The following is a 230686-nucleotide window of genomic DNA, read 5'->3' on the forward strand; positions in this document are numbered from 1 at the left end:
CCTAACCCTTTTTAAATAATTTATAATAACTCTCTATCTCCGTTTTTATCACACAATTATTTCTCCAAAATATCCTCTGCATCTTTTCATTTGAAGTATGTGTGCTTCCGATGTAATAAGTAGCCCCCATTTCCTTTAACATATGTAAAGATTGAAGATGCAGTTGGGAAGCAATTCCTTTCCCGCGATAATAAGGCATTACCCCAAAGTAAAATAAACGTCCTTCACTTTCTGTTCCAGGCTCTATATGCGGTATGGACAAACCAATCGGCTCATTTTTATCATAAAAAACAATGCATGACTTTTCCCAACCTTTACCTAACTCTGTTTGCACTGAATGCAAATGTTCATCGACATTCAGAATTGACGGTCGATTTCCTGATTCCAACATACATTGCTCCCAAATGCATGTGAATTCTCTTTCCGATAATGTCCCTTCTTCTATCGAGCGATATGTATATTGTTTTTCAAGCGCCTCTATATTGTTCAACTCTCTACACACTTCTATCTTTGTCGCGTACAAATCAAAGCCCTCATCAAGTAACACTTGTACACTTGCGTTATAACTACTAAACCTTTTGTTTAATACAATACTCGCTCTTTTTAACTCCCAGTTAAAACAAACTTCTTCAAATCTACTTACCTTTTCTTTGTAAGTTTGTGCGCTATAAAAAACATCTTCTTCTATTTCTTCAATCGTTACTGCATTTGGTAAACCATTTAATACTTTTCTCGAAGGACCAAATAAATTTTGAACAACTGTAAGATCGTACTTCACCACTTTATTTCACCTACACCCGGCTCAATAAACTTCCCTGAAACCTTCTCATTTGAATCTATTACCCAATCATATATATTTTGTGCTCCTTCAGCCGGAGTCATATTCGCATCAAAGGCACCAATGTCAGTCTTTAATTTTCCAGGGTGAATTGCGGTTACACGAATTCCTTTATTCTCAAACTCTTGTTGTAAGCAGAGCGTTAACATATTTTGTGCGGCTTTAGCAATTCGATATGAATATGAGAACTTACCTTGTGGAAACTCTTTGTTCGCCATTTTATGCAATGAACCTAATCGAGAGGACACATTTATTATTCTCGGATGATCCGATTTAGCTAAAGTCACATATGTACCTTTTACAGCTCGAATTACACCTAAGCAATGAATATTAAATAAGTCCGTTAACTCTTCTGAATTTGTATGTAAAACCTCAGTCTCCTTCCCAGTAATGCCAGCGTTATTTATAACTAGATCAATATACTCTGTATATTCCTCAAGCTGCTTTTTAATTTGCTCCGTACTCTCATCAATCGATAAGTCTGCTAATATAGGAAAACATCTAGAAGAAAACATCTGTTTTAACTGTTCTATCGCTTCCACACTTCTAACTAGCGGATAAACAATATGTCCATTTTCATGAAACACTTTCACTAACTGTAACCCTAATCCACGATTTCCACCTGTAATAAGTACCCTCATATACTCATCTCCTTATTTTTATAATAAATAAGAAAATCTACCCACCTACCATTTTCCTGCGAAAATGCTTCCCTCTTACATTCAAAGGAAAATCCGGCTCTTTCCGCAAGACGAACGGATGGCTCATTATCAACATGTATATGTAATTCGATTCTATGAAATTGAAGACTATTAAAAAATAACGGTAGTGCAGATTTTACACTTTCTACTCCGTATCCATTTTTCCAATATTGATTATGAATAGAATAACCCATCATTGCCCATTGATAATCCATACGTAAAATTTTAATAAGCTCTAGTTTTCCAATATTCGCTCCATCTTTTTTTCGGAATATGCCTAATACGTACATTTCATCCCGTCGTGCCGCCTCATCAAATCCTCTTATCCATTCCGTAAACCATTCTTTCGTTGAAGACGACATGTCATGATAGCCATCATCGTATTTATATTGAGATGGTAACCTCTTATTGAATCCATCTAACCAACTTTCATAATCCTCTTTTTGAAATGGACGAATAATCAGTCTCTCTGTCTCTACTTGTAATAGTGGCAGCTTCATTTATATCTCTTCCTTTAATCGTTAATTGAATATTCTTTATTATCTTACACAAAATACAAAATCTAGTAAATCATTATGTTTTTTATAAACAAAAATCCAGTTATGCTTTTTACATAACTGGATTCTTCATTATTTAATAACCTTTTATTTTACAAGAAAAACATCCCTTAATTCCCTCTTCAACACTTTCCCTAAAGCGTTTTTCGGTAATTCGTCCATAAATACAACTTCTGGTATTTTATAGCTTGCTAGTTTTTCTTTACAATGCTGAATAATCTCTTCTTCTGTTAAAGACGTTTGAATGTCCTTTACAATGTAAGCTGTTGGAACCTCCCCCCAAAAGTCATTTGGAATCCCAACTACTGCAACTTCTAAAACGCCATTTATTTCATGAATTACATCTTCTACTTGATCTGGATATACGTTGTCACCACCGCGTACGATAACGTCTTTATATCTTCCCATAATATGTAGAAATCCATCATCATCTATCATACCGGCATCACCCATGTTAAACCAATTATCTTTTACTACCTTCTTTGTTGCCTCTTCATTATTCCAATATCCTTTAAACATGTACGGGCTTTTCACGTGAATTTCTCCAACTTCATTTGTTGTTAGCTCATCACCTGTTTCTGGATGAACAATTTTCAGCTCTACATGTTTCAAAGTTTTCCCTACAGAAGACATTTTTTCTTTTCCCATATTTGGATGCCAAGAAGTTACTACCCAACCTTCTGTACTCCCATAACCTTGCACCATATATATTCCTTTTTCCATATATTTTTGGATAAGTGTTTCTGGCACTTTTGTACCACCACTTTGCGCTACTTTAAAGGTCGAAATGTTGCGCTCTTTATTATCTAATTCATCAAGCATGTAACTATAAACAGCTGGGAACGCAAGCATTGTAGTAATTTTCTCTTCTTCAATCTTATCCCAAATAAGAGTAGGATTCGAATCAGCTAAAAAGACCATCGTAACGCCATGATAAATACAATTTAAAATAGAAAGCACGCCACTCATATGAAACAATGGGTGCACTGATAAAAAGCGTTCACCTGCTGGAATTTCTCTTTGCCCCGCAATTTCAGTAAAATAATGATGTAAGTTTTTATGACCAATTACACATGCTTTTGCCTGTCCAGTCGTTCCTGAAGTAAATAAGTAAATGGCATCATCATCTTCATGAACTTCCACATTCGGCTCTGTTATTGGCTGTTTCTTTAATTTTAATTCAAATAAGCCAAACCCTTCTTTTGTCGTCTCAATTACATAAGGAATTTCTTTAACTCCATTAATCTTTAATACAACTTCACTAAATTCATCATCAATAACTAATACTTTTAATCTCGCTTCTTTTACAATCGATTCTAATTCATAAGCAGTAAGCTGATGATTAAGCGGAATAAATACCGCTCCAATTTTTAAGCTTGCCATCATAACGCTTGGAAACGGATGATTATTTTTGCATAGAATTCCTATACGATCCCCTCTTTTCACACCGGTATGTAACAAATAATGTGCAAGCTGATTTACTCGTTCATTATACTGCTGAAACGAATACCTTTTCTCTCCACCGATAAGCGCTTCCAAATTTGGTGACTGCATTGCTCTTTTTTGTAATAATTGTCGCATCGTTCTCAAGTAAAACTCCCCTTTATATATGTTAGGATTTTATTTTATCAGATTAACTATTAATTTACTAAAGATTAAACTTAGTGAATTTAAATGAAGTGAATCTTTAGTCGATGTGAGGTGTTCATCCCGACTGATTATTAGTCCACACCTTACGGGCGGTTAATGCGGGATAAACAAAAATAGCCATCTACTTAACAAGTAAATGGCTATTTCTCCTTATATATTAGAATACTCCTTATTCATCACATATTTCACATACTCAGGTGCACTTTTGTCAATCTCTTCATCACTGATTTCATATTCCGCACCATATAAATAAAATGATGGTATAAATTCCATTCCTGTATATAAGCTCGTAGCGTGGAATGGTTTCGTTAATTCATCCATTGTAATTCCGCTATTTTTATAATCTTTTTCTAACCCACCTATAGAAATAGCTACACCAAATTCTTTCCCCTTCACTTTATCCCCTTTTGATCCGTAGGCAAATCCATATGTTAATACATCATCGAACCATTTTTTTAATAATGGTGGTGAGCTATACCAGTAGAGTGGAAATTGGAATATATATCGGTCGTGCTCTACTAACAGCTTTTGTTCTTCTTCAATATTAAATTCCCAATTTGGTGCCACTTTATATAATTCATGCACCGTTATTTCATCTGGATATTTCTCAAGTTCTTCTACCCATCTTTTATTAATTCGAGACTTTTCAATATCAGGATGTGCTACAATTACAAGTGTTTTCATATATTTTCTTCCCCCTTATAAATAATTCAAACGCTTTAGTATTAGTATGAATGGGTCACATATAATTGAAAAGTACGTACTTTAAAGTGCTATAGGAACCTTAAAGTACCTTTGGAGGTGTTATATGAATCAAAATGATAATTGCCCAATCGCAACGACACTCGACGTGATCGGTGGAAAATGGAAAATTCATATTTTATGTGTTTTGGCGGATGGAAAAATGCGAACAAATGAAATAAAACGAGAAATTCCAAACATTACACAAAAAGTTCTCACACAGCAACTTCGGCAACTTGAGGCTGATGGGATTATCCATCGTACTGTATATCAAGAAGTACCACCAAAGGTTGAGTACACAATAAGCGAACATGGAAAATCTTTAATGCAAATTATGGATGAACTATTTGAATGGGGAAAAGACCATCAGATCAAAAGATTACATGACTAAAAAAACTACCAAATTCTTTACATACTAGTGGGAATGGCACATCACTATCAAGCTAACAAAAAGACCCTAATAAGAAAACTTTCATTTTTATAATCCATTTAAACTTTAGCTTGATAGTGATACGGCAAGACCCTAATAAAGAAATGTATTAAACAAATTAAAAACAACAACACATACGACTAATGTTAATAAGAAAATTATAGTCGCTGAATTGCTTACTTAATTTTGAAATCTAAACAGTTACCCTTTAAGCCAAGCTTAATAATATCGCTTTTGTACGATTATCTGTTACCTCATAATAAATTTCTAATCCTTTCCGAGTACCTGTAACGACTTTAGTAGCTTTTAGTTTAGATAAATGTTGACTAATTGTACTTTGAGGCATTTGTAATGTTTCATACATTGTCGTTACGTTAATAGGACCTTTTGCAAGCATTATTTTTACTAATGATAAACGGACAGGATGTGCTAATACCTTCAATACTTCAGTGATTTCTTCATACATTTCTTTCATATTTTTTCTCCCCTTTTATATAAACATTAATGATATCCATATATATAATTCGAAAGGATATACGATTTTATGTCCGTCATTTTAAAAAAATGTTAAAAAATATCTTCAGATGGAAGGAATCTCCCCTCCGTTCAATATTCTATAGATTTTTCTTTCACTAAATATTATGTGGTAGGAGCTTTCCTTACTGAGACCCTCTGCCATTGTTCTCTTGCTGATGTCCATTATTCCCTTGGGACCCTCTGCCGTTGTTCCCTTGCTGATTCCCATTATTCCCTTGCGATTCTCTTCCGTTGTTCCCTTGACCATTCCCATTATTCCCTTGCGATTCTCTTCCGTTATTCTCTTGCTGATGCCCATTATTCCCTTGGGATCCTCTACCGTTGTTTTCTTGCTGGTGTCCATTATTTTCTTTTTGTGGACCTCTACCGTTGTTTTCTTGCTGGTGTCCATTATTTTCTTTTTGTGGACCTCTACCGTTGTTTTCTTGCTGATGTCCATTATTCCCTTGCGATTCTCTTCCGTTGTTCCCTTGCTGGTTTCCATTATTCCCTTGGGACCCTCTGCCTTTGTTTCCTTGCCCATTTCCATTATTTCCTTGTGACTCTCTGCCGTTGTTTCCTTGCCCATTTCCATTATTTCCTTGTGACCCTCTGCCGTTGTTTCCTTGCCCATTCCCATTATTTCCTTGTGATCCTCTTCCGTTGTTCTCTTGCTGATTCCCATTATTTTCTTTTATTTGCTTCGGTTGTTGTTCCTTAGATTGCTTTTGTTCTATATGCTCTTTCTTCTCGTTGCTTTCTTCTTTTACAGGAGATGCGTCCGATGATGCATCAGAAGATGACTTTTGTTGTTCTTGATTAGACGGAGGTGCAGGTGGAGTAAGCGATTTTTGCTTCTCATTCTCTTGTTTTATATAAACGCCCGTTCCAATCCCTGCTTTCTTGGCATCCTCCCGCATTTGCATCGTACTGCTTTGATATTCAACTGTAATATGTTTTATCTCATACTCTTTCTTTAATTCCTGCATAACCTTTTCCAACTGTGGTTCTAACGACTTGTCCTTTGTAACAGCTGTTAGCATAACTTGCTTATCATTCGTTAAGTACTTATCCCCTTGACTCTGCTTTATAATAGTACGTATTACGTCTTGCAGATGCTTATTTTCCCACCCTTTCATTTCTTTTAAAATACGCCTTCCATCATCATTACAAGCTCGCAAATCTATAACACGAAGATCCTTTGTTACGCTCACCTCTAAACTTGGATTTATATCAACTGAGACATAAGCAAATACTTTTTCTTCCGGTTGGTTGTAGAAAAACAGCAACACACATAGAAAACAAGTAACAAGTAATGATGCAGGCTTTAAGAAAGAAGGGATTGAAAAACGCGGTGCTCTTTGCTCTTGTTCGTTAAACGAGATTTCCTCTCCAATCATGTAAGAGTGTACTTTTCTTTTAAACGTAATAAACTCTCCATTTGGAGTTAAAACAACTACGTTATGTTTCTTTATATCCATCACAATTCCTTTATTCATCATGCTTCTCCCCTCTTATATAATCCAGAATATATGTATAGTTGTTTGCAAAGATAATACACATCGCAATAATGTATTTTCGATGTCGCTCCAACGTTTTACGACTTACCCTAACACGTGGTTCAATATGTTTAAGGGGTAACTTTTTCTTTCGGAACAGCTCTTCCATCATTTTCTCGTCTTTTATAATAATCTTTACAATTTCTATTAAGTGCTCACGCGTATCACGATGCTTAGGGGATTCCTTAGCAAGCTCTGAAAATGTGATTTTAAACTCAGCTAGCACACTTTGAAAATGAAGAATTTCCTCCTTACGGTTACTATTTTCCATCTCTTTCATATACTCCGTAAGCGATACTTGTATTTCTAATATTTCCTCTTGCTTATCTTCTTTTAAAAAGACAAGATTATGCTTAGACTCCTTGCGTATATAGTCAATTACATCTCTTTTTATAAGAAGATCAGCAAACGCTAGAAAAGATTTTCCTTTTTTATATGAATACTGTTCAATTGCTTCGTTAAACGCAAACAATCCAATACTATATTCATCATCCTGTTCTGTAATGTACCTGCGGCAGACAGACGAGATTGATTTTCTAATAAACGGCTGATACTGTATGATAAAAGCTTCCTTATCTCCTCCGTTGTTTTGTATGTTAAATACGATATCTTCTATTTTCGTTTTTTTTAAGATTTTCATTACTAAACTCAACACTAGTAATCTCCCTGCCTCCTTCTGCTTCAAATAGCAAAATGGCCACTAAACAAGTGACCATTTAACCACATTTTCTTAGTACTTTTCTTTGGGCTTGTCTTCTTGCTGGTGCTCATATTTTTCGAGGCCGACTTTTTATATGACTATTTTTTCCACTTGTACTAAAGTGAAGTCTGTATTTTGTATTACTTTCTTGTTTTCTTTTGCAATACCACTTGTTCTTCTTGCTCTTTTCTATTTTAGCTGCAATCTTTGAATAACTCTTCGCTATATTTTTGGTAATTTTAGCTTTTTCTTCTACTTATATATATTCGAAGGAACAAATAATTTTATGGGGGTCAAAAAAATATTTTTATAAAATAGTTATTTTTTCAAAAATAAAAACCATCAATTGGAAGAAACTCGTTATAACTCCTCCTTATGGTAATTCCTTTGTAAACCTTTTTATTTAAATGTATAATTGTATTAAAAGCCTAAAATTTCAGAATCGGAGGGCAGCGTCATGAAAAGTTTTGGTACGTTAGTAATCTCTACCGTCATTTCAGCAGGCTTAGTGTATTATAATATCGATTCCTTTTATAATAAATTTACATCCGGGAATACATATTACTGGGTAAACGGTATCCTAGCTGCTGGATTCCTTATATCCTTAATTATCAACATAAAAGATATCATCAAGAAAAACTACACAACTTCTGAATCAAATTAAGGAGCCTATTATGGTTCCTTTTTCTATGCAAAATAAAAAAGCAGCTGTTAAGCTACTTTGAATTCTTCTTATCCCCAAATGAAATGATATATATATTCTCCCGTTACACGTTCATTAATTCCAGCGATCCTAGCGAATCTCATTAAGTCCGCCCCTTGAAGAAAATACACCGAGATCGTAACTGGTACTTGTGACCACATGAATTGATAAAGCTCATTCACTCTCTGATTCGTCGAAACGATTAAATCATTTACAGGTCCATGATTCCATGCAGAGGTTTGAACTGAAGTGAACGGAAGGTCTTTCCCATTAACCACTATTCTTACCACACTTTGAGTTATGTCCACAACAATCCCCTCCACCATTACAAAATTTAAGCCTGTTTCTATACTCATATTCTTGATTAATAATAAATGTTTAAGGCAAACCCCTATTTTCATTTCTACTCAAAAACAATTTAAATGATTCTTCTTTATTTCTCAATATAAGGAGCCTTGGATTTTCATTAAAACTCCTGTAGTATATGAACAAAGAGTAAGGTAAGAGTTACTCTTTGCCATTTTAGGAAAGGTTCTGTTGGAAACAACAGGACCTTTTTTCGTAAAGAGATGGTTTTGTTTAATTTCTCACCACTAACCACAAAAAAATATCTTATAATCGTTATATACTAAATTAAAATAATGGATTAGGAGTAGATCAAATGCCAGTTACACTAGAACTTATTCTTTTCATTCTTCTAGCAATTAGCGCTATTGGCTATTTAGCAAAAGAATTTCAAAAAACTAGGAAAAGAACACTTGGAATTTCACTAGAATTCTTGGTTCTCTTCTGGTCAATATGGAGAATATCGACTATCATAATCTGATTTGTAAAACATGAATTCCTTCGAATAAAAATCAATATTATGTCCATAATGTTGATAGGCTGTATGCCAAAATCCATTTAGTTTTCTCTGTATCTCCTTGTATTGAGCAGTTAGTTTTTGCTAGCTGCTCTTTTATTTATGAAAAAAGATAAATTTTTTTATAATGATTCTTCTTTATTTCTCAATATAAGGAGCCTTGGATTTTCATTAAAACTCCTGTAGTATATGAACAAAGAGTAAGGTAAGAGTTACTCTTTGCCATTTTAGGAAAGGTTCTGTTGGAAACAGCAGAACCTTTTTTCGTGATTTAAAGGTACTAAGACAAAATGAAATATTTACCATGAAGGTAATTGTTAAATATTTTACGCTTATATAGTATAATGGGATAGTTATTGTGTATTGGCATTAAGAGGAGCGTCCTGATTAAGCGCTTCTCTTTTTTTATAAAATAGCTCCAAATTACTTGGACACATTTACCAGTTTATTCAACACAAATATCATGTTAAAATCCCTTGTGAATACGACATAACTCAACTTGGTGAAGCCCTGTAATATTTCCTGTAGGGCTTCTTTTTTTACAAGCAGTTATTTCATTAAGCTGACTACCTTGTTGTGCAAAATAACGATTTTGTTCACTTTTTTGATACATTTATAAAACATTCATATGTTATCTTCAGTAAGTTCTATTTCCTTTATAATATTGTGTGAAGTATACCAACGAACGAAGCCTAAAAAACTCTAATGAAGTGATGAAAAAAACCTAATTTCTCTACAAAACATTGAGAAATTAGGCTTTTTAATAGAAAAAGTAGCATTCATAAACAATGAATACAGTTTAACTCTTCAATTCTATTTTCACAGATTCATATATTCTTCTAAAGTCAGTTTTTCCTTATATATATTTTCAGCAATATCTCCTACATAGCGAATATGCCAAGGTTCATATGCATAACCCGTAATACTTTCCTTCCCCTTAGGATAACGAATGATAAACCCTGCACGATGCGCGTTTTCTTTCAGCCATTTTCCTTCCTTCGTATTCGCAAAGGATAGCTCTAGTTCATTGTTCGCACTTTTAGAAGAAACATCCATCGTTAGCCCTGTTTGATGTTCGCTATGCCCTGGCTTTGCAGAGAAGCGATCCGTATGCTCTTGCCCTTTCTTTTTAACATTGTTGGCATACAGACCTTTTTGATACTCATAGGAACGAAATCCTGAAACAGCATTCAACTGGATCCCATCTTGCTTAGCTAAAAGGAATAGTTTTTCTAACGCTTCCGCTGCTTCTTTACGAAGATGACTCTTTTCTACCGTTCCACTAAATGAGAACGGTACATTTGGTACAACTAAATCCTCTGGCATATAGTCTTCGGGTAAACCATATTCCTTATTTACTACAGCCTGTATACTAGCAAAGGAACTTGCTATCTTATTTGAAGTCCCATTTTGCTTACTATTTTTTTCTTTATTTATGGAGTTTTCACTAGTTTCATGGTTTGTCTTATATGGTTCTTTACCAATAGATATATTGGTGTAAATGATAAAGATACCTAGCATTACTACTATACAAGTTAAGGTTCCTACTAATTTAAGTCTCATCATTCATTTCCTTCCTGCAACTCCTACTGTTACTCATTCATCATACTTCAACCATATCAAATCCATATTAATTCCTTGTGAACTTTTCTTCATAACGCATTCCTTAATAGATTGATAGTATATCCTCCCGTTCTTTTGATACCCTTAAAATATCAGCTCTATTTATACATGTAGAAAAATAATCTAAAGATTTGTATAATAAGATATGAAGTGTAGCATTCTGTTATAGAAAGGTCTTGGTATAATGCTAGGCATTGATGTCAAAAAAACAAAAGAGGAGCTAATTATTTCATGGCAATTTGCGGAGGTCACGATTCCATTACGTGATGTGATTGAGGTTACCGAAGATGCTACCTATGCGGGTGTTGAAGAACCAAGTGCAATCCGTATCGGAACAGCATATGGGACAACTGATCGTATATTAATTAAAACTGTAAAACAAAATTATGTATTATTTACTACGAATAAAGTGTCGATTTTAAACGCAATTCACGCGTAACAATGAGTAGATAAACGCGCTTAAACAAAGTTCAAGTGAAATAAAAAGGTGCAAAGTCATAGAATTGACTTCGCACCTTTTTCTATATTTGTGAGGGTAGCATGTAATTGATGCCGCAGAAATTGGGATGCAAAATTGCATCTTTAATTCAGATATATTAATAATAAAGATGAACTGCTCAACATTTTTCTTTTAAGTTAGTATTTCAAACCCTAGCTACCTAAAGAACTCAAGTAAACGTATCTTAAATCCTTTTAAGTGGCACAAAAAGCGTCTATGTAGGCGCTTTTTGTATAAGAAAACACCTTATATGCATAAGGTGTTTTCTTATTTCATCTATCTAGAACTTCTCTATTTGAACTGTAAAATGTGGCTTGAATTTTACTTCGATTGTTTTGTTTTCTACGCCGCCTTGGACATATAATGAGTCATTACGGGTATAGATTCGTTTCGCCGAATGTATCTTGGTTTCAAATATGCATTTATTTTTGTAATACAATTGTAATTCAACAGTTTCCTCGTAATAACACATAATCATTACTAATTCAAATCCTAATTTATCTATTTTATTATATCTATATGCACCTGCACCAGGAATAAAATAATCTTCTGGTTCACTCTCGAATATTTCTAATAATTCGTATTCATCATATTGAATATTCATTTTAACAACTCCTTTCGTGAATGGGCTCAATCTACTTTATTTATAATATTCACGATTTATTAGGTACAACGGAAACAACATCGCCACTATCATTCAATACGACTCTAACATCTTTCCCATCGTATTGCCATAGACCAGGTTTATTTCCTGGTTTTTTAGTATCATGCTTAATTGTTTCTTCTACTACGCTTGGTGTTACACCTCGCGGATCAACTTTTTTTAATTCCTCCATATATTCTTTTGATCCGAATGTGTAACCATTCCTTTCAGCTCTTTCACGTGCACGCTTCGTAAGTTCTGCCCGAACCTGAATTGTATCAGGTGCCATTCTTTCAAGAGCATGTTCAGTATACTTACGCCCATCAATGACCCCTCCGCCTCTTGGCATACTCCATCCAATCTCTTCAGTTACCTTTGATACTTTTCCTAAATCCTTCGCTTTTTGTTCTAACTCACCATATTTACCGAATACACGTCCAATAACTTTAGGAGCCCCACCAAAAACAGTAGAAACGGTTCCCCATACATAGTCGTTTTTGTCATACTCTCTATTAGTGAAATATTCTTTGCCGTTAATGAGTTGTAGCCCTTGTTTGATTTGCCCAATAACTGGAATGAAATCAAGTGACATCGATCCAAGTTCATTTGTACGCTTCTGTTCTGCCAAAAACTCTTCCATTTTTTCAGGTGGTACACCAAAATCTTTGAGGCGAGTAGATAAACCATCCATGTTTCCAACATTTTTAGCTATATTAGACGTATCTATTTTATAGCCTGAAATCTTATAGCAGAGTCCATAATGTTATTGGCAGCATCTAATCCAGACATGATATCTGTATGCAAGGTTGGGAATGCTTGTTGAGCTTCTGCAACATGCGTTGAGCCACTATTAATTAGTCCATCAGCCATTACCGCTTGTTTATGAAGTGATGCCCCAGCTTTTTGTATGGTAGAAAACTTGGCTTGGAGCAACGGAATTAACGATTAAACACCGAGCAGCTGCTGACTGTTTTGCTGTCCTGGAATTATTACAACAACTCAAAAATAAGCAAATAGATTAAAATACTGTAAATAGGACTAAATTATTAACATAAAAAATAAGCACATCTTGTAAAAAAACAGATGTGCTTATTTTTTAATTTTTATGCATTTTTACGTTTTAGGAAAATCACTCCACCAACAATTAACAATAATGCACCTGCAGCCATAGAGATCCAACTTGTAAGGTCAGCACCTGTTTGGGGTAACCATCCAATTTTAGATTGAATTTCTTTCTTAGGTTGTGGTTGCTCTTTTACTTGCTCTTTAGGTTGCTCTGGTGTTGGAATATTTTTATCTTGATTCGGCTGTTCTGGTTTAGGTTGTTCCGGTTTTACCTCTTTGAATTTCACTGTTTGTCCCTTATCTTCAAATTCAGCGTGAATAGCTACTAAAATATTATCTTGATACAGTTCTTCAAATACTACTACTTCTTTACCTTGTAATGCAGAAGCATTAAATGTGAAATCTAATGTGATAGAACCATTTTTTTCTTTTGCAGTAAACTTAGATTCTACTGTTACTTCTTTATCATCAACTAATAATGGTTTGTTTGTTGCTTTATCCATTAGTTTGCCTTTTACAACGTACTCTTTACCCACGATTAAGTCTTTGTATTCCACTTTATCTTGGATTGTTACAGATTTAGAAGCGTCTAACTCTTTAGAACCATCAGCTTTGTTTGTAGCTGTTGTTTTAATGGAAGGCTCTACAAATCGAACTGTTTGACCTACATCGTTAATGTCAGCGTGAGTTGCAATTACTTGACCTTCATGCAATAAGTCTTCAAACACAACTACTTCTCTTCCTTGCTGTTCAGCACCAACGAAAGTAAAGTCTAATGTTACAAAACCATTCTTTTCTTTTGCAATGAACTTAGTCTCTGCTGTTATTTCTTTACCATCAATTAATAATGGTTTGTTAATAGCTTTGTTCATTAATTTACCTTTTACAGTGTACTCTTTACCTACAACTAAGTTAGTATACTCTACTTTATCTTGAATAGTGATAGAATCCTTTGAATGAATCTCTTTTCCATCATCAGCTTTGTTTGTAGCAGTTGTTTTTACTGATGGCTTAACGAACTTAACTGTTTGACCTTTATCATTGATATCAGCATGTATAGTAATAACTTTTCCGTCTTTCAGTAACTCTTCGAATACTACTACTTCTTTTTCTTCTAAACCAGTTGCATCAAAAGTGAAATCTAGTGTAATAGAACCATTTGCTTCTTTTGGTGTAAACTTAGTTTCAGCAGTTACTTCTTTACCATTTACAACTAATAGTTTATTAGTCTCTTTATCCATTAATTTACCTTTTAAAGTGTACTCTTTACCTACTTGTAGGTCTTTGTATTCCACTTTATCTTGGATTGTTACAGACTTAGAAGTGTGCATTTCTTTTGTACCATCGGTTTTATCAGTAGCTGTTGTTTTTACTGATGGAATCTTTTCATCTTTGACAATATGTTTAATTATTTGACCATTCTCTTTGATCTCAAAAGAGAATATTTCTTCATTCAATACATAACCTTTTGGTGCAACAGTTTCTTTATATGTGTATTTTCCAAATGGTAACTTTTCAAACTTCGCGATACCTTTATCGTCTGTTTTCCCTTTAACTACTTCTTTTCCTGCTTCATTATAAATAGTAAACTCTGCATTCGGAAGCTTATTGTTTCCATCAGCTACATCAACTTTTGTAATTTCTAGATCACCTTTGATAAGATGATTAACTGCTAATAGCTCAATAATTTTTCCGTGTTCCTTTATTTCGAACACAATTGGTTCTGTAATAAGAACGTAACCATTTGGAGAAGCCTTTTCTACAAATGAATATTTACCATACGCTAAATCTTTGACGTTAACTTCACCATTTTTATCTGTCTTATATTCCCCAATTACTTTCCCGCTTGCATCTTTTAGCTCGAATACTGCACCTTCTAATTTTTTACTGATATCTTCATTATCTACTTTTAGTAATTTCACACTACCTTTCACTTCTGTATTTTCCACGGTAAAAGTAAGTGTTTTATTGTGCTCTTTAATTTCAAAAGGATACTTTGTTTTATTTCCAATATATCCATTAGGTGTTTTTGTCTCTAAGAAATAATATTTACCATACGTAAGACCATCAACATTTGCAATTCCATTTTCTTTTGTTACTACTTTTTTCACTTCTTTTCCATCTTCAGTAAAGACCGTGAATTCAACATTAGGTAACATCTTACCTGAATCACTAAGTTTTTTTATTTCGATGTTACCTTTTACTTTGTTGTTTACTACTTGAACAGCTCCTATTTCCCCTGTCTTAACTTCAATAGTTTGTGGTTTATCACCTGAAACATAACCTGTTGGTGCTTTAATTTCTTTTACTGTGTAGGTACCAATTGGTAGGTTATTTAATTCTGCAGTACCATCAGCACCCGTCGTGATTTTTCCAACTGATTCATTATTTGCATTAAAGACTTCAAATACTGCACCAGCTAATATTTCTCCATTTTCCCCAACCTTTTTAATTTTTAAAGAACCAGCAGCTTCCCAATTTACTGCAAGGTCACTACTAAGCTTTTCCTCATTTCTTTCTAGTAGCACTGTAGCATTCTGGACAGTATCAGTACCGCGGTAAGCAATTGCTTGAACTTTTGTTAAGTTAGCAGCAACACTTAGATTAAATTCGCCTGTTTTTGTATCTTTAGGAATCTGGATACGGAATTTTTCCCCAACTGAAAGTTGATCTTTCACTTCTCCATTTTCACTAACAATTTTTACTCCATTAGGTGCTTTTTTCGCAACTACCTTATAAGAACCACTTTTAGCATTTGTTTGTACTGTGTAAAGGTTTGTTTCAAAAAACTCACCCTTTAATTCTGCCTTTTGCTTTTCAGCAGGAATCACATTCATAAAAATATCTTGAGTATCTTCACTTGTATTTGCAGCATTAATAATTGTCTTAGCCGCTTTTTCAACATTTTTATTTTCATGCTTTAATTCATTTACATCAAGTTGACCTAATGCATTCCAAACCGCAAGCTGAGTTGCATAATGTGCTTCATTCTTATTAGCTACTCCCAGTTGTTCTACACTTTTTTGTGGGAAACCATTTGATAGAACCCTATATACTACATTATCTGTTTTCCCCATTTCAGGAAGATCTTCACCATTTGGTGATTTTAAGCCAAGAGTTAAACAATAAGCAATTTGACCGCTTGAATTTTTAATAATTTCAGTTCGAATGTACTTACCTAAACTGTTGCTATAACTCCAGTTCATTGAATACTTTTCATGCGTCATAACCTCCGCATTTGCCTTCGGTAGAAAGACATTAAAGAATAATGCTAGTACTGATAATAATGCAAAAACTCTTTTAACAACTCTTCTCCCCAATTTTAAAACCTCCCTAGATAAAATGAATCCGATGTATTATTCAAATATTTAAAATAATCACAACGAAGATATTTCATATTATAAGACATAAAGTTACAAATATTATATTATTTTTACAAATTATTCATTTTCTCAACATCCACTATAAATTATAATATTAAAACATTTTATTTCACAAAAGTAACAATATTAGGATGCCTTAACAAAATAAGAAACTTGGTAAAATACTAGAATAACGGTAGTTGGAGTACGGAAACGATTCTTCGCATGAAGGACCACTACAAAGATATTTTCAAATTGAATATATGTATTAATAATGAAATTTTATTGCATTTACACCTGCAATGTTTATATAAAAGATAGTAAATTATGTTTTTATAGGATTTTTTCTATTAGTTTACTGGAAATTTGCATTATTATGTGACAATAAATATCATTGTATTTAATATAAAATGATATAAAAAAAGGGGTACGCAGATAATTATCGGAACTTTCAATCGATTAATTATACTAAAATTAGTATTAAGAATATTAGTAAAAAAGTAACAACGTTATTACAAAGTTCGAATATTGGTCTAAGTACCCTAGCATCTTAATGGTAACCTCTTGAATACTTTTACGTTTTTAAATAAATTAAAATAACAAAAAAATAATAATTTTTAATTTTTTCTTTGTAATTTAATAAGTTGCATGTTAATATGGCGAAGGTTATAAAATGGATTTCGCCATACACAATGTTTTTTCGGAATATTCACTCCAGAGAAACGTAACTATTTCAGTAATTTGCTTCATCTTTTACCTATACAAGGGCTACTTTCAATTTTTTTGTTCATAAGTAAAAGTAACTTTTTATTCTATCTTCCTCATCGATTTTAATATAAATGGTAAAAAAGCACTTTTTCAAGTGCCCTTCCTTTTCTTTTTTAAAGATAGAAAATCTAATAAAATCAAACACCTAGATTAAACACATACATAATCCTACTTACAAACTCTTAGAGAGGTATAAACTATGGGAATTCCTACACTATTATTAAATACATTTATTATTATTATTTGTATCCTTAGTTACCAAGTATTTTGGCTAGAACATAAAGAAAAAATGGCATGTAATAATATATTAATTTCTGTACTTTCCTCCATTGCAGTTATTTTTTGTATGACTTTTCCTTTTCATTTACACGCTGGGTTCATTTATGATTTACGTTTTATTCCCATTATATTAGTTTTTCTATATGGAAATACAAAGAGCATTTTTTGTATTGGAGTTTTATATCTTTCTTATAGATTTTACTTAGGTGGAAGCGGAGTCTTCCCATCATTTATTATCTTTACTGTTATTTCTGTTATTACAATCATGTTTCGTTACTTGTCACCTACTTATTTCAAGGAAAAGAAGATATTATTAAGTATTCTACTTATTTTGATATGTACAACTTCCCTTTCTATCTGCGGTATTGTAACGCAAATAAATACAGGTGGTAAAATTGACTCTACTCTCATTGAATTTTTATTCAATTATATAATCATAAATATTTTCACAGTATTATTATCAGTTTATTTAATAGAAGGAATGATCGAGAAATATAAAATAAAAGAAAGAATGCAAAGAGCAGAAAAATTTTATATAGCTAGCGAACTAGCTGCATCGATTGCGCATGAAATTCATAATCCACTGACCACGGTACGTGGATTCACTCAATTACTAAATGAAGATGAGAGTGCTAAGATGTCTCAAGATAAGTACTTAGAAATTATGTTACTTGAAATGCAGCAAATACAATCTACTATTAATAACTATTTATCTTTAACCAAACCACAAAACATTATAAAAGAGGAACTAGATATTAATTACATATTAAATCAAGTGAAAGATAATATTTCACCACTCGCTCTTTCATATAATGTTGAAATAAAACAGCATATTACAACAGATTCCCTTTACATAAATGCTAATACTGAAAAATTAAAAATATGTCTAACCAACATCATACAAAATGGAATTGAGGCTATGAAAAATGGTGGCGTATTACAAATAAATATACAAAAAATAAAAGGTAATATTGTAATTGATATTATTGATACAGGAATAGGAATGTCTTCCCAACAAATAAAACGTATTGCCTTGCCATTTTATTCAACAACAGAAAAAGGCACTGGGCTTGGTACTATGATTGCTTACAGTATTATTAAAGAATTAAACGGAGATATAGAGATAGAAAGTGAACTAGGAAAAGGAACACACTTTTCTATCACTATCCCCTGCTAATATAATAGAAGATTTATTTAAATGATATTATTTTGTAGCTAATATAACCATATAAAAAGAAGACGTAACTATTCGTCCTCTTTTTATATGGTTCTGGTGCAAAAATGTTAGTTAGAAACATAGAGTAGCAATTTCACAATTTATTCACAAGTACCGTTAAGCGCAAGTTTACGTTAAGTATGCTATTTGCATAATAATGTTTTCAAGAAAAAAGTAGCTGTACTTTTGTGCAGCTACCTTTTTATGCAATAAATCAGTAATAGATATTCGAGCTGCAATAAATGCCCCTTTTATACTTTGAAATGTAATTTGCAAACTACAATTTGACATAATTCTAATAGTATGGGACGTATATTTCTCCATAAAAGCAACTTATTTTTATCTCTTTTAAACAATTTATCATATTATTTTCATCTAATTAGGCACAGAAACATTTTGCAAAATCTTACTACTTTTAGGAAAAACGTTTTTAGGGTACATTTTAAAATAGCTCTTTTTCTTTGAAATGTTTCTGTGCTTAATATTTAAAATATCTTATGTCAAAATTTTCCGCAACAAATATGTTAAATTATTCATAATTATATATAATACGGAATATTAAAGTTAAATATTCCGTATTATACTCTATTAAATATAGCGTATTTAATTTATTAGTAATTAATTTATTAGTCTAAGTATGAATTATAAAGTATATTCGTTTAAAATTGTCACAATATAATTTTATATTCGACGTTTTTAATTACTCGTGAAACATTTGCAAATGTTTTAACCGTTATGTATAAGGTAAATATCCCCTCTAAATATAAGATTTACTTAATTTAGATTCTTTCTCTCATAGTTGTAATGTCGAAAAAAGTCGAATTTTTATATTTTTTCTTTATTTTCTAGTTGTAAACGTTTTATTTTCATGTTACCATCTTAATCAAACATTAGATGGTAATAAAACTTAAAGTATTTCTTTCCCTTAGAGACATATAAACGTTCGGTAATACCATGAAAATAAGGCCAAAGAAATATGAGTTACCTGATAAAAGATTTAATAGGATTTTTACCACTTTAATTTTCTGTTAATTCAGAATGTAACACTTTAACATTTTGTCCCTAAACAAAATTTAAATTTTAGTTTGGTAAACTCAAAAAGCTAAATCACCCACCCAAATTAATAAATGATATATCCTGTTATATCTAGCGATCAGTCATGAGAAATAGATTTCTTCCTAAGAAAACTTAGCCCATTAATAAAAAGTGTCTAAATTTCTATCTTTATTACCATCTATTGTTGATAACATATTTACCAACTATAAAAAAGAGCCTATTGAAGGTTCTTTTTATTATAATCATTAGCACTTCAATTATTGATAATCATTGGTGTTGAATCTTTATTCCCTCACCTTATATAGCTTTCTTTTATTAACACTTGAAGACTTATTGAGGTACGGTTCTGATTTTAATTTTTTTATTTTTAAGCGACTAATTTCCGAATGATGGGCCATCCACAGTTTTATATCTAATAAAGAAAGAATTATATCTGTTTCAAGTGATATTTTGCTTACCTCCTTCTCTCTTATGGGTTATGTAGATAATATATCTCTTGAATCTAGAGCCTTTAGAACACATAATAGATACCCTAAAAAATGGACTTTATTTTATCTTTATCTTATCTTTACCTTATCTTTAAATTTTTCTATTAAACTTAGCATTTAGAAAAAAATTTTCGAGTCTAAAAAAGCTGGGAAATAGAGAATTATTGAATTTTTTTAATAACCAGCCACCATTGAAAATAGGGTTTCTTGTAAAAGGAGGAGTAATATTTGAAGAATAAGAGAAAAGTACAAACTATTATATTATTCTTTATTAGTATTTTAGGGTTAGGAACAATAATCGGGATACTATATTTTAATGACAAAACCAATACTCAAAAAAATAAAGCGTTTGCTACCGAGGAACGTTTATTGCAATATGAGCCCATCATGAAAAAAGAATTAGAAAAATATAATTTGGGAGAAAAAACAGCAATTTTACTAGGAATTATGTACCACGAGAGTAGGGGTGAGGGCAACGACCCTATGCAATCTTCCGAATCACTTGGATTAAAGCCAAATGAAATCCAAGAGATAAACTTGAGCATTAAACAAGGGGTAAAGCACTTTGTTCAAATGTATAGATATGGAGAAGAAAAAGGTGTTAGCATGGATACAATTATCCAAAGCTATAATATGGGGCCAGGCTATATTGATTTTATTGCCAATCAAGAAGCTAAACAACACTCGGAAGATACAGCTAAACAGTTTTCTAAGTTGAAAGTTGATCAGAATCCAGCTACATACACTTGTGGTGGAAATAAACAAAATTTTAGATATCCATATTGTTACGGTGATTTCACATATACAACAAAAGTGAATGAAAAAGCAAAACTTATTGAAGAACGCCTCCAAAAAAATTAAAATTGTATATATTTGTTTGAAGGAGTTTTCCATTTACTTTTATATGGTTTTTCATCAACTTTTATCCCCTCTTACCATCTAAATGTATATATACAACTATCGTATCATATTTCAATTTAAATACGGCTCTAGTTACATATTTCGCAAGAAATCTATTCAGAATATAAATAAAATCACCATTTTACATGAAATAGTATCCACTTAGCGAATTCATTAGGCATAAAAATAAATGTAGATTCAATAAAAAGAGAGTACCCTCGCTATTGGTGCTCTCAATGTGAATTGGGGTTTATCCTGAGCATTGAATAGGACACGAAGAACTCGTCCTGTTACATAATATTATGCTTGTCTATATTATAATGTGCAATAAAAAAAGCACCCTCGCCCAGGCGCCAAGAGATACATATACGTTGAGGTAACTAACACGTTAGAAAAGGCCCTTCCATATCATTGTATGATTATCAATTATCTTTATACCTAGCAGACTCATTAAATACGTTTAATGTATCATTTCTATTAGTTTAACCATGCCTAATGTCATCCAATTCATTCATGGTTAGTATTCTAAATAGACCAACGATGTATTATAATACTTTATATATCCAAGGAGGTTTACTATGCTTAATTTTCATAAAACATTCCCCATCTTAGGATTCTTTTGTTTTTTATATAGGTTTATCGGCATCATCTTTTTATTACTATTCCTTAGCGTGTAGTAACAACGCGTATAAATATATGTTTAATGTGTGATTTCTATTATCGGCTTTGTTAACTAACACTTAAATTATTTTAACAGCCTTTTGTTTAATTCCCACAAAGCTTTTTTGTTACTATCCCATTTTAAAAGCGTTACGGCTTCCTCAAAGCACAGCCATTTATAATTGAAGTGTTCTTTAGATAATTTAATATTTTTTGTAGGAACTTTAACTCCAAAAGAAAATTCTTTTATTACATAAACATCTTCTCCCCAAAGAAATTCACCAACTACATCCTCTACTGGTAGTGAAGACACAGAATCTAGTTTTATATATGGACATTCTCTTATAATACCAGCCTCTTCAAACGCTTCCCGTTTTGCTGATTCAATATGAGTCTCACCATCTTCTCCACCACCAGCTATTCCTTGCCAATAACCATAATCACTTCGATTAAAAATGCCATATTGAATGGAATCATCAGTTTTTATATAAGGAAATATCAATACTTGATACGGCGCTCTCATTGCTTAACCTCCTCTCGAAAAAATATGAACAATTTATTCACTAACTTGCTATTTTAGTAAATAAAGAGCCAACATCAAAATTCTACATTAATAATGCAGGTTTATGGTATCGGCTCTCCATTTTTTAAGAATTTTATTTTTCATAAATAGGTTTACTCTTAACGTGATAAAAACCTGCTTATTTCTTATTTAATTTGCTTAGCGTGTTTTTTTTCGAAATGCTGGCGGTATCACATGTTGACTAACCAGTCCAAATAGTCCCTAAAACGGTCGTTTAAGGAACTTTATTTATATCTATCAAAACTGACTGAAATATGTTTAAAATTCAGTTCAAAAACTCATTACCAAAAACTAAGTTTTATATCAAACATCACATACCGTTTATGGAACACTCTTAATGTACGGAAAACCAAGTTTTTTAAATAAAAAATTCCTTAGCGTACGAAATTCGCGTTATGTTGGCGGGACCCCATCGCCATCAAGTTAAGGTTTTGAAGTACCCCCTAAACGAAAAAATTCTTTCTCTATAGGGGCACCATATCAAAAAAGAAAATTGTAAGTTTAGACACATTTTAGATACAAAATAACCGATTCCTTATACGTTAAGGGACCGGTTATTTATTTTCCTACTTTTTTAGGGAGGTTTTTCTCGTAATGGTCTTAAATGATTGATTTAAGGTTATAAACTTAAATCATAAATAAAAGATAGAGTAAAAACTATATAAGAAATAAATGTAACGAAAACAAGAAAACATATAAACTGAGCATTAGATACATATTGTCCTATTCTTTTTTTCATTTTAATTAGTATTATTTTTCAGATGTGAAGTATCAATTTGAATTTCACCTTTCCAAGATCCAATTACTTTTCCAATTCTATTTATATTTACATCTAAAGTAAGGGGCTGTTTAAAATCGTCTCTTCCCTCAGAAACTATAACAAATGTAGCAACACCTTCGGGTTTATCATTATCACGAATACCTACATCATTTAATTTTTTACCTGCTGCCATAAGTTCAAAAGGAAGACGGTCATCTGAATCATGGATAAATGATAGTCTCCCTTCATGTTTAATCTCAGGGTTTCCCTCTTGTTGCCCATTAATTTTACCATCACTTTCGAGCTCTAATCCTGATGTATCAAATTCAAATGGTACTAAACTTCCGTCAGCTTTTTCCATTCTATAATGAACTGATATACGTGAATCTGCGATATATAATTCTTTGAAATGTACAGTAATACCTTGATCTGTAATTTTTTCATCAATAGGAATATATTTACCATTCTTCATCATATCTTGTGTGACACCATTTTCATCTTGTATTCCTTCATTTACAACTTTATCATTTGTAATTGCATCAGAAAAATATGAGGCAACATTTGTAGCCGCTACTTGTACTTGTGGAATCATTGCTGTTGTGAAAAGTGCTGCTGCAGCTACTGCTGTATACATGAAACGTTTTGATTTTTTACTCATGTTTGTAAAGAGTCCCTTCTTCTGTTGTTTTTTGTGATTTATATTAGAAACATTGTCTAGCTTGGAACGACTTTCAAATGTTTTCCATGCTTGTTCTATATCAATTTTGATTTCTTGTGGTGAATTTGCAGATTCTTCATCTAGCATTACGTTCTCCCATTGATTTAATTTACTGATTTCTACTAATAAATCTTGGCATGCTTCACATGTATCTAGGTGCTTTGTGAATTCCTTTCTTATATCATGAGAAAGTTCTCCATCAATATATGTTTGAATAAATCCGATATCATAACATTTCATTTGTTATGCCTCCTCCATTTGTTTATAAATCTTGCGAAATTTCATTTTGGCTCGAACCAATAATGTTCCAATAGAAGATATTTCAATTTGAAGTATTTCTGCAATTTCTTTATATTGAAAACCAGAGAATTTCATTAGTAAAAGGGTTCGTTCTCGATCATTCATTTTATTTAGTATCGTTTGTACCTTTGTAATTTCTTCTTTTCTTATCCAATCATCGTCTAATGATGAAACATTTTGTACTTCATGGTATTGTATTTCTTTATCAATCTTCGCTTGTTGCCTTTTTTCAGATCGCAAATGGTTATAAGCTACATAAGTAGAAGATTTAATCAACCATCCAGGTATGTTTTCAATTACTTTCCAGTCGCTACGATATAATTGTAAAAACACTTCTTGTGCTAACTCTTCAGCGATAGATTGATCTTTAACAATCCATATAATCTGTTTCACAGCATAAGCATAGTACTGCTTAAATAAATCTTCAAAAGGCATATCAGAAGCATGACTTTCCTCATTTTCTATGGTTAACATGTTAGTTTAAACCTCACTTTCAATTTGATGCCTGTATTATAGAGAAACCAGAAAAACGGATTTTGTGACAGTTTTTCTGGTTATTTTTTTATTATGTACTAAAAAAAGCATTCATCTGATTAAAAGATAAATGCAAAAAGGGAAATGAAAACATAAAACTATAACTCTTTCAGTAGTTTTCTATTAATGGGGTACCGCCACATCGCTATCAAGCTAATAAAAAGAAATGCCCCCTAGAATGAAAAAAACGCCATCCTTTCCTATGATTCTACAGAAAGAATAACGTATTTTTTCATTTTAGGGGAATAATTAATCTCTTAAGTTGATGAGCATGCAGCAAGCCCCTTTAAAGGTAATATTGCGGTACCAGGCTGCCCTCTATACTGAAAAGGTAATATCACAACTCAAACTGCTATATTTATTTCCTGTCGAATACACTCTTTTTTATTAGCACGTTTCCATAAATATATGGTGTAGAAGAATAAAATTGCAATAATAACATATGCAAAAAGCGACGAGGCTTGAACATTCCCCATAAAATTAAAGAAATTATTAAAAGTGTGGAAAGTAATGGTGATAATAATTGATTGCTTATTTACGATAAGTAAGGACAGAACAAGTCCAACTAAAAATGCATATATGATTTGTAAAATGGTATCTTCAATAGACTGCCCACCAATTAGTTGTAATAAATGGGTGAGACCAAACAAAAAACTCGAAATCAAAACTGATTTTTTTATCCCCTTTGAAAACAACATTTTGAGCATAAATCCACGAAAAAAGATTTCCTCAATAAATGCAACAACAAAAAATTGCATGATAAACATAAAAAATAAGTCAGATACCGATGTTGTGTTTAATCCTTTATTACCAAGTAGTATTACTAATAGAACAATCACTAATGGGGAATTTAATAAAATGGTATTCTTCATTGAATTATTTAACTTAATATCAAAGAAATAGAATTTCCACTTGTTCTTTATTGTTAAATATATTAAAATTCCCACTGCTAAAGGAACAAGTCCAATAAATTGTAATACTGGACTGGATGGCTTAGTAATAGTTTGATAGGCCCCGTTAAGCGTGTAAAAAATCATTAATAAAAATTCTAACCCAATAATTTTTAAAACAATATTCTGATTTACCTTCATCTAGAATCCTCCCCTATTTATCGATTTGAGCATTTTTCTTTTGGATTACTGCACTGTTACTATTTATAGATTAATAGTAACTTATTAATTCATCAAATAATTTACTGATATTTCAAAAAATATAACATAAAACACTTTATTATCCTCATGATAAGGTAAACAAATACCTCAAACGAGAAAATTGATCTCTTCAAATTGAAAATATATAAAATTCCTTTTTGGGGGTTTTATATATTTTTTTAGTTGATGGCGATGTGGTGAGACCCCATAAAGAAAAGACACCCATATAAGAGTGTCTTTTCCAATAGTTTTTTAGCAGAAGCAACTGCATCCGATAATGATTAATAAAATAAATAATACAACAAGTAAAGCAAATCCTCCAGCAAAACCGCAGCCTTCGCCGCAACTACCACCATATCCCATAATAATATTTCCTCCTTTAGATAAGAGGGTGAAACTAGGGTTCATTCCATGTATTTTAACGGGTTCACTTTACCTTATGTTTTTACGCCTGAATTGAGCAGGTCCTAAAAAAAGACGCCATAAGGCGTCCCCCACAATTGGGTAGATAAGGTTTAGTTTTCCAATTTAAAGAAAGTATGTATCACACCTTGAGAGTATATCATAATATCTGTTAAATTTAATATTCTATGCATTATTACATAAAAAAAGACACCCTAAGGTGCCGGTGCCTTCCTCCGACTTGAACCACTTTAATTTAATAATATGTATTGGACATTAAGTAAACACGTCCTATAAAACAGAATCATTTATTTTCAACAGATTGTTAGTGTACAAATACAAGAGAATCGAGATCGTTTGTTTGGCTAGATTAAAGCAACGCCACACCTATATGGTTGAGATGTGTTACGCCTTCTAATCGGAGAATCAGCTTTATAGAACGTGTCCACAATTTATATTTTACTACATGTAATATTTATTTTATGTAATTTTTACAAATATGTATAATTACATAAAATTTACGAGAAAAAGAGCGTATACTTTGATATTGTGTAATAAAGATAAGGCCCACCTACGGAAATAGGTGGGTTTTTTGTTGGGCATTACTATCTCATTGCACAAAAGGGAATTTGCATTAAAATAATATCATATTCTTAGAGTTCTTATATTGAGAAAAAAGACACTCTTATGAGTACCCTTCTTTTAGTAACCGAATCCGCCGCTACCGCCGCCCCAACAACTACATCCTATAATGATTAACAGGATGAATAGAACGATCAGTAAAGCAAATCCGCCACCTAACTGTCTACGCTTAAAGACTAAAGTTACCTTTCTCCAAGACTCGCTACGAGCGAATGGCTAGTTCTTACTCGACGAGAATCCCACCCGTTATATGATACGACCTAGGCTCGGCCGCACACCTGCCTCGTTAGTTAATATGAAAATGAAACCCAATGTCTTTCAGGCGAAAGTATAATCTTGGCTTGGAAATATACAACTGTTTGGACATAAAAAAGACCATCGAAATGATGGTCTTGCAAACTGTAGACAAATGCATAAAATAACGAATGAACCTTTCTCTGAACACTTACTTTACTTCTTTCATAAATAGTCTAACGTTTTCAGCGATTTCTTTGAATTTGGTATGGTGTAAATAATGTGATCCATCCATGGTTACTACTTTTCCATGTACCGAGTCTTTGATCTGCCCTTCATGCAGAGGTATCCATCCTGCTACATCTTCATTATTCGCTTGTACAAAGAGAAGAAGTGGAAGATATTTAGGGAAGATTAAACCTTGAGCCCCTTTAAAATTAGACGAAATATGATCCATCTCATTCAAGGTTGTCTCATTATACATGTTTTTATTCGAAATCATTTTCATTTGCTCTACGGTTTTTTCATCAAATGCCAGTCCAGCATAGGGGTCAGCACTGATTTTCATAGCCAATCTTAAGAGACCTGATTTTTTGAGATATGCAAACGTTTTTAATGGGAAATTAATATCCATACCCGGTTGTGTTGCAACACTGCTATCGATTCCGACAAATGCAGTCACCTCGTTTGGATATTTGTTCACATAATCAATTCCATAAATGCCTGTAATGGAGTGGCCCATGAACATGTATCTGTTAATATTAAGCTGCTGTAGAGCTTCATGAACTTCACTTACCATATTCTCCGTGGTTCGCTCTTTTACAGTTTCATCACTTAATCCATAACCGAAAGGCTCTACCGCAACAACTTTGTAAAATGGAGATAATTCATCGATAAGAAACTTAAAATCAAGCCCTGGAGTAGCTGTTCCATAACCAGGCAGGAGCACGATCGTTTCCTCGCCCTCGCCTTGAATTAACACATTCATGTTTTTCCCGTCTACAGATACGTGCTGACCGTAGGGCACTATTCGTTTTTGCTCCGAATGACTACTCATCACATTTACGATATAAACAATACCTAAAAAAAGTACAATGGCTAGAACGATTGCTCCTATGATTTTAAGTAAGATGTTTCGCACTTTCTTTATTTTCATTCCACTCAGCGTTTTCTTTTCCTCTTGTTGTGTCACTGTCATCTTCTCCTGTCCTGATCTGTTTGCCTTCCTTCATGTGCCTGTAATGAAAACTTAACCAATGAAGATGTACTCACCATGACGACAATATGAACTGAATATGAACTGCCAAAAAAATGCTACGGCTCTATATACAAGTAAGCTTGCATATGAGTCGTAGCATAGAGAATGAATCTAACTAATCTGTTGGTGTAGTGATTGGCAAGGTGACAATGAAGGTCGTTCCTTGACCAAGTTCACTTTTCACTCGGATGTCACCTTGATGAAGCAACACGATCTGTTTAACGATAGCGAGTCCCATACCACTTCCATCATACTTACGACTGTGGGAACGATCGGCCTTAAAAAAACGCTCGAATATACGCTTCTGGTCGTCAAGGTGAATACCAATACCAGTGTCGGATATTAGGATTGTGACGTTTTTGATATCTTGTTTGATGCTTACGTTAATCACGCCGGTATCCTCGGAAAATTTGATGCTATTTCTGAGGATATTCGTCCATACCTGATTTAACAGGTCATGATCAGCCGTTACTTTAACTGTCTGTAAATCAAGCTCGAAATGTATATCGCGAGCAGACCATTGTGGCTGGAGCGCCACAATGGTCCGTCGGATTTGTTCATCGAGGCTGAGCGTGACGAGCCGCAGTTGCTTTGACTGCGATTCAAGAAAACTCAGCTTTAACAGGTTATCGCTCATTTTGGACATCCTTTTCGCTTCAGCGATGATAATATCAAGATAACGGCTTCGTTCGTATTCTGAAAGGTCAACTTGCTTAAGCACTAGAGCATAACCGGATATCGAAGTGAGCGGAGACTGAACCTCGTGCGACACGTTCGTTACGAATTCCCTGCGCATCTGCTCAAGTTGCTGCAGATCGTGCATCATTTCTTCGAAGCTGCGAGCCAAAGTACCCAGCTCACTCGTTTGCTTAATATTCAACTTGACGTTGAAATCTCCAGATGCTATCCGCCTGGTCGCTTTTGTCAGCTTTTTTATCGGTCTTACCAGGAATACAGAGGCAACTAGAATCAATAAGCTTCCTGCAATCAACGAACATGTTGCAAAGACCAATGCCCACTTTGTGACAAAAGAGGCTGAAGGAGGGGCGAGCGCTTCCAAAAATATCGCTTTCGTTCCCATTTCCGTTTTCAACGGCAACCCTAAGAGGACCGTGGCAATACCATTAGGAGTGTCCTGAACAACACCTCCATCTAATACTTTCTTTAGTTGCTCCATCGTCACAGGCGCAGGTTTGTGTCCGTGAAGTTTACCGTAAGACTTGAACTGACCCGTTGCTTCATAAATTCGAATATAATAAGAATCGAGCTGCTTCATTTCACTTACGAACAAGTCCGCTTCACGTAACGGAAAGGTCTTGTAAATCCGGACGATGTCTTGGCCAAAGTTACGTGAGTTGATTTGAGCGTTTTCGTTCAATTTATCTTCGAATATCCAAGTTGACACCAAAAAAGAAATGATCGTGCCCCCGATGATGGAGACTAAAAATGTCAGGACAACACGTATATATAAGGATCTGATCATTCATAAACCTCAAGCCGATACCCAAGCCCGCGCACCGTTTCGATCCGAAAATCGGGTGTTGTCGCGAACCGTTCACGCAGCCGTTTAATATGTACGTCTACCGTTCGATCATCTCCGGCGTAATCGATACCCCAAATCTGATCGATCAACTGCACGCGCGTATAGACTTGTCCGGGTGTTCCAGCGAGCTTATACAGCAATTCGAACTCCTTTAGCGGCAACGTAAGCGACTCCGTCCCTTTCATCACCTTATAGGTCTGTCGATCAAGGATGACGTTCCCTAAATGGATCGTCTGCGTGGAGCCAATCTTGTATCGTTTGAGTAGTGCCCTAACACGAACCGTCAACTCTAACGGATCGAATGGTTTGGTTAAATAATCGTCCGTCCCAAGTTCGAAACCTTTCACTTTCTCCCATGTTTCTCCTCTCGCAGTCAGCATAAGTAAAGGTAGATCAGGATTGGCTCTTCGGAGCTCCTTGCTTAACGTCCAACCATCCATAATCGGCATCATAATGTCAAGTACGACAAGATCGACATTCGTTGAGATGTAGACGGCCAGTGCTTCCTTGCCATCCGCTGCTTCAGCTGTTGCGAATCCATCGTTGCGTAGAAATAAACAGACGAGTTCGCGAATGTTCGCATCGTCGTCAGCAACTAGTATAGTAGGCATCGGTTCCCTCTTCCCCCTGTTTTCCACCGCATTATTTCAAGCAATTATTATACTATAAATTAACACGTATGTTGATTAACCAAAGTAATACAGTTTCTTGATTTATCGACCTGTAGAATTCAAGTGTTTCTTTCAAACTAATTTGCCACTCAATTGACAAGGCTTCACAAAGAAACAGGCGTGTGAAACCTGCAAATGACAAGCGTTTATTTTGTCTTTTGGCCTTGTGCACGAAGAAATTTCAGCAAAGCATAGGCAATTAATTATAGCTGTGAATAACTGATTGAACAACGCATTGGATGTTGTGCCAAACAATACGGAAACGTTCAAATTCAGCTAAATCCAGCGGAAAAATGATTCAATTGCCCAGCGCTATTTTTACATGGCGGCGATTCCTTCGGACAGATAGATTGGTAGAACGCATATTCCCCAAACTACTCCAGTAATTACACCATCTGAAATAACACGCCCCATACCCACTAATTATTTTTCATCAAATGCGTAAATGGCGTATCAACTTTGATTGCACATTCGTTCCAAATCAATACTTGTTAATTTAAGTGAATTCCACCATAAAGATTCATATAGGTTTAGTAATTAGTCAAAGTTATTAGGGTATTCTGTCGTATAATTTATATATTACCATATAATTACCTCCTGATTTTTTTATATTATAGTTCTACATCAACACATAATATATAACTTTTTCTCATTGCTTATTGAACTAATCTGCTCCGTTCAAGAAGAACCCTATCAGTTTAAATAACTCAGATTTTGGCAAAATTAAATTGATTCAAATGATACCCACCTTTTAGTAATCTCAGAAAATTTCTTAGTCGCGAGTGAGGTTGGTTTTCTTATAGCTAATCCAATAGTTCGATAGCTATCACTTTCAAGTGGAATGGCTGCAAAAGAAATTTTTGATGTCGGTATAATCATTTCTGGCAATATACTAATTCCTAGATTATTCTCCACCATGGAGATCACTGAGTATTCATTCATATTTTCGAATCGAATATTGGGGCTAACTTTATTCTCCCTAAATATTTTTTGAATATCATCATAACACTGATATGTTGGCATAATAAAAGGTACATTTTCTATTTGTTGCATTGATACTTGGTTTTCCTTACATAATGGGGATTGGTTAGATACAACACATAAAAGTCGATCCCTCTTCAATTGTACGATTTCAAAGGATTTTTCAAATGATTCAAAGTAAGTATCATTATTAATAAATCCACAATCTAATCTCCCGTTTTGTAACCAATTCTCAACCTCAGCATAGTTTCCTTCCAGTAATTCGATTTCAATATTTGGAAACTTTTCCTCCATTTTTTTAAGAATACCAGGAATCCAGTTTTTAGAAATACTCGAAAAAACCCCCACTCTTACTGTTCCTTTTTGGAACCCATTGATAGCGGCTACTTCCTGCTTCAGCATGTTGTTATAGTATAAAATTTTCCGAACGGTAATTAAAAGCTCCTCTGCATTTTTGGTCAATGTTAAAGTAGAGTGATTACGAATAAATAAAGGAAAGGAAAACTCTTTTTCCAAACTGCTAATTGCATGACTTACAGCAGATTGGGTGAAACCTAACACTTCTGCAGCTTTTGTAAAACTATTGAGTTCTGCCACTTTGTTAAATATTTCATATTTTGTTAAAGTCACTATGGTCCTCCTCATGAATTTTATTCATGTCTCCATTATATTTCTTCGTTTTATTTAATGCCATTACCAACATACAATAAGTGCATGCTCTATTATATGACCCTTGACAAGGGATGTATTTTTTATGGAAGGATGAAGTGAAATGCAAAAAATTTTAGTTACAGGTGCTGCAGGTAAAATTGGCCAAGATGTTACAAGATTCCTAGATAAGCAAGGGAATTACCAGTTACGGCTAGCAGATATTAACTTATCTGCTTTAGAAACTTTTAAAGATACAAATCATGAAATCGTATATTTAGATGTTTCTGATTTAGCTGCTTGTCAAGAATTTACGAAAGGTATAGATATAGTTATACACTTGGCAGGTAATCCTTCGCCAAATGCTGATTTTTATGGCTCCTTATTAGAAAATCATATAAAGGGAACCTATAATATTTTTAGAGCTGCTAGCGATAATAATGTATCCAAAGTGATAGTTGCTTCCAGTGCTCAAACAATTGAAGGCTATCCTTTGGATTATCAACCACATGCTTATTCACCCACGAGACCCAAAAATATGTACGGGGTAAGTAAGTGTTTTGCAGAGGCTGTTGCTTCTTATTTTGCTTATGAAGAAGGGTTACAAAGTCTTGCTATTCGTATAGGTGCATATGATGATTATAATCCATATGGTAAACCACTAACAGCTAGAGATATGAGTGCATACTTAAGCCCAGAAGATTTTATGGACCTTCTCTTAAAGTCGATGACGGCAAAGAACTTACCTCCATTTTCAATTTTACATGGTGTATCTAACAACAGGTTTAAACGAATTGATATTGAAGGAACAAGAAAGTTAGTTGGTTATAGCCCAAGTTCTGATGCTTTTGTACTAAGTGGTATTAAGTTTTTTGATTCTTGATAAAGGCATATCTAGAAAAGAGATTATATTATTGTTATTTAGCTTTTATTTGTTCTATTTTCAATAGCTACAGTTTCTATAATCATAAATATTCCAATTTTCCCAGATAGAGCACACTATTCTTCTGTCTCATTTGTGGAACAACTCTATTGTCACCACTAGTTCCACAGATGTTCTTTTCCTTTTCAACATAATGGGGGAGCACCACATGCCCATCAAGCTAACCAAGTAAATTACTAGATACGAAATGATTCTTGTTTCAAAACTAGCAAGTGATAAAAAAGTAGGCATGCTAAAGAAGCCTATTAAAATGCGATTTTTTCGCTAGGCAGCTTGTCTATGCTTCACCGTCGTTTTATACACAATCCCTAGAATATCAAAGACGGTCATCTTCTTATACCTATGACATTTACGACCGTTTTTTTTGAGCAGCTGATAAAGGCGATGCAGAATTTTTAAAAGCTCTTCTGTGCCAACGGCTATCGCTTGAAACAGTAAAGGAAAGTAATCTTTAATCATATAAATCGCTTTGTATTCACTCAGCTCCTGCTTTTTCTTTTCAAGCAGAAACTGTCGCATTTGAAACATTGTAGAAGAACAGAGGAGAATGCCCATGAGTTGTCCATATAAATGGCACTCTAGGCGTTCCCTTTTAATATTTTTACATTCATCAATTTCAAAGAATGACTTCCACGTTTTAAACAAAATTTCAATCTGCCAACGAAGTGAATATAATGAATGCACGTAGTTCGTCGGTACTTCTTCTAGCGACGTGTTCGTGATATATACATTCATGCCCATTAAACGTTTACTTTTATCCTTCATGACAATGCCTTTCTTCTTTTCACGTATCGCTTGGTTTTTCAGGCGTGTTTGCGTTTGATCATCGGTTAAACGATGGATAATAACACATACTGGAAGTTTCTGGTTTTGGCCAATGTATACCTCGGGGATTTCTATCGTTTCACCAGGGATTAGACCAGACATCATTTGTGTCATATCAAGTTGGATATATTCTGTCTGCTTTTTTAACGTACCATTGTTGAAGTATTCTGGTTCAGGGTTCTTGATATAAATGCGTGTATTCAACTTCAACCTCGAGATATAATAAGCCTTTTTATCATGAATGGTTTGTAAGTCTCCTAATCAAAGTAACCAAGATCACGTAAACACAAATCGCCCGCTTCTACGGTTTCAAGGCAGATAGTACCGTATGTTTTATCATTATTCTTTCCTGGTCCAAGCTGCACGTTAAGAAATTGACCACTAAGTAAATCATATTCCAATTGGATTTTCACGCCTGCGGTATTACTACTCCCACCTGAACCTTGATAGTCAGTGGCGAAATGGTCAGGCAGTTGAAACACTGTTGCATCTAAAATACGGATACGATTGAAAGTAGAGATCACGTGTGCAGAAAGTGAGTGGTTTGAACAGAGTTTTTGTGTGAGAAGAGAAGTAAAGACTTCTCGAAGAAATGCGACAGCTGCTGGATTAAAGCGTTGATTCAGTCCTTCTGAGCTCATAAGTACCCCAGTGGAAACTTCTAACTGACTGCACAATTGTGTAAGTGATGTGCTAGCAATTTCTTGGCTGATCCATACGCAAAGGGCAATGAGTTCGTTGGCTTGATACTTGCTAGATCGCTGTACAAAGCCAACTTGTTTGGCGATATCTTGTAGGAATACTGGAGATAAAAAGTATTGTAGCTCTTGTGCGAAAAGATTCAGTTCATTTGAAATGATAGGATTCATCAAAAACGCTATCCTTTCTGTATATTTCTACAAAAAGAATAGCGTTTTTTTCGTTTTATGGATACAATTTTTTAGCTTGATGGCGATGTGGTGCTACCCCATACCCATCAACTTAAGAAATTATTAAAGGTTGCTACAAAAAGACTATATATTTCGCTCCTCATACTCAAAGGGTTCTTTGCACGAGTAAATTTTATGAAAAAATCCCATATACGGAATATCGTCTTCCAAGCATTTTATGCGATATGACAACTCTTCATCGCATTCCGGTTCTTGACCATTGTTCCGCATACAGTCGAATTCCTCTATAATAGATTCCATGAGGTTTACCTTGATAAATAAGGGTAACTTTTCTAACATCGCATTTTCAATTTTGGTCTCAGATTTGTATCCTGCGAGGACTACTTCAAAATAATTATCCATAAACTTTTTACGTTTATCCGCATCTGGTTCAAATTGTATCCAACCCATTCCGTTTGTCCAGAGACTTGCAAGGTCAAACATATACCAACAGTAACATGAATTATCGAAATCATATACGGTTATTTGCCCCGTATCAAAATCTATCGAATAATTCCCATCGTTGTAATCAAAATGGACCATACCGAAAGACTCACTGTTCCTGTCCAATCCTTCTAAGGTTTTAAGGAGCTGTATCATCTTCTCCTTAAGTAGCGATAACGAGTCAGGTATAAGTTTATCGACATATTCGGCATTATACTTTTCAGAAAAACTATTCCGGTGGTGGACAGGAGTATACCCCTTTGATATTTGGTGCAGTTTTCCTAGGGATTTACCACAATTATAATAATACTCGGAGATCGGAACTCCTTCCCGGTACCTATAATTATTTTCCACAAGCATTTTTCCTTTTGCCTTTTTAAATAGACAGATAAAAAAGGTATGATTATTATAGATAATCTCTTCCAGCAGTTTCCCCTTCTTAGAGCTGATTACATCCGATACACTTCCTCCATGCTTGAATAAATACCTGATGTACTCAACTTCTCCCAGAAAATCTTCTTGGCTTCTGTCATTTAAAAAGGAGATTCTAAGTATCTTGGCATCAGTGCCCTCTTTCTCACAGGTATAAACGACATTACGCCCTCCGGTATGTGCCTTAACCGGCTTGACTTCATAGCCTTGCAACCCGTACAAGTTTGATACTAATGGAAGTAAATATGCATCACCGATTCTAATAACCTCGTTATGGGTCATAATACCTACACTCATAAATCGACGTCCCCCGCTTCCTTATTTTTCCTTGCATTATTATCATATTGTGAATAGGGAAATTTCACAATTATTTTATTTGCTTTGGGGAACGATGAATTCCCTAAGTTGATGGGTATGGGGTCGCACCACATCGCCATCAAGCTAAAATTTTATAGCACCCCCAGAACGAAATTTTGTACTAACTTGTAACAAAAAAGCTCATTTTTTCGTTTTGGGGTAATTCTGAATTCTTAAGTTGATGGGCATGGGATAGCACCATCAAAACGCGAATTTCGTACGCTAAGCAAAATTTCATAAGAAAAAGAAACTGTTTTGATTAGTTTATTTAAAACTTTTTTCAAAATCGTTTCTTTTTATTAGTTATCTATTTTGAATTAAACGAACATTTTTAGTGCTGCATTATTTCTTGATTACAATGGATAATTTATAGTTTGCATACTTGTTTAAATCCATCAAAAATTGATCTAATGATTCATTAGATGGAAATCTGCATTCAAGAAGATAACAACCTTCCCCACTAATTTTATAGTTATTTATGATGTGTTTCTCATATGTTTTAATAAATGAAAGATACGGTTGATGATGTGTATCTTTTATATAGATATTAATAAAAGCATACATAAAGCAACCTAATTTAACTTGATTTACTTTAATGCTATAACCTTCAATTACCCCATTATCCTCTAATTTAGCAACTCTAGATGCGGCGGCTTGTCCTGTCAAATGAACTTTCTCTCCTAATTCTTTCATAGTGATACGACTATTTCCAGATAATTCTTCTAATATTCGCATGTCTGTATGATCCAGCATAAAATCAAATCCTTTCAAAAAAGTATAAAAATCTTTATGTAAATGAATTGCTTTTTAATAAGTTTGTTAATGCTAAAAATTGTGCTGATGACAAAATTTTTGGAAATAGCTCAGCACATTTACTTAAAAAAGAATAAAGTGACTCTTTTTCTCCACACATTATTTTAAATGAATCTTTATATTTTCTTCAATTGAAATGTGGTTTAGCTTAATTAATACTCATGAACACAAAAACATGTTGGGTCTTTCAAAATTCAAGTCAAACTACAAAAACACTTGATTTTATCTATGTAAATATATATTGCAAGTGTTATAGAATATACGTAAGTTACTAAACAAAAATAAAAGGAAGTGTAAATATGAAGATCACACAAATTAGGAATGCAACGATCGTTGTAGAATATGCAGGAAAAAAGTTTTTAATAGATCCAATGTTAGCTGAGAAAGGTACTTACTCACCTTTTCCAAATTCACCAAGACAAGATCAAAATAATCCTTTAGTTAGCTTACCAGTATCCGTTGAAAATATTATTAATAATATAGATGCTGTCATTTTGACTCATTTGCATTTAGATCACTTTGATGAGGCAGCTCAAAGAATATTGCCAAAAGATATAAAAATGTTTATACAAAATGAAGAGGATGCTACAGAAGTTAGAAACGCCGGTTTTCAAAATGTGGAGGTTTTACAAGAGGATACAGTCTTTGAGAATATCCAATTAATCAAAACAAAAGGCGAACACGGAAGAGGAGAAATTTTAAAACTTACTGGTTTAGTGTGTGGCTTTGTCTTCAAGCACTCAACTGAGCAATCATTGTATGTAGCTGGGGATACAGTATGGTACGACGCTGTCCAAGAAGTGATTGATACACATAAACCAGAAATCATTGTAGTAAATGCTGGAGATAACCAATTCTTTGAAGGTGGTTCTCTTGTCATGGGGAAAGATGATGTTTATGAAGTGTATAAGGCTGCTCCCAACGCAAAAATTATTGCTGTTCATATGGAAGCTATAAACCATTGGGCATTGTCTAGAGAAGAATTAAAGAGCTTTATTCATGAAAAAGGAATCACGTCTAATGTGTTAATACCAGACGATGGTGAATCTTACACGTTTTAGGTAAAGAAACACACAGCAATCTTAGCTAAACATGAGATCCGTAAAGGGTCTCATTAATTATTTTAAAAGCCGATTATTCTGAAGTGCACCCCGATTGTTAGACACAGTCTAACAATCGGGGTGCACTTCAACGGTACTCTAAGAGAATAATTGGCTTTTTACTGTTAAGTTGTTTGTAGTGATCGTAGGGAGTCTAATGATGCAATTTCTTTTATACTAAATCGGTATTTTCCTAGAATATTAATGTGTTCCCATTCTAATGGAGAAATATATTTCAATAATTCTTCATTAAGATGGGAATTACATAACTCAACTTTCGCACCTATAAAATAAGCGGGGAGATTTAGCTATATTGAATTTAGAGTCTATCAATTGTGTACTGTACAACTTGAGTAAAATGAAAAACACCTCGATCCTTGGTATAGTGAGATTACCTAGAAATCACTACCACAGAAGAGGTGCCTTAACTACAATAGCTCAAAATAACCAATATCATCAACTACCAAAAGAACTTAATTCTATTTTTTCCGAGCTTGAAATGAAGATCCAGCTAAGGATGCAGTCTATCGCTTCTTATAAACGGTGCCAATGTTCAATTGGCTCCCTTTCCTGCTGCTGTTTAGTATGAATGCGATTAAAAAAGTAACTCGACTTACGAAAAAAACCGCTCCAAAGTTTTGATTGTGCTTATCATCGTAACCGCAGTAAAAAAGTTGAATTGCTAGCACACTATTTTGAAACCTTGGTTAACTATTCCAACTTTGAAGTATTTCCTGTTTTTAATCAATGAGTAAGGGGCAAAATTCAAAGTATATGGTGGCACTATTTGTACTTCTTTCTGTAATCTCTACTCATCGAATAAATTTAGAGCTATCACTCATGCCTTCAGTTGAACACCCCGATGACTGAACTAAGATAAGTTATGGATGAAGCGCCCGTGCCATCGCATCAAAATAATTCTGACTGGCACGCTGACTCACTTCGGCTTCAGGCACAAGCACTTCAAAGCAATGGAAGCAGCCGGGGTAGAGATGAAATTCAACATCTACTCCTGCTTGTGCAAGTCGTGTTACATATTCAATAATTTCATCTCGGAATAAATCGAGTTGACCTACACATGTATAAGTTGGCGGTAGTCCTGCTAAGTTGTCTGCTCTCGAAGGTACGGCATAGGGAGATGATTCGTTAGTATCGTTCTTCTTTCCCAAGTACATATTCCAAGCCGTTAAATTGTTTGATCTATTCCATGTTGCATTGTCTTCTATAATCTCATAGCTTGATGATGTTATGTTGTGGCTATCAAGCATCGGATACAGCGGCATCTGAAAAATAATAGATGGACCTCCTTTATCACGAGCCATTAACGCAAGTGCCGCTGTTAGTCCACCGCCTCCACTTGCACCGGCGATCGCAACTCGATTCACATCAATTCCAAGCGAGTCTGCCTCATTTGTCATCCAAACCAAGCATGCATAACAATCTTCAATAGCCGCTGGATAAGGATGTTCGGGCGCAAGTCGATAATCGACAGACACAACAACGCATTCAGCAGTCTGAACAAAGCGTTCACACAAAACATCGTCCATATCAGGGTGGCCCATTACGTATCCACCACCGTGAATCCACAGCATAGCTGGAAGTTTATCAAGATTTTTCTCAACGGGTTCGTAAATTTCAACTAACATATCGCCGGCTGCGCCAGGAATCATTCGCTTGGTCATGTGTACAAGCTCTGATTTTTCCAAATGTGGATTCGACAAGAGACTTCGACTCGCCTCCAAATCCCCCTCTAATTGAAAGCCTGGAAATTGTGAGAAAGCCTGTTTTAATTCTGGTAATACTCGACTGTCAATTTTCATATAAATTCCTCCAATTAAATAATGGAACTTGATGCAATCCTTATGGAATAATTAACGGAATAGATGTGTCTCCTGTTCTCCTTCAACTTCCCATTTGGCAATTTCCTCTCTTACACGAGGGGCAACTTCTGTTCCAAGCAATTCTATGGCACGCATGACTTGATCATGTGGCATGGTACTTAATGGTACATACATCATAAAGCGTGTAATCCCTACATGCTTACGAAGATGTATGATTTTTTCGGCGACTGTATCTGGATCACCAACATACAACGCCCCTTCAAAACTTCGTGCAGCATCAAAGCTGGAACGATCATAATAAGGCCACCCCCGCTCTTTACCAAGTTTATTCATGCCTGCCTGAGTGGAAGGGAAAAATGTATCTGCTGCCAATTCCGTATTCTCTCCAACAAATCCAATTGAATGAGATCCCACCTGAAGTTTTGATACATCATGACCAGCGTGAGCCGCCGCTTTCTTATATAGCTGTACAATTCGTGCAAAGTGCATTGGGCTACCACCAATAATCGCCAGCATAAGTGGTAATCCCAGAAAACCGGCACGGATAGCAGATTCCTGATTCCCACCGCTACCAACCCATATCGGTAAAGGATTTTGAACAGGTCTTGGATACACACCTAAATTATTGATTGCTGGTCTATGTCCGCCTTCCCAAGTCACTTTTTCGGACTGACGTATTTTGAGCAGTAGGTCCAAATGTTCTTCAAACAGTTCTTCATAGTCTTTCAAGTTATAGCCAAACAATGGAAAAGATTCGATAAAGGAGCCACGACCCGCCATAATCTCTGCGCGTCCATTTGAAATGCCATCCAGTGTAGAAAAATCCTGAAAAACGCGCACAGGATCAGCTGAAGAAAGCACGGTTACTGCACTCGCGAGCCGTATCTTTTTCGTTTGTGGTGCCGCCGCTGATAGAACCATCGCTGGAGAGGATGCTGCATAATCCTTCCTATGGTGCTCACCAACACCAAACACATCAAGTCCTACTTGATCAGCAAGAACGATTTCTTCAACAACTTCACGCAATCGCTGTGCGTGACTTATCACTTCACCACTATGTACATCTGGTTTCGTTTCTACAAAAGACGTAATACCTATTTCCATTTGTTATCTCTCCTAGTCCAATTAGATTTTAAGTCAAAAAAATTAAGCATTTCCTTTATGGTAGTAACGTGTTTCTCATATTGGCTAACACACGTTTATTTCATGAAATCTTAACTCGTCTGGTCATAGCCCAAAAAAGAAGAGCGAAAGCACTGACAGAGGCTCCAAGTAAGGAAACCCCTCCCCAGCCAAAGTGTGCGTATATTTGAGTCGAAGCAATTGAACCACCAGCACTGCCGATAGAATAAAACACCATATATCCAGCAGTAAGTCGACTCCGTGCTTCTGTATGCAATGGAAGGATCATGGTTTGATTCGTGACATGTATTGCCTGTACGGCCAAATCAAGTAGAACTATCCCTATCACTAATGCGATTAACGACTGCTCTATATAACTGATGAACAACCATGAAATCAATAATAGAGCTAAAGCAATACCTGTCGTTCGTTGTCCGTAACCTTGATCGGCCAATTTCCCTGCCCGTGCCGCAGCTAAGGCTCCAGCCACACCTACAAGACCGAATGCGCCAATTGCACTATGAGATAGAGCAATTGGAGGTGTACTAAGTGGCAGTACTAGTGAAGTCCACAAAATGCTGAAATCAGCAAAAATTAGCATGGCTAGAACGGAGCGAACGCGTAACGTTCGTTCTTGAATAAACAAAGCAAGCACCGATCTAATCAACTGAGGGTAAGATAGCGATTTTACCTCGCGCTCAACATTGGGCAACATCTTTATAAACATAAAAACCATCAAAAGCATGAGCGCAGCAGAAAATAGATATACAGAACGCCATCCCGCAACATCTGTTAATATACCAGCAAAAGTACGTGCAAGAAGTATGCCAATAACAATCCCACTTGTTACAATGCCAACGACACGTCCTCTTTCTGTAGGGGAAGCGATGGTCGCTGCAAACGCCACGAGAGTCTGTGTCACAACTGCAAGCAGACCCACCAAAGCCATACCTGCGAAAAGTACCATGCTGGAGGAAGCAGTACCAACTATAACCAGAGCTGTTGTAGATAATAGCATCTGACCGACAATTAGACGTCGCTGGTTTAGCAAATCTCCAAGCGGTACGAGTAGCAGTAAGCCCACTCCATAAAAAATTTGTGTAACGGTAATAACAATACCAATAATGGAATGGTTAATACTAAACTCATTAGATAGTTGATCAAGCAACGGCTGTGCAAAGTAAATATTGGCAACAGACATTCCACAGGCAGTCGCAAACAATAATGCCAAAGCGTGAGACATGGATGGCTGTTGATTCAAATTAGGTTTTGTTATGGAAGATTTATGACTTATCTTAGTGTAGAGTGGATCATCTTCTATATTTGTCTCTGTTTTGCACATACCTTAACCTCCAATCACATTAGATTTTCAATCATAACATACCGTTCAGTACAATATGATTACTGGTAAATATAACTTAGCCTTATTCATGATGTCAACGATTTTTTGCACTAAAGTTAATATTGCATTAAATGAATGGAGCTTGATTTGACAGGAAGAATGGCTAATTATATAATAATTACATACTGTTTGGTAATAAAAACAACAATTGTAATTACCTACACACCTATCCTAAAACAATTAATAAAATCAAAGTTTGAGGAGGAGAATTCTTAATGGCAAGAACCCGTGAATTTGATGAGGATCAAGTTTTAGATGCAGCAATGCAGTTATTTTGGGAGAAGGGATATGAGGCTACCTCATTAAGTGATCTTACTTCTAGAATGGGCATTCAACGCCCTAGTATTTATTCGACTTTTGGAGATAAGAAAGAATTGTTTGAAGCCGCACTTCGCAGGTATACAATGTCTCGGGCCTCTGATATACGAAATAGGCTTCAAAGTCACTCCTCTGTAAAAGAGGCATTTTCTATTTTCTTTGCCGATGTCGTCAATGAAGAATACGCAGGGGATCTTAGTAAAGGTTGTTTTTGTATCAATACAATGGTTGAATTAGCACCTCATGATGAGAGATTTGAAATTTTGACCAGAGAACATCAAATGTACCTCGCCGTCATTTTTCAGGAGACGATCGAACGAGGAATCCAATCAGGTGAGCTGGAAGTCAACACAGATGCAAAGTCTTTGGCACAGGCACTGATTGTAGCGTTAATCGGTCTAACGGTTATGATGAAATCTCGCCCCCAACGTTCATTTGTCGACAATGTAATAGCAGCGACGCTCACATTACTTAAGTGACATGATTGTATATGAAAGTACGAAAACTATACCTTTATAGGGGTAGCGTCAAATCTCCATCAAATCAAAATCTCATACCACCTCCAGAACGAAAATTTTATGCATGTTGCTCGTATTTATTGTTGGGGGATAAATCGTTCTTTAAGCTTGATGGCGATTTGGTGCTATCCCTAAAACATCTGGACTGTAATAGCCAACTAAAAAATGCAAACAAAAAGACCTTTAATCAGTCGTTTTGTTTGCATTTCCTTTTTCTAAAACCACAGAAAAGATAAGTACTATAGTTAACACCATAATAAACCCTACTTCACTTCCATCACTTACAAAAAATGAATACAAAGTATAAATTAAAATTAATATTCCATAAATAACTTTGTGCAATGAACTCCCCCCTTTTTGCCGTATATATTTTAGTGTAAAAATTTAATGCAAGCCCTATATTAAAATGAAAATAAAAAGCACCTGTGATATACACAAAGTGCTTTTCTCTTGTCAATTTATCTATTTTCACTATATTTATCTATTTTCTTTTTATAACTCAAATTTCTTCGAATCGTACTTTTCTAGAGTTTGTTACAATTCATTTTGTTCATATGGAATATGTTTATCTGTCTGTACATCTTCAACATTTTCTCCACCTGTTAATAATCTCCTGTACTTAAAAGAGTGCCCTGTTAATACTGTTTAATCATTTTGTATTGCCCTCCTTTTGTTTGATTACTTGTATCATAAAACAAGTATCTGAAGTTGATATGTAGTTTATCTAGAGTGTATGTAAATTTAAAAAATCTCTAATAAAATGTTTATGTTGTAACGTTACCATCAAAACTAGTGCTTCAAACACCCTGATTTGAAGAGACAGTAACCCATATTCTAGCTTGAATTCCCACTACAGTTCTATATTGAATAAAACCAGTTGATCCCTATAATATAAAAAGAGCACCACTTTTTGGATGCTCTTCGTTATAACTATATAGTATTTAATTTCCTTCTTTTGTTGGTACCATTTTTCCTTCTTGAGAACCTGTACCTTCTGTTCTTTCAACAGTTTTTGCATCTCCTTTAGGAGTTGCTGGCACTGCATCTTTAGGTACATCAAAGTTTTTTGAGAAAGACGTTGTTCCATCTGCACTCCGTGTAATTACTTGATTTGAACTATCTTCATTTGATTTTAAATTGTCCATTTTCGCATCATCTGCACCTACTGCACCCCCCGCTACCAATCCTGTACTTAAAAGTGCTCCTGCTAATAATGTTTTAATCATTTTTCATTACCTCCTTGTTTTGTTTGGAACTACATTTAGCATAAGACAAGAATCTATAGTTGATATGGACTGTATCTGGAGATTATGTAAAGAAAAATAGATGATCAATTGTATATCCTAATGGGTGCTTAGGCAAGATTGAAACTTAATATGAGTTTGATAATTGAGTTACCCTTCGTTTTTGGGTGTAAGGTTTTTGGCTGGGGTGAAGTGAGGAGCTAACCTTTTCTAATTTGAAACATTTACAACTAAATTTGCAATAAATTTCTCAATATAGATATACTTGTTATTTATAGTTTGAATATTCAAAATTCAAACTATAAAGCGTGATAAAAATATGATGATTATCCCTTATGTTTACTCCTTGTACTAAAGATAAGATTGAATTCTCCGACCTTATCTTTTTTGTTTGTAGAAATTTAATGCAAAAAAACAGAATCCTTGTAATAAGGATTCTGTAACAAGAAATGACAGATATATAGCAATAAAAAGAGTTACTTATATTATAATTTAAAAATGCAACAACCATATTGATAAAATTCGAAATAAATTGAATATTATATATATATGTTTCTCATGCAATTTTTGTTCAAAATGCCAATGTTATTTAAGACTTTCTCCACAATAACTGAATTAATTATCTTTAAACTGCAATTCTTCCGTAGAACCTTTCAGCGCTGTCGTAGATGAAGTTCCACCCGTAATCACTTGTGCTACTTCGTCAAAGTAACCTGTTCCGACTTCTTGTTGATGACGCATAGCAGAATAACCATGCTCTTCTGCTGCAAATTCGGCCTGTTGTAATTCAGAATACGCTGCCATACCACGTTCTTTATAGCCGCGTGCTAATTCGAACATACTGTGGTTTAACGAATGGAATCCTGCAAGTGTTACAAATTGGAGTTTGTAACCATATGATGCCATTTCTTTTTGAAAGTTTTCAATTGTTTTTTGATCTAATTTTTGTTTCCAATTAAACGACGGTGAACAGTTATATGCGAGTAACTTCCTGGGTATCTCTCATGAATTGCTTCTGCAAAAAGCTTCGCATCTTCTAAATTTGGTTCAGACGTTTCACACCAAATAAGATCTGCGTACGGTGCATATGCTAGGCCACGTGCAATTGCTTGATTGAGCCCCGCTTTTGTACGATAAAAACCTTCCGTTGTTCTTTCTCCTGTAATAAATTCTTGATCAATTGGATCAATGTCGCTCGTAATTAAATCTGCTGCATCTGCATCTGTTCTTGCCACGATTACTGTCGGCACGCCCATAACATCCGCAGCTAAACGAGCAGAAATTAAATTACGTACCGCCGTTTGTGTCGGTAATAATACTTTTCCACCTAAATGTCCGCATTTCTTTTCTGAAGACAACTGATCTTCAAAATGTACACCTGCTGCACCTGCTTCAATCATTCCTTTCATTAATTCAAATACGTTTAATTGCCCACCAAAACCAGCTTCTGCATCTGCAACAATTGGTACGAAATAATCTATATCACTGCCACCTTCCATATGCTGAATTTGATCAGCACGTTGCAACGTTTGATTGATTCTTTTTACAACAGAGGGCACACTATTCACTGGATATAAACTTTGGTCTGGATACATATGTCCAGATAAATTGGCATCAGCAGCTACTTGCCAACCACTTACACAAATTGCTTTTAAGCCTGCTTTCACTTGCTGCATTGCTTGATTTCCTGTTAATGCACCAAGCGCATTGATGTAGTCTTCTATATGAAGCGATTGCCAAAGTTTCTCTGCACCGTGGCGTGCTAGTGTATGTTCAATATCGATAGATCCTCGAAGACGAATAACATCTTCGGCACAATACGGGCGTTTTACCCCTTTCCAACGTTTATCTAACTCCCAATTTTCTTGTAATTGTTGAATTCTTTCGTTTTTCATTTCTTCCATCTCCTCGTATGTTATTTTTCAGTTATTCTTTCGAGTAACTATTGCACTAAATATTTTCTTGGCCGCCTGAGTATATTCCTGGATAATGAAGATAAGAATCAACGCTTTCTTTTATTTGTTCTTGGAAGAAAGATGCTAATATTTATTTTCCTGTTGAACAAATCCTATTTCTCTAGCTAATTTATCCAAGATATGTGATGACATATGTCTGGGGAATTTCTCAGTAAACAATTGTAGTTCATTTTGAATAGAAAGAGTCATAAAAAATGAGTTTCTTAACTTGATGGCAATGTGTTGATGTTAGAAAAACACTGAAATTTGCTATACTACAAAAATTACCCTTAGCAATACTTAATGTTTTGAATGCATCAAACTTTTTGCTTTTAAGTATAGAATCCCTTTTCTTATACACTCACTCGCCGCAATAAAGCAAAAAATACCATTCGTTACTAAACCTAGCGCATACTGACTTGAACCTTTAAAAATATACGTTACAATAAAACGTAAAATAAATACAACAATCCATATACCTAAGGCGATATAAGAATTTTTAGCATAAACCTTCCCATTATTTTTATCGATTCGTATTATAGTTGTAGAACCACGCACAGCTCCTACAATTCCTCCAAGAGCAAGTAATACTACAAATAGACCTGTTTCTATTAATGTGAGATCGTTAAATACATGAGTAAATGTATAGTATGCGATTAATACAGGAGCAATCCACATTCGTTGAACTTTCAATTCCCTTTCTTTTAGTTTAAGGAGAATTATAAGAATTAAAATAATAAGACCAGTTGTATTATCCATGCTATACTCTCCTTCTTTTTTATTATGATCTGTTTAATTTCAATTAGAAAAACACTATGTTAATTTAAAATTTTATTCTTTTTACTACATACAGTAGATATCACTTTACAATTTTTTTTCGAATTGCCATTACAGCTGCTTGTGTACGATCTGTTACATCTAGTTTTTGAAGAATATTGTGGATATGAGTTTTGACTGTCCCTTCGGAAACATAAAGGATTTTAGCTATTTCATGGTTTTGTTTTCCATAAGCTAATAATTGTAAAACATCAATCTCTCGCTTAGTTAGAGTTTCCGTATATTCAAGTTCTTCGCTAGCTAAATTATAATCATTATTATCGTGTTTTATAAATTGTGTAAAAGCTTGATTTGCTGTCGTGCTATTATAAATCATTGCCCCTCTATTCATAGATCGAATACTATCTAACATTTCCTCCGTCTCAGTATCTTTTAATATATAACCCACTGCACCAGCTCGAATACCATCTAAGACATATTGTTGTACATCAAATGTTGTTAATAGAACAACCTTTGTGTTTGGTAATATACTCATAATATTTTTAGTAGCCATAATGCCTGATAAGTCAGGCATTTGAATGTCCATAATTACCATATCTGGTGCAGTTTCTAAAGCCACTTTAATTGCTTCCTTACCGTCTTTACATTCCCCAACTATCTCCATGTCATCTTGCATTTCAATAATATAGCATAGGCCTTTTCGAACAAATGGTTCATCATCAGCTAGCACAATACGAATCTTTTCTGTCATACTTCTCCTCCATTTTTCTGAATTGGAATAGTGGCTTCAACTCGAAGTCCTTTTGGTTCATTTAGAAAAAAGGAACAATTACCTCCAACTGATTTACAGCGTTTTATCATACCATTGAGTCCAAAGCCATATTTTAATGGCTTATCCCCTGTATATATACCATTATCATCAATTGTGAGTTTTACTACTCCGTCTATTTCTGTTACGCTTACAATAACAGAATCTGCATTAGAATGTCGTAAGACATTAGTTAAAGACTCTTGTAGAATGCGATACAGAATTGTACTTTCCTCCATCGTCCACTCTGTTATATTTCCAGTTTGAATGAACTCAATTTGTAATAAAGAATTCGCTTGAACCTGTGAAATCAATCCTTTTAATGAAGTAAGCCCGAGATCTTTTTCATCACTTGTCCATTCCTTAACAGCGACGCGGATTTCTTCCATTCCTTTTCGTGCCACCTTTAAAAGTTCTTCAACATGATCTTGGGCATCAGCAGGATTTTTCCTTAAGATAATCTTAAGGACCTGTAATTGAATAATAAGTGAGGTCATTTGATGTCCAAGTCCATCATGAATCTCTCTTGCTAATTTTGTTCTTTCCGTAAAAGCTGCATATCGCATAGAAAATACCGTTGTTTCTTGTAGTTCAGCATGTGCTTCGTCTAATTCTTTTAGTTGTTTTTGATTTTTTTGATATGCGTCTCTTAGCTTGGATGTGCTTCGGATCGAGACATAGAGGCCGATAATAATTAATGTTTCTTGATAAGGAAACGTATTCGTATGTATAAATAGAATAATAACTATCCCCGTTATAGCAGCTAAAATTGTCGTTACTCGTGTCCACTTTGGTTCTGCAGCGGCAAGAAAAACTATGAGTGGCCATAACGCATAATTTGGAAAATTCGGATGAGAAAAATATAATACACATGATATGCTTATTAATATACTCGTAAATAAAGCGTACTTCCTTGCATTCCACCAAGATTTTGGTGAATACAACATCCATAGATAAATTGTTACAAAAACGCTACAAACCCATATTGCAAAGGTACCATGAGGTGCGAAACCTTGATAAAAAAATACGCATATTAAGATGATTCCTATCGCATTTCCTGCATGACTATCAATCATTTTTAAAAATACTTTTTCCATGTACTTATTCCCTCCCAACCTTACTGTTTAGTCTCTATATTTTTTGGCTATAGATGAATATCCATTTCTTGATTTAAAGGTTGGAAATTTACAACTCCCAATTATAATAGTTCATAGTTGAGTTAAATTCCTTTAATACATATCATCTAAAATCTGAAATTAAAAGAATAATGAAGTAGTTAGTATAGTGTGTTTGTTTTACCTACTTCATTATGCAAAAGAAGTTGTTTTTCTTAACCTATTTCTTTAATTTGCTTTAGATTTTTTCTATATCTTTGTATCCTAATCACAATTCCAATAGTACGAATAACTACCATCGCAATTGTAAAAAATACGAAAGCAGGGGCTATAACATTAAAATCCAAGTGATTCGATACCATGAAATCTATAAATTGTTGTGGATACCAGTCTGTCGCTACATAAGCTAATACGACTCGCCATCCAAGTCCAACAATCCATAAACATAAATAAGGAATGCCAGCAGTTACGTACGCTTTATTGTCAGAACCATATTCTACTTTCACTGTAAAAAGCATTAGCCCTCCCATGATCATGCCGACCACTGTCATGATTATGAGTGCGGTCATATTTGAACCTGAGGTAGGTATTTCCTCGACGAATAAATAAACACTTATACCACAAAGAATAAATGGCAATACAGCCTTTGTGGTTGTAAATACTTTTCTTCCGATTTGTGTTAATAATACAATTGTTAAAAATGCACCAATCATTATCCAAGCTTGAGTATTCAAATTAAAACCCCCATAAAGTATAAATTTATTGTTTATTTGCTTACTTACTGGAGGATTGTAACATCCCTACTATTTTAGAACATCTATCTGAAAGATGATTTTTTTTGAATACCCTCTATCTATAGATAGAGTTTTTTATGATTCTTTTGTGAAAAAAGTCACTTGAATATATATAACTGGATATATGGGACAGCAACATATCTTCATCAACCGAAATATTTTAACCAAAAGCCAATTATTATTACGGTAGATACAACAACAGCACATGGAAAAATGTTATTTGCTATGTAAAAAATAGGAGTTTTGAATATGTTTTCTTATTAAAATTGTAACTAAACATTTTTATGAGATGATATTTAAACTTTTGACTATCCTTATACAAGAGATGCCTTTTTGGTAATATAAACAAGCTTTTTCGAATTGATTTTCCTTTTGATAACAGGTCGCTAAGTCAATATAAAATATGGATAATTGTTTATTATTATTTTCATTTTTGAAAAAGTGAATGGCTGTTTTTTCGAGAAATTTTTTTAAATTTATTTGGTCAAAATATAAATGATTTTGATAGGAAAATAAACAGTATAATTTAGGATATTTGTTTTTTGTAGTTCGTAACCCTCGATGTAACATCTTTTTTAGCATCATTGATTTTTTCTTTATCAATAAGTGAAATCATAGTGGGATTCGGCCGAGATAGGTGTAAAAATAGGTCGTAGCGATACATTTTTTCCTAGATGTTATTTTTCGGAGATATTTGTAACATAAACGTTCATTTTTGTTACGTTTTGTATTTAAAAATACGAAACTTCCTAACTGTTGAACTGGTTGTAACAAAATACTGTATCAAAAATAATTCATAACATTATTGATTTCAAACCTTTTTGTTATAATAAAATATGGTTATTGGAAATAAAATACAGGATATGACCCGAAATTACATGTACCTCGGTCGAACCCCTACAAAAGTCATTCGAGATAATTATGACAATGTCCTTCGATTCGCACATTCCATTCGCGAAGGAACATCATCAGCTTCCCTTGTCATGAGCAAAATGGGCTCTTACTCCCGGCAAAACAGTCTTGCAACAGCACTAAGAGAGATGGGACGCATTGAAAAAACACTGTTTATCCTAGACTATATTTCTAGCGAAACTTTACGCCGGCGGATTCAAAGGGGGTGAATAAAGGAGAAGCTATGAATGCATTAGCACGCGCAATTTTTTTCGGGAAACACGGTGAACTTCGAGAACGGGCACTACAAGACCAATTACAGCGCGCCAGTGCATTAAATCTAATTATCAATGCAATCAGTATCTGGAATACTGTGTATCTATCTCAAGCTATTGAACATATGAAAAAGATTGGAAAACATCGAGAAGAGTTGCTTCCTCATATCTCACCTCTTGGTTGGGAGCATATTAATTTTCTAGCTGAGTACAACTTTACTGTCAGCAATTATCATTCGTTCCGTCCTTTAAGAACATAAAAAGACCCTGATTTCCTGCTTAGCGTAAGGAAATCAGGGTCTTTTTTCTCAAAAAATGTCTTAGCGTATAATATCCACGTTTTGACGTCAGGACCCCCTAATAGGGGTAGAGTCACATCGCTATTAAGCTAAGAAAATACAGCTATCCCCAGAACGAGATTTTGTGCTAATTTGTAATAAAAAAGCTCATTTTTTCGTTTTGGGGCTGATTTATTTTCTTAAGTTGATGGGCATGTGGCAATAGCCCATATAACAACAATTAGTTAAATTAATATTTTATTCGTTGTTTTATTTCTTTAAAACGATCATGTATTAATTTCTTGATATCCGGGTGATCTTTATATAAGGTAACGGTATACATGATGGAAGATGCAAGAATAGTAGACCATATTAACCAATCTCCAGCATGAGAAAGAACTTTAATTATTTCACTCGTAAACTGTTCCTGTCCCGCTTGAAATGTCAATACGAGCGAGTTGAGATTGAACAACAATAAAATAACAATCCTGCCCAAAAGCATAATAATCCATCCGATAATATACGTATAGCCTCCAACACTACATAATTGATTATTATGATGAAAAACTTTCACCCTCTTAGCTTGCCAATAACCAACTATCGCTCCTAATATAAGCAAGCTAATTAATTCAATTGTAATAATATAGTCCAATCTATTTGGAAGACCCATATAAGTTCTAATTATAGCCATGATTGGTATACCAAGAAGATCGAAGCTATCTACTTTCTTCGGGATAAGCTGCCTAATAATCAATACAATAACGACTACAAGAATAATAATGAAAACTTTATTCATGCGATTAATCCCTCTTTTTTTCTTTTAAATAATACTCAATAAGTTGATTTACTTTTTCTTCTGGATATGATTCTGGTGTTTGAAGGACATGAATTACTAGCCCATCAATAAATCCGTACAGTATCTCTAATTCAAATTCTCTATTGTGACCTGGTGTGACGTATCCTAGATCCCTCATTAAATCTAGAATTATTCCCATAAGATACCTCGTATGGTCATCCATTTTCTTCCGAAGTTCAATAAGTTCTGGAGAACTAAAGGATATACCCAGAAATGTAATCCAAACCTTCCCTTCCAACATTTCTTCTTTATTAGAAGGAATAATAAATTTCATTAATCTTCTAAGTGCTTCTTCTTTCGTTCCCTTAAATTCACTTGTACGATTGTTTGCCCGTTCTTCCATTCGATTCAATACTAAATTCATTGCATAATGAATTAATTCATTTTTAGACGAAAAATGATGCTGAACAAGTCCAACCGAAATGTTTGCCTCGTCAGCGATTTGCTGTATAGAAGCTTTATCAATACCTTTTTCTAATATTACACGCCAAGTAGCAGTGGCTATCTGATTCTTCCTTTGTATTTGATCAACAATTTTAGGCACTCATATCCTCCTCCCTTTTTATAATACGATCATATTATAAAAAAAGTACCTAAAATAATATGATCATATTATTTTAGGTTTCACATTGCTCTCAAGCTAACAAAACAAAATTCCCCTATAATAAAAAATACGGTATTCCTACCGTATCCCCTAAAAAAAGAAACAGCATCTACTAGCATTTTTGAAAAAACGTTAGGTAAAAGTAAGAACATACAGTAGCTGGCTTTATTTTTAATATCATTCTTATTCCCCCTACAATCGTTCCAAAAAGATAGTAACTTTCCCCAAGAAGACTCTTACTGTCGACGTTCAAAAGCAAGACGTACAGCAAGACCTGTCAAGACGCTTGCCATAAGCCAACGTTGCACTCGCAGCCACGTTGGGCGTGTGCCAAACCATTTGGCAACTCTACTTGCTGTAAATACAATTAGGAGGTTGACTATAAAGCTAACCGTTATTTGTGTAAAGCCCAGAACTGCACCTTGTAGAAGCAACGATCCTTTCTCAGGATCTTCAAATTGAGGTAGAAGTGACACATACAAAATAGCAATCTTAGGATTCAGCAGATTCGTCATAAGTCCCATTAAAAATAATTTCCGTGGCGGCTCAATAGCAATAGTACGAGGTTCCATAATAGATGTAGCACCGGGCTTAATCGAATTCCATGCGAGCCAGAGTAAGTAAGCAGCACCTGCCCACTTAACTGCTTCATAGAGAGACGGAACAGCTAGGAAAAGGGCTGTAAGTCCGAACATTGTTGCGATTATATAAATTATGAAGCCAAGCATGATACCCAAAAGAGAAATGAATCCTGCCATACGCCCCTGCGTAATCGAGCGAGAAATGAGATAAATCATGTTAGGCCCAGGTGAACAAACCATACTAAGTGAAACAATTGCAAAAGCTAGCAAAGTGCTAAAACTGACCATGAATCTTCCACACCTTTATCTTACATAAATTTCTTATCGTCCATTTTATCATGATTGAGGAGAAAAAAGATTAATGTATGCCTATTCATATAAGGTTAACATAGCCTATTATTATCGGGGTTCACTGTATTTAGAAGACTATGAAAAGTCCTCCATTTTTTTAAACTGGGGGACTTTCTTGATCACAAGGCTTTAAAAGTAACCTATCCATAGTGATATTAAAGTTACTACTAACAGGGCAAGAAGAAATGTGATATTTCTAATCCACTTTTGTATATCATCAAAATACCGCTTTATAAATGCAACGTTGATATAAAACATGAGAAATACAACAAAGAAGGTAAAGTTACCAAATTTATCATTCAATTTTTCATTAGTAAATGTGCTTACATGAAGGAATAGTAAAGCAAAAGTTACTAAGAATAACTCAAATAGCCTTTTTTTGCTCACGCCACCACCACCCTACAGTAATTTCCTTTCGTTTTATTTTATCTGAACATAGTGTGTAGCAGACTATGAATATTATACTTATGTAAAAAAGGCTAACAATTTAAGATTGTTAGCCTTAATCGCGCCTTTTAAAAAATAACTCAATATAACAAATGAATGATTCTTCAACTTACACTATATTCTCCTTTTATTACAAAAAACGAACCTCGAATTGTTCCAGCAAGTTTAGACTTCTGTCTAGCAAACTTAAACTTCTCTACTAACTCCGTTGGTATCTCCATTCCCTCAGAAAGCTTAAATCCAACGGCCCGCTTCTTTGGGTTATCCAACGTATACATGACGTTGACTGCAAGACCATCCTCATAGAAGACATAGGCAAATTTAATATTTTCCACTTGAAAACACGATGTTTCTAAAGGTTTTGCCGCAAACTCAATATCACGTTCTTCTTTCAAAATGCGGTTCACATAATCAAGAGTCTTCTCGCTTTCACTAGCTGGTACAACCGTAAATTCATGCTTGTATTTATTCATAAAGTAACGTGCTTCATGGGCACGTAAACCAGCAAGTGCTTCTGCTACAGGTGAAGACTCCATGCCAGCTGTAGTTACGTTTTTAAAATCAACTATATTGGACAATTCCATCTCTCCTTTTAACACTTTACTTCCTAACAACTGGAATCCATATTTCACCAAATACTAAGCCGTTTCGCTGCCCCATCTCAACTGTTGTATTTGGCCCACCAACATAGGAAAAATCTTTTACTTCTGCTAATGCTTGACCAAATGCAATACCAGTAAGCTTATTACTTAGCTCCTCAGCTGTATCGCCTTCCCCTTTAACTACTAGGTATTCTCCCCTCGGAAACTGGATAACTCTAGAGTCTTCTTGTATCGTTGCCTCTGTCATGACACCAGCGTAATACATCATCTTGTTATTCACCGCTTCACTCACAGAAAAAATGTAATCATTTGTAGCTAAAGCTTTTAAAGTGTCCAACCTTCCATCTTGTTCGACAGCCAGCCAAAAGTCTGCCTTTTCCTTGTTTATGCCCGCAAAGTCTGTATAGTGGCTCTTAAGTTCAGTTCCAATACCTAACACGATAAAGCTATCTTTTTCTTCTATTGTATAATTTTTCATATTTAAAACCTTCCTCACTTTTAAATTGATCAAACGATTTATCTTTTCACTTGATGAGTTTATAATATCTTTAAATCATGTCAAAAAATGATACTGTTTAGGAGACCAACATGAAAAAAGTTGAACGGATTAATACGATCATGCGCTATATTAACAACCGCTCCCACTTTACAATTTCTGAAATCATACGAGAATTTAACATTTCACGATCGACAGCTATTAGAGACATTAGAGAAATTGAAGCCATGGGGATGCCGCTCGTCGCTGAAGTTGGCAGGGATGGAGGATATTTTGTCATGCATAACTCTATCTTGCCCGTTGTTCGCTTTACTGATAATGAGGTCAAAGCTCTTTTTATTGCCTTTATGGCCACAAGAAATCAACAACTGCCCTATCTAAAGAGTCGTCAGTCTTTAGCCGAAAAACTACTAGGACTCATCTCAGAAATCCAGCAGGATGACCTTGTTCTTTTAAATCAAATCTTGCTTTTTGAAGGGACTAACCCTCATAATCCTGACCTACTTGAGCTTTCTGACCTCCCCCATCCTATGTTAGAAAAACTCATCCAAACCCTTCTTTTAGATAGCCATTTATTGATTACAGTAAAAGAAGAGGAGGAAACCAAGTTTTATCCAATTTATCTACTGCACCTTTATCAAGAAAAAAGCCATTGGATAATTGAAGGCTTTGACATAAAAGAAGAAAAAAAGAAGATGTTTCTCGTTGATCATCTCATTAATGTCGAAACCTATACGCCGAAAAACAGATTAAGTAAGAAAAAAATTTCAGAAAAACTAAGTAAGAGGGACGAAGCAATCAACCTTGTACTTGAACTTGGTCCAAAAGCGATTACCCAGTTCAAAAAATATCATCCTATAAAAATTTCTATTTCCTATACAAATCCTTACCAATCCACAGCCATTCTAAAAACTTTTATCAATGTTAACAATCTCGATGAATTGATAGAAATAACAAATTGGCTACTTTTCCTAGGTAAAGATATCAAAATCAGGGAAGTTCCTGAAGAAGTGTTAGAAGGTTTAAAAGAGAGATTATGTTTATACTGCCCATAAGCAGTGGCCAGTTAAACCCAAAATAATATTGAGTTTGACTAGATGCCAGTTACCTCTATTTAAATACCTAGTAAAAACATTTTATTCGCTACCGCTACTTGAAACGCTCTTCTAAGAATAACGCCAACACAAAAAAAAGACATGAACTAATCTTTGTTCATGTCTTTTTATATTAGAGTTTAACCCTCATAAAACAGCTTGTTTAAAATTCGAATATGGACGTATCTTATCCATAATCTCTTTCATTCTTTTTTCATATCCCACTATTTTAGCACTTGAACTAACAATAGCGAATTAGAATAATGACTTAATACTTGCTAGGACAGTAAGTATACCTACAACAATGACAAACACATTGCTCATTTTCCCTCTGTATTTAGCCAGTACTGGTACTTTACGAATCGCATACATTGGTAATAGACATAAGATCGCAGCAACTAATGGACCGCTAAGAGCATCAATGATTCCAAGAATACTTGGATTTGCATAAGCAACATACCAGCATGTTAATACGACAAAAGTAAGAATCATTGTCTGAACTGTTTTTTCTCCTATATCTTTCCCGCGTTTTTTACCGGACTTCATAATCATGTCACGCATTACCTCATACGCTCCTACATAATGGCCAAGGAAAGACTTTGTAATAGCCACAAAAGCAATGATAGGAGCTGCAATAGTGATTACAGGCGAATTAAGCTCATTAGCAAGATATGATAGGATTGACAAGTTCTGTTCTTTTGCCATCTTAAGATCATCTGGAGTCAAACTTAAAGTACTGCTCCAAACAAAGAACATAACAACAGCGAATGTCATGATATAGCAAACTTTTTGTATTTGAGCACACTTGGCATCAGTAGCTTCTATTCCATACGTAGCTCTCTGTTTCATAACGAATGACGAAATCATAGGAGAATGATTGAACGAGAATACGATGATTGGTAGTATCATCAATATCACTCCAAAATACCCTGTTCCTGTTGAAGCAGTAGACGCACTTGAGAAACTAAGCATTGACGTATTCCACTGTGGAATTAAAGATATTGAGATAAACAGTAAAGAAGCTATGAAAGGATATACTAGCATGCTCATTATCTTTACAGTGATATCTTGACCGAAATTTAGTATAGCGATAAGACCGAGTACTAATACAAGTGATAAAATGGCCCTTGGAGGCTCCGGCATGTGCAATTGATGCACGATAAAACTACTTGCAGTATTTGTAAGTGCAACCGAATACATCAGTACGATCGTATAAATTGAGACGAAATATACTATGTTAAAAATTATACTTGCCTTATTGCCAAAATACTCTCTTATTGTGCCTGTAATCCCCTCATCAGCAGAATTGGAAGCGTATATCATTTTAGCAAGTGCCCTATGTGAGTAATACATAACAGGAAATGCAAGTATCGTAATTAACAGTAATGATAATAAACCACCTGAACCGGCATTAATAGGTAAAAAGAGTACTCCTGCTCCAATTGCTGTTCCAAAAAGGCTCAATGCCCAGGTAGTATCTTGTTTATGCCACTTTTTAGGATCTGGATATTTCTCATTTTTCACTGCAGTGTTTTCAGCTTGAAATTCTATTTTTTTTGCAGTATTCCCATTCATATAATAAATCCCCCTTGTATCCTATTCTTACGTCTCTTTTTAGGCTTAAGAATATAGACCATTCTTAAAAAATGAACCGCTTACTAGATGCGCCATATTGTAAACGATTCCACCTAAAGCTGTCTCTCTTAATGTGCGAGGCATTTATCCTCCAACCCTATACTTACCATTGATGATATTGTTTACACCAGCTAATACGATGTCCGCTGCTGCTAAACTATTTTGAAGAAATTCCCCTTCTGGTCACACACCTTTCTGTAAGTAATCGTTTCAGTCTGTCCAATTTTAAAATGTTTGATATTTTCTTCGTAGGTAATCGGTTACCTCTCGACGCCCTCATTATAACGTTTATATTTGCGAGTCTAATATTTTTTTATTTTTAGAAAGACAGAATAAACAGAATTATGAATAGATAATAAATTACAATTGGTATGTAGCAATTGTGTCTATTTTTTGAAGCTGTATTAGTTAATAGAAAAGTAAACATAATACAGAGTTCCTTTCATTAACACATTGATTATATTAGGAACTCGTTATAAAGATACTTATATTTCCCTTTGCTTTCACATCTTATCTTTGACATGAAGCTGTTGTAATAAATAATACACATTGATGTAAAGGAATAAATTTAGAAAACATAAAATTATTCTCATGAATTTTTATTACATATAACGAATTAATATTCATTTTTCAGAAAAGAAGAACTTTTCCAAAGGAGCCTACGCACCTTATATAATGGTTATCATGTTGAGCCTATTAAAAGAATTACACCATAAGTTTCCATTTACTATATGTAATATTTATTAAGTGTAGTTTTTTCTAAATATGCATAATTACATATTTAGAAAAAGAGAGTATACTTTCGAATTGTGTAGTAAAGATATAGCCCACCTACGGAAATAGGTGGGCTTTTCATGTATAAAAATTGCATTTATTATATGGCAATTAGAATTGAGGTCAAAATATTATCTCTTCCCTTTTAACTCTCTCAGTCTGCTTTTTCTCAACGTCTGAGCCTACTTACGTACCAACTGCATAACCAGTAAGAATACTAACAATTATAGCAATAACTAAGATTAATGTGATTTAAATCCATTTTCCCATATATATATTATTCCAGAAGGTTTAGTTGCCATTGTGCACCGAACTGGTGGTGTTACCCTAACTGACGTTTAAATGCTTTGCCGGCGAAGAAGTAAGCGATAACCATAATGCCCACACACCAAGCAAGTGCAATCCAAATATCGTTGCCAACAGTCCCTTCATATAAGAGGGCACGAATCGCATTCACGATTGAAGTCACAGGCTGGTTTTCAGCGAACGCACGAACAATTTTTGGCATAGTTTCGGTAGGAACAAAGGCCGAACTAATAAAGGGCAGAAAAATTAGTGGGTACGAGTAGGCTGTCGCCCCTTCCATAGACTTCGCTGTCAACCCAGGAATGATAGCCAACCATGTCAGCGCCAGCGTAAACATCCCGAGTATTCCAGCTACCGCGAGCCAATCCAGAATATTAGCACTGGAACGGAAGCCCATTAAGAGCGCAACAAGAACAACCACCACGATAGTAAGCACATTAGCAACAAGTGATGTTAATACGTGAGCCCATAATACCGACGAACGCTTGATAGGCATAGTAATGAAACGTGCCATCAGCCCGCTCTTTACATCCGTAAACAACCGTACGGAAGTGTAAGCGACACCGGATGCGATAGCCATCAGCAAGATTCCCGGCAATAAATAATTGACGTAGTTATCCGTTCCTGTCTTTATGGCGCCGCCAAATACGTAGACAAACAACAGCATCATCATAATCGGCGAAATCGCTACCGTAATAATTGTATCTGGACTGCGCATGATGTTGCGCATTAAGCGCCCTAATAATACCCCTGTTTTGCTCTTCATTTACATCTCCTCCTTTTTGCCAATAATCGCAAGGAAAATTTCTTCCAATGTCGGCTGCTTCTCGATATACTCCACTTTTGTTGGCGGGAACATCTCTTTAAGTTCTGTAAGAGTACCAGTCTTAATAATTTTTCCGCCATGCAAGATAGCGATACGGTCCGCCAGTTGTTCGGCTTCCTCGAGGTACTGGGTCGTGAGCAAGATGGTTGTGCCGCCGCCGGCAAGTTCCTTGACGGTATCCCACACTTCAATCCGCGCTTCGGGGTCAAGCCCTGTCGTCGGTTCATCGAGAAAAATGACTGCTGGCGTCCCAATCAAGCTCATGGCGATATCAAGCCGGCGCTTCATCCCACCTGAGTACTGGTCTGCCCTCTGGTTGGCTGCATCAGTCAGGCTGAATCTTGCAAGCAAATTATCAGCGACTTGAGCAGGAATAGAAACTCCACGCAAATTGGCAATCATTATCAAGTTTTCTCTCCCCGTGAGCATACCGTCTAAAGCTGCAAACTGCCCTGTCAGACTGATACTTTGACGAACATGATCCGGTTGACGCTGAACGTCAAAACCACAAATACCTACTTCGCCGCCATCTTGCTTCATCAGCGTCGAGAGGATATTGACTATCGTCGTCTTGCCCGCTCCATTTGAGCCCAGCAATGCGAAAATTTCGCCACGCTGCACTTCAAAATCTACCCCTTTTAACACTTCTTTATCTTTAAAGGATTTTTTTAATCCTTTTACAGAAATCGCTGTATTGGTCATGCTTTTTTCCTCCTTAAAAAATGTTTTGTAAAGATAGACTGCCTACACCCTCTATTTAGTATTACTGATAATCTGTATTACTTAGTACCGATTTGAAAATATAACTGAATAGCAATGGCGTCAATTCACATTTGTAACCAGCTAATCAGTCGGTATTACCTGTTGCATTTATTTTTTTCTCAATTGCTTCATGATACTTTCATTCAAATCTTCACGATACTTGGAAACATAAGTTTTAGCGTTTGCCACTAGTTCGTCAGCAAAGGATGCCACGTCCTCCCCAGTGATTTCTAGCACTTGTCTGCCTTCCGCCGCACCGGCTTCAAACAAATCGATTAGTTCATACTGTATGTGTAGCATATCCATCCCGTTACCAGCTGAGAAATTCCACATGTAGTTTTGAATTTTCTTAAACACAAACTGATAGTCCTCTGGCAGAGCTCCAACACGTGCCATCATCATTTTGTACTCTTTTTTATCACCAATTAATTTTTTGAACATTTCCAACATATTATTTTTCCTCCTTTTTTATAAAGCAGAACAAGAAACTCCCAAAATATCGGCCGAATATTTAATCTTATGAGGCTAGTTTGACTTCAAGACGTTAATTTTTGATGATACAAAATCCCATTTTCTCCAAAACAATTCAAGCTCCTGACGGCCATCCTCATTTAGTGAATAAAACTTGCGAGGCGGCCCCATGTCTGACGGTTTCTTTTCAATATTCACAAGTTTTTTCTTCTCTAATCGCACAAGGATGGTATAGACCGTTCCTTCCACGACTTCAGTAAACCCAAGCTCATTCAGGTGGCGGGTAATCTCATAGCCATAAGTTTCACGGCGGCTAATGATTTCCAGAACACATCCTTCCAGCGAACCTTTCAACATTTCAGTTAAATTTTCCATATTCTGATCCTCCTTTACCCCCTATTCTGTCTGACTTATATTCAGTATCACAGAGTACTAAGGCTAATTTTTACTGAATAGCTTTTGAGAAACCTCACTATTCAGTATTACTTATTACAAATACATTGTATGACTAAGTAGATGTAATGTCAACTCGATTTTTAAATTTTTTCTTAAATCCGCTTTTGCCTATTGGATACTGAATATATTTTTAAAAACTACGCTATTCAGTATTACTCATTACCACTACATTGTATGACTATGTAGATAGAATGTCAACTCGATTTTTAAATTTTTTCTTAAATCCGCTATTATCTATTGGATACTGCCTATTTTCTTCTTAAGAAATCTCACCACATACCTATCCAGCTAAGAAAAGGAAATACCCCAAAACAAAAATTCCACATTTTTGTTTTGGGGCGTTATAATATTCCGAAGTTAATGAATGTGGCTAGCTCTCTTTATTAAGAAGACGGATCATTTTTTTGTTCTTCTACTAATGCACCTGTGCATCTAATACATAAGCTTGCGAATACATACAAATTCTTTATAAAGTGAAACTTTAATCAGTGGGGCGTTTACGGGCAGCAGGGCTCCCCCCTAACTTCTTTGCTCCAGCTGAATTTTGAGGTGGGAGTTTTACTGCCCGCAAATAGCGGGATAAAATTTTGAAGTTGATGGATGCTGCAGATTCCCTTTATTAATAAGAAAGATTCGTTTTGTGTTCTTCTGTGGTTTTGAAATAAAGTCGTACCGTTTTGCCCCTTTGGATCTGTTTATCTAAATGGGTGTTTTTATAATAAAAAATGAAAAGAAGATCTGAATTGAAAGGCGGATTAAGGAAATGTTGAGTAGCAATAAAATTACTCAACTAAAGGTCCATTTAATTCAGTAAGAAGGAAAATTTATTAGACAAAGAGAAATATAAGTTGATTGGCAATTGCGTAAGTTAAGGAGATCATATTTATAATGAATACTACAAAAACCACAGGGTGCTTTACTATTGTTGATAATAATGAAGGCAAAATATTGTTAGTTAAACGAAATGATTATCCTATCTGGGATTTGCCTGGGGGAAGACTAGAAGAAAATGAACAGTTAGATAAGTGTGCTATAAGAGAAACTAAAGAAGAAACGGGCTATATAATTGCTATTGAGCGTAAAATAGGAGAATATCACCAACCTCAATACGATGATATGCAACATATATTTTCAGGGAAATTACTAGGGGGGGGAACCAATAAATAATGGGCCTGAAACTGCAAAAATTGGGTGGTTTAATCCTAGTAGATTACCTTTGTTAATGGTTCCAAATAGACGAAAACAGATCAGTAATTTTATGAAACACAAAAATTCACTAATAAAAGAGACATTAAAGACACCATTTATGGTAAGGTTATTGAAAAAAATTATGTGAGATGGTTATTGAATTAACGGGTGCTTTAGTTGAGGAAGGCTCATTGAAACGATCAAACTTTTTTATAAAACATTTGAGCAATTAGATGAAATAAGAGCATGTTTTGATTAATCTTTTTTCAAAACATGCTCTTTCTATTTGTCTTTTATCAGTGGCATTCTCATTAATTTGATCAAACTTTATTTTAAAGCCACATCTTCTACTAACGCACCTGCGAATCTAATACATAAGTTTTCGAATACATACAAATTTTTTATAAAGCCAACTCTACATATAGGACACCCTTTTTGTTACGATAACATCATATTCATATCTTCTGCTGCAGTTGTAATCAATTTTAAACCAAATGTCTCTTGTAATACATCAAGCACACCAGGTGAAATAAATTCAGGCGCCTTTGGACCAATGCGAATATCTTGAATTCCAAGACTAAATAGCCCAAGTAAAATAGCAACCGCTTTTTGTTCAAACCATGATAAGACAATACTTACTGGCAATTCATTTACTTCACATTGAAAAGCATCTGCTAAAGCTTCCGCTATTTTCACTGTAGAAATTGAGTTATTACATTGCCCTAAGTCAATATAACGCGGAATCTCCGTACCAGGTACAACCCCATAATTCACATCATTAAAGCGGAATTTCCCGCAAGAAGTTGTCAAAATAACCGTTTCTGGCGGAAGCGACGTTGCTAATTCACGATAGTATTCCCCGCCTTTTCCTGGTGCATCACAACCTGCGATGACAAAGAAACGCTTTATTTTCCCTTCCTTTACTGCCTCAATAATTTCTGGAGCTAATGATAATACTGTATTATGATGAAACCCTGTTACTAACTGCTCATCCGACTCCATATGTACTTCGGGAAGTCCAAGCGCTTTTTGAATCAATGGTGCAAAATCATCATTTTCAATTTTTTGTACGCCCTCTAAGCCTGCAATATCATATAAAAAGAATCGATCAGAGTATGATCCTTTAATTGGCATAACACAGTTCGTTGTAGCTAATATGGCACCTGTAAATTTTTCGAAAAGGCGTCGTTGATCATACCATGCCTTACCGATGTTTCCTTTTAAATGTTTATATTTTTTCAGTTGTGGATATCCGTGTGCTGGTAGCATTTCAGAATGAGTATAAATATTAATTTCTTTTCCTTCTGTTTGCTTTAATAACTCTTCTAATGCAAATAAATTATGACCAGTAACTACAATTGCCTTACCTTCTACATGGTTCTGCGTAATTTGAACAGGCTCCGGAACACCAAAGTGATTCGTATGTGCCTCATCTAATAACTCCATTACTCGTAAAGCCGATTTCCCTACTTTCATAGCCATATCAATATGTTCTTGTTCATTAAAGTTAGAATTTGTTAATGTCATATATAGCGCTTCTTGAGTTGTAGCATCTACAAATGCATCTGTATACCCTAGCTGAGCAGCATGAGTACGATAAGCAGCAATTCCTTTTAATCCAAACACAATCGTATCTTGTAAACTTGCAATGGTTTCATTCTTACCGCAAACCCCCATCACTTTACATCCACCTGTTGGCGTTTGTTCACATTGATAACAAAACATATCATCCCACCCTCTCCCAATCATTCCTTACAAATCAAGCATAATACCCATTAGGAAAAAAGGATGTGATATGAATCACAATAATATATATAAATTTGTGACAGTTCATATTGTTGACATAATATTTTTATTGGCGCTAAAAAACGGACACCTTTGTTAATACTTTCAAATAGCTAGATGATTGATTTAGAGAACTATTAGCAACTAATAAGCATACAAAAACGCTATTCTTTCTATCATTCAACAGAAAGAATAGCGTTTTTTCATTTTGAAGAACTATCAATTTTTTGATTAAAGATTTTATAGGAAACCTCTTTATTTACAATACATTTACACCATCTTAACATTTTTTACATTATTTATATGATATATTTATATAGAAACTACTTAAGAAATTTCATGTACATCGTTATCTTTATAATCTCTTAACTGATTGATAAGAGATTATGTTACATTTTCATACCAGGGGTGAATTAGGATGACTGAAACTTTAAAGACACTTATAATGCTTGATGTTACTTACGTTGTTATAGCAATTATGACGGTACTGGTATTTGTATACTTGGAATTAAAATCTCAGTAACTTATGCAGGCATAATTGATAGCTTCGCATTTAAATATAGTTAGAAGAAAGCGAGGAGAAAATTATTTCTCCTCGCTTTTATATTCCCACAGTTTCTTATTTCAACAAATCCAATGTATGTAAAAGTAATCCTCTGTCCCCTACTTCTCCATGACCAGGCACTACTAAGTTCATATTTCCATATCGGTTCAACACATTCTCAATCGATGTGGACCATTCATTTACATATGCATCAGCAACATTCCCTAAATCTTTAGCTTCCGCAGATTTCACTAAACAGCCTCCAGCTAAAATGTTGTATTGCGGTAACCATACGACAATATTATCTTCTGTATGCCCTTTCCCTGGATAGAACGTTTCTACTTTTATATTTCCAAACTTCATATTCGTAATTGTTTGTAAGTCTCCAAGTGGCTCTTCATATCCATTTTTCTTTGCTAGTTCCGCAGTTAATGCTGTACTATGCGCTTTAATGCCTCTTTCTTTCAACGTTTTAATTCCGCCAATTCGATCAGCATGCGCATGTGTAATAATAACATCCGTTACGCGCTTCTTAAATTTCTTTTCTACCATCTCTATTAGTTCCTTCGTTAACTTATCATCCCAAGAAGAATCGACAAGTACTAACCCATTAGAAGTAGTAAGAACTAGACCACTCGAAGGAACTGCTACTCCATTAAAATAACCTAGCTCAGTATGAACCCATACATTTTTATTTAACTGAGAAATTGAAATAGTTCCTGTCTCATTCTTTATTACTTTTTGCTCTAGCTTTTGTTCCGCTTTCACAGAAGAAATTGTGCTAACAAATTGAGTTGTTCCTAGCAAACTAACACATACCCCTAATTTTAATAATGTATTCTTTTTCATTTTCTCCACCCTTTCTTTCAAACTAAATAGTTATTACCTATATTAGACAGTTCATCTCAAATGTTTGTTCCATCTTTTTTTACATATTTTTCATACCATTAATAAAAAGCGCACAAAATTTTGTGCGCTTTTTAACTTTCCTTTTACCATTCACGTTTTTTATTAATCATCATTTTTTCTTCGAATGCCTTCTCTAAATCAATTTCTAACTTGTTTGCTAAATCACATACATTCCAAATTACATCAAACATTTCTAAACCAATCTCTCTTTTCGAATCTTGTATTTTATCACGCCTTAATATAACTTCCGCTAATTCACCTAATTCCGCCATCGCATACATCGTACGCTCTTCAATTGTTGTATCTTGAAATCCTTTTTCTTTACTGAAACTCGATACATATTGCTGGAATTCCGAAATATTCATATGTAATCTCCCTTCATCGTAAATATCTCATTTTTAATAAACTTAAAATCAAAAATGTATTTTGTTAAATTATAACATTCATACTATAATTTATTTATAGTCCATTAACGGAGGTGTTCTCAATGACTCTCTTCGCTTCTCCATCATTATTCATACTAGCAATCATTTCATTTGCATTAGCTTATTTCATCGGAGTAAAACAATACACTTGGCTCTTATCAGGATTCAATGAACGCCGTGTGTCAGATAAAGTTAATTTATCGAAGATAGTTGGTCTTTATAATTTAACCGCTGGTGTTATCGCCACAATTGGTAGTGTCTTCACTACCCCTAATGCAAAAATCGTATTTCCTATCATTATAATTGGCCACGTTATAATAGCTGCTTATGTAAATACACGTATGGTGCAGTGAAAAAAGATCACCCAAATGGATGACCTTTTTATAACTTATCAACATATTGCTTCGCTTCTAGTATTGAAAAACCAAATGCTTCTCTTACTCTCTTAACTGCCGTAACTGTTTTTCCTTCTTCCATAAGCTGCCGCAACTCTTTATTAATTTCGGGTTCTCTATCTATAATTCCCATTTCTTTCGTAATTAGCTGTAATCTATCTTCCATCCGCTTTAAACACGCATCCGTTTTCTTTTCGATTTTATTTAATTTTTCAACGATATAAATAAGCCCAAAGACCGCTATTGGTATGATCATCCAAAATTCCATGACTATTCCTCCTCACTAGCTTTCATATGTTTTATTTAAGTAACTTATGTAAATTTTACCACAGGACACATTTAATGTATAATAGTAATATACAACACTATTGATAAAGTGAAACTTTAATCAGTGGGAGTTTTACTGCCCGTTAATGCGGGATAAAACCTTTTATTTTAGGGGGACACTTTATGAAAAGATTTTTTAAGACGTTACTACAATTTGTAGTTCTTTCAATTGCACTACATTTGTTATTTGATATCGTTGGCTGGCTTGTTTTCAATGCGCCAATTAAAAACAAACAAATCTTTATTTCCTTTATAACAGCCTCATGGCTTATGTACATGTACAGAGATAAATTTTTTAAAGCATTTACTTCGAATTAACTTAAACTAAGAAAACACTTCATCGATAAAAGATGAAGTGTTTTCCTTTTCTCTCTATTTACTACTGTATAATAAAATTAATATTCTGTCTTTAAAAGAAAGGAGTCACTATGAACTTAAAAAGTAACAATATCTATGAGAAAATGAACCAATATTCTGTTGCAGGGTTAAGCTTTGCCGTTATACGTGACGGTAAACTTGATGAAGCTACTGCTTTCGGAACACTTGAATCTGGAACAACTAGAACTGTCACTACGAATTCCATATTCAATTCTTGTTCTATTAGCAAATTCATCACTTCAATGCTTGTACTAACGTTATCAGATCAAGGAATCGTACATTTAGATGAAGACGTAAATGATAGACTCACATCTTGGAACATCCCTACCAATCTATTTACTTCACAGAAAAAAGTAACGCTGCGAAACTTATTAAGTCACCAATCTGGAATCATTGATCCTCCCAATAGTTTTGAACATTATACACTTGCACAAGAACTACCTAAAATGGATGAGCTCCTTGCTGGTAAAACATTATATTGCCCAGTACCTATAGAAGTAACTTATGCACCAGAAAGCCAATTCCACTACTCTGACGCAAATTTTTGTATTATCGAACAACTACTTGAAGATATTACTGGGAAATCGTTCAACCTTTTACTTGAAGAATTTATTTTTCAGCCACTACAAATGAAAAATAGTACACTCTTCTCTCCCGAAGACATAGATAAAACCGATGCTTTTGCTTGCGGGCATAATAAAGATGGAACTGTAACAAATGAGAAGTATTCATTTTATCCATTCGCAGCAGCTTCAGGCGTTTGGACAACACCAACTGACTTATCAACTTTAATTATTGAGATCATTCAGTCCTTACAGGGAAATAGCAAACTGAAACTTTCTCAAAAAACTGTACAAGATATGATTTCTCCTCAAGGATGCACCAAATGGACTGGGTTAGGTGTTTTTCTAGAGTATTCTAATGAAGACTTACAAATTCATTCACTTGGCTGGGGTGTTGGATTTCAATGTATGATGGTATGTAATCCATACCGAGGTAATAGCGCTGTTATTATGACGAACTCGGATTTAGGTGTTCATCAAAAGGATGGGATTATTGGTGAGATTTTAAAATTGTTATCCTTATAATTAACGAAGTAAAACAAAGAAAGAAGCTGATTCTCCCAGCTTCTTTCTTTATATAACATTTTTCACCACAATTTTAATATGTTCTGGTGCGATAATTTCCGTTATACTTTCTTGGAAATCTTCATGCAGCAGTTCTTCAATATGTTCTAACTGCACTTCGACATGTGTGCATTCTAAATTATGTATGTTTAATAGTGCATAATGATCTTTCTTCTTAATTACTAAATATTGATTTTCTTCTGTTATGAGTACAGAACCTAATCGTATTCCTAGTAGACGTTGATCATCAAACTTCACAATATGTTCCCCTTCCCAACTGTGAATGTAATTACTATACAAAAAAGATATTTTAAGGAAATCAATCTTATATAGACTATATCATACTTTACTAAAATATAAAGTGAAACTTTAATCAGAGGGACTTTTGTCCCTCTGATTATTAGCCCTCACCAATCGAGCTTTTACGGGCAGTTGATCTCTCACCTAACTTCCTCGCATGTGCCGAATTTTGAGGTGGGGGATCTTACTGCCCGTTAATGCGGGATAAATATCATATTTTCTTTCAATAGAAATCCCCGTTTTTTTATATATTTCGATACAAAAAACTTTCTCAACAAAAAAATTATAATTTTCAGTTTTTTATTTCATGAAAATCTATTATACTAAAGCTAATAAACGTTTGAAATGTTTGACCTCTCCTAATTCATGTACATATGGATGATCAGTAGCTGTTGCTACTGATCTATTTTTTGATTTCAGAAAGCAAATACACCGCATCCTTTCCTACACCACAAATAAGCGCAGAACCCCTTTGAGATTGCCACGGCAGTCCAATATAATACAATCCTCTTACTGGACTCATTCCCTTTGTATGATTAGGAAATCCATTCATATTCACTGCCTTTTCTATTTCAATCCATTTATAATCTTGAACAAAACCAGTTGACCATATAATACTTTGTGCACTATACGTGCCACCATTCTGAAACATAATATTATTTCCTGATGCACTTACCACTTTTCCCTGTAGTTTTATTGCTCCACTACGAATAAGTTCCTTACCTTCAAAACCAAAAATGGGATCCTTTCGCTTCTGAAACCATTTTCCCCTCTTGGTATTTACTTCAGCATACAATAAACCTAATTTTTCTAACCAATTAAAAATGCTTTTTCTAAAAAGATGTAACGGTAAAAATGTTAATGGATGACTGATAGACATTTTTACTTCATGAGTTTTTGCAAGTTCTACTGCGATTTGCATTCCTGAATTCCCGCCACCTACTACTAGTACTTTCCCCTTAGAAATTTGTAATGGTGATTTATATTGTGATGAATGTATTTGAAAAATATGTGATGAAAGATGTTGTGAAAATGAGGGGATGAATGGTTGCTGAAAACCACCTGATGCGATAATAACTTTTTTCGATTGTAAAATTTCTGTAGGAGTGTGTAATTCAAATATTTCTTTCTCTTTTCTTATTTTTAAAACTTGAGTCTGTAATTGTACCGGCAATTGAAAATACCTTGCATATTCTTCTAAATAAATTGCAATTTCATCTTTACATGGAAATCCACTCCCTTCTCCTTTTAATATCATACCTGGTAAACTACTATATTCCCTTGGTGTGAAGAGCTGCAAAGAATCATAGCGGTCTCTCCAAGAATCGCCAATTCGGTTTCCCGCCTCAAGTAATAAGAAACTATATCCTCCCTGCTTCAAGTAGTATCCTATTGTTAATCCAGCTTGACCAGCTCCAATAATAATTAGGTCTTTCACTCTAATCCCTCCTCCTCTTATATATGAATACATGTTCACACATTCATATGTTTCCATAACCATAACATTTTATTTTTCTATAATTCAACATCTACATAAAATAAAAAGAGGAGTTTACTATAAAGTAAAACTCCTCTTCATTCTACCTTTCCAGTCTTTAGCGCTTGTGCCCAGTCCTGCCTTTCCTGTTGAACAGCTAACCCAGCTGCTTCTTCCCAATTATAAGGAACTGAAATTTGTTCAATTATCCATTCTCCAAAATTTTTTTCTATCACTACATATTTTGCGTGCGGAGTTCCTGACTCCATTTTATGCAAAACGGGTAATTCATCTTTGTATGCAGGAAGTCCTACACTCCCTGGATTTATAATGATTTTTCCGTTCGCTAAATAAACAACTCTAGGAATATGCGTATGACCACATACTATTATTTTTTGTTCTATATTTTGGAGTTGATCCATTATATTTTTTTCACTCTTTAATACTGCACCATTCTCGTCCATCTCTTCTAATAAATACACCTCATCTGAAGTTGGCGTACCATGACAAAATAAAATATCGTCTACAATAAATTGGGAAGGATGTTGTTTTAACCAATCTATATGATTTTTTGTTAATTGATTTTGGACAAAAGTTAGTGTAGCAGACTGCTCTTGTATAGGTTCCCAAAGCATGCGATCACAATTACCCTTAATATGTATCATCTCGTTACTCATTAATATTTCAATTGCCCCTAAAGGATCTAACGGCCCATACACACTATCACCTAAATTTATTATCATTTCGACCTTACGACGTGTAATATCTTTTAATACCGATTTTAAAGCGTGACTATTCCCATGAATATCTGAAATTATCGCTATTTTCATCTAAATCCCCACTTTAATATATTATTTATATCTCTCCTATTTATAAACATCCGCAGCCAATTCCCTCAAAACTTCTACATTCACAACTTCAAAACAACCATTACTTTTCTTGATTATCTCTTTATCACAAAAGGTATTCAATGTACGTAATAAATGCCGATAACTCGTTCCTAACAATTCAGCTGTTTCCGTTAAATTCCCACTAAATACAATTCGATTCCCGTGCTGAACAGCGCGTTCTCCTGCTGCTAATATGTAACTCGCGAGTCTATTTTCAAGTGGATATAGTAAATTAATTGTACTATTTTTTGAAAGACGATTTAATTTATGGGCTAAAGAACCGCAAATACATCTTAAAAATTTCGCATCATGAAATAATTGGTTTCTCACTTTCCCTAAAGGCAAACCAACACAATAAGAATCTGCCATGACTTGTACGTTTGAAGCAATCTTTTGAGAATGGATTAACTCAACATCTCCTAGTAACTGCAAACTATCATAAAAACATAATAATACGGATTTCCCGTTACTTAACGTATTAAACGCTTTCGCTTTTCCTTCAACAAAAAAATATAAATAGTCTATCTCTTCGTTTTCTCTGCAAATGAACTCATTCTTTTTAAAAAATATAAGTTCCATATATGGTCTCATATCACTACTAAAAAATGAATCAATATTATTTTGTTTCATATACTCTGCTAATTTATTAGAATTACATACTTTCTTCATAGTCCCCCACCTTTACAACTACTCCCATTGTAATCAAAATTTTCTTCTTCCACTATGACATATGTCATAGTAATACACAATTTCAGCATGATACAGTCATTACAAACATGAAATATAAAGGGGATATTACATTGTATAACTTTCTTTCTGTCTTTATTGGTATGCTTATTGCCATTATGCTCCCATTGAATGGGATTTTATCTGAGTCGACTGGCAATTATACAGCGAGTGTTATCATTCATCTTGTCGGTTTAATAGCAGTCATTTTCGTTTTAATCATTAACAAAAATAAAATCCATTTTGATAAAGGTATTCCACTTTATTTATATAGTGCCGGAGCCATTGGAGTTTTCACAGTACTTTTTAGCAATATAAGCTTCTCCGCTCTTGGTGCTTCTATTACCATTGCATTAAGCCTACTCGGTCAATCCATTGCTTCTATTATTATTGATCATTTCGGTTTATTAGGAATGAAAGTTGCAAAGTTTGAAAAGAAAAAACTAATTGGATTATTGTTCATTTCTTCTGGAATTATAGTCATGACAATTTATTAATGGAGGCAAGAAAATGTTATATATTTGTATCGCTATTTTAACTGGTGTTTCTATCGTTGTCGCTAGAATTATTAACGCGAATTTAGCAAAGGAAATTGGCAATTGGGAAGGTACATTTTTCAATTATATTACTGGATTATTTTTCTCCGCGCTATTTTTAATTTTCAGTTCAGATTCATTTTATATTCCAATTCATACGTTGCAATCCATTCCTATCGCTGTATACTTAGGCGGATTAGTAGGCGTTATCGTCATTCCATTATCAAACTATATTACTCCTAAAATATCTGCATTTTATTTAACATTACTCATCTTTATCGGACAATTATTTGCGGGGGCTATCATTGATTTCTTCCTGTCAAACGAACTCTCAATCGGCAAAATTATCGGTGGTATTTTCGTATTAATTGGGCTTACTTACAATTTACTCGTTGATCGTCCTATAAAAACCGTGAAGCATAATCACGTTCAACTATAATACTTTACGCTTACCTATCATATATTAATAGAAAAGCTCTTCACATGAAGTAATAGAGAGGAGAATATCCTATTAAAAAAGTCATTTCACTGCTAGGTAGCGCATTCATTTTTTTTGGAATCATATGGTTTTTAAACTCTGGAAAATCTATTCAAGATTTCTATACAGCAAGCAAACCAAAGAAGAAAGCTACTATTATTTCAACTCAAAGAGACCCAAATGCACCTCCTGTCTTTTTAGGAAAACAGGAAATAAAAGATATACATGTAGAGTCAATTAAAACAAAAAAATCTATCTTCCTTACAAAAACAGATGAATTAAAAACATTCATTAACAGTATGGATACAGCAAAAAAAGGCGATTTAACGCTAGATGAAGAAGGTTCTGATTTAGTAGATTGTAACATGTGGATTACTTTCCAAGATGGAACTTATAAACAATATTTAATTTGGATAGTAGATAACAACAGTAGTGAAGTCATGATTGCCCAGCAAAACTCTCCTGATGACGTAGATCTTACTTATTATCAATTAAACGAAGGTAATTCGAAAAAAGTATATAACTTATTTAAAAAGGTTATTTAATAGAAAAAGTCATGAGCTAATAGGCCCATGACTTTTTCTACTTATATATATTCTGGAAACACTTTACAGCTCTTTTCCTGCTCCATATCATGACCAAAGAAAACAATGGGGTTCTCTTTCATCACAACTTCTTTTAAACGTTTAATTGAAGATAAAGCTAATTCCGAATCAAATCCAGCGAACGGCACTTCATCTTCAAAATTTTCTTTCGTATAAGATGCATCAATCGTTAATAACACAGGACCGGATTTTTCAGTCTCAATTAATAGCGACTGATGCCCTGGAGTATGGCCCGGTGTAGACAATAATTGAACTCCTGGTACGACTTCATAATCGCCTTCAACGATTTTATAGTTCAAATGCGGCAATATACACTCTTTCAAATATTCTTCCCTATGCTGCGCCGCCTCATATTCAGCACGCTGCACAATGATTGGTGTATTTGTAAAAGCGCCATTTCCTCCCGCATGATCAAAATGCAAATGAGAGCTAATAATATAAAGAAGGTCGTCCGGCTCATATCCAACGCGTTTTAAAATATTCACGATTCTATCTTCTTCCGTCATTTTCGGTAAAATCTGGCCTTCAACAAATGTACCGTTAAAAAGACCTTCGTTATTAACCGCACTTTCTGGCATACCTGTATCTACTAAAATAGGCCCCTCTTCTGTCTCCAACAAATAGCACCATACAGGTAAATTCAATAAATTTCCTGGTGTGAGCGTACTATTAACAGAAGAATGATCTAACATACAACGACCTGCTGGGACGAAATAAAGCTTCTTTACTGTCATTATGTATCCACCTTTACATTTAGTTTTGAATAAAACAATACAGTAAAGAATTCCTCTTGTTAGAAATAAATTCCTTCTCACTTTTCATTGTTTCAGCTATTATCTTTTCAATTGTTCACAACGAATTTTGGGCATAAAATAACCGACTACCTACATGTCGAGAAAAGGAGTCGGCTATTTTTCTTGTTTATTATTCATTTACAGGCTCTTATATGCGGCGAGCAAGGATTATAAAAGATAATATACTATTTTATTTCACTGTAATACTTCCGTTATGTGTGTTTAATTTAATTTGATTTTCTCCCTTCCCAATAACGGCATTTCCATTATATTTATTCAGGATATTCGCTTTTCCATTGTCGACAGAGACATTAAATTGAACATTAGTTGGTTCTTTTTCAGTTTCAATATTAATCTTGCCATTGTGAGTCGTAAAATTGAGATTTCGATCAAGTTCATTTGTTTTAAGAGTAAGACTTCCATTCTTAGATTGCCCCTCTATTTCACCTTCAACATGATCTAGCATTATTCGTCCATTATTCGATTTCACATGAATATTTTGCGCCATTATATCTTTAAAGTCCATAATTCCATTGTTTGCTTCCGCAATAACTTTTTGCGAATTGATCTCTCTTAATTCAACACGCCCATTGCTTGTATTGATATTAAAATGTGTTACGTTTAGTTTTTTGGCAGAAACGTAGCCATTATTATTGGAAACTTTTAATGAATCATATTGCTTTTCAGGCAAATAAACATTTAATGTTAATGGCGCCAATACTTCGGAAATGTCGAAGTTAAACCATCTCTGTTGTTTTTCTTTGTATGAAATAAGAAGCGTCGAATCTTTCTCATCCGTAGCTAATGTTCTTTTTACGTTAGGATTAACTTCGCCATCTAATTTTACTTTCATGTTACTATCTGTTGTAGGATTGATGTTAACACGAACATTATTCGTATCGATAATGACGCTTGACACATTATTATTGTTAATGACCTTTTCTTCTGAAATTGGTACTGCAGCAATTGAACGAAAAGTGAGTAGACTTCCTATAATACCAATAATGAAAATAATACCTGCAATGATTGAAAGACTCTTTTTATTTATCATGCTTCAAACCACCTTTTACTAGTGCTATATTAAACTTTAAATAACGAACAAATCCATTCTTTGCTAGCTTCGTTAAAAATAACATAGCAATTACAATGAAATATCCAAGTCCACAAAGTGCTAAAGAAACGAAAAGATTAAATAGCAAGAATGTATTTGGATGTATAATAGTATCAACTAGAACAAGTAATGGTGAACCTAAAAATGAGATTCCTAGAACCCATCCTGAAAAAATCAATGCCGCTAATGTAATTGCAGGTCCAAGCACGATTAACAAATTGAAAAAACCTAATCCAATTACTGCCCAAATTGCCCGAAAAACATTTCCTGTTGTTGTACTTGCTGTTACTTTCTCAATATGATAATCTGCTAATAACTCTTTGGCGATTTGAGCTGGAGAACCTAATGAGGCTACAATTTCTTCTTCACTTTTCCCTTCCTCTAATCCGAAAGTAAAATGTTCTTCATAATCTTTTAAAATATCTGCACGCTCTTTTTCAGATAATCTTTTTAGAGATGCATTTAATTGTTGTAAAAATTTATTTTTCGTCATTACGTACACCTTCTTTTATTAATTGATTGACACCTTGTGAAAACTCATTCCATTCCTCCAAAAGTTGATACAAATACGTTCTACCTTTATCCGTCAGTTTATAATACTTCCTTGAAGGCCCTTCTGAAGACTCCTGTAAATACGTTGTAAAATATTCTTCTTTAGTTAATCTACGAAGTAGCGGATAAACAGACCCTTCTGATATTTCAATTTGATTGGAAATACTTCGAACTAATTCATACCCATAACGGTCTTGCTTATCAAGTAAGACAAGAACACAGAGTTCTAAAACTCCTTTTTTAAATTGTACATTCAATGTTCATTCACCCTATTCTAATTGGCATCTACTACTGTTTATTGTTTAGTACTGTTTTATAATAAGTAACTACATCTATAATATAACACTCGGTATTGTTCATTGCAAGGTACACTGGAAAAATAAGTATACCTTTCATCCGACGCCTATAAAATCAAAACGATGGCTCCTCTCCAGTTACAAAGTTCTAAATTAGGCTGAAACAAGCCTTTAACAAAATGGAAAGGACTCAACTTTTTTACATAATGACACTTTACCTACTATAATAAAAGAGAAAAACTCTTACTTTAATGGAGGGAATACAAATGAAAGCAATTGGTTTACATGAATACTTACCTATTGAAGAAGAAAACAGTTTAATTGATATTGAAGTTGAAAGACCTGTTGCCACAGGAAGAGATATACTCGTTAAAATTAACGCAATTTCCGTTAATCCAGTTGATACAAAAGTCCGATCCCCGAAGGATAAAAAAGAAGATGCAGCGAAAATACTTGGCTGGGATGCTAGTGGTGTTGTTATGCAAACTGGCGAAGGTTGTACATTATTTAAAGAAGGCGATGAAGTGTTTTACGCTGGAAGCATTACGAGACAAGGTACATACAGTGAATACCATCTAGTTGATGAAAGAGTCGTTGGTAAAAAACCAAAAACGTTGAGTGATGCTGAAGCTGCAGCACTTCCTTTAACAGCCATTACCGCATGGGAAGGTTTATTCGAACGTTTAGGCATTGATTATAATAAAAAAGATACGAACTCATTTAAAAATATTTTAATTATCGGCGGAGCTGGTGGTGTTGGCTCGATTGCTATTCAGTTAGCTAAATGGGCTGGACTAAACGTAATCGCAACCGCATCCCGCAACGAAACCATACACTGGGTTGAAAAATTCGGTGCCGATTATATCGTTAATCATCACCAACCTTTAAAAGATCAAATATTAGAGTTTGGGCTAAAAGATGTAGATTATATCTTCTGCTTAAACAATACAGATCAACATTGGCATGCAATGTGTGACCTCATTAAACCACAAGGGAAAATTTGCTCTATTGTAGAAAATGAGCATCCTCTTGAGATGGGGGTTTTAAAAAGTAAAAGTGCCACACTCGTTTGGGAGTTTATGTTTACAAAAGCGATGTATGAAACGGGTGATATGATTACGCAGCACGAATTATTAAACAAAGTGAGCGAATTATTAGATGAAGGTATCCTTCATACAACTTTAAACGATACGTTAACACCGATTAATGCAGAAAACCTTAGAAAGGCACATGCATTACTTGAGGGTGGACGTACAATTGGGAAGATTGTATTAGAAAAATTTTAATAAAAAAGTCCGATTTCTAAATAAGAAATCGGACTTTTTTATTACCTTTATTTACTTGAAATCTCTTGATCATTTTGAACGTCTAACGGAACACGCTTCCCTATTCCGAAAGCATAGAAACTAATTGTTACGATAGCTAAGAAAACAATACCTACAATTAGTGAAATACGAGTATCATCGTTAAACCACATTCCGATTAATACCATAATTAAAAAGGCAATTGTTAAATAGTTTGTAACAGGAGCAAATGGCATTTTGAATGGATGATCTTTCATCTCTGCTCCCTTTTCTTTTCTAAAACGGATTTGACTAATTAAAATGACAAACCATGGTACCATACCAGGAAGTACACTTGCACTATATACATATACGAATAAGTTTTTCGGTGCAATGTAGCTTAAAACAACACCCACCGCTAAACCGATAATTACGCCAACTGTACCGAATAAAGGTACACCATTTTTAGAAATTTTTGCAAAATATTTCGGTGCTTGTCCATTTACACCTAATGTATAAAGCATACGTCCAGCACTATAAATACCACTGTTACAACCAGACATTGCGGCTGTAATAACAACGAAGTTAATAAGTCCAGCAGCTGCCGTAATACCGACCTTCGCAAAAGTCGCTACGAACGGGCTACCAATTGAACTTAATTGATCCCAAGGATAAACAGTTACAATTACGAAAATAGCACCAATATAGAAAATTAGAATACGCCAAATTGTACTTTGAATTGCTCTTGTAAGTGTCTTCTTCGGATCTTTCGCTTCACCAGCAGTAATCCCGATTAATTCCACACCTTGATATGCCCCAACTACAAGTGATAGCGCAAAGAAAAATCCTGAAAAACCACCTGTGAAGAAACCACCATTTTTCCATAGATTAGATATACCAATTGCTTCTCCTCCGTTCCCAATTCCGAAGAAAATGAGACCGAATCCGGCAATAATCATTAATAAAATCGTAACGATTTTAATCATTGCAAACCAAAATTCAAATTCACCAAATGACTTAACCGAAATTAAGTTAGCAGCACCAAGAATAACCATTGCGATAATACCAGGTATCCAAGCTGGTAAATCCGGGAACCAATATTTCATATATGCCCCAACTGCGATAATCTCTGACATCCCAACGATAACCCACTGGAACCAGTTACTCCAGGCTGTCATATAACCAGCTAGCGGATGAATATACTTGTGGCCAAATGTCGCAAATGAACCTGTGCTTGGCTCCATATACAACATTTCTCCCATGGCACGCATAATGAAGAAGATAAAAATACCTGCAATTGCATAAGCAAGCATTACTGACGGACCTGTCCATTTAATCGTGCTGGCTGACCCCATAAACAAACCAACACCAATTGTTCCGCCTAAAGCAATCATTTGAATATGACGTGCTTCTAAACCTCGTTTCAATTCTTTGTTTGCCACTTCATTTCCCCCTCTTAGATGATTCATAGCCACATTTAAAGTAAGATGTTTTCCCCTAATTCCTCTTTGGCTTGAAAATGATGAAACAAACGTCATTTTAGACTAACTTTAAAGCTATCCTAAAATCTTATTCTGCCTCTTATAAAATCCCCAAAACCTCTCATCTTCCTATTTTCTATAAAACTTAAAATTGCTTACTTCATATTAATTCATTTATCTGAAAAGTTCAATTATTTTTTCAGTAAATTATTATATATTAGTTTGATTAATTTTTAACTAAATTAACAATAAAATACATCTATTCAATATGATTCTAGTATTAATATTATTACAATATAAATAACCGAGGAGAAAATATCCACCTCGGTTATTTATCACATACACATTAATGTGTATTGTTTATAATACACTTTTCCACCATTTAAATGAAATTCTTTTCTATTTCTATCATCATCTAAAATCTTACTTTCACCTTTTCTATTCGTTCTGCGCACACACCCACCAAAGGATTTAATATATTAGTAAAATTACCTACCTTTGCATACCAAATGCATTCTTCCATGCTTAATCAATCAATTCTCATTTCTGAAAAGTGATCCTTAATAGTACAAAAGCAAAGAAGCCCAGCAATTCATCACTGGACTTCTTCTTTATTTTCCAACAAAACTTCCTTATCAAAGCGAACAAATTTACTCTGTACTTCCATTCCAGCTGCTTCGTATACACGAGGTGCGCCTGTAATATTTTCAGAATCTACATTTAGATGAACTTTTGAAATCCCCTCTTCGTAAAATTGACCAAATGCATACTGTAACAGCGCTAATCCTAATCCTTCTTTCCGCTTAGAGCGCCTTACACCTAAGTGAGTAATTTCAGCTTTATTGTCAGTACCCTTTTTACTAAAGATAAAACCAATTACGTCACCCTCAAACATTGCTAGTGACCATAATGTAGGATGAAACCCATCTCTTTCAGTACGTTGCAAAAACTCTTCTAACGTAGAAGGCTGCGAATTCCAGTGGTCCGCAAAGGCTTCATTAAAAGCTCGATGTAATCCCTCATCATCCACACCAGATATGTAATGTCGCACAGTAACACCATTTGGCCATATTGGTGTTGAAACGTTCCCCTTCAATTCAATCCCCATTCCCCACCAAATACGAGTTGGAATAAAACCAGCTTCTTCTAATACTTTTTCCTCATAGTAATTATTTGCTTGTGTTACAATCGCACCCTGTAGGCATGATGAATTACCAACAAGCTCCTTAGCACGTTCTTCAAGCTTTGACCATATTACTTGTTCAATCCCTTGATTGATACAATTAGGATTTACAAATACGGCAGATGGGAACTGCCTTTCATTTCCTGTCAGAATTCCATAAGCAATTATTTCTTCTTCATTCATAACAGAGCAAGAACTTTTACTAACATCAATCCCTTTCCATGAATTAGTAATATCTTCTACCGTTGTATCAATTTCACCGTAAATGGCTTGATCATAAGTCGTACATAGTTTTAAAATTTGTTGTAAATCTTCTTGTGCAGTTGCTTTAACCTTTAGACCGTTCATATTGTACCTTCTTCTTTTTTAAGTTAATTAAATTTTAACACTATTCGAATAATTAGTTAACAAAGAATAAAAAAGAGTCTCATTTTCCAATGAGACTCTTTTCCTATTACATAATTAACCTGCTTTTTCAACTCGTTTACCCACAATAAACACCTTAGTAAACACTAACATGATAACTACAATAACAAGAAAATACAGAGGCATCACCATTAATGAACCTGTATGCAGCTGGCTCATTCTCCAAATTGTCACCGTCACTATTATATAGTACCCTAAGCTAAACAATGCTCCTGCTGTACCAATGACGTCCTGAAAATCTACTAAAGCTAAGCTAAGACAATTCGGTAACACTACCCCAATTCCTAATAGCAATATAAACATAGCTACTAAAAATCCAATCATATATATTATGTTGGGATTTGATCCAACTGAAGTAATAACAGTTAAAAGGATAGCTCCCCCTGTCATTACAAGACAACCGATATATATAATTTCCTCTGGTTTGTAAGTAGTAAGTAATCGTTTTGAAACTTTCGCCCCAATAATAGAAGCGGAAGCAACAACAATTCCTAAAAACCCGTACATACTAGGTGATAACTGAAAGTATTCAATAAAGATAAACGGCGCTTCTGCATAATAGCTAAATAAAACACCATTTGCTCCTCCAATTAATAACCCATATGTTACTACTTTCGGATTTGCAATTAATCTTTTTAACACTGAGAAAACATTTATTTTATCCGTTACTGCGCCCGTTTTTGTTTCCGGAAGAGAAACAAACGTATACAGCAAGATCCCAACACTCATAACTACTAAACTTAAAAACACCATTTTAAACCCAAACATTTGATCAAGAAAGCCACCAATTAACGGCCCTACCGCTGGTGTAAAAGCAATGACTGCCGAAATTTGAGCAAACATAACATGACGTTTATGCCCCTCTACACTTTCACGAAGAATCGTTTGTGTCACAACTGAACCAGCACTTGCTCCAAATGCTTGAATAAAACGACTAAACAATAAAAATTCAATAGAATTGGCAATATAGCATAAGAAACTTCCAGCGCCATATACTACAATTCCAAATAACATTGCTGGGCGACGACCAATTATATCTGATAACCATCCAATAAAAAATACACCTAAAGCAAATCCAGCAAAATAAACACTAAGCGTTAACTGTACCTCATTATTACTTACGTGCAACGCCTTTGAAATATCCGGTAAAGACGGTGTGTAAATTGTTTCACTAATTTGCGGAAATGCCACAAGAATAATCATTAACCAAAGTGATGGTACTGAGACTTTTTTCACTTTTAATACCCTCCTATAACTTTGAAAATCTCAGAAATGAATAGACTTTCCTTAGCTATGGAACAGGAGGGGCCATTATAGAAATTCGATCATAAAACAACAAAGAAAACACCTCAATTACGCATGTTAATACTTATAGGAGGGTAATATTAACATTGATTTTAAAATATAGTCTTTCAATTATATGATAGGTTGTGTTCGTTTTCTAGTGTTCATAATCTTAATATTTGTTAGTACACGAATGTCCTTTCAATTCTCTTGGAAAATTAATACGATTTGAAAAGCGCAACTAAACAACTGAAACGCCCCTTCAATTGTTAAAATCATTCTCACAATTGAAGGGGCGTTTTTTTATTGCTACATTTTCACTGATGGTTCTTTTTGATAGATAATTTCACCATCAATAATTGTTGTTTCTACCTTTAAATCTTTAATTTGATTTGGATCGACACTTAAAATGCTGTCATTTAATATAACTAAATCCGCCAACTTTCCGGCCTCTATGCTTCCTTTTATCTCTTCCTCAAAACTCGCATAAGCACCATTCCATGTGTATAGTTTAATAGCTTCCATTACGCTTATAGATTGATTAGCACCAACCTCCATTCCAGACTTAGTTTTTCTATTGACAGCAACATGAATTCCTAATAAAGGATTATAGTCAGTAACTGGTGCGTCCGAGCCACCTGCTGCAATGATGCCACGATCAATAAAATCACGAGCAGCGTACATGTGATTCACACGATCACCATAGTGTTCTACATATATCTCTCCGAATTCATATGGAAATGGAGGATTTGGAATTGGAATCATCTCAAGTTTTTTCATTCTCTCTTGTAAATCTGGTGAAGAAATTCCCGCGTGCTCGATTCGATGACGGTGATTTTTTCTTGGTGATTCTTCTAGCGCCCTTTCTACACAATTTAAATACATTTCAATAGCTTTATCGCCTTGTGCATGTACAGTGATTTGATAACCTTTTTTATGCGATTCACCTAAAACACGATAAATTTCTTCCTCACTATAATAAAGAATGCCATAATTGGTAGGGTCACTCGAGTACGACTTACGGGTTGCAATTGTAGGCCCAGTGCTACTTCCATCTGTAAACAATTTAGCTGGTCCAACTTTGAATCTCTCATCTCCGGTACCAGTTACCACACCAGCTTCGACCATTTTATTAACAAATTCATGGGAGTTATTTATTTGACATATCATTGCATATATTCGGACACGAATATCCCTACTCTTCACAGCTCGTTGTAGTAAACGAAAACTCTCCGGTCCATCTCCACCTGCGTCATGTATACTTGTTATGCCAGCTGCAACGAAATGATCTGATGCAATTTTCACAGCCTTCATCATTTCACTTTCTGTATAACTTGCAACCTCGCTCATACTCATATTTGCTGCTTCAATTAACTTTCCTGTAAGCCTTCCTGCCTGATTCTTTTCAATAACTCCCCCATTCGTATCCGGTGTGTTCTCGTTAATTTGCGCAATTTCTAATGCTTTACTGTTCACCACGCTTATGTGGTGACAAGTACGAGTTATAATAATAGGGTGTTCAACTGAAATTTCATCCAACTCAGTAATTGTTGGATAACGCTTTTCCTTCACAGCGGTTTCATTAAAGCCCCAAGCACGTATCCATTCACCTTTTGGCGTTTCTAAGGCCTTCTTTTTCAGATCATCTAACAAAGCATCGATAGAATCAATATGTTCAGCTTTACAACTGACAGCCAACTGATTTAGTCCATGAGAAATGATGTGAAGATGGGAATCAATGAATCCAGGAAGAAGCGTTTTCCCTTGCAGGTCAATTACATCCGTATTTTCTCCTATAAAACTCTTAACCTCCTGATTTGAGCCAACAACTACGATATGATTATCTTTTATTGCTACAGCTTCGACTACTGCATTCTTTTGGTCTACTGTAATAACTTCTCCATTTATCAATACAACATCAGCTTTCATAAACTCAACCCTTTCGGAATTACTCTTTTTGAGTAATTCATTCAGTATTTAAAGTTATATCTCCTAATAGGCTCATCCGCTTTTTAACAAGATTTATCAATAATTAATTAAAGTTGAGCTAAACATTCTTTCATTGTTTTAACGATAAAAGTAAAGTCTTCCTCTGTGATGCTTAATGGAGGTGCAAGCTGTAAAATATTATTGTAACCTGCAACAGTGTCACCATTTTTACCAATAATTAGACCTTTTTCTTTACAAGCATTGATGACTTTGTTCATCTTTTCAATGGAAGCCGGTTCTTTCGTTTGCTTATCTTCCACTAGTTCAATGCCTAAAAGAAGACCCTTTCCGCGAACATCACCTACGTTTGGATGCTCTTTTACATCCTCTAGCTCATATAACAGTCGTTCACCCAATTCTTTGGAACGTTCAATGAGTTTCTCATTCTCCATAATTTCTAAATTCTTCAAAGCTAAAGCGCAAGCAGCAGGATTTCCTCCGAACGTATTTACATGGCGGAAGCGATCATAATCATCACTACCTACGAATGCCTCATAAACCTCTCGTCTAACTGCTGTTGCTGACAAAGGAAGATACCCACTTGTAATACCTTTTGCCATTGTAATGATATCTGGTTTGACGCCATAATTCATAAATCCAAATGGCTTCCCTGTTCGTCCAAATCCACATATAACTTCATCACAAATGAGCAACGCACCGTGCTTCTCGCAAATTTCTTTTACTTTTTCCATATATCCATCAGGAGGCATTAAAATTCCGCCCCCTGTAATAATTGGCTCCATAATCACACCGGCTACTGTTTGGCTTAACTCCCATGTCATGACACGATCGATTTCATTAGCACTTGCCAGTGTATGAACATCATCTAGATTTCGATACGTATCCGGCGGTGCTACATGCAGGAATCCTTGCCCGAGTGGTTCATATTTATACTTTCGCTGTGCTTGCCCTGTTGCTGCAAGAGTCCCCATTGTGTTACCGTGATAGGCACGGTAGCGGGAAATAAACTTATAGCGTCCATGATCACCTTTTTGTTGATGATATTGACGAGCAATTTTAAATGCTGTTTCATTCGCTTCCGATCCACTGTTAGAAAAGAAAATGACGTATTCATCATCAAGCCATTCATTCAATTTTTCTGCTAATTTAATAGCAGGAACATGACTTTGTGTCAGAGGGAAATATGGCATTTCTTCAAGCTGTTCAAACGCCGCTCTTGCAAGCTCTTTTCGGCCGTATCCAACATTCACACACCAAAGACCAGACATACCGTCTAAATAACGGTTTCCATCAATATCCGTCACCCATGCCCCTTCTGCTTTTGTGATAATTAAATTCGTTGGACTAGGGGCTGCTCCTCTCATTGCATGCCAAAGGTATTTTTCATCTGTTTTTTTCAAACTTTGTGTTTTCTCTGTCGCTTGCACAATTACCAGCTCCATTCTATCTTTTTATGGTTTTACATCACGCTTTCAATAACGAGTCGTAAGCATTTTCTTGCGAGTATAGAATTCTACGCCATCTTTTCCATTTGCATGGAGATCACCATAGAAAGATTTCTTATAACCTGAGAACGGGAAGAATGCCATTGGAGCAGGAACTCCAAGATTAACCCCAAGCATACCTGCATCAATTTCTTCACGGAATTCACGAATAGCTTTCGCGCTATTTGTGTACAGACATGCACCATTTGCGAATGGTGATGCATTAGCAACATGAATCGCTTCCATCAAGTCTTTTACGCGTACAATAGAAAGAACCGGTGCGAAGATTTCATCTTGCCAGATTTTCATTTCCTGTGTCACATTGTCAAAAATCGTTGGGCCAACAAAATAACCTTGGCTGTTTGCTACATCGTCTTCACGTCCGTCACGAATAAGTGTCGCTCCCTGCTCTACACCGGATTGAATGTATCCGAGTGTCCGCTCTTTATGTCCTTCACGAATAACGGGACCAAGGAAAATACCTTCTTCCAGACCATTACCAATCGTAATTGCATTAGCCTCTTGAAGCAGTCTCTTAACGAGCTCATCTGCAACGTCTTCTTCCACAACAACAACAGCCGCTGCCATGCATCGTTCACCAGCTGAACCGAAGGCAGCACTTGTAATTTCTTTCACTGTAGAACTAAGGTCCGCATCTTTTAATACGATCGAATGATTTTTTGCCCCTGCAAGAGCTTGTACACGTTTACCGTTAGCTGCTGCTGTTTTATATATATACTCAGCCACAGGTTGAGAGCCAACGAAAGATACAGCTTTCACATCCTCATTGTCAAGAATGCCGTTAACGACGTCATGTGCACCATGCACAATATTTAGTACTCCATCTGGAAGACCTGCTTCTTTAAACAGTTCAGCTATGCGATTAGCCAATAGCGGTGTTCTTTCAGATGGTTTTAATACAAACGTATTCCCGCATGCAATCGCGAGTGGAAACATCCAGCATGGTACCATCATCGGAAAGTTAAATGGCGTTATTCCTGCGATTACTCCGATCGGGTAACGATACATCCCTGATTCAACACCAGTAGCAATATCGGGAAGTTGCTCTCCCATCATTAAAGTGGGTGCGCCTGCGGCAAATTCAACACATTCAATCCCCCGCTGCACTTCACCGTATGCTTCCTTATAACTTTTTCCGTTTTCCAAGGTTACGAGTTTAGCTAACTCTTCCCAGTTTTCAATCAATAGCTGTTGATAGCGAAATAGAATCCGTGCACGCCGAGGTACAGCGATCTTTCTCCATGTTTTGAATGCTTCTTTCGCAGTTGCTACAGCTCTATCTAAATCTTCTTTAGTCGAAAGAGGCACACGAGCAATAATCTCTCCTGTTGCTGGATTTGGTACATCTTCAACTTGCTTACTTGTGGATTCTATCCATTGTCCGCCAATATAATTTTTCAACGTTTGTACATTTTTCATTACTACCATGGTGAAGCCTCCTATTTTAAGATAACCGTCCTATGTATTTATTACACTCGCAAAAGAAAGCGCATTCATTTGACGGTATGTAAACTTATTGGCATACATTTCTTCAACATTACTAATCTTAATCTTATCCATTGAATACACAGGAGCAGTCATCTGCTCAGCATTTGTCTACTCCCCAGCTCACATTATTTCAGATGGATCTCATGGTTCATCTTATAATTCTTTTTCAGAAATACTGGGCAATCCCATTCACAAACAAGGTCCTTAGCCAAGGAAACGATCCAGTCCTTTGTAATATGATACTTTTCCCCATCAACAGTAATAAACACTTCACCATCTGTCACATAGAAAACTTCCTGCTCTTCTACATGCCACGTTCCTTTATTCGGTTCGCCTACCCACGGTTCCCATGTGTTGGCACCTAGTTGCTCTGCTTCTTCTGCTGTAAGTTTTTTCGCAAAAAACATGATGATCCTCTCTCTTTCGTATTCGTAATTTTGAAGGAATAATTCTATAAATCTACTGCCTTAACATTTGTATTTTTTAAACGTTTAAACTCTTTTTTCATAAAGTATATGGCAATGAGAACACCTGGAATTTCTGCAGCAGGAGCAGCGTACCATACACCTTCTACACCCCAGTATTTCGGGAAAATAAATAGAAACGGTAACATGAACAACAATATTTTGCTTACACTAATAAACGTTGCGGACCAGTTTCTTTCTTGTGATTCAAAATAACCAGAGATAAGCAAACTAACTGCACTAAGCGTAAACAAACAATTGAATATAACTGTCGTCCAAATACCCAGTTTCTGTAATTCAGGATTACCACCGGAAAAAAATGACACAATTGGATCTGCAAAAATGATTAGTATGGCTGTCACGATCACAAAGAAGGAAACTGTAAAAATGAGTCCCATCTTAATCGCTTGTTTCACACGATCAAGGTTGCCCGCACCGTAATTATAACTAATAATCGGTTGAAGCCCTGTCATCCCACCGAGCGCTGCTAAGGCGAGGAGATTTGTAATGTACCCGTTTTGAATCGTGAAAGCTGCAACGTGTAGACCGCCACCGTAGCTTTGCAGTAAGTTGTTGGTGAAAATAATTGCAATAAACATCATGAACTGACTCGAGAAAGATGCAAAGCCCGTCCAAACCACTTCAACAATCTTCTTGAGATTAATCATCATATCTTTCATTTTCGGCTTAAGTTTTGTTTTACCAAACCAGAAATAAAAGATTAGGAGAGCAGGAATCGATTGCGAAATCGTATTAGCCCATGAAGAACCCATCATCCCCATGTCATACTTCACTACCATAATCCATTCCATAGTCCCAGCAACCACCGCTGCGACTAACCAACTGTTCATTGATAATATAGGTTTTTCATCGATATTAGCTAAAATACTTAATACAACGGCCAATATCGTTAATGGCAACGAAATCCATAGCAGTCGGCTATATTGCACCGCATATGGAAGCGCTTCATCACTTGCTCCGAATAAAATCATAATATCATTTTCAAAGAGCAATCCAAGTATAGCTAACAAAGTGGAAAGGAACAGCGTAAACCATAAAGTTTGTCCCATAATACTTCTAGCTTCCTCTAACTTCCCTTTTCCAAGTCGAAGTGAAATGACCGCTCCTGCTCCCACACCTAAAAGAACACCAATCATACGGGTAATAACCATGACCGTAAATCCAATTCCGATCCCTTCGACTTCCAGCTCCTGAAAGCCACTGACGAAATAGCCATCAACAACCGATACAACTCCTAGAATTACGTTAGCCATAATTCCCGCCAAAGCAAACCGTAAATATAGTAACGGAATACTTTTGGTTCCTAGCACTGAATCATCCACCGGCTTATTCATTACCTCTGGTTGCTCTATTTTTGATGACGGACCGTTGTCCACTATTTTCATGAGCATATCCCCTTATAAATAATTTATATAGCACGTTTTGCTCAATTAATTCGCATACCACCCTACCGGATTTGCATGCTGGTGGATATTGATTTGCTTCGTTTCCATAAAGTGCTCCAGTCCAACAGTACCTAACGCTCTGCCGATGCCACTTTGCTTATACCCTCCCCAAGGGCCTTCAACATAAGCGAGATGATAACTATTAATCCAAGTAATTCCCGCACGTAATTTACTAATGACACGTTTTGCTCGGTCCATATCTTCCGTAAATACAGCACCGGCTAATCCATAAATGGAATCATTCGCTTTTCGGATGGCATCTTCCTCATCTTTAAATTTCTGTACAACAAGGACTGGACCAAAAATCTCTTCCTTAACAATACACATATTCTCATTTACATCAGCAAAGATTGTTGGTGCAATGAAAAATCCTCGATCAAGCCCATTTTCTGTTAAGCGCTTACCACCACAAACTAATTTTGCACCTTCTTCGATCCCTCTCTGAATATAATGTAAAACTTCATTCATATGAGACTCGTTTGTGAGGGCTCCCATTTCAATGTTCTCACTTTCCCCGTTGCCAACTACAATTTTGTTCGCACGCTCGGCCAATCTTTCAACAAACTTATCGTAAATAGTCTCTTGTACAAGCAAACGGGATGCAGCTGAACAAACTTGCCCAGCATTGTGGAAAATGCCAAACATCGCATTATCGACTGCGGTTTCAAAGTCCACATCGTCGAACACAATAAGTGGAGATTTACCACCTAGTTCAAGTGTGATTTTTTTCATATTGCCCGCAGCTGCGCGCATAATACTTTGACCTGTTTTTGTTCCACCAGTAAAGGCAACTTTGTCAACATCATGGCTCTCTGCAAGCTCATTTCCAACCTTTGAGCCAGGTCCCAATACCAAGTTTGCCACTCCGTCCGGAAGTCCAACCTCTTCGATAATTTCAAATAATTTGAATACACTTACAGGAGTGACGTCAGCAGGCTTAATTACAATTGTATTCCCTGCGGCAAGTGCAGGAGCAATTTGCCAAACAGCTAACATAAGCGGAAAGTTCCAAGGTACAATAAGTCCACAAACACCAATCGGTTCATGAATAATAATTGTTTCCGAAGAATCAGCACGAGTGTAAGATTCCTTTTTCATGCCTTTGATCAAGTCAGCATAATAGCGGAAACATTGAATCGATACAGGAATATCTACATGGGTTGTTGCACGGATAACCTTACCGTTATTTGCAGTTTCCAAACGGGCAATTTCAGCTGTCTTCTCTTCAAGACGGTCTGCAATCTTATATAGATAGTCAGCTCTTTCATCAGCCGATAAATCCGACCAGATCCCGCTGTCAAACGCTTTACGAGCCGCCTTGATTGCTATCTTCGCATCGTCTGCCGATCCATGAGCTGACGTTGCGATAACCTCTCCGGTTGCTGGATTGATAATATTTCGTCTAGCACCCGATAATGCTTCTACCCATTTCCCGTCAATGAACATGTTAATTTTCATAAACACTTCTCCTTTACGCGATAATGTCTACCAGTTTGAAACCAATATGTGCTATATTGACCAGCATCGTTTTCTGATTATAGAATGGGAATGATTTGAGGCGTTCCTTTTCAAATCGGTATCCACCTGCACTCCCCGTAACAATCCATTGTGCCAATAACTTACCAAACAATGTCGAGAGAGACGCGCCATGGCCCGTATAACCCGTTGCGAAATATGCGCCTTCTTTGGATCTACCGATAACTGGGAACGTATCAATTGTAACCCCGATAAATCCACCCCACCTGTAATCAATCTTGCTTCCTTCTAGTTTTGGCATTATTTTAACCATAGCATCGTAAACATTTTGATAAACAGCATCACCTAAGTTCGGACGAATATCGCCACCGCCAAATATGATCCGATTATCTGGTGTACGCCTGAAATAGTAAAGGAAACTGCTTGTATCAAAAACCATGCGATCTTTAGGAATGACGGCATTCACCAGTGATTCTGGAAGCTGTTCAGTACCAATAATACGTGCCGAAATTGGCAGTACGCCTTTATTCAATTCAGCCATAATTTTTCCGGAGTAACCATCTGTAGCCACAATAATGTCTTTCGCTGTAACAGTACCTTTTTCTGTAATAACTTTCACACTATTTCGGCCGTACTCAATAGATAGTGCTTTCGAATGCTCAAAGATTTTTGCACCGATTGATTTAGCTGCTTCTCCCAAACCAATTGCATAGTTCAGTGGTTGGAACGAGTAACTCGAGTCATCGACTAAGCAACCATAATATTGCGGGGAATCAATTTCTTGATGCAACTGACTTCGATTAAGCACGCTACATTCATATCCAAAATTTTTGTTTAAGTATTCACTTTCAAGTTTCAACCCTTCAAAATGCTTGGCTTTGTAAGCCGCCACAATGTGACCTGTCTTTCTGAAGTTACAGTTGATTTGATGCTCGTCGATAATGTTTTTAACTAATTCAACACTAAGCAGAGAAAGATCGTTAAGCTGCCTCGCCTCTTCGGCACCATACTTCTTGGCAAGCTCCTGCATCGTTGACTTATAGCCCGGCAATACCATCCCACCGTTGCGACCGCTTGCGCCATACCCAATTGTTTCCTGCTCAAGGACGATGACACTCTTCCCTAATTTTTGCAAATGATATGCAGAAGAAAGACCTGTGAAACCTGCGCCAATAATGACAACATCCGCCTCTTCATTTCCTTCAAGAGGTTTTCCTTTGTCATATCTGTTTGCAGTCGCTGTCCACAATGAGAGAGTATCCATTCGATCCATCTTATCCATAGCTAATCCTTCTCCTTTCGTGACATGTATGTTACAATACAGTCAAAAATATTCTAAATATTCAAACTTATTATGATTATCATATGACTTGGAGCTTCCTCCAAGTCAATAGCCATTTGAGAGGTTTTTGCATTCATTTTTGCGAAAAAAGTGGAGTAACACCACTTTTTTTATTGGAGGGGACATCTATGAAAATTGGTACATTTGCGAAGCTTTTCCATGTTACAACTGATACCGTACGTTATTACATTGAACTAGGATTATTAATACCAGACAAAAAAAACACCCAGTATCAAATGAACCAATTGTGTTTAGACGACATGGCTTTTATTACTGAGCTGAAAAAATTTCATTTTTCATTGATAGAAATCCAACGAATTTTATCGTATCGGCGTGTCACAAACTTCTCGGATCATGAGGATATCGACTACTACAACAATTTGCTCAATGATAAAAAGAATGAGCTGACTAAGAAAAAAGAAGATATATCAAAAGCTATCCAATTGATTGAAAAAGCGGTTCAAACAAGCTCACCTTCAACAAAAGAAGAGAATATTACAGGAATCCCGCTTGACTTTGTAAATCTGCTCTATTGTCCGAAGTGCCGCATTCCACTTGAAATGAAAGATGTAACGATCAAAAAAGTCTACATTCACACGGGGAGTTTAACTTGTACCTGTGGATACGAGGCAACTATCGATGATGGTATTATTATTACCGCGAACTTGTACGAGACGTCTCCTTATCCATCTTATTTTTACGATAAAGAAACGATTAAAGAGATTAATCCCAAAATGATTAACTTATTTGAAAAAAGTAATTTTCGATTTCAAAAAGTTCTACAAAATATAGATTTGAAAAACAAATTAATCGTGGAAACAAACGTTGACGCTTTTGTGTCACTACCGAAATATATTGATGTTCTTGAAACTAGCGCGTCCTATGTATTCAGTGGCTATTCGCTTGCGATGCTCAAAAAAGTTAGAAACAGAATTGAGCGTATGAATCCGAAGCCACGCGTCCTTTATATTTTGAATTCCGATTTAAATCTGCCATTGAAACCGCTTAGCATCGATGTTTTTGTGGATAGTTTTACAGTAACTGATTTTTCACTGCTCAATCCGCAGTTCCCCATTCACGTTCTAAAAAACTATTTACATAACAGTTCAACAATTGTCGGCGGATACTCGTATTATGATAGATCGGCCAAATCCCTGAAAAACATTTCAGCCTTATATCCAAATTCTCACGAACATATTTTATATCCAAAATACTTAGAAGAAAATTTATCAGTTAACGGATTTCAAATCATTCAAAATGAAAATATTGGTTACTGTACAGATCCAGGACCTTATTTCGATTATCATGTAAGAGACGAAAAATTCCACATGCTCATGTATTTGGCTAGTACGAAAAAATAGCACACCACACTTCACCCCAAAAAAGCGCCATCACAAGTGACGGCGCTTTTTCTATGTAAGAGCTACTAGAAGGTATCCTTCTAGCCTACTCCCATTTATAAGTCCAAAATTGTTCAAGTTGCAGCCATTTTAATGTTGCTGCATCTTTGTTTTTTATTTTTGCATGCGTTTCTTCAAGCATTGCTTCTGTTTGTGAACGATGCGCACCTAGTGCAGCTAATTTATGTTCAAATACTTCACTAATATTATTTACAACATCCGGCTCCCCTAGTACAGCTTCGCGATTTTTCGTAATTGCAACCGCATGAATGACTGGACGTTCTTCTTTTGGCATACGTGATACAGCGCGAACGACAGCACGGCCAAATGCATTATGGTCTGGATGTACGCCATGCTCAGGATAAAATGTAATAATTCGAGATGGATTTACTTCTTGAATGATTGCTTCAATTTTGTCTGCAACGAAATCAACATCTTCAAACTCTAACGTTTTATCATGGAAACCAAGCTTTCTTAAATCTTGAATTCCCATCGCTTCACATGCATCTTTTAATTCTTTTTCACGGATATTTGGAATCGTTTCACGGTTAGCGAATACATTTTTCCCCATGTTACGTCCCATTTGTCCAAGAGTACCACATGCATACGTTACAGGTACTCCTTGATCTGTTAATAAGCGAATTGTTCCTCCCGCAGCAAATGCTTCATCATCTGGATGCGGAAATACAACAAGTACATGTCTCTCCATAAGTTTCCCTCCTTCTTACTTAAATGGCGTTAAGCTTAACTCAAGCGCAACTGCTAGTCGGCCTAGATTATCATGTCCAGCTAATAATAAACGCTCTTGATCATCTACTTCCCAATGCGTAATACCTTCAGCATATACCCAGCCATGATCCATTTTTAGACCAACTCGGTATGGGTTTGTTCCAGTTATTTTCCCGCGCTCAAAACGGATAATTGCATTTCGAATGAATGCTCCAACTGTCATCATCTTTTCATTTATGTGTGATGCATACGCTCCGTTTGTCGTTTCTAAATGAATATATACATCTTTATTTACAAAACGTTCAATTTCATTTTGAATAAGAGAACTATCTTTTACTATTTCCATCGGAATTCACCTCTTTAAACCATTTTACGCAAAAATAATGTAAATTGCTATCTCTATATTAGAGGACAACGCTCACTTTTCCTAATAATTTGCACTGTGTTTCTATATTTTTTTATATCATATGTAGAATTGATATTTTTTCCTTCACTTTGTTAAATAGTTTTCTTTCTTTTTTGAATTTGCTACAATATAAATTACGCAGAGGGATGCATTTTTACAATTGAATACATACTTTAAAGAAGGTGACATGTTTGGAACATTCAGCACATGAAGTAGCAAATTGGCAATATTATTTTGCGATTGCCGTATTTTTAGTCACATACGGTTTTATTATTTCTGAGAAATTGAATCGTGCTGTAATCGCACTATTCGGTGCTGCTATTATGATTATTTTTGGAATTGTAGATTTACATACTGCTTTCACATCACATATTCAATGGGAAACAATCACCCTTTTAATTGGGATGATGATTCTCGTACATATTACGAGTCAATCAGGCGTATTTGAATTTGTAGCCATTAAAGCAGCAAAAACAGCTGGCGGAAAACCAATCCGCATTTTATTATTACTATCCCTATTAACCGCTGTCGGTTCTGCATTTTTGGACAACGTAACAACCGTATTATTAATCGTACCTGTTACACTATCCATTACACGTATTTTAAAAGTAAACCCTGTTCCTTATTTAATTTCAGAAGTATTATTTTCAAATATAGGCGGAACAGCAACATTAATTGGTGACCCGCCGAACATTATGATTGGATCAGCTAATAAGCATTTAGACTTTAATGCCTTCTTATTAAACTTAGCTCCAATCGTAATCATTATTTCTATCGTTACACTTGGCATTATTTACTTCATGTATCGTAACAAACTAAAAACAACGCCTGAGCAAATCGAAAAGCTAATGGCATTAAATGAAAAAGATTATATTAAAGATCAGAGCCTCCTTTTAAAATCCATTACGATTTTAGGACTAACTATTTTAGGCTTTGTACTTCATTCTATTATTCATGTAGACGCTGCCGTTATTGCGATGACAGGTGCTACACTTCTTATGTTAATCGGTGTGAAAGAACATGATATTGAAGATGTATTTGCCCACGTTGAATGGGTAACAATTTTCTTCTTCGCTGGACTATTCGTTCTCGTTGGCGGATTAATTGATATCGGACTTATTTCTTCACTCGCAAAAGAAGTACTCGACGTAACAAATGGCGATATCGGTTTCGCTGCTATACTTATCTTATGGGTATCTGGCATCGCATCTGCGACAATTGATAACATCCCATTTGTCGCAACGATGATTCCACTTATTCAAGATTTAGCTACAGGACTCGGACTATCTGTCGATTCTCCGCAAATTGAAGTACTATGGTGGGCGTTATCACTTGGAGCTTGCCTAGGAGGCAACGGAACATTAATTGGAGCATCAGCAAACGTAGTCGTTGCTGGTATTGCAAAACGTGAAGGACATGGGTTCTCTTATATGGACTTCTTAAAAATCGGTTTCCCCTTAACGATCATTGCGCTATTGTTATCACATGCTTACATTTATTTACGTTATTTAATGTAGAAGTTGTATTGCATGAAATTATGTCGTCAAATAAAAAAGGTTTGCAGCACTATGCTACAAACCTTTTTTCATCACCAAAATATACCTATAATTGCTAATCCACCTAAAATCATACCACCAATTTGTCCGATGATTGTTGGTGATAGTTGAACACCTTTTCTCACTTCAACAACTGGTCTTTCGTGCCTTAGTTGTTGCACTTCACTTTGAAGTTGATGTACACTTCCGTGTAGTTCTTTAATTAGTTCTTTTAATTCAGCGACCTCTTCGTTTACTGGCTTACTTTTTTCTAAGTTCATCTCGCATAACTCCTTATAAAGTGAAACTTTAATCAGTGGGGATTTTGTTCATCCCCCACTGATTATTAGTTGAACCAATCGGGCGTTTACGGGCAGTTGATCTCACACCTAACTTCTTCGCTCCACCTGAATTTTGAGGTGGGAATTTTACTGCCCGTTAATGCGGGATAAATTCAATCAGTTCACTGTAAAATTTCGCCAATTACCGTTATATCTCCTGCATACTACATATATAATATGGAATGTACTTTTAATCTTGTAGCTCTATCCATTCATCACGCAATATCCCCATGATCATACGATCAAAACACTTCCCATCCCTTTGAACCGCTTCTCTCATACACCCTTCCATCTGAAAACCCATCTTTTTATACAACGCAATGGCAGCTTTATTATACGAAATAACATCGAGGCCGATGCGGTGTAGATTCATTTCATAGAAAGCATACTTTAGAATAATATGTATCGCTTCTTTCCCATATCCCTTCCCTCTATCATTTGCATCTCCTATACCAATTGCTAATAGACCTGTTCTGTTATTCCACTCTATGCCATGAATCGCCACAAAACCAATTAAGCGCTCATCTTGAACTGTCCTTAACATGAAAGAAACACTATTCGATCTCCGTCCCTTTAATAGTCCATCACTTGCTATTTCTTGTAACGATTGCGGGAACGCTAAGTCTGTATCTACATTTCTTAAATACTCACTATCCTCTTGCCACATAGCCATTACTTCAGCATCTGCTTCTCTAATAGCTGATAATTTAATAGTTTTATTTTGAAAAAGATTCATCGTCATTTCAAACTCCCCCTTTTTTAAATAGCGGGGACAATAATTTTAGCCTATTTATCCCCTTGTTCCATAAACTGTTTTTTTAATGGGATACTTACAATAAGCGCTGACATTGGCACATCTCCCTTGCATTGAATTAACTTCATTGTATAATTTTTCATTTATTCTAACAATAACAACAATAAAAAGGCCCTCCAAATTTAGAGGGCCTTTCCTAATAGTAAAACTGTATTATTTCGTAAACATTTTCTCCGCTTCATCCATTGCCATTTTGTTGCCTAAAGCAGAATAGTCAAGCCATGGTTGGTCATTGATAATGTATACGTGCTTACCTTTAACAGCTTTTAAGTCTTTCCAAATTGGTGTTTCTTGTAATTGTTTAAATGCAGCTTTTGCCTTATCATCTCTGTTTACAACAACGAAAATCGCATCTGCATCAAAGTCAGGTAATACTTCTTGTGAAATGACTTCGAAAGGACGGTTTCCATCAATTTTCTCTACACCATTTGCAGGTTGTAATCCTAAGTCTTGGAATAAAATTGGTCCCATCGGTCTTTTCGTACTAAAGACACGCAATTCTTTTGCAGTCACGCGAATTGCCATTACTTTTTCGTTATTACCTAGCTCTTTATCTATTAAACTTTTCACTCGTTTTGATTGTTCTTCATAGTCTTGAATATATTTATCCGCTTCCTTCTCACGGTTTACAAGTTTACCTACTTCTTTTAAATGATCTCTCCACGTACCTTCATCTAAATTGAAAGAATGTGTTGTTGCAATTTTTTCGTATTTCGCTAAATCTTTGCCAGCATATTTTTCATCAACATAAATGTCAGTTGGCTTTAATTGAAGTAATGCCTCCATATTTGGATCTGTTACAACACCCAGTTTCTTCGTATCTTTCAACTGCTCTTTTGCGTGTGGTAAGAAATCTTTTAAATCTCCACCAATAACAGAACCTACTGGTGTAATTCCTAATGCAAGTAAATCATTTGTTAAGTGAATAGACATTGAAGCAATTTTTGGGTCATTACTTTTTTCCGTTTTTTTAGTTGCCTCTTCATTAGGTTTCGATTGACCACATGCTGCTAATACTAAAATACACATAATGCTAAATAAAATGGAAAGTTTCTTTTTCATATGTTCTCCTCTTTGAAGTATTTATTTTGTTTTTGTAAGTAAATAAAGAAAATACGGCGCTCCTAAAGCAGCTACTACTACACCCGCTGGAATAGAATTTGGCTCAAATAAAGAGCGCCCTATCGTATCTGCGAGTACTAAAATAATCATTCCAATAATGCCAGCTAACGGAAGGAAATGTTGATATGTACTACCTACTAACTTTCTTGCGATATGCGGAGAAACTAAGCCGATAAAGCCAATTCCCCCTGCCATCGATACACTTGCACAAGACAATCCTACCGCTGTAGCTAAAAGCAGTAAACGTTCTTTTTGAACAGAAACACCAAGTCCTGCTGCTACACTATCACCTAGTGACAATGCATTTAATGTTTTAGATTTCAGCCATGCATACGGGGTTAGTATCAAAATCCACGGTAATAATGCTAGCACATGAATCCAGTCTCTTCCCCACACATTACCAACTAACCATCTAGAAGCGAATGTATACGTCTCATCATTTAACTTGAGCGAGAAAAATAACGAAAGTGCACTAAAACCAGCTGAAACTGCAATACCAACAAGAATAAGTCTAATGGGAAGTAAACCTTTTGACCGATCACTCGCAAGCAAAACAATAAGAAATGCAGCTAACACTCCTCCGCCAAATGTAAATAACGGTATTAAAATCGATGCACTCTCGTTAATAGAATGAAAGAGAGTAACGAATACAATAAGCCCGAAAGATGCACCCGAATGTAATCCGAGAATACCAGGATCTGCGAGCGCATTACGAGATAGCCCTTGCAAAATCGCACCGGAAACCCCAAGGCCAATACCTGCTAACATTGTAATAATTATTCTTGGCATACGATAATCGTACAGGACTGTCGCACTCTCAAAATCACCATAACCAAAAAGCGTTTGAATTACTTTGAGTGGTGCAATGCTCAGCGTCCCCGTATTTAAGCTAATCAAAATTACAGCGATACTCAAACATCCAAAAATTGTAGTTACAGTAATAGCTCTCTTTTTATCCGTGCTAAAAAGATCCTTCACTTATAACTCCCTCCCAACTTTACGTGCTATATAAAGGAAGAACGGAACTCCAACAAGAGCTACCATAATTCCTATCGCAAGTTCTTTAGGAGGATTTACTGTTCTTGCTCCTAAATCAGCTAAAACTAATAACATAGCTCCTAATAATGCTGACATAGGAATAATAAGCCGATAATTAACACCTACTAATTTTCTAGCAATGTGCGGAATGACAAGTCCTACAAATCCAATGGAACCAACAGCTGAAACAGACACACCTGCAAGAATGACTACTATAATCATCCCAAGCATTCTCGTTCGGTTCGTTTTTACTCCTAAATTCGTAGCAACATCATCACCCATCGATATGAGTGAAATAGATCTCCCTAACGTTGTCGCAAAAACAATTGTTACGAGAATAATAGGCACTAAAAATTTCAAGTGTTCCCACTTAACCCCCGCAACACCACCAGCATACCAAAATGCTAAATCTTGGCTTAAGTCATAATAAATCGCGACACCTGAACTTAACGAATGTAAAAGCGCGGCCATAACTGCCCCTGCAATCGTTAACCTCATCGGCGTTAAACCGCCTGATGTTGCTGATCCAATAATAAAAATGAGTACTGTACTTAAAACTGCTCCAATAAAGGAGACAATCATTAAATAGGAATACGGCATATGCGGGAAAAAAGCAAAACTAAGTGCTACTACAAACATCGCACCTGCATTTATTCCGAGTACACCTGCATCAGCTAAAGGATTTCGTGTTACCCCTTGCATAACAGCTCCAGCGACTGCAAAAGCAGCTCCTACAACTGCTGCGCCAATTACCCTTGGGAGCCTTAATTCATAAATAATTTGATGCTGTGTTAATTTCGGATTATAATCAAAAACCGCTGCCCACACCGTTTGCAAATGAATATCCTTTGCCCCGAATGCAATAGCTAAAAATATAGATCCGATTAAACATAAAATTGTTAAGCTCATGAAACATACGAACTTAATATGTATCCAGCGATTATTGCCAGCATGTACAGTAGACTTATGTAACATGTTTCATTTCATCCTTTATATTCAGTTCTTTTTTATAATTATTTTTTATTTATAATCATTATTGATAATAATTATCATTTTCATTTAGATATTATATCCCCACTTTTTTTAAATAGCAAACTATTTTTTTACTTTGTTAAACTATCAAAATACTTATTACAATTCCCTTCTAAAACTTCCAAATACATGCAAAATGACGTACTGTTTTATTTTCAAATTTGTAATATACTAAGTTATTATTTTGATTTTTCAAATAAAAACCCTGAAGGTGAAAACATGTTTTATGTAAAACAACTACTCTATTTTACTTATGAACAAGCATTATCCTGTTTGTTCCCTGTCGTTATTTTTTTAACACTTGCTCTTTCAAAAATCATTTCGATTCCAGGGCTGTACCGATATGATTTCATACTCATCGTATGTCTTCTTATGCAGTGGATTATGTACAAGACTGGTCTTGAAACGAAAGACGAACTAAAAGTAATTACTGTCTTCCACCTCATCGGCCTTTTACTAGAAATATATAAAGTACATTTCGGTTCATGGAGTTATCCTGAAGAGGCGTATTCAAAAGTTTTCGGAGTTCCGCTTTACAGCGGTTTTATGTATGCGAGTGTCGCAAGTTACATATGCCAAGCGTGGAGAAGATTGCATTTACAAATGCATCATTGGCCGAAAGCTATTTTTGCAATACCTCTAGGAGCAATGATTTACTTTAATTTTTTTACACATCATTTTCTATATGACTTTAGATGGGTATTAACTTTAATTTTATTCATTGTTTTCTTTCGCACATTTGTGGAATTTTCATTACGAGGCGTTACATATAAAATGCCGCTCGTACTCTCATTTTTCCTTATCGGATTCTTTATTTGGATTGCAGAAAACATCGCTACCTTCTTCGGAGCATGGCAATATCCAAATCAACGGGAAACATGGAGCCTCGTTCACTTAAGCAAAATTAGCTCATGGTTTTTACTCGTTGTTATTAGCATTATGATTGTTACACAACTCAAACATTTTAAGCAGTCAAAAAGATAATGCTAATTATGTAAAAACATTAAAATAACAACTTATCTTCCTTACCCAATAAAAAAATCCACTCTGTAAAAACAGTTAGCCCATCACTCATTAGAGAGTGATGGGCCTTTTTTATTAATATTTTTTAAACCGTTCTCATCAAAGAGGTTATAGGTTCATCATAATTTACAAGCGCATAAGCAGTTACACATTATGAACTAGTACTAGCAGAAGAGGTTGCTGCAGATGAAGCGGCAATCGTTGCTATCATAGCTGCTTGTTGTGCTTGTATGAGGACTTCTATCATTGTTTGTAAACCTGCGTTGGTAGCTTTACTTTCCTCACCTTTCTGACTTACGAACAGTTGAATAGCAATAAGAATATTCGTATCTGTATGCCAACGGAAAAATTTCTCCCCTTGCAATTTTTCAATCAACGCTTTAATAGAATGAATCTCTTTTTCTCCATCCTCAAGTAACGCTAGTAGCCCGATAGCTGGATAATGCATCTGTTTCACTTTTACCTTTTCTTGTTTTAACAAATTCCATATGTTTGTACATGTTACAACTAACATTTCTTCACGGACATCCTTCTTTAGTGAGAGGATATGACTTAAAAATTGAAGATCATTCCCTTTACGCAAACCAGCTTTCGCTAGTTTCTGATAAAGACGTTCTACCCGGTCCATAAGTGTTTCTACATTCTCTGATTGTCCTGCTAGTAAAACCGCGAGTGGATAATCATTTGTACCTGTAAGAAAAAGATGATCCTCTTTCATCCGTTTATATACTTGCATCGAACGCTGAATGTGCGTGCCATGCTGTTCATTTTCTTCTGTTAAAAGCACAGCTGCTGCGAGATAAGTAAATATACTCCGGCTAAAGCCACCAGCGACCAATTGTTCATATAAATCTAAAAACCTCCGAAAAGCTTCCTTGTAATCTGTAAAGTGAATATCTAATGTTGCGGCCACCACAAAGCGATGATAAGACTTTAAGTATGAAAACATCCCTACCTGATTCTTAATATAACTACTAATTTCTAAAAAACGTCCGAGATCAAACAGTTTATCACTACCTGCATACATAGCAGCAATCATCATACCTGTTCGAGAATCACTTGTTTTCCATTTTAGTTCTCCCTTTAACTGTGCATATGTATGTGTGTATTGCTCCAACTTTTGTTCCAATGTAATCATAGTATTCCCCCATTTTCTAGTTCCTCTCTTTTATTATACGTATATTCCATATTTAGGAATACCCTATTTCATACAGATTTTGCAACCTTATACTTTCTTCTGTATTATTTTCAATATTTTTCTATTAAGTAATACAAAAAAAATAATAACTACCATAAAACTTAGGATGTTTCTTTATCCTAATTGGTTGGTTTTCTTTCCTTCTTCATCAGCATCACGATGATTAGCGTTCATAATCCTTAATCCTTCAAGAAGTTCAACAACAAAAAAGGATAGATAATAAATTATCTACCCTTTTTTGTCTATATATTATTTAACATTACACCTGTATTGTGAAAAATAAGGTTGTAATTACTTACACCTCAATTTTGACAAAACATCTGTGATTTCGTTTTTTATATGCAATTAAACTTTACCAAAAACTAAAAAGCCTTAATAATTCGTTCCATCGCCTTCATTTGCCCAATATGATCTGCTTCATGATACAACATCATACCGTAAAGCTCTCCAACTGTTTCCAACCCTAAAAATGGCTCTGGAAGTTTATTTTCAAATGCTTCTGCTGGAATTTCTTGAATGCGCTTCGCTTGTTCTTTTAATTGAACCGTTAGCACTTCTAATGATGGTCCTTCTGTTTTCCATTTAGATGGTCTTGATCCATACCCGAACATACCTGGATATTCAGTTGGTAATTGTTTAAATTCTCTTCCAAACATGAAAGTTTCTGCTGCCGTTAACACGTGACCGATATGCCAGCGAATTGTATTGTTAAAGCCCTCCGGCTGCGTATCCGCAGTTTTATCATCAAGCGTCTCCATAAATTCAAGTAATGCCCCACGCGTTATTTCAAATTGTTTTAAACCAATTATTCTATTCATTTTATCGTCCCCTTTTTTATGTACAATTTATTATGAGCTAAGAATGTTCTACTTATTAAAGTTTCACCTTGTTTAATCTATCAGAAACAATTAAAAAACACATCTAATATGCTTACTGAAAACAATAAAAAAGGACCACTCCTCATAAATATAGAAATACTTACTGCACAAATATTACAGTAAACAAAAGAGGAGTGTAATTACATGTTAGATGTTTTAAAACAACAATATAATCTTATTAGTTCTACAAGGGAAAATCTATTTACATTTTTGGAAGAAATCCCACAAGAAAAATTGCACAGTACGGTTCCTAACTTCGGAAGTGGCAGCATTATAAAAACACATATTCATGTAGCCGATTGCTATCGATACTGGCTTGGATCATTCGCATTTAAACAAAAACGAGCAGATTTTTCATTTGCTAGCGACTACGAAATTGAGCATGCAGATGTCGAAACAGTTCGTGCTAGATTTAAGTTAGTAGATGAAACTGTACAACGATTTTTAGATGCATACAATGACCGTTGGCTCGAAAATATAGCAAATGAAGTGAAATGGAAAAAAGAACCTTGGAGCACAACTCCGCTATGGCTTTTAACCCATGCGGAAACACATGAATTTCATCATAAAGGCCAAATTGTATCAATGACTCGTCACCTTGGATATACTCCTCCTGACACAGACCTTAGTTAATTCAATTGTTCTAACAAATGAATTACTATAACTGTCCTTAGCATTGTTTATGTATATTGAAAGGCTCTTCATTCTTTTTGATGTTGTTTATAGTTTTGCAAATTTTTTTGCGGCACAAACTTGTATTATATTTTAATTATGTTTGTGTCGTGTTCTTATTAATTAGTTTCATATCCATAAAAAATATATTAATATGTTTCCTTTTATTATTTCAGTTACCTAATCAATAAGAGGTTCTTTCTTTTTATTATGACTTTATACACGATAAATACGAAAATTCCGAAAATAAAAGTTGAAAATGCTGGTAACACTTTATCATTTGGCACGTACACAGTCCAAAAAGAATTAAGAAGCGCATGAAAAATTAGACACATAAAAATACTTTTAGTTGTGTTAATAATTGTAGTTAATAAGAAAGATACAGCAATTGTCGTAATTATAAAGGCTATAAAATCCCTTTGAGTTTGATTCGTACCTGGAATAAACCATAACGGCCAGTGCCAAATAGCCCATATAACGCTCACAATAACCGTACTAAAAAATGCCGAAAACCTTTTCTGAAGGGCAGGTTGTAAGAACCCTCTCCATCCGATTTCTTCAAGACCGCCACCAATAATCATTATTGGAAAACTAAGTAATGCCACGTATAATGGTTTTTGCATCGTTGCTCCACCAAATATCGTTGGAAGATAACAGCTAATAAAAGCTAGAACAACGATTAGAACATACCATACAAAGTAATGCCTAGGATTAACAATATTTTTAATAAACACTCTGAACTCTTCTTTTGATCCATATTTTTTCTTTAAACTAATTGCAATGATTGATGGCATGATCCCTCCGAAAACAAATAATATCATCGCTAACGGTGTACCAAATGTCGTAATGTTTAATTTTATTAAGCTAATTAATAGCCCCCATAGTATCCATGTAAATATAAAAGTGCGTATTACATATCGTTTAATCTCATTCCCCATTTACTTGCCTCCTTTATTTTAATTAGAGCATAAATTTAGAGATATGAAAATCACTTATGCTAAATTATTCCAAAACATTAAAGGAACCTCCCTACTCTATCAGGCTTTTCTGGATAGGCCGACTCCTACCTACTTTGCTTCGGTCAAGGTTCGAAGTTGGAGTCTCACTATCCGTTAATACGGGATAAACAAACAAAAAGAAGGAGCATGTTTTGAGAACCAATCAAAACATGCTCTTGTAAAGTGACAATAACGTTATTTAAGTCTTGTTTAACTACGGTGCAAATTAGTGGGAAAGGCTTATTTTCCACTAAAAATATTTATAAAAAATTCATGTTCATTTAAAAGTGGAATGAAAAGCAATAATAATAGTATTATCAAAAAACTTGTTGATACATTTTTTTGTGTATAAAACTTTTATTATTTGTTTTAGGTATACCATACCATTATAAAATTCATGTAACATCAAAGTAAGATACCTACTTTTCAAACAATACACAAAATAAAACTCTTCTTCAATGTATATCAAAAATATTTATATACTCTATCACCAACCTTAAGGAGAAATTTATAATGAGATTAGAGAGTGAAAGAATTTATTTAAGGCCCCTTTGTGAGCTAGATGTGCCCATTATATTAGAAAGTACAATGGATGAAGAAATAAGATATATGACTGGAACCAAGCCTACCTTTTCATTGGAGCAAATTAAAGCACATATAGATAATATAAATAATGATTCAAATCGCTATGATTTCGCTATTTGTTTAAACAGCACTGACGAAATGATTGGAGAGTTATCGATTTTAGATATCGATGAGGAGAACCAAAGAGCTGGATTCAGAATATCTATGCTTTCTATTTCATTAACAGGGAAAGGCTACGGAACTGAAGCTATGAAAATAGTTTTAAGATTTGTTTTTGAACAACTCACATTCAATCGTTTACAGTTAGAAGTATTTAGCCATAATTTACGTGGAATTAGAGCTTATGAAAAGGTTGGGTTTGTAAAAGAAGGAACCTTACGTCAATCCTTATTTTATAATGATACGTACTCGGATGAAATTATTATGGCAATACTTAAAAATGATTATAAAAATATGCTATAAAGAACCGATACTTGTTTCATCCAAGTATCGGTTCTCTCTATACAAAAGTGCCATTTTTTCTTACATATAAAACAAATATTTCTCCACTTAATTCCTTGCAAAAGACTCCCTCGTTACCTCAATAAATTGCTGTAACGGCGATGTCATCCATTTATCTTTATGCCAAGCGATTTGCGTATAGATCGGAGTGATTGTATTCTTTAAGACTAATTCCTTTATCGTTCCCTCTCGTATATCTTTTTCTACTACTATTGCTGGCAAAATTGCTATACCTAAATCGGCAATGACACATTGTTTAATTGCCTCGACACTAACAAATTCGATCTTATTTGCTGGGTATACATCTTCTGCGCGAAATAGCTCTTCAAATAAAGTCCGATACGAGCAACCTAGTTCTGTTAGTAAAAGTGTTTCGCTTTCTAAATCTTTTGTAGAAACGGAAGGTTGTTCAAGTAAACGATGCGTAGGAGCAGCTACTACTTTTAATTCTTCTTTCATAAGTGGCTCCACATGTAAAACATCCTCTGTTTTACATTCGTCCAAAATAAATACAAGATCTACTTTCCCCTCCATCAATTGCTCTTTCGCATCTTTATTGGAATGCGCAGGTTTAAATATAAGTTTTATTTGAGGAAATTGTGCTTTAAATTTCTTTAATATAGATGGAAGCCTATATGTACATTGACTTTCTTGTGCACCGATTATTAACGTACCCGCTATTTCCTCATCATCTTTCACAGCCATTTTTGCTTCGTTACTAAGCGCAATCATCTTATCGGCATATAGTTGAAACTTCTTTCCTGCTTCAGTTAAGAAAAGACGTTTTCCTAATCTCTCAAATAACGGCGTACCGAGCTCAGCCTCTAACGTTTTAATTTGCGCTGTCACGCTCGACTGAGCAAAATTCAATTTCTTCGCAGTTTGTGTAAAATTTAAGCTTTCTGCAGCCACTTTAAATGTAATTAATTGTTTTATCTCCATTTATCATCCCTCTTTTCAATCGATATTACCGATTGATTCCATCGAAATAATCTTCTTTTTCTATTGATAGTTGTATTGTATGATAAAGAACATCTACAAACAATATAAATGGAGGTATTCCATATGAAAGCACTTTGTTTCGAACAGTTCGGAAATGCTGATGTACTACAATATAAAGAAATACCTGATCCAATTATAAATCCAAATGAAATTCTTGTTCGCATGCAAGCAATCGGTTTAAATTTCGCTGATATTTATAGACGCCGCGGCGATTATCATCTCGCTGGTAACCCGCCTTATATATTAGGTTATGAAGGCGCTGGTATTGTTGAAAAAGTAGGAGCTAACGTTACTACTATCAATCCCGGAGACCACATTGCATTTGCTGACGTTCCATTCTCAAATGCAGAATTAGTTGCCGTTCCATCTGAAAAAGCAATTACACTTCCAGATTCTATTTCTTTTGAAACAGCCGCTTCTGTCTTATTGCAAGGTCTAACAGCACATTATTTAACGAAAGATAGCTATCAAATAAAACAAGGTGATATAGCTTTAGTACATGCCGCAGCTGGTGGCGTTGGTCAACTTCTCGTTCAAATGATTAAACTACTGGGCGGAACAGTAATCGGTCTTACATCATCAAAAGAAAAAGCACAAGTAGCTACGTTAGCTGGTGCTAATCACGTATTTTTATATACTGAAGCATGGCATACGAAAGTACTTGAAATAACTAATGGTACCGGAGTAAATGTTGTGTATGAATCAGTAGGTTCTACTTTAGAAGAAAGTTTTAAAGCTACTAAAGTTGGTGGTACCGTTGTATTCTATGGAATGGCTGGCGGTAATCCCGCACCTGTAGATCCACGTATGCTTATGGATACTTCAAAAACTTTAACTGGCGGAGACCTTTGGAACGTTCTTACTACGTATGAAGAACGCAAGCAGCGCTCTACTCAATTATTTGATTGGATCACTGCAGGAGAATTAAATATCGCGAGTCCAACTACATTCGCTTTACAAGATGGTGCTCTTGCGCATGAATTATTAGAGAGCCGTAAAAGTACTGGGAAGATTTTATTAATCCCGTAATCGTTCCACTTAAAAAAAGAAAAGATAAGCATATAAAAGAGCATCGATTCCGATGCTCTTTTATTATGGAATTTTATTAGTTTCTTTTTATTCCAGTAATTTTCGGCTCATCATATGAAATAATGTCGATTATATGGTTCAAACAAGGAATTTGATAGTGAACGAACTGCTCTTCAGGAAATATAAATTCAGCAATTGTTCCTGTTTTAATGAAATCCAAATATCTTGATTTTGAGTAAATCCTAAAAATTCTACCTTCTGAAATTTCGTAATCATCCATTACAGTAAACGATTCATTAGTAATGGAGTAAGCAACATACGTTTCAAAATCCAATTGCACAATTGGCAGATTGTTATCAACATCAATGGATGATGCTTCTATTTCCACCTCACCTGTAATTTTCATGAGTCCCTTAGTTTTGTTAACTTTGCACCTATCAATAAGTACCCTCAGTGAATTCCCTTCAGGTTCAATCAATTTGTTTAAATATATATATCCTTTAAATTCCATCAAATCTTGAAAATCCATTATTCCCCCCCATTTTGAAAATCTATCTGAAACAGTTGCGAGTCTCTTTACATTACTGCTCAAACAAGATTTTATACACCTATTCTAATCAACTGTAACATAAATCATTGTGCACTCTGACTTTATGTTGAAAGTGGTACTGTTTTTGGTACAAAATCAACGAAATATGATTTAAATCAATAAAAAAAGACCCTTCCGCTTATGCGAAAAGGCATACGATCTTATTTGTTATGTTGAGTAAAACTCACCCTAAAGAGATCTCGTTAAGATCTTTCTAGCTTCTTTTTCTTATTTCTATTTGAGATTTAATTATATTTCCACACTTTCTTTTCCTTTTTCAACATAACTCATATCCCCAACTGATTCGACTGTGTACTTCCCATCTTGATATACAATCTTCGTCACACTTGCATTTTCCACTCCAAGTTTTGTTTTGGCACTGTCTAACATTTCTATTAAGGCAGTAATCAAAAGCCCATGAACGACAACTAAAACGTTGCCACCTCCATTTTTAGCAGCTTCTTCACTAATTTTATCAATCTCTGTTTTTATCCGAGTAGAAAATAATTCCCAATCTTCCGCCTGTTTCGTAGGGTCTGCTGCTCTAATAAGATTAATCACTTCTTGAATAGAAAACTTCATGAGTTCTTCTGGAGATGCAACGCCCGCAGCTTTCCCAACCACATCCCACATATTTTCAAGTTTTTCACCTTCAAAAATACCAAAATTTAATTCTCGTAAATCTTTTCTTTTCTCAAGTTTCAATTTTGATTGCTCACTATATTTTAATACTAAATTAGCAGTTTCAATCGCTCGACCGCTATCACTACTATACGCATTCGCAAAATGAATATCTTTTAATCCCGTTCCCAAATTAGAGGTAACTTCCACACCTTTTTCTACTAACGGAGAGTCTGCCCAACCTTGCGCGCGATGATTCGTATTTAATATTGTTTTACCATGTCTTGTAACATATAACGTAACTACATTCTCATTGCTATCTGTTTCTCGATTCTTCATCATATTCTCTCCCTTTACATTTCTATATCAATTTTACCATCTCAATTATTCATTGAGCAAAATATACGTAAGTAGATCTGCTTAATAAAAAAAGCTATCTTTCTGTATATTCCTACAAAAAGATAGCATCTTTTATGATTACATTTCTTAATCGATTCTCCTACTCAGCAAAAGCACTCGAATATTGTACAACTCCTTCTACACCTTGAAGAGCATTCTCTCTTAACTCCATCACCATAAACACTTCATCTGGCACTTCAAATGGTGCTTTTATATTCCAATCACTTGCTTTTTTAAATCCAAATTTCGGATAGTACTCTGGATGTCCTAATACCACAACAGATTCATATCCTAGTTCTTTCGCTTTTTCTAAAGCAGCTACGATAAGTTTTCCGCCAATTCCTTTTTTCTGATGGCCCCTAGCAACGGATACTGGTGCAAGTGCTAATGATTCTACAGAAGTTCCGTCTTGTTCTATCTTAATTTTTGATAACATAATATGCCCGACTATTTCCTCATCTACTGCAACGATTGATAATTCAGGAATAAACGCGTCACATTCTCTAATACGTTTTACAAGTTCATGTTCCTTTTTATCACTAAATTCTTCATTTGAAAATGCTTGTTTTACAACTTCTTCAGTTTTACTACAATCATTTTGTTGTTCTTGTCTAATCGTTACCATTCTATATTATCCTCTATTCTTTCTTATTTCTTTTTCAATTTTACGAAGCGCTTTTTTCGATCCGCGCTCAATATCATGCTGCATTTTTCTTTCTTTATAATCGACAAATAGTGTATTTAAATCATATCCTTCTGGGTATAATTCTTTCGCCGCTACCTCTAAAGTAATACGTTTTACATTCACTTCAACGAATTCACCGTTATAATATACAACAACATTATAGAAATTATCTTTTTCCTTATATACAATCCCGAAATCGTTATGATCTAACAATTTCACACGGTCGCCGATTTTATATTCATAGTCATTTTCTCTTTTTTCTTGCACCATTTTCGGTTTTCTTATTTTACTTTCATTCACTTTTTCTATAGCGTATTCTTTATTTCCCATATACTCTTTCGCTCTTTGCAGTACATGTTCTCTCACATTCATTTTATTCGCAATCCAAAGTGCATTACTTTCACCTGATTTACCGATCACTAATTTATAAAGTGGCTCTAGCGTCTCACTATTGAATTGCATTGCTGCGTTCATAAAATCACCATGCATTTCTGAAAAGCGTTTAATTTCACCGTAATGCGTACTCGCAATTGTAATACATCCCGCGAGGTAAAATTCTTCTAAAATAGATATCGCAAGCGCCGCACCTTCATTCGGTTCTGTACCACTTCCTATTTCGTCAAATAGTAGTAATGTATTATTATTTGACATCCTCATAATCTCGGATAGATTTTTCATATGCGATGAGAATGTACTTAGTGCATTTTCAATACTTTGATTATCACCAATATCTACAAATACGTTGTCAAAAATAGCAATTTCCGTTTCTTTATCTCCAGCGATGTGCAGGCCTGACATTGTCGCTAATGTTAACAATCCGATTGTTTTTAACACAATCGTTTTCCCGCCCGCATTCGGTCCTGTAATAATTAAACTTCGGTAGTTTTGACCGATTTCAAAGTTTAATGGTACTATTTTCCCACTTAAAAGCGGATGCTTACAATTCACTAAATGAATGTAGCCATGATCATTTAATTTCGGCTCTATTCCATCGATTGATTTACTAAACTTCGCTTTCGCAAATACCATATCATATTGACTAATCAATTCCATATTAATTTTTATATGATAAATATTTTCTAATACCATTCCTGATAAAGTCGCTAAAATTTGATACTCTTCCATCGCTTCTTCTGCTTTCAAACTTGCGAGCTCCGCATTTAACTTTGTAACCGTATGTGGTTCTATAAATACAGTAGAACCTTTAGCGGAAGCTTCAACAATACTTCCCGCAACTTGATTTTTATAGGTAGATTTGATTGGAATCGTATAGCGATCATCCTTTTTACTAATAAAGAATTCCTGAATATACTTCTTATTTGCACTACTATTTAAAAATTTTGTTAAACGTTCTTTTATTTTTCCATCTACAGAATCAATGTTATTTCGAATTCGTTTTAACTCTTTACTAGCAGCTGCATCAATGCCATTTCCTTTAATCGAAAAGTTAATTTCTTCTTCGATACTTTTAAATTCAGACATTGAATTTGCATACGAAGATAATACTGGCGCAAAGAATTCTTTATCTAGCATAAACTTTTTAATCTTTCGGCACCCACGTAAAAAGTCTGAAACGCTCACTAACTCTGCTGGATCTAAAATCATCCCTTTTTCTAATTTTTGAATTGTACTAGCGATATTGGAAATTCCGAAGAAAGGAACATGCCCTTCTGCATCTACTATAGCTCGTGCTTCTGTCGTTTCATTTAAGCGATTTCTCACTACTTTTATACTCGTACTCGGCTCTAATTTATTTAATAATTCCTTACCTAATCCACTTATACAATATGATTTCACTATTTCCATTAATTCGTTATATTGTAACTTTTCAAAAGTCATCGTATTCATTTTGTTTCTCCTCACTATGATTGATTTATATCATAAATGAAGATACCTACTCATTAGATTCCAATGAGTTCTACATTATTCAATTACCATTTTTATACATCATAAATATATACAAAAAAGCTGCGGGGATACCGCAGCTTTTACATTTACAAGGCATGTGTAATAACATATGAGAAAATAAGCCATAAAAACAGATGGCACTCCCCTTATTACACGCTTTATAAAGTATTGTAGGTATCTTCATAGGTTTCGAAATAAATGCATGACAAAATTAGGGGTATGATATACATAAAAATCCCCTGGTCTTATCCGATTTATTTCATTAAATTTTTCCTATTTAGTACCTACCGCACTCACAAAAAGCACCTCTCATTAATTTATATTTTATGTTCATTGAAATCTAATTTATTGAAATCATCATACTATATGTTTTATAAGAAGTAAAGGTGTCATACTTTAATAACTATGCAGAATGTAAAAAAGAAGAGGAAACTTATATTTCAGTCTACCTCTTCTTTTCATCACCAATTTACCGCTGAACATATATGGAAACTGAGCCTCCACTTACATGGAATTGCCCCCATCCGTCCTTATTAATTGTTACAGTATTTGTTTGATTACCCGTAATATCGTACCATACTTCCCCAGCGTTATTCTTTCCAACATCCATCCACTTTGATCCTCCTGGTCCGTCCGAGAGTAATGTCGCTAAACCAGAATTAGCATGTACACCATCGCCTTCTCTTGTCCAGCCAATCACATCTGGATGGTCTAAATAATCACGCTGCGTACCATATGCAAAGTTTTTTCGTGCCGTCAAAATTGGATCAATTTTATCTTTTAACGCTGGAATTTCATAACTACTATTTCCGCTTGTCCCATAGTAATCACCATAGAAAACTGAAGGATAGCCCTCTGCACGAGTTAAAATAAATGCATATGCCAGCGGCTTAAACCACGGACTTACTACAGATTCCAATGACTGCCCAGGCTGAGAATCATGATTCTCAACGAGAGTAACTGCGAGTGCAGGGTGATTTTTCATTACTGTTCCATTTAAAATATTTCTCATATCATAATTCCCATTTCCTGTTGAAGCATAATGAAAATTGTAATGAAGCGGTGCATCAAACACAGATTGATTATAATTGACTTTCGCTAAATAATTGTTTAAAGCCTGAACATCATTTTGCCAATATTCAGCTACTGTAAACATTTCTTTCCCCGTTTGCTGTCTGGCATGATTTACCCAATCGCGTAAATATTCATGATCAATATGTTTAACAGCGTCCAAACGAAAGCCATCTAAATTTAATTCATTCGCATACCATGTTCCCCAATTTTTCATCTCATTCGCAACATCAGGATGATCAAAATCAAGATCTGCATACATCAAATAATCATAATTTCCATTTTCGCTAGACACTTCCCAATCCCACGCTTTATCTACACCCCTAAATTTATAAATTCGATTTAATTTCCTTCCTTCATCCCAATCCGTTCCGTCAAAATGATACCATTTCCATTTGAAATTAGAATAAGCATCTCCGCGCCCTGGAAAATTAAACCCCGTCCATGCACTAATTTGATAATCACCTGATACTTCAATATTTCGATTGTTACGGTCTACCTCAACAGCTGTTACGGTTTCAGTATAATCAGCCCCACCTTTATGATTCATAACTACATCACCGTATACGTCGATGTTTTGCTTATGTAAAGCGTCAATTGCAGATTTCAACTGTGCTTTTGTCCCATATTTCGTCCGCACCGTTCCTTTTTGATTGAACTCCCCTAAATCATATAAATCATAGGCCCCATACCCTACATCATTTTGCGAAGTCCCTTTATATGCAGGTGGTATCCATACAGATGTGATTCCTTTATGAGCTAAACTTTCAGCATCGGAACGCAAACGATTCCAATGATTCCCATCATTCGGAGCGTACCACTCAAAATACTGCATTAATGTTCCATTGTTCACTGTTGCTGCTTCTGCCTTATTTCCCTCATATATATTAGGAAAAAGCAAAATAAACAATAAACAGACTACCGTAATCCTTTTCAACATATTTACACCATCCCTTTCAAGAAAACGTTTGCATAATTTATTAAAATTATTATAATATTCGTTCTACAGTTAGTAAAGTAACAATCTTTTAATCTCTCACATTATTTTTCAAAATATGAATTCAACTATTCCACAAGTACCCCATATAGTTTAAAATTCACATCGGATTCAAAATTGTTTACAATTTATCTATAAAAGCATAACGGAGGGATTTCTATGACCGACTTTCAAAAACAATTTTTTGCAAGATTAAATATAGAAGAAAAACACAAAGTTTCATTTGAAGATTTACCTAACATTATGTACGCAATGGCACAAACTGTCCCTTTTGAAAACTTAAATATTCTCGAAAACAACTTTAAAGAAATATCAAAAGAAAATCTAAAAGAAAAAATTTTAATAAACAACCGTGGCGGCCTTTGTTATGAATTGAATCCGGCTATGTATTACTTCCTTAAAGACTCTAAATTCGATGTCCATCTCGTTTCAGGAACAGTTTATAACGCTGCAAATTCTATATGGGCTGTAGATTCAGGGCATATCGCAACTGTTTTACAACATCATAATGAACTTTACTTAATTGAAGTAGGTTTCGGATCATATTTACCCCTTTCCCCTGTTCCTTTCTCAGGTGAGATCGTTCATTCTGTAACAGGCGACTATCGTATTCGTAAAGAAACGACTGAAAAAGGTAATTATATTTTAGAAATGCGTAAAAGCAATGAGTTTCTAGATCAATCTTCTACTGATGATTGGACAGTAGGTTATGCATTTTACTTGGAAGAAGTGGATGAAACGAAAGCAAATGCAGCACAAAAAATTATTGTTGAACATGAAGGTTCACCATTTAACAAAGTACCTCTTGTTGTAAAACTTACTCATGACGGGCACGCATCATTAACAAAAGATAGCCTTACAGTAACGAAAAATAGAAATAAAACAAAAGAAACAATTACAAAAGAGCAATATACAAACCTCCTTCATTCAACGTTCGGCATTACATTATAACTTTTAAAGCCTCGCCATTTCCGGCAAGGCTTTTCATTTTCCAGCAGGGATTTTTTGCAATTTGTTGTATTTCATAGTTATATAGGAATATAACTACATATTTAGAAAGGAAATGATTATGACTGAACTTAAAGATCGACTACAAGTAGCTGATAAAGAAAAATGGGATTTAACGGATATTTATCATACAATTGAAGATTGGGAAAGCGATTTTCATAAAATTGAAGTATTAACGAATGAATTACACAAGTTTAATGGAAATATTCATGACGGCAATAGTTTATTAGCTTATTTAACAAAGAGTGAAGAAATATCTAGCATAATATCTTTAATGTTCGCTTATGCACGATTACAATCTGATCTTGATACACGCGATACTGACGCTCAATCCCTTGTCGACAAAGTATCACAATTACACGTGAAAGTAAGTGCGGCTAAATCTTTCTTTTCTCCATTCTTACTTAGCGTAGATGAAAACACATTATATTCTTACATAGAAGAAACCGAAGGCTTACACTATTATAAAGAAGACTTATTTGAGCTATACCGTTATAAAAAACACGTTTTGAATAAAGACCAAGAAGAGATTTTATCACAAATGGGTGAAGCACTCTCCTCCCCGCAGCATACATTTGGCATGTTAAATAATGCAGATATAATTTTTGGTGAAGTGACTACTGATGATGGAGAAAAAGTAAACTTAACACGTGGAATGTATTCAAAGCTAATAGAAGATGAGAATCGTGAGAAACGTGAAGAAGCCTATAAAGCTTATTACAAACCATACGTTCAATTAAAGAATTCTATCGCTTCTACTTTGTCCGCAGCTATTAAAAACAATGTTACTGTCTCAAAGCTACGAAAATATCCATCAGCTTTAGAAAAATCATTATTTGGCGACATGGTTCCGAAAGAAGTATATGAAAATTTAATTGAGACAACGAAAAAAAACATTCAATCATTACATACGTATAATGAACTTAGAAAAGAAAAATTAAATGTAGATGAACTACGACAATACGACTTGAGTGTTGATTTAGTAAAAGGTGTAAAACAAGACATTCCATACGACGAAGCGTTTGATATAATGATCGCGTCACTAGCTCCTTTAGGTAAAGAATATATCGAAACATTAAAAAACTTTAAAGATAAACGCTATATAGATGTGAGAGAAACACCAGGAAAACGTTCTGGCGCTTATAACTTTGGTGTATACGGTGTTCATCCTTTCATTCTTTTAAATCATCATGATGATTTAAATAGCCTTTTCACCCTTACTCATGAATGCGGGCACGGTATGCATACGCATTACTCACACGGATACCAACCAAGAATTTCTGCACACTATACTATCTTTGTTGCAGAAGTCGTTTCTACAGTAAATGAAGTGTTATTAATTCATTATTTATTAAAAGAAGCAAAAGAAACGAACGTACGTAATCATTTAATTAACTACTTTATCGATAGCTTTAAAGGTACTTTCTTTACACAAATCATGTTTGCAGAATTTGAAAAAATCACACATAAAATGGCCGAACAAGGTAAACCATTAAATGCCAAAGTCTTTAGTGAAATTTACGAAAACTTATTTAGAGAATATAATGGCGACTCTCTCGTATTTGACGAAGAAGTAAAATATGGCTGGTCTAGAATCCCTCATTTCTACCGTCCATTTTACGTATACAAATACGCAACTGGATTCGCTTCTGCCATTCAAATCGCCGATAAATTATTAAGCGGTGATCCAAATGCTCAGAAAAACTATATTGAATTCCTTAAAGGCGGAAGTTCTGACTATCCATTAAACCTACTGAAAAAAGCTGGCGTTGATTTAACTACACCAGAACCGATTGAAAGTGCATTAAATCGATTCACCCAACTTGTTGAAGAGTTTTCAGCATTATAGAAAAAAGCATGCAGATTATAGAATCTGCATGCTTTTTCATATAAAATATACATTTCATTTATTCACTTGTTGCTGCGTCACACAATGAATCATACCACCATACGCATACAGTTCATTTACATAAACACCGACAATTCTTCTTCCTGGAAACTGCCCTTCAATGATTTGAAGTCCTAACTTATCATGTTCATCACCGTATATAGGAACCAATACAACTTCATTTCCAATATAAAAATTCAAATACGAACCTTTACAGTCTGCCTCTTTTACCACTTTTCTTGTTACAGGTACTGGTATGAGCTGAAATGGATTTCCATCTATATTTCTCGCTTGTCGCAATTCTTGATAATGCTTTTCCTGCGCCTCCAAAAGGTACGACTCTCCTTCCCCAAAAGGATCATATTCATAAAGAATCGTATTTTCATTTACAAAACGTGCTGCCCCATCAATATGGTAATCTGTATCTTCATCATAATTATCCTCTCCGCGAATACCAGTTATCCATATAAAATTCGTTACTCCCAAATACTTCGTTAACTCTATTTCAATCTCTTCCTGATTTAGTGTAGGATTTCGATTTTCATTTATAATAGAAGTTTTTGCCGCCATTAAGGTGCCATTTCCATTTATCTCTATTCCTCCACCTTCTATACAGACACTATATTTAACTTTTGGAATGCTATACATTTCACTTATTTTTTCCGAAATAACAGCATCATTTTCATACGGATATTTATCCCCCCAACCATTAAATACCCAGTGTGTTAAACAGAGATTGCCTTCCTTATCTTTTACAAAGATCGGTCCATTATCTCTTATCCAAACATCATCCGTTTCTTCAATTAAAAAATCAATTTTATCCATATCTACATTCGCTTCAATTAACTTCGATTGTACATGTACTTTTTCTTCCTCATCAAATACAACAATATGCACATTCTCACCGTAATGAAGCTCCTTTGCCATCGTTACCCAAATATCATCTAGCTTAGATCTGTAACCTTCACCTCTATGAGCTTTATCATGAGGCCATTGGAGCCATGTCCCCTCATGATTTTCCCACTCAGCAGGCATATAAAACAAACTATTTTCTATATTTCTCATACGTGTTCACCCCTTCTTCGAATGTAAGTTCAGTCTAAACTTTGACATCGTGTTAAGGTCAACAGAAATATATTAACTACTTCATAAACTGATTCTTTATTTTCCCTTGTGATACACTACTTCTCCTTGTAAAACCGTCACTAAAACTTTCGCATTCGGAATCTTATCGACACTCATTTTAGTAATATCTTCATTTAGCAATACCATATCGGCTGATTTACCTACTTCAATTGAACCAGTAATATTATCAAGGCCTAATGCTTTGGCGGGCTTAATTGTATAAGCATCAATAGCTGCATATATATCAGATAAGCCTTTCTCTTCAATACTTAACGCATTCGAAATTGTCACAAGTGGATTCAGTTCGTTTACGTCCCAATCACTACTAAGCGATACATTTGCTCCTGTTTTCCAAATGCGTCCTAACGGCATAATTCGTTTCATCTGTTGATTTGTAAAATACGCACTTGCCCAGCTTTGTTTAGGATCTTCTGCAAAATCATGACCTACTTGGAAATCAGCGCTAATACCTAACTTAGCAAAACGATTTATATCACTATCTTCTACCATTTCCACATGTGTAAGCGTATAAGGTTGATTCGCCCCTTCTTTTTTCGCTGCTTCAATTGCATTTAAACTTTCTCTTACTCCGCCATCTCCAATTGTGTGGATGAGTGCACCGTAACCAATTTTATTGAGTTCACTCAACCACCACTTCATTTTTTCTTCTGGAATATAGTTCAAACCGTACGGTGTTCCTTTAAACCACTCAAATTTATATTTTTCTAGTATTTTAGCTGTGCTGTTAATGCTAATTCCATCACTATACATCTTCACTTGATTAATAAGCATTCTAGATGATACATCATCACGCTTAATTTTTTTGAAATACTCCATTTGCTCTGCTTCATTTAAGTTCGGATATACCCACGGACGAAGTACTACTCGCGACGTTAACTTTTTCTCATCATTAACTTTATTCCAAACATCTAACCAGCCTCGTTTCCAATAAAGACGTCCATCGCCGACTGTAGTAATACCATTCTTCGCAACCTCATCTAAACCGTCTAACAAACCTTCATAATTTTTTTCAAAGAGATTGGGCTAGGAATTCCATGCTTTTTCCATCACGATATCCCCTGCTGTATCATACAGAAGCCCGAAAGGTTCTCCTGTTTCTGGATCCCGGATGATTCTTCCGCCTTGCGGATCTTTCGTCTCTTTATTTATTCCCGCTACTTCCAATGCTTTTGAGTTAACCCATACAGAATGAGAAGTTCTTTCCATAATTAATACAGGGTTATTAGGAAATAACTCATCAAGAACTTGTAATGGCGTTTGTTGTTCTGATTTTTCGTCCATATCTTTTAACAGCTCTTCCAAACTAAATCCTGTTCCGCTTATCCATTCGCCATCTTTCACATCTTTTTTACAAGCCTTTAAATACGAGCGTTGTTCTTGCAGCGCAGCATCCGGTGAAACACTACAATTCCCTGCTGCTGGTGATTTCGCCTCAAATATATGATTGTGATTGTCCACAAAACCAGGAAGAATAAAACGTCCTTGTAAATCCACCACTTTCGTATCTTCATTTATAAATCCTTCTACATCTTTGTTTGAACCAACAAATGTAATTTTCCCTTCTTTAACGGCTACAGCCTCTACAATGTCTTGCTTGTCATTTGAAGTATAGATTGTACCATTTTTAAACACTACATTTTTTGGCAACTGATTTGGTAGAACGAAGCTACCATTCTCACCTTCTCCTACTCCAGGAGTACACGCTGAAAACCATGTCATACTTAGAATCAGACAAATAATCATGATTGTTCTTTTCATATTCTTTCTCCTTTTTATTATGATGAATTACTTACATAAATAGAATAAGGATTGACATAATGTTAATGTCAATCCTTATTCACAGTCTATTTTCATAACTAAAAAACAAATTTGTGTCACATACTCCTCTACTAAACAATCACATTCAGGTCCCTTTATGTAGACCTCATATGGTGAACCATCTATTACATAACCATTTCTTTCAATCCATTTTTCTAACGCAATATAAGCGTAGCCTATATAGTCATAACTTCCATAATGCATAGTAGTAACGATTTGATGTGGATTTAATTTTTTTATTTCATATTCTTGTACTACATCTTTATTGTTCCCATGCATGACCGGAATCCTTAATTCAACATCACTTTCATTTGGAATATACTCTTCATCATAAAAGACCGTAGAGGGCGAACCGACCATTTGTAAGTTATGCTTTTGTACTTTTTCATATAAGTCATAAAAATAATCATCCATATCATCTATATTTATTTGCAGTCTTTGAGCAATTACTGTTATTTCATTTCTCATTCCAATAAATATATCGTAATTTCTATGACAAGCAGTATTTAAAGCATAATTCATATTTACCATTTCATTCATTTCTGAAATAACCTGTAAATTTTGTTTCACCTCATGAGACAACTCTATAATTTGTGATTGCATATGTTTAATAAATGAATCTTGATCTGATGATTGAAGAATTATTTTGATTTTCGGTAAAGGAAACTTATACTCCCTTAGCTTTTTAATTTTCAGCGCTATTTCAAGCTGCCCTTGCTCATAATATCTATATCCATTTACCGGATTCACATATGCTGGTTTCAATATTTCCTCTTTATCATAATGCCTTAGCATCCGTGTACTCATTTTACAAATCCGCGAAAACTCAGTAATTGTATACATATAAATACCCCTTGAATACATTCTCTTATATATAAGCTTATTTATTAAAACCAATCAAATATTTTTCTGATTGCAGAACCTTCATTCTGATCGTTCAGCCTTTTCATTTTTGAAGGTAACAAATGACTAGGACAATACCACGTTAAACAATTCATCGCGCCTCCCATTGTCGATATTTCTCCTACATGACTTTGAATAACTTGTTTCTCAGTATGCTGTTGAATATATCTTAAAACTTCCTCATCTTTAGCTAATCCAAACTTAGGAACGTAAAGCGTATCACATGTTTCTAACATATTTATATATAAACCTTTTGCTGACGCTATCTCTTCATCGTATTGACCCTTCTCTGTATATGACGAAGGAACAACTATAAATTCAGCCTCTGGCATTTGCTCTTGAATAATCTCTTGAACCTTATATCTAAATTCATGATCCCCTAAAAAATCACTAATAAACATTGTATGTTCATCAATAAATTTAACCATCCCGTCTGCGTGTGCAAGTACATCTCCCTCTTCAGCAGGAATAATAATAACCCGACTCACATCTAAATCCCATTCCAGTTGCTCTATAATTTCTTCTTCCGTCCAATCATAATTATCATCAAATATGCGTTCCGTTAATATAACGGTATCTTTTTTATTCCAAATAAGATTTCCACCGTCTAATATCAATGGAGATGTCACATATTCAAAGTCGTTTTTTTTCAACCATTTATTAAATTGTTGATCTAAATATCGCCCTTGATCTTTCGGTAAATAATTCGGTTGATATTTGAATTTGACTAGATGATTTGTTACAACTGGTGCAACATCTCTTAGCCAAATATCATCATACTCAAAAAAGTTTGTATGAAAGTCTTGCTCTTCAACAGATAAAGATATAAGTTGATCGGTAAATGCTTTATTTGCATTTAAATATTCATTAAAATAAATAATGTCTTCATAAAATGGTCGATAATATTCATTCGATTCATCTGGTATTGCAGTAAAAATAATGCCACTATGTTTTTGTTCCATATTACTTACCTCGCTTTTTAATAATGATTGAATAACTGTTTTCAATAAGCTAACTATTCCCCAATTCATTTCTCTTTTCATTACAATTTTTGAAACGTGCACATTTCATGAATGGATTATAGCACGGAGAAATATTATATATTTATATAAAAAATATAAAGACGTCGTTAAGCCGTAAACTGACTCTTGACAAGATTTTTAAATTTTAATCGTCGTACACAATGAAGGATTAGATGACTTTTTTATCAAGATTCAAATCCATTACTTCTAATAGAGCGTTTTGATTATATAAATTCACTAAATGCGTTTCTACCCCAATGCAAATCCCTTCTAGCGGAAGATCGTTTGGATCTTGACCAAATGGATCCTCAATTTCAACTCCTATTGCTTCAATCCCTATAAATGCAAAACTTATAAACGTAGTTGCAAGTACTGTAAACCATCCAAGACTATCAACAAGACCAATCGATAAAGTCCCGCAAAATATGAGCAGTAAAATTTTAATATGAGCAAAATATGCAAAAGGAATAGGCGTTGTTTTGATCCGATCACATCCACCCACAGCCGTAAGCAGAGTATTCAAATCAGCTTCCATATTAATTATTGCATTTGGGTGAATTTGACCCGTTTTCAAACCTTTTGATAGTATAGTTTTTAACATAAAAACTATACTAATCGGTAAATGAATAGACTCAGCCAACATTTCTTTTTCCTTCTCAGAACAAATATCAAACAATGCTTTTATTTCGGATAAATCTTTTTCGTCTCTCAAATGTCCTTTCGCTATCTTTGGAAAAGCAATTAACAAATGTAAAAATTTTAATTTTTCCTGATCCGTCTTTTTCCCTTCAGACTCCCAATAACATAAAAAACTAACTGCCAAATTTCTAGTACAAGCACCAACCGTTCCAAATAACTTTCTACCTTCCCAATACCTATCATAGGCAGTATTAGTACGAAAAACTAACAGTAGACCTAAAGCTCCTCCAACAATTACCCAAGGAGTTTGATTAATTTTTATTTCTACATAATAATAATTAATCACAGTTACTATCGTTGAAATACATATATATAATAAAATTTGCGGGAAAATATCTCTTACAACCGTTCCTTTTAATGTAAATATTTGATGTAAACTATTTTGATTATTGTAATGAACCATACTTACAAAAACCTCTTTCCTTATTAACCTTTTATTCTTTTAAATTATGAAAGTATACAATTAAATAGCAGAATCATAAACCCTATTATTATAAAACTGGTTAAGATTATTTCTTTCAATACTGTTACTCCTTTTTACCAAAAGATAAAACATCTTTTTTGATTTAAACAACAAACGTTCACTCTTCTAAATCACGACGCATTATTTTAGAATTTGCAATGAATAAAGCACTAATTAATACAAGAATCGCGCAAGCATATATCAATGAATCCATTGGACTATCATGGTCTATAATAATTAGACGAACAATAGCAGTTATACCTATATATATAAAATAACGTAATGGAAAATGAAAATTCATTTGAAAGTACTTTATAATCATTACGATGAATTCAAAATATAAAAAGAATACGACAATGCTATCAATTAAATGATAACTAGATTCCTCACTATTTAATTTAAGTTCTTGTATAAATTGAATGACTTCTTTCATAAGAAACACACTTAAAACAATTCCCAAACAGATCAAAGCTACATTTATAATGTACTGTAGAACGATAGGGAAAAACGAAAATACTCTTTTTAAATTCTTTAACACAAACATTTTTCTCCTTTTCCATATAAAACAATAATGACAATATACTTTTATCTAATTATCGTTACATTAAAATTATACATTCTTATCTTGTTACAGATGTTAAAACAAGACAAAATAAGTAAAGTTAGCATTTCACCTATTTTGTCTATAAAGCAACATAACGAAACTATAATCGATTACTTCAATTGAATCGGTTGTTGCTGTGTCACACAATGGATCATTCCGCCATTTTTATAAAGCTCTCTCACATCAATTCCCACTACTTTACGATCCGGGTATAATTTCTGAATCGTATCGTTTGCGATTTTGTCATTTGGATCATTATAGTTAGGCACCAATATAACTGTATTCCCAACATAATAATTGATATACGACCCCTTATAATCTAGAGTTTTTCCACCTTCTAAAGTAACTTTATCTTTACTAAGCGGTAAGTATTCGTACTTATATTTCTGTCCTGAAGCATTTTTTGCATCTAACAATTTATCCATATCTTTGTTTGACAAGCCCCATTCAGCCAAGTCATCTTCTGCCATCGTTACGATTGTAGATTTATCATGGAATTTAGCAAATCCATCAATATGAAAATCAGTAATATCTAAATTAGGCACTCCATCTAACCAAATAAAGTTTGTCACCCCAAGGTCACTTATATATTTTTCAATTTCCGCTTCTGATAAATCAGGATTTCTATTTTTATTCGTTACTGCGCTTCGAGTTAATAAAGCAGTCCCATTGCTGTCTAATTCAATTGCGCCACCTTCAAGGACAAATTTCCCCCAATCAATTCTTTCAATCCCTAATTGTTTACTAACATCCTCACGTATACGGGCATCATTTTTATATGGAGTTTTCTTTCCCCAACCATTAAATGCTGGATCTAATATTTTCAGATTTTTATTATTGTCATAAACAAAAATCGGTCCACTATCTCTTGCCCACACATCATCAGTAGGAGCGATAAAGAAATCAACTTTATCCATATTCAGCCCTTTATCTATTAAAAGCTTATTGATTCGCTCTTTCTCTTCCTCATCATATGCAACAATGTGGACTTTTTCACCCTCAGTTAAAGCACTTGCCATCTTAATCCAAATAGGTTCAACTTCTTGTTTATACTCTTGACCATATGTGTATTCATGAGGCCATTGTAGCCATGTACCTTCATGTTTATCTTTTTCATCCGGCATCGTATATTTTCCAGCGTTTTTCTGTACCTCTACTTTTTTATCCTCTTTCTCTTTCCCTTTGGCATTTTCATTATTCCCTTCAAAAGAACATCCACTAATAATCGTTGTAGATAATGTAGCTATTAAACAAAACTTTACTATTTTTTTCATTTTTCAACCTCCTGTTCATGTCTACAATACTGTAAGGCTTAACATAGTGTGAAGCTCAAGCTTTTTCATCAATGTAAAAATTACCAATTATTCTTCCGCATGATAATCACATAATTTCAATACAAATAGATGACATTCACAAAGTATATTCCCTATATTTAACATTAATATCATTTGACTTCCTTCATAAATTTATTCTAGTACTAATCCACTCTCATACCTGCTTGTTCACTAAATAAAACATTATTAAATAAAAAAATCGGTATTGATAATTACATATCAATACCGATTTTTAAATAATTATTTTCCTTCTATTAAATCATTCGCTAATTTCCTAAACTCTTGATTAAATGTATCATTCATACCATTTTGTACGTTAGAGAATAATATTACAAACGTTCTTTTATCCCAGTTAAAATTATTAAAAGTGTTCCAGCCAGCTAATACACCGTGGTTATGATAATAATCTGGGTAAATATAGAAGCTAAATCCATATTTTCTCGCAGGTGATACTGTAAACATATCTGATAAGCTTTGTTTAGAAATCAGCTTTCCATCCATAATAGCCTCATCTAATCTTTTCATATCTTCAACGGTCGTATACATTTCACCACAACCATACAGCCAGTTCATTTTTAAGCGGGGTGTAGCTATTAACTCATTATCTTTTTTCGTGTAACCTTCTGCTAAGAAAATATCTTCAGGGAGAGTTGCACCCATACCAGATTCATTCATTTCAACAGGAGTAAAAATGTTTTCTTTCACATATTCAGCAAGCGGTTTATTCGATATCTTTTCTACAATATACGCAAGTACCATATAATTATAATCTGTATATTTCCATCCTGTCCCTGCAGGAAATTGCAACTTTTGCGCTCCAATCCACGTTACTAACTTTAAACGTGATGCCGCATCAACACTACCTTGTCCCTGATCTGGTAACCCGGACGTATGTGTTAACAAATTTCGTAACGTAATGTTTTTATCTGCTGGAAACGATGGAATATACTTATTTACATTGTCTTCAATATTCAATTTCCCTTTTTCTCTTAGCTGTAATATAGATATTGCAACTACTGTTTTCGTTATGGAACCGATGCGATATTTTGTTCTTGGCGTTGTTAAAACTTTATCTTTTATATTCGCATACCCGTAGCCTTTTCGTAAAACCACATTATTTTTATCCGTTACGAGAACCGTTCCGTTAAATCCTTTATCTTTTAAATATTGATCGAGTTTCGTTGCTGCAATATCATAACGTTTTTGCTGATTCGCATCAACTTTCGATTGAACATTTCCAACTTTATCCTCAAAATTTGAAAATGCCTTCAAACTGTATTTCTTTTCTTTATTTGCATGTATGAGTGCAGCGACACTCCCACAAAAAATAGCAAAAACAAAGAAAGCGATTAACCATTTCTTAAACATATGGGAACCCTCTTTTATCTAGTTTCACTTTATACTTTTCCATTCTATTCTATATCTTTTAATTTTTAAATATCTTATAATCTATCTACTCTATTATTCCTCATAGTAAACTAGATTCCTTTTTCTAACGTTCAAATTTTAACTACTCTCTATTGTAGTTCTTTTTTACAAAATTTCCACCTTACAATCGGATACATCCAACTTTAATTTTAATTTTTTATGTAACATTCGTTACACATTAACAAGAATGGAGGCGTTAATTTGAAAAAGACCGATAAGCTCAATCGTTTAGATGATATGATGTTTCATTATCGAGTAACAAAAAACAATATAGTTTTAATTGAATATTAAAGAAAAAAGATTATAATTTTAAAAAGAAATGATGCTGAAAATTTTTTAAACAAAATAAATCGGGCAAGTAACGAAAAAGAAAAACAGCTTATTATGGCTAAAATTACAGGTAATTTCAAAAGAGGAAATGAGCGTTAATGAAAACCAATCTCATTTCTAAATTGATTATACAGCATATAAAAAAAGAAATGTCACTCTCACGACATTTCTTTAGATTTTCTTCATAAAAGATTTACATTTTTAATATTCTTTTACTGTTACATAAATTCACCGCTGAAACGCTTAATAATGCAGCTATCCCCATCCATGCATATGTGTAGCCTTTTCCATCTACTATATAACCAAACAAAGCAGGCATAAAAATAATAGCTATTTGATTTAACGTAAGCGCAAAACCCACTGTCATCCCTACCGATTCCTCACTTGCAGACTCAGCAACTTCAACCATAAAAAGACTAAACCAACCAATCGCAAAGAACCCTAGCAGTCCGCTCATCACAAACAATACCTCAAGTGTCATTGTGTTTATACTCATTACAACAACTAAAATTAAGCAACAAGAAATACATACAGTTATTAATAAAGGTGTACGACGATCACCTTTGTAATATGTATCACTTATTGTAGCTAATATAATTCGCCCAATCATTCCTGCAAATAGCATAACTGAAAATACTTTCCCTGCTACAATAGGTGTTATCGATTTTTCAATGACTAAAAATTTTATAAAATGTCCGACTAATATCATTTGTAAAGAAATCATGCAAATACCTGTAATAAAAATTGGATACAGCTCTTTTTTACATATTACCTTTTTTAACTGCATCCAAAAAGAAATACTTACATTTTCTTGGCTCGTATGTTCTCGTACGTACGATTCCTTATAAAATATGAAAAACAATAACCCGCCTACTATACATATAGTTGCAATAACATTTATCGTATAAGCTAAACTAAATTTAATTGTAAGCAAAGGGATTATTACTCCTGCTAACGCCCCGCCAATAGGTATACCAGCTTGCCGTATTCCCATAGCTAATCCGCGAATCTCTTTCGGAAACCATTTCAAGATTACTTTACTTCCCCCTGGCTGGGATACGCTATAAAAAGTCCCTATTAAAAAAAGGACAAATAATAACCCAATAAATCCCCTTGCCATATGAGCAAGTAAAAGCGCCCCGCCAAGTAATACGGCACTCGCTTCAATTAATATTCTTTCATTATATCGATCAAGTAACCTTCCGGCAAAAAGCATACAAAACAACGGACCAATATTTACAGCACTTATTAACAACCCAACCTGCATATTCGAAAGTGCATATTTCTCTTTCCAAAATAACGCAAGTACCCCTACTCCATATGTTATAAGTGTTGCACTTGCCTGTGCTACCGTTGCCAAAGTTAACATGATCCATTTATTAGAACTACTGTACTTTTCAATTTTTTCTTCACTTATCAACGTTATCTCCCCCATATACCTTTCATTGTATGAAGGTTCTGATATCATGTAAAATAAGTGTTATTAATAGAATCCATCAAAAAAATTGATACCTTTTTCGGGGTGATAATAAATGGACATTAAAGATTTAACGGTTTTTTACGAAGTTGCGAAAGTAGGAAATATATCTCATGCTGCTAAAAACTTAAACTATGTACAATCAGGTGTAACGATGCGTATAAAACAACTAGAAATTGAGTTAGGTGTGCCTTTATTTTATCGAAATGGAAAAGGCGTTACTTTAACTTCTAACGGAGAAATTTTATTAACATATGCAAAACAAATCATCCACTTAATCGATCAATCCATTCAAGCTGTCCAAAGTAACGGAACCGAGCCAAAAGGCACGTTAAAAATCGGGTGTACAGAATCGACAACAGCCGTTCGTCTCCCGCCTATATTAACGACCTATTATGAAAAGTATCCAGAAGTTGAATTGATTCTAGAAACAAATACGACAGACCAATTAACTCAGCTCGTTTTAGAGCGAAAACTAGACGGGGCTCTTATCGCTGGAAATATTCAGCATACTGAACTTCATACACTTTCATTTCGAGAAGAAGAACTCGTTCTCATTAGCAAGACTCCTCTATCTTCCTTTAAAACAATAGGAGAACTGAATTTACTCGCTTTTAGTCAAGGATGTTATTACAGAAAACTATTAGAAAACTGGCTTCAAGAAGAAGGGATTTCACCTAAAAGAATACTAGAGTTCGGAACAATTGAAGCAATACTTGCATGTGTAAAATCAGGTATGGGCGCGGCTATTATGATGAAATCCATTATTCCAGATTACGAACATGGTGTATCTTTAAATACATTACCAAATCACTTTAAAAAGGTTCCTACTACCTTTATTACTCGAAAAGATATTTTCCACTCAGCTGCCTTGCAAAAATTTATGGAGATGATCAACAATGCGTGAAAAGAAAATACGTGGGATGAAACGAAGAACTAAAACTATGATAAAACGAATTCAAGAATATACTAATACTTTCCCTTCTACTTTCTATAACGATGAATACTGGCATATGCCTTTACCAGACTCTCAAGCTTTTATCGATTCTAGTACAACACCTAGGAAAGTAAAGCGATTGTGCATTCAAACCCTGTTAAATCAAGCGAATCAATTAATGAAAATGAAACCGAACGATACAAATACATATCGAGTCGTTGTTATGATCAAAATAGCAAGCTTATGGAACTCACAAATCATCATATTTAAAAACGATGACTACTTTCAAAATTTTTTCAATAGAGATAACGAATTTCAAAAATGGATTCCCCTCTCCAATGCTTCCGACTTCGGGCATGAATGGAAAATATCAATTTCTAACAGCATCCAAACATTGCATTTCCAAGAGATAATCCATGATGAAGATGGATTTTATGATGAAGGAGAACTTTTGTTTATCGGAGAGTTATCATAAAAGGGGAACTGCCAAATGAAAAGCTTCCCTTTTTCTACTAAACAAAATCGCTATATAATGAATTTAACATTTCACTATATAGGAGGTTTTCATATGGTAATCCCTAAATATCCTGAATTCCCACATTTTACGAAAAAACAAATTGAAGAAATAACCGAAATCGCTTTCCTAAAAAAATCAACACCACAACAGTGTGATGCAATTTTCGTTTTCGGTGGTTCCCATCCTGGTAATTGGCAAGCTCCTTTACATGCTTATCAACAAGGTTTAGGTGCACAAATTATCGTCACAGGTGGTACTAGTTTACATGGAATGAAACATCCAAACTGGCATTATGGAGATTTATCAGAATCAGAAGTAATTGTTAACAAGTTAATTGAACACGGTGTACCGGAAGATGCTATCGTTTTCGAGAAAAACTCTCTCCATTCTATCGCAAATGTAATTGAAGCTAAGAAGATCTTTGATTTTACAACAATTAATAGTTTACTATTTGTATGTAAAAGCTTAGGAGCAGGCCGGCAATATAGAGTATTAAAAAAACATTTACCAAAACATATAACTTGTATTCCATATACATTTGATACAAGTTTTGATGGTGATTTTATAATTAATAGATATAATTGGATGGAAAACGAGAAAAGTCGCTCTATGATTTTCGGCGAATACTTGAGAAATGTTTGCTACGGCCGAAAAGGTGGAATTGAACCTCCTGAGAAAGAGATTGAAGGATTAGAAAAATACGTAGTATATTACCAACATCTTGCATAATATTTTTTCAACATAAAAAATATCGGGAAGCCAATATAAAGGCTTCCCGAATATTCTAATGATGCATAAATAACACTAAAATTACTTTTCCTTTTTCATTCCCTCACATAGACGCCTACCATTGTACACATATTGTTTAACATATTAAGCCAACGCAGCTGGCGGCAATAATTGTGGTCCTTCCCCGGTGCGTGCCAATACCCAATCATCGTAATACCACATTTCTGTTTGGCGACGACTCATCATATAATCCCAGCGTACTTCTCGCTCAAATTCAATGATTTGTCCGTCACCACCAATTATCACCCAGTTAAAACTTCCGTTATTATGCATCATCTTTATCCATAGAACAGGAAACTCCACAGTTTGTCCCCCGTCAACATAATGTCTAGTTTGTTTTTCTATACGAAGTAAAGTTAGGCCCTTTGCATATTGTCGATCAACCTTTTCCATTACATCCATCGCTATTTTCTCTGCCTCATCCTTATGAGGTAGTTTATTAGCGTATACTGGCATCATATTCGTGTAACTTAAAAGATGCTTACTCTTTTGAGAAGTAATAGTTGTTATATGAGAGCCACCATAATTCAGTGGTTCTTCTGCTTGATAACGCTGAATTTCAACATTTACACCGTCACGTAGTTCTTCATGCTCATGCACTAATTTTACATACTTCGGAATTGACAATAACATTGAAACTTCCTTACTACAGTTTTGAAAAGCATTTAATTGATTAGCCATTAAGCATCTCTCCCTTTACTCGTTTCGTTTTGAAATAATTCTTTCGGTACTTTCGAAAGAATTGCCGTAATCTCTCCAGCATAATATACATATAATTCATGCATCGCTCGTGTACATGCTACATAAAATAAATTCCGTTCAGATTCTTTACTGTAAATATCACTTGAAGCATCAAATATAATAACAGCGTCGAACTCTATCCCTTTTGCTAAATAAGCAGGAATAATAACAACGCCCTTCTCATAAGTCGTATTTTCTTTCTGCACAAAATGGTAGTCTAATTTATCCCCTATTAACTCCATAGCCTTCATACATTCTTCATTGGTTTTACAAATGATCGCAATTGATTTATGACCTTTCTCTTGCAAATCTCTTGCTTTATCAATGATACTTTCCACACGCTCTTGTTCATCATTCACTTTTATACATAACGGCTTCTTACCATCCCGATTAAAAGCTTCAATTTCTTTCCCGTTCGGAATGATATGTTTTGTAAGTTCAATAATAGGTTTTGCTGAGCGATAACTACGATTTAACTGAATGGTTTCTACTTTGCTATTTGCAAACAACGTTGAAATTATATTTGTTCCTCTATTACTAGCATGAGCGAAAATGTTTTGATTTACATCACCGAGCAACGTCCACTTTGCCTTCGGAAACAGTCGTTTCATAAACGCTAATTGAAATGGTGTATAATCTTGTACTTCATCAACAAATACAAATTTCACAAGATGGTTCGTTTTAAAACCTTCTATTAATTCTTTTAAAAATAAATAAGGAGCTACATCTTCATATGCTAATCGCTTTTCCTCTAAACACTTTACTGTTTGCTTACATATTTCTTCCCAACCATCCGGTGCGAAAACATCTTTCTGGATCGTTTCAAAGAACTGCTGAAATATTGCAGAATGATTTACAAAAGCTAAAGATTTCACCTTTCTTCGCACCGAACGGAAATGCTTTCTCACTACATATTTCGTTAACACTTCATGCTCTTTCTCGTAATAATCAAATTGATTATCCTTCTCTAACTTTTCATACAAACGATTATAATCTTCTTTATTTAAATATTGAATTTCCCGCTCTACCCATTCTTTTTTCGCTTCTTTCTTTTCAAAGCTATTTAATTTTTTACTAATCCATTCCGTTACAAGTTGCATTCGATTCGGTATTGAAATGGCTGTGTTTAGGGAATAAAAATAATCATATATTGCATTTGCATGTATGATTATTTCCCCTTTAAATGTTACATCATGAAATTGCATCCCTTTTTCACCAAGGTTTCTCGCATACTTTTCAATCAGCCCCATAAATTCAATTGATGATTTATATTGAATTCCTTTTAGCCTCGTTTCATACACGTTTTCCTGTTCTTTCGTTAACATGTATTCTAACTGCGAAAAAGGATCTTCTACAGTAAAACTTTTTCCAATCATATGTTCCATGTATGCTTGGATAGTTGTTTGTTGCATATTCTCCTCACCAAGCTCTGGTAAGACGTTAGCAATATAGCTATTGAACAACTCATTCGGAGAAAATAGCAAAATTTGATCCGCGTTTACTGTCCCGCGGTAACGATATAATAAATACGCAACCCGTTGCAGAGCTGCTGAAGTTTTCCCACTTCCAGCCGTCCCTTGCACAATTAGTACATCACTTTTATCGTTTCGAATAATTTTGTTCTGTTCCTTTTGAATTGTCGCTACAATACTTTTCATTTGTTCACTTGCATTTCTTCCTAACGCTTCTTGAAGGAGTTCATCCCCTATCGTTACACCTGTATCGAACATACTTTGAATGTTACCATTTCGGATAATATATTGACGTTTCAAAAGTAAGTCACCTGATATTGTCCCCATTGGCGCTATATACTTTGCACTTCCTAAAGAATAATCGTAATAAAGACTAGAAATAGGTGCGCGCCAATCATATACTAAAAATTCATCTGTCTCTTTATCATAAAAAGAGCCGATACCAATATAGATCTCCTCAGTATCCACCTCTTGTTCTTCTTTAAAATCAATTCTTCCAAAGTACGGTGTATCTTTTATTTTCATTAAAAGATTATATTCATTTTTCGCATGTCGATGGGTATGCTCCCTTTCCGAAAGAATCTCGGCCTCTTGCCTAATACTAGCCGCCGTTTCAACCGCCTCTTTAATATTATCTATATTTACTTTTACATCTTCCCAAAAGTTTTTTCTTATATTTACAATTTCAGACTTCACCGAACCAACTCGGCTGTCCAGCTCATTCAGTTCCTCGTCTACTTTTTCAATGACTACATTTACACGTTGTTGTTCTTCTTTATAATGACTCATATAATCTCCCCTTCTCATTACGTTTCCTGATTGAAAGCCTTATATGATACGAAGTTCTTTACTTTTGAAAAATACCACGCGCAACAATTTCCCATGACTTTTGAAATTCTTCGTTTATCTTCTCTTCTTTCCATCGCTCAGAAAAAGCAGGGTGGCAGAACGGTGAAAGGAGTCCAAAAATCGTATGCGCTAAAAATAAACTGTCTTGTTTTTCAATCTCGTTACGCTCTATCCCTTGATTTATAACCTTCTCCAGTTGTCTAACTAATCTTTCTTCGTGTTTTTGGATAACAGCATTTTTTTGCTGAACTAACGAACTATTCAATGTAAATAGCTCTTCATTTTCCAGTAACTCTTTCTGTTTAAGTTGGAACAAACATAAGAACCACTCTTGTAAAATCACTGCTGTTTCTCCGTCTTTCCCACTAATTTTCTCAAGTTGATCCGAATACTTTAATAACCATCTTTCCAAAATAGCGTCTCGAAGTGCTGCCTTACTACGAAAATAAGAGTATAAAGCTGCATGACTAACATCAAGTGATTTCGCAATACTAACGAGTGTCGTCCTACTCCATCCATATTTAATCAATTCCTTTTCCGCTGCATCCAAAACAACATTTTTCGTCAATGCCTTTTCAGTCATTTCTTTCACCATCCATTTTGTTTATATAATAAAATTATCTTCTGTTATTTCAACAACTTACATTTTTTATTATTTGTAAGTTGTAATCAAAAAAATTCATCTTTCAAGTAGGTTATAAGATTAGCACATCCGCTTACGACTTACAATATTTTATTTTTGTAAGTTGTAAGTAATAAAAACACCGCTTTTGAAATACAAGCGGTGTTTTTATATTTAATTACATAATAAACGATTCATTATCTCTTCAAGTAATATACCCGGCTTTACTACCTCATTTTCCGTACGCCATCCAATAAATCCATCTGGTCTTATTACTACCGCTCCTCCATTTTCTATCCCGTATAGTTTTCTAAAAAAGTTATCTTGATCGATAAAATCACCAGTTAAACCTACCTGATACACTTTTATCTTTACTCCTAATCCAGATGAAACAACATTTGCAGCTTCAGTCCAAGTACTAGGCTCTGCTCCAGTAAGTAACACAAAGTTGCTACCAAATAGATCAAGTATAGAAACTTCTTTTCCTTCATAAGTTCCCCAAAAATGTGGCGCACGCGTTCCCGGGCGTCCGTTCAAATCAACTATATTCATTCTATGCGGTGTGTTACATTCGTCTATAATTGCTTCTGAGCAATACTGATAACCAGCAGTGACAGCTAAACTATCCATATTACTCAAATTACCTTCCTCTCTATTCGCAGCACGAAATAATATACTACTCGCATGGTCCGTCGTTAATTTTGCAACAGGATATCTCTCGTCATGATACGTTTCTAACAATTTTGGATTTGCTTTCCCTTTTATAACAGCCGCTAATTTCCAAGCTAAATTATGTGCATCTTGTATTCCTGTATTTGAACCGAATCCTCCTGTTGGCGGCATAATATGCGCCGAGTCACCAACTAAAAAGATGCGATTGTCCTGAAATTTTACCGCTGTACTTTCACTCGCTTCCCACGGCAAAACACTTACTATTTCTGGCTTAATATCCGTACTTCCAATTGCAGTTTGAATAATTTGTTTACAGCGTTCTATAGAGAAATCCTCTGGTCGCTCCCCTTTTACTGGATCATAAGCTACATGATAAATCCATTTACTTTCGTTATCGACTGGAATAAGCGCACCAATTACTTCTGGATGAAGTATCATAGTAAAACCGAATGCGTCTCCTTTAATAAATTCACTCAAATCCGCTTCAAAATATATGTTCATATAATAACCACCGATTGTACCACGGCCCTCGGTTAAAATACCTAACTGTTCACGTATTTTACTTTTCGCTCCATCTGCTGCAATTACATAATCACAATGAATCATGCTCTCTTCTTTCGTTTTACGATTTCGAATCGTTGCTATTACTCCGTTTCCATTTTGCTCATAAGAAACTAGTTCATGATAAAAAGATAGCTTCCCGCCTAATCTCTGTGCTTCTTGTAATATCATCTCCTCTAAAGTAATTTGATAACAAGCAGTTTGTTTTGATGGGCTAATCTCTTCCACTTTACGAAATAAATTTTCGTTATTTTCATACTGCGCCGCCCTTATTTGTTCCAACTCTTCATTATTTACCTCAGCTATTGTTTGAACTGCAATTCTCCCGTGACAATTCTCTAATGCTTTACCAGCTAATCTAATTCCTTTTTCTAGACCCAGTTCTCGGAATAATTCCATTGTGCGAAATGTAATTCCACCCGCTTTCGGATGAATCGCAGTAGACGGATGCCTTTCAATAAGTACATAATCAATGTTATGTTTCGCAAGAAATAATGCAGACGATAATCCTGATAATCCCCCTCCAACAATTAAAACTGGTACATGTTTCGATTCCATACATTTTCCCTCCACATATATTCTTCTGAGCTCAGTGACATAAATATAATCAAAAAACCAACAAAAATATAGACTTATATTTCATTTTGAATTATCATATAGATAGATTACGCCCCAAATTACTTTTTTCCTTTTATACATCTACAACTATGAAGACTGTGTATGAATAAAAGGAAAAAACAAAAAGAGCCCTCGTTATATGAACTGTATCCCGAATCATGGGCACTTAAAAAAAGCCCCATGATTCGGGTTTTTTGTGTATTTTTATCAAAAAACCTCGTTATACTGGAACCAACGATAGAAATGAGGTACGGAGAATGAATGATGCATTGACTTTAAGTTAATTAGATTGATAAGAAAAAACCTATGCCCATGCATAGGTTTTTTTGTTCATTTCCTTCTATTATAATAGTAGATTAATTACGCAAAATGAGTATCAGTCCAAATTACTTGTGATATCACACTCGTACTGTTTCTTGTCACATCAATATGAAATTGATCTTCTGCCGTAATGTGACAGGTTTGTCTTGCTGCTGCGCTAAAATGTATTTCGTATTTCCCATCAATGTTTACTATCTCTATATCTTTCCACATGGTGTTCTTTTGAAAGCCAGTACCGATTGCCTTTACTGTCGCTTCTTTGATACACCACATAATAGAATAATTGATATAATTTTCTTTTGCCCACAGTACTTCTTGCTTTGTAAATAGCTTTTGAAGTGTTTTTTTATTCTTCCATCTTTCAATTTCTGTAATATCGATGCCTATTCCTTTAATCATTTAAAGCGACTTTCTTGCTTTGATTTGCCGATTTTGCAGTCGCGATATATACACCGATTAATACAAATAACATACCGATTACTTCTTTCCAACTCATGACAGAACCATAGAATACGACAGAAATTAAAGTCGTAACGATTGGTGTAAGGTTCAGATACATGCTCGCTTTGCTCGCCCCGATTTGCTCTACACCTTTATTGAAAATAATATATCCAACGAGCGTACCACATACAACCATATAAAACATTTCTAACCAGCTTTGTGCAGACATACTAGGTACTTTGTCCCAACCCCCTTCATATAAGGAAGAGATTGCTAGGAAAACAGAACCCATAACAGTCATTATTGTCGTAGCAAATAATGGTGAAACGTCTTTCATGACAGCTTTCCCTACTAAACCATATATAACGCCGCATGCTAGAGCTGCTAAAAACAATAAATCCTCAACATTAAATGCTAAGGAAAGTAACATATCAAGAGATCCTTTTGTAATCACGATAATAACACCGACTAAAGATAGTACTAAACTGATTCCGACTTTACTGTTCCATTTTTCATTTAAAAAAAGAATCGAACCTAGTGTAACGAAGATTGGCATGGTTGCAATAATTAATGAACCATTGATAGCGGACGTATAGTGTACACCTAAAAAGAATAAAGCGTTATAGCCGAAAATACCAGTTAACGCAACGAGTAATAGTCCTTTCCATCCTTTCTTGATAGAAGCCATATCCCATTCTGATTTAATTGTTAAATACACCATCAGGATGACACCTGCGATACCGAAACGAAGAGTAGCTGCGACTAATGACGGGATTTCAGTTACAACATGTTCAGCTGTCGAGAAGGAACCGCCCCAAAACAAAGGAACTAGTAGAAGTAAGAAATAAATCTTGTTTGATTGGTTTTGATTTTGCATCTTTGTACCTCCTATTTAGTTAAATGTGTAAGTTTCACGTTTACAGGTTCAAACTTATAAACATGTTATGCAAAAAAATTAATACCCTGCTTCAATCGCAGATACTAATTCTTTCATATAAATAACGAAATTACTGGTTGTCAAAGAATAATATACTTCTTTTCCGTGTTTCTTTGGTCTAACCAATTCTGCTTGCTTTAATATTTTTAAATGATGGGATACTGCAGGTCTAGAAATTGACATTTGTTCTGTTATTTGAGTTACATTTAAACCATCGGTTTTAAGTAAAATCATGATAATTTGTTGCCGATTTACATCGCCCAATGCTTGGAAAATGGGAGTCGTCAAATTGAATTGTTCAAGAATGTTTTCTCTGTTTTTGCATTCGTAATTTTCCATGATTCGCATCCTTTTTAATAAATATATTTATAATGATACCATCAGCGTGGGGTTAATGAGGTAATGTTGCTGATGGTATCCCAACTATTGTAAGTATATCATCTTTTCTAACAATAGTTAGTAAATATAGGAATTAAAATTTGAAAATTTCTTTTGCTTCTATTAATAGGTCCACAACTTTTTGGCATTCTTCAAGGGAGTGGCTACTTGTAACACCAATGCGTAAGCGCCCTTTATTTACTGGTACACCTGGTGAAATGAATGCTGCTGTAAATAGTCCTCTTTCCATTAACCATGATGTGACACTCGCTGTTTTTTTGTCGTCGCCGACTAAAACAGGAACAATTTGACTAACCGTATCTAGTAAATTAAAACCATTCTCTTGTAGTTTTTCGATTAGGTAAGAAGAATTTCTCCATAGGTCTTCTCTTAATTGTACGCCGTGTTCTTCCATATATGTTAAGGATGCAAGAGATGCGGCAGCAACTGCTGGTGTTGAACCTCTTGAACTCGTATATGATGGTGCATAATATCTAATGGCACTTTCGATTTCTTTATTTGTAACAATAAATCCACCAACACTACCTACAGCTTTACTCATTGTTCCCACGACAATATCTACTTGGTCTAAAACACCAAAATGTTCCGCTACACCTAAACCATTGAGCCCTACAACACCAAATGAATGTGCTTCGTCAACCATGACAATTGCGTTATATTCTTTTGCAAGCGCACAGATTTTATCTAACGGAGCATAATCTCCATCTGCGCTGAAGAGGCCATCGACTACGATGATTCTTTTTCCTTTATCCATGCTTTGTTTTAAGATTGATTCAAGTTTCTTTACGTTATTATGAGGGAAAGATCGGATTTGTGCACCTGATAACTGGCTACCCATAAAGATAGAGATATGATTTAATCTGTCATTGATAATAACATCATCTGGACCAGCCATTACCGTTAACACACCGATATTTGCAGTCATTCCTGAAGGGAAGATAATACCAGCTGGCTTATTATATAATTTCGCAAGTTTGTTTTCTAATTCATTATGGATCGTTGTATGACCACAAAAGATTTGTGCGCCATATGTATTTGTACCGAAATTCTGAATGGCTTCGATGGATTTTTGTTTTAAGTAATCATTTTGTGACAAACCAAGATAATCGCATGAACCAAACATTAACATTTTACCGTTTTCTTTTGTCGTAATGTAGTTGTCAGTTGTGGATTCAACTGTTGGGAAGAACGGATAAACGCCTTCTTTCTTCCATTCTTCGAATTTCTCTACATCAAATCGTGTACGCGTATCAACTGTAGTCGTCATCTTATTAACTCCTTCTACGAATCATAATTTTCTTGCACATTGACTTTTATTTTAAAATCTGATTATTAGTTCAAATAAATTATAATAAGTTTAAACTTCTAAACTTGTAAACATGTATAAACTGCTTTAACTAATTCGTTAACAGTGGGCTTTGATTCTTTAGGGTTTAAGTGGTCTTCTACTTCCAGCTCTTGATCAAATTCGTCTTGTAGTACAATCATAATTTCTGCAAACAATAATGAATCCACATCTAAATCTTGTAAAGTTGCATCTAATGATACTTTATCTACTGAAGCTTCTTCCTTGATTACATTCGTGATTACTTCCTGCACTTGTTCATAAGTAAATTTTGTTCCTGTTACGTTTGTCATAACGCACAACCTTTCCATATTTTGTATTTCCCATTCTACAATTAGAAGTTTATTCCAAAAATTGAGAAATGCAAATAAGTTTTTCTAAATTTTTTTTATTTTTAGAAATCTTAATATATTTCTACTTCTAAACACAGACAAAATCGTTGGTGCATTCGAATTGAATATACTCTTGTTTTTGCAGCAACTTCTCATGTATTTGCTTTAATTCTGGCGCATACGAACTGTCTATTAACATAAAAAGTTCTGTTAAATGAATCATGATCTCGATATCTGATAAGATCGTTTGCAGCTCTTTCTCAACCTGCTCCTTTTTTCCACAGCCTTCTAGTTTAATAAACTCGTATGTACAAAATTGCAATTTCTCGTTTAGGTTCTGTATAAAACACTTGGTTTTTGCATCCATCATTCTCACCCCGCCTTCTAATACGCATGAGAATTCATAAGATTATATTCAAATATCAGGAATTACGTGTATAATTCTAACACAAAAAAACTAAAACACGTTACATATAATAACAATATTATCCACAAATTTACAACTTTTTCTTTACTTTGTAATATTTTTGTATTTCTCTTGTAAGCAGAAGCGGAGTATAGACTTTCTTACGTAAGGTAACAGGTCATGGTTTCTGTTATGGATAAATCGCCACAAAATTTTTTCAGAAAATGAGGGTAAAAGAAAATCAACAAGGAAAAGGTCCTAGCCAAATCTTTTTAGAGAATGGGTTTGACTTAGCTGTGATTGGTGAGAAGAAACCAAAACAATGCTTGAAACGTTGGCGAAGAACCTTTGAACGATTTGGTGAGGAAGGCTTTTATACAGAACACCGTGGGAAAGGAAGTACGGGACGCCCTTCGGAAAAACCCCTCTCTTCTGATGAAAAATTAAAGAAAGCGGAAGCACGTATTGCGTTTTTAGAAGCGGAATTGACATTCCGAAAAAGTTAGACGAACTCGAAAGGCAGGCGTTACAGAAGAAGCGTTAACACCACGAGAAACATACACAATGATTGAATAAACCATACGTCGATTCCAATTCCCACGTATGGTGCGTTACCTTTGCACACTCGCTGGGGAGCGTGGCTTCATCAGACAGATAAACAGCTGGAAAAAGAACGCAATGATGAAACAGATTATGAATGGATATCGTCTATCAAACATTAGATAACTTGAAAGAGAGATTAGGAGGAGTCATTCATCCTGAAGCGCTTCTACATTCAGACCAAGGTATTCATTATACACACCCTGAATTGCAAAAACGTGTAAGAGAAATGGAATCAGACAATCTATATCCCGTAGGGGCAATTGTTTAGACAATGCACCAATGGAACCCTTTTTTGGTCATATGAAAGATGAATTAGATTATAAAGATTGTCAAACCTTTGAATCCCTTGAGCTCAACATAAAGGATTATATGGAGGAGTATAATTATAATCGTTATCAGTGGACATAAAAAAAGATGGCTCCGATCGAATATCGGAACCACCTTTTAAGTGCTTGATTTTTCAGGGCTTTTTTATTAAACTGTCCATTTTATAGGGTATAGTTCAATATAACGAAGGCTCTTTTTGTTTTTATGACAGTTAAATGGACACAATGTAATGAAGTCCTTACAATAGATTTCAAGGGGATCTTTCAAAATAAACGTATAATATTTTTAATTAACCTCACACAGAATACATATAAGTACAAGAGAATAATTAAAAAACAATTACAATTCAAATTTCTAAAATACACAAAAAGGAGGAGATACGATGACTAATAAAAACGAAACTGGTTGGAATTTAGAGAGTAGTTATACTGACCTGCCCAAATCATTTTTCACCGAAATCCCCCCAACTCCTGTACACTCACCGGAGTTAATTAAACTAAATAATTCTTTAGCAATATCTCTTGGCTTTACTCCTGAGGAATTAAAAAAAGAAACCGAAGTTGCCATTTTAGCTGGTAACGCAATCCCAGAAGGAGCTCATCCACTAGCTCAGGCGTATGCTGGGCACCAATTTGGTCATTTCAACATGTTAGGAGATGGTCGTGCCCTTTTAATTGGGGAACAAATTACTCCTTCAGGCGAACGGTTTGATATTCAATTGAAAGGTTCCGGTCCAACTCCATATTCGCGCCGTGGTGATGGCCGCGCTGCACTCGGTCCGATGCTACGTGAGTATATTATTAGTGAAGCGATGTACGCGCTTGATATTCCAACTACTCGCAGTTTAGCAGTAGTCTCAACTGGCGAACCAATCTATCGCGAAACGAAGTTACCTGGAGCTATTTTAACTAGAGTTGCAAGCAGTCATATACGCGTTGGAACATTCCAATACGCCGCAGCTCGAGGCTCAATCGAAGATTTCAAAGCTTTAGCTGATTATACGATAAAAAGACATTATCCAGAAGTTGAATCTACTGAAAATCCATATGTCGCACTACTACAAGAAGTCATTAAGAGACAAGCAAGCCTTATCGCAAAATGGCAACTCGTTGGCTTCATTCACGGCGTAATGAACACTGACAATATAACGATTAGCGGTGAAACGATTGATTACGGTCCGTGTGCCTTTATGGATAGTTATAATCAAGAAACAGTATTTAGCTCTATTGACACACAAGGCCGTTATGCATACGGAAATCAACCATATATGGCTGCATGGGACCTTGCACGATTAGCTGAATCTTTAATGCCGATTCTACACGAAGATGAAGAAGAAGCACTAAAGATTGCACAAGATGAAATTTCAAAGTTCAGCGTGCAGTACGAAAACAATTGGTTCCTCGGAATGAAGAAGAAATTAGGACTATTTAGCAATGAAGAACATGATCAATCACTTATTGAGAAACTTTTAAAAGCGATGGAAAAATATAAAGCAGATTATACAAATACATTCCGTGCATTAACTGACAATACATTAGAAAATGCACCTTTATTTGAAAGTCCTGAATTTAAAGAATGGTACGAGCTATGGCAATCTCGGTTAGAAAGACAAAAAGAATCACAAGATGATGCCTACAAGTTGATGAAAAATAACAACCCAGTAATCATCCCCAGGAACCACAGAGTAGAAGAAGCACTAGAAGCAGCTGTTAAAGATGGAGACTATAGCGTAATGGAGAAACTTCTTCAAGCTTTAGCAAATCCTTATGAATATTCTCAAGAACAAGCGGATTACTGCACGCCTCCTGTGCCGTCTAATCGTCCTTATCGTACTTTTTGCGGGACGTGATTGTGTAATACTTTTTTAAAAGGTGTGTTCATACAAATTGTGTGAACGCACCTTTTTATACATTTCCCTTTCAAAAAAGCGGACTGAAGCACCCTTTAGCTATCCTTACTAAATTCCACTCCCTCCTTCCTTAAACTAAATATCAAAACTATCTTTATTCCAATTTGTTTAATAGTAAATCTACTAAATAAATGTTGAGAAATATAAAACATCATTTCTAAATATTGTTATTTTTGATACTATATTTTATAAGAATATTCAAAAAGTGAGGGGATTTCATGAACGTTCAACTACAAGGTAATGAACAAATTACGAAATTATTTAATGATTGGTATTTAGCTATGCTAAAGCAAGATGTTTCACAGGCAACGAATTTAAAGCATGAAATTGAGGAAAAGGAACTAAACTTTGAAGAAGATGAAAACTTAGCATTATATCATTCATTACTAGACTTTCGATTTAAAGTTTTAGCAGATAGTTTAAGCATTTCAAAAGATAGTTTTGATAAAATAGATTCTTACGTAATCTCATCTAATCACCCACTGTCTTACTACTATCATTTCTTTAAAGGCATTTATGCAACTTTAACCACAGACTATAACTTAGCTAGCGAGCATTATGAACAGGCTAAATTATTATTAGTAAATAACACTGATAATCTAGAGCAGGCTGAATTTTATTATCGAATGGCTATTTTCCATTATCACTTTTACCAACCAATTGAATCTATTGAATATGCGACAAAGGCTAAAGAGATTTTCAATAAACAAGCTGGCTACGAAGTTAAAGTTGGATTATGTAAAAATACATTAGGTGCCTCATTTGTATATTTAAAACAATATGAACAAGCAGAAGAGCAATATAATTCAGCAATACACCTTTTACAAAAATCCGATGAAAAAGAATTAATTTTAAGTGTACGTAATAATTTGGGTTGGTTATATGCCAGTCAAAACCTCTCCACACTCGCAATACGTCACCTATCAGAAGTAACTGAAAAGAGGCCTACACATTTCAAAGCTCTCTTCTTACAAGCAAGAGAACACTCTAAACTAGATGAAACAAGTATTGCTGAGGGGTTAATCCAAAAAGGATTAAAAATTTGTATGGAATTAAATAATGAAGAATATATATATCATTTTAAAATTCTAAACGAAATAAATAATAATGTTCCTTCTGAAGAATTAGAAACAATTATTCTTAAAGGAATTACGTATTTCGACAAAGAATTATTATATAACTACACTCAAGAATACTCAGAAAAATTAGCTGTTAAATTTTATGGTGAAAATAACCACATTAAGGCAAGCGAATATTTTCATAAGGCGTTACAGGCAAAAGAAAAAACATTTGAGAAAGGGGCATTGAAATGATTAAAAAAATTGGCTCTGTTTTTTTAGGACTATCTGTTTTCGGTATTTTAGCTACTGGTATTCATAGTTCAATTACATACCAAGCGGGTCATGCTGATCTTCCTGCACCACAAAGACCTGACTTTGTTCAATCTGTTAACGTAAGTAAAGACTACAACTCAACAACAGCTGTAAAAGCGCTTTAAAAACGAAAGACCTTCCATTAAGAAGGTCTTTTTTAAATGCACTTATTTAGTTAATGTAATCGAATATTTCTTCATACAGGGCTTTCCATATGCCTCCGACGGGATTCGAACCCGCACTCCTTTCGTAAGCATAGGCTGAGGGGAACACGCTTCCCTACGGAATTTCACCGACAGGAATTCCGCCTGTCTCAGCTTATTTGCTTTTCGGTGCTTCTGAAACCTTCGCCTTGCGACCCGGTGCGACATGTTTTCCGGCGCTCTTCCCTTCTAGAGCTACGGAGGCATTTTCTTTTAAGTAAAAATATATTTTCTACAAAATTAGTAAATTACCTTCATTTCACAGAACTTATTTTGTTCCTTTCATCAACTCCGCAATCTCTCTACTCCCCTCACTACCAACTTTCTCAAGTTTTTCAATAACTAAATTCCGCCTCTCCACAGAATGATTTTGACTTAACTTCGCCTTTCCTTCTATTTTATTTATCTTTACTTTGAACCCAACTATCCCTTTACTTAATCCTGCCATATAATTCGAATCTACTTCATTTAGCGAGTAGGTACTCTGTGGGTCTTCATATTTATGTACTAAATCTTGAAGAGAATTTAATAATTCCTGTTCATCCTCAACAACTTCTAACTCTCCATATACATGTACTGCAACATAGTTCCACGTTGGTACAGCTTTGTTTGTTTCATACCACGACGGCGATATGTAACTGTGTGGTCCTTGGAATATTGCTAATACTTCTTGATTCTCAATATCTTTCCACTGTTCATTCGGACGTGCGAAATGGCCATGTAAAGTTAGAGTCTCCCTATTTAATAACAACGGTAAGTGCGTTGCATATGGTTCCCCGTTATGTTGAGAAAATAAAGTTGCAAAGCTATTTTGTTCAATCATTTCGTACTTCGTCTCTTCATCTTTTATAGTGAAATGTTTTGGTATGTACATAAGCTCCCTCTTTTCTTATCTTCTTATTTCCCATTATATTTACGAGATTTATTATTTGGCAGGGGCAGATTGTAATTGTTTTATAAGGTCAGTTCATATAGTAAAACCTCTTCTTCAAAAATAATAGGTGGCATTATATGATTTCTGCCACCTTAGTCTATTTTCGTATTGATACAAACTCTTCTATTCAACGATCCTTCATAGCTTTTTCTAATACATATTCAATGAATTCCGTTTTACCTAAGCTATAACCTCTGAATATGCGTATCCTTAAAATCAGTTTCATACTTCAATCCATACCCAAGCATTCGATCCATTCCAATATGTGCTGTCCATATTAAACCAACCATTAAAATTGTATCCATCTTTACATAGACCCCTATTAAAACAAGTAATATTGATATGATATATGTGTGAAATAGATTATAAATTTGTGCACCAACACGTTTGTTAATAGCGTACGCCACCATTGCTAAATCAGGTGCAAAAAGTAATACGATAAATAATAACCAACTAAATCCACATAATGCATATATATAAATCGCAGCTAATAAGACGACCAATCCTTCAAAGTGTATAATTCGTTTCTCCAAAATTCATCATTCCTTATCTGTTAGCTTGAAAATTTTATTCGGATTTAAAATATTTTGCGGATCAAGAGCTTTCTTTATTTTCTCCATTACCAATAATGCCGCACCATGTTCTTCTTCTTGATACTTCTGCTTTCCTATTCCAACGCCATGCTCTCCTGTACAAGTTCCGCCACGCTTAAGAGCATACAGTACAATACTTTCATTTATTTCATCCGCTTTTTTCACTTCATCTTTATCATTTGGATCAATCATTAAGAGCACGTGAAAATTCCCGTCTCCTACATGGCCAAGAATACCACCAACAAGGCCCACCTTATCTAACGTCTCTTTCGCATTTTGAATCGCGCCAGCTAACTCTGAAATTGGCACACATACATCTGTACTCATTAGCTTTTTGCCAGGGTAACTATGAACGTAAGAATAAGCTAAGTTATGTCTTGCATCCCATAATTTATTTCTTGCCGCAGTTTCAGTTTCAAAAGCAACTTCTTTACATTTATGATCAAAAACAATTTCCTTCGTAAACTCGATATCTTGCGTTAGCCCTGCTTCATTTCCGTGAAACTCTAAAAACAGTGTTGGTTCTTCTCTGTAATTTGTTTCATTGTAATGATTTACTTGTTTCATAGATAATTCATCAACAAGTTCTATTCTCGCAATTGGAATACCAGCTTGTAGTATATTAATAACAGCTTCTACTGCATCATTTATAGTTGGAAACGATGCTCTCGCAGCCATAACATGTTCTGGTATGCCGTATACTTTTAATGTTAGCTCTGTAAAGCATCCAAGCGTACCCTCTGATCCTACGAAAATACCATTTAAATGATAACCTGATGATGACTTCGCCGCTAAATTGCCAGTATGTATCACTTGCCCATCAGCAAGCACCACTTCTAAATCACGAACTTGATCACGCATTACGCCATACTTAACCGCTGTCGTTCCGCTCGCATTCGTAGCAGCCATGCCTCCTAACGTTGCATCTGCACCTGGATCTACACTAAAAAACAAACCGTACTTTTTCAATTCTTTATTGAGCTGAGAACGAGTCACTCCTGGTTGTACTTTCACAAGAAAATCTTTCTCTCTTATTTCAAGTATTTTGTTCATTAATGAAAAATCAACTGTAATCCCCTTTTCATAAGGAATTATATGACCTTCTAAACTAGAACCTACTCCAAATGGAATGACAGGTTTTTTATGCTCACTCGCTACTTTCATTATTGCTCTAACCTCTTCCATCGTTTTTGGAAAAACAACTACATCAGGTAAACTACTAGTATGGTAAGATTCATCTTTACTATGTAACTCTCTTACTGTCTTATTAACCACTACTTGCTCTTCAGGAAGTACATCCTTTAATTCATTTACTAAACGTTCAATTGTTATTTCCATTACGTACTCTCCTTTTATATTATTTACGCCACATTAATTATACCATTTTTATACAAAATAATCAGAATAGTGAGATTCCTATAATTTTATATATAAAAAAGAACTTGCAGTATTCCCTACAAGTTCTTTTTTATAAAACTATATTTTAGACGATTTCTTCAACAGAATCATAAACCAAACTAAAGTAAATGCCATCATAGAATGAGAGAACCCTACAATATAAGTTAACCCTTTAAAGTCCGCTCCATTTAGTTGAAGAATTCCTCTCGCTGCTAGCGAACCTAACATTAAAGTTAATGCGATATTATGTAAAATAAACCAGTTATTAAATCCTTTCACTTCATGAAACGCGAATACTTTCGCTAATCCTAAAGCAATTAAAAAGAAGAAAAAGCCAAGTACTAACGTATGCGTATGCAAAAGATTTAATAAAGTAGATCCTAAAATCCCTTTATATTTTCCATACTCCCTAGCAAATATTCCTGACAATAAACCGATAATCAAATAAGTAAACGATGCATTATATAATTTCTTCATTATGTACCTCCTTAAGTAGAATGTGTAGTGCGTCATATTTAGTAATAATGATAGTTATATAGTAAAAACTCCTAGTTACCTAGGAGTCATTGTATAAGTATCTCACTCTTTACAATCAATTCTAATTATAAAATATCCTTTTATACAAAACAAACGAACTTTATGTGAACAAGCAGGGCTCTATTAAAATATGTTGCATTTTTGTATTTCGCAATCCATACTAATTGTTATAACTATTAAAGGTGGTGCAATAGATTGATAGTTCTTGAAACTGAAAGACTCACTCTTCGCTGGCTCGATGTAAAAGATGCTCCGTTTATTCTTGAATTAGTAAATGATCCTGCATGGATTCAATTTATTGGTGATAAAGGTATTAAAAACTTAAAAGATGCAAAAAAATACATCTTAAATGGACCCGTCGATATGTATAATAAAATGGGCTTTGGTCTTTACTTAGTTGAACAAAAAGAAAATCTCACACCAATTGGTATGTGCGGCCTTATTAAAAGAGATTCATTAGAAGATGTTGATATCGGCTTTGCCTTTTTAGAAAAATTCCGTTCGAAAGGATACGGCTATGAATCAGCTTCTGCTGTAATAGAATACGGTGTACAGAAGCTAAGAATGAAACGAATTGTAGCAATTACTTCTATAGATAATGCTGCTTCAGGTACGCTGTTAGAAAAAGTAGGATTGCGATTCGAAAAAATAATTTCAGACTCAGGAGAAGATCTAAAATTATTCGGGTATAACGCATAACAAAAAAGGATCACCATGAATGGCGACCCTTTTTTTCACTTCACTTCTACCGTATAATTCCCTGTTCCACCACCATACTGGTATACATGTAAATAGTACTTCCCTGGATACGTATAGTAACTACCTACTAATTTATTTCCTTGTTGCTGTGCATACGTAACATAATTATTTAAATCTGCTTCTGAATAAAGAACCCAGTTTACTCCGATATTATTTTCCTTCGTTACATTAATTTGAAGGTTTTTCGCAGTTTCTATATTTATTTCAAAGTAATCACTCGTATCACCGTTTCCTAAACTAGCACGTAAAACTTGATTTAACTGCAGTTTATTTGCCGTTTGGAATGAATTATTTGGCTCTTTTTCTACACTGTTATCTTCTTTCTTTTGAACCGTTACACTTGTTGTAGCAGTATTAGTTAATCCTTTATCGTCTGTTACTGTTAATTTCGCCGTATACGTTCCTTCTTTTGTATATACGTGAGTTGGATTTTGCTCATTACTTACCGCACCATCACCGAACTCCCAGTTATAAGAAGCAATTTTCCCATCTTCATCTTTTGATCCATCGCTTTTAAACGAGATTGCTTCATTCGTATGTCCGCTATACGGACCATTTATAACCGCGACCGGCGCTTTATTCACAGCACCTTCTTCTGTATTAATACCGTGGAACACAACATCATATTCAAATTGCCCTGATGCATTTACACGGTAATTCACGAAGTAAGCTGTTACTGTTTTATAGCCTGTCCATTCTTTTGCACTTAAACGTTTTAACGTATCATTAACGTTTTGCGTAATTGTTTTCCAGTCTTCATATTCTCCTTTTGCAGAAGTTCCTGTATATGTTCCTTGCAGTGTAAATGTATTAAAGAATTGTGATTTATTTTTCTTTACTGATACATTACTTAATTTTGCTTCCGCTGTAATTTCTGCGGCAATATCTGAAACTGGTTTCGGTGCATGAGTTGCTAAATAATCATCTGACACTAACGGAACATTATATTTCTCACGGTTGTCTACTAACATTTGCATATAGTCTTGATACTCTTTATTTAAATTCGCATCTTTACTTAAAGCAGAGCGATATGCATCATATGCTGTTACATCATTTTTCCTAATAAGATCATGAACTTTATCAAACATATCGTATCTCTTATTGTACATATACGATTGTAAAGCAAAGGAATAATTATAGAAATCCCACGTTCCATACTTTGCATTTAACGTTCGCTCTGCCGTATAACGTTCTGCTGGATTCGAAGATAGTCCTCCTATAATACTCTTTCTTGGAACGACGTTGTCCGTTCTCGTTGCACCTGCAAAAAACTCAGCATTCCCTTCTTCAAACCAAGATAATCTCTCATTCTCATACATCTTACCTTGCCCCCAAAGTCCTGGCACTTCATATCTACCTTGTAAATAATGCGTGAATTCATGTCGGAACAATTCTTCTAAACTATAAATACTTTCTTCTGGCGTACGTTCATAAGTAAAGAACGTACCTGTTCCTTCTATATAAAGACCGCCGTTATTCGTTTCATACCCGTACAATTGACGATTAAATTGATATTCAGCCGGGCTATTATAAATAACCATCGTTAATACATCATCTGGATTTCCTTTTTCTAACGGTTGGTCACTTTCAACCGTACGATGGAATTGTGCCTTCACTTCTTTTGCTGCCCAATATAAACGTTTAACTTTCTCCTCAGTCACTTTATCTCCCGCTTTTAAAACAATTGCACCATCATCAAACGTATACGTTTTCGGCAAATACTTTTTCTTCCCATCTTCTCGTATTTGATCTAAATTAACAACGTTACCGTTTGCATCTTTCCCGCCATAATTCGTCGTAATTTGCTCAGCTGCTACGAAATATTGCTCACCTAAATAAGGATAGATTTTCATCGCATCTGTTACAACTTGTAATCCTTTTGTCCCTGTACTATGGAATGTGCCGAGTCTACCTGTATAATAAATGCCATTATTAATAAGCCATCCGTTTTTATCTGTAATCGTTCCCATTAACGCGAATCTACTTAATTCATTAATATAGCTATCTATTTTTTGGTACCATACTGTATCTTTCGGTGCTTTTCTCGTATCGTACAAATACGATTGAATATCGTAATCAACACCTTGCATAATATCGTAAATCGCATTTCCAGCTGAAAGATTATCTACCAATGTAGAAAAATTATCATTATATTGCTTAAAAATCTTTGCAGCCGATGTTACCGTTTCCACATCACTCGAAGCATTTCCTATTAATTTCCCATATGATGATACAACTTTATTTTGTTCTAACGTACCGAGTTTGAAATTTGGATTGTTCGCAATCGTTTTTAATGCAGGTAAGCACTTGTCATGATAGCTACGTTCATTTAGTTTACTTAATTCTGTATTATAAAACCCTAAATAAAACCCTGATCGCAAAACTTCCACTAATGTCTCAATCCCTTTTGAATCGTCTTGCGTATAAGCCTGTCCTTGCTGCTTCAATTTATCAATAATTGCCTGCATCCTACTATCATTTTGATAGAATGCAAGACTATCCTTATTAAACTGAAATAGCCCCGTAATTTGCTCCCAATCGATTGTTACAAGTAAATCTACTAATTGTTGATTGCTTAATTGATTTAATTCAGCAATTGTATAAGTTTTGGCTACAGCTAATTGCTTACTTTCCTTTTTTACTTCCGGTGGCCTTTGCGATAAATCAGCAAATTGTAGCCTTTTCTCAAAAGACTTGCTTTCTAATACTTTCGATGAATGAGCTAATTCTTCCACGGGCAGTTGTACACCAACCGGCTCCATTTTTAGCACATTTCGATATGAAACTTGCTCTCCCTTAGTATCTTCCGCCAATATGCTTCCTTGAAAACTCCCTAACATTAAACTAGCAAAACTTACCCCTACTAAAACTTTTTTTGAATAGCCTTTCATGTTCTCCCCTACCTTACATTTTTTAGTGTCCCACTCCATTATTTTACTATTCTGACTATTTATTCTGTATTGAGAAAAAAGAAGGGAACGTTCACACATGTATCCATCCAAAGTGAAATTAACACTTGACTTCACATGTGATTTATGTCAAAAAAGGATAGATAATAGCGAAATTCCTGCTACATTTATCCTCTATTTCAACACTATGATTTTAACTTTATAAACGTAATTTCCGGTAATGCTTGTATATGCTGAATAAATGCATTCTTTTCTTCTGACGATATATTTTTCAATTGCATTCCTACCTTATAAACTATTTCTGTATCTTGCTGTAAAGCTTCCACTTCATATGAAAGTATTGGAATACCTTTCACTCGTAGCGTCTCTACTATTTGTTGTACCGCTTCGTGTTTATTTATACACATTTGCACTGTTATATTTTGCGGAAATAAAAATTGCACCTTAAAAATACGACTTACAATCTCTAAACCAATCAAAACGAGAATCATCGCTCCAATCCCTACAACATACATACCTGCTCCAATTGCTAACCCTATTCCTGCTGTAGCCCATAAACCAGCCGCTGTCGTTAATCCTTTCACTGCCTGCTTTTGAATAATGATTGTACCTGCACCTAAAAATCCAACTCCACTAACAACTTGCGCTGCAATCCGGCTCGGATCAAGAGCCATATGTTCTTCAAACACAATATCCGAAAAAGCATATTTCGAAACGACCATTATTAAAGCACTCCCTACGGCTACTAGGAAATGTGTTTTTAATCCAGCTTCTTTTGAGCGAATTTCCCTTTCAATACCGATTATCGCCCCTAACAAACCAGCAACACCGATTCGTATAATAAAATCAATATGTAAGCTCACGAGCACTTCCCCCTTTTATTCATTATAGAGAGATAAAACAAAAATTATCACATGCATCTACCCATCGATATAAAAGCATTTTATTAAAATACATTTAATATCCCAGTGATTTTATGTTAATATTTTAAATATTAACATAAATAAAACAACCTACTTCTCATACAAAAAACCTTTAAAGTTCAACGTCTAACTTATTTTCAGTTAAAAATGGCATATGAGTTGCGTGAAATGAGGTTGAGAAAGTCAGGAAACGCTTTCATTTCATATCATAATTTTTGTGAAAAAAAACATAAATAAAAGGAGCTTACTAACAATGAACATCTCTTTACTTACACCTACTACCGATTTACAAGAAGAATACTTAGATTTTTATAACGAATGGAAAGATAGCGGTGAAGCGATGATTCCATGGGTTATTTCAAAAAATCCTTCTAATTTCACGACAATGATTCAAGAATTACACGACGCACATAACGGAATAAATATTCCTGAAACTTGGGTACCAGATTCTACTTATTGGCTCGTGACAGATGAAAATAAAATTGTAGGAGTTGTTAATATACGTCATAGTTTAACTGATCATCTATTTAATGCTGGAGGCCATATCGGTTATGGTATTCGCCCTTCTGAAAGAAGAAAAGGTTATGCTACAAAGTTACTAGAGTTATCATTAGAAAAAACAAAAGAATTAAACATCACGAAAGCACTTGTCGTTTGTGACGAAGTAAATACGGCTTCTGAGAAAACGATTTTACATAACGGCGGTCTCCGGGATGAAGATTACACTGAAGAAGATGGGAATGTTGTGAGAAGGTATTGGATTGAGCTCTAAATAATCAAAAACAAGCCAGAAAGTGATTAAACACTTTCTGGCTTGTTTTATCCCGCGTTAACAGGCAGTACAACTCCCACCTCAAAATTCAGCTGGAACAAAGAAGTTAGGTGGGAGATTAACTGCCCATAAAAGCCCGATTGGTGAAGGCTAATAATCAGTGGGGGATGAACAAAACCCCCACTAATTAAAGTTTCACTTTATACTGCTTCTATTTCAAACTGCACTGTAATACCACTTGGGTCTACTACAGTAAATCCATTTGTAGTTTCATTTATTTCATGTTGTTTTTCTATTAATCTTTCTTTCACTTCATCTAACGCTTCTTTATGCGGTAGTACTATCGTATACACTTTTAGTCCCGTTGCATGTGCTGGTGGATGTGGATTATTTACCCCGTTCCACGTATTTGCACCAATATGGTGATGATAGCCTCCTGCCGAAATGAATAAGCAATCATCTTCACGCTGTTGTACTTCAAAACCTACTGTATCTACATAAAACTCATGTGACTTCTCCACATCAGCTATTCGTAAATGTACGTGTCCAACCACCGTTTCGGCTGGTAAGCCATCAAACTCATAATCAACGAGCACTGCTAGTTCTTTTAAATCAAGTGGCGTACTTCCTCCTGGACCTTCTCCCCACTGATCACGCCGACGGTCTGCATATATTTCGATACCATTCCCCTCTAAATCTTGTAAATAAAACGCCTCACTATACGTATGATCACTTGCACTATTAAATCTTGAAATTGGTAAAATTTCATTTGAATATGTATAACGCCCTTCTTGCTCAGCTGGACTATCAATTACCTTTTTATTGCGAATAACACCAAATAGTGCCGAAGCAAAAGCTTCACGAGTCGGAACTAAAAAGGCAACGTGATATATACCCGTCGTACGCGGTTCTTGTAGCGCTGCATCTTCCAACTGCTCAAGAACAAGTAACGTATTCTTACCACCCTTTCCAGCTAAGTGTGCTTTGTTCTCCTCTTGTTTAATTACTTCTAATCCTACTACATTTTCATAGAAGGCAATTTGACGCTCTAGATCTTTTACTTTAAATGCAACATGACCAATACGTGTTTTCGGATGAATTTGTACCATGAATAACTTCCTCTCCAGTTCCCTTTAGTTTTTTATGTAAGTTGATAGGCAATAGGCCCATTCAACGAATACACCTTAATTTTGTTTTTTTGTAGCATCAACTTTTAGCCATTTTTTCGATATGTCACTTAATGTTCCATCTTGCTCTAATTCTTTTAACGCCTTATTTATATCTTCTAACTTTTCACTCTTTTTTGCAAATGGAAATGCAATCTCTCCCCATTCAAGTGGGCCAAATCCAACTTTGATATTATCTAGTTTCGCCTTTGTTATTGTTGTTTCCACTTGAACTTTATCATTATAATAAGCATCGACGCGTCCTAATCCTACTTCGTTCAATTCCGCCGTTGGGTCCTCTGAGTACGTTTTAATCGTAAAAGCATTATTTTTATTTAAAGCTTTTAACTCTTGCTCTCCTGCTGTACCAAGTCCAACACCTACAGTCTTTCCTTTTAGATCCTCTAGCGATTTAATTGTATTATTATTTTTCTTCACCGCAAAAACAGAACCTGAATACACATACGGAATCGAAAAGTCATATTTCTTTTTTCTTTCCGGAGAAACGGATAATTCATTTGCAATCGTATCAATACGGCCTGAATCTAATAAACCGAATAATCCTTCAAAATCAGAAACATTCCATTCTACTTTATATCCAGCTTTTTTAGCAGCCGCTTCAATAATTTCAGCATCAAAACCTTTTACTTTCTCACCCTCTTTAAATATAAATGGGCTACGACCTGCAGAAGTCCCAACTTTCACTACTTTTTCATCTGTCTTTTTACTTGCTGCATTAGAACCACATGCAGACAAAGCTCCAACTGATAGTGTTAATGCTAATGTTAGTAATAATGACGATTTTCTCATAACTCTTCCTCCTAAATAACGAAATGATTTCCTTCTTCAGATGCATTTAATTGCCGTAAAAACTTTTTCGTACGTTCATTTTGTGGGTTTCGAAAAATCTCTTCTGGCGTTCCCTGCTCTACGATAATTCCATCAGCCATAAAAATAACGCGATCAGCCACCTCTTTTGCAAAATTCATTTCATGTGTAACAATAACCATCGTTATATGTTGTCTTGCCAAGTCTTTAATAACTTGCAATACCTCATTAACTAATTCTGGATCAAGTGCTGAAGTCGGTTCATCAAACAATAATACAGCTGGATTTAAAGCCATTGCCCTAGCAATCCCTACCCTTTGCTGTTGTCCACCTGATAACATTGCCGGATAAAAATCTTCTTTATCAGCTAAGCCTACTTGTTTTAATATTTCTCTCGCTATTCCATTTGCCTCTTCTTCACTTTTTTTCTGTACAACCGTTAATGCTGTTGTAATATTTTGCAATGCTGTTTTATTTTTAAATAAATTATAGTTTTGAAAAACCATAGCTGTTTTTTGACGTAATTTTATGATTTCTTTTTGATAAAGTTTCTTCGTATGAATCTCTAAATCTTCAATTCTAATACTGCCATCATCCGGTTGTTCTAATAAATTTAAACATCGTAGTAATGTCGATTTCCCTGAACCAGAAGGTCCAATAATTACTACCACTTCCCCTTTTTTTACAGTAAGTGAGATTCCTTTCAGCACTTCATTATGTTTGTAAGATTTATACAAATTTTTTAACTCAATCACATATATCACCTCATTTCTCTTATAAATACGGTGCATCAAGTTTCTTCTCCAACCTTTTCTGTCCCCAGCTGATTACGATTGTAATAATCCAATACACAATCGCTACCGCTAAATAGCTTTCCATATAACGATACGATTGTGCCGCCAGCATTTTCGCTTGTGCCAATATTTCAGCCACTCCAAGTGCAAAAGATAACGAAGATTCTTTTAACAATCCAACAAAATTATTTCCAAGTGACGGCACTGCTACACGAATAGCCTGCGGAAAGATAATTTGTCGCATCGCTTGTGCTTTTGTCATTCCAACTGATAAACAAGCATCCATTTGCCCTGATTCCACAGCATTTAATGAACCTCGAATGATTTCTGACAAATAAGCAGCATTATTTAAACTGAGGCCAATTAAAGTTGCTTGCATAGCTGTAAGTACTGTAAAAGCCGGAGATATTTGTGGCAATCCGAAATATAACACAAACAATTGAACTAATAACGGTGTCCCTCTAAAGAAAGAGATATACACCCTTGCAATTGGATATAAAAATTTCGTTTTGTTTTTTGTAATGATCGCCAAGCCAATCCCTATAAAGAAAGAAATAATCATGGAAACTACAGTAATCCCTAAAGTTATGTATACATACTTAAATAATTGCGGAAAACTTTCTAAAAAATACGCTACATCAAATTTCATTTTCTCCCCCCCCTCTCTAAACAAAAAAACTCTTCTTACACATATAAGAAGAGTTGAATGTTAATCCATTTCCCCCCATCTTCCAAACGCCTCATACGTTTGCTGGAATTAGCACAGTGCTTTTTTAGCCTGTTGCTGAGATTTCACCGGGCCAGTCCCTCCATCTCTCTTGATAAGAAAACCAATAAATTTTTCCATTTATTTAGTTGTTATTATGAAGAATACAGTTAAAATTAAACAATGTCAATAGGAAAACTAAGAATTAAACTCAACCCTTGTTCGAACATACTAGTAATACATCAATTTACTATTCTTAATAAACTGTACACAAAAGCCATCTCCTCTGAAATTCAGAAGAGATGGCTTCAATTATAGAAACTATAAATATTTTACTTTATTATCCTTTAACTACATATTTATTTCATCTTATGTACTTCAGCAACTAACTTTCCGCCTTGAATACCCATATAAAGCTTAACAGGAGCATCATTCGTATTTTCAAATACTAAGTCTAAATATGGATAAGCAATTGTAGCATCTCTTCCCTGAGGGACATAACCTACTGTTTTAGAATGTGTAGTTCTCTCTACCATTTTCAAACCAGCTTGATCTGCTGCATTGTATAGCGTTGATGATGTTTGACAAACGCCACCACCATAACCATCTACTAATTTACCATCTACAATTTCTTTACCTAATTGATATCCTTTATCTGGCGTTGTATCACCGATTAATGCATTGAAAGAGAAACTGTCTCCTTTTGCTAATACAACTCCATTTATGCTCGCTGCCGACAAACGAATATTCTCAATACGGCCACCTGCTGATTCACCTAAATTCGTTTCATATCTACCAATTACCGTGCCACTTCCTTGCGCATCACTTAATGTTGCGGTAGGCTTTTTCTCAACGATAGGTAACTGATATGAAGAATCCCACATACCAACGTTTAATAATTTATCTACTAATTCTTTTTCCATTAATTCAAAAGAAGGCTTTCCTTCTTGCCATGATCCATCAGGAGCTATACGTGAAGGAACCATCTTTTTGTCAACGCTTTTCCCAACTTCACCTGCAACCTTCGTTACCGATTTTTTGAATTTCGCCTCATCTTCAAAATAACCTAAGCTCGATAAGTCTATTTTTTTCACCTCAGTACCAGTACGCGCATCCACTAAGCTAATTGAATCCTGTACATCAGCCTTAGCCTCTACAACGTTCCCACCAAAATCACTTACTAATGCCACATCACTTACTTTTGTGCCACAACCACTTACTACAGCTACACATAGCACCCCTACTAATATACCCTTTATTTTTCGGAACAATATACTCTCTCCTTTTCCCCAACATTATTTCTTATGTATTATTTCATTTTTATGTATCTTTTGTTACAATCATTTTACAATATATTTAGAAAATGTTACAAGTTGTTTTTTACTCTATTAAAATTACTCTTTTCTTTTGTAAATGTCTATACATATTTATATAAATTTTCGAGTTTGATAAGATTGTAACTTTTATGTAACTTATCCCCATCCAGTATATACCATTTAACAGATAAAATACAAATGTAAAACCCTTTCATTTCACCTCTTTATTCACCTGCATGCTTTAGAAACCGTAATACCGATTTTTCATATGTGATCATTATTAAACAACTTAAACCGAGATTTTATAGGTAAAAACAATCATTCGCTTCAGTGTATATAGGTATTTGCCGTGCCACTACTCCGCTTTTGCACATACATTATGGTGAATTTAACCTATTATAAAGAAATGGAGGATTTTTTTATGTATCCCTACAACCCTTATGATTCATATAACCAATATGGTTACCAACCTCAGTATGATTTACAGGCACAATACCAACAATATATAGATCAAACAGAGCAAATTGATCCATATGATCCAAATCGCCAATTTCAACTTCCAATCTCTTTCCCTGGCACTGGAAACCGTCAATTAGAAAGACGAGTAAATGATCTCGAGCAAAGAGTACGTCAACTAGAAAACACAGTTGAGCGTCATACACGTAGATTAAATCGCTTAAATCAGCGTTTACGTACAGTAGAAAACAGGCTAAACATTCCATTTTCAGCATTAGAAGACGGATTTTAATTTCGAAAATAACAAATATATAAGGAAGGGACTCCCCCTTCCTTATATAAATTGACGAAAGTTTTTTCCATCTCTATACTGATAAGAGTTAATGAAATGAAACAAGGTGATAAATATGGATTTTGAAATAAATTTTCTTTCCTTTTATGTAGTACAAGTAGAAGGAAAAGGTGAAGCAGTTGATAAGCGCTATAAACATTTTCAAACATTAGACGCTGAAGAGTATGAAGATAGCTCTTTAAAAGAATTTTTGAATGGTGAATTATTAAAAATTTCAAAGCGAAAAGTAGAACGTCACGCAAAAACAGAACAAGCCCCAACGAAGATCGGTCGCTTTATTGTAGAAGAAGGGCATGAACTCGATTCAAACCCTCATTACAACTTATTTAATCGTATTCGCTTTGCAGAAACAAAAGAAAACTTCAAAGATATGAGCGAACCTCTCGTTTATACATACCTTGACACAAGCGCTGTACGTGGTGGTGTGTTTTTAATCGCTCAAGCAAAACTACGCAAATACTTTGATGATCCATTCGTATTCGTAATGAAATGTGACTTCGAACCAAAGGTTGCTTCCATTTCTGATGAATCAACACTTATTCGTAACGTTGAAATGGCCATCACAACAAAGAATATGAAATCTATTCAGTACCCATACATGCCTGAAGAAGGTATGGTGGAGCCTGGCGAACTAAAAATACACCAAGCATCACACGCCCGCTACTTTGAAGACTTCTTAAAATTCGTCGAATACGAACGCTCTATGCCTGAAATTATGAAAACACAAGTAATGGACATGGTATACGACCAAATTGAAGATGTATTTGAAGAAGGTACTGAAGAACGCGAACAATTCGACCAAGCGATGGAAGTATGGGCTGCCAGTCCGAAACGCGAAATTATGGAACAATTTTCAACCGAAGAAGTAATGGAAGCTACTGCTCAAATCGTCGAGCACGCCCCTGAAGTGGAATTAAAGCTAAAAGCAGATCATATCTCTGTGAAGGCTTTGCTTGCTGATTTCGGAGACCTAATACATATTGCAAAGGTAAACGACCGATATGTATTAATGATTGAGGCTGATACACTTACGTTTGAGAAAGGCTTCTCTCCAATTGAGTTTTTGAAGCCGGATGAATTACAAGACGTAATTGAGCGGATTGAGAATAAACAGCAGTATTCTTATGATCCGAATGGGATTGAATAAATGCTTCCATATACCTATTTTTACTGAGCTCTATTAACAAGCGCTCTTTTATTTGGGACATAGTTGACATTTATATTAAAAACCGATTCTACTAAGAATCGGTTTTTCTTCTTTATAACAAATATGCTTATTTTTAAAAAATATTTTTGCTCCAAGATGACATTTCTTGTAGAATCAAGCATATTTCCATGAGAGACATCTACTTCAATATTTCTAGTTGACCAAGTCCTTCTATAAGTTTTTGGTGTTTTTCCTTTTAGTCATTATGTATGTTGTTAAAATGAAAATTTCACTTTACTACCTCAAATTTATTGTACTCGTAAAAAGATAATTGAAAACGATATTCCGGATGCTCTCTCACCCAATCGTAGGCTTCTTCTAAAATATCCATTTTATTTTGCACGTCATTAAGTTCACTACATTCGTTCCTTTTCTGTTTACATAGAGGACAGAACCCACCCACTATCTCGGCATTCATCGCACGAATCGTTTTACTTTCTAAGTCAACTACTAGACGAAGAATAAGAGAATGCTCCGCTTTTGTAGTCACCATCATTTCAGCAATTCCATCCTCATTCCAAAAGACACCATTTAATTCCATCTGTACGGTGACATCTTTGATTTCCAAGTCTATCACTATCACACCTCCCTTGTATAAGACTCTTACCTTACTCTTCGATTTTAATCTTTAATACACCACGAGCTAAAGATATATTAAGCTTTTTCCAATTCTTCTTCTTTGCTATGAAAGGAAGTGTAATTAGTGCAAATAGTGTGGTAAATATTATCAAAAAAACTAAAACGGTTAAAATGTTAAAGATTGCTTCCATTAAACTACACTCTTTTCTATGTATATCCGTACTAAAAACAACAAAATATTCCATTAACAATACAGGACAAGCCGTGAATTTTCCAACTAAACTTCAGCAACTTAATCCTGAAGTCTAGTTGTACATATGAATAAAATAAATTTTATTACTAACTTTCTTCTACTACTTTCTCCATCTCAGCCAAATACCTAAGCTGCCGCTCCGCTTTTCTCACCGCAGTAGGAAAGTGTTTTTTCAGAAGTTCTACTGCTGATTCACTTATATAATATCTTTCCGTTATACCTTCCCACGTGTCACTACTTTCAAATGCACTCCATACAAAAGGACGCTCTGTATTTTTTCTCAGTTCTTTAAACACCCATTTCCGCATCCTTTTTTTCGCTTTTTCTGTTAGTTTTCCGTTCTTTACAAGTTCAAGCTCACCATGTCTCTTGTATCGCTTGTTAATATCTCTCTCGCCATATACTTTCAGAAAGATATTTGCTGTATTCTCAGCATCTGCTAAAGCCCGGTGCTGCTTCCCTTCCCACGTTAAGCCGAGCTGATCCACTGCTAATTGTAAACTTGGTGTATGCTCAAATAATTCTTCATACGCCTGAAAAACAAATTTTTGCACATCAAATCTACTCTCTTTTTCCATACATGGGCATTCTACACCGTATAATGTACAATCTTGAGATAGAAAACGGTAATCTTCTTTTCCCCATGAAACAAATATTGAATCTTCTCCGATGAACTGAATAAATTTCTCTATAATTTGAGGGAAATTCCCTACACCTATTAAATCTTTCTTTGTAATTCCAGTTAATTTTGTTGTATGACGAGTTAATGGGGCACTTGGTTTTACTAACTCTGAAAATTCTCCAATAACCTTCATTGTACTCACATCTATTTTTACAGCTCCAATATCAACTATTTCTGACGGATCTTCTGATTTATACGGCCTAAAATTCCTTTCAATATCAAACACAATGAAGTGTGTAGCGTTTTTCAATTTATTTACCTCTTTCTAAATTCCTTTTCACACACATACTTTATTTTCAGTATTTATTTATTAATGCACTTTATGCATGAAAAACTTCGCATAAAAATCAAAAATTCAGTCTTATTATTACATGTACATAGGAGGATATTCAATAAAAACGCAAAAAAAAAAGAAGGGCAAGCCCTTCTTTTTTTCATAATTACTTCTTGTTTACGTTTGTAGCTTGAGGTCCACGGTTACCTTGTTCTACTTCGAAAGTAACTTCTTGACCTTCTTCTAAAGATTTGAAGCCGTCGCCTTGGATAGCTGAGAAATGAACGAATACGTCTTCTCCGCCTTCAACCTCGATGAAACCGAAACCTTTTTCTGCGTTAAACCATTTTACTTTACCGTTTTGCATTTAAAAAATCCTCCTACAATGTACCTATATGTACATATTCATTTTCAACCACTTTACAATAATACATCATATATTAAAAAACTGCAACCCCAGAGGAGATTTAACATTGCTATCCTCCTCGGAAGTTACAGCTCATTTAAATCTCTATATTATTAAAAGTAAAATGGTTTAAAGTAACTATATCATACCAATATAATAAAAGTAAAGTTTTTTTAAAGTTATACAGCTTTTTTTTTCCACTGCATCGCTTTTAATTCACCTGACCCAGCTACAACATAGCCTTCTTTTTCATTAACAATGCGCCAACCATGCCCTTTAACCGAATCACATACTGTAACAATTCCTTCTTCAAGAAGCACACGGCAAACAGTGCTAATTCCCGCCTTATTTTGCGTTGACGTTGTATATAACACATGTTGATCCACACTTAAATCTAAATAACTACTCGCTTTTTGTTCACTTTGACATGTATGCCAACCTATTTTATCACTTTCGATACTCTCATCTATTCTGCAAAAAGAAATATTTCCGCTAATTCCCTTGCACGATCCACTTGCCGCTACTAAATAGGAATTATGTATAGTCAACGCAGAAATCATCTGATTCATCGCTATTTTAATCCTTTTTAATTTACGTGTCTCTAAATCAAAAAGCCAAACACCACCATATTTAGTATGTATTTTCGTACCGATAAATAAGTAATGTTTATATAAAAATAATGATCGAATAGATGGTGCCTCACTACCGTAATTAAGAAATGGCTGAATAGTCTCCCATGTGGAACCAAAATTATTAGAATGATACAGTGTTTTATCTCCATGAGCAATTACTGTTCCATTCTCATTACTACATACATTCCAGCTCGTTGCTTTCGTTGGAAAGCGCTGGATCGTCCACGTTTCTCCACCATTCATACTACGAATAAAAACTCCTTCGTCCCCTACTCCGTAAACTACGTTACCTTCACTATGTAAATCTCGAATTCGTTTTCGGAAACCAGTTAAAGCCTGTTTCCATTCTCCATCTTTTTCAATGAATAAACCATTATATGTAGTAGCTAACAAAAGCTTTCCATCTCTTAACTTTGTAATAGCAGTTGCACTTAACATTGTTTCCACGTTGACACTCCCGTTCCTAGAACTTCTCGGCAAAAGCAATTGCAAAATCACTGCATTTTTCAACGTCTTCTTTATCTTCTGGAGCTAATTCAATTTTCAATCCTTCTTGTACAAGTTCTGCCCCGCATTTTACAAGACGTTCTTCAAATATCGTTACCGCTTCACAAAACAGCTCATACGCCGTATCACCTGATCCAAAAACAGCCACTTTTTTACCCGTTAAATCTATATTTTCTAACTCATCATGGAAATCTTCCGCTTCAAATGGTAATTCACCATCACCCCACGTATAAGATCCTAAAATGATTCCATCATAAGCTAATAATTCTTCAGCATCCATACCTTCCATCTCTTGCAATACTACTTCGTGATCAAAGGCATCTAAACTTACTTTAATTAAGTCAGCAATACTCTCTGTATTCCCTGACATACTTGCATACGCTATTAAAATTTTCGCCACTTTGGCATCCCCCTCTTACAATAATTGATTCTCATTCTCATTATATTAATAATGAGAATCAATTTCAATTATTATTTTCATTCAATTTATATCCTTTTCATTTATGTTAAAAGAAATGGTACATCTGACTATTCCCTTTTCATTTTGAGTATTAACATTCATATTCATCTATTGCCAAATCTAGTTTCTCAACTTATTGTATATACATCCTTTCACATTTAATATGTTGCATATATAATGCGAAAGGCCATTTACACATTTCATTATTTTTAGGTAACAAACAATTTCGATCTTACAAAAAGAGGAGTCTTTCTAATGAAAAAATTTTTTATTAGACTTTTAAAAATATCATCCCTTTTGACAGCACTATTATTAACAGTGGGTGCCATTATTCTATTTGGCACTTCATACGGCCATAATTTACGTGTCATCGCAGCGGAAAGTATTTTAACGTCTCAACATCCGCAATACGCAAAAATTACATTACTGTCTGATAACGAGTTAAATGATATTTCTCAATCCATTACAAATCCAAAATGGAAAAACAGCGATTTTGCCAATACTAAACTTTCAAAACAAGAATTAGAGCGAAAGAAAAATGCACCATTAAACGTTTCGATTGAAACGATAAAGAAAAAATACAATGATCATTTTTTTGAAGGTAAATTAATGACTATTAGTAATCCATTAAATGTAAAGCTCGTTACACAACAAGGTTCAGAAGGGAAAGACGTTGGAGAAAAAATATATGTCATGGCAAAACGAAACCATGCACTTGCTGCTGTAAATGCTAGTGGGTTCTGGGATGAAACGGGGCATGGTGGTGGTAAAACAGGCATCGGTATTGTTATTGAAAACGGGAAAGTTATAAACACACCGCAAGACATTAATACCCCTACTCTCGTCAGTGGACTTACAAAATACGGACAAATGGTTTCAGGAGAGTTTTCTGCTAATCAACTGTTAAATAAGAATGTCGTTTCCGCTGCTGGCTTTATGCCTCAACTAATTGTAAATGGCGAAAAAATGATTACAAATGATGGCGGATGGGGCTATGGTCCCCGAAGTATTATGGCTCAGAAAAAAGATGGATCAATTATGTTTTTCATCATTGATGGAAGACAACCTCATAGTATCGGAGCTTCTTTAAGAGACTGCCAAGATATTCTTTATGAAAAAGGGGCCATAAATGCAATGGCAATGGACGGGGGCTCGTCAGCAACATTGTACGCAATGGGAGACATTTTAAACATCCCTTCAACCTTATCTCATAAATCACGCTATTTACCAAACGCCTGGGTTGTTACCTCGAACCCTAAGCAACAAGTTCATGTAACGATAGATGGTAGCCCAGCAAGCTCTCAAAAGATTTCCGAAATGACAGGATCTACTGCTGTAGCAATAAATAAATAAAAAAGAACAGATGACTATACAATCATCTGTTCTTTTTTATTACTTTTTAAAAATACCAAATGGTTTTCCAACTGGTAATACAACTTTTCCGAAGTGTGTATTTAACACGGCTGCTGCTGAACCATAGAAAGATAATAATGAAATACATAGTTCAGAATACGCTGCTAAATTATGCATTGCGTGCGGCATAACACCTAAAGTACTTAATGAAAGACCAATAAATAAGAAATCAATAAGGACGAAAATCATAAATAATACTTTATGTGTTTCCATTGCACCAATTGTCATAAAGATCGTGAAAATCAAGTATCCGATAAAGGCTACACCAAGCTGTTTTGAATCTGCAGTTTGGGCTAATTTTTCGCCAAATACTCCGAGTTGAATTAACCAAGTCATTCCAACACCTAACCAAAATAGGCCGTACGCACCAAATGCTGTTGTACCGAACGTATTGTTATGCTTTGCATCGTGAATGCATGCAAAGATTTGTGCAAATCCTCCTAAAAAGATTGCCCATGGTAATACAAGTGAAACGCCATCTGTTAAGCCTAACTTTTGAGATGATGCTACAAGTGTTACCATCGCTAATCCAAATAGACCAATTCCAGATGGATCTGCTGTTGTCATTTTCACATGATGTGTAGTAGTTTGATTGCTCATATAAACCTCCTGATTATAAACATACTCGAATACAATACTTAAATCAGAAGGCTATGTCAATGGTTTTTTTTGTATGTTGTCAGACCTTATATTCCATAATAATCAAATACACATTTGGCCATATCATAAGGTTTTACATTTAAATTTGGCAACTCATTTACCGGCATCCATAAAGGAATATAGCTCCCTCTATCTTTCAGCTCGAACTCCTCGCCTTTACCACTTCCGAAAACTCCACCTATAATATGGGCATTATAATAATACTCCGTACCTTTATACTCCACCTTTGCAATCAGATGCTCCACTTGTATATGTACCCCTAATTCTTCATAAACCTCTCGCTTCGTTGCTTCTTCAGGTGTTTCTCCTTCTTCAATTCCCCCGCCTGGAAAAACAAAATACATTTCACCTTCTCGAACACGTTTTATAAGAGCGATTTTACCACCTTGTATAATTATAGCTACACCGCGGTTTCTTCTCACTTTATTACCTCAACACCAATCGCAACTGTTCCCCATTCTTTTTCTTGTTCTTTCGTATATATTCCGTATGTACTTTCTAACATTTCTTTTATACTAAGTTCTTCACAATCAAATAATTTTTTATCAATTTGTTCGTACATTGTTTTAAAGCTTTCGTATCGTTTTATCTCCGTTACTTTTACAGCCATCGTTTCTGCTGTCGTAAGGTTCGTAAATACAATTTCATCGTCTTGTTTTATAAGTTGACGTTTTTTATCGTATAAGCGTACTTCATATACTTTTTTTCCTAATTGAATCGACTGAAAAGGTTTATTATATAATCCCATTTCGTATCTCATACATTTCACTCCCTTTTATTCATCTTGCCTACTAACATTTTTGCACATTACTATTTCATACAACATAGTTCGCCTTACTTCACCTTGCATATAATGTTCCATATCCATTACTTTCTTTAGAGAGGATGCTAAAATTGGTATGTTATATTTAAATCAAAAACCTGAATATAATAAATATGATATCGGTGATTATACTTACAGTAAAGTAGGCCCTATTATTTTTTCTTGGAATGATGAAACAAAATTAAAAATAGGTAAGTTTTGTTCATTAGGAGAAGAAGTCGTTTTCGTACTTGGCGGTGAACATCGTGCTGATTGGATAACAACTTATCCATTTAATGTCCTCTTCGAAGAAGGAGCACACATTACTGGGCATCCTTCTTCAAAAGGTGATATCGTAGTCGGCAATGATGTATGGATTGGTTATCAATCCTGCATTTTATCTGGTGTTACAATTGGTAACGGGGCCATTATCGGGGCCAAGAGTGTTGTTACAAAAGACGTACCTCCATATGCAATCGTCGCTGGTAATCCTGCCAAACTAGTTCGATATCGTTTCCCGCAAGAAATCATTGAAAAACTAGAAAACCTTGCATGGTGGGACTGGGACATTTCCGTTATAAAAGGAGCTATTCCATTTCTACTCTCCAACAAAATCAACGAATTTTTCACTTCTCCCGAAGAAGAAGCTACTTGATCTAAACAAAAAGAGCATCCTATTCTTTCAGGATGCTCTTTTTGTGTTTATTTTTTATTTATTCGCAACTGATTACACGGGGAACAGTGAAATGGAATTTTGTCTAAACAATTAAAGTTTGTTTCACAAATTTGTTCTATCGTTGGAACAAATGGAATGACAACTATGTTACTATCTATTATTTGTGTAACAGGTGGCAATACTGTGCCTACTTGATGTTCGAAGCGAATACTCGCTTGATTAATATAATTTCCTGAACCGCTTGGTGCACTCTGAACTGTTACTTGGAACGAAACTGTCCGTGCTTCACCTGGATTTAAACTTCCTATAAGAAACCCTAATACTGGGCTTACATTTGGCACTGGCGTATTATCAACAGTTACACTTCCAGGAACAAATCGAAAACTACTATCTAACATATCTTGAAAACGAATATTTTGTATCGCTGTATCCCCCGTATTCGTAATAACTGTCGTAAACGTAATAACATCGCCTATCGTTGCTGATTGAAGATCTGCCGTTTTTACGACTGTTGTTGAAACATTTTGAGGAATAAACGGGATAACAACTGTATTACTATCGCCTTCAACTACTACTGGCGGCTCATTAGGATTTACAGTTGCAAGCCCATTCGCTGTAGCTGTATTTGTAACTAAATTATTTATTTGCCCTCCTGTTATTACAACTTGGAAATTAATAATCGCTGCATCATTTGGCTGAAAATTACCTAAAGGGATACCAGTATTCGGATTGGCAAATGGAAAAGGTACATCATTTACTGTTACCGTGCCATTTATAAATAACGTATTTGGGTCAATGATGTCTGTTAAAATAATATTCGTCACAGGAACTGTACTATCATTTATAACAGCAATTCCGTAAGTGACAACATCTCCTACCATTGCTACTTCAAAATCCGCTCCTTTTGCAACAAATAAAATTGCAGTATTTACCGTTACAATAACTGTATTACTTGTGTCCATCACTGTAACTGGTGGCTCTCCTGGTACTAAAATATACTCTGCTAATGCCCCAGCAACGTTCACTACCGTACCACCATCAGGAAAACTTGTAATCGTAGCTTCATATGTTACAATCACCGTTTCACCGACTGGGATATCTGGTATCGTAAATCCAATCTGTGGATTTAACCCCGGCTGTGGTATTCCATTTATCGTTACACTATTTGGGACAAAATCAGCTTCCTGAGATAACACGTCTATAAATTGAACATTCATCGCATCAGCCGTACCAGTATTTAATATACGAACAGTATACGTTACCGTTTCTCCTACTCCAACAATTGGATGATCTACTTCTTTTAGCATATCTAAACTGCCTCTATTTACTGGAGTTACTGTCGTATTACTCGAACTCGTAATTGTAAACGGTGGTTCTCCTGGAATAAGTTCAAAACTACCCGTTACACTCGCCGAATTCATAATGCTATTAGAAGGCGGGATTGAGATTACAGTTACTTCAAACGTTATGAGTACACTATCTCCTACTGGGAGATCCGGTAATGAAAAGCCTACAAAAGGATCTAAACCTACTTGCGGAATCCCATTTATCTGTACACTCCCTGGAACGAATTCTAAACTAGGTGATGGAACGTCAATAAATTGCACATTTGTCGCTGTTACCGTTCCTGTATTTGTAACTTGCACACTATACGTTAACGTATCTCCTAATCGTGTCGCCTGTTTGTTGACAGTTTTTATAACATTGAATCGCCCTCTATTTACCCTTGTTATTGTCGTATTACTCGGCTCTGTTACTACAACTGGTGGTTCTCCTGGTACTAAAGTAAAACTTCCTGTTATATTTGCAACATTCGTTATCGTTCCTGAAGATGGAATATTTGTCACTGTCGCTTGGAACGTCACTATAGTCGTATTGCCAACAAGTATATCGCCAATTCCAAACCCAGTAATCGGATTTAAACCAGGTTGCGGAGTTCCATTTACCGTTACACTATTTGGGACAAATGACGCTCCTGCTGAAATCGTATCAATAAACTGAACATTGTTAGCTGTTACTGTTCCCGTATTCGTTATTTGCACTGTATACGTTAATACATCGCCAACGAGAGTCGCAGCCCTGTTCACCTGTTTTATAACATTAAATCGTCCTCTATTTACAGTTGTGAGTGTTGTATTGCTTGGTTGGTTTACTATAACTGGTGGTTCTCCTGGTACTAATATAAAGCTTCCAGTCACGTTTGCCGTATTGGCAATCGTTCCGTTTGATGGCACACTGACGACGGTTACTTGGAAGGTTACTTCTACACTTTCACCTGGATTTATATCTGGAAGCGGGAATCCATTATTAGGATTGAATCCAGGTTGTAACACACCGTCTATCGTTACACTGTTCGGTATGAATGTTATAGAGGAAGGTAATACATCACTATATTGAACATTCGTCGCTGTCACTGTTCCCGTATTTTGAACTACTGTTGTATATGTGATTGTATCTCCTACTGCAACAACCGGCTGACTTACTGATTTTAAAACATTCAAACCAGATTCATTTATTTTCGTTAATGTCGTGTTACTTGTCGTTGTTTCAGTAATAGGCGGCTCTGTTCCACTTACAGCAAATGTAGCCGTAACATCCACAAAGTTAACTACTGTTCCACCTTGAGGTATGCTCGTTACCATCTCTTGGTATGTGACAAGTACAAAATCACCTACAGGTATATCTGGAACTGTAAAGCCTATGAACGGATCTAATCCAGGCTCTGGTATTCCGTTTATACTCACACTTCCTGGAACAAATGCTACACCACTCGTACTAGAATCAAGAAATTGAACATTTGTTGCCGGCACTGTTCCAAAGTTAAAAATTAGTACATCGTAAGTTAATATTTCTCCAACCGTTGCTGCCTCTTTATCTACTAGTTTTAATGGGAAAATAGACGCTATATTAATCGTCGTAACGACTAAATTTGTTAATATCGTTTGCGTAATCGGTGGTTCCTGCGGATTTGGTTGTGAAGTAAATGTAACGTCAGCATCGTTTAATATGACTTCATTATCTGGAATCTCTGTAATCGTCACTTGGAATGTTACCGTAATACTTCCACCAGCATTTAATGACGGAGTAACTGTAAATCCTATTCCAGGATTTACACCAAGTTGCTGTATTCCACCTATCGTTACACTATTTGCGACAAATGTTGTTCCTTCTGGAATGACATCTTGGAAGAGTACATCTGTAACAGGTATAATTCCTACATTCGTTATTAGAACGGTATACGTTAATACATCTCCAACAGCTCCAGCAGCAACATTTACAGTTTTTGTTGCTGTTACTTCACCAGGAGGAGGTAACGGTATTGTAACTACTGTCGTATTACTTGAATTTGTCGTTGTTACAGGCGGTTGTAAAGGATTTAATAAAAAAGTGGCTGTAGCAGATGCTGTGTTTAGTACTGCTCCACGTGTAGACGGTGCAACTACCGTAACTTGGAACGTTACTGTCAATGATGTTCCAGCTGCGATATTAGGGAGCGGGAAACCAACATTTGGGTCAAAGCCAGGTTGAGGCGTTCCATTTATCGTTACACTATTTGCGACAAATGTTGTTTCTGTTGCAATCGGATCAATGAAAGAAACATTCGTCGCTAGTACTGTGCCATTATTTCGAATGACAACAGAATACGTGTAAGTCTCTCCAAGTGCTGCTTGTTGTACAGATGAAGATTTTTGTATATTTAACTGTGCCGTATTTACCTGTGTCACTACAAAATTACTATTCGTAGCAGTCGTTATAGGAGGTCCTGCCGGATTTATAAGGAAGCTTGCAGTAACGTTCGATTGATTTCTTATATTCCCTCCACTTGGAACACTCGTCACTGTAACTTGAAACGTAATTGTAGCGGTTTGCCCGACTGGAATATTTGGTACTGGAAAACCTGTCATAGGATTCGCGCCTTGCTGAACAACTCCATTTATCGTTACACTATTCGCTACAAATGTAGCTCCAGTTGGGATTGGATCTTGAAAAATGATATTTGTTGCAGGAACAGTTCCTGTATTTTGAATACGAATCGTATACGTTAACGTATCTCCTATACCTGCTTGTGGTGTATTTACACTCTTCATTACATTAAGTGATCCTACATTCACTCGCGTCACAACAATATTACTAATCGTTACAATTGTAATTGGTGGCTGGAGAGGACTTACTTGGAAATCAGCAGTGACATTCGCATTATTCGGAAGAACTCTATTTGATGGTACACTTGTAATTAACACTTGGAAAGTAACTGTTACCATCGTACCTACCGGAATATTAGCAAGCGGAAATCCAGTTGTCGGATCTAAACCAGGTTGAGATATCCCGTTTATTGTTACACTATTCGCAACAAACGTTGTTCCAGGTGGAATCGGATCAAGGAATGATACATTTGTCGCTGCTACTGTTCCACTATTTTGTATACGAACTGTATACGTTAACGTATCTCCTACACCGGCTTCACTAGCACTTACGCTCTTCATTACATTTAGCCCTGAAGAATTCACAACTGTCATAACAGTATTACTTGGTACTGTTACAGTAATTGGTGGCTCTGTTGGATTTACAAGGAAATCTCCAGTTACATTCGCATTATTTACGACATTATTTCCTTGGGGAATTTCATCAATTAATACTTCAAACGAAACAATTACACTTGCGCCAGTAGGCAAATTATTTAGTGGGAATCCAAGTTCTGGATCTGCTCCTTCTTGTAAAACACCATTAACTAATACACTGTTTTCAATAAATAATGTCCCTTGCGGAATTGAATCTTGGAAAAATACATTTGTCGCTGGTACACTACCTGCATTTATGATTTCGATTGTATATACTAAAACATCCCCTACCGTTGCAACATCCGTATTGACTGCTTTCACAACTTCAAAATTCCCCGATTGTACAGTTGTGTTAACAATGTTACTAGGAACATTAATTGTTACTGGTGGTTCACTCGGATTCACTTGAAAACTTGCTGTTACATTTGCTTGATTTAAAATATCTTCATTTTCTGGATCCTGTACAATTAATACGTCAAATGTGACTACAACTGTTTGAGCCGCAGGAATATTTGGAAGAGAAAATCCTGGATTCGGATTCAATCCACTTTGCGGTACTCCATTAATTGTTACAGAATTTGCAACAAATGAAACAGCAGAAGGAATAGGGTCTTGGAAAAATACATTTGTTAGCGGAACGTTTCCTGTATTTTGAACGGCAATCGTATACGTTAAAGTATCCCCTACTGCTGCTTGCGTTGTATTCACTTCTTTTATTACATTTAAACCACCTGTATTAACTTGTGTTACAACGGTATTCGTTTGCCTATTAATCGTTACTGGCGGTTGATTCGGAATAACGACGAAATTAGCAGATACATTACCGCGATTCGCAATCGTGCCTCCTGATGGGGTAGATGTAACTCGTACTTGAAAAGTCACCGTTCTACTTCCACCTGGAGATATATTCGCTACCGTAAACCCAGTCGCTGGATTTGCCCCAGGTTGCGAAACTCCATCAACAGTTACACTATTTGGTATAAAAGTCGTTCCAATTGGGATTGGATCTTGAAAAATAACGTTCGTCGCCAGTACATTTCCTGTATTTTCAATTGTAACGGTATACGTAAGAACGTCATTAATTGTCGCAAAAGCTCTATCTACTGTTTTTCTCGTTCTTATATCGGCTATATTTATTGTAGTAAATACTGTATTACTTGTCGCTTGGCCTGAAACCGGTTGTTGACCAGGAACCGGAATAAAGTTAAACGTTGCACTTGCACGGTTCGGAATTGGATTTACAAGAGGATTAGATGTCACTCGAACTTGAAAGCGTACTACAGTCGTTTGCGAAGCATTAATACTTCCAAGATTAATACTACTTGCTGGATTCGCTCCTGGTCGAGCTACTCCATTTACCGTAACACTATTTGTTACAAACGTTGTTCCAGCAGGTATACTATCAACAAAAATCACATTATTTGCAGCGACATTCCCATTATTCGTCACATTAACTGTGTACGTTAATACATCATTAAGTGTTGCCGTCTGTAAATCTACAGATTTTTGCAAACTTACATTTGCGCGATTTACCGTCGTCTGTACTGTATTTGAAGAAGCTGTACTTGTGATAGGAGGACTTCCAACAAAAGGACGGAATTGGTATGACACCATTGCACGATTTGAAATTGGATTTGGACTTGGGAATGACGTAACTCTCACTTGAAATGTAACAACTCTTTGAGCATTATTCGGTATCGTTCCTAAATTAATTCCACTAGCTGGATTGGCGCTCGGCTGAGTTACTCCACCTACTGTAACACTGCCTGCTATAAACGTCGTTCCATTCGGAATACTGTCTTGTAATACAACGTTTTCTGCACTTCCTGTCCCTGTATTCGGAACAGTAATCGTATAAGTGAGAATATCACCTACTGCTGCAACGGTTTTATCAACAGATTTAACGGGATTTATAATTGGCCCTGTCGCATCAATTTGAACACCAAAACCAGCTGCAGCATATCCATCTCCATTTGTAACGAAGCGAACAGTCGCTGACGTTTGATTATTTACTAAGGATGACGAAGCATCTACATTCGTAATATCCCACCCTTGTCTTCGGACGGCTAAAGCTATCCCTAACGGCTGATTCAAATTTCCAAAGGTGCCAGTTGTATCTAAATTCCCACTATCATTACAAATTTGTGACTGAAAGAAATTATTTGCGGGATTTCTCGGTCCGAATAAAGCAACTGTAGCATTCGCATTCGGTCCAAAGCGAAGTTGATCTCCAACAATGTTAGAATCTCCTTCTTGAGCTGTTACAAGTACTCTCCCTGTAACAGCACCTGTAGATGGCGTTGCAAAACCTGAAATAGTAGCATCAACTGGTGGCGATGAAGCATCGATAATTTCTTGACCTGCATACACTGACAAATTCCTAAGAGGTAAACTTGCATTTTGATAAACTACCTCAAGCGTCCAACCAGCTGAACGACTGACTGTTGGATCAGCAGAAGTTCTTGTAGCCGGTACAGCACCCGTTGTATATGTTCCCGCTCCCCCTGTATTAACAAGATTCGTTACATTAGCAGAGCGAACATAATAAAACTGGTTCCCAACTGAACCTTGCTGCGCAGTGGCAGGATCTGGTGCAACAGAAAATGTTCCTGCTGGTGTTGTAAATGAAATATTATCATTTAAAAATGCTGTAACATCCTCTGTATCGGTCCGGTATGTGCCGGCCCATACTAGTTCTGCGTATAAAACACTACTCCCTGCTGGAAGGTTCAAAATTGCACTTGAAGAATTTAATGGCCAGTCATTCGTTGTTCCTACCGGGAATCCAGGTACTTGAAGCGATGTATTTATCGTTGTAAACACATCAATCGTACCGAAGTTATTGTTTGGTGCAGGTGATGTAGGACTTAGTCCCAACGTGTTCCCAGTGAACGTGACGGCACCAGTTACAGTTGTCGTAAAGCGATTCATAAAAGGCACACAATCATCTCATTTCATTTATAGTAAAAAGTGCTCTATACTATAAAATGTAGACAAACTATGCAACGTACGTTGTCCAACAAAATTCCACATATATGGAGAGGAGTTTATTACACTATGCGCTACGTTATCGTAACAGGAACTTCACAAGGTTTAGGCGAGGCAATTGCCACGCAATTGTTAGAAGAAAACACGAGTATCATCTCTATTTCTAGAAGAGAAAATAAAGAGCTTACTAAACTCGCAGAACAATATAACAGCAATTGTATTTTCCATTCCATAGATCTTCAAGATGTACATAATTTAGAAACTCATTTTAACGAAGTCTTTTCATCTATTCAAAAAGACAATGTCTCATCGATTCATTTAATTAATAATGCAGGAACACTTGCACCAATGAAACCTATTGAAAAGTCAGAAAGTGAACAATTCATTACGAACGTTCATATTAATTTAATCGCACCAATGATCCTTACTTCCACTTTCATGAAACATACGAAAGACTGGAAAGTAGAAAAACGCATTATAAATATTTCATCTGGAGCAGGAAAAAATCCTTATTTCGGATGGGGAGCTTATTGTACAACGAAAGCCGGTGTAAATATGTTTACACAGTGCGTAGCTACTGAAGAAGCGGAGAAAGAATATCCTGTAAAAACTGTCGCTTTCGCACCTGGTGTTGTTGATACAAATATGCAAGCACAAATTCGTGAAACAAATAAGGAAGACTTTATTAACTTAGATCGATTCACCGCATTAAAAGAAGAAGGAAAGCTACTGTCACCTAAATATGTTGCGAAAGCTATTCGTAACTTAATAGAAACTGAGAATTTCCCGCAGGGTGAAGTAATTCGAATTGATGAATAACAAAGAGGCACGCTATAATAGCGTGCCTTTTCATTCTATTTCTCTAAAAATATGAGTACAGACTCCATCATCTTCTCATAACCAATCTCTTGATAAATTTTATTTGATGTTGGATTTGCCAGGTCCGTATATAATGTAGTTGTTTTGTAGCCTTCATCTAACATACGTTGACTAAGTGCAGCGACACAACTAGATGCGTACCCTTTTTTCCGAGCTTCTTTCGGTGTATATACGAAATTAACTGTTATATTGTTTGTAGTCGGTCTCGTTTTTGCAGCTACAGAAACAATCTTCCCGTCTACTTCTAAACCAAATAGACGATGATTAGTAATTAATGTATGAGCAGTTTGTTTCGCTTCTTCTTTCGTAGTAGGAAGCTTCACATCTTCGCAAAATTGATATATCCACTGCTCTATTAATGTTAGCTCATCACTACTTACTTCTCGAAAGATTCCATCTCCGTTCCACTTTTTCTTTACTTGTTTTAATTCATATATACCTTGCTCCATTGCAACATTAGTTTTCTTATTCTCTAACACTGCAATCTCTTCCGCTAATTTCTGTACGATTTTTTTATTACCAATCAATCCAGGAATATTTGGATATACTTTCGTTAACTCTTTTGCAAGTTCCTTAATAGCTACTGCCGAAATCTCAGACGTAGCAACAATTATTTGTTTCTTTTCTTCTGTTTGAAGAAATACAGCTGCAATTTCTTCCCCTTGTTTTGCTACTCCTATAAATATCGGTTCTCGGACCATTTGTAATACACCTAATATGAGATTATTTTCCTGCTCATTCTTCTCTAAAAATGGTGTAACCTCTTCTGTAAAATTAAGAATCTCTTCATATACATGTAATTGAATCATCGACAATCTCTTCTCTCTATTTATAGTTTCATTAAGTATTGGCGATTAATTCATTAAATCCCTCTTTTACGATTCAATAATATTCGAAGCTAACGTATTCAAATCATTTTCAGCTTGTAAAATTCTTTGTTTTTCCTTTTCAAATACCTCTTCTTCTTTTTGAAATGACTCTTTTCGATTTTTAATCATACGCTCCATCTCTTTTTTACTCGGTCCACCATATACATTTCTTTTTTGAATAAAAGCTTCTGGTGATATAATTTCTTTCCATTCTTCTTCTAATAAATTTACTTTCAAATTTTCTTGTAAGTATACATTTATGTCTTTGAAATGTAATTCATGTAACTCCTTTTTCTGCTCCAATGACATATTCGCAATCGTACTTGCTGCATGATGTGCATGCCGAAATGGTATTTCATAGTTTTTTGTTAAAAGATCTGCGAAATCTGTAATCGTAATCGCGTGTTTATATGAACGATTTTTTAACGTTTCCTCTTCTACTTTCATCGTTCGAATAACTGCGTTCATAATACAAAAAACACGAATCGCCTTTTCGATTCCTTTATATAAATACGGCTGCAAGTCATCCTCCGTATCGACAATATCGCCAAATGGTGTATTATGAATCATTTGAAATACAGTAAATGCTTCCCCTAAAGCACTACTCGTAATAGCACGGGCATGTTCTATTGAAACAGGATTTCGTTTTTGCGGCATAATACTACTTATTTGCACATATGGCTTCGCTACAGTAATCCCATCATATTCTTTCGTCGCTAATAGTAAAAAATCATGAATCCACCTACTCGTATTCGTCATAATTACCATTAGTAACGAGCTAACTTCTAATAAATAATCCGCTCCAGCAACAGCATCATATGAGTTCTCAATTACATTTGTAAACCCAAGTAACTGTGCCACTCGTTCTCGCTTAATTGGGAAGCTTGTTGTAGAAAGGGCAGCTGCCCCCATTGGAGAATGATTTAAAAGATGATACGCTTTTTTCATTCTTTCTAAATCTCGTTGCATCGTATCGTAAATTGCCAAAACATAATGACCAAATGTTGTCGGCTGCGCTGGTTGGGTATGTGTATACGCGGGCATAATTGTTTCCATATGTTCACCGGCGAGCTCCAGCATACTTTCTTGCAGCAATAAATGATGTTCCATTAACCGCAATACAAATTGCCGTAAACTCATGCGATACATCGTTACACCCATATCATTTCTACTTCTACCGATATGCATATTACTTACAAATTCACACTTTGCTTCTTGAGAAAGCAAATGTTCAACTAAGAAAAAAAGATCTTCATGCTGCTCCGTATATAATAATCTATCCTTGGGAATTGCCTCTACCTTTTTAAGTGCTGTTAGTATAACTTTAGCTTCTTCTCTTTTCATCAACTTTTCTTCAGTTAACATAATAATATGTGCCCTATGCACTTGAAACATATCTTTCAATAAATAATTGCGTTGAAAATCAAATACATGCTGTAATACACAATCCACATATGTTTTCCCAGGGAAATCAGCGCCTTCACTCTTTATAAACTCTTCTTTACTCTGTTTCATCACCTTTTCCCCTCTCACCTAAGTATTACTACCCATCATACCCAGGGATGGCAAAAAAGTGCTTGTACGTAAAAATAAACTCGGTGCTTATAGCACCGAGTTTATTTAATAAAAGTCGCATCATACTTATCACTTTGCAACACTTGGAAATGTAAATTTGCTAAGTGTTTACGTATTTCAGTACTGTCATCTTCATTTAAATTATTTGCTAAGAAAACAATTTCTGTACAGTTTCCGCGTTTATCCATTGCATAAACTGCTTTAGTTACCGTCCATGGTGTATAACCATTCTTTTGTCCAGCATGCCTGAATGTTTTACGATATTTCTTTGCGCTCATATCTGTTTCAACGATATTCGCCCACACTTTTTCTTCAGCTTCTGTAAGACCACCCTTATGATTTGCCTTTTGAAGCAATACCATATAATCATTTGCCGAAGCAGCAGGCAATCTATCCGACCAAATTTTGTCGTATCGTTCCTCTAAATAAAGAGGAATTTCCTTCTGTAATAATGGTCCCTTCTTTTTTAAGCGTTCATGAATAATCATGGCATACTCTCGATATTGCTCTTGGGACATTTCTTTTAACTTTTTCTCTATTTTATATTTTGGAACATGTAATTCTTTATGCAAATATCCTGGAATATATAATGATGAAACAATCGGAAATAGTGGTTGGTGTGCAGGGAGCGATAAGCTTTGTAAATTTCGATTAATGTTATCTAGCCCTAACACTTCCATTAAATATTCAGTATTTGCATTTGAACTGAACTTAACCATTCCTTTTGCAACTTCTTCTAAAGAAACCGCTCCTTCAGTTATCTTTTCTTTTTTTTGCAAATAATTTTGCCATCTATCTTGTGCACCACCATCTGTACCCGGCACATAATAACGATTCACATCATTAATTGAAACGAAACTAGACGGATCGATTTTCCCCTCTGTAACTTGTTTCGTATATTCAAGCGCCACAATTAATTTCATCGTACTAGCAACTGGCAATACAACATCCGGATTTACAGAATACACGACTTTATCATTTCTTTTTATTAAAAGTGCACTATTCTTTTCATCTTTATGTTCTTCAATAAAGGATGCTATGTACTGCGCATCATCATTATTTGAACTCCACACTTTTTTCACTAAAAAGTTACCCGATATCAGCAAAACAAAAATACCCAAAATCACTGCGCATACTATAGTTTTTTTCAAGTAAAATTCCTCTCCCATTGTGTAACTCTTCTCTATTTATCTCTTAAAAACAAAATAATGGAGATGATTATTTAAATAATCATCTCCATTATTTTAACTTGTATGTTCCTATTATGTCTACGTCATAATTTTCACGAAATCTTCAAGAAACTTTTTATAATGTAATGACCAACCAATTTTCACCCAATTTTTCAATGCTTTTGCATCAGGTTGCGGGCGAAAATCAGCGATACTTTCTCCTTTTGCAACTCCAACTGTATCGACATCAACACGGCGATACACGTAATCTAAAAGAGATGGATTTGCCGCTACCATCATTGTAACAACGTCATGTACTGGACTACCTGTTATTTTGGGATTTAACTTTTTATAAGCTTTATAATAATACGTAAATATCGGTTCGATTAACTTATTAAAACTTGTTTTAGAGTGTTTCGTAATATACTTTACCATCTCCGGCGTAATAATAGCTTCAGATGTAACGTTAAGCGGCACTACTGTCACATTTTTTGCATTTTGCATAACTAATTGTGACGCAATAGGATCACCATGAAAATTCGCCTCTGCGACTGGTGTAACATTTCCAGGCATTAAGAACGCACCGCCCATTATATAATATTCTTTCACATACTTCATCATCGGTTTTTCTAAAATAAATGCTGTCGCTAGTGTCGTTGACCTACCAGCATCAACAATAATTAATTCTCCTTTATACTTTTCAAGAATATCAAAAAATGCACAAAAGGGTTTTATATTTGGTGAAAAAGCTTTTGGGGGTTTAATAGGTCCTAAGCCATCTGCTCCGTGAATTTCTGGATAATACGTCACAAAATCACCAGACAAAGGTATTTTAGCACCATTAATAACAGGTATATCTTCCCTGCCAGCTATTTGCAATAAATACGCCGCATTACTCGTCGCCTTTTCCTGCGTTACATTCCCATATCCAGTTACGACTCCAACGATATCAATATCAGGATGCAACAATCCATACATAATTGCTAAAGAGTCATCAATTCCCGGGTCTCCCAAAAACAACACTTTTTTCATCGACCTCAACTCCATCCCCGCAGTTGTTATTAATTTATGAATAGCCATGGATATACAGAATAGAAAAGAACAAATTCATAAGAAAAACGTAGTCCTATATGGACTACGTTTTTCTTCTAACTTATACTGTTTTTTTCACAACACTCATACTTCCAATGATGTAAGCGATAAACGCCAAACAAATCGGGAAAACAACTGTATGTATACCAAATGGATTAGGGTAGCAAAGGTGAATAAACATATAGGAACCTACTCCAACTAAAATAGATGCGAGAGCTCCAGTTGCATTTCCTTTTTTCCAATATAAACCTAACACAATCGGCCAAATGAACGCTGCTTCTAAACCACCGAAAGAAAATAAATTTAACCAAATTAAAAAGTCTGGTGGCTTAATAGCGGCAGCATATACGAGTAATCCTACGATACCAGTAATCAATAGGCTACCTTTCTTTATCGTACTATCCGCGGCATCTTTATTTATATAGTTCACATATATATCTTTAATAATTGACGAACTTACAAGTAATAATAATGAGTTCACAGTAGACATTATCGCTGCCATTGGTGCAGCTAAGAAAACTCCAGCTAACCAAGGTGGCAACACTTCCATCGCGAGTAGCGGCATTACTTTATCTGGTACCGTTATGCCTGGAAGGACTACTCTTGCAAACACACCTGTTAAATGCATACCAATCATAATCGTACCAACGACAACCGTTCCAATGATTAATGCTTGGTGCATAGCTTTTGAATTTTTATAAGACATAGCACGCACACTAATTTGCGGTAATCCAACGACACCAATCCCAATTAAAATCCAAAATGATGTGACATATGATTTCGTTAAACTTCCATCCGCTCCGAACGGTGTTATTAGATTCGGATTAATTTGAATAAGTTCCTGCATAATCTTTTCAACTCCGCCACCAGCAATGACAGTAGCAATTAAAATGATTGTTGTTCCGACTAACATAATGATTCCTAATAACGTATCTGATAAAGCGACTGCACGAAATCCACCAATTAACACATACACAAGTACAGAAAATGTAAATAAAAATAGTGCCGTTGTGTAGGAAAGTCCTGTTAGCGACTCAATTAATCGTCCGCCGCCAACCCACTGGGCTACTGTTGCTGAGAACAAAAAGATTATAATACATAACGCAGAAAGAACAACTACCGCTTTATTATTGTATCTGCCCTTTAAATAATCAATAAGCGTAATTGCTTCCATCTTTCTAGCGATAATAGCAAACTTTTTACCAATAACCGTTAAAACGATATATCCTGTTACAACTTGAATCGCTGATAACAGCACCCATCCAAGACCCATATTGTAAGCAATACCAGGCCCACCGATAAAGCTACTTGCACTACCGTACGTAGCAATCATCGTCATAGCTAATAATAAGCCACCAAGTTCACGCCCACCAAGAAAATATTCTTGTAAAAATTTATTATTAGCGGTTGCTTGTACACGTCTTGATGCATATACACCAATTAAAAACACAACGATAAAAGAAATTATCATTGGGATTATTACATACCAATTCATCTATCATTCCTCACTTTTTTCTTCCTCATCGAGTGAAATATCTTGAAATAAAAAACGAACAACTAAAATAAGCAAAATAACCATTACGATAAATCCAACGATACAGCTATAAAAAAACCATGCTGGAAAACCTAATACATATGTATATTCACTCGGATCCTTACTTCCAAGCCCATAAGCAAATCCATACCATATTATAAAATTAATAATAGCTAATCCAAGACCAATTAACGCTTCTCTATGGGCAACTCGAAAGCGCGGATCATCATGATAATTCTTCATTTTCCCCCTCCTCTCACGATGTATAATTGTACCACTGTTTTTCTAGTTTTTCCTACTAGAAAACAAAAACGCGCAGGATTTTTTGTAATTATATAGAATACAATGTTTCATTACATATTTTTTACAATTGTAATGAAAATGAAATTTGAATTTTCAGCATTTTTTATTTATGATTTTAAGTAGAGGCTTTTCATCTAGTTCCCACATCCTTGATTTCGGAATAAACGCCGTCTCGTACTGCGTTTAAATTATATTTTCAAGGGGGTTATACAATGAGTCAACTAGCTGTAAATCTTCATGAAAAGGTAGAGAAATTTCTTCAAGGCACAAAGAAACTATATGTGAACGGAGCGTTCATTGAAAGCGCTTCCGGAAAAACTTTTAAAACTCCTAACCCAGCAACTGGTGAAACACTCGCTATCGTTGCTGAAGCTGGTCGCGAAGACATTCATAAAGCTGTGGTAGCTGCTCGAATGGCTTTCGATGAAGGTCCTTGGTCACGCATGAGCACTGCTGAACGCAGCCGTCTTATGTACAAGCTCGCTGATTTAATGGAAGAGCATAAAGAAGAACTCGCACAGCTCGAAACGTTAGATAACGGAAAGCCAATCCGTGAAACAATGGCGGCAGACATACCACTTGCAATTGAGCATATGCGCTATTATGCTGGCTGGGCGACGAAAATTGTTGGTCAAACAATTCCTGTTTCCGGTGATTACTTTAACTATACACGCCATGAGGCTGTTGGTGTCGTCGGTCAAATTATCCCTTGGAACTTCCCACTTCTTATGGCAATGTGGAAAATGGGAGCTGCGCTTGCTACAGGATGTACAATCGTTTTAAAACCTGCAGAACAAACTCCACTATCCGCTCTATACTTAGCTGAATTAATTGAAGAAGCTGGATTCCCGAAAGGTGTTATTAATATCGTTCCTGGATTCGGTGAATCAGCTGGACAAGCACTTGTTAATCATCCACTCATTGATAAAATTGCATTTACTGGTTCTACTCCAGTCGGTAAACAAATTATGCGACAAGCATCTGAATCATTGAAACGTGTTACTTTAGAGCTTGGCGGTAAATCACCGAACATTATTTTACCAGACGCCGACTTATCTCGCGCGATTCCTGGTGCACTTTCTGGTGTTATGTTTAACCAAGGACAAGTATGCTCTGCTGGATCACGCTTATTTATTCCAAAGAAAATGTATGATAATGTCATGGCTGATCTCGTCCTCTATTCTAAAAAACTAAATCAAGGTGTCGGTCTTAACCCTGAAACAACAATCGGTCCTCTCGTTTCCGAAGAACAACAAAAACGTGTAATGAGCTACATTGAAAAAGGGATTGAAGAAGGCGCTGAAGTACTTTGCGGAGGAAGTAATCCATTCGATCAAGGCTACTTCGTTTCTCCTACAGTATTCGCTGACGTAAATGACGAAATGACGATCGCAAAAGAAGAAATTTTCGGTCCAGTTATTTCTGCAATACCTTTTAACGATATTGATGAAGTAATTGAACGTGCAAATAAATCACAATTCGGCTTAGCGGCTGGTGTGTGGACAGAAAATGTTAAAACAGCACACTATGTTGCAAGTAAAGTACGTGCTGGTACTGTATGGGTAAACTGTTATAACGTCTTTGATGCAGCATCTCCATTTGGAGGATTTAAACAATCCGGTCTTGGCCGCGAAATGGGATCTTACGCGCTGAACAACTATACAGAAGTGAAGAGCGTTTGGATTAACTTAAATTAACGAGAAAGAACCTGACCTACTCGGTCAGGTTCTTTTCATTATGTATTCATTTACACTTGCAACCCACCGCTCACATTTAATACCTCTCCTGTAATGTAAGACGCATACTCTGATGCTAAAAAGGCAGCTGCGTTTGCAATATCTTCCGGCGTTCCGATTCTTCCAACTGGAATCGCTCCAACCATTTTCTCTTTTACTTTATCCGGTATTGTTTTTGTCATATCAGTATCCATAAATCCTGGACAAATCGCATTACACGTAATACCAAAACTCCCAACCTCTTTCGCTGCTGTTTTTGTTAAACCTACAACCCCTGCTTTTGTAGCCGCATAATTTGCTTGTCCAATATTTCCTTCCCTACTAATAGAAGAAATATTAATAATCCGTCCATACTGTTGTTGTCTCATATAAAGAAGTGCTGGCTGCATACAATAAAAAACGCCAGTTAAGTTCACTTGTAATACTTGTTCCCAAGCAGACTTCTCCATCTTATGTAACATTGCATCTTTTGTAATCCCAGCGTTATTCACTAAAATATGTAATGTACCAAATTTTTGCACCGCATATTCAATTAACGACTTCGCTTCATTTTGATTACTCACATCACATCGATATAAACTCACATCATACCCTTCATCTGATAATTCACGTGTCGTTTCTTGTAGCTTCTCTTCATTTACATCACTAATTAATACTTTGGCCCCTAGTTTTGCAAAAACTCGTGCGATTTCTTTTCCAATCCCCTGCGCAGCACCCGTTACAACAGCTGTTTTCCCATTCAACAAATCCATCCCTATCCCCCATTTCTATTAGTTATATTGTATATTTCGGCTCTATGCTTTCCAAATCCTCTTTGTATAAAAAAGTCTATTTGTGTCAAACTAACTTTGCAACACCGCATAAAACACAAGGAGATTGTGTCGAATGAAAAAAAAGAATGTAAATCGAAACAAAGCTGCCGATGGCATTGATGTTGAGTTCGCTCGCGAACTCGCTGACCACAATGACTTAGAAGCAAACGCACGTGCAAATGCCGCTGATGCACGTCAAAAACGCCAATCAACAGAAAAATAAGGAACTACAACGTTCCTTATTCTTTTCAACAGGGACCTACTACCCATCAAAATAAACCGAGAGTATCTCTCGGTTTATTTTCTATATTTCTTTACGTAGTGCGCTAAAGCAAGTAACGGATATATATGTCCATAACTATGATAGCGAATATAAAAGCCCCCCGGTAACCCTGTACCAGTAGGATATTTTTCATTCATAGTAGATTGCGCGAGCAAATATGAAATTCCTTTTCGAATAATCGGTGTTTCTTGATCGTAGTAAGAAATGAGTGCATCAAGTGCCCACGCTGTTTGTGACGGCGTACTAAAAGGTAAAGAAATAAATTTTTTCTCTACACTACTTTGACAGGATTCTCCCCACCCTCCGTCTTCATGCTGCAAATGTTCGAGCCATGAAGCTGCTTTTTTCAACGATGGATGAGTAGAAGGCACTCCTAATGCACGTAAGCCTGTCATCGTTGCCCATGTCCCATATATATAACATATCCCCCATTTTCCATACCATGATCCATTCTGTTCCTGTACATCCATTAACCATTTGATAGCTTTCTTTTTTTGCTCTTCAAGCAATTCATTCGGTGCATACGTTCCGAATAATTCTAACACCCTACCTGTAATATCTGGTGTGGACGGATCGGTTATCATATCACTCGCATTTTCAATCGGCAAATTCGATAGTAACTTGCTCGTTACCCCTCGTTCAAAAGCTCCCCAGCCTCCATCATTGTTTTGCAATCCTTTTACCCATTCCACACCTCTTCCCCACGCATCATCTACTCTATCATTCCCTCTACTTCGCGCTAACGCTCTAAGGGCAGCTGTAGTATCGTCTATATCAGGGATCGTCGTATTAACATCTGAAAATCCCCAACCGCCAGCTACAAGTGATGATGCATGTACGCTCCAATCTACCTTTTTAGTTTGTTGTTTTTGCAATAAATACTCCGTCGCCCTTTGAATCATCTTATTTTCATTTGTAACTTTAGCTTCTTGCAATGAATAGCTAAGTAAAGCGGTATCCCATACGGTAGAAGGAGAATTTTGCAAATGACTTCCTCTGTCCATCTTCCATATATAAGATTTTAATCCTGTCACAGCTTTCTCAATAATGGGAGACTGAATAGAGTGCCCTAATGCAAGCAAAGCATAAATCATATAAAACGTAGCACTGGCGTAACTATATAATGTTCCATTTTCATCTATACGCTCCTTCATAAAGCGCTCTACTTCTTCGTATCCTTTATGATGTAACGATAATGGATAAGATATTACCTTTTTCACATCACCTAAAAACGATTGAAACAGCGGAGACCGCTCCTCTCGAAACCATTGCCCACCCCCGCCTGCAATATGATTTAAATTTGGCAATAACTTTTTCTCTACACGGAATCTCTTATTCATACAAATCATCATCGGAATTAAATGTATACGCGCTGAGCTGCTTAGCCCAAATATACTGAGGGGGGAGTCATCTTGTAAAAATAAGATTGGCGTTGGAAAGTGAAAAAGCGCAGGAAATTCATATTCTCCATGAATCGCTAATAAAAATTTCGTCATAAAATGAGCACGAGAAACTCCCCCGTGTTCCTTAATAAACATTTCAGCTCGCCTCATATTCATATCTTCTTTCGAATATTTTTCCGAAGCAAGTAAAGCAGCATATGCTTGGATCGTCGCGGATAAATTCCCTCCCTTTTCATCTTCGTATAATTTCCAAGTCCCTTCATTTGTTTGAAGAGATACTAACCTTTTCACAAACGGTTCTATTTCGTCATTTCGCCCTAATAATTTGAGTAAAAAAATCATGTGACAATCCGTTAGCAAAGCTCCTTCAAAACAAAATTGCCACGTTCCGTCTCGCCTTTGCATCGTTTGAAGTGCAGTCGTTCTCCGCTCTATCTCCTCATGCACTTTGTCATATAGTAGCACACCGCTCACCCACCCTTTCTAAGTCCGTATACGATATTCGAAAACTCATCTAAATATGTATGAAAACAAAGAAAAGCAGAACGTGTATTACACACATTCTGCTTACAAACAATACCCAACCCCGACAACAATTCCTAATAGTGCACCAACAACAACTTGATACGGTGTATGTCCAACGAGCTCATTTAACTTTTTATATTCTGTTTGTCTACCATGAAAAAAATCATTCAATATTTTCGCTTGCTTACTTACCGCAAGCCTTACTCCTGAAGCATCGTACATAACAATAATGGCAAAAATAGCGGCAACCGCAAATATTGGACTCTCCACACCTTCCACCACTCCGACACCTGTAGCAAGTGCAGTAACAGTCGAAGCATGCGAACTTGGCATTCCACCTGAAGCAAAGAACTTAGCAAAATCAAACTCGCCTGTTTTTATTAATTTAAAAACGACTTTCGTTAACTGTGCTAAAAACCAAGAAATTATAGCTGCTATAAGTGGATCATTATGTAAAATTGTTTCCATGTTTTTCAGCTCCTCACTGACTATAATGGAATTTCTATATAATATAAGTATAAAGAAAAATGCGTAGAAAATACTACGCATTATGATACTTTTGCTGATTTATTTTTAATAAATTTTGGTTGCTTCTGTAGTAGAAACTTTGTTTTCGCCATTGAAAAGACAAATAAAGCAATCCATATACAGAAAAACGCAATCATATGAGTAGATGTGAAATGTTCACCAAAAACGAACACACCTAAAATTAAACTAATAGTCGGCGCGATGTATTGTAAAAATCCTATCATATAGAGCGGAATAAGTTGTGCTCCTTTAGCAAAATAAAAGAGTGGTAACGCTGTAACAATACCTGCCCCTATTAAAAGAAACGTTGATATTGCCGAAATAGAACCGAACGAACCAAAGCCATGAACTCCTGTCATAAACAAATATATAAGTGCAAATGGCGTCACTAACATCGTTTCCATCGTAAGCCCAATTGTTGCATCATAATTTAATAATTTTTTCGTTAATCCATATAATCCAAATGAAAAAGCAAGTGAAAGAGAAACCCATGGAATTGATCCGAAACGTATCGTTAAAATAACAACGCCCAATCCAGCTAAACCAACCGCAACATATTGCCAAAAATTAAGCTTCTCTTTTAAAACAACTGTACCAAGTAAAATACTTATAAGTGGATTAATATAATACCCAAGACTTGCTTCGATTACATGGTTATGATTTACGGCCCATATGTATACAAACCAGTTTCCACTAATAAGTACCGAAGCAATTGTTAATGACATTAATAATTTAGGTCGTTTAAAAAGGGCCACTAACTCCCCACCAAACTGACGAAACCTCTTCGTTACTCCTAAAACTAACAACATAAAAACAAATGCCCAAACGATGCGATGCGCTAATATTTCATCTGCCGGTACTTCCTCCACCCATTTCCAATAAATCGGAAGGACTCCCCACATCGTATACGCACCTGCTGCATATATAATCCCCTGCTTTTGCTCTGCTGTTTGACTCCCCATCTTCCTTTTTCTCCTCTTCTCTTTTTTTCTTCATTATAAAGTCTCACATGCTTACTTTACCAATATTCAATCTGCATTTCTTTCGACATTCCTCTTGCAAATCCTTTATATGTATAAAAACACTCCTACTGTTATAATAACGAGCACTGGAATACCGAAGACAAATTTACTTTTATGTGTCTTATGATGAAACATATACATACCAATCCAAGCTCCAACCGCTCCTCCAGCTGCAGCTGATAAAAACAACGTACTTTCTGGCGTTCTCCACTGCTTTTTCTTTGCTTTTCGCTTATCAAGCCCCATCATACTAAATGCTATAACGTTGATAATAATAAAATAAATCCATTTCATCTCTTTCTCTCCCTTAAAAAATCCGCTTTATGTTAACACGAAAATAAGGTGCGCACAAATAAAAATGGCTATAGGTAAAAAAACTTTAGCCTACAGCCATAATTGTAATACCTTATACTCTATTTCTAATCTTACTATGTTTTTTCGCGTATATAAAATAAATAAAAATACCTACAATAACCCAAACTGCAAAACTGATTAAAGTGGTTTTAGAAAGATTTAATGCTAAATATAAACAACTTACTATCGCAAGTATAGGTAAGAATGGAACTAACGGAGCACGGAACGGTCTTTTCAAATTAGGATGTGTCTTCCTTAATACAATTACAGCTATAGATACAAATATGAAAGCTGTTATCGTTCCCACATTCACTAAATTTGCCAACAAATTCAAGTCCAATAAACCTGCTAATACAGCCGCAAGAATACCCGTAATCCATGTATTAAAAAATGGTGTTTGATAACGTTTATGAACACTCGAAAATCTTTTTGGTAACAATCCATCTCGGCTCATCGAGTATGATACTCGAACAAATGCGAACATAGCAACTAACAGAACTGTTGTTAAACCAGCTATCGCTCCAACTGATAATAGACCAGCAATTCTATCCTCTCCTACAATACGCAGTGCATATGCAACTGGATCAGCTACATTCAGATCCGTAAATGGAACCATTCCAGTTAACACGAATGAAACACCAACATAAAGAATTGTACAAATGCATAAAGAGACAAGTAATCCAATTGGAACGTTACGTTGTGGGCGTTTCACTTCCTCTGCTGCTGTTGCAACTGCATCGAAACCTAAAAAGGCAAAAAATACAGTCGCAGCTCCTCCAATAACACCATGGTATCCAAAAGGAAGAAACGGCTGCCAATTCTCTGGCTTTACATAGTTTGCTCCTACAATAATAAATACTAAAATAACAGCCAGTTTAATAATAACCATTATATTATTTATACGTGCACTTTCTTTCACACCACGACTTAGTAAAAATGTAACAATTAAAATAATAATAACCGCTGGCAAGTCGATAATCCCGCCATTCCCCATCCCTGGTGCAGAAGCAATGATTGCCGGAATATGAATATTAAACCCTAGTAGCAATGACTGAAAATAGGCTGACCATCCCGCCGCCACCGCAGAAGTAGCTAATAAGTACTCTAACATGACACACCAGCCAACTATAAAAGCAAAAATCTCACCTAATGTCATATACGTATACGAATACACACTTCCTGAGACCGGGACTGTAGATGCAAATTCAGCATAACAAAAGGCTACACAAGCACATACAATTGCAGCTAACATAAAAGATAATACAATTGCTGGACCAGCATGTTTCGCAGCTACAATACCTGTTAATACGAAAATACCTGTACCAATAATTGCTCCAATTCCTAAAAGCGTTAAATCAATTGCTCCTAAAGTTTGCTTTAACACTTTTTTCTTTTCTTCATTCATTGCTTTCTTTATAAATAAACTCATTCGTAGAAACCTCTTTTTCAAAATTATCCCTTACTCATTACAATCTTTATTACTGTTGCTATTACACATTAATAATATTCATGCTTTACTTTCACTCCCTATATAGACTCCACAAATTACATAATTTAAAATCAGAAAAATCAATCTTCTAAAAACAAGCTTGTTAACAGGCTTGTTTTTAGAAGATTGATTGAATTTATCACAGGATTAATTATATTGTCAACAATATAATTAATTCACCCGAATTGAATAATTATAAATAAAATAGCATTCCAAAATATACGATACCACTCACGAACACTGCTGATTCCCATTTTAATACAATTTTCATTATTCCAAAATTCATTTTTATACATTTAACTCAATGTAATCCCCGTATGCAAACATGATAAAATTAGTCGATTTGTTATACAGAAATAACTATTCATCTTATTAGAGCAATTAACTTTCCTACAAATTACAAACAGTATTTTCACTTAAGACAATAAAAAAAGCGCAGATGTTCATCTGCGCTTTATTCTTCCGCTTCAATTTCTGTACTATTATTATCGATATGTTCCTTTTGAGCTTCTTCTTGCAGCTCCGCTGAAATCATTCCATAATAAATTTCTGGATATAATCCAAATATTTGATATACACTACCTAAAAACGGCATCGGAATCCCTCATTTCTAAAGTTGTATTGTCATTCTTAAGGATTCCCTTTTCACTCATTATACATTCGTTTTTGGCACTTCTTCTTCATCGGGAACATGTAATATATTTTGCCATTTTTTATAAGGCGCACTATTTGGATCCACATACCCTTTCGCATACGAACGATCCCACAATTGTTTCATAAACATCTCTTTCTCTTTCTTTGCAACCATATCTGCACCTGTTCCGTAATAGTTTTGGAAATACAGCTCAATTTCATCAAGGAATAGCCTTAACAAATCATCAGATGTTTCTTCTAACGTCGGGTCATATTTTGCCTCACGATCATACATTAAAATCATATCTAAAATATTATGGACATGCTCTTTACGAAGCCATCTAATATCTTGAGCACCTAATACAAATGCATGTGTATATAAATGCCCACCTTGTATCATTGCCTTTTCTTGCTCTTCTTCAAACCTGGACAAGATATTTTCATAAATAAACGGATTATGAAGCAATGCTCTGTGCAACTTATAACTTTCGCTTGAAATATTTTTCCCCATCGACTGGATTAAAAAGCTACGGCCGACACCGTTATATTGATACACGAACTGCCCATCTACAGCCACTAGGCTAATCCAGCGATACATATACGCGTATAGAAGAGCACGATTACATTTATCGTAATCTAACTTTGTTTGCGTTGCATTCAAGTCTGGCATAAAGGCTGGTAAGTGCCAATATTTATCTAAATGCGGCGTCAAACTAGATTTTTTACTATTTAATTTGTTCACGCGGCGATAATACGATTGAAAGTAGTCACCTTTATCGTTCATAAAACCATTCGCAATATGCCCAGATGAAAGCTTGGGGAAATCTTGTAGCGATAATCCGTAATGAGCACGATAACAAATCACTTCAAATGGTGAAAACGCCTCGTTTACCGTATCTTTTTCTTTAAACATTTCTTGCAATAACTCTTCTTGCAATTCTTGTTTTAAAGATGGATGTACGCCCCAATATTGTAACTCTCTATGATGAGAAACTTTTGGAACGAACGGACTTGCTAAATGGAAAAGATCTTCAATTTTTTCACGAACGTATTCATCACGATCACGTTTCTTGAAATCTGCTTCTTTTCGCAATGCTTCAACGATATTAAGCTCTAGTTTGTCACGATAGCGCACTTGAAGTTCGTCATAACAATAACTCAATATATGTTCACGATAGAAGTCTTCCACCTTTTTCGACTGAATTTCTTCGGCTTTCGCATCACGACAATATTCCCCGTACAAGCTCATATAAATTTCGGACGATATATCTTTCGGTAATACACCTAAATTTAAATGTTGCTGCATATCTTGCCAAATCTTTTCTTGCAATTTCTCTTCTGCTAATACATATACATTCGTCGGGTTCGTTTTCCCCTCAAATTCCTTGCTTCGCTTTTGGATTTCAAACAATAAATTTTCACGTGTTTCGTGTAAATTATCAAAGAATCTTTCCCAATATTGGATCATTTTATCAACTGCTTGGTATAGCGATTGATACACGAGTTCTAATAACATTTCTTTACGATACTCACTTAATTTGTGGACATATTGCGTTACGATATCTTCAAATTCTTTTTTGAACAAACGTTGCTGATTATAAAACATTTTCCCGACCCAGCCTTGTTGCTGAGCAATTTCAACGCGGCGAACAGCCGTTACCGTTCCATCAATATTACTCACATTAAATTTCTTATCGTAGTTTTGAATTAAATTACGCTTTTGTTCATTATTTTCATGCAGTCGATTCATCTTCTCTACTAACTGCTTACGAATTTCATACAGCATAAAACGTGCTGCGACAGGATGAACCGGATCCGTTTTCTTTAAAAACCATGTATTTAATTGATAAGACTGTCCTTCTGATCCACTCGGTATAAAGCGGTCTGATTCGACCATGTCATATAAAAGTGTAGTAACATGCTCATGTACACGGCTCGGAATCGCATAAGCATATAAACGCACCGCATGATCAACTCTCGCTACTTCACCTTTCATTTGTTCCATCATTTTCAGTTTCGTAGCCGATATTTTACACTCATGCTGCAGGCGGTTTAATTCTTCATCTTTTTGCACTGTACGGTGTACATAGCTTTCGACAGCCTCTAAAAACAACTTAGACTTCGCAACACCGACCTTACCGCCCTCTGCCCCTTCGCGCGTCTCATTGAACATTTGTCTATAAAAAATATGGGCCTGCTCTGGACGAGTAGCAAGATGCTCTAAATCTTCTAAATAACTTTTCCCGCGCTCTGGCTTTTCACGCTGCATACCGCGCTTTACATCTTGATCATATCTTTGCTTCTTCTCTTGAAACAGTTGATCTAAATGAAGCCAAGATTCATCTAAACCTTGCACCGCCCATTTTAAAGCACAGTATTTCAAAACGTGCTCATACGGATAAATGAGCTTCGCCGTTCCTGCTCCGCAATATCTCCCTTTCCCACTCGATTCTGCCAATTGCTGAATTTGATTATCTTCTTGCGCAAAATGATTTGCAGACATTGGACTGAATAACTGTAAATAAATCGTATTTGCCATTTGCTCCATATAATCCGATAAATTGTGCAAATGGTGCCCATGTAAATTTTCATAATCATATAAGAAACAATAATTGTACGGTAAATGATGCTGCTTTATCGTATGATTTGTTCTTCCATCTTCATCCACTTGATCAGGACGATATTCTAATTCAATCGTTACGCCGCCTCGTTTGGATAATTCACCAGTCGACCCGAGCGTAATAGCGTGCAACTCTTTTAACGATGCATAACCATTCGCTTGCACAGTTTCAAACTCTTTCGCACTAACCGTTCTCGTCTTAACTAAAACATCGGGCATTAAAAACGCACCGCGAATTAAAATGTTGTGATGCTGCAATTTTTTCCGGAGCATTTCACGCAAATATAATGCGATTTGTAAAAACATCCCTGAGCCTGTTCCGCCAGCTAGTGATGTTACAATAATGACACGTACACCATATTCCGTCTGATCACTTGTAACTGGAAAAATCTTCTCGATTTCTTGCCAAAACGATGTGAGTTTATCTTCTTTCATCGCAGCACGTAGCGCTAAACGTGAAATGACACGTAACTGGCCCGCTCCTTCCGTTAACGGTTTATCAAGTATAGTCGGGTCCATTGGGAACCACTCTGGAATCGTTGGATCTCCCGCAATATACTCTCTCGGTGTTTTACTCGAGCTCGTTTGCGTCTTAAACTTCCGAATATGATCAAATTTACTCAATGTATTCACATCTGTATCAAATACATGCATCGCTACCTTTTTACGACGCTCCTCAGGTAATCTTTCATATATTTGATGTGTGACAGTACTACCGATTCCACCTAAGCCAATTAAAATTGTTGGAACTTGTAATGTCATGTGAACCACCTTCCTATTCTTGCTTGTTTGAAAAGAAGAATAAAGAGAGCCGGGCCTCCTCCGCCCCTCTTACACCCTATCTACTATTCACATTCGTACCGGTAAATCTCCTTACCATATCCTCTATCAATTACTAAAAGTTCATTTGGATACAACGTCTTATGCTCCATTCCTACCTCTTCCTCTGTTATAAACATCCCATCAATAATCATCCCAACCACTTGCGATTCTTTCGCTACAAATATAGATTTCGATCCTTTTTTCGCTATTAATGTTACAGATTGCACAGTCTTTCTTTCTGCTCGGAATGGAATGCCAAAATAGTGCTTCCACCATTTATTTTTAAGTAACTCTGGTTCAGATTGATAAAGCCAATCTTTCGCTACTTCTTGATCCCATTCGTAATATAGTAATGCTTTCCGATGAAATCTCGGACGAACAATCCATCCTAAAATAATAATTCCTACTATTAAAAGTAATAAAGTGATAGGAATTACAAATTTAAAAATGAGCGCATACTTCTCAAAAAACGGCGCATTTTCAATGTGCAGTACGATCTTTTCCTTTACTTCTTGTAATGTTGAATCATTGATCGTGATGGTAGCCTCTACGGTGCCGGTATCTGTAAAATTGAATGTGTCGGAGTAATAAGGTCGAGGATAAACATAAACTTGACTACCATGCTGTTTTAATTCATAGTTGATCGATTGATTCGATGTGACACCAGTAGATTTTAATAGTTTCTTTACAGCCTCTTCTGTCATCGGTTTACCATTTAACTGGGGCTGTAAAATAAATGGTTTACTATTTTCTAAATTTGTTACCTTTTCTTCATAATCTTTCGTAACAGCTTGAAGTGTTAATTTTGGTTTTTCAGCTGGTTCAATCTTGAATTCTTTCGTCTGTCTATAAAATCCCTTTATATTCATATGGACTTTCCCGCGTACTAACGCTTTACCAACCTGTGTCTCGTAATAAAACACATGTCTTTTATCATCCCACTTCATCGGATACTGCTTTCCATCTATTTCTACTTCTGCTTCGAAATAAGAAGTTTGAATTGGTAATTCAGTAGGTTTCGCTTCAATAACAGCTGTCACACCTTCATACATTTTCTCAACATTTTTTCTATCTTTATCATCTTTGTCGTACGTAGAAACAGTATAATTAAGCGCTGGTTCAACAAGTACTTGTAATCCCTCTTTCTCAATGTCCTGATCCACTTCTATCGTATATGTCCCTGGCTTAATCACTTCCTGGTTCGCTGTACTTACATGCACTATATTTCCGAATAATTTAGCTTCTCCTGGTGCATGTATAGAAAAAGAAGACTGCAATTGTAACGGTTTGGAAAGTTGCATAACTTTATAATTAGACAAAGAAGGTGATTGTCGTACAAGCGTCATACGCTTTAATGGAAACGGTGTTGTAATCTCTACTTTTTTCCCTACTATTTTCGTTTTGACAATCGACTCAACAGAAGAAAATGGATCACGATTTGCAACTAATGCTGCCACTTGATTCACACTTTGTACAATACCATCCTCACCGCTAGACGGCATGACAACTCCATTCATTTCTTTTTTCCAAATCTCTTTAAACGTATTTAACTGCTCTTTTTCTTGCTGCCCTAAATCCTCTTCCATCGTGATTAAGACTGGGTGTAAAGAGATCTTTTTAGAATCCATCTCTTTCTTAAACTGTGCTAACTTCTGTGTAATTTGTTCTTTTCCGCCAATCTTATCTTTCTCCAAATCATTAAATGCCCCGTCAGTTAATACAATAAGCCAAAATTCACGTTTCCCATCTATATCTGCTTCCTTCTCTATAGATTGCATCGCCGTTTCTACTGCGCTAAATGGAGTATTTAAATATGTTTTCCACGCGCCGATTCCATTAATTTCTGTTTGCCTTTGATCCTTTGTTAACGAAATGTTTAACGGATCATTTGGCTTACTCATTGGAACGTAAGAAAATTTATCTTTCTCATCTAATAGCGCAACTAAACTTTGCAAGGCGTAATTGGCATACTTCCAGCGATCGTTATTTCTCATGCTGCCCGAATCATCATATACAAGTGAAACGACCCTTTCCTTCGCCTCCTCTCCTTTTGCAAAAACTGAAAAAGGTAAACATATAAATAGAAACAACATGAACGTGGCACAAATTCGAATTTTCATGATGAGGCTTCGCCACCTTTGTAGACAAATTCCTATGTTTAAATTTATGAGGGGAAACAAGATATATGACTTGTATTTTAGGACAACGAACGAACCATAACTTTATTATGTAAATAGATATATAACTTGGTAATATTCCTTCTAGCATTTTCTATCCAATTATATAAGTAAAAAAGCCTGTTTAAGCTCCACCCTTAAAACAGACTTTTCCTACTTTTAAAATTAAAAACTCCTAACAAAAAGTTTGATTTTTAATTAGCACATCACTTCAATTGTATATCCTCCAGGTGCTTCGACATAAAACGTATACGCATGTGCATGTTTAGGCGGTTCGACTGAAAATCCGTCTTCCTTCAATCTTTGATTAATTTTATTAACTTGTTCTTCATTTTCTTGTGGAAATCCTACATGAAATGTTTTCGGATAATGAACTTCTTTCCCTTTCATTAAAGTTAATATAAACCCATCATTATCCCGCAAAACCGCAAAGGCATTCCCCCTTGTTCCACTACAAGTTAAACTAAAATATTTTTCTAAAAACTCTCTAGCAGCTGTTACATCTATAACTGTTAAATTAAGATGATTAATTTTCAATTCACTCGCCTTCTTTCTTAATTTTCTAACATTTTATCATATAAATAAAAAACACGCCTTTCACAGCGTGTTTCATTGCTTCACATATACCTCAACAATTGGATTATCTTTATTATCTGCATGTAAACGTATATTCTCTTCACCCGTATTATAAATGCTAGCTACCAGCATAACTGTTAACAAATTAGGGATTTTCCCGTCACTCCCATATTTTCGTTCAAGAGCTTCTGTATACTCGAAATCCAAATCACCCTGCACATATGTATACACTTCAAAACCATCTTCCAAATTACAAACTACTGTATCTATAATATCCGCTCCTACTTGCTTCTTCATTTCACCTCGCAATGCTTCTATAAATTCTTCCCAAGGAACTTCGTACGTCTGAAATTGATCTGTAGATTTCATTTCATTTCCTCCTCACTATATATCCTGTTCGTATATTTCCCCTTTCCTATAACAATTATGATAGATAGGTCATTCGTACAAGCCGCACTTGTCCCCCTTACATATCGTATTACTGTAATGGGGGAAGGAGGAAAGAACATGCATAGACAAAAATGTTATAATACATGCCAACGTTATTTCGGAAAAGTTGTTCGAATTGAAGATCGTGATGGTCATATCCATTTAGGAAAAATAATAGACGTGACAAATGATTCTGTTTGGATTGAGCCAGTACAGCAGCGTTCATCTTTTGATACAGGATTTGGATACCATGGCGCATATTCAAACGGCGGATGTGATATTTGCGGCGGTCTTAGCAGATGTGATAACTGTGGATTTGGATGTGGTGGTGGATTCGATGGTGGATTCGGTGGTGGATTCGGTGGCTGCGGATGTGGCCGTCGTGGTTGCGGCGGTTGTGGCTTTGGCGGTGGCTGGGGCCTTGAACTCGGATTTGGCTTTATTTTTGGAATTACTTTGGCTGCATTATTTTTCATCTAATATAGTAAAGAGTTGACTATCTTTAGCCAACTCTTTTTCTATTTTTCACATATAAAAATCCGATGCCCTAAAATATGTTGATACATAAGCAGTACTTGTTCGTGTTGCACCCACGCCTCATACAATTCTTCCGGAATAAACGGTGATACATTCCACTCTGGCTCTTCCACATGTCCTGCAACTGTTTCTGCAATAGTTCCGCCACCCGCAATTGTAATTCTTTTAAAATTTGCTGCTTGAAATAAATGAATCCACTCATTCTCAGTTAATAATTCTTTCATACCGTATAACTGTCCAATCTTTTCCTCCTCTTTCTTCTCAATATGTTTTTCTGTAATCATTTCAATGACAACAAGTCTCCCATCCTTTTGTAATACACGATAACATTCCGAAATAACCTTTTCTTTATTTGTAAAAGCGAGTATAGATTCTCCAAGTACAAGCTCAAAATAATCATTTAAACACGGTAACCCTTCTACATCGCCTTGAATCAATTGTATATTTAAACCATCAAACAACCATCTATCTTTCGCTTTTTGAATCATAATTTCATTCTTTTCAACCGCTGTCACTTTATAACCCAATTCTTTTGTCATATACGCCGCTGTTTTCCCAGTGCCGCAACCTATCTCAAGAACATTTGCTCCGTGTCTAAGTGGCACTTGAGATAGCAATTGCTTCGTTAACGTAAAACCACCAGGATGAGCACTCCCTATTCCGTAATAAGCTAGAAAATCGATGTATGTGTTTCGTTTCATGAGATTCTCCTTTGAGTTTTCTATAATACATATATTCATCCATAAAAAAATAGTGCACAGAAAAATAAGCATTTTCAAGTGCTATAATACCGCAACTTGAAAATGCTTTTTTCTTTTATTATTTCTCTTCTACATACGCCCATTTGAAACTATATTCCGGACTAATATTATGTTTCACAATTCCCTTTACATTTGGTTGCATAACATATGCTTTAGCACTTTGATATAAAGGTACAAGCGCTACATCTTCTTCAAGTAACAATTTCTCTGCCTTCCCTAACTCTGCCCAACGTTTTTTTGCATCAGCCATCCATTCTGTCTTACTTTTATCAATAATGTCATCATATTTTGAATTTGAGTAGCTCATTTGGTTCTGAGAATTCTTTGTTTCAAACATATCAAGGTACGTCATCGGATCCGCATAATCCGGATTCCAGCCGCCATATGAGAAATCATAATCTTGATCTGATTCTAATTTTAGTTTTTGCTTAAATGGTTGAAGTTTAATATTTACTGTTACACCTTTTAGATTCTTTTCAATTTGATCTTTCACGTACTCCCCAACTTTTTTCGCATTACCAGTATCATAATTTAATAATTCAATTGTCACTTGATCTTTTCCAAGTTCTTTTTTCGCTTCTTCCCAAGCTGCTGCTGCCTTTTTGGAATCTTGTTTTAAACCATTCTTGAATGTTTCTGCGAAATCTTTACCGTCTGGTCCACTTGCTAAACCTTTTGCTACTAAGTAATCAACTGGTTTTGAACCATCATTTAAAATTACATTAGTTAAACCCTTCTTATCAACCGATAATGCAATTGCTTCACGTAATTTTTTGCTCTTTAACGGTGTATCTTGCCCACCACGTTTTTGATTTAGACGTAAGTAAAACGTACTTGTTTCCGAATATGCTCCAAACTCATCTTTTTTATTTCTATACTTATCAACGAATTCTCCAGATAAAAGTGCAAAATCAATTGCACCTGTATCATATAAATTCACCCTAGTAGCTGCTTCTTTTACTACACTATAATTAATTTCTTCTAATTTCACTGTCTTTTTATCCCAATACTGATCATTTTTCTTCAACTTCCAACCTTGCTCATGTTTCCAATCAGTAAGCACAAATGGACCGTTATAAACTGTTGTATCGGACTCTAAACCGTATTTCTTCCCTTTTTCTTTTACAAACTTTTCATTTAACGGATAGTATGATGCAAATGCCATTAAGTTCAAGAAATATGGTACCGGTCTGTCTAATTCAACTTCAAGCGTATAATCATCAACTGCTTTTACGCCTAACGTAGAAACTTCTGCTTTCCCTTGATTAATTGCTTCTGCATTTTTAAGATAGTAAGCAATAAATGCATACTCAGCAGCTGTTTGTGGATCTACTAGACGTTGCCATGCAAATACGAAATCTTTCGCCGTTACAGGATCACCGTTTGACCATTTTGCATCTTTACGTAATTTGAATGTATATTTTTTACCATCCTCGCTTTTTGTACTAGATTCTGCTACAGCTGGGATTGGCTTATTATCTTTATCAAGGCGATATAAACCTTCCATTGTATTCCCCAAAATTTGCGAGCCAAGTGTATCTGTATTTTTTGAAGTATCCATCGTCGGAATTTCATTCGTTTCTGTACGATTTAACACTTGCTTTGCCGCATATTTAATATCGGATTTCTTCTCTTCCCCACCATTATTAGACGTCGTAGTCGTTTTCTTTTCCCCACCGGAAGACCCAGAACATGCTGTTAACGCCATACTCATCGCTAATACTGGCGCTACAACCGCCGTGAACTTTTTCATCTTTTTCTTCATTCTTGTACCCTCCCCAATTATATGTACGCTACTAACTTTTAGAGATTTCTACCAACTTTATTTATCAGAAAATTCTTATTAATTAATATTCTACTATTTTTTTCAGTTTTGTAAAGTATTTTTAAGAATATTCTAAAAGTTTATTTTTTTTATGATAGTAACTTGCTATTTTACTATTACTACTATATGAATTATCCCCCATCTACTATATGTAAACATACCTCCTCTTATTCTTCTCTATTACTAAGTTCTATATTTTTCTCATCAATATGAACTCTCTGCTATCATTTATCTATCCAATTGTTGAACTCTTTTCTAATTTCCTACAGTAGAATTTTAAAAGAAACCTCAACATTTCTCAAAATTTCCATGTGCCTTGTTCTCCTATTCATACAAAAAAGCATTTCAAAAGCAGCTTAGCCACTTTTAAAATGCCTCTATATTATTTTTTCCCGCCATCCTCAGTTACATACGCCCACTTAAAGCTATATTCTGGACTGATGTTATGTTTAACGACGCCTTTTACATTCGGTTTCATTACATATGATCTTCCTGTTTGATATAAAGGAACTAATCCTGCATCTTCTTCAAGGAATAATTTTTCTGCTTTTCCTAACGCTTCCCAACGCTTCTTCGGATCAGATAATAATTCATTACCTGCTTTTTGCACCATTTCATCGTATTTCGGATTCGAATAACTCATTTGGTTATATGGGCTCTTCGATTCAAACATATCAATAAATGTCATTGGATCCGCATAATCTGGGCTCCAGCCTGCATAAGAGATTTCATAATCTTGCGCTGACTCTAATTTTAATTTTTGTTTGAACGGCTGAATTTTCGTATTAATCGTTACACCTTTTAAATTTTTCTCAATTTGATCTTTAACATAATCAGCAATCTTTTTCGCAGTTCCATCATCATAGCTTAGTAATTCAATTGTAACTTGATCTTTTCCAAGTTCCTTTTTCGCTTCTTCCCATGCAGCTGCTGCTTTTTTCGTATCTTGTTTCAGACCATTTTTAAACGTATCTTGGTAATCTTTACCGTCAGGTCCTGTCGCAAGCCCTTTTGGAACCAATTGATCTGTTGCTTTGGATCCATTATTTAAAATAACGTTTGCTAAGCCCTTTTTATCAACTGATAAAGCAATTGCTTCACGCAGTTTTTTGCTCTTTAACGGTGTATCCTGTCCGTTACGCTTTTGATTTAAACGTAAGAAGAATGTACTTGATTCTGCATACTCACCGTACTCATCTTTATTCGATTTATATTTATCTACAAACTCTCCTGATAGTAGTGTGAAATCAATTGATCCTGTATCATATAAATTTACTTTTGTAGCCACTTCTTTTACAACGCTGTAATTAATTTCTTCTAATTTCACAGTCTTATTATCCCAATATTTATCATTTTTCTTCAGCTGCCATCCTTGTTCATGTTTCCATGAAGACATAACGAATGGTCCGTTATACACCGTTGTATCTGCTTCTAAACCAAACTTATCTCCTTTTTCTTTTACAAACTTTTCATTTAATGGATAGTATGACGGGAATGCTAATAAGTTTAAGAAATATGGTACTGGTTTTTCTAATTCTACTTCAAGTGTATAATCATCTACCGCTTTTGCACCTAATTCCGTTGCAGGTTTTTCACCTTTATTAATTGCCTCTGCATTTTTAATATAGTAGGCAATAAACGCATATTCTGCAGCTGTGTTTTTATCAAGTAAGCGCTGCCATCCGTATACGAAATCTTTCGCTGTTACAGGATCTCCATTTGACCATTTCGCATCTTTACGCAGTTTAAACGTATATTTTTTACCATCTTCGCTTTTCGTACTTGATTCTGCAGCAGCTGGAATAGGCTTATTATCTTTATCAAGACGATATAACCCTTCCATTGTGTTCCCTAAAATTTGTGCCCCTAACGTATCAGTGGATTTAGAAGTGTCCATCGTCGGAATTTCTTGGTTTTCCGTACGATTTAATACTTGCTTCGCTGCATATTTAATATCAGATTTTTTTTCTTCCCCACTATTAGATGTAGTAGTCGTTTTCTTCTCTCCACCTGACCCAGAGCACGCTGTCAATGCAACGCTCATCGCTAAAACTGGTACTACAACTGCTGTTAACTTTTTCATCTTTTTTCTCTTCATTTTTATACCCTCCCCAATTATATGTACAATACCAACCCTTGAGAGACCCCTTGCTAAGGATTTACTTTTCAGAAAATTATAACTAATATTATTCTACTCTATTTTCCGCGTTTGTAAATAGTTTTATTTTAAATATTCAGATTTTTCCTTCGTAATTTAGTATGATTTATCCCTCATCTACTGTATTTACATACTATACCCCTTATTCTTCTCTATTTAATTACACTAAAAAAAGCATTCCAAAAGTAGATTAGCTACTTTTGGAATGCTTTTTTAAATTCTATTATTTCCCGTCTTTCTCGGTTACATAAGCCCATTTAAAGCTATACTCTGGACTAATATTATGGTGAACAATGCCTTTTATATTTGGTTGTAAAACGTAAGCATCTCCACGTTGGTATATAGGTACAAGCGCTACATCCTCTTCAAGTAATAATTTCTCTGCTTTTCCTAGTTCTTCCCAACGTTTTTTCGCTTCATTCGTTAATTCACCGCCCGCTTTTTTGATCATTTCATCATATTTCGGATCAGAGAAGCTCATTTGGTTATGAGAATGCTTAGAATCAAACATATCTAAGAATGTCATTGGATCTGCATAGTCAGGTCCCCAGCCAGCAAACGAAATATCATACTCTTGCTCAGTTTCTAATTTTAGTTTTTGCTTGAATGGCTGAAGTTTAATATTTACTGTTACACCTTTTAAATTTTTCTCAATTTGATCTTTTATATATTCTCCAACTTTTTTCGCATTACCAGTATCGTAGTTTAAAAATTCAATCGTAACTTGATCTTTGCCAAGCTCTTTTTTCGCTTCTTCCCATGCTGCAGCTGCCTTTTTGGAGTCTTGTTTCAGACCATTTTTAAATGTCTCTTGGAAGTCTTTACCGTCTGGTCCAGTTGCTAAACCTTTTGGTACTAAGAAATCAGCAGGTTGTGAGCCATCATTTAAAATAACAGTTGCTAAATTCTTTTTATCAATTGATAACGCAATTGCTTCACGTAATTTTTTGCTCTTTAACGGTGTATCTTGTCCACCACGTTTTTGATTCAGACGGATGAAATACGTACTCACTTGTGAATATGTTCCAAACTCATCTTTCTTATTTCTATATTTATCGACAAACTCACCATTTAATAATGCAAAGTCAACTTGACCGCTATCATATAAATTCACACGAGTTGCTTGCTCTTTTACAACGCTATAGTTAATTTCATCTAATTTTACAGTCTTTTTATCCCAATATTGATCATTTTTCTTCAACTTCCAACCTTGCTCATGTTTCCAGTCAGTAAGAACGAACGGTCCATTATAAACTACTGTATCAGATTCTAAACCGTATTTATCCCCTTTTTCTTTTACAAATTTTTCATTTAGTGGATAATACGATGGAAATGCTACTAAGTTTAAAAAGTACGGTACCGCTTGCTCTAATTCAACTTCAAGCGTATAATCATCCAACGCTTTCGCTCCTAATTCAGTTACAGGTTTTTCTCCTTTATTAACCGCTTCTGCATTTTTTAGTGGGAATGCGATAAACGCATACTCAGCAGCTGTTTTCGGATCTAATAGACGTTGCCATGCATATACGAAATCTTTCGCAGTTACTGGATCACCATTTGACCATTTTGCATCTTTACGTAGTTTAAATGTATATTTTTTACCATCTTCACTTTTCGTACTAGATTCCGCGGCAGCTGGAGTTGGCTTATTATCTTTATCTAGGCGATACAAACCTTCCATTGTATTTCCTAAAATTTGCGAACCAAGTGTATCCGTATTTTTCGAAGTATCCATCGTTGGAATTTCATTTGTTTCTGTTCGATTTAACACTTGTTTTGCCGCTAATTTCCCCTCTGACTTGCTATCTCCACTTGAGTTTGTGCTTGTCTTTTTATCTCCGCCTGATGTAGAACATGCTGTTAGTGCCATGCTCATTGCTAAAACCGGTACTACAACTGCTGTTAGTTTTTTCATTTTTTTCTTTTTCATTTTTGTACCCTCCCTAATTCTAAACGATAGCTATTTAAGAATTTTCTGATAATTCTGTTTTTCTTTATATATTTATCAGACGATTCTTACTACTTCTTATTCTACTAATTTTTTAAAATTTGTAAAGTGTTATTATTGAAAATTATTAAAAAATTATTTTCTTACAGTAATATTCATAAAAATTCCATATAGTTTTTTTACATTGTTTTTTATCGTTACATATACACTAATTTAATAGTGTTAATGATACTTCCCAATAAATAGACTGTAGATTATCGTTAATAAATAATGTATATTTTAGAAATCTCTTTCCTACAAAAACGAAAAAAGCCCACTTTCTCAGTGGACTTTCTAATTTACAACGGTAAATCCCTCTTCCTAAACACTACAATTGCTACTATGAAAATACTAAGCGCTCCAGCAGTTAAGCCTATACTTACTGGCCATATATTATATGTTCCTTCAGCAATTTCTTTCGGACGAAACAATGTAAATAAAGATATATTTCTCATCCATTCTAACTTATCACTTAATTTCCCTACCATATCTAATACGAAAAATAAGATTGTTAAACTGGCTGAGTAGCTAAGTGCCTTTCTTTCATCATTACATATACAAGAAAAGAAAAATGAATAGGCACTAATTACTAAAAATATAAGCCCTCCAACTACATTTATTTTCAAAAATAATTCTTTATTTAAGTTATTATCTTTTAAAAACCAATCTGCACCTAATATACCAGCTACATAAGTAACAATTACAATTATTAATAGCCCCAATATGAGAACAGTAGCTTGTGTAATTACAATTTGCACCCTGGATACAGGTGTTGCTAATAAATATGCCATCGCCCCTTTATCTACATGACGAGCAATTAAATGCGTTGCAACCGTGACGCAAAAAATTGTTAAAATGATAATGAACAACAGGCTATAATATTCACCAGCTAAAAAATCCATTACATTTTGAATTGGGCTTTCCATTCCAACGATTTTTTTTACACTATCAGGCATGGCACTTATTAATTCATTTAACCCTTTCGCTGATACCATCGATGGGAATATCCAAATTAATAGCCATAAATAAAGAACTGCACCAGTCGCATAACTCAAAATACTTTTTTGTGTTTCTTTCAAACTAGCTAAAAATAATTGTTTATTCATGCTTTATCCCTTCTTTCTTATCGTAATAATGCATAAATAAATGTTCTAAATCCATTGCTCTTGTTTGAAGTGCAGTTACATTATATTTTGAAAGTATTTGTAAAACAGTTTGATAGTTTCCTTGCACAATAATTGATGCTGTTTTCCCTTTCACAGCCTCGAATTGTAAATTTGATTGTGTAAGTGACTCAATTTCTTCTTGCGCTGATACTGTTACATCTATCACCTGTCGTCTCATTTCTTGTAAATCATGAATATTTTCAACTGTTACAAGGCAACCATCTTTAATAATCGCTACTCTGTCACAAGTTCTCTCAATTTCAGTGAAAATATGCGATGACATAAGAATCGTTTTCCCTCTTTGCTTTTCTTCTAATATTAAATCTATAAATATTTGCTGCATAAGTGGATCGAGTCCTGATGTCGGTTCATCTAAAATTAGCACTTCTGGATCATGCATAAATGCCGCAACTATACCTACTTTTTGTTTCATTCCTTTAGACATTTTTCGAATTGGTGTTTTCACATCGAATTGCAGACGCTCTATCAAGTCATCACGTCTCTTCGTTTCCTTTAACCCACGCATTCCTTGCATCAAATTTAAAAATTCTAATCCATTCATTCCTTCAATAAAAGAAATTTCTCCTGGTAAATAGCCAACTTCTCTTTGAATTTTCGCAGCATCTTCCCAACAATCTAATCCGAAAATTGTCGCTTTACCAGCCGTCGGTTTTATAAATCCCATTAAATTACGAATCGTTGTTGATTTCCCAGCACCATTTGGTCCTAAGTAGCCAAAAACTTCCCCTTCTTTCACTTCAAATGTAATATCAAACAAGCCTTTTCCATTTGAAAACTGTTTTGTAACATTTTGAACTGAAATCATAAATCCACCTCATTTTTTGAAATATTTAACATGTGATATTTCAAAATTATTGTACTCCTCATCTTTCATATTCGCAACAACTTTTTGAAATATTTATATGTCCATATTTCAAAATTATTGTTTTCAATTATTTTTTCTTGTATATTTTAAATGAGGTGATTGTATTGAACGGCTTTGAAAAAGTGAAAGAAAAGAAAAAACGTGCCATTAAAGATGCGGCCTTTACATTATTTTCAGAACGCGGATTTAATGAAGTAAAAATAGAACATATTGCAAAAAAAGCAAACGTTTCTCAAGTTACAATTTATAATCATTTTGGAAGTAAAGATGCATTATTTAGGGAGCTTATACAAGAATTTATAATATCTGAATTTCAATATTATAAAGAGCTTGCGGAAGAAAAATTACCGTTTCATGATATAATGCAAAAAATGATTGTAAGAAAAATGAATACGGGCGGGTTATTTCAGCCTGATATGCTACTACAAATGATGCAAAAAGACGAAGAGCTCCGAAAATTTATTTATAGTTATCAACACGAAAAAATTCTGCCTTGGTATTTAGAAATATTAGAACAAGCACAACGCAAAAATGAAATTAATCCTCATCTTTCAAAAGAAATGATGTTACTGTACATTCAAATGTTCACTAAATTAGGTGATGATTTCGGGGCACAGCTTCTTGAAGGAGATCGAGAAAAACATATACAAGATATAGTTACGATGTTTTTTTATGGACTTTCCGTTCCGCAAAAATAAAAAAGACACATAATCGTGTCTTTTTTATTTTACCAAAATGACTCTACCAGTTTCACTACTTTCAATTGCCAATTGAATAATCCTAATAACTTCCAACCCTTCTTCTGCTGTTACAGGTGGTTTCTCACCATTTACAATACTATCTCTTACACCTTTATAATACATGTCATAACAGCCGACTTCTGTCGGAATACGTACTAACTCTTCTTCTGTTTCTAAAGTAGCAAAATTCTCTTCAGAGTCTGCTCCATAACCATTATCGCCTGGCTTCATTCCATTTTTTAATTGTTCTTCCTGTGAATCCATGCCGTATTTCACAATAGAACCTTTATCTCCATGCAGTGTAAAATGCGGTCCAGCTTGCTTTACGTAACTGCTACTATGTAAAATAACGCGCTTTACTCCGTAGTGAAGTACAACATGGAAGTAATCATCAACTTCTGCACCTGGTCGTTGTTTTATTACATCTGCGCTTATCGCATCTGGTTTCCCAAATAATGATAATGCTTGGTCAATTAAATGCGATCCTAAATCATATAATATACCTGATCCTGGTAAGTTCTTTTCTCTCCAACGATCGCGTACATGTGGGCGGAAACGATCGAAATGCGCTTCATATGCGTATACATTTCCTATTCTTTTTTCTTGTAATAATTTCTTTATCGTTAAGAAATCATTATCAAGACGACGGTTGTGATACACACTTAAAACGACATTATGTCGGTTCGCTAATGAAATAAGTTCTTCTCCTTCTTCAATTGAAACAACGAATGGTTTTTCCACAACAACATGCTTGCCGTGTACAATTGCTTCTTTTACATATGGAAAATGGGTTGTATTCGGCGAAGTAATAACCACTAAGTCAATATCAGCTCGGTTTACTAATTCATCAATTGTACCAACAACTTCAGCATTTGGTAATGCTTGTTTCACTATTTCTTCTTTTGATGATAAAATAGCACGAATATCGTATTCTTCTATCGTTTGTAATAACGGGATGTGAAATGTTGTACTAGAAAATCCAAATCCTACAATCCCTACACCTATTTTTTTCATATTGCCCCTCCATTTATCCCGCTTTAACGGGCAGTAAGATTCCTACCTCAAAATTCAGCGAAAGCAAAGAAATTAGGTAAGGAATCAACTGCTCGTAAAAGCCCGATTGGTTCAACTAATAATCAGTGGGGATAAAGAAAATCCCCACTGATTAAAGTTTCACTTTATGAGAACGATTTCATCTCATTATTATAACAAGATTATTTTTATATACATAATGATTTGCTTAGAAAAAAGCATCTTGCTATCATTCATAGCAAGATGCTCCCTTTATCCCGCATTAACGCGCAGTAAGACTCCCACCTCAAAATAAGGGGAATGCGAGGGATTTAGGCGTGAGACCAACTGCCCGTAAAAGCCCGATTGGTGAAGGCTAATAATCAGTGGGGGATGGAAAAACCCCCCACTGATTAAAGTTTCACTTTATTCCGTTCTTTTCTTTGTCCACGTTTCAATTACTTCACCAGTATCATTAACATCTAGTACTAAACTACCATTACTATACCGGTCTTTATTTCGAAACGCTTTCGGATCAATTTCTTCTACAATGTGTTTCTCTGTCTTCATGTAAACTAATTCATCATCTCGAACTATTTCAATACCGACAATGCGGTACGGATTACGTTTTAACTCTTTAAAAATTACAAGGCCTCGCTTCGCCCTCGTTGATTTCTCAATTTCCGATGCCTTTATACGTTTCACAGCACCTCGCTGCGTAACGAGAATAAGTTGATCTTTTTCACCATTTAACGGTTTACCAGAAGCAACATAGTCATCTTCTTTTAAATTAATTGCTTTCACACCAGCTGCTCTGACACCAACTGGACTTACTTCTTCTTCATTGAATACAAGTGCATATGCACCATGTGTTGCAAGAACAATATCACTTGTCCCATCTGTCGCAAATATATCAACAACTTCATCATCTTTTTTCAAGTTTACAGCAACGAATGCCCGTGAATAACGCTGCACTTTATATTGGTTTAATTCTGTTTTCTTAATCATACCGTTTCGTGTAACAAATACGATAAATCGTTTTTCTGCTTCAAAATTCGGTACGACTGTTGCCCAAATTAACGATTCATCTCGCTCGAGTGAAACAAGATTCGCAACGTGTTGACCTAAATCTTTCCAACGAATTTCTGGCATTTCATACACAGGAAGATAAATATAATTTCCTTTGTTCGTAAATAAAAGAACGGTTTCTGTCGTGTTTGTATCGAAACGCTCAAGTAAGATGTCACCCTCTTTCATACCGAAGTATTTCCCGTTCGATGCATTATGCGAACGCCAACCTGTTCGTTTCACATAGCCTTCTTTCGTTACAGTAACGATGACATCTTCTTGCGGAATCATAACTTCCACATCGATTTTAATTTCTTCAATTTCCTCTTCAATTATCGCACGGCGATTATCACTATATGTTTTCTTTACTCTCTTCAAATCTGTTTTAATAACTTGAAAAAGTCTTTTTTCACTTTGTAAAATTGACTGTAACTCTATAATTTTCTTACTAAGTTCCGCTGCTTCTTGCTCTAGCGCTGTAATATCTGTATTCGTTAAACGATATAATTGCAGTGAAACAATTGCTTCTGACTGCGCCTCTGTAAATCCAAATTTCGCACTTAAATTATCTTTCGCATTACGCTTATCTTTAGACCCACGGATTGTTTCAATCACTTCATCTAAAATTGATAATGCTTTCTTTAAACCTTCTACAATATGCTGACGATTTTCTGCTTTTCTTAATTCATATTGTGAGCGTCTTGTAACAACTTCTTTCTGATGTCCAATATATGCATCCAAAATCTTAGGTAATGTCATAAGTGTCGGACGACGATTATTTATCGCTACCATATTAAAGTTGTATGGAATTTGTAAATCTGTATTTTTATATAAATAATTTAAAATACCTTCAGCATTCGCTTCTTTTTTTAATTCTACAACGATACGAAGACCTGTACGATCTGTCTCATCACGTACTTCAGCAATTCCATCTAGCTTTTTATCTATACGTAATTCATCCATTTTCTTAACAAGATTCGCTTTATTTACTTCGTACGGAATTTCTGTAATAACGATTTGTTGCTTCCCGCCACGAATCGTTTCAACCTCTGCTTTTCCGCGAATAATAATTTTACCTTTACCTGTTTCATACGCTTTTTTAATGCCATCTATCCCTTGTATAATACCACCTGTAGGGAAATCTGGTCCTTTAATAACTGTTAACAAGTCATCCACAGAACTATTCGGTTGATCGATACGCATCATTGTAGCATCAATTACTTCTCCAAGATGATGCGGTGGAATTTCTGTTGCATAACCAGCGGAAATCCCTGTAGATCCGTTCACTAATAAGTTCGGGAACATTGCCGGTAATACAATAGGTTCTTCACTCGTATCATCAAAGTTTGACACGAATTCTACTGTTTCTTTATCAAGATCACGTAATAACTCAGATGCGATTGGTGATAAACGTGCTTCCGTATAACGCATTGCCGCCGCTGGATCCCCATCAACACTACCGTTATTTCCGTGCATTTCAACTAAAACATTACGTACTTTCCAAGTTTGACTTAAACGGACCATCGCCTCATATACAGAGGAATCACCATGTGGATGATAATTACCGATAACATTACCTACTGTTTTAGCTGATTTACGAAACGCTTTATCATGTACGTTTCCTTCTACATACATAGAATATAAAATGCGTCTTTGTACCGGTTTTAAACCGTCACGCGCATCTGGAAGCGCGCGGTCTTGAATAATATATTTACTATAACGTGCAAAGCGGTCACCTAACACGTCTTCAAGCGGGAGGTCATGAAACTTCTCTGCCTGCATGTTATTCCACCTCCGTCTCCATAATCATTTCATTTTCTAAAATATTTCCTTCTTCTTGCATACCAAATTGTACATTACGCTCAATCCATTTACGGCGAGGTTCTACTTTATCCCCCATCAACGTCGTAACTCGGCGCTCAGCTCTTGATGCATCGTCAATTTTCACACGGATTAACGTACGTGTTTCAGGGTTCATCGTTGTTTCCCATAATTGATCGGCATTCATTTCGCCAAGTCCTTTATAGCGCTGCAACATGTAGCCTTTACCGACCTTTTTCGTTACATCACCTAATTCTTCATCAGACCATGCATATTCAATTACTTCACTTTTCCCTTTTCCTTTACTTACTTTATATAAAGGTGGAAGTGCGATAAATACTTTACCAGCTTCAATAAGTGGTTTCATATAACGGTAGAAGAACGTCAGTAGTAACACTTGAATATGTGCTCCATCCGTATCTGCATCGGTCATAATAACAACTTTATCGTAGTTAATATCTTCAACAGCGAACTCATTCCCTACGCCGCCGCCAATTGCGTAAATAATCGTATTGATCTCTTCGTTCTTAAAAATATCAGCAAGCTTTGCTTTTTCCGTGTTAATTACTTTACCACGTAATGGTAGTACCGCTTGGAAACGACGATCTCGCCCTTGCTTTGCTGAACCACCAGCCGAGTCACCCTCTACTAAATACAATTCGTTTTTCTGAGGATTACGTGATTGTGCAGGTGTTAACTTCCCGCTTAAAGTACCTTCTGATTTTTTCTTCTTCTTACCAGTACGCGCTTCTTCTCTCGCTTTACGAGCAGCCTCACGTGCTTGTGCTGCTTTAATTGCCTTTCTCACAAGAAGTGTAGCTACATCCGGGTTTTCTTCTAAAAAGTAAGCTAAATGCTCAGATACAATTGCATCAATTGAAGAACGAGCTTCACTTGTACCTAGTTTCCCTTTCGTTTGCCCTTCAAACTGGAGTACGTCTTCTGGTACACGTACAGAAACAATCGAAGCTAATCCTTCTCGAATATCTGTACCCTCTAAATTTTTGTCTTTTTCTTTTAATAAAGAAACTTTACGAGCATACTCATTGAACACACGTGTCATTGCTGTTTTAAATCCAGCTTCGTGTGTACCACCGTCTTTTGTACGTACATTATTTACAAACGAAAGAATGTTTTCTGAGTAACCATCATTAAACTGAAACGCTAACTCTGCTTCAATTCCATTTTGCTCACCCGAGAAATATACAACTGGATGAATCGAATCTTTCTCTTCGTTTAAGTATGAAACGAAAGCCTCAATTCCTGTTTCATAATGAAACACATCTTCTAAATCATTACGTTCATCTTTTATCGAGATTTTCATTCCTTTTAATAAGAATGCAGATTCACGTAATCTCTCACATAATGTTTCATAATTATAATTTGTTGTGCTGAAAATAGTTGTATCTGGTTTGAAGTGCATCGTTGTACCAGACTCTTTCGTTTTCCCGATTTTCTCTAACGTCGTTGCAGGAGTACCACCATTTTCAAAGCGTTGTTCATAAATGCTACCATCTCGCTTAATCGTTACTACTAGCCATTCTGATAAGGCGTTTACAACTGATGCCCCAACACCGTGTAAACCACCACTCGTTTTATAGCCTCCTTGGCCAAACTTACCACCAGCATGAAGTACAGTTAAAATAACTTCAGGTGTCGGCTTTCCAAGCTTATGCATTCCCGTAGGCATTCCTCGCCCTTTATCAATTACGCTAATACTATTATCTTTATGTATTACGACAGAAATTTCGTCGCCAAATCCCGCTAATGCTTCATCAACGGAGTTATCTACTATTTCATATACTAAATGATGCAATCCACGGCTATCCGTACTCCCGATATACATACCCGGGCGTTTTCGAACGGCTTCAAGTCCTTCTAACACTTGAATTGCATCTTCATTATATTGGAACTGATGCTTCGCCAAACTCCTTGCCCCTTTCCTAATCAAATCAGAACATATGTTTCTATTATAGAATAACGCCTCGACTATAGTTTTGGCAAGTTATCTTATCTCTTTTATATACTATTTTCAATAGAAAAATCCTTGTTTTTTTCACAAGGATTCCTCTAGGCTACTATTTCAGAAAAATAATCGTTTGTCAACGAGAAATGGATATGTATTCCAACATTATACATTCCAAACCTTTATCATGATCCAAATGATCAATATCCAAAATGGGATAACAAGTAATAATCCCCAAAAACAGCCTTTAAAAAATCTCATGATGAACACCTCGTTCATCCGCCCTACTTATGTAAAAAGCGAGGGCTGAATCAATCTTTCTATCTTTAAAATCTATACTATTTTGTCATTACATGCTCTACTTTAATGCAACGATCCATTATTACTGTGTAGCCTTTTTCTTGTAAAAGTTTATATGTATCTTCATCTTGTACTCCTAATTGTGCCCAGAAAACATCTGCATCAATCTCTACAAACTCTTCCGCAACATCCTTTAAAAATTCTGAGCGACGAAACACATTTACAATATCAACATGTTCTTTAATATCCGTCAGTGAAGAAACCGCCTTTTCTCCGAGTACTTCATCTACTGTTGGATTTACTGGAATAATGCGGTACCCAGCATCTTGCATTGCTTTTGAAACCATATACGATGTGCGTTCTGGCTTATCTGATAATCCAACAACTGCAATCGTTTTACTTTTCTTTAATACTTCACCAATTTCCGTACGAGTTGGGTTTTCAATTGCCATAATTAATCCCTCCTATTCCTTTAGTATATCCGATAAAGAAAGTCTCTTTCAACATGAAAGAGACTTTCTTTTATTCCGATTATTGATTCTTAGTAGCTGAATTATCTGCTAACGTAGCTGATTTCGTCATTTTTTGACCATTGCGATAGAATGTAACTTCTACTTTCTCGCCTACTTTTTTCTTTTCATATAAATATTTACGGAATTGAAGTGAATTTTCTACTTTTTGATCATCTAACGCTACTACTATATCATATTGCTCTAAACCAGCTTTTTCCGCTGGTGATATTGGATAAATTTTACCTAATACAACTCCATTTGTTACTTCTTTTGGCACTTTTAATTGATTTACTGCATAAGCTTGCACATCTTCTAATGAAACGACACCGACTCCTAGTGCTGGACGTTTCACCACTCCATCTTTTTCAAGTGATTCAATAACTGGTTTTGCAATGTTAATTGGAATTGCAAAACCAATACCCTCTACTGATTGCTGAGCTATTTTACTTGAGTTAATACCGATTACCTCACCGTTTTGGTTAAATAGTGCACCACCACTGTTACCAGGGTTAATCGCTGCATCTGTTTGAATAACTTGTGCTTGCCAATCAGGACGTTTATCACCATCAATATCAACTGGAATTTCACGCTCTTTACTACTGATGATACCCTCCGTTACACTTCCATCAAATCCTAATGGATTACCGATTGCAATTGCTTTTTCACCCGCACGGATTTTACTGGAATCACCTAAACTTGCAACTTTATTCACATTAGATCCATCAATCTCTACAACAGCTAAGTCCAACCAAGGGTCCTTACCAACTAATTTTGCATCGACTTGCTTTCCATCGCTTAGTTTAACGGCAAGTTTATTTGCACCATCTACTACGTGGTTATTTGTTACGATATATGCTTTATTTCCTGCTTTTTTATAAATAACACCTGAGCCTGTACCAGCTGTTTGTTCTTGACCTGTCGGTTGCATCGCAAATGGATCAACACTTTGTTGCATATTAATCACACCTACAACAACATCCTTCGCGCCTTCGATCATTCCCGGTAAATCAGTTTCATTTTTCGCTTTATTTACAACTGGAACTACAGTTCCTTCTACTTGTTTATTAGAATTGAATGACGAAACAGCTGCATCATTATTTTGCACCCATGGCATGTACGGTGCTGCAAAACTAATCGAAACCGCCCCGACTACAGCTCCAACTAAACCTGTGAAAAAATATCCTTTTTTACTACCTGATTTTTTCACTTCTCTCGTTTCACTATGCTCTTCATTCAAATTCGGTCCGTCGTAATATCCCATGTTTTATTTCCCCTCCCTGGTGAATTCGTACTTTCAGTATAGTCACATTTTGTGTCCTTCTTGTGAACTCATCGTGAAATCCAATTAAAAAAATACTCCTATCTACCATTGTAGACAAGAAACGTATTTTTTGTACATTCCACCTACAAAGGAGAGTGTAAATTTGCTATATCCCAAAGCCGGGATGCATAGTAGCTTAAAGGTTATTCTTCGAATTTGTAACCTACTCGAATAACAGTGCCGATATGCTTCGCCTTATCTCCTAGCTTATTTCGCAGTTTTTTAATATGTGTATCAACCGTTCGGTCATCACCGTAGTAATCATATCCCCATAACTGATCTAATAAATGTTGACGTGACAACACAATTCCTTTGTTCTCCATTAAATAAACGAGAAGCTCAAACTCCTTATGTGTCAATATAATTTCTTCACCATCTACTAAAACTGTTCTAGATAGTCGATTCACTTCTATTCCAGCTAAAGACATAGTATTTTCTTCTGATACTCCTACTGCTCCATCCGCACGTTTCAATAACGTCTTTGCACGAGCTACTAACACTTTCGGACTAAAAGGTTTTGTTACATACTCATCTGCCCCTAGTTCAAAGCCTAGTAATGTATCATCCTCATCAGAACGTGCTGTCAGCATAATAATTGGTACCGCTGACTCTTTTCTAATTCGTCTACAAACAGACCAACCATCTATTTCTGGTAACATAATATCTAACATAATTAAATCAATTGTATGTTCAGCAAATAATTCTAGCGCTTTTTTTCCATCTTCCGCTTCGATTACTTCAAAGCCTTCATTACGAAAATAATCACTAACAATTTCACGTAATCTTCTTTCATCTTCAACAAGTAATACTGTTTTATTCATATAATCTATCCCGCCTTTTTACTCTTTCAATCGAATAATACGTTGATTGGAGCTTCCGCGAAATGGAAGTGTTAAATCTTTTTTCTCGATTTCAAATCTTCCATCGACTAAAACATCCCCATACTGTAACAACTCTATCATATCATTATTTCGAGAACTCTGTATCTCTTCTAACGTATAACCTGTATACATCCATAGATTTTTTTTCAAATCTTGCACAGCTTTTGCTACTTTTTTCACTTCAGCAGCTTGGAAGAATGGATCTCCACCTGAAAATGTTACATCTGTTAATGAATTACTTTCAATCTCTTTCACAATTTCTTCTACCGTCATTTCAGTTCCATTGCAAACATTCCAAGATTTCGGGTTATGGCATCCGAAACAACGATGCGGACAGCCCGCAAAAAACACGACTGTCCGCAACCCTTCTCCATCTACTACACTATCATGAATGATATTCATAACTTTCATTTATGCTTCACCCGATCCATCTCTTCACTACGTTTCGCACTATTCCACTTCGACATATCTCCTACAAGATATCCTGTTATGCGGCGAATTCTTTCTATTTCATTCTCATCTTCATTTCCGCAGCTCGGACATTCATTCCCGATAATGCCATGATAACTACAGCACTTACAACGATCGACAGGATGGTTAATTGAACCGTAGCCTACGCCGTACTGCGCCATCGCTTGTACAATTTGCTTTAACGCCTTTTGATTATGCACAGCTGCACCATCTAGTTCAATGTACGTAATATGTCCGCCATTACAAAGAGCGTGAAACGGTCCTTCTAATCGAATTTTATCTATAGCTTGAATATTGTAATACACCGGTACATGGAACGAATTTGTATAATAATTATGATTTGTCACACCGCTAATTAAACCAAATTCTTCTCTATCTTTCTTCACAAACTTACCTGATAACCCTTCGGCAGGCGTTGCAATTATTGAGAAATTCAGTTGATGTTCTTCCGTCGCCTTATCCATTCTCTTCCTCATAAAGGAAATGATTTCATATCCAAGCTTCCACGATTCTTCATTTTCTCCATGGTGCTTTCCTGTTAATGCTACTAAACATTCTGCAAGACCGATAAAGCCAAGACTTAACGTCCCTTGTTTTAAAATCGGCGCCACAGCATCTTCAGGTTGTAACGTCTCTCCACCGCGCCATACACCTTGTGAATATAAGAACTGAAAATCTCTTGCTCTCTTTGTACATTGATAAGCAAATCTCTCTAATAATTGCTTAACGCCTAAATCTAAATAATAACTTAGCGCTTCAAAAAACGCTTCTTTTGAACCACTAATTAGCGCTAATTTCACTAAATTAATAGAAGTAAACGATAAATTCCCTCTTCCAATTGCTGTTTCTTCCCCATGTATATTAGACATAACACGAGTACGGCACCCCATATAACATACTTCACTTTCAGGTCGTCCATCATAGTGCACTGCATTAAACGGAGCATCTAAAAACGAAAAGTTAGGGAATAATCGCTCAGCGGTCGTTTCTAACGCTAATTCAAATAAATCATAGTTCGGATCACACTCTTCAAAGTTCACACCTTTTTTCATTTTGAAAATTTGAATAGGAAAAATCGGTGTTTCCCCTTTCCCAAGACCAGCTTGCGTTGCTTTTAACAGCTGCTTAATTAACAGTCTTCCTTCTTTCGATGTGTCTGTTCCGTAGTTAATAGAAATAAACGGTACTTGTCCCCCGCCCCTACTATGCATACTATTTGAATTATGAACGAAAGCCTCACACGCCTGATACGTATCATTTTCTGTTTCTTTCCATGCAAATTCCTCTATTTGTTCTTTCGTAAGCGGATATGACTGTAGTCGTTTTTTATGTCTCTTTACTGTTTTTCTCACATATGGAGCTAAATCAATATCAAAGAGTGCAAACGATTGACCACCGTGCTGCATATTTTGGTTCGCCTGAAAAATAATTGAAGAAAGCGCCAACGCACTTTTAATGTCTTGTGGTTGTCTCATATGTCCATGTCCAGTATGAAAACCGTTAGCTAGCATTTGCGCTAACGGAATTTGCGAACAAGTCGTCGTTCCTGTTGCATAAAAATCTAAATCATGTGGATATAATATATTTTGATCTATCGCTTTTTTCACTTGATCTGATAATAATTTTTCTACTGCATAATACTTTGCGCTCTCAGATGCGAACGTTCCCATTACCCCCATTGGAGATCGACCATCTACATTTGCATTTTCCTGCATTAAATCTTGTTCATTACCGTGGATAATTGTCTCAAATACTTTCATTAATTCTTCTCCACGTACATTTTGTTTCAACATTCATAACCCTCCACCAACATGTTGTTGTCTTTTGATTAAAATCATACAACATATAGTTCTTCTGTTCCTGTGAAAAATGTAACATTCCTGTGAAAGTTTTTTTAAAAATTAATGACTTTTTCATTTATAAAAAAGAAATGTGCTCTTTACAAATGTATGGTACAATAAATGGGAAAAACTCTTTTTACCCTTTATCAACACATTTGTATAAAGGAGACTGAACTCATGGTTATTACATATCTTTTATTTATCGTTGCCTATCTACTCGGTTCGATTCCATTTGCATTAGTCGTTGGAAAAATTGGTTATGGAATCGACATTCGTGAGCATGGAAGCGGTAATCTAGGCGGAACAAATACATTCCGTACATTAGGGAAAAAAGCAGGTTTTATCGTAACAATTGCTGACATTTTAAAAGGTACATTAGCAACAGGTCTACCGATTATTTTCGGGTCAGATATTCACCCACTATGGTTTGGATTAGCCGCTGTTCTTGGACATGTCTATCCGATCTTCGCAAAATTCCGCGGTGGGAAAGCAGTTGCAACTTCTGCTGGGGTGCTATTATGCTATTCACCAGTTGTTTTTGCAATATTAGCTGTTGTCTTTTTCAGCCTTTTATTTACAACAAGATACGTATCACTTTCTTCTATGATAACAGCTGTCGTTGCTGTTATTGCATCCATTGTTAGCGGGGATAAAATCTTCATTATTGCGATGTGTTTATTAGCAGGTATGGTTATTTATAAACACCGTGCAAATATCGGACGAATTATAAATAAAACTGAACCAAAAGCAAACTTTTCAAAAAAGCAAAAATAAGATCGTAACCCACATAACGCAAAAAGAAAACGTGAAGCATATTAATAGCGTCTTTTTGCGTTATTTTTTATACTAAAAGAAAAAGCAACATAATTTGGAGGAACTATACATGAATCTTTCCGTAACAAAAGAAGCAGCACAATGGTATAAAAACGAATTAAACTTACAATCGGGTGAAACAATACGCCTTTTCGTACAATACGGCGGTTGCAGTACTGTGCAAAAAGGACTTTCTTTAGGTATTCGTAAAGATGACCCTGCGCACCCTGCTGTTCAAACTCAAGAAGAAGGTATTAACTTCTTTATTGAAGGCGATGATGAGTGGTTCTTCGATGGACATAATTTATCTGTTACATTTAACGACGGTGATGATTTCCCTCAATTTAATTATGAAAAATAAAAAAGCGTGGCTTCTGCCACGCTTTTTTTATCCTGCTATTTGCGGGTAGTAAGACCCCCACTGATTAAAGTTTCACTTTATTTCTTTTTAATTTCCTCATATTTCGCATACCACTCAGGATATAATTTTTTAAATGATACAGGGCGGAACCCTTCTTTTTTCGCACAAATATTCGTCGTGCTTGCAGTAATACAAAGTTCGCCATCACCATTATAAATTTCATATCCATATACAACGCGGAGCGGGCTCACAGTATCAACCCACGTTTTCACAATAGCTTTTTCTCCATAACGCATCGCTTTACGATATGAAATTTGTAAGTCTAACACAGGAGAAATAATTCCCTCTTTCTCCATTTCAACATATGAAAATCCTAAATCTTGTATAAGTTTCGTGCGCCCTAGTTCAAGCCACACTAAATAGTTTGAATGGTAAACAACACCCATTTGATCTGTTTCCGCATAACGGATTTCAACTTCATGTTCTGCTACAAACATTTCTATTCGCCTTCTTTCACTTCTGTTCCCTTGCATACATTTAATCATAATACAGTGGAATCAAAAATAAAATAAAAACAGTGAATCTTTTACCGAAAGGGGCAAGCACATGATTCAAATTGTAACTGTTCGTAGCGGTGATAGCGTATATAGTTTAGCCTCAAAATATGGATCTACACCTGAAGAGATTGTAAAAGACAATGGACTAAATCCAGCCGAAACACTCGTTGTTGGTCAGGCACTTATCGTTAATACGAAAGGCAATAATTATTATGTACAGCCTGGCGACAGCCTTTATCGAATTTCTCAAACGTATAACGTTCCTCTCGCCAGTTTAGCTAAAGTTAATAACCTTTCATTAAAATCTATTCTCCATGTCGGACAGCAATTATATATACCGAAAGGAACAAAACGAGCAGTAGAATCCATTGCTTATTTACAACCTTCAACAATACCGATAAAAGAAAGTTTAGTAACTGCTACACGTGCTATCAACCCATTTTTAACATATTTAGCCTACTTTAGTTTTGAAGCAAAAAGAGACGGTACATTAAAAGAACCAACCGAAACAGCGAAAATCGCTAATATTGCAACGCAAGGTAAAACCATCCCTATGCTCGTTATTACAAATATCGAAAATGGAAATTTCAGTGCCGATCTGACCTCGGTTATTTTACGCGATGCAACAATTCAAAACAAGTTTATTACTAACATTTTGCAAACAGCTGAAAAATATGGCATGCGAGACATTCATTTCGATTTCGAGAGTGTGGCACCTGAAGATCGCGAAGCCTATAATCGTTTTTTACGAAATGTGAAAACACGCTTACCTAGCGGGTACACATTAAGTACAACGCTTGTACCGAAAACAAGTTCCAATCAAAAAGGGAAATTTTTTGAGGCTCACGATTATAAAGCACAAGGACAAATTGTTGATTTCGTCGTCATTATGACATACGACTGGGGTTGGCAAGGTGGCCCACCAATGGCGATTTCCCCTATTGGTCCTGTGAAAGAAGTACTTCAATATGCAAAATCTCAAATGCCTCCACAAAAAATTATGATGGGGCAAAATTTATATGGATTTGATTGGAAACTTCCGTTCAAACAAGGGAATCCACCCGCAAAAGCAGTTAGCTCTGTCGCAGCTGTTGCACTTGCTCGTAAATACAATGTTCCTATCCGCTATGATTTCACAGCCCAAGCTCCACATTTTAATTACTTTGATGAAAACGGCGTACAACACGAGGTTTGGTTTGAAGATTCGAGGTCTATTCAAAGTAAATTCAATTTAATGAAAGAACAAGGCATTGGCGGTATTAGCTATTGGAAGATTGGTCTACCATTCCCACAAAATTGGCGTTTACTCGTTGAAAACTTTACAATTACGAAAAAAGGCTGACGAAAGTCAGCTTTTTAAATATTTTTACAATATTATCCAAACGCACAAAAAGGAGAATGATGACATTCTCCTTTTTTTAACCGTTATCAACAATTGGTTGTTTGCCAGTTTGGTCTTGCATTTGCTTCCCTTTATTGCCACCAGCTTTTTTCGATTGTGTTCCAATTTGATTTGGTGCAAAGTCTTTTGAATTTTTTTTCGGATTACCCATTACTATCGCCTCCTTAACACTAGTATCGTACTAGTGTTAAGAATTATTCAGCCTGCTTAAAAAGTTTCATTTCATAACGTTTTTCAATTCGTTTTTCAATTCGATCCATTGCATCACGATCGCTTAATAATTGTTGTTTATTTTCATTTACAAGTTCTTCAAACGATCTACGGCGACTTCTTCTCATGTTGCTCACCCTTTCTTCAACGCTTTCTTATTACATAGTATGAGCAAATGAAAAACTCTTTAATCAGATTTGCAAGAAAATTTTATGTTTTGATAAAAAATCCCATGCGCATATATTGCACATGGGATTTTTTACACCATCATATTTAAATATTTTTTAATTTCTTCATCCGCATTTACTTTATTTGCTCTATATTCATCCAGCGCTCGTAATACAGAATCGTATTCTTCTACAATGTAGCTCTCTAGCTTCAAAATGTCCTCTACACTGTCAATCATAATTCTCGTGTTGCCAATCTCACTTTTCAATGCTGCCTCGTATGTTAAGCTCGTACAAATTTCTCTTACATCGTCTTCCATTTTTTCTGTTAACACATATTTCTTTCGCCCTTTGACCTTTAACCTTATAATTGGGTAAAAAGCTTTTATATCTAAATAACTCCCAACATTCATACAACGAATCCAATCAATATCACGTTTATTTCGTACAAGCATTTCTTTTACCGCTTCAAATACCGCTGTTTCATCAAGTACTTCCTTATTCGCTTTTCTTTTTCCTTCTTCTTCAACAGCTGCACATTTTTGATAAACAGCCGCACACGTAATACAGTCGTCAAATGCATTATGAGAACTTAAGCGAATTCCAAGCATTCGTTTTAACGTTTCAAGTTTATGATTAGGCGCATGCTTCATATATTTTTTCGCTAAAAACACAGTATCAATAACGTTATTTTTAGGCTCAGGTAGTCCAAGCATATTTACATTACTTTTTAAAAAACGCATATCAAAAGATGCATTATGAGCGACAATAACATTTGTATGTAAAAATGCTAAAAATAAAGGTAATACTTCTTCAATCGTCGGTGCATCTGAAACACGATAATTTGTAATACCTGTTAAACTTGTTATTCGGTCCGGAATTGAACGCTCTGGATTCACATACGAAACAAACTGATCTACTAGTTCATGATTGTGATATTTCACTGCTGCTACTTGAATAATTTTATCATTATAAGGGTTAAATCCTGTTGTTTCAAAATCAATTACAACATAATCTAACGGTAAGGATATATTCCCCACTCCAAATACACTCCTTTATCTCTAAACGTTTATATTTCTTTTATCATACCATGTAGCCATCACTACTTGAAAAAGAAAAGGCAGAAATGGCAACTCTCCACCTCTACCTTTTCACCGTTATTTTAATTTAGCAATCCTTTTCTCCATCTCTTTTTGAGTCATCGGTCCAATAAACTTATCTTGAATAACACCTTCTGTATCAATAAAATAAGAAGTTGGAATGGTAATTACTTTATACGCTGTTGTCACATCAATGTTCTTGTCCAATAAAATAGGAAAAGTAATTCCTTTTTCTTTAGCGAAGTTCCTTACCTTTTCTTCTCCCCCTCCTTTTTCTGAAGGAGTATAGTTTATAGCTAAAATTTCTACGTTTTCTTTATGTTCTTTATAAAAGGCCTCCATATCAGGCATTTCTTGCTGACAAGGCCCACACCACGTTGCCCAAAAGTTTAAAATAACTTTCTTTCCTTTTAAATTGGATAACTTTACATTCGTTCCATCTATCTTTGCTAATTCAAAATCTGGTGCGCTCTTTCCAATTTCAATACCGTTCCTTGCGAAAATCTCTTTCATAGCAGCTTCACTTTTGGCAGGCTTTTCTTGCATTACTTGATCCTCTTTACCAAACTGTTCATAAGCTGCATATCCCGCTAAACAAAGTAACACTACAATAATGGTAAGCTTCCGCCACATATTATATCACCCTTACGTGTTTATCTTCTTATTACATAATCACCAAAATACTATATACCTTATTTTAGCTTATACGGACAAGCTTGGAAATATTCACATTCGAAATAGTTAGAATATTTTCAGTTAAGATGAAATATTTACCTTTTTATCATATAATTAGAAATAAATACAAAACCTGCGAGGTGATATGTATTTTACAATTACTTATCAACCCTTTTACTTTTGTTTTCTTCACTTTACCGTTACTATGTATTTTTTTTAGCGCCTTACTATACAAATTCAAATGGGCTGTAATTATTATTTCTTTTACTGTTCCACTTATATTTTTCGTTATCGTCTCGGGATTTGATATACACCTCGCTTTACAAAACTTAGACGCTTGGATTGTTTATAGTGCTGTTTATTCTGTACTTTCCTACATAACGCCAGCGCTAATACGAAGAAAACTGCACATGTAGAACTTTCAAAAAGGGGGATTTTTATGAATCTATTTGAAAAAATACTATTATATATTCTTAGTTTTATATTTTCCCCAATCGGGATTATCACTTGGATCATCTCGCTCTTCAGTAAAGATCCTGAAAAAAAGCAAGTTGGGCGTATTTGTCTCTTTATCGCTTTAATCTCATTTATCCTTTTAGCCGGTCTCGGTATTCTTAGTTTCTTCACGATGACTACCACTACTATACAATAGTTATAGAAAGGATGATTATTTTGGGAGAACATCCTATAAGTAAAGAACTTCGCTATATACGAATATGTTTAGTTGTTTTAGTAATCGTTCTTTTATTTTTCAACGGTGAAAGAGTTGTTGAAATTTCTACAAATCATGATGCCGTAGAAAACGTTTCAACCAGTAATATGACACAGATTGCTGAAAATACATTTGCTATTCAAGAATATAATCCATCACTAAGTAGCGAACGTACGCTCAAAATTTTCAAATATAATCCGGATACAAATCAACTTACTCTAGTCAAAGAGTTTAGCACTAACGATACTGATTCTTATACGTATCAACTTAATAAGAGTGAATAAAGATAAGAGCGCTATATAGCTCTTATCTTTTTATTAGCATCTCTTTAAACAATGACTTACAATTTAATAATTCTCTAGGATCCCCACATTCCACAATAATTCCATTCTTCATGACAACAATCCGATCCGCTATCATCGCCCTCTCGACATCATGTGTCGTCACAATTCTCGTTACATTCTCCTCTAGCCCTTTAAGCATATTCCAAACCACTTCTTGATTGCTCAGATCTAATCCCGCAGTCGGTTCATCTAGAATAATGAGATTCGGATTTGATACAATCGCTCGCAATAATGCAAGACGCTTTCTCTCTCCTCCCGAAAACTCTTCACCGCTTTTATGTAGTACAGTCTGAATCCCTTTAGATAAACTCCTGATAATTGACTTCGCATTTACAAGTTCAATATTTTTTTCTAACTGTTTTTCTAAGACCCCTTCCCCAAAATACATATTCTCTTTTACTGTCGTTCGAAAAAAACGAGGTTCCTGCCATATAGTAGTCATACGAGCTTTATTACCGTAATAAGCAATACTACCAGTAGATGGTTTATATAAACCCGTGATTAATTTTAAAAGCGTCGTTTTTCCTGCACCACTTTCCCCCACAATAATAACGAGTTCACCGGGATTAATTTGCAAATGTATATTTTTAATTCTACATCTCTCTTCACCGTTCTCTTGAAATGAAACGTTTGTTAATTTCATTCCCATCGCTCTTTCTACATTTCTGTATTCAGCCGGTATATCTAAAAAGCCAAAAACTCGATTTGCCGAAGCAATAGCAACTTGTGTCATCATCAATAAATCACTCGCATAACGAACGGGGAAAAATAACATCTCAATTGTAGCTAATACCGCCACAAGCGAACCGACTTCCATATCCCCTTTTATTATTTTTTTTGCTCCTATAATAAGAACAACTATATATGCTCCTGTTTCTTTTACCGTTCCAACTATCCCAATACAATGTTGTATCATCGTCTTCTTTACTTCTGTTTTATAAGATTGTGCCGTCACTCCTTTAAACAAATGAATTGCCCATTTTTCTTTTTGTAAACTACGTAAATCTTGTATACCTTTTACAAACTGTGACATCATCTCTACAACACTTGATTGATTTTTTTGAGCAATACTTGCAATATTTCTTACTTTTCCCCCCATAAGCATTGGAACAATTGCACTTAAAAATAAAAACGGGGTTATCCACCATATGAACTGTACATCGATATGTTGTAGAGCTATGAACGCACCAATAAATTGTGCAATGGCGTGGATGTATTCTATTAATATAGATCCATATAACCTTACCCAATTCGGAATATCAGAAACGACTAATGTTTCTAACTCCCCTTGTTTTACCTTCTCACTTTCTTCAAACGGTAATAAGAAAAAATGACGTAATACATCTATACGCTTCTCTCGTAATATTCGCTGACTTACTTTTGAGCTTACATAATTAAATAACAGATTGTTCACCCACATCAAAAAGCGGCTCCCCGCAAACAAAGCAATATATACATACGTACCTTTTAACTCCCGCTGAATAAGGTTATCTACAATTAGCCCCATAAATAGCGGACGGGATAAATTTAAAATGGCAGCTACTATTCCGCTACAAATCGCACTAATTAGCAATAGCTTTTCTTGCAACAGCGGCAACATTATTCTTCTATACTCATTCATTGTCATTCCCCCAATTTTGCATAATAAAAGGAAAGGGATGAAACCAAGTGGTTTCATCCCTTTCCCTCTGTACATAAAGTAAGGAAGCTAACAAATGTTAGCTTCCTTATCATTCATTTCAATTATTTAGTTTGATACTTTAGACTCTTCGATTTTCGAACGAAGAACCATTTGCAAGATACCACCGTGACGGTAGTAGTCAATTTCAACTTCACTATCGAAACGAGCTACTACTTCAAATTGCTTCTCTTTTCCTTCTGCATTGATTGCAACTACTTTTACAAGATCACGTGGTCTAACCGTTTTGTCAATTTGAATTTCAAATGACTCGTCACCAACAAGACCTAATGTTTCAGCACTGTCGCCATCTTTAAATTGTAATGGTAATACGCCCATTAACACTAAGTTACTGCGGTGAATACGCTCGAAGCTTTCTGCGATTACTGCTTTAATACCTAATAAGTTTGTACCTTTCGCAGCCCAGTCACGAGAACTTCCCATACCGTAGTCTTTACCAGCAACAACTAGAAGGCCTGTGCCATCTTCTTTATATTTCATCGCAGCATCATAGATAGATGTTACTTCACCAGTTGGCCAATATGTTGTATATCCGCCTTCTGTTCCTGGTGCGATTTGGTTTTTAATACGGATGTTTGCAAATGTACCACGCATCATAACTTCATGGTTACCACGACGAGAACCGTAAGAGTTAAAGTCGACTGGTTGTACGCCGTTTTCTAGTAAATAACGTCCAGCTGGCGTGTGCTTACCAATTGAACCTGCTGGTGAAATGTGGTCTGTTGTTACAGAATCACCAAATTTACCAACTATGCGTAAACCTGATAACGTTTCAACTTCACCTGGCTCTTTAGATAATCCTTCGAAGAACGGTGGGTTTTGAATGTATGTTGAATCATTATCCCAAGTATATAAAGCTTCATTTGAAGTTTGGATTTCATTCCAGCGCTCATTGCTGTTAAATACTTGTGCATATTCTTTTTTGAACAATTCAGATGTAACAACACTTTGAACTACATCTTCAATTTCTTTAGCTGATGGCCAAATATCATTAAAGTAAACAGCATTACCATTTACATCTTTACCGATTTCATCATTTTTCAGGTCAATATCAACAGTACCTGCAAGTGCATATGCCACAACAAGTGGTGGTGATGCTAAGTAGTTTGCTTTTACAAGTGGATGAATACGACCTTCAAAGTTACGGTTACCAGATAGAACAGATGTTACTAATAAATCATTTGCTGCGATTGCTTCTTCTAATTCCTCTGCTAATGGACCAGAGTTACCGATACAAGTCGTACAGCCGTAACCAACTGTTTGGAAACCTAATTGATCTAAATACGTTGTTAAACCAGACTTATCTAAGTACTCTGTAACAACTTTAGATCCTGGTGCTAACGATGTTTTTACGTAACCAGGTACTTTAAGTCCTTTTTCAATTGCTTTCTTCGCAACTAACCCTGCTCCAATTAACACGTACGGATTTGACGTATTTGTACAGCTTGTAATTGCAGCGATTGCAATTCCACCTGTTTTCATCGTTACTTCTTGATCTTTCAATGTAACTTTCACTTCTTTATCAAACTCTTGCTCATTGAATCCAAGTCCTTGTGTTCCAACTGGTGCTACAACAGCTTTATGGAACTCCTCTTTCATATCTGAAAGCGGGATTAAATCTTGCGGACGTTTCGGTCCAGAAAGGTTAGATTCGATTGTATTTAAATCAATTTCAACAAGATCAGTATAGATTGGATCTTTACTATCTGCTGTATAGAATAAACCGTTTGCTTTACAATATTCTTCAACAACGCGAATTTGCTCTTCATCTCTACCTGTTAAACGTAAGTATTCTAATGAAATGTCGTCGATTGGGAAGAATCCACAAGTTGCACCGTATTCTGGTGCCATATTTGAAATTGTTGCGCGGTCAGCTAAAGGCATGCTCTTTAGTCCATTACCGAAGAACTCAACAAATTTACCAACTACACCTTTTTGACGTAACACTTGTGTTACTTTTAATGCAACGTCAGTTGCTGTTGTACCACTTGGAAGTGTACCAGTTAATTTCACACCGATTACTTCAGGTACTGGGAAATATGAAGGCTGTCCAAGCATTCCTGCTTCTGCTTCAATACCACCAACGCCCCATCCAAGAACACCGATACCATTAATCATTGTTGTATGTGAGTCTGTTCCAACTAATGAATCTGGGTATGCAACTAAGTCACCTTCAGCATTTTTCACCGCATGAACAACCGGTGCTAAATATTCAAGATTTACTTGGTGTACAATACCTGTTGCTGGTGGAACTGCACGGTAGTTATCAAATGATTTCTGTGCCCAGCTTAAAAATTTATAACGTTCTTCATTACGTTTAAACTCTAAGTCCATGTTGAATGCAAGCGAGTCTGCCGTACCCGCTCTATCAACCTGTACAGAGTGGTCAATTACAAGGTCTACAGTAATTTCAGGATTAATTTTGTCAGGATCCCCACCCATGTCTGCCATTGCTTTACGAAGCGAAGCCAAATCTACAACAGCTGGAACACCTGTGAAGTCTTGTAAGATTACGCGAGATGGTTTAAACGGAACATCGATATCTTGAACATCTTTCGTTCCCCATTTCGCTAAATTTGTAACGTGTTCTTCTGTAATTACGCGTCCGTCTACTTGACGAAGTACAGATTCAAGTAAAACTTTCACGGAATATGGTAATTGAGATACGTTGCCAACCCCTGCGTTTTCAAGCGCTTTCAATTGATAATAATGATACGTCTTTCCATCTAGTTCAAAAGTTGCACGTGATTGAAATGGATTATGTTTGACCATTATGTTTCCCCCCTGTTAAACGTGACTAATTTGTCTGAATATAAAATGTAGACAAACTTTTCAATACCTTACGATAATATCTTATTACAACTTTCTAAATAAGTAAATAATAAGAAACTTATGGATTATAATAAGTTTTCTTTATCTTTCTAAATTTGAATAGTGTCCATGCTCCTTATAAATACTATTATTGTAAAGTAAAGCACTCTACTTTACGTTCATATATGTTATGAACAACTCATGATTTATCTATAAAAAATATTATAGAGGTGAGAAAAAATGGGTAAACGAAAAGCAAATCATACTATTT

At 35.3% G+C, this 230686-nt stretch carries 211 protein-coding genes, 11 pseudogenes and 1 riboswitch (1 of these 223 cut by a window edge); of the genes and pseudogenes, 55 read left to right on the forward strand and 167 right to left on the reverse strand.

All coding sequences use genetic code 11. The features are described from left to right. Position 1: 1 nt before the first annotated feature. The 5 genes from ABH957_RS05240 to ABH957_RS05260 all read right to left on the reverse strand — a co-directional run bounded on the left by ABH957_RS05240 (position 2) and on the right by ABH957_RS05260 (position 4430). Positions 2-778 (reverse strand): GNAT family N-acetyltransferase, encoded by a 777-nt coding sequence (locus ABH957_RS05240; RefSeq protein WP_141506922.1) that lies wholly within the window; start codon positions 776-778, stop codon positions 2-4. Further along, a complete protein-coding gene (locus ABH957_RS05245) occupies positions 775-1479 on the reverse strand; it encodes an SDR family NAD(P)-dependent oxidoreductase (protein ID WP_098167796.1) in 705 nt (234 codons plus the stop codon). Before ABH957_RS05245 ends, ABH957_RS05240 begins: the two co-directional genes overlap by 4 nt. Then, positions 1476-2039, reverse strand: coding sequence for a GNAT family N-acetyltransferase (locus ABH957_RS05250; protein WP_215551954.1), 564 nt, complete (start codon positions 2037-2039; stop codon positions 1476-1478). The genes ABH957_RS05245 and ABH957_RS05250 overlap by 4 nt, the downstream gene beginning before the upstream one ends. A gap of 144 nt (positions 2040-2183) precedes the next feature. After that, on the reverse strand, positions 2184-3686 hold the full coding sequence (locus ABH957_RS05255) for a class I adenylate-forming enzyme family protein (protein WP_404456757.1): 1503 nt from the start codon (positions 3684-3686) through the stop codon (positions 2184-2186). A gap of 210 nt (positions 3687-3896) precedes the next feature. Then, the gene (locus ABH957_RS05260) at positions 3897-4430 is read right to left on the reverse strand and encodes an NAD(P)H-dependent oxidoreductase (RefSeq protein ID WP_242310998.1); all 534 of its coding nucleotides are present in this window, start codon (positions 4428-4430) and stop codon (positions 3897-3899) included. A gap of 124 nt (positions 4431-4554) precedes the next feature. On the opposite strand from ABH957_RS05260, the gene ABH957_RS05265 reads away from it, so the two are divergent. Then, the gene (locus ABH957_RS05265) at positions 4555-4878 is read left to right on the forward strand and encodes a winged helix-turn-helix transcriptional regulator (protein ID WP_002033301.1); all 324 of its coding nucleotides are present in this window, start codon (positions 4555-4557) and stop codon (positions 4876-4878) included. A gap of 247 nt (positions 4879-5125) precedes the next feature. Here the strand turns inward: ABH957_RS05265 and ABH957_RS05270 are convergent, their stop codons facing one another. From ABH957_RS05270 to sigI, 3 genes are all read right to left on the reverse strand, one after another. After that, positions 5126-5392, reverse strand: a complete 267-nt coding sequence (locus ABH957_RS05270; protein WP_000661861.1) for an ArsR/SmtB family transcription factor — start codon at positions 5390-5392, stop codon at positions 5126-5128. A gap of 184 nt (positions 5393-5576) precedes the next feature. After that, positions 5577-6932: an anti-sigma factor domain-containing protein gene (locus ABH957_RS05275; RefSeq protein ID WP_404510704.1), complete on the reverse strand. Its 1356-nt coding sequence runs from the start codon at positions 6930-6932 to the stop codon at positions 5577-5579. Next, positions 6925-7647, reverse strand: a complete 723-nt coding sequence (gene sigI / locus ABH957_RS05280; protein WP_078422320.1) for an RNA polymerase sigma factor SigI — start codon at positions 7645-7647, stop codon at positions 6925-6927. The genes ABH957_RS05275 and sigI overlap by 8 nt, the downstream gene beginning before the upstream one ends. Positions 7648-8149: 502 nt before the next feature. Between sigI and ABH957_RS05285 the strand changes: the two genes are divergently transcribed. Further along, positions 8150-8356, forward strand: a complete 207-nt coding sequence (locus tag ABH957_RS05285; RefSeq protein ID WP_000834521.1) for a hypothetical protein — start codon at positions 8150-8152, stop codon at positions 8354-8356. A gap of 68 nt (positions 8357-8424) precedes the next feature. Here ABH957_RS05285 and ABH957_RS05290 read toward each other — a convergent pair whose 3' ends face one another. From ABH957_RS05290 to ABH957_RS05300, 3 genes are all read right to left on the reverse strand, one after another. After that, the gene (locus tag ABH957_RS05290) at positions 8425-8796 is read right to left on the reverse strand and encodes a hypothetical protein (protein ID WP_002084333.1); all 372 of its coding nucleotides are present in this window, start codon (positions 8794-8796) and stop codon (positions 8425-8427) included. A gap of 927 nt (positions 8797-9723) precedes the next feature. Next, positions 9724-9870, reverse strand: coding sequence for a hypothetical protein (locus tag ABH957_RS05295; RefSeq protein WP_003193688.1), 147 nt, complete (start codon positions 9868-9870; stop codon positions 9724-9726). A 206-nt stretch (positions 9871-10076) separates the two neighbouring features. Further along, positions 10077-10820 (reverse strand): M15 family metallopeptidase, encoded by a 744-nt coding sequence (locus ABH957_RS05300; RefSeq protein ID WP_033709884.1) that lies wholly within the window; start codon positions 10818-10820, stop codon positions 10077-10079. A 244-nt stretch (positions 10821-11064) separates the two neighbouring features. Here ABH957_RS05300 and ABH957_RS05305 point away from each other — a divergent pair, with 244 nt between their 5' ends. After that, entirely contained in the window at positions 11065-11319 is a 255-nt protein-coding gene (locus tag ABH957_RS05305; protein WP_002128348.1) for a SunI/YnzG family protein, read from the forward strand. A 340-nt stretch (positions 11320-11659) separates the two neighbouring features. Here ABH957_RS05305 and ABH957_RS05310 read toward each other — a convergent pair whose 3' ends face one another. From ABH957_RS05310 to ABH957_RS05320, 3 genes are read right to left on the reverse strand one after another with little or no spacing between them, the layout of a single operon-like run. Next, a complete protein-coding gene (locus ABH957_RS05310) occupies positions 11660-11983 on the reverse strand; it encodes a hypothetical protein (protein WP_002185308.1) in 324 nt (107 codons plus the stop codon). A 49-nt stretch (positions 11984-12032) separates the two neighbouring features. Then, a complete protein-coding gene (locus tag ABH957_RS05315) occupies positions 12033-12713 on the reverse strand; it encodes a hypothetical protein (RefSeq protein WP_002128350.1) in 681 nt (226 codons plus the stop codon). A 32-nt stretch (positions 12714-12745) separates the two neighbouring features. Continuing rightward, entirely contained in the window at positions 12746-12955 is a 210-nt protein-coding gene (locus ABH957_RS05320) for a hypothetical protein (RefSeq protein WP_404510705.1), read from the reverse strand. Between ABH957_RS05320 and ABH957_RS05325 the strand changes: the two are divergent. Beyond that, a pseudogene (locus ABH957_RS05325) lies at positions 12946-13044 on the forward strand (3'-5' exonuclease); the annotation flags it as partial. The gene ABH957_RS05320 and the pseudogene ABH957_RS05325 overlap by 10 nt on opposite strands. An 81-nt stretch (positions 13045-13125) precedes the next feature. Here the strand turns inward: ABH957_RS05325 and ABH957_RS05330 are convergent. After that, positions 13126-16407 (reverse strand): VaFE repeat-containing surface-anchored protein, encoded by a 3282-nt coding sequence (locus ABH957_RS05330; RefSeq protein WP_404510707.1) that lies wholly within the window; start codon positions 16405-16407, stop codon positions 13126-13128. Positions 16408-17416: 1009 nt separating this feature from the next. Between ABH957_RS05330 and ABH957_RS05335 the strand changes: the two genes are divergently transcribed. Beyond that, the gene (locus ABH957_RS05335; protein ID WP_404456744.1) at positions 17417-18673 is read left to right on the forward strand and encodes an ATP-binding protein; all 1257 of its coding nucleotides are present in this window, start codon (positions 17417-17419) and stop codon (positions 18671-18673) included. Positions 18674-18841: 168 nt separating this feature from the next. Here ABH957_RS05335 and ABH957_RS05340 read toward each other — a convergent pair whose 3' ends face one another. Then, positions 18842-19036: a hypothetical protein gene (locus ABH957_RS05340; protein ID WP_033732005.1), complete on the reverse strand. Its 195-nt coding sequence runs from the start codon at positions 19034-19036 to the stop codon at positions 18842-18844. A 1448-nt stretch (positions 19037-20484) separates the two neighbouring features. On the opposite strand from ABH957_RS05340, the gene ABH957_RS05345 reads away from it, so the two are divergent. Next, on the forward strand, positions 20485-21117 hold the full coding sequence (locus ABH957_RS05345) for a lysozyme family protein (protein WP_002035240.1): 633 nt from the start codon (positions 20485-20487) through the stop codon (positions 21115-21117). 784 nt (positions 21118-21901) lie between these two features. On the opposite strand, the gene ABH957_RS05350 is transcribed toward ABH957_RS05345, so the two are convergent. The 11 genes and pseudogenes from ABH957_RS05350 to ABH957_RS05400 form a co-directional block, all read right to left on the reverse strand. Next, on the reverse strand, positions 21902-22339 hold the full coding sequence (locus ABH957_RS05350; protein WP_404449760.1) for an NUDIX hydrolase: 438 nt from the start codon (positions 22337-22339) through the stop codon (positions 21902-21904). An 800-nt stretch (positions 22340-23139) separates the two neighbouring features. Beyond that, the gene (locus ABH957_RS05355) at positions 23140-24117 is read right to left on the reverse strand and encodes a DUF4179 domain-containing protein (RefSeq protein WP_404449762.1); all 978 of its coding nucleotides are present in this window, start codon (positions 24115-24117) and stop codon (positions 23140-23142) included. 3 nt (positions 24118-24120) lie between these two features. Beyond that, on the reverse strand, positions 24121-24651 hold the full coding sequence (locus tag ABH957_RS05360) for an RNA polymerase sigma factor SigX (protein WP_002016748.1): 531 nt from the start codon (positions 24649-24651) through the stop codon (positions 24121-24123). A gap of 404 nt (positions 24652-25055) precedes the next feature. Further along, positions 25056-25802, reverse strand: a complete 747-nt coding sequence (locus ABH957_RS05365; protein ID WP_002084319.1) for a CPBP family intramembrane glutamic endopeptidase — start codon at positions 25800-25802, stop codon at positions 25056-25058. A 312-nt stretch (positions 25803-26114) separates the two neighbouring features. Beyond that, positions 26115-26225: a YjcZ family sporulation protein gene (locus ABH957_RS05370; RefSeq protein ID WP_000540371.1), complete on the reverse strand. Its 111-nt coding sequence runs from the start codon at positions 26223-26225 to the stop codon at positions 26115-26117. 741 nt (positions 26226-26966) lie between these two features. Next, positions 26967-27062: pseudogene (locus tag ABH957_RS05375) on the reverse strand (YjcZ family sporulation protein); the annotation flags it as partial. Between the two features lie 289 nt (positions 27063-27351). Further along, positions 27352-28332, reverse strand: coding sequence for an alpha/beta hydrolase (locus tag ABH957_RS05380; protein WP_404510709.1), 981 nt, complete (start codon positions 28330-28332; stop codon positions 27352-27354). Between the two features lie 181 nt (positions 28333-28513). Continuing rightward, positions 28514-29881, reverse strand: a complete 1368-nt coding sequence (locus ABH957_RS05385; protein WP_404510711.1) for a sensor histidine kinase — start codon at positions 29879-29881, stop codon at positions 28514-28516. Next, on the reverse strand, positions 29878-30552 hold the full coding sequence (locus ABH957_RS05390) for a response regulator transcription factor (protein ID WP_001142154.1): 675 nt from the start codon (positions 30550-30552) through the stop codon (positions 29878-29880). Before ABH957_RS05390 ends, ABH957_RS05385 begins: the two co-directional genes overlap by 4 nt. 390 nt (positions 30553-30942) lie before the next feature. Continuing rightward, positions 30943-31188: pseudogene (locus ABH957_RS05395) on the reverse strand (GNAT family N-acetyltransferase); the annotation flags it as partial. Positions 31189-31335: 147 nt separating this feature from the next. After that, a complete protein-coding gene (locus ABH957_RS05400) occupies positions 31336-32223 on the reverse strand; it encodes a LysR substrate-binding domain-containing protein (RefSeq protein WP_002142572.1) in 888 nt (295 codons plus the stop codon). Positions 32224-32365: 142 nt separating this feature from the next. Between ABH957_RS05400 and ABH957_RS05405 the strand changes: the two genes are divergently transcribed. Continuing rightward, positions 32366-33124, forward strand: a complete 759-nt coding sequence (locus ABH957_RS05405) for an NAD-dependent epimerase/dehydratase family protein (protein WP_061675664.1) — start codon at positions 32366-32368, stop codon at positions 33122-33124. A gap of 324 nt (positions 33125-33448) precedes the next feature. Here ABH957_RS05405 and ABH957_RS05410 read toward each other — a convergent pair. From ABH957_RS05410 to ABH957_RS05420, 3 genes and pseudogenes are all read right to left on the reverse strand, one after another. Further along, positions 33449-34878, reverse strand: a pseudogene (locus tag ABH957_RS05410) (IS4 family transposase). Positions 34879-35022: 144 nt separating this feature from the next. Next, positions 35023-36111 carry a phosphotransferase enzyme family protein gene (locus ABH957_RS05415; RefSeq protein WP_404456734.1) on the reverse strand — a complete coding sequence of 363 codons (1089 nt, stop codon included), beginning with the start codon at positions 36109-36111 and terminating at the stop codon, positions 35023-35025. Positions 36112-36513: 402 nt separating this feature from the next. Further along, positions 36514-36924: an Lrp/AsnC family transcriptional regulator gene (locus ABH957_RS05420; protein ID WP_002087562.1), complete on the reverse strand. Its 411-nt coding sequence runs from the start codon at positions 36922-36924 to the stop codon at positions 36514-36516. A gap of 359 nt (positions 36925-37283) precedes the next feature. Here ABH957_RS05420 and ABH957_RS05425 point away from each other — a divergent pair, with 359 nt between their 5' ends. Continuing rightward, positions 37284-38045: an MBL fold metallo-hydrolase gene (locus ABH957_RS05425; protein ID WP_404456730.1), complete on the forward strand. Its 762-nt coding sequence runs from the start codon at positions 37284-37286 to the stop codon at positions 38043-38045. A gap of 920 nt (positions 38046-38965) precedes the next feature. Here ABH957_RS05425 and ABH957_RS05430 read toward each other — a convergent pair. The 3 genes from ABH957_RS05430 to ABH957_RS05440 form a co-directional block, all read right to left on the reverse strand. Further along, entirely contained in the window at positions 38966-39904 is a 939-nt protein-coding gene (locus ABH957_RS05430) for an alpha/beta hydrolase (RefSeq protein ID WP_404510712.1), read from the reverse strand. A 51-nt stretch (positions 39905-39955) separates the two neighbouring features. Continuing rightward, the gene (locus tag ABH957_RS05435; protein WP_215586665.1) at positions 39956-41029 is read right to left on the reverse strand and encodes an LLM class flavin-dependent oxidoreductase; all 1074 of its coding nucleotides are present in this window, start codon (positions 41027-41029) and stop codon (positions 39956-39958) included. Positions 41030-41129: 100 nt separating this feature from the next. After that, positions 41130-42389 carry an MFS transporter gene (locus tag ABH957_RS05440; protein ID WP_215586666.1) on the reverse strand — a complete coding sequence of 420 codons (1260 nt, stop codon included), beginning with the start codon at positions 42387-42389 and terminating at the stop codon, positions 41130-41132. A gap of 275 nt (positions 42390-42664) precedes the next feature. Between ABH957_RS05440 and ABH957_RS05445 the strand changes: the two genes are divergently transcribed. Beyond that, on the forward strand, positions 42665-43246 hold the full coding sequence (locus ABH957_RS05445) for a TetR/AcrR family transcriptional regulator (RefSeq protein ID WP_000124675.1): 582 nt from the start codon (positions 42665-42667) through the stop codon (positions 43244-43246). Between the two features lie 222 nt (positions 43247-43468). On the opposite strand, the gene ABH957_RS05450 is transcribed toward ABH957_RS05445, so the two are convergent. The 8 genes and pseudogenes from ABH957_RS05450 to ABH957_RS05485 form a co-directional block, all read right to left on the reverse strand. Next, the gene (locus ABH957_RS05450) at positions 43469-43627 is read right to left on the reverse strand and encodes a hypothetical protein (protein ID WP_002137521.1); all 159 of its coding nucleotides are present in this window, start codon (positions 43625-43627) and stop codon (positions 43469-43471) included. A 116-nt stretch (positions 43628-43743) separates the two neighbouring features. Beyond that, positions 43744-43938, reverse strand: a pseudogene (locus tag ABH957_RS05455) (hypothetical protein). A 294-nt stretch (positions 43939-44232) separates the two neighbouring features. Then, positions 44233-44511 (reverse strand): annotated as a pseudogene (locus ABH957_RS05460) (hypothetical protein); the annotation flags it as partial. 633 nt (positions 44512-45144) lie between these two features. Beyond that, positions 45145-46424 (reverse strand): annotated as a pseudogene (gene aceA, locus ABH957_RS05465) (isocitrate lyase). A 360-nt stretch (positions 46425-46784) separates the two neighbouring features. Beyond that, positions 46785-47243, reverse strand: a complete 459-nt coding sequence (locus ABH957_RS05470; protein ID WP_002137524.1) for a CcdC protein domain-containing protein — start codon at positions 47241-47243, stop codon at positions 46785-46787. 100 nt (positions 47244-47343) lie between these two features. Next, the gene (locus tag ABH957_RS05475; RefSeq protein ID WP_002087571.1) at positions 47344-48012 is read right to left on the reverse strand and encodes a response regulator; all 669 of its coding nucleotides are present in this window, start codon (positions 48010-48012) and stop codon (positions 47344-47346) included. After that, entirely contained in the window at positions 48009-49166 is a 1158-nt protein-coding gene (locus tag ABH957_RS05480; RefSeq protein ID WP_404510715.1) for a sensor histidine kinase, read from the reverse strand. Before ABH957_RS05480 ends, ABH957_RS05475 begins: the two co-directional genes overlap by 4 nt. 233 nt (positions 49167-49399) lie before the next feature. Next, on the reverse strand, positions 49400-49918 hold the full coding sequence (locus tag ABH957_RS05485; protein ID WP_404510716.1) for a hypothetical protein: 519 nt from the start codon (positions 49916-49918) through the stop codon (positions 49400-49402). Between the two features lie 162 nt (positions 49919-50080). Here ABH957_RS05485 and ABH957_RS05490 point away from each other — a divergent pair, with 162 nt between their 5' ends. Together ABH957_RS05490 and ABH957_RS05495 are read left to right on the forward strand one after the other, a co-directional pair. Further along, positions 50081-50209, forward strand: coding sequence for a hypothetical protein (locus tag ABH957_RS05490; protein ID WP_404444297.1), 129 nt, complete (start codon positions 50081-50083; stop codon positions 50207-50209). A 656-nt stretch (positions 50210-50865) separates the two neighbouring features. Continuing rightward, positions 50866-51404: pseudogene (locus tag ABH957_RS05495) on the forward strand (Tn3 family transposase); the annotation flags it as partial. A gap of 268 nt (positions 51405-51672) precedes the next feature. Here the strand turns inward: ABH957_RS05495 and ABH957_RS05500 are convergent. The 6 genes from ABH957_RS05500 to ABH957_RS05525 form a co-directional block, all read right to left on the reverse strand. Next, positions 51673-52218 (reverse strand): hypothetical protein, encoded by a 546-nt coding sequence (locus ABH957_RS05500; RefSeq protein ID WP_404444294.1) that lies wholly within the window; start codon positions 52216-52218, stop codon positions 51673-51675. Between the two features lie 4 nt (positions 52219-52222). Then, positions 52223-52822 (reverse strand): TetR/AcrR family transcriptional regulator, encoded by a 600-nt coding sequence (locus ABH957_RS05505; protein WP_404444291.1) that lies wholly within the window; start codon positions 52820-52822, stop codon positions 52223-52225. A 296-nt stretch (positions 52823-53118) separates the two neighbouring features. Next, a complete protein-coding gene (locus ABH957_RS05510; RefSeq protein WP_002066409.1) occupies positions 53119-53751 on the reverse strand; it encodes a LysE family translocator in 633 nt (210 codons plus the stop codon). Positions 53752-53943: 192 nt separating this feature from the next. Beyond that, positions 53944-54201, reverse strand: a complete 258-nt coding sequence (locus ABH957_RS05515; protein WP_033709324.1) for a DUF3963 domain-containing protein — start codon at positions 54199-54201, stop codon at positions 53944-53946. Between the two features lie 164 nt (positions 54202-54365). Next, complete coding sequence (locus tag ABH957_RS05520; RefSeq protein ID WP_078178994.1) at positions 54366-54875, reverse strand: phage tail protein; 510 nt, start codon at positions 54873-54875, stop codon at positions 54366-54368. Continuing rightward, on the reverse strand, positions 54862-55341 hold the full coding sequence (locus ABH957_RS05525; protein WP_404510717.1) for a GyrI-like domain-containing protein: 480 nt from the start codon (positions 55339-55341) through the stop codon (positions 54862-54864). Before ABH957_RS05525 ends, ABH957_RS05520 begins: the two co-directional genes overlap by 14 nt. 110 nt (positions 55342-55451) lie before the next feature. Here ABH957_RS05525 and ABH957_RS05530 point away from each other — a divergent pair, with 110 nt between their 5' ends. After that, positions 55452-56414 carry a helix-turn-helix transcriptional regulator gene (locus ABH957_RS05530; protein ID WP_215551947.1) on the forward strand — a complete coding sequence of 321 codons (963 nt, stop codon included), beginning with the start codon at positions 55452-55454 and terminating at the stop codon, positions 56412-56414. Between the two features lie 294 nt (positions 56415-56708). On the opposite strand, the gene ABH957_RS05535 is transcribed toward ABH957_RS05530, so the two are convergent. The 5 genes from ABH957_RS05535 to ABH957_RS05555 form a co-directional block, all read right to left on the reverse strand. Then, positions 56709-58028: an aromatic amino acid transport family protein gene (locus ABH957_RS05535; protein ID WP_282914951.1), complete on the reverse strand. Its 1320-nt coding sequence runs from the start codon at positions 58026-58028 to the stop codon at positions 56709-56711. 1156 nt (positions 58029-59184) lie between these two features. After that, complete coding sequence (locus ABH957_RS05540) at positions 59185-59934, reverse strand: ABC transporter permease (RefSeq protein WP_404510719.1); 750 nt, start codon at positions 59932-59934, stop codon at positions 59185-59187. Next, positions 59935-60696, reverse strand: a complete 762-nt coding sequence (locus ABH957_RS05545) for an ABC transporter ATP-binding protein (protein ID WP_404444283.1) — start codon at positions 60694-60696, stop codon at positions 59935-59937. It lies immediately after the preceding gene. A 168-nt stretch (positions 60697-60864) separates the two neighbouring features. Then, positions 60865-61206: a DUF1048 domain-containing protein gene (locus ABH957_RS05550; RefSeq protein ID WP_002014108.1), complete on the reverse strand. Its 342-nt coding sequence runs from the start codon at positions 61204-61206 to the stop codon at positions 60865-60867. A gap of 75 nt (positions 61207-61281) precedes the next feature. After that, complete coding sequence (locus ABH957_RS05555) at positions 61282-61602, reverse strand: PadR family transcriptional regulator (RefSeq protein ID WP_002128372.1); 321 nt, start codon at positions 61600-61602, stop codon at positions 61282-61284. A 969-nt stretch (positions 61603-62571) separates the two neighbouring features. Between ABH957_RS05555 and ABH957_RS05560 the strand changes: the two genes are divergently transcribed. Beyond that, positions 62572-62850 carry an NUDIX hydrolase gene (locus tag ABH957_RS05560; protein ID WP_404510721.1) on the forward strand — a complete coding sequence of 93 codons (279 nt, stop codon included), beginning with the start codon at positions 62572-62574 and terminating at the stop codon, positions 62848-62850. 459 nt (positions 62851-63309) lie between these two features. Here ABH957_RS05560 and hcp read toward each other — a convergent pair whose 3' ends face one another. From hcp to ABH957_RS05575, 3 genes are all read right to left on the reverse strand, one after another. Then, the gene (gene hcp / locus ABH957_RS05565; protein ID WP_404510722.1) at positions 63310-64596 is read right to left on the reverse strand and encodes a hydroxylamine reductase; all 1287 of its coding nucleotides are present in this window, start codon (positions 64594-64596) and stop codon (positions 63310-63312) included. A 679-nt stretch (positions 64597-65275) separates the two neighbouring features. Next, entirely contained in the window at positions 65276-66049 is a 774-nt protein-coding gene (gene bla2, locus ABH957_RS05570; protein WP_002137546.1) for a BcII family subclass B1 metallo-beta-lactamase, read from the reverse strand. Between the two features lie 143 nt (positions 66050-66192). Continuing rightward, a complete protein-coding gene (locus ABH957_RS05575) occupies positions 66193-66474 on the reverse strand; it encodes a MazG nucleotide pyrophosphohydrolase domain-containing protein (protein WP_219303217.1) in 282 nt (93 codons plus the stop codon). Positions 66475-66596: 122 nt separating this feature from the next. Here ABH957_RS05575 and ABH957_RS05580 point away from each other — a divergent pair, with 122 nt between their 5' ends. Further along, positions 66597-66887, forward strand: coding sequence for a DUF3784 domain-containing protein (locus ABH957_RS05580; protein WP_404510723.1), 291 nt, complete (start codon positions 66597-66599; stop codon positions 66885-66887). A gap of 28 nt (positions 66888-66915) precedes the next feature. Here ABH957_RS05580 and ABH957_RS05585 read toward each other — a convergent pair whose 3' ends face one another. Beyond that, entirely contained in the window at positions 66916-67197 is a 282-nt protein-coding gene (locus ABH957_RS05585; RefSeq protein WP_404444270.1) for a hypothetical protein, read from the reverse strand. 182 nt (positions 67198-67379) lie between these two features. On the opposite strand from ABH957_RS05585, the gene ABH957_RS05590 reads away from it, so the two are divergent. After that, on the forward strand, positions 67380-67574 hold the full coding sequence (locus ABH957_RS05590) for a hypothetical protein (RefSeq protein ID WP_002087600.1): 195 nt from the start codon (positions 67380-67382) through the stop codon (positions 67572-67574). Positions 67575-67684: 110 nt separating this feature from the next. Beyond that, positions 67685-68722: a serine hydrolase domain-containing protein gene (locus ABH957_RS05595; RefSeq protein ID WP_404510725.1), complete on the forward strand. Its 1038-nt coding sequence runs from the start codon at positions 67685-67687 to the stop codon at positions 68720-68722. A gap of 48 nt (positions 68723-68770) precedes the next feature. Here ABH957_RS05595 and ABH957_RS05600 read toward each other — a convergent pair whose 3' ends face one another. From ABH957_RS05600 to yeiL, 4 genes are all read right to left on the reverse strand, one after another. Further along, the gene (locus tag ABH957_RS05600) at positions 68771-69019 is read right to left on the reverse strand and encodes a hypothetical protein (protein ID WP_002087603.1); all 249 of its coding nucleotides are present in this window, start codon (positions 69017-69019) and stop codon (positions 68771-68773) included. A 445-nt stretch (positions 69020-69464) separates the two neighbouring features. Continuing rightward, positions 69465-70499, reverse strand: a complete 1035-nt coding sequence (locus tag ABH957_RS05605) for a flavin-containing monooxygenase (protein ID WP_404510727.1) — start codon at positions 70497-70499, stop codon at positions 69465-69467. Positions 70500-70636: 137 nt separating this feature from the next. After that, positions 70637-71368 (reverse strand): metallophosphoesterase family protein, encoded by a 732-nt coding sequence (locus tag ABH957_RS05610; protein ID WP_404510729.1) that lies wholly within the window; start codon positions 71366-71368, stop codon positions 70637-70639. A 36-nt stretch (positions 71369-71404) separates the two neighbouring features. Further along, the gene (gene yeiL, locus ABH957_RS05615) at positions 71405-72097 is read right to left on the reverse strand and encodes a transcriptional regulator YeiL (protein WP_404444258.1); all 693 of its coding nucleotides are present in this window, start codon (positions 72095-72097) and stop codon (positions 71405-71407) included. Between the two features lie 107 nt (positions 72098-72204). Between yeiL and ABH957_RS05620 the strand changes: the two genes are divergently transcribed. The 3 genes from ABH957_RS05620 (at position 72205) to ABH957_RS05630 (ending at position 73713) form a co-directional block, all read left to right on the forward strand. Beyond that, a complete protein-coding gene (locus ABH957_RS05620; RefSeq protein ID WP_404444255.1) occupies positions 72205-72651 on the forward strand; it encodes a DMT family transporter in 447 nt (148 codons plus the stop codon). A 13-nt stretch (positions 72652-72664) separates the two neighbouring features. After that, positions 72665-73129, forward strand: coding sequence for a DMT family transporter (locus ABH957_RS05625; protein WP_404444252.1), 465 nt, complete (start codon positions 72665-72667; stop codon positions 73127-73129). An 89-nt stretch (positions 73130-73218) separates the two neighbouring features. Next, on the forward strand, positions 73219-73713 hold the full coding sequence (locus tag ABH957_RS05630; RefSeq protein WP_404444333.1) for a hypothetical protein: 495 nt from the start codon (positions 73219-73221) through the stop codon (positions 73711-73713). A gap of 41 nt (positions 73714-73754) precedes the next feature. Here the strand turns inward: ABH957_RS05630 and aiiA are convergent, their stop codons facing one another. The 4 genes from aiiA to ABH957_RS05650 form a co-directional block, all read right to left on the reverse strand. Beyond that, positions 73755-74507 carry a quorum-quenching N-acyl homoserine lactonase AiiA gene (aiiA, locus tag ABH957_RS05635; protein WP_404444249.1) on the reverse strand — a complete coding sequence of 251 codons (753 nt, stop codon included), beginning with the start codon at positions 74505-74507 and terminating at the stop codon, positions 73755-73757. 250 nt (positions 74508-74757) lie between these two features. Beyond that, positions 74758-75618 carry a DUF4097 family beta strand repeat-containing protein gene (locus ABH957_RS05640; protein WP_404456701.1) on the reverse strand — a complete coding sequence of 287 codons (861 nt, stop codon included), beginning with the start codon at positions 75616-75618 and terminating at the stop codon, positions 74758-74760. Next, positions 75608-76171, reverse strand: a complete 564-nt coding sequence (locus ABH957_RS05645; protein ID WP_404444243.1) for an HAAS signaling domain-containing protein — start codon at positions 76169-76171, stop codon at positions 75608-75610. Before ABH957_RS05645 ends, ABH957_RS05640 begins: the two co-directional genes overlap by 11 nt. After that, a complete protein-coding gene (locus ABH957_RS05650) occupies positions 76158-76487 on the reverse strand; it encodes a PadR family transcriptional regulator (RefSeq protein ID WP_002137567.1) in 330 nt (109 codons plus the stop codon). The genes ABH957_RS05645 and ABH957_RS05650 overlap by 14 nt, the downstream gene beginning before the upstream one ends. Positions 76488-76792: 305 nt before the next feature. On the opposite strand from ABH957_RS05650, the gene ABH957_RS05655 reads away from it, so the two are divergent. Next, on the forward strand, positions 76793-77812 hold the full coding sequence (locus ABH957_RS05655) for a zinc-binding alcohol dehydrogenase family protein (RefSeq protein ID WP_404456698.1): 1020 nt from the start codon (positions 76793-76795) through the stop codon (positions 77810-77812). A 47-nt stretch (positions 77813-77859) separates the two neighbouring features. Here ABH957_RS05655 and ABH957_RS05660 read toward each other — a convergent pair whose 3' ends face one another. From ABH957_RS05660 to ABH957_RS05705, 10 genes are all read right to left on the reverse strand, one after another. After that, the gene (locus tag ABH957_RS05660) at positions 77860-79251 is read right to left on the reverse strand and encodes an amino acid permease (protein WP_404444237.1); all 1392 of its coding nucleotides are present in this window, start codon (positions 79249-79251) and stop codon (positions 77860-77862) included. A gap of 634 nt (positions 79252-79885) precedes the next feature. Next, entirely contained in the window at positions 79886-80821 is a 936-nt protein-coding gene (locus ABH957_RS05665) for a GNAT family N-acetyltransferase (RefSeq protein WP_404510731.1), read from the reverse strand. A gap of 114 nt (positions 80822-80935) precedes the next feature. Further along, positions 80936-82135: a multidrug effflux MFS transporter gene (locus tag ABH957_RS05670; protein WP_404444231.1), complete on the reverse strand. Its 1200-nt coding sequence runs from the start codon at positions 82133-82135 to the stop codon at positions 80936-80938. A gap of 357 nt (positions 82136-82492) precedes the next feature. After that, the gene (locus ABH957_RS05675) at positions 82493-84112 is read right to left on the reverse strand and encodes an amidohydrolase (RefSeq protein ID WP_404510732.1); all 1620 of its coding nucleotides are present in this window, start codon (positions 84110-84112) and stop codon (positions 82493-82495) included. Positions 84113-84219: 107 nt separating this feature from the next. Continuing rightward, complete coding sequence (locus tag ABH957_RS05680) at positions 84220-85575, reverse strand: aspartate aminotransferase family protein (RefSeq protein WP_404510734.1); 1356 nt, start codon at positions 85573-85575, stop codon at positions 84220-84222. Between the two features lie 30 nt (positions 85576-85605). Beyond that, complete coding sequence (locus tag ABH957_RS05685; protein ID WP_404510736.1) at positions 85606-87066, reverse strand: CoA-acylating methylmalonate-semialdehyde dehydrogenase; 1461 nt, start codon at positions 87064-87066, stop codon at positions 85606-85608. Between the two features lie 185 nt (positions 87067-87251). Next, positions 87252-87533, reverse strand: a complete 282-nt coding sequence (locus ABH957_RS05690; protein WP_404444219.1) for a cupin domain-containing protein — start codon at positions 87531-87533, stop codon at positions 87252-87254. 44 nt (positions 87534-87577) lie between these two features. Continuing rightward, the gene (locus ABH957_RS05695) at positions 87578-88996 is read right to left on the reverse strand and encodes an MATE family efflux transporter (protein ID WP_404444216.1); all 1419 of its coding nucleotides are present in this window, start codon (positions 88994-88996) and stop codon (positions 87578-87580) included. 45 nt (positions 88997-89041) lie between these two features. Next, the gene (locus tag ABH957_RS05700) at positions 89042-90514 is read right to left on the reverse strand and encodes an aldehyde dehydrogenase family protein (RefSeq protein ID WP_404456695.1); all 1473 of its coding nucleotides are present in this window, start codon (positions 90512-90514) and stop codon (positions 89042-89044) included. A gap of 13 nt (positions 90515-90527) precedes the next feature. Then, positions 90528-91814 (reverse strand): NAD(P)/FAD-dependent oxidoreductase, encoded by a 1287-nt coding sequence (locus tag ABH957_RS05705; protein ID WP_404444210.1) that lies wholly within the window; start codon positions 91812-91814, stop codon positions 90528-90530. A 188-nt stretch (positions 91815-92002) separates the two neighbouring features. Between ABH957_RS05705 and ABH957_RS05710 the strand changes: the two genes are divergently transcribed. Beyond that, complete coding sequence (locus ABH957_RS05710; RefSeq protein WP_404444207.1) at positions 92003-93235, forward strand: MerR family transcriptional regulator; 1233 nt, start codon at positions 92003-92005, stop codon at positions 93233-93235. Between the two features lie 85 nt (positions 93236-93320). Here the strand turns inward: ABH957_RS05710 and bshB2 are convergent, their stop codons facing one another. After that, positions 93321-93983: a bacillithiol biosynthesis deacetylase BshB2 gene (gene bshB2 / locus ABH957_RS05715; protein ID WP_404444204.1), complete on the reverse strand. Its 663-nt coding sequence runs from the start codon at positions 93981-93983 to the stop codon at positions 93321-93323. A gap of 15 nt (positions 93984-93998) precedes the next feature. Next, the gene (locus ABH957_RS05720) at positions 93999-94349 is read right to left on the reverse strand and encodes a YojF family protein (RefSeq protein WP_000407045.1); all 351 of its coding nucleotides are present in this window, start codon (positions 94347-94349) and stop codon (positions 93999-94001) included. Positions 94350-94600: 251 nt separating this feature from the next. On the opposite strand from ABH957_RS05720, the gene ABH957_RS05725 reads away from it, so the two are divergent. Further along, positions 94601-95926, forward strand: coding sequence for an ArsB/NhaD family transporter (locus ABH957_RS05725; RefSeq protein ID WP_002142598.1), 1326 nt, complete (start codon positions 94601-94603; stop codon positions 95924-95926). A 71-nt stretch (positions 95927-95997) separates the two neighbouring features. On the opposite strand, the gene ABH957_RS05730 is transcribed toward ABH957_RS05725, so the two are convergent. The 5 genes from ABH957_RS05730 to ABH957_RS05750 all read right to left on the reverse strand — a co-directional run bounded on the left by ABH957_RS05730 (position 95998) and on the right by ABH957_RS05750 (position 100234). Beyond that, on the reverse strand, positions 95998-96225 hold the full coding sequence (locus tag ABH957_RS05730) for a coiled-coil domain-containing protein (RefSeq protein WP_002033458.1): 228 nt from the start codon (positions 96223-96225) through the stop codon (positions 95998-96000). A 250-nt stretch (positions 96226-96475) separates the two neighbouring features. Then, positions 96476-97027, reverse strand: a complete 552-nt coding sequence (locus tag ABH957_RS05735) for a GNAT family N-acetyltransferase (RefSeq protein ID WP_404510738.1) — start codon at positions 97025-97027, stop codon at positions 96476-96478. A gap of 225 nt (positions 97028-97252) precedes the next feature. Beyond that, complete coding sequence (locus ABH957_RS05740; RefSeq protein WP_390187993.1) at positions 97253-98161, reverse strand: iron-hydroxamate ABC transporter substrate-binding protein; 909 nt, start codon at positions 98159-98161, stop codon at positions 97253-97255. A 21-nt stretch (positions 98162-98182) separates the two neighbouring features. Further along, the gene (locus ABH957_RS05745; RefSeq protein WP_404444191.1) at positions 98183-99199 is read right to left on the reverse strand and encodes a FecCD family ABC transporter permease; all 1017 of its coding nucleotides are present in this window, start codon (positions 99197-99199) and stop codon (positions 98183-98185) included. After that, positions 99200-100234, reverse strand: coding sequence for a FecCD family ABC transporter permease (locus ABH957_RS05750; protein WP_404444188.1), 1035 nt, complete (start codon positions 100232-100234; stop codon positions 99200-99202). It abuts the gene before it with no gap. A 276-nt stretch (positions 100235-100510) separates the two neighbouring features. On the opposite strand from ABH957_RS05750, the gene ABH957_RS05755 reads away from it, so the two are divergent. Next, the gene (locus tag ABH957_RS05755) at positions 100511-101275 is read left to right on the forward strand and encodes a DUF817 domain-containing protein (protein WP_033708377.1); all 765 of its coding nucleotides are present in this window, start codon (positions 100511-100513) and stop codon (positions 101273-101275) included. A 190-nt stretch (positions 101276-101465) separates the two neighbouring features. Here ABH957_RS05755 and ABH957_RS05760 read toward each other — a convergent pair. Next, positions 101466-102502, reverse strand: a pseudogene (locus ABH957_RS05760) (DUF4003 domain-containing protein). A 372-nt stretch (positions 102503-102874) separates the two neighbouring features. After that, positions 102875-103330 (reverse strand): DinB family protein, encoded by a 456-nt coding sequence (locus ABH957_RS05765; protein WP_404444184.1) that lies wholly within the window; start codon positions 103328-103330, stop codon positions 102875-102877. A gap of 204 nt (positions 103331-103534) precedes the next feature. Between ABH957_RS05765 and ABH957_RS05770 the strand changes: the two genes are divergently transcribed. After that, positions 103535-104023 (forward strand): DinB family protein, encoded by a 489-nt coding sequence (locus ABH957_RS05770; RefSeq protein ID WP_404510740.1) that lies wholly within the window; start codon positions 103535-103537, stop codon positions 104021-104023. A 215-nt stretch (positions 104024-104238) separates the two neighbouring features. Here ABH957_RS05770 and ABH957_RS05775 read toward each other — a convergent pair whose 3' ends face one another. After that, entirely contained in the window at positions 104239-105000 is a 762-nt protein-coding gene (locus ABH957_RS05775; RefSeq protein WP_404456687.1) for a CPBP family intramembrane glutamic endopeptidase, read from the reverse strand. A gap of 573 nt (positions 105001-105573) precedes the next feature. Here ABH957_RS05775 and ABH957_RS05780 point away from each other — a divergent pair. Further along, complete coding sequence (locus tag ABH957_RS05780) at positions 105574-106107, forward strand: GNAT family N-acetyltransferase (RefSeq protein WP_404467690.1); 534 nt, start codon at positions 105574-105576, stop codon at positions 106105-106107. An 87-nt stretch (positions 106108-106194) separates the two neighbouring features. Here the strand turns inward: ABH957_RS05780 and ABH957_RS05785 are convergent, their stop codons facing one another. Beyond that, positions 106195-107088 (reverse strand): LysR family transcriptional regulator, encoded by an 894-nt coding sequence (locus ABH957_RS05785; RefSeq protein ID WP_404456681.1) that lies wholly within the window; start codon positions 107086-107088, stop codon positions 106195-106197. Between the two features lie 123 nt (positions 107089-107211). Between ABH957_RS05785 and ABH957_RS05790 the strand changes: the two genes are divergently transcribed. Next, on the forward strand, positions 107212-108177 hold the full coding sequence (locus ABH957_RS05790; RefSeq protein ID WP_404444171.1) for a quinone oxidoreductase family protein: 966 nt from the start codon (positions 107212-107214) through the stop codon (positions 108175-108177). A gap of 76 nt (positions 108178-108253) precedes the next feature. On the opposite strand, the gene ABH957_RS05795 is transcribed toward ABH957_RS05790, so the two are convergent. The 5 genes from ABH957_RS05795 to amyS all read right to left on the reverse strand — a co-directional run bounded on the left by ABH957_RS05795 (position 108254) and on the right by amyS (position 114390). Then, on the reverse strand, positions 108254-108706 hold the full coding sequence (locus ABH957_RS05795) for a hypothetical protein (RefSeq protein WP_404444168.1): 453 nt from the start codon (positions 108704-108706) through the stop codon (positions 108254-108256). A gap of 309 nt (positions 108707-109015) precedes the next feature. After that, on the reverse strand, positions 109016-109726 hold the full coding sequence (locus tag ABH957_RS05800) for a histidine phosphatase family protein (RefSeq protein WP_404510742.1): 711 nt from the start codon (positions 109724-109726) through the stop codon (positions 109016-109018). 160 nt (positions 109727-109886) lie between these two features. Continuing rightward, complete coding sequence (locus tag ABH957_RS05805; protein ID WP_002137597.1) at positions 109887-110411, reverse strand: GNAT family N-acetyltransferase; 525 nt, start codon at positions 110409-110411, stop codon at positions 109887-109889. A gap of 6 nt (positions 110412-110417) precedes the next feature. After that, positions 110418-112319, reverse strand: coding sequence for an endonuclease MutS2 (locus ABH957_RS05810; protein WP_404476404.1), 1902 nt, complete (start codon positions 112317-112319; stop codon positions 110418-110420). 529 nt (positions 112320-112848) lie between these two features. Further along, positions 112849-114390 carry an alpha-amylase gene (gene amyS / locus ABH957_RS05815; RefSeq protein WP_033729931.1) on the reverse strand — a complete coding sequence of 514 codons (1542 nt, stop codon included), beginning with the start codon at positions 114388-114390 and terminating at the stop codon, positions 112849-112851. A gap of 216 nt (positions 114391-114606) precedes the next feature. Between amyS and ABH957_RS05820 the strand changes: the two genes are divergently transcribed. Beyond that, positions 114607-115398 (forward strand): arylamine N-acetyltransferase family protein, encoded by a 792-nt coding sequence (locus ABH957_RS05820; protein WP_002033438.1) that lies wholly within the window; start codon positions 114607-114609, stop codon positions 115396-115398. 118 nt (positions 115399-115516) lie between these two features. Then, positions 115517-117304, forward strand: a complete 1788-nt coding sequence (gene pepF / locus ABH957_RS05825) for an oligoendopeptidase F (RefSeq protein ID WP_404510744.1) — start codon at positions 115517-115519, stop codon at positions 117302-117304. A 54-nt stretch (positions 117305-117358) separates the two neighbouring features. On the opposite strand, the gene ABH957_RS05830 is transcribed toward pepF, so the two are convergent. From ABH957_RS05830 to ABH957_RS05865, 8 genes and pseudogenes are all read right to left on the reverse strand, one after another. Beyond that, the gene (locus ABH957_RS05830) at positions 117359-118408 is read right to left on the reverse strand and encodes an agmatine deiminase family protein (protein ID WP_404510746.1); all 1050 of its coding nucleotides are present in this window, start codon (positions 118406-118408) and stop codon (positions 117359-117361) included. 96 nt (positions 118409-118504) lie between these two features. Continuing rightward, positions 118505-120247 (reverse strand): annotated as a pseudogene (locus tag ABH957_RS05835) (amidohydrolase). A 75-nt stretch (positions 120248-120322) separates the two neighbouring features. Then, positions 120323-121150 carry a MerR family transcriptional regulator gene (locus tag ABH957_RS05840; protein ID WP_404510748.1) on the reverse strand — a complete coding sequence of 276 codons (828 nt, stop codon included), beginning with the start codon at positions 121148-121150 and terminating at the stop codon, positions 120323-120325. A gap of 44 nt (positions 121151-121194) precedes the next feature. Further along, positions 121195-122172, reverse strand: a complete 978-nt coding sequence (locus tag ABH957_RS05845) for an agmatine deiminase family protein (protein WP_404510824.1) — start codon at positions 122170-122172, stop codon at positions 121195-121197. 229 nt (positions 122173-122401) lie between these two features. Next, positions 122402-123334, reverse strand: a complete 933-nt coding sequence (locus tag ABH957_RS05850; RefSeq protein WP_002142623.1) for a bestrophin family protein — start codon at positions 123332-123334, stop codon at positions 122402-122404. 178 nt (positions 123335-123512) lie between these two features. Continuing rightward, positions 123513-123932, reverse strand: a complete 420-nt coding sequence (gene psiE, locus ABH957_RS05855) for a phosphate-starvation-inducible protein PsiE (RefSeq protein WP_002165314.1) — start codon at positions 123930-123932, stop codon at positions 123513-123515. A gap of 176 nt (positions 123933-124108) precedes the next feature. Continuing rightward, the gene (locus tag ABH957_RS05860; RefSeq protein ID WP_404492696.1) at positions 124109-125272 is read right to left on the reverse strand and encodes an agmatine deiminase family protein; all 1164 of its coding nucleotides are present in this window, start codon (positions 125270-125272) and stop codon (positions 124109-124111) included. Positions 125273-125572: 300 nt separating this feature from the next. Beyond that, positions 125573-126700: a serine hydrolase domain-containing protein gene (locus ABH957_RS05865; RefSeq protein ID WP_113936033.1), complete on the reverse strand. Its 1128-nt coding sequence runs from the start codon at positions 126698-126700 to the stop codon at positions 125573-125575. Positions 126701-126961: 261 nt separating this feature from the next. On the opposite strand from ABH957_RS05865, the pseudogene ABH957_RS05870 reads away from it, so the two are divergent. Then, a pseudogene (locus ABH957_RS05870) lies at positions 126962-127189 on the forward strand (hypothetical protein). Between the two features lie 94 nt (positions 127190-127283). Here ABH957_RS05870 and ABH957_RS05875 read toward each other — a convergent pair. Further along, positions 127284-128510: an MFS transporter gene (locus ABH957_RS05875; RefSeq protein ID WP_404510749.1), complete on the reverse strand. Its 1227-nt coding sequence runs from the start codon at positions 128508-128510 to the stop codon at positions 127284-127286. A gap of 112 nt (positions 128511-128622) precedes the next feature. Between ABH957_RS05875 and ABH957_RS05880 the strand changes: the two genes are divergently transcribed. The 3 genes from ABH957_RS05880 to ABH957_RS05890 all read left to right on the forward strand — a co-directional run bounded on the left by ABH957_RS05880 (position 128623) and on the right by ABH957_RS05890 (position 130750). Continuing rightward, the gene (locus ABH957_RS05880; RefSeq protein WP_289404353.1) at positions 128623-129474 is read left to right on the forward strand and encodes a LysR family transcriptional regulator; all 852 of its coding nucleotides are present in this window, start codon (positions 128623-128625) and stop codon (positions 129472-129474) included. Then, complete coding sequence (locus tag ABH957_RS05885; RefSeq protein WP_404510751.1) at positions 129467-129979, forward strand: DUF3916 domain-containing protein; 513 nt, start codon at positions 129467-129469, stop codon at positions 129977-129979. Before ABH957_RS05880 ends, ABH957_RS05885 begins: the two co-directional genes overlap by 8 nt. A gap of 93 nt (positions 129980-130072) precedes the next feature. Beyond that, complete coding sequence (locus ABH957_RS05890) at positions 130073-130750, forward strand: YdcF family protein (protein WP_404510753.1); 678 nt, start codon at positions 130073-130075, stop codon at positions 130748-130750. Between the two features lie 144 nt (positions 130751-130894). Here ABH957_RS05890 and ABH957_RS05895 read toward each other — a convergent pair whose 3' ends face one another. From ABH957_RS05895 to ABH957_RS05940, 10 genes are all read right to left on the reverse strand, one after another. Beyond that, positions 130895-131491, reverse strand: a complete 597-nt coding sequence (locus ABH957_RS05895; protein WP_404510755.1) for a hypothetical protein — start codon at positions 131489-131491, stop codon at positions 130895-130897. Continuing rightward, the gene (helD, locus tag ABH957_RS05900) at positions 131491-133812 is read right to left on the reverse strand and encodes an RNA polymerase recycling motor HelD (protein WP_404510757.1); all 2322 of its coding nucleotides are present in this window, start codon (positions 133810-133812) and stop codon (positions 131491-131493) included. The genes ABH957_RS05895 and helD overlap by 1 nt, the downstream gene beginning before the upstream one ends. A gap of 58 nt (positions 133813-133870) precedes the next feature. Next, positions 133871-134455: a TetR/AcrR family transcriptional regulator gene (locus tag ABH957_RS05905; RefSeq protein WP_404510826.1), complete on the reverse strand. Its 585-nt coding sequence runs from the start codon at positions 134453-134455 to the stop codon at positions 133871-133873. Between the two features lie 213 nt (positions 134456-134668). Then, on the reverse strand, positions 134669-136285 hold the full coding sequence (locus tag ABH957_RS05910) for an FAD-dependent oxidoreductase (protein ID WP_404492692.1): 1617 nt from the start codon (positions 136283-136285) through the stop codon (positions 134669-134671). A 420-nt stretch (positions 136286-136705) separates the two neighbouring features. Beyond that, positions 136706-137065, reverse strand: coding sequence for a holo-ACP synthase (locus ABH957_RS05915; protein WP_269481920.1), 360 nt, complete (start codon positions 137063-137065; stop codon positions 136706-136708). Beyond that, on the reverse strand, positions 137058-137984 hold the full coding sequence (locus ABH957_RS05920; protein WP_404510759.1) for a DMT family transporter: 927 nt from the start codon (positions 137982-137984) through the stop codon (positions 137058-137060). The genes ABH957_RS05915 and ABH957_RS05920 overlap by 8 nt, the downstream gene beginning before the upstream one ends. A 78-nt stretch (positions 137985-138062) precedes the next feature. Next, a complete protein-coding gene (locus tag ABH957_RS05925) occupies positions 138063-138383 on the reverse strand; it encodes an ArsR/SmtB family transcription factor (protein ID WP_000432919.1) in 321 nt (106 codons plus the stop codon). Positions 138384-138516: 133 nt separating this feature from the next. Continuing rightward, entirely contained in the window at positions 138517-139710 is a 1194-nt protein-coding gene (locus tag ABH957_RS05930; protein ID WP_404492690.1) for an aminotransferase class I/II-fold pyridoxal phosphate-dependent enzyme, read from the reverse strand. A 98-nt stretch (positions 139711-139808) separates the two neighbouring features. After that, positions 139809-140081, reverse strand: a complete 273-nt coding sequence (locus ABH957_RS05935) for an acyl carrier protein (RefSeq protein WP_269481917.1) — start codon at positions 140079-140081, stop codon at positions 139809-139811. A gap of 127 nt (positions 140082-140208) precedes the next feature. Next, positions 140209-140490 carry a hypothetical protein gene (locus ABH957_RS05940; RefSeq protein WP_269481916.1) on the reverse strand — a complete coding sequence of 94 codons (282 nt, stop codon included), beginning with the start codon at positions 140488-140490 and terminating at the stop codon, positions 140209-140211. 260 nt (positions 140491-140750) lie between these two features. Between ABH957_RS05940 and ABH957_RS05945 the strand changes: the two genes are divergently transcribed. From ABH957_RS05945 to ABH957_RS05970, 6 genes are all read left to right on the forward strand, one after another. Then, on the forward strand, positions 140751-141032 hold the full coding sequence (locus ABH957_RS05945) for a hypothetical protein (protein ID WP_269481915.1): 282 nt from the start codon (positions 140751-140753) through the stop codon (positions 141030-141032). A 191-nt stretch (positions 141033-141223) separates the two neighbouring features. Beyond that, entirely contained in the window at positions 141224-141397 is a 174-nt protein-coding gene (locus ABH957_RS05950) for a hypothetical protein (protein WP_404510761.1), read from the forward strand. Between the two features lie 11 nt (positions 141398-141408). Next, positions 141409-141537 (forward strand): IS3 family transposase, encoded by a 129-nt coding sequence (locus ABH957_RS05955; RefSeq protein WP_404492688.1) that lies wholly within the window; start codon positions 141409-141411, stop codon positions 141535-141537. A gap of 301 nt (positions 141538-141838) precedes the next feature. Further along, positions 141839-143305, forward strand: a complete 1467-nt coding sequence (locus ABH957_RS05960; protein WP_404510763.1) for a protein adenylyltransferase SelO — start codon at positions 141839-141841, stop codon at positions 143303-143305. A gap of 278 nt (positions 143306-143583) precedes the next feature. Beyond that, complete coding sequence (locus tag ABH957_RS05965) at positions 143584-144678, forward strand: response regulator aspartate phosphatase (protein ID WP_113936043.1); 1095 nt, start codon at positions 143584-143586, stop codon at positions 144676-144678. Next, positions 144675-144863 (forward strand): Phr family secreted Rap phosphatase inhibitor, encoded by a 189-nt coding sequence (locus tag ABH957_RS05970; RefSeq protein ID WP_404510765.1) that lies wholly within the window; start codon positions 144675-144677, stop codon positions 144861-144863. Before ABH957_RS05965 ends, ABH957_RS05970 begins: the two co-directional genes overlap by 4 nt. 346 nt (positions 144864-145209) lie before the next feature. Here the strand turns inward: ABH957_RS05970 and ABH957_RS05975 are convergent, their stop codons facing one another. The 4 genes from ABH957_RS05975 to ABH957_RS05990 all read right to left on the reverse strand — a co-directional run bounded on the left by ABH957_RS05975 (position 145210) and on the right by ABH957_RS05990 (position 148343). After that, a complete protein-coding gene (locus ABH957_RS05975; protein ID WP_113936044.1) occupies positions 145210-145815 on the reverse strand; it encodes an FMN-binding negative transcriptional regulator in 606 nt (201 codons plus the stop codon). A 245-nt stretch (positions 145816-146060) separates the two neighbouring features. Continuing rightward, positions 146061-146408 (reverse strand): DUF4260 domain-containing protein, encoded by a 348-nt coding sequence (locus tag ABH957_RS05980; protein WP_113936045.1) that lies wholly within the window; start codon positions 146406-146408, stop codon positions 146061-146063. Positions 146409-146414: 6 nt separating this feature from the next. Further along, complete coding sequence (locus ABH957_RS05985) at positions 146415-147806, reverse strand: FAD-binding oxidoreductase (protein WP_113936046.1); 1392 nt, start codon at positions 147804-147806, stop codon at positions 146415-146417. A gap of 138 nt (positions 147807-147944) precedes the next feature. Further along, complete coding sequence (locus ABH957_RS05990) at positions 147945-148343, reverse strand: DUF2871 family protein (RefSeq protein WP_404510767.1); 399 nt, start codon at positions 148341-148343, stop codon at positions 147945-147947. Positions 148344-148598: 255 nt separating this feature from the next. Here ABH957_RS05990 and ABH957_RS05995 point away from each other — a divergent pair, with 255 nt between their 5' ends. Then, a complete protein-coding gene (locus ABH957_RS05995) occupies positions 148599-149102 on the forward strand; it encodes a GNAT family N-acetyltransferase (protein WP_113936047.1) in 504 nt (167 codons plus the stop codon). Between the two features lie 35 nt (positions 149103-149137). On the opposite strand, the gene colA is transcribed toward ABH957_RS05995, so the two are convergent. Together colA and ABH957_RS06005 are read right to left on the reverse strand one after the other, a co-directional pair. Further along, entirely contained in the window at positions 149138-152053 is a 2916-nt protein-coding gene (gene colA, locus ABH957_RS06000) for a collagenase ColA (RefSeq protein ID WP_404510769.1), read from the reverse strand. A gap of 203 nt (positions 152054-152256) precedes the next feature. Continuing rightward, positions 152257-152934 (reverse strand): MgtC/SapB family protein, encoded by a 678-nt coding sequence (locus ABH957_RS06005; protein ID WP_113936049.1) that lies wholly within the window; start codon positions 152932-152934, stop codon positions 152257-152259. A gap of 313 nt (positions 152935-153247) precedes the next feature. Here ABH957_RS06005 and ABH957_RS06010 point away from each other — a divergent pair, with 313 nt between their 5' ends. Further along, a complete protein-coding gene (locus ABH957_RS06010) occupies positions 153248-153766 on the forward strand; it encodes a GNAT family N-acetyltransferase (protein ID WP_113936050.1) in 519 nt (172 codons plus the stop codon). Between the two features lie 200 nt (positions 153767-153966). Here the strand turns inward: ABH957_RS06010 and ABH957_RS06015 are convergent, their stop codons facing one another. The 5 genes from ABH957_RS06015 to ABH957_RS06035 form a co-directional block, all read right to left on the reverse strand. Beyond that, positions 153967-154875, reverse strand: a complete 909-nt coding sequence (locus ABH957_RS06015; RefSeq protein WP_002087713.1) for a VOC family protein — start codon at positions 154873-154875, stop codon at positions 153967-153969. 75 nt (positions 154876-154950) lie between these two features. Next, positions 154951-155742: an amino acid ABC transporter substrate-binding protein gene (locus ABH957_RS06020; RefSeq protein ID WP_404510770.1), complete on the reverse strand. Its 792-nt coding sequence runs from the start codon at positions 155740-155742 to the stop codon at positions 154951-154953. Between the two features lie 11 nt (positions 155743-155753). Continuing rightward, positions 155754-156515: an amino acid ABC transporter ATP-binding protein gene (locus ABH957_RS06025; RefSeq protein WP_033708422.1), complete on the reverse strand. Its 762-nt coding sequence runs from the start codon at positions 156513-156515 to the stop codon at positions 155754-155756. A 19-nt stretch (positions 156516-156534) separates the two neighbouring features. Further along, positions 156535-157203 (reverse strand): amino acid ABC transporter permease, encoded by a 669-nt coding sequence (locus ABH957_RS06030; RefSeq protein ID WP_002066492.1) that lies wholly within the window; start codon positions 157201-157203, stop codon positions 156535-156537. Positions 157204-157275: 72 nt separating this feature from the next. Then, positions 157276-157382: riboswitch (SAM riboswitch) on the reverse strand. 237 nt (positions 157383-157619) lie between these two features. Further along, positions 157620-158531, reverse strand: a complete 912-nt coding sequence (locus ABH957_RS06035) for a VanW family protein (RefSeq protein WP_404510772.1) — start codon at positions 158529-158531, stop codon at positions 157620-157622. Positions 158532-158997: 466 nt separating this feature from the next. Between ABH957_RS06035 and ABH957_RS06040 the strand changes: the two genes are divergently transcribed. Together ABH957_RS06040 and ABH957_RS06045 are read left to right on the forward strand one after the other, a co-directional pair. Then, positions 158998-159324, forward strand: a complete 327-nt coding sequence (locus tag ABH957_RS06040) for a hypothetical protein (RefSeq protein WP_404456621.1) — start codon at positions 158998-159000, stop codon at positions 159322-159324. 115 nt (positions 159325-159439) lie between these two features. Continuing rightward, positions 159440-160531: a DUF3900 domain-containing protein gene (locus ABH957_RS06045; RefSeq protein ID WP_002014380.1), complete on the forward strand. Its 1092-nt coding sequence runs from the start codon at positions 159440-159442 to the stop codon at positions 160529-160531. A gap of 289 nt (positions 160532-160820) precedes the next feature. Here the strand turns inward: ABH957_RS06045 and ABH957_RS06050 are convergent, their stop codons facing one another. From ABH957_RS06050 to ABH957_RS06070, 5 genes are all read right to left on the reverse strand, one after another. Further along, positions 160821-161168, reverse strand: coding sequence for a hypothetical protein (locus ABH957_RS06050; RefSeq protein ID WP_002087722.1), 348 nt, complete (start codon positions 161166-161168; stop codon positions 160821-160823). Between the two features lie 341 nt (positions 161169-161509). Then, positions 161510-162355 carry an exonuclease gene (locus ABH957_RS06055; RefSeq protein WP_002167856.1) on the reverse strand — a complete coding sequence of 282 codons (846 nt, stop codon included), beginning with the start codon at positions 162353-162355 and terminating at the stop codon, positions 161510-161512. Between the two features lie 190 nt (positions 162356-162545). Next, the gene (gene cspB, locus ABH957_RS06060; RefSeq protein ID WP_001179147.1) at positions 162546-162746 is read right to left on the reverse strand and encodes a cold shock-like protein CspB; all 201 of its coding nucleotides are present in this window, start codon (positions 162744-162746) and stop codon (positions 162546-162548) included. 218 nt (positions 162747-162964) lie between these two features. Further along, the gene (locus tag ABH957_RS06065; RefSeq protein WP_404456618.1) at positions 162965-163864 is read right to left on the reverse strand and encodes a WD40/YVTN/BNR-like repeat-containing protein; all 900 of its coding nucleotides are present in this window, start codon (positions 163862-163864) and stop codon (positions 162965-162967) included. A 16-nt stretch (positions 163865-163880) separates the two neighbouring features. After that, positions 163881-164324: a flavodoxin gene (locus tag ABH957_RS06070; protein ID WP_001062757.1), complete on the reverse strand. Its 444-nt coding sequence runs from the start codon at positions 164322-164324 to the stop codon at positions 163881-163883. A 315-nt stretch (positions 164325-164639) separates the two neighbouring features. Here ABH957_RS06070 and ABH957_RS06075 point away from each other — a divergent pair, with 315 nt between their 5' ends. Further along, positions 164640-165737: a phosphodiester glycosidase family protein gene (locus tag ABH957_RS06075; protein ID WP_219303272.1), complete on the forward strand. Its 1098-nt coding sequence runs from the start codon at positions 164640-164642 to the stop codon at positions 165735-165737. 39 nt (positions 165738-165776) lie between these two features. Here the strand turns inward: ABH957_RS06075 and ABH957_RS06080 are convergent, their stop codons facing one another. From ABH957_RS06080 to ABH957_RS06090, 3 genes are all read right to left on the reverse strand, one after another. After that, complete coding sequence (locus ABH957_RS06080) at positions 165777-166397, reverse strand: acetate uptake transporter (RefSeq protein WP_000070943.1); 621 nt, start codon at positions 166395-166397, stop codon at positions 165777-165779. Between the two features lie 86 nt (positions 166398-166483). Then, complete coding sequence (locus ABH957_RS06085) at positions 166484-166879, reverse strand: NUDIX hydrolase (RefSeq protein ID WP_404456616.1); 396 nt, start codon at positions 166877-166879, stop codon at positions 166484-166486. Then, complete coding sequence (locus ABH957_RS06090) at positions 166876-167217, reverse strand: ASCH domain-containing protein (RefSeq protein WP_404510774.1); 342 nt, start codon at positions 167215-167217, stop codon at positions 166876-166878. The genes ABH957_RS06085 and ABH957_RS06090 overlap by 4 nt, the downstream gene beginning before the upstream one ends. Positions 167218-167356: 139 nt before the next feature. Here ABH957_RS06090 and ABH957_RS06095 point away from each other — a divergent pair, with 139 nt between their 5' ends. Further along, entirely contained in the window at positions 167357-167914 is a 558-nt protein-coding gene (locus tag ABH957_RS06095) for a CatB-related O-acetyltransferase (RefSeq protein WP_002185210.1), read from the forward strand. Between the two features lie 47 nt (positions 167915-167961). Here the strand turns inward: ABH957_RS06095 and ABH957_RS06100 are convergent, their stop codons facing one another. After that, entirely contained in the window at positions 167962-175434 is a 7473-nt protein-coding gene (locus ABH957_RS06100) for a DUF7507 domain-containing protein (RefSeq protein WP_404510776.1), read from the reverse strand. A 117-nt stretch (positions 175435-175551) separates the two neighbouring features. Between ABH957_RS06100 and ABH957_RS06105 the strand changes: the two genes are divergently transcribed. After that, positions 175552-176301, forward strand: coding sequence for a (S)-benzoin forming benzil reductase (locus ABH957_RS06105; RefSeq protein ID WP_404510778.1), 750 nt, complete (start codon positions 175552-175554; stop codon positions 176299-176301). 35 nt (positions 176302-176336) lie between these two features. Here ABH957_RS06105 and ABH957_RS06110 read toward each other — a convergent pair whose 3' ends face one another. The 6 genes from ABH957_RS06110 to ABH957_RS06135 form a co-directional block, all read right to left on the reverse strand. After that, a complete protein-coding gene (locus ABH957_RS06110) occupies positions 176337-177170 on the reverse strand; it encodes a GNAT family N-acetyltransferase (RefSeq protein ID WP_404510779.1) in 834 nt (277 codons plus the stop codon). A 66-nt stretch (positions 177171-177236) separates the two neighbouring features. Beyond that, entirely contained in the window at positions 177237-178745 is a 1509-nt protein-coding gene (argH, locus tag ABH957_RS06115) for an argininosuccinate lyase (protein WP_404510781.1), read from the reverse strand. A gap of 101 nt (positions 178746-178846) precedes the next feature. Beyond that, positions 178847-179956 carry a serine hydrolase gene (locus tag ABH957_RS06120; protein ID WP_404510783.1) on the reverse strand — a complete coding sequence of 370 codons (1110 nt, stop codon included), beginning with the start codon at positions 179954-179956 and terminating at the stop codon, positions 178847-178849. 117 nt (positions 179957-180073) lie between these two features. Next, the gene (locus tag ABH957_RS06125) at positions 180074-181006 is read right to left on the reverse strand and encodes a nucleoside hydrolase (protein ID WP_404456606.1); all 933 of its coding nucleotides are present in this window, start codon (positions 181004-181006) and stop codon (positions 180074-180076) included. A gap of 121 nt (positions 181007-181127) precedes the next feature. After that, positions 181128-182561 (reverse strand): sodium/pantothenate symporter, encoded by a 1434-nt coding sequence (gene panF / locus ABH957_RS06130; RefSeq protein WP_404456604.1) that lies wholly within the window; start codon positions 182559-182561, stop codon positions 181128-181130. 3 nt (positions 182562-182564) lie between these two features. Next, on the reverse strand, positions 182565-182843 hold the full coding sequence (locus ABH957_RS06135; RefSeq protein WP_002014357.1) for a YhdT family protein: 279 nt from the start codon (positions 182841-182843) through the stop codon (positions 182565-182567). A gap of 272 nt (positions 182844-183115) precedes the next feature. Between ABH957_RS06135 and dhaS the strand changes: the two genes are divergently transcribed. After that, positions 183116-184600, forward strand: coding sequence for an aldehyde dehydrogenase DhaS (dhaS, locus tag ABH957_RS06140; RefSeq protein WP_404444064.1), 1485 nt, complete (start codon positions 183116-183118; stop codon positions 184598-184600). A 50-nt stretch (positions 184601-184650) separates the two neighbouring features. Here dhaS and fabG read toward each other — a convergent pair whose 3' ends face one another. Further along, the gene (gene fabG / locus ABH957_RS06145; protein WP_002111090.1) at positions 184651-185391 is read right to left on the reverse strand and encodes a 3-oxoacyl-ACP reductase FabG; all 741 of its coding nucleotides are present in this window, start codon (positions 185389-185391) and stop codon (positions 184651-184653) included. Positions 185392-185524: 133 nt separating this feature from the next. Between fabG and ABH957_RS06150 the strand changes: the two genes are divergently transcribed. Then, positions 185525-185674 (forward strand): YfhD family protein, encoded by a 150-nt coding sequence (locus ABH957_RS06150; protein ID WP_002066466.1) that lies wholly within the window; start codon positions 185525-185527, stop codon positions 185672-185674. A 74-nt stretch (positions 185675-185748) separates the two neighbouring features. Here ABH957_RS06150 and ABH957_RS06155 read toward each other — a convergent pair whose 3' ends face one another. The 10 genes from ABH957_RS06155 to ABH957_RS06200 form a co-directional block, all read right to left on the reverse strand. Further along, entirely contained in the window at positions 185749-187602 is a 1854-nt protein-coding gene (locus ABH957_RS06155) for a terpene cyclase/mutase family protein (RefSeq protein ID WP_404456601.1), read from the reverse strand. A 102-nt stretch (positions 187603-187704) separates the two neighbouring features. After that, positions 187705-188130: a divergent PAP2 family protein gene (locus ABH957_RS06160; protein ID WP_000447809.1), complete on the reverse strand. Its 426-nt coding sequence runs from the start codon at positions 188128-188130 to the stop codon at positions 187705-187707. Between the two features lie 80 nt (positions 188131-188210). Continuing rightward, entirely contained in the window at positions 188211-189152 is a 942-nt protein-coding gene (gene rarD, locus ABH957_RS06165) for an EamA family transporter RarD (protein WP_002014350.1), read from the reverse strand. 105 nt (positions 189153-189257) lie between these two features. Continuing rightward, positions 189258-189506 carry a DUF1294 domain-containing protein gene (locus ABH957_RS06170; protein ID WP_000871335.1) on the reverse strand — a complete coding sequence of 83 codons (249 nt, stop codon included), beginning with the start codon at positions 189504-189506 and terminating at the stop codon, positions 189258-189260. 112 nt (positions 189507-189618) lie between these two features. After that, entirely contained in the window at positions 189619-190995 is a 1377-nt protein-coding gene (gene bcaP / locus ABH957_RS06175) for a branched-chain amino acid transporter BcaP (RefSeq protein WP_002190355.1), read from the reverse strand. A 514-nt stretch (positions 190996-191509) separates the two neighbouring features. Further along, the gene (locus ABH957_RS06180) at positions 191510-191650 is read right to left on the reverse strand and encodes a hypothetical protein (protein ID WP_002128471.1); all 141 of its coding nucleotides are present in this window, start codon (positions 191648-191650) and stop codon (positions 191510-191512) included. A 57-nt stretch (positions 191651-191707) separates the two neighbouring features. Further along, the gene (locus tag ABH957_RS06185; RefSeq protein ID WP_404444052.1) at positions 191708-195070 is read right to left on the reverse strand and encodes a tubulin-like doman-containing protein; all 3363 of its coding nucleotides are present in this window, start codon (positions 195068-195070) and stop codon (positions 191708-191710) included. A gap of 83 nt (positions 195071-195153) precedes the next feature. Next, positions 195154-197250: a vWA domain-containing protein gene (locus tag ABH957_RS06190; RefSeq protein ID WP_404456595.1), complete on the reverse strand. Its 2097-nt coding sequence runs from the start codon at positions 197248-197250 to the stop codon at positions 195154-195156. A 255-nt stretch (positions 197251-197505) separates the two neighbouring features. After that, complete coding sequence (locus ABH957_RS06195; protein WP_002087749.1) at positions 197506-197844, reverse strand: VOC family protein; 339 nt, start codon at positions 197842-197844, stop codon at positions 197506-197508. A gap of 72 nt (positions 197845-197916) precedes the next feature. Then, positions 197917-198252 carry a hypothetical protein gene (locus tag ABH957_RS06200; protein WP_404456593.1) on the reverse strand — a complete coding sequence of 112 codons (336 nt, stop codon included), beginning with the start codon at positions 198250-198252 and terminating at the stop codon, positions 197917-197919. Positions 198253-198390: 138 nt separating this feature from the next. Here ABH957_RS06200 and ABH957_RS06205 point away from each other — a divergent pair, with 138 nt between their 5' ends. Continuing rightward, on the forward strand, positions 198391-198792 hold the full coding sequence (locus tag ABH957_RS06205) for a hypothetical protein (RefSeq protein WP_002087750.1): 402 nt from the start codon (positions 198391-198393) through the stop codon (positions 198790-198792). A gap of 38 nt (positions 198793-198830) precedes the next feature. Here ABH957_RS06205 and ABH957_RS06210 read toward each other — a convergent pair whose 3' ends face one another. The 6 genes from ABH957_RS06210 to ABH957_RS06235 form a co-directional block, all read right to left on the reverse strand. After that, the gene (locus tag ABH957_RS06210; protein WP_404456591.1) at positions 198831-199550 is read right to left on the reverse strand and encodes a class I SAM-dependent methyltransferase; all 720 of its coding nucleotides are present in this window, start codon (positions 199548-199550) and stop codon (positions 198831-198833) included. A 118-nt stretch (positions 199551-199668) separates the two neighbouring features. Further along, complete coding sequence (locus tag ABH957_RS06215) at positions 199669-201375, reverse strand: peptide ABC transporter substrate-binding protein (RefSeq protein WP_016092063.1); 1707 nt, start codon at positions 201373-201375, stop codon at positions 199669-199671. A 442-nt stretch (positions 201376-201817) separates the two neighbouring features. Next, positions 201818-203533, reverse strand: a complete 1716-nt coding sequence (locus ABH957_RS06220) for a peptide ABC transporter substrate-binding protein (protein ID WP_002146346.1) — start codon at positions 203531-203533, stop codon at positions 201818-201820. A 283-nt stretch (positions 203534-203816) separates the two neighbouring features. Beyond that, positions 203817-205523: a peptide ABC transporter substrate-binding protein gene (locus ABH957_RS06225; RefSeq protein WP_002146345.1), complete on the reverse strand. Its 1707-nt coding sequence runs from the start codon at positions 205521-205523 to the stop codon at positions 203817-203819. A gap of 356 nt (positions 205524-205879) precedes the next feature. Then, positions 205880-206686, reverse strand: coding sequence for an ABC transporter permease subunit (locus ABH957_RS06230; protein ID WP_404456588.1), 807 nt, complete (start codon positions 206684-206686; stop codon positions 205880-205882). Then, entirely contained in the window at positions 206679-207572 is an 894-nt protein-coding gene (locus ABH957_RS06235) for an ABC transporter ATP-binding protein (protein WP_002014324.1), read from the reverse strand. The genes ABH957_RS06230 and ABH957_RS06235 overlap by 8 nt, the downstream gene beginning before the upstream one ends. 164 nt (positions 207573-207736) lie before the next feature. On the opposite strand from ABH957_RS06235, the gene ABH957_RS06240 reads away from it, so the two are divergent. Beyond that, a complete protein-coding gene (locus tag ABH957_RS06240) occupies positions 207737-208330 on the forward strand; it encodes a TetR/AcrR family transcriptional regulator (RefSeq protein ID WP_404456586.1) in 594 nt (197 codons plus the stop codon). Positions 208331-208354: 24 nt separating this feature from the next. Here ABH957_RS06240 and ABH957_RS06245 read toward each other — a convergent pair whose 3' ends face one another. From ABH957_RS06245 to ABH957_RS06280, 8 genes are all read right to left on the reverse strand, one after another. Further along, a complete protein-coding gene (locus ABH957_RS06245; protein WP_404456584.1) occupies positions 208355-209386 on the reverse strand; it encodes an oxidoreductase in 1032 nt (343 codons plus the stop codon). Positions 209387-209809: 423 nt separating this feature from the next. Then, complete coding sequence (gene parC / locus ABH957_RS06250; RefSeq protein WP_404456582.1) at positions 209810-212233, reverse strand: DNA topoisomerase IV subunit A; 2424 nt, start codon at positions 212231-212233, stop codon at positions 209810-209812. A gap of 1 nt (position 212234) precedes the next feature. Next, entirely contained in the window at positions 212235-214199 is a 1965-nt protein-coding gene (gene parE, locus ABH957_RS06255; protein ID WP_002014314.1) for a DNA topoisomerase IV subunit B, read from the reverse strand. Positions 214200-214576: 377 nt separating this feature from the next. Further along, on the reverse strand, positions 214577-214990 hold the full coding sequence (locus ABH957_RS06260; RefSeq protein WP_016092071.1) for a CoA-binding protein: 414 nt from the start codon (positions 214988-214990) through the stop codon (positions 214577-214579). Positions 214991-215069: 79 nt separating this feature from the next. Beyond that, positions 215070-216311, reverse strand: coding sequence for a S1C family serine protease (locus ABH957_RS06265; protein WP_016092072.1), 1242 nt, complete (start codon positions 216309-216311; stop codon positions 215070-215072). A gap of 203 nt (positions 216312-216514) precedes the next feature. Then, positions 216515-217192: a response regulator transcription factor gene (locus ABH957_RS06270; protein ID WP_002087776.1), complete on the reverse strand. Its 678-nt coding sequence runs from the start codon at positions 217190-217192 to the stop codon at positions 216515-216517. Between the two features lie 18 nt (positions 217193-217210). Next, positions 217211-217663, reverse strand: coding sequence for an anaerobic ribonucleoside-triphosphate reductase activating protein (gene nrdG / locus ABH957_RS06275; protein ID WP_016092073.1), 453 nt, complete (start codon positions 217661-217663; stop codon positions 217211-217213). Beyond that, the gene (locus ABH957_RS06280; RefSeq protein ID WP_404510785.1) at positions 217660-219516 is read right to left on the reverse strand and encodes an anaerobic ribonucleoside triphosphate reductase; all 1857 of its coding nucleotides are present in this window, start codon (positions 219514-219516) and stop codon (positions 217660-217662) included. The genes nrdG and ABH957_RS06280 overlap by 4 nt, the downstream gene beginning before the upstream one ends. A gap of 225 nt (positions 219517-219741) precedes the next feature. Between ABH957_RS06280 and plsY the strand changes: the two genes are divergently transcribed. Further along, entirely contained in the window at positions 219742-220338 is a 597-nt protein-coding gene (gene plsY / locus ABH957_RS06285) for a glycerol-3-phosphate 1-O-acyltransferase PlsY (RefSeq protein ID WP_002014306.1), read from the forward strand. 109 nt (positions 220339-220447) lie between these two features. Beyond that, entirely contained in the window at positions 220448-220738 is a 291-nt protein-coding gene (locus ABH957_RS06290; RefSeq protein WP_404456579.1) for a HesB/YadR/YfhF family protein, read from the forward strand. Positions 220739-220815: 77 nt separating this feature from the next. Here ABH957_RS06290 and ABH957_RS06295 read toward each other — a convergent pair whose 3' ends face one another. Continuing rightward, complete coding sequence (locus ABH957_RS06295; RefSeq protein ID WP_000495812.1) at positions 220816-221235, reverse strand: acyl-CoA thioesterase; 420 nt, start codon at positions 221233-221235, stop codon at positions 220816-220818. A 109-nt stretch (positions 221236-221344) separates the two neighbouring features. Here ABH957_RS06295 and ABH957_RS06300 point away from each other — a divergent pair, with 109 nt between their 5' ends. Beyond that, the gene (locus tag ABH957_RS06300; protein WP_002014302.1) at positions 221345-222637 is read left to right on the forward strand and encodes a glycoside hydrolase family 18 protein; all 1293 of its coding nucleotides are present in this window, start codon (positions 221345-221347) and stop codon (positions 222635-222637) included. Positions 222638-222713: 76 nt separating this feature from the next. Here ABH957_RS06300 and sspN read toward each other — a convergent pair whose 3' ends face one another. The 4 genes from sspN to ABH957_RS06320 all read right to left on the reverse strand — a co-directional run bounded on the left by sspN (position 222714) and on the right by ABH957_RS06320 (position 224807). Beyond that, positions 222714-222848 (reverse strand): acid-soluble spore protein SspN, encoded by a 135-nt coding sequence (gene sspN / locus ABH957_RS06305; RefSeq protein ID WP_000527988.1) that lies wholly within the window; start codon positions 222846-222848, stop codon positions 222714-222716. 43 nt (positions 222849-222891) lie between these two features. Further along, positions 222892-223035 carry an FbpB family small basic protein gene (locus tag ABH957_RS06310; RefSeq protein ID WP_002014298.1) on the reverse strand — a complete coding sequence of 48 codons (144 nt, stop codon included), beginning with the start codon at positions 223033-223035 and terminating at the stop codon, positions 222892-222894. Between the two features lie 131 nt (positions 223036-223166). After that, a complete protein-coding gene (locus ABH957_RS06315) occupies positions 223167-224114 on the reverse strand; it encodes a 3'-5' exonuclease (protein WP_404456577.1) in 948 nt (315 codons plus the stop codon). Positions 224115-224231: 117 nt separating this feature from the next. Beyond that, a complete protein-coding gene (locus ABH957_RS06320; protein ID WP_002128499.1) occupies positions 224232-224807 on the reverse strand; it encodes a TlpA family protein disulfide reductase in 576 nt (191 codons plus the stop codon). A gap of 481 nt (positions 224808-225288) precedes the next feature. Between ABH957_RS06320 and ABH957_RS06325 the strand changes: the two genes are divergently transcribed. Together ABH957_RS06325 and ABH957_RS06330 are read left to right on the forward strand one after the other, a co-directional pair. Then, positions 225289-225501 (forward strand): hypothetical protein, encoded by a 213-nt coding sequence (locus ABH957_RS06325; RefSeq protein ID WP_002033553.1) that lies wholly within the window; start codon positions 225289-225291, stop codon positions 225499-225501. An 11-nt stretch (positions 225502-225512) separates the two neighbouring features. Further along, the gene (locus tag ABH957_RS06330; RefSeq protein WP_080784617.1) at positions 225513-225845 is read left to right on the forward strand and encodes a YmzC family protein; all 333 of its coding nucleotides are present in this window, start codon (positions 225513-225515) and stop codon (positions 225843-225845) included. Positions 225846-225867: 22 nt separating this feature from the next. Here ABH957_RS06330 and ABH957_RS06335 read toward each other — a convergent pair whose 3' ends face one another. Both ABH957_RS06335 and acnA read right to left on the reverse strand, forming a co-directional pair. Beyond that, complete coding sequence (locus ABH957_RS06335; RefSeq protein WP_404456574.1) at positions 225868-227583, reverse strand: ABC transporter ATP-binding protein; 1716 nt, start codon at positions 227581-227583, stop codon at positions 225868-225870. 69 nt (positions 227584-227652) lie between these two features. After that, entirely contained in the window at positions 227653-230376 is a 2724-nt protein-coding gene (acnA, locus tag ABH957_RS06340; protein WP_404456572.1) for an aconitate hydratase AcnA, read from the reverse strand. Positions 230377-230655: 279 nt separating this feature from the next. Between acnA and sspO the strand changes: the two genes are divergently transcribed. Next, positions 230656-230686: the start of an acid-soluble spore protein SspO gene (gene sspO / locus ABH957_RS06345; RefSeq protein WP_000518057.1), read on the forward strand. 119 nt of this gene lie beyond the right edge of the window; only the first 31 of its 150 coding nucleotides appear in the window; it begins with the start codon at positions 230656-230658; its stop codon lies beyond the right edge, outside the window.

The sequence above is a fragment of the Bacillus sp. RC242 genome, assembly GCF_044908245.1.
Classification (GTDB): Bacteria; Bacillota; Bacilli; order Bacillales; family Bacillaceae_G; genus Bacillus_A; species Bacillus_A mycoides.

Excerpts from the sequence above, each read along its gene's own strand:
- ABH957_RS06330 (WP_080784617.1), top strand. The coding sequence starts at position 225,513 with ATGATTATTTTGGGAGAACATCCTATAAGTAAAGAACTTCGCTATATA.
- ABH957_RS05705 (WP_404444210.1), bottom strand. The coding sequence starts at position 91,814 with ATGGATAAGATGGATCGAATGGATACTCTCTCATTGTGGACAGCGACT.
- ABH957_RS06295 (WP_000495812.1), bottom strand. The coding sequence starts at position 221,235 with ATGTTTGTAGCAGAACATGAAGTTGAAATCCGTTATGCGGAAACAGAT.
- ABH957_RS05695 (WP_404444216.1), bottom strand. The coding sequence starts at position 88,996 with ATGAAAATAGTGGACAACGGTCCGTCATCAAAAATAGAGCAACCAGAG.
- ABH957_RS05930 (WP_404492690.1), bottom strand. The coding sequence starts at position 139,710 with ATGACGACTACAGTTGATACGCGTACACGATTTGATGTAGAGAAATTC.
- yeiL (WP_404444258.1), bottom strand. The coding sequence starts at position 72,097 with ATGAAGAAAGTATGTAATTCTAATAAATTAGCAGAGTATATGAAACAA.
- ABH957_RS05480 (WP_404510715.1), bottom strand. The coding sequence starts at position 49,166 with ATGGAAAAAGTATTTTTAAAAATGATTGATAGTCATGCAGGAAATGCG.
- ABH957_RS05880 (WP_289404353.1), top strand. The coding sequence starts at position 128,623 with ATGGACATTAAAGATTTAACGGTTTTTTACGAAGTTGCGAAAGTAGGA.
- ABH957_RS05405 (WP_061675664.1), top strand. The coding sequence starts at position 32,366 with ATGCAAAAAATTTTAGTTACAGGTGCTGCAGGTAAAATTGGCCAAGAT.
- ABH957_RS05315 (WP_002128350.1), bottom strand. The coding sequence starts at position 12,713 with ATGGATGGTTTATCTACTCGCCTCAAAGATTTTGGTGTACCACCTGAA.
- ABH957_RS05665 (WP_404510731.1), bottom strand. The coding sequence starts at position 80,821 with ATGAACGGTCTAAAGGTTAAAGCAACTGCACAAGAAGATTTACAACAA.
- ABH957_RS05690 (WP_404444219.1), bottom strand. The coding sequence starts at position 87,533 with ATGTTTTTTGCGAAAAAACTTACAGCAGAAGAAGCAGAGCAACTAGGT.
- ABH957_RS05500 (WP_404444294.1), bottom strand. The coding sequence starts at position 52,218 with ATGAATAAAGTTTTCATTATTATTCTTGTAGTCGTTATTGTATTGATT.
- ABH957_RS05675 (WP_404510732.1), bottom strand. The coding sequence starts at position 84,112 with ATGAAAGCTGATGTTGTATTGATAAATGGAGAAGTTATTACAGTAGAC.
- ABH957_RS05730 (WP_002033458.1), bottom strand. The coding sequence starts at position 96,225 with ATGAACTTAGAAAAAAGTAAGCCAGTAAACGAAGAGGTCGCTGAATTA.
- ABH957_RS05985 (WP_113936046.1), bottom strand. The coding sequence starts at position 147,806 with ATGGAAATAACAATTGAACGTTTAGTAAATGAATTAAAGGATGTACTT.
- ABH957_RS05525 (WP_404510717.1), bottom strand. The coding sequence starts at position 55,341 with ATGAAAAATTATACAATAGAAGAAAAAGATAGCTTTATCGTGTTAGGT.
- ABH957_RS05655 (WP_404456698.1), top strand. The coding sequence starts at position 76,793 with ATGAAAGCAATTGGTTTACATGAATACTTACCTATTGAAGAAGAAAAC.
- ABH957_RS05685 (WP_404510736.1), bottom strand. The coding sequence starts at position 87,066 with ATGGTAGTAATGAAAAATGTACAAACGTTGAAAAATTATATTGGCGGA.
- ABH957_RS05840 (WP_404510748.1), bottom strand. The coding sequence starts at position 121,150 with ATGTATACAATTACTGAGTTTTCGCGGATTTGTAAAATGAGTACACGG.
- ABH957_RS05735 (WP_404510738.1), bottom strand. The coding sequence starts at position 97,027 with ATGACGATGAATCTTTTTCAAAATAAAACTATTAAATTATCAGCTATT.
- ABH957_RS05580 (WP_404510723.1), top strand. The coding sequence starts at position 66,597 with ATGACTCTCTTCGCTTCTCCATCATTATTCATACTAGCAATCATTTCA.
- ABH957_RS05940 (WP_269481916.1), bottom strand. The coding sequence starts at position 140,490 with ATGATGGATGCAAAAACCAAGTGTTTTATACAGAACCTAAACGAGAAA.
- ABH957_RS06260 (WP_016092071.1), bottom strand. The coding sequence starts at position 214,990 with ATGGCAATTGAAAACCCAACTCGTACGGAAATTGGTGAAGTATTAAAG.
- ABH957_RS05415 (WP_404456734.1), bottom strand. The coding sequence starts at position 36,111 with ATGAGTGTAGGTATTATGACCCATAACGAGGTTATTAGAATCGGTGAT.
- ABH957_RS05935 (WP_269481917.1), bottom strand. The coding sequence starts at position 140,081 with ATGACAAACGTAACAGGAACAAAATTTACTTATGAACAAGTGCAGGAA.
- ABH957_RS05925 (WP_000432919.1), bottom strand. The coding sequence starts at position 138,383 with ATGGAAAATTACGAATGCAAAAACAGAGAAAACATTCTTGAACAATTC.
- ABH957_RS05800 (WP_404510742.1), bottom strand. The coding sequence starts at position 109,726 with ATGAAGAATCGAGAAACAGATAGCAATGAGAATGTAGTTACGTTATAT.
- ABH957_RS06075 (WP_219303272.1), top strand. The coding sequence starts at position 164,640 with ATGAAAAAATTTTTTATTAGACTTTTAAAAATATCATCCCTTTTGACA.
- ABH957_RS05710 (WP_404444207.1), top strand. The coding sequence starts at position 92,003 with ATGAAAATTGGTACATTTGCGAAGCTTTTCCATGTTACAACTGATACC.
- ABH957_RS05440 (WP_215586666.1), bottom strand. The coding sequence starts at position 42,389 with ATGTGCAAAACAGAGACAAATATAGAAGATGATCCACTCTACACTAAG.
- ABH957_RS05820 (WP_002033438.1), top strand. The coding sequence starts at position 114,607 with ATGACCGACTTTCAAAAACAATTTTTTGCAAGATTAAATATAGAAGAA.
- ABH957_RS05245 (WP_098167796.1), bottom strand. The coding sequence starts at position 1,479 with ATGAGGGTACTTATTACAGGTGGAAATCGTGGATTAGGGTTACAGTTA.
- bla2 (WP_002137546.1), bottom strand. The coding sequence starts at position 66,049 with ATGAAAAAGAATACATTATTAAAATTAGGGGTATGTGTTAGTTTGCTA.
- sspN (WP_000527988.1), bottom strand. The coding sequence starts at position 222,848 with ATGGGTAATCCGAAAAAAAATTCAAAAGACTTTGCACCAAATCAAATT.
- ABH957_RS05560 (WP_404510721.1), top strand. The coding sequence starts at position 62,572 with ATGAATACTACAAAAACCACAGGGTGCTTTACTATTGTTGATAATAAT.
- ABH957_RS05445 (WP_000124675.1), top strand. The coding sequence starts at position 42,665 with ATGGCAAGAACCCGTGAATTTGATGAGGATCAAGTTTTAGATGCAGCA.
- ABH957_RS05360 (WP_002016748.1), bottom strand. The coding sequence starts at position 24,651 with ATGTTAACCATAGAAAATGAGGAAAGTCATGCTTCTGATATGCCTTTT.
- ABH957_RS05830 (WP_404510746.1), bottom strand. The coding sequence starts at position 118,408 with ATGAGAAATATAGAAAATAGTTTGTTTTATATGCCTGCTGAGTGGGAA.
- helD (WP_404510757.1), bottom strand. The coding sequence starts at position 133,812 with ATGAGTCATTATAAAGAAGAACAACAACGTGTAAATGTAGTCATTGAA.
- ABH957_RS05945 (WP_269481915.1), top strand. The coding sequence starts at position 140,751 with ATGAGGGTAAAAGAAAATCAACAAGGAAAAGGTCCTAGCCAAATCTTT.
- ABH957_RS06235 (WP_002014324.1), bottom strand. The coding sequence starts at position 207,572 with ATGATTTCAGTTCAAAATGTTACAAAACAGTTTTCAAATGGAAAAGGC.
- ABH957_RS05895 (WP_404510755.1), bottom strand. The coding sequence starts at position 131,491 with ATGGCTAATCAATTAAATGCTTTTCAAAACTGTAGTAAGGAAGTTTCA.
- ABH957_RS06220 (WP_002146346.1), bottom strand. The coding sequence starts at position 203,533 with ATGAAGAGAAAAAAGATGAAAAAGTTAACAGCAGTTGTAGTACCAGTT.
- ABH957_RS06205 (WP_002087750.1), top strand. The coding sequence starts at position 198,391 with ATGCATAGACAAAAATGTTATAATACATGCCAACGTTATTTCGGAAAA.
- ABH957_RS05785 (WP_404456681.1), bottom strand. The coding sequence starts at position 107,088 with ATGGAGATAAAACAATTAATTACATTTAAAGTGGCTGCAGAAAGCTTA.
- ABH957_RS05790 (WP_404444171.1), top strand. The coding sequence starts at position 107,212 with ATGAAAGCACTTTGTTTCGAACAGTTCGGAAATGCTGATGTACTACAA.
- ABH957_RS05475 (WP_002087571.1), bottom strand. The coding sequence starts at position 48,012 with ATGACAGAAAAGATTCGTATTGTGCTAGCTGATGATGAACCATTTGTT.
- ABH957_RS05535 (WP_282914951.1), bottom strand. The coding sequence starts at position 58,028 with ATGAATGGGAATACTGCAAAAAAAATAGAATTTCAAGCTGAAAACACT.
- ABH957_RS06010 (WP_113936050.1), top strand. The coding sequence starts at position 153,248 with ATGAACATCTCTTTACTTACACCTACTACCGATTTACAAGAAGAATAC.
- ABH957_RS05365 (WP_002084319.1), bottom strand. The coding sequence starts at position 25,802 with ATGAAGGTAAATCAGAATATTGTTTTAAAAATTATTGGGTTAGAATTT.
- ABH957_RS06020 (WP_404510770.1), bottom strand. The coding sequence starts at position 155,742 with ATGAGAAAATCGTCATTATTACTAACATTAGCATTAACACTATCAGTT.
- ABH957_RS05645 (WP_404444243.1), bottom strand. The coding sequence starts at position 76,171 with ATGACGAAAAATAAATTTTTACAACAATTAAATGCATCTCTAAAAAGA.
- ABH957_RS06170 (WP_000871335.1), bottom strand. The coding sequence starts at position 189,506 with ATGAAATGGATTTATTTTATTATTATCAACGTTATAGCATTTAGTATG.
- ABH957_RS05780 (WP_404467690.1), top strand. The coding sequence starts at position 105,574 with ATGAGATTAGAGAGTGAAAGAATTTATTTAAGGCCCCTTTGTGAGCTA.
- ABH957_RS05860 (WP_404492696.1), bottom strand. The coding sequence starts at position 125,272 with ATGAAAAAAATAGTAAAGTTTTGTTTAATAGCTACATTATCTACAACG.
- ABH957_RS05350 (WP_404449760.1), bottom strand. The coding sequence starts at position 22,339 with ATGAGAGCGCCGTATCAAGTATTGATATTTCCTTATATAAAAACTGAT.
- ABH957_RS05770 (WP_404510740.1), top strand. The coding sequence starts at position 103,535 with ATGTTAGATGTTTTAAAACAACAATATAATCTTATTAGTTCTACAAGG.
- ABH957_RS05805 (WP_002137597.1), bottom strand. The coding sequence starts at position 110,411 with ATGGTAACGATTAGACAAGAACAACAAAATGATTGTAGTAAAACTGAA.
- ABH957_RS06185 (WP_404444052.1), bottom strand. The coding sequence starts at position 195,070 with ATGACATTACAAGTTCCAACAATTTTAATTGGCTTAGGTGGAATCGGT.
- ABH957_RS06180 (WP_002128471.1), bottom strand. The coding sequence starts at position 191,650 with ATGCCGTTTTTAGGTAGTGTATATCAAATATTTGGATTATATCCAGAA.
- ABH957_RS06095 (WP_002185210.1), top strand. The coding sequence starts at position 167,357 with ATGTTATATTTAAATCAAAAACCTGAATATAATAAATATGATATCGGT.
- fabG (WP_002111090.1), bottom strand. The coding sequence starts at position 185,391 with ATGGATTTGTTGAATGGGAAAACAGCTGTTGTAACGGGTGCTGCGCAG.
- ABH957_RS05975 (WP_113936044.1), bottom strand. The coding sequence starts at position 145,815 with ATGTACATACCAAAACATTTCACTATAAAAGATGAAGAGACGAAGTAC.
- ABH957_RS05290 (WP_002084333.1), bottom strand. The coding sequence starts at position 8,796 with ATGAAAATAGGGGTTTGCCTTAAACATTTATTATTAATCAAGAATATG.
- ABH957_RS05590 (WP_002087600.1), top strand. The coding sequence starts at position 67,380 with ATGAAAAGATTTTTTAAGACGTTACTACAATTTGTAGTTCTTTCAATT.
- ABH957_RS05795 (WP_404444168.1), bottom strand. The coding sequence starts at position 108,706 with ATGGATTTTCAAGATTTGATGGAATTTAAAGGATATATATATTTAAAC.
- ABH957_RS05260 (WP_242310998.1), bottom strand. The coding sequence starts at position 4,430 with ATGAAAACACTTGTAATTGTAGCACATCCTGATATTGAAAAGTCTCGA.
- ABH957_RS05420 (WP_002087562.1), bottom strand. The coding sequence starts at position 36,924 with ATGCTGGATCATACAGACATGCGAATATTAGAAGAATTATCTGGAAAT.
- ABH957_RS06200 (WP_404456593.1), bottom strand. The coding sequence starts at position 198,252 with ATGAAATCTACAGATCAATTTCAGACGTACGAAGTTCCTTGGGAAGAA.
- ABH957_RS05920 (WP_404510759.1), bottom strand. The coding sequence starts at position 137,984 with ATGCAAAATCAAAACCAATCAAACAAGATTTATTTCTTACTTCTACTA.
- parC (WP_404456582.1), bottom strand. The coding sequence starts at position 212,233 with ATGCAGGCAGAGAAGTTTCATGACCTCCCGCTTGAAGACGTGTTAGGT.
- ABH957_RS05640 (WP_404456701.1), bottom strand. The coding sequence starts at position 75,618 with ATGATAAATAAAAAGAGTCTTTCAATCATTGCAGGTATTATTTTCATT.
- panF (WP_404456604.1), bottom strand. The coding sequence starts at position 182,561 with ATGAATTGGTATGTAATAATCCCAATGATAATTTCTTTTATCGTTGTG.
- ABH957_RS05965 (WP_113936043.1), top strand. The coding sequence starts at position 143,584 with ATGAACGTTCAACTACAAGGTAATGAACAAATTACGAAATTATTTAAT.
- ABH957_RS05890 (WP_404510753.1), top strand. The coding sequence starts at position 130,073 with ATGGTAATCCCTAAATATCCTGAATTCCCACATTTTACGAAAAAACAA.
- ABH957_RS06045 (WP_002014380.1), top strand. The coding sequence starts at position 159,440 with ATGGATTTTGAAATAAATTTTCTTTCCTTTTATGTAGTACAAGTAGAA.
- ABH957_RS05970 (WP_404510765.1), top strand. The coding sequence starts at position 144,675 with ATGATTAAAAAAATTGGCTCTGTTTTTTTAGGACTATCTGTTTTCGGT.
- ABH957_RS05575 (WP_219303217.1), bottom strand. The coding sequence starts at position 66,474 with ATGAATATTTCGGAATTCCAGCAATATGTATCGAGTTTCAGTAAAGAA.
- ABH957_RS05250 (WP_215551954.1), bottom strand. The coding sequence starts at position 2,039 with ATGAAGCTGCCACTATTACAAGTAGAGACAGAGAGACTGATTATTCGT.
- ABH957_RS06290 (WP_404456579.1), top strand. The coding sequence starts at position 220,448 with ATGAATCTTTCCGTAACAAAAGAAGCAGCACAATGGTATAAAAACGAA.
- ABH957_RS06230 (WP_404456588.1), bottom strand. The coding sequence starts at position 206,686 with ATGAATAAACAATTATTTTTAGCTAGTTTGAAAGAAACACAAAAAAGT.
- rarD (WP_002014350.1), bottom strand. The coding sequence starts at position 189,152 with ATGGGGAGTCAAACAGCAGAGCAAAAGCAGGGGATTATATATGCAGCA.
- ABH957_RS06325 (WP_002033553.1), top strand. The coding sequence starts at position 225,289 with ATGAATCTATTTGAAAAAATACTATTATATATTCTTAGTTTTATATTT.
- ABH957_RS05530 (WP_215551947.1), top strand. The coding sequence starts at position 55,452 with ATGAAAAAAGTTGAACGGATTAATACGATCATGCGCTATATTAACAAC.
- ABH957_RS05545 (WP_404444283.1), bottom strand. The coding sequence starts at position 60,696 with ATGACCAATACAGCGATTTCTGTAAAAGGATTAAAAAAATCCTTTAAA.
- ABH957_RS05430 (WP_404510712.1), bottom strand. The coding sequence starts at position 39,904 with ATGAAAATTGACAGTCGAGTATTACCAGAATTAAAACAGGCTTTCTCA.
- ABH957_RS06270 (WP_002087776.1), bottom strand. The coding sequence starts at position 217,192 with ATGAATAAAACAGTATTACTTGTTGAAGATGAAAGAAGATTACGTGAA.
- ABH957_RS05275 (WP_404510704.1), bottom strand. The coding sequence starts at position 6,932 with ATGAATAAAGGAATTGTGATGGATATAAAGAAACATAACGTAGTTGTT.
- ABH957_RS05955 (WP_404492688.1), top strand. The coding sequence starts at position 141,409 with ATGGAACCCTTTTTTGGTCATATGAAAGATGAATTAGATTATAAAGAT.
- cspB (WP_001179147.1), bottom strand. The coding sequence starts at position 162,746 with ATGCAAAACGGTAAAGTAAAATGGTTTAACGCAGAAAAAGGTTTCGGT.
- aiiA (WP_404444249.1), bottom strand. The coding sequence starts at position 74,507 with ATGACAGTAAAGAAGCTTTATTTCGTCCCAGCAGGTCGTTGTATGTTA.
- amyS (WP_033729931.1), bottom strand. The coding sequence starts at position 114,390 with ATGTTGAAAAGGATTACGGTAGTCTGTTTATTGTTTATTTTGCTTTTT.
- acnA (WP_404456572.1), bottom strand. The coding sequence starts at position 230,376 with ATGGTCAAACATAATCCATTTCAATCACGTGCAACTTTTGAACTAGAT.
- ABH957_RS05885 (WP_404510751.1), top strand. The coding sequence starts at position 129,467 with ATGCGTGAAAAGAAAATACGTGGGATGAAACGAAGAACTAAAACTATG.
- ABH957_RS06335 (WP_404456574.1), bottom strand. The coding sequence starts at position 227,583 with ATGAAACCACTTGGTTTCATCCCTTTCCTTTTATTATGCAAAATTGGG.
- ABH957_RS06030 (WP_002066492.1), bottom strand. The coding sequence starts at position 157,203 with ATGAAATTTGATGTAGCGTATTTTTTAGAAAGTTTTCCGCAATTATTT.
- ABH957_RS05720 (WP_000407045.1), bottom strand. The coding sequence starts at position 94,349 with ATGGAAATAGTAAAAGATAGTTCTCTTATTCAAAATGAAATTGAACGT.
- ABH957_RS06265 (WP_016092072.1), bottom strand. The coding sequence starts at position 216,311 with ATGGGATATTACGACGGACCGAATTTGAATGAAGAGCATAGTGAAACG.
- ABH957_RS06110 (WP_404510779.1), bottom strand. The coding sequence starts at position 177,170 with ATGATTCAATTACATGTATATGAAGAGATTCTTAATTTTACAGAAGAG.
- ABH957_RS05915 (WP_269481920.1), bottom strand. The coding sequence starts at position 137,065 with ATGATTAAAGGAATAGGCATCGATATTACAGAAATTGAAAGATGGAAG.
- ABH957_RS05340 (WP_033732005.1), bottom strand. The coding sequence starts at position 19,036 with ATGGAGAAATATACGTCCCATACTATTAGAATTATGTCAAATTGTAGT.
- ABH957_RS05265 (WP_002033301.1), top strand. The coding sequence starts at position 4,555 with ATGAATCAAAATGATAATTGCCCAATCGCAACGACACTCGACGTGATC.
- ABH957_RS06310 (WP_002014298.1), bottom strand. The coding sequence starts at position 223,035 with ATGAGAAGAAGTCGCCGTAGATCGTTTGAAGAACTTGTAAATGAAAAT.
- ABH957_RS06280 (WP_404510785.1), bottom strand. The coding sequence starts at position 219,516 with ATGTTGAAACAAAATGTACGTGGAGAAGAATTAATGAAAGTATTTGAG.
- ABH957_RS06210 (WP_404456591.1), bottom strand. The coding sequence starts at position 199,550 with ATGAAACGAAACACATACATCGATTTTCTAGCTTATTACGGAATAGGG.
- ABH957_RS06160 (WP_000447809.1), bottom strand. The coding sequence starts at position 188,130 with ATGGAAACAATTTTACATAATGATCCACTTATAGCAGCTATAATTTCT.
- ABH957_RS06225 (WP_002146345.1), bottom strand. The coding sequence starts at position 205,523 with ATGAAAAAGAAAAAAATGAAAAAACTAACAGCAGTTGTAGTACCGGTT.
- ABH957_RS05550 (WP_002014108.1), bottom strand. The coding sequence starts at position 61,206 with ATGTTGGAAATGTTCAAAAAATTAATTGGTGATAAAAAAGAGTACAAA.
- ABH957_RS06105 (WP_404510778.1), top strand. The coding sequence starts at position 175,552 with ATGCGCTACGTTATCGTAACAGGAACTTCACAAGGTTTAGGCGAGGCA.
- hcp (WP_404510722.1), bottom strand. The coding sequence starts at position 64,596 with ATGTTTTGTTATCAATGTGAACAAACGCCAACAGGTGGATGTAAAGTG.
- ABH957_RS05700 (WP_404456695.1), bottom strand. The coding sequence starts at position 90,514 with ATGAAAATTAACATGTTCATTGACGGGAAATGGGTAGAAGCATTATCG.
- ABH957_RS05510 (WP_002066409.1), bottom strand. The coding sequence starts at position 53,751 with ATGGTCAGTTTTAGCACTTTGCTAGCTTTTGCAATTGTTTCACTTAGT.
- bshB2 (WP_404444204.1), bottom strand. The coding sequence starts at position 93,983 with ATGGAGAGACATGTACTTGTTGTATTTCCGCATCCAGATGATGAAGCA.
- ABH957_RS06190 (WP_404456595.1), bottom strand. The coding sequence starts at position 197,250 with ATGAAAATTCGAATTTGTGCCACGTTCATGTTGTTTCTATTTATATGT.
- ABH957_RS05585 (WP_404444270.1), bottom strand. The coding sequence starts at position 67,197 with ATGGAATTTTGGATGATCATACCAATAGCGGTCTTTGGGCTTATTTAT.
- ABH957_RS05295 (WP_003193688.1), bottom strand. The coding sequence starts at position 9,870 with ATGTATCAAAAAAGTGAACAAAATCGTTATTTTGCACAACAAGGTAGT.
- ABH957_RS05385 (WP_404510711.1), bottom strand. The coding sequence starts at position 29,881 with ATGATCAGATCCTTATATATACGTGTTGTCCTGACATTTTTAGTCTCC.
- ABH957_RS05680 (WP_404510734.1), bottom strand. The coding sequence starts at position 85,575 with ATGGAGCTGGTAATTGTGCAAGCGACAGAGAAAACACAAAGTTTGAAA.
- ABH957_RS05960 (WP_404510763.1), top strand. The coding sequence starts at position 141,839 with ATGACTAATAAAAACGAAACTGGTTGGAATTTAGAGAGTAGTTATACT.
- ABH957_RS06080 (WP_000070943.1), bottom strand. The coding sequence starts at position 166,397 with ATGAGCAATCAAACTACTACACATCATGTGAAAATGACAACAGCAGAT.
- ABH957_RS05990 (WP_404510767.1), bottom strand. The coding sequence starts at position 148,343 with ATGAAGAAATTATATAATGCATCGTTTACTTATTTGATTATCGGTTTA.
- ABH957_RS05750 (WP_404444188.1), bottom strand. The coding sequence starts at position 100,234 with ATGTTACATAAGTCTACTGTACATGCTGGCAATAATCGCTGGATACAT.
- dhaS (WP_404444064.1), top strand. The coding sequence starts at position 183,116 with ATGAGTCAACTAGCTGTAAATCTTCATGAAAAGGTAGAGAAATTTCTT.
- bcaP (WP_002190355.1), bottom strand. The coding sequence starts at position 190,995 with ATGAGTTTATTTATAAAGAAAGCAATGAATGAAGAAAAGAAAAAAGTG.
- ABH957_RS05905 (WP_404510826.1), bottom strand. The coding sequence starts at position 134,455 with ATGACTGAAAAGGCATTGACGAAAAATGTTGTTTTGGATGCAGCGGAA.
- ABH957_RS05335 (WP_404456744.1), top strand. The coding sequence starts at position 17,417 with ATGGGAATTCCTACACTATTATTAAATACATTTATTATTATTATTTGT.
- argH (WP_404510781.1), bottom strand. The coding sequence starts at position 178,745 with ATGAAACAGAGTAAAGAAGAGTTTATAAAGAGTGAAGGCGCTGATTTC.
- ABH957_RS05270 (WP_000661861.1), bottom strand. The coding sequence starts at position 5,392 with ATGAAAGAAATGTATGAAGAAATCACTGAAGTATTGAAGGTATTAGCA.
- pepF (WP_404510744.1), top strand. The coding sequence starts at position 115,517 with ATGACTGAACTTAAAGATCGACTACAAGTAGCTGATAAAGAAAAATGG.
- ABH957_RS05810 (WP_404476404.1), bottom strand. The coding sequence starts at position 112,319 with ATGAATACGATGACTTTTGAAAAGTTACAATATAACGAATTAATGGAA.
- nrdG (WP_016092073.1), bottom strand. The coding sequence starts at position 217,663 with ATGAAAGTTATGAATATCATTCATGATAGTGTAGTAGATGGAGAAGGG.
- ABH957_RS05610 (WP_404510729.1), bottom strand. The coding sequence starts at position 71,368 with ATGAAAATAGCGATAATTTCAGATATTCATGGGAATAGTCACGCTTTA.
- ABH957_RS05865 (WP_113936033.1), bottom strand. The coding sequence starts at position 126,700 with ATGTTTAAGAAATGGTTAATCGCTTTCTTTGTTTTTGCTATTTTTTGT.
- ABH957_RS05425 (WP_404456730.1), top strand. The coding sequence starts at position 37,284 with ATGAAGATCACACAAATTAGGAATGCAACGATCGTTGTAGAATATGCA.
- ABH957_RS06300 (WP_002014302.1), top strand. The coding sequence starts at position 221,345 with ATGATTCAAATTGTAACTGTTCGTAGCGGTGATAGCGTATATAGTTTA.
- ABH957_RS06245 (WP_404456584.1), bottom strand. The coding sequence starts at position 209,386 with ATGAAAAAAATAGGTGTAGGGATTGTAGGATTTGGATTTTCTAGTACA.
- ABH957_RS05595 (WP_404510725.1), top strand. The coding sequence starts at position 67,685 with ATGAACTTAAAAAGTAACAATATCTATGAGAAAATGAACCAATATTCT.
- ABH957_RS06090 (WP_404510774.1), bottom strand. The coding sequence starts at position 167,217 with ATGAGATACGAAATGGGATTATATAATAAACCTTTTCAGTCGATTCAA.
- ABH957_RS05555 (WP_002128372.1), bottom strand. The coding sequence starts at position 61,602 with ATGGAAAATTTAACTGAAATGTTGAAAGGTTCGCTGGAAGGATGTGTT.
- ABH957_RS06015 (WP_002087713.1), bottom strand. The coding sequence starts at position 154,875 with ATGGTACAAATTCATCCGAAAACACGTATTGGTCATGTTGCATTTAAA.
- ABH957_RS05390 (WP_001142154.1), bottom strand. The coding sequence starts at position 30,552 with ATGCCTACTATACTAGTTGCTGACGACGATGCGAACATTCGCGAACTC.
- plsY (WP_002014306.1), top strand. The coding sequence starts at position 219,742 with ATGGTTATTACATATCTTTTATTTATCGTTGCCTATCTACTCGGTTCG.
- ABH957_RS05625 (WP_404444252.1), top strand. The coding sequence starts at position 72,665 with ATGTTATATATTTGTATCGCTATTTTAACTGGTGTTTCTATCGTTGTC.
- ABH957_RS05435 (WP_215586665.1), bottom strand. The coding sequence starts at position 41,029 with ATGGAAATAGGTATTACGTCTTTTGTAGAAACGAAACCAGATGTACAT.
- ABH957_RS06125 (WP_404456606.1), bottom strand. The coding sequence starts at position 181,006 with ATGAAAAAAGTGTTGTTTTTGGGAGACCCGGGAATTGATGACTCTTTA.
- ABH957_RS05620 (WP_404444255.1), top strand. The coding sequence starts at position 72,205 with ATGAAATATAAAGGGGATATTACATTGTATAACTTTCTTTCTGTCTTT.
- ABH957_RS05355 (WP_404449762.1), bottom strand. The coding sequence starts at position 24,117 with ATGAAATGTTATGATATCGGATTTATTCAAACATATATTGATGGAGAA.
- ABH957_RS06040 (WP_404456621.1), top strand. The coding sequence starts at position 158,998 with ATGTATCCCTACAACCCTTATGATTCATATAACCAATATGGTTACCAA.
- ABH957_RS05845 (WP_404510824.1), bottom strand. The coding sequence starts at position 122,172 with ATGGAACAAAAACATAGTGGCATTATTTTTACTGCAATACCAGATGAA.
- ABH957_RS05470 (WP_002137524.1), bottom strand. The coding sequence starts at position 47,243 with ATGGATAATACAACTGGTCTTATTATTTTAATTCTTATAATTCTCCTT.
- colA (WP_404510769.1), bottom strand. The coding sequence starts at position 152,053 with ATGAAAGGCTATTCAAAAAAAGTTTTAGTAGGGGTAAGTTTTGCTAGT.
- ABH957_RS05310 (WP_002185308.1), bottom strand. The coding sequence starts at position 11,983 with ATGAATATTCAATATGATGAATACGAATTATTAGAAATATTCGAGAGT.
- ABH957_RS06150 (WP_002066466.1), top strand. The coding sequence starts at position 185,525 with ATGAAAAAAAAGAATGTAAATCGAAACAAAGCTGCCGATGGCATTGAT.
- ABH957_RS06215 (WP_016092063.1), bottom strand. The coding sequence starts at position 201,375 with ATGAAGAAAAAGATGAAAAAGTTCACGGCGGTTGTAGCGCCAGTATTA.
- ABH957_RS05755 (WP_033708377.1), top strand. The coding sequence starts at position 100,511 with ATGTTTTATGTAAAACAACTACTCTATTTTACTTATGAACAAGCATTA.
- ABH957_RS06320 (WP_002128499.1), bottom strand. The coding sequence starts at position 224,807 with ATGTGGCGGAAGCTTACCATTATTGTAGTGTTACTTTGTTTAGCGGGA.
- ABH957_RS05910 (WP_404492692.1), bottom strand. The coding sequence starts at position 136,285 with ATGGAATCGAAACATGTACCAGTTTTAATTGTTGGAGGGGGATTATCA.
- ABH957_RS05765 (WP_404444184.1), bottom strand. The coding sequence starts at position 103,330 with ATGAATAGAATAATTGGTTTAAAACAATTTGAAATAACGCGTGGGGCA.
- ABH957_RS05300 (WP_033709884.1), bottom strand. The coding sequence starts at position 10,820 with ATGAGACTTAAATTAGTAGGAACCTTAACTTGTATAGTAGTAATGCTA.
- ABH957_RS05950 (WP_404510761.1), top strand. The coding sequence starts at position 141,224 with ATGGATATCGTCTATCAAACATTAGATAACTTGAAAGAGAGATTAGGA.
- ABH957_RS05305 (WP_002128348.1), top strand. The coding sequence starts at position 11,065 with ATGCTAGGCATTGATGTCAAAAAAACAAAAGAGGAGCTAATTATTTCA.
- ABH957_RS05775 (WP_404456687.1), bottom strand. The coding sequence starts at position 105,000 with ATGGGGAATGAGATTAAACGATATGTAATACGCACTTTTATATTTACA.
- ABH957_RS05285 (WP_000834521.1), top strand. The coding sequence starts at position 8,150 with ATGAAAAGTTTTGGTACGTTAGTAATCTCTACCGTCATTTCAGCAGGC.
- ABH957_RS06135 (WP_002014357.1), bottom strand. The coding sequence starts at position 182,843 with ATGAAGAATTATCATGATGATCCGCGCTTTCGAGTTGCCCATAGAGAA.
- ABH957_RS05850 (WP_002142623.1), bottom strand. The coding sequence starts at position 123,334 with ATGGTTCATTACAATAATCAAAATAGTTTACATCAAATATTTACATTA.
- ABH957_RS05740 (WP_390187993.1), bottom strand. The coding sequence starts at position 98,161 with ATGAAAAAGAAACTTTCCATTTTATTTAGCATTATGTGTATTTTAGTA.
- ABH957_RS05370 (WP_000540371.1), bottom strand. The coding sequence starts at position 26,225 with ATGGGATATGGTGGTAGTTGCGGCGAAGGCTGCGGTTTTGCTGGAGGA.
- ABH957_RS05540 (WP_404510719.1), bottom strand. The coding sequence starts at position 59,934 with ATGAAGAGCAAAACAGGGGTATTATTAGGGCGCTTAATGCGCAACATC.